Genomic DNA, 220,365 nt, shown 5'->3' on the forward strand with positions numbered 1-220,365 from the left:
GACTTCGAGGGGGTCAAGAAGGCCTTCCACCAGTTCGTCGAGAACGTGCCCTTCTACGGCTTTGCCGTGATGTGCCTGGATCACCCCGAAGTGCAGGCACTGGTGGGCGAGATCAAGGATCGCCGCGTCATCACCTATGGGCAGAACCCGCAGGCCGATGTGCGCCTGGTGGACCTCGAAACCATTGACGGCGTCAGTCACTTTGCCGTCGAGATCCGCGACCGCATCCGCATGACCCAGCTGCGCATCGACGGGCTGCAATTGCCTATGCCCGGCGTGCACAATGCGCTCAATGCCACGGCGGCGATTGCCGTGGCCGACCAGTTGCATGTGCCGGCCGAGGCGATCCGCAAGGGGCTCAAGGGCTTTACCGGCGTCAAGCGTCGCTTCACCCGCACCGGTGTCGTCGGCGGCATCACCATCATCGACGACTATGGCCACCATCCGGTGGAAATCACGGCAGCCCTCAAGGCCGCGCGCGAGTCCACCAAGCGCGACGTGATCGCCGTGGTGCAACCGCATCGCTATACGCGCCTGCGCGACCTGTTCGACGATTTCTCGGCCTGCTTCAACGATGCCGATACGGTCATCGTGGCGCCAGTCTATGCGGCGGGCGAGCAGCCAATCGCAGGCATTACCCATGAGGAACTGGTCAGCGCCATCCTGGCGCGCGGCCATCGCGACGCGCGGGTGATCGACCGCCCCGAGGCGCTGGCGCCGCTGCTGGCCAGCCGGGCCGCCGATGGCGACTATGTCGTCTGCCTGGGCGCGGGCAATATTACCCAATGGGCCGCCGCCCTGCCGGCTGAGCTGGGCGCCTTGCTGGGTGAGGACGTCGCGTGAGCTATCCCGATCTTCTGCCGCAGTTCCAGGACTGGATTGGCGACATTCGCGGCCGGCTGGTCCCCAACCAGCTGCTGAGCGAGGTCACCTGGTTCCGCGTCGGCGGCCCGGCGCAGCTGTTCTTCATGCCGGCCGACGAAGCCGACCTGGCGCTGTTCCTGAAAAACCTGCCGGCCGAGATCCGCGTCACCGTGATCGGGCTGGGCAGCAACCTGCTCATTCGCGATGGTGGGCTCGATGGCGTGGTCATCCGGCTCTCGGGCAAGGCCTTCGGCCAGGTCGAGATCCTCGACGATCACAAGATCCGGGTCGGTACCAGCCTGCCCGACGTCAAGGTGGCGACGGCGGCGGCCGAGGCGGGCATTGACGGGCTGACCTTTTATCGCGGCATTCCCGGCGGCATTGGCGGCGCGCTGTACATGAATGCTGGCTGCTACGGGACCGAGACGCGCGACCGCATGGTGGAATTGCGCGCGGTGACGCGTCAGGGCGAGATCATTACCCTGACCAATGCCGACATGGACTACCACTACCGCAAGTCCAACGGACCGCGCGGGGCGGTGTTCGTCTCGGCGGTCTATCAGGGCTTTGGCGGCGAGCGCGAGGAGATCCTCAGCCGCATGCGCGAGATCACCGAAAAGCGCGAGGCCAGCCAGCCCACCAAGGCCAGGACCGGCGGCTCGACCTTCAAGAACCCGGACGGGCATTCAAGCTGGAAGCTGATCGACGCGGCCGGGGGCAGGGGGCTCATGGTTGGCGGCGCGCAGATGAGCGAATTGCACGCTAATTTCCTGCTCAATGTCGACAATGCCACGGCTCACGATATCGAGACGCTGGGCGAAACGGTGCGCGCCAAGGTGCGCGCGCATGCCGGCATCGACCTCAAGTGGGAAATCCGCCGCATGGGCCATTTCCTGCCGGGCCAGGAAGTGCGCGAATTCCTCGACGGCGCCGTGTTTACGGGGGCGGTGTGATGGTTTCGGACATCGCGACCCCCACCCTCACTCCCTCCCCACGAGGGGGAGGGAAGCCTGCTCGGGGATTGCCACAAGCGCCTGAGTCTGCGGCTCCATCGTCTCCCTCCCCCCTGTGGGGAGGGATCAAGGGTGGGGGTTCTTTCTTGGCCAATACAGATCGGACGACCCCATGAGCAAGCACGTTGCCGTCCTGATGGGCGGCTGGTCCAATGAGCGTCCGGTCTCGCTGAGCTCTGGAGCGGAATGCGCGGCGGCGCTGCGCCGGGCCGGCTACACGGTCACCGAGGTCGATGTCGGCCGCGACATCGCCCAGGTGCTGACCGCGCTCAAGCCCGACGTGGCGTTCAATGCGCTGCATGGTCCGTTTGGCGAAAGCGGCATGATGCAGGGCGTGCTCGAGCTGCTGGCCATTCCCTATACGCATTCGGGCGTGCTGGCCTCGGCCTTGGCCATGGACAAGCACCAGGCCAAGATCGTGATGAGGGCGGCCGGCGTCCCGGTCACCGATCACGTCATCGTGTCCCGCGGCGAAGCGGGCCGTTCCCATGTCATGCCGCCGCCCTATGTGATCAAGCCGATTGCCGACGGCTCGAGCTTTGGCGTCTTCATCGTCAAGTCAGATACCAGCCATCCACCGCAGGAAATCCTGCGCGAAGACTGGAATTCGGGCGAGGAACTGATGGTAGAGCGCTATATTCCGGGGCGCGAGCTGACCTGCTCGGTGATGGGCGACGTAGCGCTGGGGGTGACCGAGATCATCATCGCGCAGGGCTTCTACAATTATGAAGCCAAATACGCCAAAGGCGGATCAACGCACATTATTCCGGCGCAGCTGAAACCGAAAGTTTACGACAAGGTGCAAAAGTTGAGCCTTGCCGCCCATGCCGCGATCGGTTGCCGCGGCGTGACGCGCTGCGACTTCCGCTACAACGAGGCGGCAGGCGAGGACGGCGAACTGGTGTGCCTGGAGATCAATACCCAGCCGGGTATGACGCAGACATCCCTGGTGCCCGAGCAGGCCCTGCATGCCGGACACTCGTTTGAAGAACTGGTCGCCTGGATGGTGGAGGATGCGAGTTGCAACAGGTAAAAAGCGAGGCCTTTCTCGCTGGTGCGCGGATTGTCAGTCCCCGCGCCTTGCCCGTTCCTGTCCGCTCTCCCCACCGCAAGCTTGCCAACAATGTCGGCCGTGCCTGGGTGCTGCACCGCACCCTGATCAAGCGCGGCCTGCTGATCGCCGGGCTGCTGGCCGGCGTCACCACGCTCTATCAGCTGCGCGAACCGATTGCCGGCGGCGCGCTTGCTCTGGTCGAGGCCGCCCAGGGCCATTTTGCCGATGCGGGCCTGGCCATTGGTGAGATCGCCATTACCGGTCAGGCCCTGACCAGCGAACAGGCGATCTTTGACGCGCTGGGCGTCGAACCGCATACCTCCACGGTGAGCTTTGACGTCGAGGCGGCGCGCCAGCGCATCGCCGCGCTGCCCTCGGTCGCCGGCGTCAGCGTGCGCAAGAGTTTCCCCGGCGACGTCACCGTCACCATTGTCGAAAAGACGCCGGTGGCGCGCTGGCGGATCGACGGCATCACCTTCGTGGTCGATGCCAGCGGCGAGCAGATCGGCGAGGACAAGGGCGCCTATGGTGACCTGCCGCTGGTGATCGGCGATGGCGCCAATGACGATGCGCTGGTGATGATCCGGGCGCTCGACCAGTTTCCTTCGCTCAAGGACGGGTTGGTGGCTTTGTCGCGCATCGCCGACCGCCGCTGGGACATGATCTATGACACCGGCCTGCGCGTGCAGATGCCGGAGCTGGGCGTGGCCGGCGCGCTGCGGCACCTGGAAACCTATCAGGCAGACTATCAGCTGCTCGACCGCGACCTTACCGTCATCGACCTGCGCGTGGCCGGCCTGGTGGCGGTGCGCCCGACCAAGTCCGAAGCGGACCTCGCCAAGGACGAAGAAGAGCGGCAGGCCGCCATTGCCCTGCGGGCGCTGTCGCCCGACCCCTATCCGCTGCCCCCGCGCAACCTGCCCTCCGAAACCCTCAGCCAACCGATTCCCGCCCAATGATGACCGATGCCATGACCTCCCGGCTGCGCCCCGTGCAACCCGGCAAGACTTCGCTTGTGGCGGTGCTCGACATCGGCTCGACCAAGATCTGCTGCGTCATCGCCCGGCTGATGCCGCGCCCCGAGGGCAAGGCCCTCAAGGGCCGTACGCACCAGGCGCAGGTGATCGGCTTCGGCTATGGCCCCTCGGCCGGGGTCAAGAGCGGCGTGGTCACCGATATCGAAAAGGCCGAGCAGACCATCCGCGCGGTGGTGGGCATGGCCGAACGCTCGGCGGGCCTCACCCTTGAATCGGTCATCGTCAATGTCACGGCGGGCCGGCTGGGCTCGGAAACCTTTTCCGCCGCGGTATCGCTGGACGGGCAGGAGGTCGAGGAGGCCGATATCCGCCGCGTGCTGCGGGCGGTCAACGAACGCTCGGTGCGGCCGGAACGCTCGATCATCCATGCGTTGCCGATCGGTTACGCGATTGACGGCCAGAAGGGCATCCGCGACCCCAAGGGCATGGTGGGCGACAAGCTGGGCGTCGACGTCGCCGTGGTCAGTTCGGAAACCCTGGCCATGCGCAATCTCGAACTGGTGCTGCATCGCTGCCATTTGCAGATCGAGGCGCTGATCGCCACGCCCTATGCTTCGGGTCTGGCTACCCTGGTCGACGATGAATCCAAGCTGGGCGTCGCCTGCATCGATTTTGGCGGCGCCACCACCACCGTCTCGGTGTTCAACGAAGGGCACCTGGTCTATGCCGATGCCATTGCCATCGGCGGCCATCACCTGACGCTCGACATTGCCCGCCAGCTTTCGGTCAGCGTCGTGGATGCCGAACGGCTCAAGACCTTCTATGGCTCGGTGCTGCCCGGCCAGGCCGACGAGCGCGATATGATCCCGATCCAGCCGGTGGGCGCCAGCCATGATGAGGCGCCCGGACAGGTGGCCCGTTCGGTGCTGACCCGCATCATGCGGCCGCGCATCGAGGAAATCCTCAGCGCCATCCGCGACCGCATGCAGGCCACCGGCATGATGGATGTCTGCGGCCGGCGCTTCGTGCTGACCGGCGGCGCCAGCGAAATGACCGGCCTGACCGAAGTGGCCCGCCGCACCCTGGCGCGCAATGTGCGCATGGGAAGGCCGATGGGCATTGCCGGCCTGCCCGAAATGGCCAAGGGCGCCGCCTTTGCCACGGTGGCGGGCATGCTGATCTATCCGCAGGTCTGCGCCAAGGAATATGCCGCGCCGCGCGGCAGCCACAAGCTGATCGGCAGCGACGGCTATCTCGCCCGCGTCGGCAACTGGCTGCGGTCGAGCTTCTAGCTGCGCAGGTCGCGCAGGCCCCAGAGCAGCAGGGTGGCGCCGAGGGCGCCGAAGGCCAGGCCGAAGGCGGCCTCGATGACGCGCCAGAACCGGTCATAGGTGCGCAGGGCGATGGCCGTCGAGAACAGCAGGCCGTAGGCGCCATAGATGGCCGTGGCCGAAAAGGCCACCAGCGGGCCGAAGGCCAATACCTGCCACTTTTCCAGCCCGGCCCCGAACAGGAAGGTGGCCACGGCTGACCACATCAGGGCGGCCTTGGGATTGGTCATCACCACCACGAAACCGCGCCGCCAGGCCTGGGCGTCGGTTAGTGGCGCCTTGCTGGTGGCCACGTTCAGCGCATTGCCCGCGGCAATGGCCCGCAGCGCCCGCCAGGCGACCAGCAGCAGGTAGAGCCCGCCGGCAAATTTGAGCACGGTGAGCAGTTGCGGATAGGCCGCGAACAGCGTGCCCAGCCCGAAAGAGACGGCCGCAGCCCAGACCAGGGTGCCGCAGCCAATGCCCAGCACCGCCAGCAGGGCCGCCCGCCGCCCCTGGCCCAGGGCGACGCTGGCCACGGCCATCATATTGGGCCCCGGCGAGGCCTGGGCGAGGGCAACGCCGATCCAGACGGCGAGAAAGGCGTGCAGCATGGCAGACTCGAGGGCAGGAAACCTGCCCCAGTTTTAGCCGTCGCCCGCGCTAATTGCCAGCATAGGCCCGTTGCAGGTCGGCGACGATCAGCTTTTTCATCTTGAACATGGCCTCGGTGGCGCGCCTGGCGCCTTCCGGGTCGCTTCCGGCGACGGTGTCATAGAGCGCGCGCGGCACGACTTGCCAGCTCAGGCCGAAGCGGTCCTTGCACCAGCCGCACTGGCTCTCGGCGCCGCCGCCGTTAACGAAGGCATCCCAGAAATAGTCGACTTCGGCCTGGTCGGCGCAGTCGATGACGAAGCTGACGGCCTCAGTAAAGGTGAAGCGCGGACCGCCATTGAGCAGCATGAAGCGGTGGCCGGCCAGTTCGATCTGGGCGAGGGCGGAGGGGGTCTGCGCGTCCTGGCGTACGCGCGAGAGGATGCGCGCCTCCTTGAAGGTCGCGGTATAGAAATCAATGGCATCGTCGATGCGGTTGTCAAACCACAGGCACGGCATGATCTTGGTCATGGTCACTCTCCGGGCTGGTGCCAGGCGATGTGCCGGCACAAGGCTGCTGACTCGACGGTCAACCCGGCGGCGTTTCGACGCGCCGGGGGCGACGGCGGGGCGGTATGGTTAATGCGGGCTCAATTGGTAACCAATCGGAGTCGCATTTTGCGATCACGTTAACACTGGTGAGACAATTGTTAGGGGCCGGTTAACGTTTGGGAGGGTAAATCTTTACCAACACCGCCACTATGAGGCCCTTCATGACCATCAACCTCACCATCCCGGATATCCAGGAGTTGAAGCCCCGCATCACCGTCTTCGGATGTGGTGGTGCCGGCGGCAACGCCGTCAACAACATGATCGAATCCGGTCTTGATGGCGTGGATTTCGTCGTCGCCAATACCGATGCGCAGGCCCTGTCGCTGTCCAAGGCGCCCCGCATCATCCAGCTGGGCGTCGGCATTACCGAAGGTCTGGGCGCCGGTTCGCACCCCGAAGTGGGCCGTGCGGCGGCCGAAGAGAGCTGGGACGAGATCAATGATCACCTCAGCGGTTCGCACATGGTTTTCATCACCGCCGGCATGGGTGGCGGTACCGGTACCGGTGCAGCCCCCGTCGTGGCCCGTGCGGCGCGCGAGCAGGGCATCCTGACCGTTGGCGTCGTCACCAAGCCGTTCAACTTCGAAGGCAATCGCCGGGCCCGTCTGGCTGAAGACGGCATTGACGAGTTGCATCGCCATGTCGATACGCTGATTGTCATTCCCAACCAGAACCTGTTCCGGGTTGCCAACGAGAAGACCACCTTTGCCGACGCTTTCGCGATGGCCGACCAGGTCCTGTTCTCCGGCGTCGCCTGCATTACCGATCTGATGGTCAAGGAAGGCCTCATCAACCTCGACTTCGCCGACGTGCGCGCCGTGATGCGCGGCATGGGCAAGGCGATGATGGGCACCGGCGAAGCCTCGGGCGAAGATCGTGCCCGCCACGCTGCCGAAGCCGCCATTGCCAATCCGCTGCTCGACGATGTGTCGATGCACGGCGCCCGCGGCCTGCTGATCTCGATCACCGGCGGCCCCGACCTGACCCTCTATGAAGTCGATGAAGCGGCCAGCCGCATCCGCGAAGAAGTCGACGTGGATTGCAATATCATCCTGGGCGCCACCTATGATCCGAGCCTGACGGGTACGCTGCGCGTGTCGGTGGTGGCCACCGGTACCGATGCCACCATGGTGCAGGCCCTCGAGCCAGCCAAGCCGCATGCCTCGCGCACGCCGCTTGAAGTGCGCCGCCATGTGCCGGTTGAACCCAGCCGCGCCTCGATCGAGCGCGCTGCCGTGAGCTCGCCCGCTCCGGTTGCCGCACCGGCCGAAAGCCATGCGCATATTGAACACCAGGTCGAGGCCGCCGTGGCCGAGGCCTTCGCCCTTGGCGCCGCCCGCCCCCATGCTGCGTCGTCGCTTGCCGACGATGATGGCGTGATGGTCGAGCCCTATATCCCCGCCGCCGCGCCTGCACCGCAGGACGATGACGAGCCGATGATGGGTGACGACTCACCCGTGCCGAGCGCCTATGTGCCGTCCCATGCCGTTCGCCCCGAGGGCCAGCGCCGCATGCCGCGTACCGAAGAGCTGCCAGTTGTTGCACGGCGGACACAGGAACCGGCGGATCGTGTCGATGCCGAGCCGCGCAATGCGCGTGCTTTGTTCAAGCGTCTGGCCTCCAATGTGGGGCTCAATCTGGGCCAGCCACAGCCGGCCGAGAAGGAAGCTCCCAGTTTCTCCGCTGCCGATGATGCCGCTGCCCGCAGCGCCATTGAGGCAGGCGGCGCAAGGACTTCGCGGGTTGCCGCGCCGACCGAGGGTGCCCATGGCACGCTTGATGGGCACGGCCGCCAGAACGGCGCCGCACCGCAGAAGGAAAGCCTCGAAATTCCCGCCTTCCTGCGCAAGCACGGTTAGTCAAGCAGGTTGGTCTGCGCAAACATTGCTCGGTGCGGCTTCCGCACCGGGTTTTTTTTGGCTAGTACAGGCTTTGGGCGAACCGGGCATGGGGTCGGAGTATTTCGAGTATGCAAAAACTGAGCACGCGCCAGCGGACCCTCGCGGCTGCGATCGACTTTTCTGGCTATGGCGTGCATAGCGGTCTTCCCGTCAATCTGACCATCAGCCCCGCGCCGGTCGATAGCGGTTACCTGATCTGCCGGAAGCTTGAGAGCGGGATCACCACGGTGCCCGTGCATGTGCATTTTTCCCGCGTCAGCCGCACGACCCTGTGCACCACGCTCGATCTGGGCGACAGCATCAGCATCGCCACCATCGAACATGTGACCTCGGCCCTCAGCGGCATGGGCGTCGACAATGCGCTGATCACCATCGAGGGCAGCGAATGTCCGATCCTGGACGGCAGCGCGCGGCCTTTCGCCGATGCGATCCTGCGCGTCGGCATGGAAATCCAGCCCGGCCAGCGCAAGCTGCTCAAGATCATGCGCGCCGTGACGGTGCGCAACAATGACGCCTTTGCCGCGCTCGAGCCCTATAATGGCCGCTCGCTCGATCTCGAAATCGACTTCGACAGCAAGGTCATCGGCCGCCAGCGCATGATCTTCGACTGGACGCCGCGCCGCTATTACGACGACGTGTCGCGCGCCCGCACCTTCGGCTTTGCCCGCGATGCCAAGATCCTGCGCCAGGCCGGCTATGCACTGGGATCGAGTCTCGACAATTCCATCACCGTGCAGGACGACCGCATCCTCAATCCGGGCGGGCTGCGCTACGAGGACGAGTTCGTCCGCCACAAGCTGCTCGACGCCATTGGCGACCTATCCCTGGGTGGCCTGCCCATCTGGGGGCGCTTCCGTTCCTACAAGGGCGGGCACGCGCTCAACGCGCATGTGCTGGCGGGGCTGTTCTCCAGCGAAGCCAATTACGAGATCGTCAACGCCGAGGATCTGCCGCTCGAATACCAGGCTTTCGACGAGCAGCCGGCGGGTTTGTCGGTCAATCACTACCTGCGCTCGGTGCGCTAGCCGTTCCGGCCAGCATGGCGCGCGCCACAGTTTTGATCTATTTGCTGATTAGGCCGCAGCCTATGCGGTTTTCGTATGAAAGACGGGGCAGTTCGTGACAGTTGATGTTTTTGGTGCCTACACCAGCCGGGCCGCCCGGTTCCTGACGATCGCCCTGGTTGCCGCGGTACTGGCCGGTTGCTCGCTGTTCGGACCCAGCAAGGTCAAGGACGAGCCGATCATTCCGTCGGCAACGCTCTACCAGCAGGCGCTCGACGATATCGACCGGCAGTATTTCAAGTCGGCCATCGAGTCGCTGCAGAAGCTCGACCGCCAGCATCCGCGCGATCCGATCGTGGAAAAATCCAAGCTGATGCAGGTCTTCGCCAATTATCGCGCCAATGAGCTCGATGAGGCGATCCTTGCCGCCGACCGCTATCTGGCGATCTATCCCAATGGCAAGGACGCGCCCTATGTCATGTATCTCAAGGCAAATTCCTATTTTGCCCAGATCAAGGACATCACGCGCGACCAGCAGCTGTCGGTGGATGCCATCGAGACGTATCAGTTGCTGATCTCGAACTATCCCAAGTCCGAATATGCCGAGGACGCCAGGGAAAAGCTGCTTGTTGCCTTTGACCAGCTGGCCGGCAAGGAAATGTCGGTGGGCCGCTACTATCTGGGCAATGGCCAGACCACGGCCGCCATCAACCGCTTCCGCGTCGTGGTGGAAACCTGGCAGACCTCGACCCATGTCGAGGAGGCGCTGTACCGGCTGACCGAGGGCTATCTGACGCTGGGCCTGACCAATGAGGCCATGACCGCCGCCGCCGTGCTGGGCCATAACTATCCCAATAGCAGCTGGTACAAGCAGGCTTTCGCGCTGCTGGGCAAGCAGGGGCTGGCGCCCGTCGTCAACAATGGCAGCTGGCTGGCCGGCCTGCGCAACTAGGCGCTACAAGATTTTGTTGCTAGTTTGTTCCGGGGCGCTATGATGCGCCCCGGTTCGTTTGTGCAGGGCGGCGAACCACGGCAGAGTCGGGGCCGCTGGCACCGACCCGTTCCTGTGTGAAAGCGGCATTGAGGCTTTCGCAGGACCGCCGCCGGGATGATAACCTGCGCGATGAATGGGCTGGCTGCGTGCCCGCCCGCAATCTGGGATGACACCGCGCATGCTGAACGCGCTCTCGGTTCGCAACATCGTCCTGATCGACCAGCTCGACCTGGCGCTCGATGGCGGCATGACCGTTCTCACCGGCGAGACCGGTGCCGGCAAATCCATTCTGCTCGATGCGCTGACCCTGGCTTTGGGGGGCAGGGGCGACGCCTCGCTGGTGCGCAGCGGCCAGGAGAGCGGACAGGTGGTCGCCGTGCTGCAGCTGGCCGCCGACCATCCGGCCCGTGCCGCCTTGCGCGACAATGCCATTCCCGACGACGAAGACATCATCCTGCGCCGCGTGCAGTTTGCCGATGGCCGCACCCGCGCCTTCATCAATGACCAGCCGGTATCGGCGGCGCTGCTGGCGCGCGTCGGCAGCCAGATCGTGGAAATCCACGGCCAGCATGACGACCGCGCTCTGGTCGATGGCGCCACCCATCGTGCGGCGCTGGACGCCTTTGGCGAGCTCGAGGGCCTGGTCGTGCGGCTGCGCGATGCCTGGGCGGCGCTGAGCGACGCGCAGGAGGCTGTGGCCGCACAGAAGGCGCAGGTGGCTGCCGCGCTGGCCGCCGAGGACTATGCCCGCCACACGGTCGAGGAACTGGGCAAGCTCAAGCCGCAGCCGGGCGAAGAGGACGAACTGGCGGCCCGGCGCACGCATCTGCAGCAGGTGGAGCGCTCGGCCTCCGATGTCGGCGAGATCGACGAAATGCTCAATGGCCCGGCGGCGCCGGCGCCAGCTCTGGCCAGCCTGATGCGGCGGCTGATGCGCAAGGTGGATGGCGGCTCGACATTGTTCCAGCCCATTGTCGACAGCATCGACGCCGCGCTGGTCAGCCTGGATCATACCAGCGACACGCTCGAAGCGCTCAAGCGCGACATGGCCTATGATCCGGCCGAACTGGAAAGCGTGGAGGAGCGGCTGTTCGCCCTGCGCGCCATGGCCCGCAAGCATCAGACCAGCTGCGATGAATTGAGCGCGGTGCTGGCCAAATATGCCGCCGACCTCGAGACGCTGCAGAGCGGCGAGACCCGTCTGGTTGCGCTCGAAGCGGCCGAGGCCCAGGCGCTGGGCGCCTATCGCAAGCTGGCCGAGGCGCTGAGCGCCGGCCGCGCCAAGGCGGCCAAGGCCTTGGGCAAGGCCGTGGGCGCCGAACTGCCCGAGCTCAAGCTCGGTTCGGCCAAATTCATCGTCGATCACCAGGTCGATACGGCGCGTCTTGCGGCGTCCGGCTATGACCAGATCGCCTTTCACGTGCAGACCAATCCGGGCACGGCGGCCGGCCCGCTGCTCAAGGTCGCCTCAGGCGGCGAGCTCAGCCGTTTCCTCTTGGCGCTCAAGGTGGTGCTGGCCGATCGCGGCTCGGCCCCCGTGCTGATCTTTGACGAAATCGATACCGGCGTGGGTGGCGCGGTGGCCGATGCCATTGGCCGGCGCCTGGCGCGGCTGGCCGGCAAGGTACAGGTGCTGGCCGTCACCCATGCGCCGCAGGTTGCCGCCCGCGCTCAGCGCCACCTGCTGATCGAAAAGCAGATGGTCAAGGAGGGCGCCTTCATGCGCACGCATGTCAAGCCGCTCGACAGCGCCGCCCGCCAGGAAGAAGTGGCCCGCATGCTGGCCGGCGCCCAGGTCACGGATGAAGCGCGCGCGGCAGCGAGCAAGCTGCTGAGCGAAGTGGGGTAGCGCCCCAATACCCCCACCCAACCTCCCCCTGAAGGGGGAGGAGCGGATCGGGGTTTAGGCGGGATGGTGCCAGACCCACCGCCCGAATTCCTCCCCCTTCAGGGGGAGGCGAGGTGGGGGTATGCTCCTCAAACTGATGTAACGACGTTCTGAGTAGCCCCATGACCGACCTGTCCAGCAAACCCGTCGATGACCTGACCGAGCCCGAGGCCGATGCCGAGCTGGCGCGGCTGGCTTTGGCCATTGCCGCGGCCGATATCGCCTACCACCAGAAGGACGCGCCCGAGATCACCGACGCGGCCTATGACGCGTTGCGGCGGCGCAATGACGCCATCGAGCAGGCCTTTCCGCATCTGGTGCGCGAGGACAGCCCGTCGCTGTCGGTGGGCGCGCCGCCGGCCGAGGGCTTTGCCAAGGTGCGCCATGCCGTGCCGATGCTGAGCCTCGCCAAGGCCTATACCGATGAAGACGTGGTCGATTTCATCAGCCGCGGCCAGCGCTTCTTCGAGCGCGACAAGGATCTCGATATCGCCTTTACCGCCGAGCCCAAGATCGATGGGCTCTCGGCCTCGCTGCTCTATGAACACGGCGTCTTCGTGCGCGGCGCGACGCGCGGCGATGGCGCCGTGGGCGAGGATATCACCGCCAATCTGCGCACCATTGCCGACATTCCTCACAGGCTGGCCGGCACTGGCTGGCCGGAGAGCATCGAGATCCGTGGCGAGGTCTATATGACCTATGCCGAGTTCCAGGCGCTCAAGGCGCGCTCGGCGGCGGCCGGTGGCCAGGACTATGTCAATCCGCGCAATACGGCGGCCGGCTCGCTACGGCAGAAGGATGCCTCGGTCACCGCCAGCCGCAACCTCAAATTCTTCGCCTATGCCTGGGGCGCGACGAGCGCAGACCCGGCGCCGACGCAATATGAGGCGGTGCAGAAGTTCAAGGACTGGGGCTTTCAGGTCACGCCGCTGATGGTGCGGGCGAAATCGGCCGAGGAACTGATCGCGCAGTATCACAGAATTGAAGAGCAGCGCTCGGCGCTGGGCTACGATATCGATGGCGTGGTCTACAAGGTCGACCAGCTCGAGCTGCAGCGGCGCTGGGGCTTTGTCACCGGCGAGCCGCGCTGGGCTGTGGCGCACAAATTCCCGGCTGAGCAGGCGATGACGGTGGTGCGCAAGATCGACATCCAGGTCGGCCGCACCGGCACGCTGGCGCCGGTGGCGCGGCTCGAGCCGGTGACGGTGGGCGGCGTGGTGGTCGAAAATGTCACGCTGCACAATGAGGACTATATCGCGGGCATTGACAGCAATGGCCTGCCGATCCGCGGCGAGACGGCGATCGATATCCGCATCGGCGACACCGTCGTGATCCAGCGGGCCGGCGACGTCATTCCGCAGATTGTCCGCGTGGTGCTGGAGAAGCGCCCGGCCGATGCCGTGCCCTACCAGTTCCCGCATGAATGCCCGGTCTGCGGTTCGCCGGCGACTCGCGAGGTCAATGAAAAGACCGGCAAGGAAGATTCGCGCCGCCGCTGCACCGGCGAGCTGATCTGCCCGGCCCAGGCTATCGAGCGGCTCCGGCATTTCGTGTCGCGCGGGGCGCTCGATATCGAAGGGCTTGGGGCGGAGAATATCGACCTGTTCTTCAACTCTGGCCTCGTCAAGACGGCGGCCGATATCTTCACCCTCAAGGACCGTCGCCCCGAGGTGCAGGCGGCGCTGGCCGAGCGGCGCGAAGCGCAGGCGAAAGTGCGCGAGGCGGCCTCGGGCAAGGCGCGGAAAAATGTGCGCAGCGTCGAGGACCGCAATTACGAGGGGCTCGACAAGCTGTTTGCCGCCATCGATGCGCGGCGCGCGCCCGAGCTCGACCGCTTCATCTTCGCCCTCGGTATCCGCCATATCGGCGAGACCACGGCGGCCTTGCTGGCGCGCACCTTCGGCACCATGGAAGAGCTGATGCGGGTCGGCAAGCTGACGGCGGCGGCCGAAGACCCGACGACGGTCTTCCCCTCGGTGGACGGCATTGGCGGCACGGTGATCGCGGCTTTGGTGGATTTCTTCGGCAATGCGGCCAATGACGACGTGCTCGACGATCTGCTGGCTCAGGTGCATCCCAAGCCCTATGTGGTCACGGTTTCGGCCGATAGCCTGGTGGCGGGCAAGACGGTGGTGTTTACCGGTTCGCTCGAGCGCATGAGCCGGTCGGAGGCCAAGGCCATGGCCGAACGGCTGGGCGCCAAGGTGGCGGGCTCAATTTCGGCGCAAACCGATATTCTGGTGGCGGGACCGGGCGCCGGCTCCAAGCTGAAAAAGGCCGAAGAGCTGGGCGTCGAGGTGATCAGCGAAGACGAATGGTTTACCCGCGTCGGGCAATAGGCGCATCAGCAGGAGAGCGACATGCGAATTTTGGGTCTTCTGACCGTGGCGATGTTCGCGCCCATGGTGGCGCAGGCGAGCGAGACGAGCGACCTGCTGACCAGCCATCTCTATGCCGGCACGCTGGCGGAGGGGCAGGCGGCTTTTGTCGCCGGCAAGGATGCGGGCGACCCCGAGGCCTGCTTCGGCTGGGGCCTGCTGAGCCTGACGGGTGCCGTTGAGGGCCTGGCGCAGGACTTTTACCGCTATGGCGCGACGACGCCGGGCACGGCGCTGGCGGCGCGGATTCTGGGCGGCGACATGATGGACATGCCGGTCCCGGCCAATCCGCAGCCGGAACAGCTCAGCTATGCGGACCTCCGCACGGTGCTGAGCGATTTCCGCGGCGAGGTGGCGGCGGCGCAGGCCGGGTTCGTGTGCGGCGGGGGCGCGGCCAGCGATTATGTGATGCCGGTCGACGTGCTGCAGGCGCGGCTGGACGTCAATGGCGACGGGCAGGCCGAGGAAGGGGAAACGCTGGGCGCGTTCCTCGCGCCACTGCTGGGCGAACTGGGCGGCGCCGACCTGACGCCGGATGAAAAGGCGCTGTCCAAGGGCGTCGTGGCCGCCCCCGACAGCATGGTGGGTTTTGACGCCGCCGATGCCATCTGGTTTGCCGGCTATAGCCAGATCGTCATGACCCATCTCGATCTGGTGCTGGCGCATGATTTCGAGGACTTCTTTGACGCCTATCTGCACCGGGTGTTCCCGCAGGCCGGCTTGCCGATGCAGGATTATGCCAGCGGCGGCACGCTGATGCTCGATCCGGACAGCGATGCCGGCATTGCCGATATCATCGCTGCGATCCATACGCTGAACTTTCCCGTCATCGACCGGCCGCTGCTGGCCTCCATCCCGGCCGCGCTCCGGCAGGTCACGGCTTTGTCGCGGCAGAACTGGGATTTGATCCTGGCCGAGACCGATGACACTGCCGAACTGATCCCCAATCCCGGCCAGACGGCGCGGTTCGAGGGCATGGCGGTGACCGACGCGACCGTGGCGGCCTGGCGCGAGACGCTGGACGTGCTCGACCAGATCATCGACGGCAAGCTGCTGATCCCGCACTGGCGCTTCAGCCAGGGCTTTGATCTCAAGGCCTATTTTGAAACGTCGGAGCGCACCGACCTGGTCATGCTGCTGACCGGGCAGGGGGCGCTGCCTTATCTGCGCGACGGACCGATTGCCGATGCCGACAGCTTTGCCGCTGGCAATGCGGTGTTCGGCGATGCGTTCTTCCTGTTTGCGCTATGGTTCAATTGAGCGGGCGCTATCGCCCGGACGAGCCGCCTGATAGGCCTGCCTGACTGCCCCCACGATCTGGAGACGACGATGCGCCTTGCCCTTGCTGCCGGCCTGCTGCTTGCCCTGACCGGCCTGGCCCATGCCCAGAGCTATGACACACCCGAGGCGCTGCTGGCGGCCTTCTACCAGCCCTATCTGGATGACTCGTTCGGCGAAGATGACGGCCGCTTCCGTTCGCAGGACCTGCAGGCGCTCTATGACCAGGATGCCGAGATCACGCCGGAGGGAGAGATCGGCACGCTCGACTTCGACCCGTTCATCAATGGGCAGGACTATGCCATCAGCAATCTGGAGATCGGCGATGCCGAGATCGACGGCGACTGGGCGACCGTTGTCGTCAGCTTCGACAATTTCGAGCGGCCGGTGACGCTCGATTATGACCTGGTGCTGGAAGACGATGGCTGGAAGATCGACGATGTCTCCTCCAGCGACGCCACCTCACCCTATCGGCTAAGCGAGATCTTCGAAGCTGCCGCCGGCAACTAGACCCATCGGATTGCCAATATGTAATGGGCCCGCCGCAGTTTGGCCATGGCGCGATCACAGTCGCGCCGTGTCCGGACGCTAGCGCTTGTCCATCACACGGGGAGTATGGGCATGCGACTGGAACTGGTGGTATTGGCCCTGGCGGGGCTGCTGGGCAGCAACCCGGCCATCGCGGCGGAGCGGTTTGACGATCCCAAGGCGCTGGTGACGGCAATTTATGCCGAATACCAGCCGGGGGCCCATCCCAGCGCGCCCAACAGCTTCTATTCGCAGCGCCTGCAGGCATTGTATGAGCAGGCCGTCGAGAACAACGTCTTTGCCGACGAGGCGGCGGTGAGCGGGGAGGCCTTCGTCGCCACCCAGATATTCAACCCCTTCATGCCCGATGTCAGCGTGCTGCTGTTCGACCTCAACATCGGCGAGCCCACCATCAGCGGCGACCGCGCCATGGTCAATGTCAGCTACCACAATTTCGACCAGCCGCGCCTGCTCAGCATCGCGGCGGTGCGCGAGGCCGATGGCTGGAAGGTCGACGACGTCGCCGCCATGGGCAGCGACGAGCACTGGCTGCTCAGCTGGGCGCTGACCTATGATCCGCTGGGGTTCTAGATCGCCGCCGTCGCCCCCTTGAGCCAGGTGCGCACCTCGCCCTCTACCCTGGGCCCGATCACCTCGAACACCCGCTGATGGTAGGCGTTGAGCCAGGTGCGTTCGGCCGGGTTCAGCAGGGCAAGATCGATCAGCCGCGTGTCGATGGGTGCCAGGGTCAGCGTCTCGAAATCGAGATAGCCCGCAAAGCCGGCGCTGTCCCGGACCACGATCAGGTTCTCGATGCGGATGCCATATTCGCCGGCCTTGTAATAGCCCGGCTCGTTGGAGAGCACATTGCCGGCCTCGAGTGGCAGCGTATAGCGCGAGGAAATGCCGACCGGGCCCTCATGCACGCCCAGATAGGCGCCGACGCCGTGGCCGGTGCCGTGATTATAGGTCACGCCATCCTGCCAGAGAAACTGCCGTGCCAGGATATCGAGCTGAGCGCCGCTGGTGCCCTGGGGAAAGCGCGCCAGCGAGATGGCGATCATGCCCTTGAGCACGCGGGTGAAGCGGTCGCGCTGCTCTTGCGTGGATGACCCGGTCGAGAGCGTGCGGGTGATGTCGGTGGTGCCGCACAGATATTGCGCGCCGCTATCGACCAGCATCAGTTCGCCCGGCGCCAAGGTGCGGTTGGTCTTGGTCGTCACCCGGTAATGCACCACGGCACCATTGGGGCCGGCGCCGGAAATGGTGTCGAAGCTGGCGTCGACGCAGCTCTCCTCCTGCCGGCGGAAGGCCTCGAGTGCAGTGACGATGGCGATTTCGGTCAGCCCGCCCTCGTGCGCATGCTGGTCGAACCAGCAGAGGAACTTGGCCAGTGCCACGCCATCGAGCTCATGGGCCTCGCGCATGCCGGCGAGCTCGGCCTCGTTCTTTTTCGCCTTGGGCAGCAGCACCGGATCGGGCTTTTCGATCAGGGTGGCGCCGGCATCGCTCAGCGTGGTGGCAATGGCGACCGGGGCCGTGGCCGGATCGAGCAGCACGGCCTTGCCGGCAGCGCCCAGGGCGGCGAGATCGTGCAGCAGGGCGGTGCCGTGGGCGACATGGGCAATGCCCTTGAGCGCGGCCACCAGGTCATCGGTGATCTTGGCCGCGTCGAGATAAAGCGTCGGCTGCCCCGTCTGGGGTACCACGGCAAAGCCGAGCACGAAGGGCGTGTTGGGCACGTCGCGGCCGCGCATGTTGAGCAGCCAGCAGATCGATTCCGGCAGGGTCAGCACGGTCGCATCGGCCTTGTTGGTGGCAAGGCTGGACTGGATGGCGGTGATCTTGTCGCTGGCGCTCTGGCCGGCGCGGTTATGGCCCAGGAACTCCACGCTGCTGACCGGGGCGCCGGGGCGACCGGTCCAGATGGCGTCCACCAGATTGGCATGCGCAAGCAAGGTGCAATGGCCCTCGACCAGCTTGCTCAAATGGCGCAGCTCGCCCGGCGTATGCAACCAGGGGTCATAGGCGAGCACGCCGCCCTTGGGCACGAAGCTCAGCAGGTCGGGGGAATAGCCCGGCTGCAGCCATTCGTGAATGGTGATGAGATCGGTATCGGTCTGGGCGGGCGCCTGTAGCGTATAGCGGCTGTCGACGAAGAGGCCAGCGCGCTCGCGGCCGACCACGGCCAGGCCCGCCGAGCCGGTAAAGCCGGTGATATAGGCCAGGCGCGCTTCGCCGGGCGGCACCGACTCGCCGCGATGGGCATCGGCGCGCGGGATCAGAAAGGCGTCGACCTTGGCCGCCGCCATCGCGGCCCGCAGATCGGCCAGGCGGGGGCCGACATTGCCCGGATCGGCCTGTTCGACAAAGCTCTGGAACACGGTCGGCGGGAAACTGGTGGCGGTCATGAAGGTCCTTGGGGCGTTCTTTGGTCGTTTCTTTGGTCGTCTTTTGGGGCGGCGTGCGCCCCGGTCATGGCTGGCTTGAGGGATGAGGGCGGTGCAATCGGCCCAGAAAGCCTTATCTATGGGGTCAATACAGGAGACAATCATGGCCAATGACAAGAATTTTTTCGTCCGGGCATTTGACGCGATGATCGCCAGCCGCGAACTGACGGCCAAGCGCTATGTCGCGCAGTTCGAACGCGACTATGGCAAGCACAATCGCGCGTTAACGAAGCGGTAACGGGCTCTGCGAGTCCCGCAGGGCTGGTGTTCGGTTTAGGCCCTAACGCATCGTTGCGAATAAGCCTAAACAGAGGATGACGGTGGCAGAAGGCCAAAGTCGAAGTGCATGGAGATGATGATGACTGAGAGCAAGAACGATTTTCGCAGAGCACTGGGTTCGGTTATCGATGCCCGCGGTCGCGAGTCCGGTCGCCAGGTCAGCTACCGCATGCAGCACCAGCTGATCGGCGCCTTCACCAAGCGCCCATAACGCCAGCGCCTTATATCACTGACGATCCTTTTGAGATCCCCGGAGCCTGCTTCGGGGATTTTGCTTTTTCGATGTTCCGATAGTGCAACTCGACGCGGGTCGACCACGTCAAAACGGCGGTGCTCAAGGTTAGCATTCTGCTAACCAATTGGCCCGCTCGGTGGCGCCAAATCGACGGTGCTGCTACTTCATTTCCAGCATCAACGTGGTCCAGTCCTTGCGCTGCAGCTTCTGCGTCAGCGTCATGCCCTGGCGGGCATAGGCATTGATCACGCCGCGCGCCTGGTGCTGCAAAATGCCCGAGAGGATGATGGTGGCGCCCTTTTGCGCCGCCTTGCCCACGGCCGGAGCCAGGGCCATAAGCGGGCCGGCCAGGATATTGGCAACGATCAGGTCATAGGGACCATTTTGCGTGATGGTGGGGTGGGTTAGCCCGGTGGCCTCGACGGCGACGATGAGCTTGCCGACGCCATTCTGCTCGGCATTGGCAATGGTGGTGGTCACCGAAATAGGGTCGATATCGCTGGCGATCACCGGGGTGCGGGTGCGCTTGGCCAAAGCAATGGCCAGCACGCCGGTGCCGGTGCCGACATCGATCATGTGGCGGGGTTTTCTGCGCTTGAGCAGCAGGTTGATGGCTTCGAGGCACCCGGTAGTGGTTTCGTGATGGCCGGTGCCAAAGGCCTGCGCCGCGTCGATCTGCATGGCAGTGAGGCCGCCCGGAATCGGGCCGGTTTCGTGGCTGCCATAGACATAAAAGCCGCCGGCAATCACCGGGGCCAGGCCCTCGAGCGACTTGGCGACCCAGTTGAAATCGGGGTCGATCGGCGACACGGAAAATTCCACGGTGCCACCAAGGGTTTGGCGCGCCAGTTCAACAAACCCTGCAAGATCGGGCGGGCTGTCGCAGGTGGCCTCGAAGAACCATTCGCCGGTCTCTTCATTCTCATGCGCCGAGGCGGTCAGCGCCAGGTCGTCGCGCTCCATCACCGCATCGACCAGGGCATAGGCCTGGTCCTTGGAGAGCGGTACGGATGAGAGCTGATCGACGGACATGGGTAAGCCTTCAGGATGGATTTTGATCTTGTTGCGCCATCGGCTTACGGGCGTCAATGCCAACTTGTCCCCGCGGCGCTGGCGCATGCTAGCCTTGTCACGATCGGTGACGAGCGACTGTCCCAGTTTGATGGCGGCGCGGGAAGGCGGAGCGCGGGGGTATTGCGACGGGTGGGGACAGACGCGGGCAGGGCCGGAATTGATCTTCCGACCTGGGCAGGGAGAGGCTACTGACGGGCAGTCTTGAGTGAGAGAATCAAATGTCCCGACTGCCGCGTCTTGTCGTGGTGGTGGCCGTGGTGGCCATCATCTTTCTCGGTTTAAGCTGGCTTCGCTATGTCACCAATACCGTCAGCCCCTATGACGAGGTCGGCATCGCGCTCAATAGCTTGATGCCCGGGCCGATCCGCCAATGGGGCTGCGACCAGTTGCAGGCCAATTTCCCCGGCGCCCTGCCGCCTTATGGCTGCGCCACGGGCGACGGGACGATCTGGCTCTAGTTAAAGCTTAACTGCCGTGCCCGAGATCGACACCATCAGCATCGAGCCACCCTGGCCGACGACCTCATAGTCGAGATCGACGCCGACCACGGCGTCGGCGCCCATGCGCTCGGCCTCGTAGCGCAATTCCTCATGGGCCTGGCGGCGCGCATCGCGCAGCGCACCCTCATAGGCCCCGGCGCGGCCACCGACAATGTCGCGAATGCCGGCAAACAGGTCCTTGAAGATATTGGCGCCGACGATGACCTCGCCGGTGACGATGCCCAGATATTCCCGGACCGGCCGGCCTTCGAGCGTGGGGGTGGTGGAGATGATCATGGATGCGGTCCTCGGATGCGTTGCCATTCAAATAGGGGCAGCAAGGACATTATGAAAGAGCGGCAGCGGCAGGCGCGACACGCTCTCACCCCTTGCTGACAAAGCTCTCCAGCACCTTCTTGCGGCCTGCCTTTTCGAAATCGATGCTCAGCTTGTTGCCCTCGATATCGGCAATGGTGCCGTAGCCGAACTTGAGGTGAAAGACGCGTTCGCCCATGCCGAAGGCGGATTTGTCATTGCCGATATCGACCGAGCGGGCGACGAGGTCGCCGTCGATGGTCATGGGGCCGGCGCTGCGGCGGCTGGCCTGGTTGGCGCGGGCACGGGCCCAGCCGGGGGTTTCGTAGACGCTCTCGAAGGGATCGGCCTTGTTGAAGCGGCTTGAGGCGCCGCCGCCATAGCCATAGCCGCCATAGGAGGAGCCGGTATCGGTCACTTCCACGGCGTCGGCGGGCAGTTCATCGAGGAAGCGGGACGGAATGGCCGATTGCCAGAGGCCGTGGATGCGGCGGTTCTGCGCGGCGGAAATGCGCACGCGCTTGCGGCCGCGGGTAATGCCGACATAGGCGAGGCGCCGCTCCTCCTCGAGGCCGGCGCGGCCGCTCTCATCCATCGAGCGCTGGCTGGGGAAGGTGCCTTCTTCCCAACCGGGCAGGAAAACCGTGTTGAATTCCAGGCCCTTGGCACCATGCAGCGTCATGATGGTGACGGCATCGGCGGCGTCGGTATTGTCGCGATCCATGACCAGAGCAATATGTTCGAGGAAGCTGCCCAGGGTGTCGAACTCCTCCATGGCGCGGCTGAGTTCCTTGAGGTTTTCCTTGCGGCCCTGGGACTCGACGGATTTGTCGGCCGTGAGCATGTCGGTATAGCCGCTTTCCTCCAGGATCTGCTCGACCAGCTCGAAGGGGCGCAGGGTCTGGGCCTGCATGGCCCAGAAATCGAACTGGCCCACCAGCGCCCGCAAAGTAGTGCGCTGCTTGGGCTTGAGCTCCTCGGTATCGACCAGCATGCGGATGGCCGAGAGGAGGGGGACATTGGCGGCGCGGGCAGCGCTGTGCAGCAGCTGGACGGTGGAATCGCCGAGGCCGCGCTTGGGCACATTGATGATGCGGTCGAGCGCCAGATCGTCCGAAGGCTGGGCAACGAGGCGCAGATAGGCCAGGGCGTCGCGGATTTCCTTGCGCTCGTAAAAGCGCGGGCCGCCGATGACGCGGTAATTGAGGCCCAGGGTGATGAAGCGTTCTTCGAATTCGCGCATCTGGAAGCTGGCGCGGACCAGGATGGCCATGGAATTGAGCGGGTCGCCATCGCGCTGATATTGCTCGATCTGCTCGCCAATGGTGCGCGCTTCTTCCTCACTGTCCCAGACCTGGGTGACCGCGACCAACTCGCCTTGTTCGGCGACATCGGTCTGCAGCGTCTTGCCCAGGCGGCTTTCGTTGAAGGCGATGATATTGCTGGCGGCCTTGAGGATATTGGCGGTCGAGCGGTAATTGCGCTCAAGCTTGATCACCTTGGCGCCGGGAAAATCCTTTTCGAAGCGCAGGATATTGTCGACCTCGGCGCCGCGCCAGCCATAGATGGACTGGTCGTCATCGCCAACGACGCAGATATTGGCCTCGCTCGCCGGCTTCCCCTGCGCCAAGAGCCGCAGCCAGAGATATTGGGCGACATTGCTGTCCTGGTATTCGTCCACCAGCATATATTTGAACTTGCGGTGATAATCGGCCAGCACGTCGGGATTTTCGCGGAACAGGCGGATGCATTCGAGCAGCAGGTCGCCGAAATCGGCGGCGTTGAGGGATTTCAGCCGCGCCTGATAGGCGTAATAGAGCTTGCCGCCCAAACCATTGGCATAGGAGCCGCTATCGGCCACGGAAACGTCCTTGGGCAGCAGGCCCTTGTTCTTCCAGCCATCCATCATCGAGGCGAAGAGCTTGGCGGGCCAGCGCTTTTCGTCGATGTTTTCGGCGTCGAGCAATTGCTTGATCAGCCGGATCTGGTCGTCGGTATCGAGGATGGTGAAGTCTGAAGTCAGGCCGACAAGACCTGCGTGGCTCCGCAGCATGCGAGCGCCAATAGAGTGGAATGTGCCAACCCAATACATTCCTTTCGTCTCAGGCTCAAAATCTTGGATGCGCTTCTTCATTTCGCTGGCGGCCTTGTTGGTGAAGGTCACCGCCAGAATTTCCTTCGCGGACGCGAGGCGTCGATTGAGTATGTAGGCGATGCGGGTTGTGAGCACGCGCGTCTTCCCCGTGCCGGCGCCGGCCAGCACTAGAAGCGGTCCTTCTATGGTCTCGACGGCCTCGCGCTGCTCCGCGTTCAGGCCCTGCAGATAGTCGGGCGCAGGCGGGCGTTTGAACTGGCCGGTAATGGCCCCGGCTGTCGGGCGGGCGGGGGGGTGATAGTCACCGGACATAGAAAGCCTTTCCATCGCTGCGCGCCGGTCAAGGCGCATCAGCGCGGCGATTGACGAATCTTGATTTGTTCTCCTGCGAATATAGGGACGGGCAGGGGGATTGTATAGAACGGGGGACCGTCACCGATCTGTCATAGTGGCGTCATGGAAGTGTAGCCCGGCCGGCCTATGGCACCCTTGGAATTCAAACGGGGGATCATCCATGTCGCAGACCAAACTTCTCGTCGCGCTGACCGCAACGCTGCTGGCCACGACTGCCAGTGCCGGCGCCGCCGAACATTTCAACCGCATTGCCAGCTTTCCGGTGGCGCTGAACAGTCCTGACGCCGCGGTCACCTCCTCGGAGATCATCACCGCGACCGATGACGGCATGACGCTGATCTATTCGGACAGCCCGGCCGGCGGCATCGGCTTTATCGACATCACCGATCCCAAGGCCCCCAAGCAGGGTGGGTTTCTGGCCATGGAGGGCGAGCCTACTTCGGTGACCGTGATCGGCGCCAAGGCCTATGTGGCGGTCAATACGTCGAAAAGCTTTGTCGAGCCATCGGGCAAGCTGGTGGTGGTCGATATTGCCAGCAAGGCCATCGACGGCGAGTTTGACCTCGGCGGCCAGCCTGACTCGATCGCGCACAACAAGGACAATACGATCCTGGCCATTGCCATCGAGAACGAGCGTGACGAAGACGTCAATGACGGCGCCATTCCGCAGGCGCCCGCTGGTTTCCTCACCATCGTCACCCTGACCGATGGCGCCGTGACCGAGGCCGGCATCAAGAAGGTCGAGCTGACGGGCAGCACCATCGCGCCCGACGACGCCGAAGCCGAGTTCGTCGCCTTCAACGACAATGACGAGATCGCCGTCACGCTGCAGGAAAACAACTGGATCGCCATCGTCGATGCCAAGACCGGCACCGTGACCGGGGGCTTTGAGGCCGGCGAGACCGGCGTCTTCGGCGCCGATACCAAGAATGACGGCAAGATCGACTTCAGCGCCGACAAGGATGCCGTGCCGCGCGAACCCGATGCCATCAAGTGGCTCGACACCGAGCGTCTCGTGGTCGCCAATGAGGGCGACTGGAATGGCGGCTCGCGTGGCTTCACCATCTTCAACCGCGATGGGTCGGTGAACTTTGACTCCGGCAATGCGCTGGACGTCAGTGCGGCCCAGCTTGGCCACTATCCCGACAAGCGCAACAAGAAGGGCGTCGAGCCGGAGGGCCTGGAAGTCGCCACCTTCGGCGAAGAGCAGTATATCTTCGTCGCCCTGGAGCGGGCTTCGCTGATTGCCGTCTACAAGGATACCGGCGCAGAGCCCGAATATGTCCAGTCGCTGCCATCGGGCATTTCGCCGGAAGGCCTGATCGCTATCCCCGGTCGCAACCTGCTGGCCACGGCCAATGAAGTCGACCTGCGCGAAGAGGGCGGCGTCGGCTCCCATGTCATGCTCTATGAACTGGCTGAAGGCGAAGCCGCGTTCCCCACCATCATCTCTGACCTCGACACCGATGCTCATCCGATCGGCTGGGCCGCCCTGTCCGGTGTCGTCGCCGATGCCGACAAGGCCGCCACGCTTTATGCCGTGTCGGACAGCGTGCTGTATGCCGAGCCGGCCATCTACACGATCGACGCCAGCACGGTGCCGGCTGTCATCACGGCCAAGACCCCGATTACCCGCAATGGCGACAGGGCGCAGAAACTCGACCTGGAAGGTATTACGCTGGACGGCGAGGGCGGCTTCTGGCTGGCCAATGAGGGCGATGCCGCCAAGCTTGTGCCGCATGCCCTGATCCATGTGGATGGCGAAGGCGCCATCGTGGCCGAAGTCGGCATGCCGGTGGAACTGCTGACCGGCCAGACGCGCTTTGGCGCCGAGGGCGTGGCTATGGTCGGCGACACGCTCTGGGTGGCCATGCAGCGCGAATGGGGTGATGACGACAAGGGCTCGGTCAAGCTGCTGGCCTACAATACCGAGACCAAGGAATGGGGCGCGGTGCGCTACCCGCTCGAGGCACCTGCCGAGGGCGCCTGGGTCGGCCTCAGTGAGATCACCGTGCATGGCGACTACGCCTATATCGTCGAGCGCGACAACCAGATCGGCGACAAGGCCGCGCTCAAGGCGATCTACCGCGTGCCGGTGAGCGAACTGGTGGCCGCGCCGCTCGACGGCGAGCTGCCGCTGGTGAGCAAGGAACTGGTGCGTGACCTGGTCCCCGACCTCAAGGCGTTCAATGGCTATGTGCTCGACAAGGTGGAAAGCCTGGCCATCGACGTGACCGGCACCGGCTATGTCATCACCGACAATGACGGCGTGGATGACAGCTCGGGCGAGACCCACCTCTGGTCGATCGGCGCGCTGTAGCAAATCCGTACCGAGACGAAGAGGCGGCCAGCCCCATGGGGCTGGCCGTCTGTCATTCGGGTGGGCACGCGGCGGGCGGGGCGGCATGCGCCATCGCCACATGCAGGCGTGTATTGGGGACATTGGCGGGGTTGCGCCAGCGCCGCTCTTGCCTACACTCTGCCACACCAATCCGGATGATCCCTGCGCTGTGCTGAACCGCATCTACATCGTTGTTGGCCTGCTGGCGATCATCGTGCTCGGTGGGGCATTCGTCGCCCCATACCTGATCCAGTGGGGCGACTACCGCAGCCGCATGGAGGCGCTGGCCAGCCAGGCGCTGGGCACGCCGGTGACCATTCGCGGCGATATCGCCTTTGCCCTGCTGCCGCAGCCGCGGCTCAATTTTTCCAACGTTCTGGTCGGCTCGCCGGAAGAGCCGGCGGCCACGGTTGACAGCGTCGACGCCGAGTTCTCGCTGATGGATTTCCTGCGCGACAATTATGACGTGACCAAGCTGGTGCTGCGCGGGCCGGTCATCGATTTCAGCATCGACGAAAGCGGTCTGTTTGGTAGCGGCGTCAGCCTGGCCGGCGCCGGGGGCGGGGTGGCGCTGGGCCAGGCCAGCATTGTCGATGGCACGATCCGGCTGCTGGACCGGCGGGTCGGCCAGACCATGCTGGCGACCAAGGTCGAGGGCGAATTGAAGCTGTCGAGCTTCAGCGGGCCGTTCCAGCTGCAGGGGTCGGCGGAATTCCAGGGTGAACGCTACGGGTTGCGCGTCAACGCCGGGGCGCTCGATGCGGCCGGCTCCATGCAGCTCTCCAGTTTCGTGCAAGCCCAAGGCGGGGCGTTTTCTCTTGCCGCCGAGGGGCTGTTCACGCCGGGCATGGCGCCGAAATTCGATGGCACGATGACCTACCGGCAGACGCCGCCGGTGGCCGAGCGGGCGGACGATATCCGCGGCGATCTGGTGCTGGAAAGCAAGCTGGTGGCCTCGACCGACCGCATCGTGCTGTCGGGCTATACGCTGCAGCCGGACCAGAACCGCGCCGGCACGCGGCTGACCGGGGCTGCGAGCATCCAGCTGGGCGCCCGGCGCAGTTTTGATGCGGTGGTATCGGGCGGGGTATTCTCTCTGCCGCCGCGCGACGCCAAGGAAGATGCCAGCGCCTTGCCCTATGAGGCGGTGCGGCTGCTGAGCGAATTGCCGGCGCCGCTGATCCCGCCGCTGCCGGGCCGCATCGGCATCGACCTGGCCGAGGTGGGGCTGCGCGGCTTTGCCCTGCGCGACGTGCGGCTGGATGCCAGCAGCGACGGGCAGAACTGGACCGTGGAGCAGTTCCTCGCGCAATTGCCGGGCGATACCAACGTGCAGGCCAGCGGGCAGCTGAGCCGGGAAGGCGATCAACCGGCATTTCGCGGGACCTTCGCCATCAACAGCCTGCGGCTCGACGGCCTGGCCCAGCTCTGGCGCAAGCCGGAGGATGACACGGCGCTGTTCAATCAAGGCGGGACGCTGGCGGGCAATGTGATGCTGACCGGCGATGCGCTGCGGGTCAGCGAAGCGCAGCTGACGCTGGCCGAGGCGCCGCATGCGGTCGAGCTGCGGGTTGGCTTTGGCGCGGAACAGCGGCTCGACGTGGTCGGGCATTTTGCCGATCTCGGTCGGCAGGGCAGTGCCGTGCTGGGTGCGCTGCTGCCCGACTGGCTCGCCGAGCCGCGCTTTGGCATCAGCTTTCCGGAGGGCAGTTTTTCGCTGACCGGGCAGGCGGCCCGGGTGCTGGGCCAGGACGGCGCGGCGCTGGTTGCCGAGGGACAGTGGACACAGAACGCCGTCAGCTTCACCCGGCTCTCGGCCGGCGACTGGGGCGGGGTGGGCTTTGACGCAGCGTTCAACGCCTCGGGAAATCTTGCGGCGCCGCGGCTGGCAGGATCGGGCCGGATCGCGGTGGCGGCGGCTACAGCGCCGGCACTGGCCGGGCTCTATGAATTGCTGGGGACGCCGCAAGCCTGGCGGGACTTCATGGCGAGATCGGCTCCGGCCGAGGTGCTGGTTGATCTCGAGCCCGGCGACGGCGACGGTCAGATCTTGACGCTGGGTGGCAAGCTGGGCGTCGCCCGGCTCGACCTGCGCGCGGAACTGGGTGGCGGTATCGCTGCCATGCGGACGGCGCCGCTGCGGCTGACGGCCACGCTGGAGGCCGACGATTCGGTGGCGCTGGGCGAGCAGATCGGCCTGGGTTCGGCGGCGCTGTTCGAGAGCGACGACATGCTGGTCAGCCTGCGGCTCGATGGCACCCCCAGCAACAGCCTCGACAGTCGCATCAATATCAGCGCCGGCGAAGAATATCTGGGCTTTGCCGGGTTCCTGGTGAGCACCGATGCCGGCGAGGTGCAGGGCACCGGTTCGCTGGACATGGCCCTGGCCGATGCGGGCGGGCTGGCGCGCATCGTCGGGGCGTCGGGGATCAGCCTGCCCGAGGCCAGCGGCAGCGCGCTGCTGCATTTCGAAGGCGACCGGCTGGCGCGGCTGAGCGAGATTGAAGGCAGGTCCGGCGAAGCCGGCTTTTCGGGCACGCTGGGCCTGACGCGGACGCGCGATGGCGGCGTTGTGGCCGGCGACATTGCCGTCGACAGCGCATCGGTGGAGGGTCTGGCGGCGACGCTGTTCGGCCGGGCGGCGATGATTGGCGACAATGATGGCTGGCCCGAGGGACCCATCAGCATTGGCGAGCAGGCGCGGACGGTGCGGGGTAGTGTCGCGGTGACGGCCGGCGGTGTCACCGCTGGCGGCAGTGAGCGACTGGGGGCAACGAGCTTTGACCTCGTTTGGGATGAAACGCGGCTGCGGCTGGCCAGGTTCGAGGCGGTGCTGGGGGACGGTACGGCCAGTCTTGATCTGGCGGTGTGTTGCGCCGGGCCGCTGGCCGACAAGACGGTCAGCGGGCGGCTGAGCCTGAGCGATGCCGCCCTAGCCGCTATCGCGCCGCCGGCTTTGGCTGAGGCGTTGACGGGCGTGCTGGAGGGCGGTGTGCAGATCGAGGGTACGGGCGCCAGCATAGCCGATGCGCTGGGCGCGCTGGCCGGGGAGGGCAATTTCACCGTCAGTGATTTTGCCGTGGCGCAACTGTCGCCACAGGTATTTCCGGCGCTGGCCGGGCTGAGTGACGTGCTCAACATGGATGGCGATGCGCTGCGTACCATCATTGCCCAGAGCCTTGAACAGGGGCCGTTCGCGGCGCCGTCGGCTTCCGGCGCCTTCACCATTGCCGGGGGCGTGCTGCGGCTGACCAATTTCCTCGTCGATGGCGCCGGGGCCCGGCTGGCGGGCGACCTGACCCTGGGGCTGGAAAGCCTGGGTCTTGGCGGCGAATTTGCTTTGACGCCGCGTGGGTTTGAGGATGCCAATGGGCTGATCGGCGCCGATACCGCCCGCATTTTCAGCCGGGTCGGCGGCACACTGCTGGCGCCGGTGCCGCAGCTGGATCTCGATGAAATGGTGGCCGCCATCCAGGTGCGGGCCAATGAGCTGGAAGTGGATCGCCTTGAGGCGCTACAGGCGGCCGATGCTGAACGGCAGCGCGCGGCAGCCGAAGAACGCAACCGGCTGATCGCCGAGCAGCGACGGCGTGCGGCAGAAGAGGCAGCGGCGCGGGCGGCGGCCGAAGAGGCGGCGCGGTTGGCGGCCGAAGAAGCGGCACAGCGGGCGCTTGAGGCGCAACCGCCAGCTACCGCTCCGGCACAAGCCGATCCTGCGCCGTCAGGGCCGCTCTATCTGGGCCTGCCGCCGCCGCAGCTGGCGCCATCGACAGGCCTGCCCGGCAATTAGGGTGTCGTGCCGTCAGCTGGCGGCGTTTCCGCCTTGCGGCGATACCAGCCGAGCACCGCCACGCGCGCCGCCGATGAAAGATTGGTGGTCTGCCGGTCGGCGTCGATGCTGGCAATCAGGGCGGTCATGGTCTGCCCGGCCTCATGGGCCATCAGTTCCAGCGCCGCCCAGAATTCAGGCTCAAGCGCAATGGAGGTGCGGTGGCCGGCGATGGACAGGGAACGCTTGTCCATCGGCGGGGTTCAGGGCTTCTTGCGGAAGGCGTCGAGGCTGACGACCTTTTCGCCGGGCTTTTCGCTCTCGGTGCCCGCCGCGCCGGCTTCGGCCTCAACGGCGTCATCCTCGGCATTTTCGACCATTTCGGCGCCCGGCGCGGTCTGCGGATCAAACTGCAGGCCGAACTGGACCGACGGATCGAAGAAGCCTTTGACCGCCGAAAAGGGAATGACGAGGGTTTCGGGAATGCCGTCGAAGGACAGGCCGACCTCAAAACCGGTCTCGGACACCTTGAGGTCCCAATACTGGTTCTGGATGACGATGGTCATTTCCTTGTCGTACTGGCCGAGCAGCTTCTCGCTCAGGCGCACGCCGGGGGCGCGGGTCAGGAAGGAAATGAAGAAGTGGTGCTCGCCGGGCAGGCCGGTCCGGGCGACTTCCGCCAATACCTTGCGCACGACGCCGCGCAGGGCTTCCTGGGCGAGAATATCGTAGCGCATGTGGTCTTCGGCCATGGTCACCCTTCCGGTGCTGAGAGATAGAATCCCGAACGGCCCATATCAGCCCTACGTTCCGTGCGATTTCAAGAACTAAAGCTTGTCGGCTGCCCGGTACCTGAAAATGAAAGTGCAGGCTTCTGTTGCCAGGTGCCTGCGAACCCCGCCTGTCACCCGGCTAGGGGTGGAGGACTTAATTTCCCAATGCTAGCACTGCTTACGCAGCGAGAGCGACTGGAGCCTTATTGTTGTCATTTGCAACTATAAGTTTCGGACCGATAACGGTGGTACCTCACCGAGCAAAAGCACACCCTTTACACCCTCGTCGATCCTGTTTCGCCCCCATTGGCTGCCCCGAAAAGGGGTAGATGGTGGAGGCGCCGGGTACTGCCCCCGGGTCCGAATGGCTTATTACGATGACAATTTATCGCCATAGCTCTTGCGAGCAATCCCTATATAGGCGCGCTGCCGGTGCGATGCAAATGCTGCGACAAATTTCTGCTTGATGCGGGCGGGTGCTCCGGCCCCTGCATGGCGCTTGTCCCGGCACGGCGTCATGCGCTAACGTGATCGTGATGGTTTTCGCCCCCGCATGCGCGGGGCGGATGAAAAGGGAACACGGTGCGGCGTATCCATCAGGAGCCAAAACCGTGGCTGCCCCCGCAACTGTAAACGGTTTTCGGCCGCAATATGCCACTGACGCCAAGTCGGGAAGGCGCGTGCCGATGCAATCCGTGAGCCAGGAGACCTGCCATCAAGTGCGAGCACAGCCGTGCTCATTGACGACAGCAGGCCGCACGGTGGGTGCGGAGAGGAGACAGACATGCATATCGAACCGGGCATCGTTGACGGTGCCAAGATTACCCTGAGCTACGCCACGGCCGCCGGATCGTTCGGGCTGGCCGGCAAAATGGCGCTCGACACGATTCGCACCGAAGGCGCCGGCGCCCTGGCGCTGCGGAGCCTTTGCACCACGGCGCTGGTATTCAGCTTCTTCGAGGTGTTTCCGCACCATGCCGTCGGCGTGTCGGAAGTCCACCTGATCCTGGGCTCGACCCTGTTCCTGATCTTTGGCGCCGGCGCGACCGGGCTGGGCCTGGCCCTGGGCCTGCTGCTGCAGGGCCTGTTCTTTGCGCCGTTCGACCTACCGCAATATGGCATGAACGTCACCACGCTGATCGTGCCGCTTTTTGCCATGACCTTCCTGGCCAAGCGCATCATCCCGCAGGCCACGGCCTACAAGGACGTCGGCTACGGCCAGGCGCTGATGCTGTCGACTGCCTATCAGGGCGGCACCGTCGCTTGGGTCGCCTTCTGGTCGCTCTATGGCGGCGGTCTTGGAGCGCAGAACCTGGCCGCCACGGCCAGCTTCGGCGCCGCCTATATGCTGGTGATCGTGCTGGAGCCGCTGATTGACCTGGGCGTACTGGCTTTGGCCAAGCTCTCCGGCGGCTTCAAGGGCCTGCCCCTGTTGCATAACCGGCTCTACCACGCCGGCGCCTGACGTTTACGGCAGCCTCGCCCAGCGGGGCTGCCACCCGTCCGGACCGCTGTTTTAACGACCCGCCTCGACCGCGATCGGTATAGACTGGCCGTCACACTAGTGGTGAGGCTGGCATGGCGACGACGACATCTGACAAGCTCGGTCACGCGGCCGAGCGGTTTCTGGACAAGGGCGAGACCGCGCTCGATGCGCGCGAGCGGCATGTGCTGGAAAAGGCGCTGAGCCGGCAGACGCTGGCGCTGGACACCAGCAAGACCTTTGACGAGGATGCTACCTTCGGCCAGCGGCTCGCCGATGGCGTGGCCGCGTTCGGCGGCTCCTGGACGTTCCTGATCTTCTTTGGCCTGGCCCTGCTGGCCTGGGTGGCGAGCAACCTGCTGATGGCGGGCCGGGCGCCCGACCCCTATCCCTTCATCTTCCTCAACCTGATCCTGTCGATGCTGGCGGCCGTGCAGGCGCCGGTCATCATGATGAGCCAGAACCGGCAATCGGCCAAGGATCGCCTGGTCACCAGCCATGACTACGAGTGCAACCTCAAGGCCGAGATCGAGATCATGGCGCTGCATGACAAGATCGACCAGATGCGCAATGACGATCTCAAGCGGCTGATCGGCCAGCAGCAGGAGCAGATCGCCCTGCTGACGCGTCTGGTGCAGGGCCATCTTGATGAAGGGGCGAACCCGGACGGCACCCGGCCGACGTGAGCGCTAGCGCTTCCAGGCCATGCCCATATAGACGTCGCCGGCCCGCAGTTCGGCGAGCATCTGCTTGAGATGCTTGTGCCTGGTGTCGTCGCGCTTCACCTTGTTGATCCACAGCAGGTAGTCGTTGCGCTGGTAGGGCGGGCGCGCCTCATAGGCGGGGCGCAATCCGCTGGCGTCGAGCGCCTCGCGGACGAAGTCGGGCATGGGCTCCCGTTTTCGCAAAGGACGCAGGACCGGGCTCATCTTGTTTCCTCATCGACCTGGTGACGACAGTGTTCAGCGCTCATATATCGCCTCCTGAATCTTGATCGCAGGAAGGCTATCAAAGCACTGCGGACAGGCTTTGTCAGGACGCGATGCGGTATTCCCCTACCGAGGGCCAGCTTCAACATGGATCGAAGGCGCAGCCGAATCGCGGTATTGAAGGCCCATGCAGCCCTATCTCAAGCTTCTCGCCACCATCCTCGAAAACGGCACCGACAAGGCCGACCGTACCGGCACCGGGACGCGGAGCCTGTTTGGCTACCAGATGCGCTTCGACCTGGCGCAGGGCTTTCCGCTGCTGACCACCAAGAAGCTGCATGTCAAGTCGATCGTCTATGAGCTGCTGTGGTTCATCCGCGGCGAGACCAATGTGCGCTGGCTGCAGGAGCGCGGGGTCAGGATCTGGGACGAGTGGGCCGACGAAAACGGCGATCTGGGCCCGGTCTATGGGTCGCAGTGGCGCAGCTGGCCGGCGCCGGACGGGCGCAAGATCGACCAGCTCGCGCAGGTGATTGAATCGATCAAGACCAAGCCGGACTCGCGCCGGCATATCGTGTCGGCGTGGAACCCGGCCGAGGTCGACGACATGGCACTGCCGCCATGCCACTGCCTGTTCCAGTTCTATGTCGCCAATGGCAAACTGAGCTGCCAGCTCTACCAGCGCTCGGCGGACAGCTTCCTGGGCGTGCCGTTCAACATCGCCTCCTATGCCCTGCTGACCCATATGGTGGCGCAGGTGACCGGCCTCGAGGTGGGCGACTTCGTGCACAGCTTTGGCGATGTGCACCTTTATTCCAACCATTTCGCCCAGGCGCAGGAACAGCTGACGCGCGAACCGCGGCCGCTGCCGACCCTGGTTATGAATCCGGCGGTGACGCGGCTGGAAGACTTCGTCTTCGAGGATTTCGCCTTCGAGGGTTATGATCCGCACCCCACCATCAAGGCGCCCATCGCCGTATGAGCCGGGACCTGGCCGCACTCGGCGATCTGGTCGCGCGGGTTTCCGACATCTATGCGCAGCGTCACGAGATCAACCGCGACGCCGACTGGTATCTGCTGAAACTGCAGGAAGAGCTGGGCGAGCTGAGCGCGGAATATCTCAAGCTGTCGGGCCGCGGCCGCCTGAAAGATGCCGGACCCGAGGCGATCCGCGCAGCGCTGGAGGATGAGACGGCCGACGTGCTGGCCATGGTGCTGCTGTTTGCCCGCAACAACGGCATCGACCTCGATGCGGCGCTGCAGCGAAAATGGTTCAAGCACCTTCCGCAGGACTAGCAGGCCGGGCTAGATAGGCTTGGCGCGCTCCATTGCGGTGCAATGCCGTTTTACTGAAGTGACTGTGATGCTGGCGTCGGGGGACCTGCCATGAAATTGCTCTGGGCTGTGACGATGCTGGTTGGGACGGGCCTGCCCGCGCTGGCCAATGACACCTCGGCGGTGCTGACGACGGGTGGCCTGGAATTCGTGACCAATGCGGATATCGTCATGCAGAGCGAGGACCTCTTCATCTCGGCCGAGCAGATCCGCGTGACCTATGAGTTCCGCAATGACGGGGCGACGGACCAGACCGTGCTGGTGGCCTTCCCGATGCCCGATATCGCGCCGGATTTCTATTCGCCGGTCGGCTATCCGACCGGGCCAGACGACAATCTGTTCGAATTCGAGACCCGCTTCGAGGGCGAGCCTGTCGCGGCGACGCTGCACGAATACGCCTTTGCCCACGGGGTGGATCGCAGCGACATGGTGCGGAAACTGGGCCTGCCCATGGTGCCGATCAGCGAACGGGCGCAGCTGGCCACCGAAGCCCTGCCGCCCGAATCGCTCGCCGAGCTGCTGCATCTGGGCATGGTGGCGCCGGATGAATATGACGTGGGCCAGGGCATGGAGAAACACTATTTTCCGACCTGGACCTATCGGGCGACCTATACTTGGGAGGCGGTGTTTCCGGCCGGCCAGACCGTCACCGTTGAGCATAGCTACAAGCCCAGTCAGGGCGGCACGGCGGGGGTGAGTTTCCTCTACCCGGCCGATGCCTATGGGGATCCGGCAGCGGACTATGCCAAGAAATACTGCACCGATGCCGGGTTCATCAAGGCGGTGCGCGCCACGCTGACCAATCCGGACGAGCTGTGGACCACGCCCTATACCGAGACCTGGCTATCCTACATCCTGACTACCGGCAGCAACTGGGCCGGCAATGGCATCGAGCGGTTCCGCCTCGTGGTCGACAAGGGCGATCCGGCCAATCTGGTGTCGTTCTGTGGCCAGAACGTCAAGAAGATCGGTCCGACCACCTTCGAGATGGTCGAGGAGAACTTCTGGCCCGACAAGGAACTCGACATCCTCATTCTACAGCGCCGGACGGACCCGTAATGAGCTTGACCATACGCCCCGCGCAAGCGGGTGACGCGGCCCAGATCATCGCCTTTATCGCGGCGCTGGCAGATTATGAAAAGCTCAGCCACGAGGCGGTGGCCACGGAGGCCGACATTATGCGCGACCTGTTCGGGCCGGATCCCAAGGTATTCTGCGAGATCGCCGAATGGGACGGGAGGCCGGTAGGTTTTGCGCTGTGGTTCTATACCTATTCGACCTTTCAGGGCCGGCACGGCCTGTGGCTGGAAGATCTCTATGTCGATCCAGCCCTGCGCGGCAACGGTATCGGCAAGGCGCTGCTGGCCCATCTGGCGCAGCGCTGCGTGCGTGAGGGGCTAGGACGGTTCGAGTGGTGGGTGCTCGACTGGAACGCGCCGTCCATCGCCTTCTACAAGGCGCAGGGCGGGGTGATGCAGGACGAATGGACCAAGGTGCGCGTCGATGGCGCGGACCTGCTGGCACTGGGGGCAGCATGACAGTCAGGATCGCCATGATCGTGGGCGTGGCCGAGAACGGCGTCATTGGGAGCGACCAGACCATTCCCTGGCGCATTCCCTCGGACATGGCGTTCTTCAAGCGCACCACGATGGGCAAGCCCATCATCATGGGCCGCAAGCAGTATGAGACCGTGGGCAGGCCCCTGCCTGGGCGCAGCAATATCGTGGTGACCCGGCAGCAGGGCTACCAGCCCGAGGGCGTAGTGGTGGTCCCCAGCCTCGAGGCAGCCCTCGCCATGGCGCGCGTTATCGCTGAAAGGGACAGTATAGACGAGATCGTGATCATCGGTGGCGGGGAGGTCTACGCCCAGATGATGGACCGTGCCGACCGGCTCTATGTGTCCCACATTGCCCTTGCTCCTGCCGGGGACGTGCGGTTTCCGGAGATCGACCCGGCGGTCTGGAGGGTGATCGATGCACCCGAAACCAACCCCGATCCGCGAGATGAAGCGGCCTACCGCGTCAATGTGTATGAGCGTCGGATTGCCGCGGCGCATTGATCGTGCGGGTCGCTTGCCTATATAAGGCCATAATGAAGTGACGATAATCCGAAAGGGATGCGATGCCGTGGGAGAATAATGGAGGCGGGGGTGGCCGCAACAATGGCGGTCCCTGGGGACAGGCACCCGGTGGTGGCGGCGGTGGTCCAAGGCGGCCCGGCGGCGGCAACACGCCCAATCTCGAAGACATTCTCAATCGCGGCCGCGACCAGTTTCGCGGTGGTTTGCCCGGCGGGCGCTGGGCGCTGATCGGCGGGGCGCTGGCTCTTGTGGCGTTCTGGGGCCTGAACTCGGTCTATACCGTGGATCCGCAGGAAGTCGGCGTCGAGCTGCGCTTCGGCGCGCCCAAGCCCGAACTGTCCATGCCAGGCCTGCATTTCCTGTTCTGGCCGGTTGAAACGGTCGAGCGGGTTGTCACCACCGTCAACCAGACCCAGATCGGCGCCTCCACGGCGCCTGGCACTGCACGCACGACGACGGCCGGTTCCAGTGAGGGCCTGATGCTCTCGGGCGACCAGAACATCGTCAGCGTCCAGTTCTCGGTGTTCTGGGCCATCGATAATCCGGTCGACTACCTGTTCAATGTGCGCGACCAGGAATCCATGGTGCGCTTCGCTGCCGAAAGCGCGATGCGTGAAGTGGTCGGTCGCCGGCCAGCACAGGACATCTACAGCGATGACCGTAGTGGTGTTTCGGCCGAAGTGCTGTCGATCACCCAAACCATCCTGCAGAGCTATGGCCTGGGTGTGAACGTCACTCAGGTGCTGATCGAAAATGCCGGACCACCGGCCGAAGTGATCGACGCGTTCAACGAAGTCCAGCGTGCGCGCCAAGACGAGACGCGCCTGCAGGAAGAAGCCCGCTCCTACGCCAATACGCTGCTGGGTGATGCCCGCGGTCGTGCGGCGGCACTGCGTGAAGATGCAGCAGCCTACACCAACCGCGTGGTGCAGGAAGCAACCGGTGAATCCGAGCGCTTCAACGCCGTCTATGCCGAATATGTCAATGCGCCCGAAGTGACGCGCAAGCGGCTCTATCTCGAAACCATGGAGCAGGTGCTCGGCGGTTCGGAAAAGGTGCTGATCGAGAATGGCGTCGACGGCAGTGGGGTCGTGCCCTATCTGCCGCTGCCCGAATTGCGCTCGCGCGCTACCTCCACTCCGACGACGACGACGGGGAACTAGACCATGCAAAACCGTCTCATCATCCTCGGCGTTGCCATTCTGGCCGTGCTTTATGTCGTGTTTTCCTCGCTCTATGTCGTGGACGAACGCGATCAGGCCATCGTCATGCGCTTCGGCCAGATCACCGATGTGCGCACCGAACCGGGCATCTATTTCAAGATCCCAACCGATATCGTGGACAGCGTGCAGATCATCGAAGATCGGCTGCTGCGCTATGACATCGCCAATATGCGCGTGCAGGTATCGGGCAATGCCTTTTACCAGGTCGATGCTTTCCTGACCTACCGTATTTCCGATCCGCGGCTGTTCCGCGAACGGGCTACCGGCCAGCTGTCGGTGGCGGAAGACCGCATCGGGGCCAGCCTCGACTCGGCCCTGCGTGAAGTCTACGGCCTGCGCGAATTCAATGCCGCCCTGTCCGAGCAGCGCGCGCAGATGATGCAGGAAGTGCGTGACCTGATCCGTCCGGATCTGGCCAATCTGGGTATCGACGTCGTCGATGTGCGGATCCTGCGCACCGATCTGGATGCCGACGTGTCGGCAACCACCTTCGAGCGGATGCGGGCGGAACGTCTGGCCGAAGCCGCCCTGCTGCGCGCTCGTGGTCAGGAACAGGCCCAGTCGCTGCGCGCTATCGCCGATCGTCAGTCGGTCGAGATCGTCGCTGCGGCGACCCGTGACGCGGAAATCATCCGTGGTACGGGCGATGCCGAGCGAAACCGCCTGTTTGCTGCCGCCTATGGGCAGAACCCGGAATTCTTCGAGTTCTACCGGTCGATGCAGGCTTACATCACGGCGCTGCCGGGTACCGGCACGACGATGGTGCTGTCGCCTGACAGCGCCTTCTTCAACTATTTCGGCTCCAATGGGGAACTGCCGGCGGCGACGGCCAATCCGGCCGCACCGATCCGGCCGACTGCTGCGCCGATGACGGCACCGGTCAGCAATGAACCGGCCCTGGACGGGCTGGGCATTGAAGAGACCACCTCGCCCAGCATGACGCTGGAAGATGGCTCGGAACTGACACCGACCGTCGGTACGGAAGTGCCGACGCCGACCGAAGCGCCAGCCGAAACCCCGGCGCAGTAGGCAGGTCGCCGCTGCAGACATTGAAAAGCCGGCGCAGTCACCTGCGCCGGCTTTTTGCTGGCTGATGCCTGGCCGCGCTCCGCTGAGGCTAGCGGACGATATCCTCGTCGGCATAGCCTTGCAGGTAGAGCAGGGCGGTGAGGTCGGCGTGATCGATGCGGATGCCGGCCTGGGCCGCCACGGTCGGCTTGGCGTGCAGCGCCACGCCGAAGCCGGCAATGGCGATCATGTCCAGGTCATTGGCGCCGTCGCCCACCGCCATGGTGCGCTGGAGCGGTACATTGCGCTCGGCGGCCAGGGCGATCAGGCGCTCGCGCTTGGTGGTCTTGTCGACGATGGGCTTGGTCACCGTGCCGGTCAGCCGGTCGCCGTCGAATTCGAGCACATTGGCAACGGCCTCGTCAAAGCCGATGCGCTTGGCGAAGAAGTCGGCGAAATAGGTGAAGCCGCCCGAAACCAGCGCGGTATAGGCGCCATAGGCCTTCATGGTCTGGATCAGGGCGCGCCCGCCGGGCGCCAGGGTAATTCGCTCGCGGCGGACTTCCTCGATGACCCGGCGCTCCAGCCCCTTGAGCAGGGCGACACGGGTATCGAGGGCGGCGGCGAAATCGAGTTCGCCGCGCATCGCCCGGTCGGTGATGTCGGCGACCTGGTCCTTTATGCCGAGGGCGTCAGCGAGTTCGTCGATGCACTCCTCGTTGATCATGGTGGAATCCATGTCGGCGATCAGGATCGGCTTGCGACGGCCCTCGCTGGGCACCACAGCGGCGTCGACCTTGCGGGTGCCAATGACGGCGCGGGCCAGGCTCAGCGCGTCGGGCGCGACCGGATCGATGATCTCGCAGGCAATTGAGTGGTCGAGCCAGTTGAGTTCGCCGCCGGTTTGCTGCACCACTGCGGCGGCCAGGTCGGGGTCGAGCTCGGAATCGATGGGATTGGCGATGAGGCAGAGGACTGGCATGGGCAATACTCAGGGAGGATACGGGTGACAGGCCGCCGGCGTGCCGTCCTGATAGCGGGTCCGACTGCCAGCGGCAAGTCGGCGCTGGCGCTCGCCATGGCCCAGGGGCAGGGCGGTGTGATCGTCAATGCCGATTCCATGCAGGTCTATGACACCTTGCGGGTAGTGACGGCGCGGCCTGGCCCCGATGAGGTGGCGCAGGCCGACCATCGCCTCTACGGCACGGTCTCGGCGGCAAGCCGGTTTTCCACCGGGCAATGGCTGGCTGCAGTGGATGACGTCATCGCCGAGACCGGCGATGCGCCGCTGATTTTTGTTGGCGGCACAGGGCTTTACTTCGATGCCTTGCTGCACGGATTCGCCGATATCCCCGAGGTGCCGGGCGAGATTGCCGCTCAAGTTCAACTGGAGATTCAAGCGCTCGACGCCGCCCAGCGGCTGGCCTTGCTGCAGCGGGAAGACCCGCTGGCGGCGGAACGGCTCAAGGTAGCCGATCCACAGCGGCTGGTGCGGGCCCTGGCGGTCAAGCGGGCTACGGGACGGCTGCTGTCGAGCTTTCAGGACGACAAGCAGGCCGGGGCACTGGAGGGGTTTGACATCGAAAGGATGGTGCTTGACCCTGAGCGCGATGTGCTGCGCCAGCGTATCGCGCTGCGCTTTGCCGCGATGTTTGCCGGCGGCGCGATCGAGGAGGTGCAGGCCCTGCGGGCGCTGGCGCTCGACCCCTCCCTGCCGGTGACCAAGGCGATCGGGGTGCGCGAGATCGGCGACTGGCTCGACGGTGTCATCGGGCAGGACGAGGCCATCACGCTGGCCACCATCGCCACGCATCAATATGCCAAGCGGCAGCGCACGTGGTTCCGCAACCGTTTTGGCAACTGGCCGCGGCGCGGGCTGGCCTAGACGCGGGCGCGCATCAGCCCGAGCCGTTCGCGCATGGCGAAGCGGGCCACCAGAACCACCGCTACAATGCCCAGCCCGGCGGCGAGGCCGAGCCAGATGCCGACACCGCGCCACTGCAGCACGAAGCCGAGCACATAGGCGATGGGCAGGCCGATGCACCAATAGCCGACCAGCGCCACCAGCATGGGGATCTTGGTGTCGCTGAGGCCGCGCAGGGAATGGGCGGCCACGACTTGGGCGCCGTCGACGATCTGGAACAGGCCGGCCACCGCCAGGAAGGTGACGGCCAGACCCAGCGCATTGGTATTGTCCGGCGAGCGCGGATCGAGGAACCAGGAGACGATGACCGGTCCCATGGTCAGGAACAGGATGCAGCTGACGGTCATGAAGCCGGTGCCCAGGACAAAGGCGGTCCAGCCTGCCTTGCGGACGCCTTCGGGATCGCTGCGACCATAGGCGGTGCCGACCCGTACTGTGGCGGCAATGCCCAGGCCCAGCGGCACCATGAAGGCCATGGAGGCGCATTGCAGGGCCACGGCATGGGCGGCGACTTCGTCGGTGCCCAGCAGGCCCATCAGCAATGCGGCCGCAGTGAACAGGCCGACTTCAGCCAGCACGGTCAGGCCGATCGGCGTGCCGATGCGGAAGATTTCGCGGAAGCGCGGCCAGTCCGGCTTCCAGAACCGGATCATGATGTGGAAGCGCTTGAAGCGGCGGTGGCGCAGCACATAGGCCAGCATCAGCGCGAACATGACGATATTGGTCAGCACGGTGGCCAGGGCCGAACCGCGCAGTTCAAGCCGCGGAAAGCCGAAGTGACCAAAGATCAGCACATAGTTGAGAGCCGCGTTGAACACCACGCCGCCCAGGGTGATCCACAGGATCATGCGGGTGGCATCAAAGGCCGATAGCAGCGAGCGCAGGGCGATCATGGCCAGCGCGGGAAACAGCATCCAGACCGCGATCTGGGTATATTGCTCGGCCATGATGGTGGCATCGGGGTCCTGGCCCAAGGCGATGAAAATCGGCCGGATCTGCAGCAGCAACGGCACCAGGATAGCGGCGATGGCAATGCCGGCCCACATGCCCTGACGCACCACGCGACGGACGGCCTTGATGTCGCGCGCGCCGCGCGCCTGGGCCACCAGCGGCGCCACGGCGCCGACAATGCCGAAGCCCAGCAACAGGAACGGCATCAGGAAAGCCGTGGCCAGCGCGCCGGCAGCCAGAAAGTTCGGCCCGAGCCAGCCCGTCATGATGACATCGGTCGCCGTCAGGGCGTTCTGCGCCAGCTGGGCGATGACCAGGGGCCATGCCAGGGTGAAGGTGGCCCGCAATTCGGCGGCCCAGCTCGATGACGGCGAAACGTCAGGGGCGGTCGCGCCGGACGCAACCGTGACTTGCTCACTCATGAAAAAATGTCCTACTCGCAGATCATGCTCTAGCTGAATCCCGCGTTTGGCGGAAGGGCGCAGGTGGCGGGCGCGGGGGAGAAGCCGATGACATCGAGAACGGACGTAAGCGCGCGCCTGATGCTGATTGCCGCCGGACTGGCGGGCGGCTGCGGAGTGGCGGCGGCGGCGACGGCATCGCATGGTGGGGAGTCCCGTAATCTGGCGGCGATCGCGGCGATCTGCCTGGCGCATGGGCCGGCGCTGCTGGCCCTGTCGCTTGCCGGGCGGGGCAGGCTGCTGCGGCTGGCGGGAATGCTGCTGGCCGGGGGCACGGCGATCTTTGTCGCCGATCTGGGCGTACGCGAGTGGCTTGGCCACGGCCTGTTTCCCGGCGCAGCGCCGCTGGGGGGCGGGGGGATGATCCTGGCGTGGGTCGCCATCTGTCTGGCGGGCACTATCGGCGCACTGCAAAATGATTGAAGGATGGTGGAACCAATCAATGACAGGGTCGTTATTGGGTTGAGATTTCCTCGGAGGCTTCCATGCACAAAATTCTGATTATTGCCGCTACCTGCCTGTCGCTCGCTGCCTGCACCACCACCCAGCAGGGCGCTACCGTTGGCGCCGTTGGCGGCGGTCTGGCCGGCGCGGCCCTTTCTGGCGGTAGCGCAGTTGGTACCGTTATTGGTGCCGGTGCCGGTGCCGTTGTCGGCGCTGCTGCCGGCAGCATGGTCGGCAAGCGCGAGGGCTACAGCAACCAGTGCGTCTACCAGCGTCGTGATGGCAGCCAGTACTACGACATCTGCCCACAGGGCTAAGTCCAGAATTGCAGCATCGCCCCATGCTGCAGGCGCCTTCCAGGCGCTGAATGCCCGGCTCGGATTCAATCCCGGGCCGGGCGTTATTGTTGTCAGGTGAAACGCCTTGAAATTGTCAGCAATAGCCGCCATATTTTGCTTCTACGACACTGTCTCGCGCTATCTGATCGACCGGCCAAGGCCGGGAACTTGGCTATCTCCTGATCTGTGAATCGTTAGGCCGGACCCGGATTTTCGGTCCGTTTTCAACCCTTAGCCGCCCCAGCGGCGACCACTTGTGAGGACTAAGTTCCATGGCTACCACCGGTACCGTCAAATTCTTCAATACCACCAAAGGCTTCGGCTTCATCTCGCCAGAAGATGGCGGCAAGGACGCTTTCGTCCACATTTCGGCTGTCCAGCGTTCCGGCCTGCAGGGCCTGTATGAAGGCGACAAGGTGACCTATGAGCTCGAAACCGGCCGCGACGGCAAGGAATCGGCAACCAACCTGACCCTGCTCAGCTAAGCTGGCCGCGTGAATGTTGCGAAGGGCCCCCACGGGGCCCTTTTTTGTTGCCCGGGCCGATTTTGTTGGCGGTGATACCGCGAATCCCGCAGCATTGCCGGACGCTGCCAGCCCTTCGGGAGCCGCAGCCCAAGCGTTACAAGGGTCTCATGGTCAAGAATTTTCTGCGCAACTGGAGTCCGCGGGTCGATATCCCGGCGGAATGCCGGCAGGTGGGTGCCTTGCCCTATGCACTGGTGGACGGGCGGTTGAGCGTGCTGCTGATCACCTCGCGCCGCAGTGGCCGCTGGATCTTTCCCAAGGGCGCCATCGAGCCGGATATGTCGGCCAGCGAGAGCGCGGCGCTGGAGGCGCTGGAGGAGGCTGGCGTGGTCGGCGCGGTCGAGGATGTGCCGATCGGCAGCTATCGCACCGGATCGGACAGCGACGGATCGGCACTGGTGGATGTCGACATTTATCCCCTGCTGGTGGAGACGCAGCTTACGGAATGGAAGGAACAGGGCCAGCGCCTGCGCCACTGGGCCGTGGTATCTGAGGCGCAGCGCCTGCTGGTCGACCCGGCGCTGGGCAGGATTGCCGTGGCCCTGGCCCGGCGGTTTGGCTGAGGTCAGCCAACCAGCTGGTTGAGCACCAGGAAGACCAGGGCGGCCAGCAAGGCCGAGGCCGGCACCGTGATGACCCAGGCGGCGGCGATGCCCAGCACATGGCGGCGGCGAACCAGGCGCCGGCGGGCCTGTTGCCGGTCCTTGGACAGGGCCTGTTCGGGCGTGGCATTGAGCATGGCCGGATCGACGAAGCGGGCATCGACCGGTACCGAATTGCCCTTCATGTCGCGCTGGGCAATATATTCGCGCAGGAAGCCGACCCCGAAAATGGCACCCACTGCAATATGGGTGGAAGAGACCGGCAGGCCCAGCGCCGAGGCAGCCAGCACAGTTGCGGCGGCTGACAGCGCCACGCAATAGGCGCGGATCTCGTTGAGCTTGGTGATCTGCTCGCCGACGGTGCGGATCAGGCGCGGGCCGAACAGGGCCAGGCCTAGGGCGATACCCACACCACCGATGCACAGGACCCAGAGCGGCAGGGCCAGATTGGCTGATTGCACGCCGCCGGTCTGGACGGCGTTGACGATGGCGGCAAAGGGACCGATCGCATTGGCAACGTCATTGGCGCCATGGGCAAACGAGAGCAGGGCGGCCGCCACGATCAGCGGCAGGCGGAACAGCTTGGCGATGTGCTTCTTGCGGTTCTCGATGCGCAGCGACTGGCGCCGGACCATCGGCATGGCAACAATCCAGCCCAGCGCGGCAAAGCCGACCCCAAGGGCCAGAACGGTGCCGAGACCGGGTGTCCAGACACGCTTGAGACCCTTGGTGGCCAGGTACATGGCAAAAATGCCGGTCATCAGCGCTACCATGACCGGCACCCAGACGCGGGCTGCCGAGATCTTGTCGATCCGGGTGGTGATGGTGGAGCGGACCACCGAGAGCAGAAGGGCAGCGAAGACACCGCCCAGCACTGGTGAGATCACCCAACTGACGGTGATGGTGCCGATGACCGGCCAGGCGACCGAGCCAAAGCCGGCCGCGGCGATGCCGGCACCGACCACGCCGCCGACCACGGCATGGGTCGTCGAGACGGGGGCGCCGATAATGGTGGCCAGGTTGACCCATAGGGCGGAGGCCAGCAGGGCGGCCATCATCACCAGCACGAAGGTATCCGTGTCCAACTGCTGGCCCACCAGCAGGTCGCGGGCCACGGTATTGACCACATCGCCGCCAGCCAGCAGGGCGCCGGCGGCTTCAAAGATGGCGGCAATCAGCAGGGCGCCGGCCATGGTCAGCGCCTTGGAGCCCACGGCCGGGCCCATATTGTTGGCCACGTCATTGGCGCCGACATTGAGCGCCATGTACCCGGCGATCGCGGCGGCAATGACGACCAGATAGCTGTGCGGGCCGCCGGTGACGAGAAAACTTGCCCAGACCGCGGCGGCGAGCAGGAAGACCAGCGCAATGCCGGGAGCGGCAAGCGAACGGGCCAGGTCATGGGTGGCGGTCTGCAGGCCGGTGACCCGTTTGAGGTCCTTGTCCAGCGCGGGCTTGGCCATTGTCATCTATCCGTCACATGAAGCGTGCCGCGGCAATAGCATTGCCAGCGCAAATGGCCACCCCTTTATGGCTGGCGACCCCAGTTGTTTGCCGGTGGCGAGGCGGGAGAGCTGGCGGCGGGCAAATGCCGCTCCTGCCACCCCGCCGTGCGGCCTTGACTTCATTGCGCACTTGCTCTTATCAATGCGGCCAGAATTTTTTGCAGGAGAGGTCCCGTGCGGGCACTCATTCTCGTAGTAGGCAGGCGCATCGGCACCGTGGGATAACATCCCGCGCGATAGCTGGTGCGCCGAAAACAGGTCCCGAACGGGGCCTTTTTTATTGCCCGGTTTTCGCCGCTACGAGATTGGGCTCCCAATTTGGATTTAGGGAAGGACAGAACAATGACCGAAAGAATGACCGGCGCTGAAATGGTTATCCAGGCGCTGACCGATCAGGGGGTCGAGCATATTTTCGGTTATCCGGGCGGCGCTGCCCTGCCGATCTATGACGCCATGTTCCAGCAGGAGGCGCTGCAGCACATCCTGGTGCGGCACGAGCAGGGCGCCACGCATATGGCCGAGGGCTATGCCCGCTCGACCGGCAAGCCGGGCGTCGTGCTGGTGACGTCGGGGCCGGGGGCCACCAATGCGGTGACCGGGCTGACCGATGCGCTGATGGATTCCATCCCCATGGTCTGCATCACCGCCCAGGTGCCCACCACGCTGATCGGCACCGATGCCTTCCAGGAATGTGACACGGTCGGCATTACCCGCAGCTGCACCAAGTATAATTACCTGGTCAAGCGCATCGAAGACCTGCCGCGCATCATGCACGAGGCGTTTCTGATCGCCACCACCGGCCGGCCCGGTCCGGTGGTGATCGACATCCCCAAGGATGTGCAGTTCGCGGTTGGCGACTATTACAAGCCTGATCTCGAAACGCTGCGCCATCAGAGCTATCGCCCGCAGGTGGATGGCGACGCTGCCGCCATCGAAGCAGCAGTCGAGCTGATGCTCAAGGCCGAGCGGCCGATCTTTTATACCGGCGGCGGCGTGATCAATGCCGGTCCCGAAGCATCCAAGCATCTGCGCGAACTGGCCGAGCTGACCGGCTTTCCCGTGACCTCGACGCTGATGGGCCTGGGGGCTTTCCCGGCCTCCAATCCGCAATGGATGGGCATGCTGGGCATGCACGGCACCTACGAGGCAAACCTGGCCATGCATGACTGCGACGTCATGATCAATATCGGCGCGCGCTTTGACGACCGCATTACCGGCCGCATCGACGCCTTCTCGCCGGGCAGCCGCAAGATCCATGTCGATATCGATCCCTCTTCCATCAACAAGGTGGTGCGGGTCGACGTGCCGATCATCGGCGACTGCGAGCGGGTGCTGGCCGAAATGGTGCGCGTCTGGCGCAGCAAGACCAACCAGAGCCGCACCGAGGCGCTGGCGCCCTGGTGGAAGCAGATCGAGACCTGGCGGGCCGTGGATTCGCTCGGCTACAAGAATTCCGACACGGTGATCAAGCCGCAATATGCCATCGAGCGGCTCTACGCGGCCAGCCAGAAGCAGGGCAAGGAAGTCTATATTACCACCGAGGTGGGCCAGCACCAGATGTGGGCGGCCCAGCATTTCCACTTCGACCAGCCCAATCGCTGGATGACCTCGGGGGGCCTGGGGACCATGGGCTATGGCCTGCCGGCTGCGGTCGGCGTGCAGGTGGCCCACCCCGATGCGCTGGTGATCGACATTGCCGGCGAAGCCAGCGTGCAGATGACCATGCAGGAGATGTCGACCGCCGTGCAGTATCGTCTGCCGATCAAGATCTTCATCCTCAACAATGAGCGCATGGGCATGGTGCGGCAGTGGCAGGACCTGCTGCATGGCAGCCGCTACGCCCATTCCTATTCGGAATCGCTACCCGATTTCGTCAAGCTGGCCGAGGCCTATGGCGGCAAGGGCATTCGCTGCTCCAACCCGGCCGAGCTCGACGCGGCGATCGAAGAGATGTTCGACTATGACGGCCCGGTGCTGTTCGACGTGATCGTGGAAAAGGACGAGAACTGCCTGCCCATGATCCCCTCGGGCAAGCCGCATAACGAGATCATCCTGCCCGATACGGCCAATATCGGCTCCATCATCGACGAGAAGGGACGGCAGCTCGTCTAGAGCGCTGTGGAGGACAACACCATGAACGCACATCTGCAGCCGACCGGATCGGCCTATTTTCTCACCAATGAGACCCAGGAGCAGGAGCGCCACACGCTTTCGGTCCTGGTCGACAACGAGCCGGGCATCCTGGCCCGGGTCGTCGGCCTGTTCTCGGCCCGTGGCTACAATATCGAAAGCCTGACTGTCAGCGAGACCGAACACGGCCGCCGACTTAGTCGCATCACCGTTGTTGTCATCGCCACGCCCAAGGTTCTGGTGCAGATCAAGCTGCAGCTCGAACGCCTCGTGCCAGTGCACAAGGTGCATGACCTGACTGCCGAAGGCGCCTCGCTGGAGCGCGAACTGGCGCTCATCAAGGTGGCCGGTTCGGGCGATCATCGCGCCGAGACTCTGCGGCTGGCCGATGCCTTCCGGGCGCAGATTGTCGATGCCTCGGTCGAAAGCTTTGTCTTTGAAGTCACCGGCAAGCCGGCCAAGATCGACAGCTTCATCGCCCTGATGCAGCCACTCGGCCTGGTGGAAGTCGTCCGCACCGGTCTGGCCGCCATTTCGCGCGGCCCGCAGGGCATGTAGGCCCAAATCCGACCAATGCGGCGTCGGCGGCTAATCCCGCTGGCGCAGCATTGGCTTGGCTGATGGATCCCATCACAAAAGCCGGTTGGGCGCAGCGCTGCCAATGGTATAGGGTTGGGGCGAGTTCAGACCGAGTGCGCCCATGACCCTGTTGTCCGTCAATCTCAATGCCGTCGCGCAACTGCGCAATCGCCGCGACCTGCCCTGGCCGAGCGTGGTGGGCATGGCCCGCGTCGTGCTCGATGCCGGGGCCAGCGGCATTACCGTGCATCCGCGGCCGGATGAACGTCACATCAGGCGGTCGGATGTATTCGACCTGGCCGCCATGCTGCGCGCGGACTATCCCGCGGCCGAATTCAACATCGAGGGCTATCCGACCCCCGAATTCATCGATCTGATTGTCCAGGTCAATCCGCAGCAGGTGACGCTGGTGCCCGACAGCCCCGAGCAGGCGACCTCGGACCATGGCTGGGATTTCCACGCCATGGGCACGCATCTGACCTCGATGGTGCAGGCGCTCAAGGCGCCCGGGCGACGGATATCGCTGTTTTGCGATTCGGATGCGGGCGTTATCGGGACGACGGCGGCCAAGGCGACCGGGGCGGACCGGATCGAGTTGTTCACCGGCCCCTACGGCGCCTGTTATGCTGACCCGGACAAGGCTGAATACGAGCTGGCAGCGCTGGCCGAGACGGCGCGGGCCGCCCATGCCGTGGGCCTGGGGGTCAATGCGGGCCATGATCTGACACTGGCCAATCTGGCGGCATTCCAGGCGGCAGTGCCGGGCGTCGAGGAAGTCTCAATCGGCCACGGGCTCATTGCCGATGCGCTGCTGATGGGCTTTCCGGCGGCGGTACGGGCCTATCGGGCGCTGCTGGGCAGCTAGCACCGGGTCCATCGGCGCATCCCCAGGGGCCGGCGCGATTGTAGCGCAAGCATCGAACAGTGCGTCGCCGCAAAGGCGATGCTGGCGCATGCAAGGCGCGCCAAGGACGTCTCGGCGGCAAAAATGCCAGTGTTTCTGTATACTTACACCAGTGTGCCCTAGGCAGGCTGCTGTTCTCGGGGGACAGCAACGTGCCTCCTTGTGAGTCGTCGTTATAGGCACATATATCGCCTCAGTTACGATTTGTTACCAAGGAGGCTTCCATGTCTGCTCTCAAGATCGCCGTTATCATCTCCTCGACCCGCCCGACCCGCTTTGGCGATCTGCCAGCGCAGTGGATCCTGGCCAAGGCCAATGAACGTCCCGAAATCGACGCCGAAATCCTCGACCTGCGCGACTTCGACCTGCCGTTCTTTGACGAAATGGCCTCCAATGCCTGGATGCCTTCGGCCAATGCAAACGCGGTCAAGTGGCAGAACAAGATCAGCGAATTCGATGGCTATATCTTTGTGACCGCCGAGTATAACCGCTCGATCACCGGCGCCCTCAAGAACGCGCTCGACCAGGCCTATGTGAACTGGAACAAGAAGGCGTTCGGCGCCGTCGGTTACGGCACTGTCGGTGGCGCCCGCGCCGTCGAACACCTGCGCAACATCGGCGTCGAGCTGCAGATGGCCTCGACCCGTTCGGCCGTGCATATCGGCGGCGCCGATTTTGCTGCCGTGCACCCCGCCTTTGGCGGCACCAAGACAATTGCCGAGATCGAAGGCTCGATCGGCAATTCGGCCAAGGACATGCTGGACCAGCTGATCTGGTGGGGCGCTGCCCTCAAGACCGCCCGCCAGGAAGAGGCTGCAGCCGCGGTTGCCGCCGAATAGACTTACGAAGACCTCCAAAGTCTCGTTTACCAGCAAGGGTCGCTCCGCAAGGGGTGGCCCTTGTTGGTTTGAACCATTGTTGACGCAAGGTGTTGTGTGAGACTGTGGTCGGGTGTATAGCCGCGCGGCCTTTGACCAAGAGAGCACAGGGTTCATGACGCAGACGAATGCGACCGGCGGCAGCGCCGGCATCGATGCGAGCGACCACAGCCATTCCCGTTCCGCCAAAGATTTCCCCTTGCTGGTCATGGGCGCGATCGGCGTGGTCTATGGCGATATCGGTACCAGTCCGATCTATGCCTTCCGCCAGGCCATGTCGGTTCGGCCCGGCGCCGCGGCAAGCAGCATCGAGATTCTCGGCCTGCTGTCGCTGATCGTCTGGGCCCTGACCCTGACCGTGGCGGTCAAATATGTGTTCTTCGTCACGCGTGCCGACAATAATGGCGAAGGCGGCACGCTGTCGCTGATGGCCCTGGCGCGCAAGACCTTCACCAATCCACCGGCCTGGATCACCATTCTGGGCGTGGTGGGCGCGGCCATGTTCTTTGGCGATGCGATCATCACCCCCGCCATCTCCGTGCTCTCGGCCGTCGAAGGCGTGCAACTGGTGCAGCCGGGCATGGCGCGCTGGGTGGTGCCGATCACCCTGGTGATCATTGTCGGGGTGTTCTTCGTGCAGCGCTTCGGCACGGCCAAGGTGTCCATCGTCTTCGGGCCGATCACGGCCATCTGGTTCCTGGTGCTGGGCTTTTCCGGCCTCGTGCACATCATCGACTATCCGGCCGTGCTGTGGGCGATCAACCCCCTGCTGGGGCTGCAGTTTCTCGCTACCCATTTCGGCATTGCCTTTGTGGTGATCGGCGCCATCTTCCTGGCGGTCACCGGCGCCGAGGCGCTCTATGTCGATCTGGGCCATTTCGGGCGCAAGCCAATCGTGCTGGCCTGGTTCGGGCTGGTGTTCCCCTGCCTGCTGCTCAACTATTTCGGGCAGGGCGCGTTCGTGCTCGAGGTGGGCGTGCACAATGTGGAAAGCCCGTTCTTTGAAATGCAGCCCGATTGGGCGCTGCTGCCCTTTGTCGGGCTCGCCACCATGGCCACCATCATTGCAAGCCAGGCGGTGATTTCGGGCACCTATAGCCTCACCCAGCAGGCCATCGCGCTCAACATGCTGCCCCGCATGCAGGTGCTGCACACGTCCGAGACACAGAGCGGCCAGGTCTATATGCCGCAAATCAACACCATGCTGATGATCGGCGTGTTGATCCTGGTGGTGGGTTTCGGCAGTTCCGAGGCCCTTTCCAACGCCTATGGCATTGCCGTTTCGGGGGTGATGGTGGTGACGCTTTCACTGCTGGTGGTGGTGATGTGGCGGAACTGGAAATGGCATCCGGCCGCCGTCATTGCCTTCGGCGTGGTATTTGCCATGATCGACGGGGCGTTCTTCGCCGCGAATGCGGCCAAGCTGTTCCAGGGCGGCTGGGTGCCGGCCGTTGTCGCCGCGGGTGTCGCCCTCATCATGTGGAGCTGGATGTCGGGCCGGCGTCGTCTCGCGGAAAAGACGAGACGAGACGAAGTGCCGCTGGAATTCCTGGTGGAGAACCTGGCCAAGAAACGGCCGACCCTGGTGCCGGGCACCGCAGTATTTCTGACCAGCGATATCGAAGGCGCACCGACGGCGCTGCTGCATAGCCTCAAGCACTACAAGGTGCTGCATGAGCAGAACGTAATCCTGACGGTCCGTACTTCGGCCTCGCCGCGCGTGGCGGACGACGAAAAGGTGACGATCGACGCCTATAACGAGCTGTTCAGTCGCGTGGTCGTGACCTTTGGCTATATGGAAACGCCCAATATCCCCAAGGCGCTAGCGCTCGGCCGCAAGCTGGGCTGGAAGTTCGACATCATGAGCACCTCGTTCTTCCTGTCGCGGCGCTCATTGAAGCCTGGCAGCAAGCCGGGCAGTCCGCTGCGCTTCTGGCAGGACCGGCTCTTTACCCGCCTGGCGCGCAATGCCAGCGACGCGACGGAATATTTCCACATTCCCACCGGTCGCGTGGTGGAAATCGGCACGCAGGTGGTGCTGTAGGCGAGCTGCCTACTTCTCCATGTCCGGGCAGACATAGGGCACGGACGCCGTGACATAGCGCTGTTCGAGCACGTCGCTGCCCAGCTTGAGGCTCAGCACCAGTTCGGTTTCGGTGAGGGTCGCGATATCGGCATTTATGGTCATGCCGTCCTCGTCCCAGCTGATGGCACTGTCCGAAACCTGCTGCCATTTGGACAGGCGGTAGGTTTCCCAGCAGCTGTCGCTGACCAGCGTGCCATCGGCGAGAAAGATCTGCATCGGGCCGGGCAGGGCCGCATCGGCGTCCGAGCGGACCCAGACCTTGTTGAGCAGGGGATTGCCGCGCTCGGTCGTCTCGTCGGCGCTGTCTTCTTCGGCGTTCCGGGTATCCTGCCCCATGGCGGGCAGGGCGGCGCAGGTGCCGACACCCCAGACGCTGAGCAGCGCGATGATTGCGGCCTTGGTATCCATCAGCAAGTTCCCCGTGTGCCGCCGATACGTGGTGACTGCATCGGCGTGCGGCAAGGTTGGGCGCGCAAGAAGGCAAGATTGCGTTGCGGTTCTGGCGTATTCAAGATTTTCGCATCACACCGAAATGGCCGGTTCGATCGGGGTACTGACACGCCATTTCGTCGGTTTCGGCATGGCCGCGCGCAGTGCCCAATAGATGGCTGTAACGCAGATGACCGAGACATAGCCGTCAATGGCATAGTGCCAGCCCAGATAGACCGAACTGCATATGATGAAGCCGACATAGGCCCACATGAGCGAGGCGGCGCGCCTCGATATCTCGCCGATGAAGAGGGCGTTGATAACGGTCACTGCGACGTGGATAGAGGGAAAAGCCGAGATCCCCGAACCGATGCCGGCATTACCCGTTTCATGCAGACGCCAGAGATAGGCTTGCATGTTGTGAGCAGAATTTGGCTGTCCCGCCGAGGTCGCGAGCAGGGCGAGTTGGTCGGCAAAGCGCGCCGTGTCCCCGGTTACCAGGCCGTAGTAGGCCGGCCCTGCGGATAACCAGGTACCAGCCATCGCATTGCCGATGATGATCCAGCTGATCATCCAGGTGAGCACGTATCGCACGCGGATACGCTCGGTGCGCGGGGATGTTACTACCCAGTAGAGCGTGAAGTAGCAGATGACGAACCACAGCACATTGTAGTTGAATTCCACGATGCGCAGCACTAGAGGATCGCCGGCAACGATATAGAGCAGTCGGTATGGATCGACGCCAAAATGGACAAACCGGTCGATATCGGCATGGATGATGTCGAAGGCGAAGCCATTGCCGATCGGCAAGCTGGTCTTGACCGCCGAGAACATAGCGGTGAACAGCAGCACGGCCGTCAACAGCATGAGCGTGCCGGCGACAAAGCGGCCCAAACGACGTGGTGCGAACATCGCCCGAAAGGCGAGATGCCGTCGGCTGTTGAGCCGAAGGATGATGTGGATTACGCCTATGGCGGTAACAAAGAACGGGCCCAGCAAGCCAAAATTGATGCTCCACGCTGCAACATAGGCATTGAGCGCCCCCAGCACGAGATAGCCGGCGCTGGACAGGTGGAGATAACCCAGGATGAGGTAACCTGCTGCGAACAGGTAAATGGCCGCGTCGTTGTATACGGCCGTGCGCAAAGCCTGCACATACTTGGCGATCAAGGCCCGGGGCTGCTCCATCAGGGGTCTCCTGTTGGAAGACTGGTATCCCTGATCGCCTAAAAAGTCGTTATGACGCGCTGAAGGACCGCAGGCCCAGCGAGCGGTCGCGGCTGGCGACGCGGTCAGCCTGGACGGGCCAGAGCTTGTAATCGGCGCCGCCCAATTCGTGATAGGCGTGCACGGCCCAGTTGGGATCGTCCAGCGCACCGCGTGCCAGGGCGATGAAATCGGCCTCGCCGTTAGCCAGGATGGCCTCGGCACCCTGCGTGTCGCCAAGCAGGCCGACCGCCATGGTTGCGATGTCGGCGCCATCGCGCACCGCCTTGGCAAAAGGCACCTGGTAATTGGAGACGGCATTGATCTTTGCGCCGTCAAAGCCGCCACTCGAGCAGTCGATGGCGTCGACGCCCAGGGTCTTGAGTTCGCGCGACAGCAGGACGCTATCCTCGACCTGCCAGCCATCGGGGTGCCAGTCGCTGACCGAGAGGCGCACCAGCAGCGGCTTTTCCGCCGGCCAGACGGCCCGCACCGCTGCGGTGATCTCGAGGACGAGGCGCATGCGGTTCTCGCGGCTGCCGCCATACTGGTCGGTGCGCTTGTTGGCCAAAGGCGAGAGAAACTGGTTGAGCAGATAGCCATGCGCGGCATGGATCTCCACGGTATCGAATCCGGCCTGGTCGGCACGCCTGGCGGCGGCGACGAAATCGGCGGTCAGCTGGGCGATGCCGGCGGCGTCCAGGGCTGTAGGGGTCTGGAAGTTGGCATCGCTGGGCGAGTGGGCCAGGGCGCTGGGGGCGACTGGCGTCCAGTGCTGATAGCCGACGGCGGCCCTTTCGGCCTCGCTCATCCTGGCGGTGTCATTCCAGCTCACAGGGGTCGAGGCCTTGCGGCCGGCATGGGCCAGCTGGATGCCGGCAGCGGCACCCTGGGCATGCAGGAAATCGACGATGCGGGCGAGGGGGGCGATCTGCTCGTCCTTCCACAGGCCCAGATCGGCATAGGAAATGCGGCCCTCGGCGGTGACGCCGGTGGCTTCCAGGATCACCAGGCCAAAGCCGCCAATGGCAAAGCGCCCGAGATGGACCAGATGCCAGTCATTGGCGAAGCCGTCCTGCGCCGAATACTGGCACATCGGGGCAACCACGGTACGGTTGCGCAGAGTAAGGCCGCGCAGGGTCGCGGGCGAGAAGAGTGCGGACATGGAATGCTCTGTGGGTTGGGCCGGATTACAGGTGACCCAAAGTGCGCATTCGGGCCTTTATCGGCAAGTACCGATGATAGGATGGTTCGTCAATGGCGGCCGAACGGCCGGACCAGATTTGCGCGGGGTGCCTGGCCTACGCTGGCAGCGGCGGCCGTCGCAAAGCCCTTAAGGTGAGTTGACAAGTCATGTTTAGGTTCGCTAGGTCAGACCTTGCTGCGGCCAGTCGCAGCACCGATTGGGGTATATCATGTTCAGCAAACCGCTTTTCGCCGCCTTGTTCGGCGCGATGCTGCTCGCCGCCGCGCCGGCGCAGGCCATCGACATCACCCACGACCTGGGCACCACGGCAGTGCCGGATGCGCCGCAGCGCATCGTCGTGCTCGAATACAGCTTCGTCGACAGCCTGGCCGCCATCGGCGTGGCGCCGGTCGGCATTGCCGATGACGACAAGCGCGATTCCATCATCCCGGCCTATACCGCCATCATTGGCGACGACTGGACTTCGGTGGGCACGCGCAAGTCGCCCAGCCTTGAGGTCATCGCCTCGCTGCAGCCCGACCTCATCATTGCCGATACCAGCCGGCACGAAGCGATCTATGAGGCGCTCAGCGAGATCGCCCCGACCATCTCCTTTGACAGCCTCACCGGCACCTATGAGACCGCCATGGCGGCGGCCCAGATCATTGCCGACGCGATCGGCAAGGGCCCCGAAATGGCCGAGCGCCTGACGTCTCACGCTGCCGCCATGGAAGCATTCAAGACCGAGGTCGGCGATGTGTCGGCCTGGTCGGCGCAGTTCCTGATCGACAATGGCGAGGGCCTCTTCCTGCACTCGCCGGTAAGCTATAACGGCTCGCTGCTGGCCTGGTTCGGCTTCAAGAACAACATGCCGACGCCCGATGGCCATACCTATGAGGAAGCCATCGTCGCGACCTCGCTGGAGCAGCTGTCCGAGATCAATCCGCAGATCATCATTCGCGGCAAATATGTCGAGCCCGGCCTCAGCGACAGCTGGGTCGGCCAGCCGGTCTATGACAGCATCGATGCCGTCAAGTCGGGGCACGTGTTCGACATCACCGCCCATGAATGGTCGCGGCTGCGCGGTGTGCTGGCCTCAGAAAAGAGTGCCGCCGACCTGGTCAACATCGTCAAGCAGCTGAAGCAGTAGCTTGCCACTCGTTCTGCGCTTTACGCTCCTGGCGATAGCGGTGCTGCTTTGCGCACTGCTGTCGCTGGCCATCGGGCCGCGCAGCGACGTGGGCCTCGGCAATATCGTGCAGCTGCTGCTGGCCGACCATGGCAGCCTGGCCCGCTCGACGGTGGTCGACCTGCGGCTGCCGCGGACATTGATTGCCGGGCTGATCGGCATCAATCTGGGCCTGGCCGGGCTGGCTTTGCAGGCGGTGACGCGCAATCCGCTGGCCTCGGAATCAGTCCTCGGCATCAACCAGGGCGCGGCGCTCGGCGTCGCTGTCGGGCTGGCGCTGCCGGGGCTGGTGCTGGTCAATCTGGACGTCATGGCGATCATGGGCGCCATCCTGGCCGGCATGGTCACCTTTGGCATTGCCGGCGGCCTGGGCGGGCGGCTGGACTCGATGCGGCTGGTGCTGGCCGGAGTCACCGTCGGCGCGTTCAGTTTTGCCCTGGTGCGCTTTACCTTCACGCTGGAAGACAATCTGGCGCGCGCCATGATGACCTGGACTGCCGCCGATATCTCGGCCGCACGGCTTGATCAGGCGCTGCCGCTGCTTGGCTGGGCGGCAGCGGGGATCATTGCCTGCATGGCGATGGCGCACAGCTTCAATATCCTGGCGCTGGGTGACGGCGCCTCGCAGGGCCTGGGGGTCGATCCGCGCCGCCGCCGCTTTGCCGGCGCCATGCTGGCGGCGATCCTGACCGGGGCCAGCGTGGCGGCCGCCGGGCCTGTGATGTTTGTCGGCCTGGTCATGCCGCATTTGTGCCGGCTGTGGTTTGGCCCGGATCATCGCGTATTGGTGCCGGCGGTGGCGCTGGGTGGGGCCGGACTGGTGCTGGCCGCCGATGTGGTGTCCAAGCTGGTACGATTTCCCTATGAAACGCCTCTAGGCATCATCTGCGCGCTGATCGGGGCGCCCTATTTCCTCTATGCCACGCTGCGCACGCGGAGCATGGCATGAGCACTCTGGCAGTCCATCCCCGTCGCCTGCGGCAACGCGGCCTGCTGCTGATCCTGCTCCTGGCCGGGCTGGTGATCACGGCGGGGTTGTGGGGGCTCAGCGTCGGCGCGGTGGCGATTCCCGTCGATGTCATCATCAACACGCTGTTCAACCTCGATGGCGAGCAGCAGGCCTATATCATCATGCGCTCGCGGCTGCCGCGCCTGCTGCTCGCCCTGCTGGCCGGTGGGGCCCTGGCCTTGTCGGGCGCCGTGATCCAGGCGGTGATCCGCAACCCGCTGGCCAGTCCCAACATCATCGGCATCAATGCCGGAGCGGCGCTGTGCGCCCTGGCCCTGGTGCTGTTCTTTCCAGCCGTGCCGCAGGCCTTCATGCCGCTGGCGGCCTGTATCGGCGGGCTCGCCGCCGCAGTCATTGTCATCCTGGTCGGCCACTACCGACGGCTCTCGGCCATTCACCTGGCGCTGGTGGGGGTGGCCGTCGGCTTCGTCTTTGAGGCGGGGGTGGATTATCTGCTGATCACCTCGAGCGACAGCGAAAGCTCGGCTTCGCTGATCTGGCTGACTGGCTCGCTCTGGGGGCGCACCTGGGGCCATGTCGGCATCAGTTGGGCACCGCTGCTCGGGCTGAGCGCGCTCGCGCTGCTACTGTCCTATCGGCTCGACCTCATCGCCCTGGGCGAGGGAACGGCGACGGGCCTGGGCCTGAATGTACCGCGTCAACGCATCCTTCTGCTGGTAGTGGCGACGCTGCTGGCCAGCGTCAGTGTGGCGGTGGTCGGGGTCATGGGCTTTATCGGGCTGATGGCGCCCCATATTGCCCGGCGCCTCGTGGGCGGCTCGCACCGGCTGATGCTGCCGGTGGCAGCGCTGGTGGGCATGCTGCTGGTGGTGCTGGCCGACGGCATCGGCCGTGCCATCGCGCCGCCCATCGAGGTGTCCGCCGGCATTCTGGCGGCGCTGATCGGGGCGCCGTTCTTTGTCTATATCATGCTGACCAGCGAGACGGAGTCCGGCTCATGAGCATTGTTCTGGCAGGGGTCACCGCCGGCTATGGCCGCCAGCGCGCCATCGTCGAGAATATCGACCTGACCATCCGGACCGGCGAGGTGACGGTGTTGATCGGGCCCAATGGCTGCGGCAAGTCCACCCTGCTGAAGACCATTGGCCGCCTGCTCAAGCCACGCAGCGGCTCGATCCATGTCGATGATCTCAACGTGCTGGACAGCAATGCCAAGCTGGTGGCGCGCACCATCGCCTATCTACCGCAGAGCCCGATCGTGCCGACCTCGATCACGGTGGAGCAGCTGGTCGGCTATGGTCGGGCGCCGCACCAGTCGCTGCTGGGGCTGCGCTCGGCCAGGGATATCGAGCTCGTCGACCAGGCCATCGCCACCACGGGCCTTGACGACTTCCGGCAGCAGGCCGTGGCCGAACTGTCTGGCGGGCAGCGACAGCGCGCCTTCATCGCCATGGCCCTGGCGCAAGACACGCCCTATGTCATGCTCGACGAGCCGACGACCTTTCTCGATATCCGCCACCAGAACGAAACCATGGAACTGGTGCGCCAGCTGCACGATGCCGGGCGCACCAGCATTGTGGTGCTGCACGATATCGCCCAGGCGGCGCGCTATGGCGATCGGCTCGTGGTGATGCAGGACGGGCGGATCGTTGCCGAAGGCAGACCGGAGGCGGTGGTGACGCCCGAACTGCTGCTCAGCGTCTATGGCCTGAAATGCATGGTCTATCCCGATCCCGTCTCGGGCACGCCGGTGGTCACCCCGCTGCTCTAGTGCAGGCCGGCAACATTTCGCTTGCCTGCAACCGTACCGTACGGTACGCCTCGACGAAATAGGCCGAACCCGTTCGGCTGTCGCATGAGGATGAACCCGGTGCCCGTGACCATCAAGGTCAGCGAAGAGAGCTTTACCCCCCGCCAGCAGGCTGTGCTGACGGCGGCGCTCGATCTGCTCGTGGAAAATGGCGACGGGCTGACCATGACGGCGGTGGCCCGCCGCGCCTCGTGCTCCAAGGAAACGCTCTACAAGTGGTTCGGCGACCGCGACGGCCTGCTCACCGCCACCGTGCAGTGGCAGGCGGCCAAGGTGCGCATGCCGCAGGTCGATCGCACCGGGCTCAATGCCAAGGTGTTGCGCCAGAGCATCGAGCAGTTCGCCCGCGACCTCCTGACGGTAATCACCGGGGAAGTGTCGATCACGCTGAACCGCACCGCCGTAACCCATGCGGCGCAGGAAAAGGACCGGCTGGGCAATATAGTGCTGGAGAATGGTCCACTGGCCATTCGCCGCCGGCTCAAGCCCATTCTCGAGGCCGGGCGCGATGCGCGCCTGCTGCGCTTTACCAGCAGCGAGGATGCCTATCGCACGTTTTTCGGCCTTGTCGTGCGCGACGTGCAGATCCGTCTGCTGCTCGGGGACACTTCCCTGACGCAGGAAAATGTCGAAGCCAATATCGAAGCGGATGTCAAAGCCGCGACCGACCAGTTCTTCGCCCTCTATGGGGCGAAAGCCAACAATACCTAACATCGCTTATCAAGGGAGCACCCCCATGCGCGTCTATTACGATCGTGATGCCGATCTGAACATCATCAAATCCCGCAAGGTCGCTATTGTCGGCTATGGCAGCCAGGGCCATGCCCATGTGCTGAACCTGCGCGACTCCGGCATTACCGATGTCGTCGTGGCGCTACGCCCGGGCTCCCCGTCGGCCAAGAAGGCCGAGGGCGAAGGCCTTAAGGTGATGAGCGTTGCCGAGGCCTCCAAATGGGCCGACGTGATCATGATGCTGGTGCCCGACGAGCTGCAGGCGGACATCTACAAGGAACATATCGAGCCCAATATCCGCGACGGCGCCGCCCTGGCCTTCGCGCATGGCCTCAATGTCCACTTCAACCTGATCGAGCCCAAGGCCAGCGTCGACGTCATCATGATCGCGCCCAAGGGCCCGGGCCACACTGTGCGCGGCGAATACCAGAAGGGTGGCGGCGTGCCGTGCCTGATCGCCGTGCATCAGGATCCGTCGGGCAATGCCCATGACATCGCGCTCGCCTATGCCTCGGGTGTCGGCGGCGGCCGTTCGGGCATTATCGAGACCAATTTCCGCGAAGAGTGCGAGACCGACCTGTTCGGCGAGCAGGCCGTGCTGTGCGGCGGCGTGGTCGAGCTGATCCGCGCCGGCTTCGAGACGCTGGTGGAAGCCGGCTATGCACCGGAAATGGCCTATTTCGAGTGCCTGCACGAAGTGAAGCTGATCGTCGACCTGATCTACCAGGGCGGCATTGCCAACATGAACTACTCGATCTCCAACACGGCCGAGTGGGGCGAATATGTCTCGGGTCCGCGCATCATCACCTCGGAAACCAAGGCCGAGATGAAGCGCGTGCTGACCGACATCCAGACCGGCAAGTTCACCAGCGAGTGGATGCAGGAAATCAAGTCGGGCGGCGCCCGCTTCAAGGCGACCCGCCGCCTCGCCGACGAGCACCAGATCGAGGAAGTCGGCGCCAAGCTGCGCGACATGATGCCCTGGATCAAGGCCGGCGCCCTGGTCGACAAAGCCAAGAACTAAGTTTTCGTCACAAGAATACCGGAAGCGGGGGCCATGCCCCCGCTTTTTGTTTGTGGCTGCAGAATGTGGGCAGCCCCTAAAGGGGAGCGAGCTGGCTGGCAGCGGAGACCGCGTCATAGCGGTCGCCCAGTTCGATGCGCCGGGCCTGGGCGCGCTGCAGGGTGCGGTTGTCGCTGGCCGATGGTCCCAGGCTGTCGGCGAACTCTTCCAGGCGGTCGTCAAGCAGGCCGAGTAGCTTGAGGGCAGCATTCAGGCGATCGCCGGCATCGGCAGGCGGTGCGTCGAGCGGCCAAGTGATGGCGTCATGCGCGCAGATCGCCGCATTCTCGAGATTGCGCATCTCGATGGGCAACAGCGCCGTGGCGTCGTCGCTTTGCCGCGCCTGCTCGATGCGCCTGGCCAGGTCGATGATGCGGGCACACCGATTGGCAGCCTCGCTGGCTGTCGCGGCGGTCGCGTCTGCCGCGTCGACCAGTTTTTTCAGCTGCACGGCGCGGTACTGATTGAACAGAATGATGGCGGCCGTGGCGTCGGCGCGGTCCTGGGCGCGGGGAAAGATGCGGGCGGCCGCTTCCGGATCCGCCAGCGTGGATTCGACGAAGGCCATGGCCTCCTCCATGCTGGGGTCGGGCAGCACGAAGTGCTCGGTCGTCAGGGCGGCGGCGCTGCGGGCGAAGAGCAGCGCAACCTTGCCGTCCTCGGCATTGGCAGGGCGTGGAATATCGCGGATGAAGCGCAAGGCGGTCATGAGACCACGTCCGGAGCGTGCATTGACGCGGATCAGGTTGGAGAGCCGGTTGGTGAAAACCAGATGCTGCATGGCCCAGAGCGGACCGAGCCTGCCCCGAGTCAGAGAGGTCAGCAGCACGGGCGCCGCCAGCTCGATGCTTTCGCTCGCAACGAAAAACGGCACATCCATCTGCAGATCGAAATCGCTGAAACCGGGGGGTGCCCCATCCGTGGTCAGCGACAGACGATCGACAATGCGGTCGGGCTGCGGCTCGAAGGCAAACCGGTGCTGTCCGGTCTGGGCAAGCGGGGTGTCGTTCACCGAAACGTCGACCGTGACGTCGGCCAGCGAAGCGGCATTGTCGGCGTCCAGGGCGACATCGATATTGCCTGCCAGAGCCGCTGTCGGCACGGCCAGCGCCAGCAGGATCGTCAGTGTCCTCAGCATTACCTGTCCACTCCCAGAATGACCGCCAGATAATTGCCGTGAAAGGCCACTACGCCGGCCACCGTCGCCTTGGCCAGCTGCATTCTGACCTGGTCGCCGGCCAGTTCTTCCAGCAGCGGCGGATTGAGCTGAAAGATGGCAAACAGGCTGAGCCAACCCACGCCACCGACCAGCAGCAGGACAAAGGCGGCGCGCCCCACCCGGTTGAGCTGCGTCCCTGCCTTTGGGGTGGCACCCGACAGGTCCGGGACGAAACAGACGGCGGCAAACACCACCGGGATCGCCGCGATGACCACGGTAAAGGTCTGGCCGAAGACGTCGACGAGCGGAAAGATGAGCAGGGCGATGGCGGCGATGGCCGCATCGGTCACCAGATCCTGGGTGATGCCGAGCCGGCGGGCGAGCAGGATCAGGCATAGCAGCATTGCCATCGTTCCCATGCCCAGCAGCACCAGCAGCAGCGCGGATTGCGCAGCACGGCGGACAAACAGGTCGGTGATGAGTCTGGACACGGCGGGCGCTCCGTTGCGGTCATCGGCAGGAGGAGCCTATTGCCGCAGGGAGGCAGCGCAAATTGCCTACAACACGTACGGTGGACTACGGCCCGGCAGGTCGGCGCCAATCCGAGCGGATCGAGAACGGCGAGGTCCGGAGGACGATGGACAGGCCCGGCGCGCGGTTCTCTCGGAACGCGCGCGGAGAGACTTCTGGCGCGGTGGAAACTGCGCTAAACCCATGCGCAGGATAGGGCGGAGTCGCGGAGGGATGCCATGAGCTTGCCGGAATTTCCCGTTGAAGGGGGCTGCCAATGCGGGGCGGCGCGCTATCGCCTGCTGGCCAGCCCGCTCTCGGTCTATAATTGCCACTGCAAGGACTGCCAGCGCTTTTCCGGTGCGGCCTGGTCGATGTCGATGATCGTGCGGGACGCCGATTTCGAACTGCTATCGGACCAAATCGCGCAATATCGCCGGGTGGCCGATAGCGGCAATGCGATCGTCATGAACTTCTGTGCGCATTGCCATGGCTGGCTATGGAACGATCCGCCGGTGCCGGGCATCAAGGTGGCGCGGGCCGGCACGCTGGACGATATGGACTGGGCCGCGCCGGTGGGCAATATCTGGACCGACAGCAAGCCGGTCTGGGTGCATATCGACCCGGCGCAGATCAATTTCGCCAAGGGCCCGACGGACCGCACGCCGCTGTTCGACGCCTGGACGCGCTTTACCCAACAGGACAACTGACCATGGCTGCAGCCGAAGATATCGCCCGCGTCAAGCAGCAGGAGCAGGAACTGGTGCTGCCCCGGTTCGACGATGACGTCGCCTTTGCCCTGGGCAGCGCCATCCGCGCGCGGGCGCTGGCCGAGGGCCTGTCGCTGGTCGTCGATATCCGCGCCTGGGACCGGCAGATGTTCTTTGCCGCCACCGCTGGCACCAGCGCCGACAATGCCGAATGGGTGCGTCGCAAGATCAATACCGTGCGCCGCTTTGCCCGCGCCAGCTACCGCATGGTGCTGGAACGCGGCGAGGCGCCGTTTTCGCCGCAGTCGGGCGCCGACCCGGCCGATTATGTGATTGCCGGCGGGGGCTTCCCGCTGCGCGTCGCCCATGCCGGGATTGTCGGGTGTCTGACCATTTCGGGCCTGCCCGGGCGGGATGACCATGGCGTGGCCGTCGATGCGCTTTGCGATCATCTCGGACTGGACCGAGCGGTCTATGCCTTGCCGGCACAATAGGGGCTTCAGATGAAACTGCCTTATCAGCTGCTCGACGTGTTTACCCGCACCCCGCTGCAGGGCAATCCGCTGGCGGTGGTGAGCAAGGCCGATGGCCTGCTCGACGGCGAAATGCAGGCCATTGCCCGCGAGTTCAACCTGAGTGAAACCGTGTTCCTGCTCAAGCCGCAGGGCGAGCGCAACACGGCGGCGCTGCGCATCTTTACGCCCTATCAGGAACTGCCCTTTGCCGGTCACCCCACCATTGGCGCGGCCGTGGTGCTGGGGCTGACCAAGAAGGTCACGGCGGTGCGGATGGAGGAGCAGATCGGGCTGGTGACGGCCCTGTTCGAGAAACTGGACCGGCGCAGCGGCGAGGCCCGCTTTACCCTGCCAAAGCTGCCGGCCCGGCTGGCGCCGCTGACCGATGTAGCGGGGATGGCCAAGGCGTTGGGTATCGACGCCGCGGACATTGGCTGTGGCGACTACCAGCCGGCCGTGTTCAGTGCCGGGGTGCCGTTCCACCTGGTGCCGGTGCGTGATGCCGGCGTGCTCAAGCGCATCGCCGTCAATGGCTTGGTGTGGAAGGACGTGTTCAGCCACGAGCGCCACTCGGCCTATGTCTTCACCCAGACGCCCGAGGAACGCGACGTCGATCTGGCCGCGCGCATGTTCGGCATGGGTCTGGGCGAGGATCCGGGTACGGGGTCGGCAGCGGCGGCGCTGATCGGGCTGCTGGCCGAACACACGGCGCCGAGCGGGCAGAGTGACCTGGTGCTGCGCCAGGGCCATGAAATGGGCCGGCCCTGCCGCATCCTCATCCAGTTCCGCAAGGATGACGGACACCTGACCCATGGCGGTATTGGCGGCCATGCCATTGTGGTGGGCGAGGGCGAACTCGACCTCGGCGAATAAGCGCCCCGCCGTCCGTCATCAGACCGTCGGTCAGCGGTGCTAACTCCCGCGCAGCGGGAGCTCTGACCGAATGCGCTACAAGGATTTTCTGGCCGATACGACGCGGCCCTGTTCCGTCGTCGCCCATCGCGGCGACTGGCGCGACGCGCCCGAGAACAGCCTGCTCGCCATCGAGCGGGCCATTGCACTGGGCTGCACTGTCGTCGAGATCGACGTCCGCCGTACGGCTGATGGCGACTTTGTGCTGCTGCATGATGATGACCTGATGCGGACTGCCAGTGTCGCTGCCGTGCCCGAAGACATCAACAGCGCCGACCTCACCCGGTTGCCGCTGCGCAATCGGGATGGCGGCATCGACAATGACTTTACCGGGCAGCTGCTGCCTCGGCTGGCGGACGTCTTCGCGCTGACCCGGGACCGCATCTTCGTCCATCTCGATATCAAGCACCGCGCCGTGATCGGCGAGGTCATCGCGCTGGCACAGGCCATGGGCGTCGACCAGCAGGTCGATGTCTGGGCGGATGTGGCGACCGAGGCGGATGCCGATTGGGTTGAGCAGACGGTGCTGTCGCCCGGTATTGCCTTTGTCGCCCGCACGCGGCTCGAGCAGGCCAGCGGGCCCCGGCAGCTCGAGCTGATGTTTGGTCTGCGGCCGGATATCTGTGAGCTGTCGTTCAGCAGGCTGGACCAGATCATGGGGCTGCAGCAGCGCTTTGCGGCGGCGCAAATTCCGCTCTGGGTGAACACGCTGAACGGCGTGGCGTCGCCCGGCTTTACCGACTCGGCGGCCCTGCAGGATCCGCCAGCCATCTGGGGCAGCCTGCTGGCGGCCGGGTTTTCCAGCATCCAGACCGATGAAATGGCGGCGCTGCAGCGCTTCCTGCAGACGCTCCGGTAGGCATTTGCTCATAATAGTGCGGCAGCGGGCTTGCATGGAAGTGCGGTTTCGCGCATTCTGGGTGGACATCAGGAATTGATCCATGCCGCGCTCCCGCGCCCAAGCCATTGCCATCAGCCAGCGCGACGCCCAACGGGCCCGCCTGATGATCGCTGCCAGCTTGCTGCTGCCGCTCGCCGCCCTGCTCCTCCTTCTTATCAGCCCCTGATCACCGGCAGCTCGGATTTTCGAGCGGGTCGTCAGGGGATTATGCCACACGCCGAACAGCACATGTCCGGCCTCTGAGAGCTTGGCTCCGGGCCGCCTGATAGGAACGACACCATGACCACCGCCACCGACACCAATAAAGACCGCGTCTTCATCTTCGACACCACCTTGCGCGACGGCGAGCAATCGCCCGGCGCCACCATGACGCTGGAAGAAAAACTGCAGGTTGCCGAAGCGCTCGACGAGATGGGTGTCGACATTATCGAAGCGGGCTTCCCGATTGCCTCCAATGGCGATTTCGAGGCCGTGGTTGCCGTGGCCAAGCAGGTCAAGCGCGCCACCGTGGCGGGTCTCGCCCGCGCCATCACCGCCGATATCGACCGGGCGGGCGAAGCAGTGCGCCATGCGCAAAAGGGCCGCATCCATACTTTCGTGTCGACCTCGCCGATCCATCTGGCGCACCAGATGAAAAAGACCGAGGACGAGGTGATCGAGATCATCTCGCGTACCGTGGCGCATGCCCGCAACCTGATCGACGATGTCGAATGGTCGGCCATGGATGCCACCCGTACGCCGATGGAATTCCTCAAGCGCTGCGTCGATGCGGCCATTCGCGCCGGTGCCACCACCATCAACCTGCCCGATACGGTGGGCTATGCGGTGCCGGACGAGCATTTTGCCATGTTCAGGACCATCATCGAAAGCGTGCCAAACTCAGACAAGGCGATCTTTTCGGTGCATTGCCACAATGACCTGGGCCTGGCCGTCGCCAATTCGCTGGCCGGTGTGGCCGGTGGCGCGCGGCAGATCGAATGCACGGTCAACGGGCTGGGCGAGCGGGCGGGCAATGCCGCGCTCGAAGAGGTGGTGATGGCGCTGCGCACGCGCGGCGACGTCCTGCCCTATCACAGCGAGATCGAGACCACCCATCTGGCGCGGGCCAGCAAGATCGTCTCGGCTGCGGCCAATTTCCCGGTGCAGTATAACAAGGCGATCGTCGGCAAGAATGCCTTTGCCCATGAGAGCGGCATCCATCAGGACGGCATGCTCAAGAATGCCGAGACCTATGAAATCATGACGCCGGCGAGCGTCGGCATCAAGGCAACCACATTGGTCATGGGCAAGCATTCCGGCCGCGCCGCCTTCAAGGACAAGCTGCGCGAGCTGGGCTATGACCTGGGCGACAATGCCTTCCAGGAAGCCTTTGTGCGCTTCAAGGATCTGGCCGACCGCAAGAAGCATGTCTATGACGCCGATATCGTGGCGCTGGTCGATGACGAGGTCGGCTCGGTGGGCGATCGCATCCGGCTGGTCGACATGGAAGTGGTCTCCAAGACCGGCGGCGTGCACAAATGCGATATGACGCTGAGCATTGACGGCGAAGAGACCAGCGTCAGCTTTGAGGGCACTGGCTCGGTCGACGCGATCTTCAACGCCATCAAGTCGGCTGTCGGCCAGGAGCCGCATCTGGTGCTCTATGCGGTCGACGGCGTCACCGGTGGCACCGATGCGCAGGCATCGGCGCATGTGCGGCTGGAAATGAATGGCCGCATCGTCTCGGGCAATGCAGCCGAACCAGATACGCTGGTGGCCTCGGCCCGCGCCTATCTCAATGCCTATAATCGCCTGCTGATCGAGCGCGGCGCCGCGGCGCAGGGCGCGCTGGCAGGATAGTCTGGAAGGCCTTCGCCCCGACCCGTCGCGGGCCGGGGCAGGGAGCGAGCAGATGACCCATAGGCTGGACAAGGTGGCTGAGCCGCAGGACTGGCGCGACTATCATGCTATCCGCCGGCAGGAACTGTTCGAGGCCCGCGGGCGGCATGGCCTCTACCAGGAGAACTATCCGGACGAATACACGCCGGGAAAGCACCATTATCTGCTCAAGCTGGACGGCAGGGCGCTGGGCACGACACGCCTCGATATCCGCAGTGACGGCACCTGCGTGTTCCGGATGGTCGCGGTCACGGCGGCAGCACAAGGGGCAGGGCATGGCCGGGTGCTCGGAGAGATGGTGGCAGAACGGGCCCGCGCCTTTGGCGCCCATACAGCGCTGGTCAATGCGGCGCCCACGGCCGTGGGCTATTATGAAAAAACCGGCTGGCAGCGCTACAGTTGGGACCCGACGGAACTGGTCGGGATTGGCAGCGACAGCATCCAGATGCGCAAGTTCCTCTGACCGGGCAGCGGCATGACTGATCTGCGGGCAGCTCGCTTGCGCGGTCTGGCCAATTGCGGCACCAGTGAAGCCGATTTAAGCTGGAGTCGGGCATGATGTTGAGGGCGGAACTGCGCGGCATGGCGACCGCGGGCGTGCTGGCCCTCGGTCTGGCGCTGCTGCTGGTCAGCGTGCCGACTGGCTTGCCCGGGGTCGAATTGCTGCAAAGCCTGCGCTTTCATCTGGTCGCGCTGGGTGTGCCGCTGATCGCTCTGCTGCTGCTCACCGGCGCGCGCTGGTGCGGGCTGTTGGCCATTGCCGTTGTGCTGGCAAGCGTGGGGCAGGGTGTTGTGCCCCTCATCGAGGGCTATCGCAGCCGGGCCGGGACCGATGGCGAGATTCTGGCCAGCGTCAACGTACTCAGCTTCAACGTGCTCAACAGCAATGCGCAGGCGCGCGATGCCGCAGACTTCATCATCGCCCAGCAACCCGATATCGCCGTGATCATGGAAACGCCGGGCGTGCGCGCCTATCTCAACGAGATTGCCAAAGTGCTGCCCTATCGTCTGGGCTGCGACAACCCGCCTAGCTGCGACATTGCCGTCTTCTCGCGCACGCCGCTGCTGGAGGCGCAGATGTACCATATGCAGCCGTTCCTGCGGGAGCGACTGGCGGTGGTCAAGACAGTGATCGATGGTGTGCCGGTGACGGTGGCGGGAATCCATCTGACCAAGCCCTATTTCGACGAGATCGCCATGGCCGAGCTGGAAAGTGCGGAGCGGGTACTGCAGGCCGTCGAGGGACCGCTGATCGTGGCGGGGGACTTCAATGCCGCCGCCTGGTCCAGTTGGGTCGCCCGCTTCCGCGCGCGCCTGGACCTGGCGCCGCCACCGATCTATCCGGCGACCTGGCCGGTGGAGGCGGGCGACTTTGGCGTGCCGATCGACAATATGTTCACCCGGGGCGGCCTGCTGATCGACACGATCGAGGCGCCGGCCAACAGCCATGGCTCCAACCATCGCGCCCTGCTGGCCCGGGTGGGCCTGCACGCGCCCTAGGCAATGGCCGCCAGGGCCCGGGGCAGGGCGTCGGCGAGCAGGTCAAGCGCAGCGGGCGAACCGGCGCTGATGCGGATGCAGTGGTCGAGGCCGGGGCCCATGGGCTTGCGGATGAAGATGCGCTCGTCCGACAGCGCGGCCAGCAGGGCTGCGGCATAGGTGGCGTCGCGGCCGGTATCGATCGTGACGAAATTGGTGGCCGAGGGCAGGGGCGCCAGGCCATTGGCGCTGGCGATGGCGGCAATGCGGGCCCGGGCGGCGGCGGTGCGCTCGATGACGTTCGCCAGATGCGCTGGCGCGGCGAGCGCAGCGATGGCGCCGGCCTGGGCTACGGCGTTGACGCCGAAATGGTTGCGCACCCGCTCAAAAGCACGAATCGTCTGCGGCTCGCCCACAGCATAGCCGCAGCGCAGTCCCGCCATGCCATGGGCCTTGGAAAAGGTGCGCAGGCGCAGCAGGTTGGGCCGCGCCGTGTCGAGTGGTGGCAGCGTGCCTGGCGGGGCAAACTCGCCATAGGCCTCGTCGAGCAGAATCAGCGTCTGTTCCGGCACCGCGTTGATGAATTCGGCGACAGCCGCGGCGCCGTGCCAGCTGCCCATCGGGTTGTCGGGATTGGCCAGGTAGACAATGGCGGCCGCTTCCTGCCGCGCCATGGCGGCCAGGCCTGCCAGATCCTCGGCATGATGGCGATAGGCCACGCTGACGATGCGGGCGCCATAGCCGGCCGCATGATAGTTCAGCGTCGGGTAGCCGCCCAGCGAGGTGACCACCGCGCTGCCCGGCGCCGCATAGAGGCGGACGGCCAGGCCGAGCAGGCCATCGATGCCCTCGCCAATGACAATGGCGTCGCTGGCAATGCCGAGCTGGTGCGCCAGGGCGCGCCGCATGTCGTGACTTTCCGGGTCGCCATATTTCCAGCCCTCGGCCACGGCGCCGGCCATGGCGGCCAGAGCCGATGGCGCCGCGCCGAAGGGATTCTCGTTGGCCCCCAGGCGCGCCAAAAAGGGGCGGCCGAGACGCCTTTCCAGCGTTTCGGGGCCGGTAAAGGGGACCGAATCGGGCAGGGCGGCGGCGATGGGAGCAAGACTGGGGCGGAGCAAGTGAGTCGCCTTTCTAGGGGTCGCTGGGCCCAGCCTAACGGCCGCAAATGCGCCTGCCCAGAGCTCGGAAAAATGTGGCAGAATGGTGGAATTACTGCCAGCGAGGGTCATATCGACTGTATTTGGGGCTTTGGCTTTGTACCATATGGTATAATTCCTGTGCGGAAGTAATCGACGAATAGATTATTTATTTGGCCACCCCATATAGTTATGCACAGGTGCCATTTTTTACATAGTCGGGAGGCCGCGGTGCGCCGGGGCTTTGGCTGAAGTCTTAGATTGGATGGCATTTTATTTAAATTGTCGGATCCGCGGCAGGTTACGTGAAACTATGCAAAGGCAGTCTAGGGGGGCGTCATCTGGTTGACGCAAACACCCGAAAAATTCTCAAGGAGCTCGTGCAATGCCGACCACCTACCTCCTCGCGCGGGATCATCTGCAACAGGCAGCTGCCATCCTGCGGGGATCCGACAGCCGATCACGCCAGTTGCTCAACATCGTCGAGCGCACCATCAGCCTGATCGACGATATCCCCCTGCCTGCATCCGATCACCAGGACAACGTGCTGGACTTTGCGGCTTTCAAGGCCCGGTCCGGGCATCAACACTAGTCCGAAGCCGGCGCCAAACGGGCGTTTATCGCCAGGCGCCGGCGGATGGCGCAACCAGACCGCCACCGCTCTCTTGCGCCGCATTCAACCCCCTAGTTCTCCCGCGAATTCGGTCTACCCATCCGGCTTTCCACGCTGTTGATGAGGAAAGTTTTCACAGGCGCTAGACAGCGCGGAATCCCTTTGCTAGAGAGCGCCTACTTTGGAATACCCCAAACGGGGGCGAGTAGCTCAGCTGGTAGAGCAGATGACTCTTAATCATCGGGTCCACGGTTCGAATCCGTGCTCGCCCACCAAAGTCCTCCTGATTGCCATGTTCGGTATGCGGGTCCTGGTCTTCCAGGATGCCGCGTCGGCATGGCTATGGCGTTTGGGCACGCGGTGGACAGCCATGCCTGTCACCAAGCTGTCGGCACGGCGGTAAACCGGCGGAATTCCTCATACTTTCGTGGATCGGCAGCGTGAGCCCCTTTCAACTGGGTTGCCGCGGCGCTATAGCCCTTGCCAGCATTCAGCCCTGCAGTGAGACCCCCCTATGTTCGGCATCGACCCGAGTTTTCTCAGCTCGCTTGTTCAAGTCATCCTGATCGATCTGGTTCTGGCCGGTGACAATGCGGTGGTTATTGGCCTGGCGGCGGCTGGCCTGGCCAGCGATGTACGCCGCAAGGCCATTCTGATCGGCATTCTTGCCGCCACCGTACTGCGCATTTTCTTTGCCCTGATCACCACGCAGTTGCTGGCACTGGGCGGCGGGCTGCTGATCGCCGGCGGCGTGCTGCTGCTCTATGTGTGCTGGAAGATGTATCGCGAACTCACCACCTCGCATGAGCAGGAAGAAGAGGCGCAGGAAGCGCTCGAGAATGCCGATACCAATGCCGATGGCAGCATTGCCGGCAAGGCCCCCCGCAAGACGCTGCGTCAGGCCGTCATCCAGATCATCATTGCCGACGTCTCGATGTCGCTCGACAACGTGCTGGCCGTGGCCGGCGCCGCCGCGCATCACTTCGAAGCCCTGATCATCGGCCTGGCCTTGTCGGTCGTGATGATGGGCGTTGCCGCCACCTTCATTGCCGGCCTGCTGCACAAGCATCGCTGGATCGCCTGGGTCGGCCTGCTGATCATCCTGTTCGTGGCCATCCGCATGGCGCTCGAAGGACTGGGCATGTTTGTCGCCCTGCCGGAAATTCCGCTGCTGTATACGCCCCATGCCGCGGCGGTCGCCGCGCATTAGGCTTTGGTAACCACGGCCGGCTTTTTGTCGCCAATCCCTTGTCCGTATAGGGATTTGCTCATCTGCCGGCGCTAGTTTTCCGCACGGATACAAGTGCGGGAAGACCAGGCATGTCGGTAATCGCTGATCGTTCAACCGCGTCGCAGACGGATGCGCCCCCCCGGGGGCGCGTCGAGACCGCGGCGATGCCGGTACTGCAGACCCGGCTGGTCAGCGGCGCGGAGTGGGACCGGACAATCGCCGATTTCGACGAGGTCTGCCAGGAACAGTTGCATGCCTTTGCCGCGGCGCGCTGGCCCTCGGTGCAGCACGAACCCATGCTGTTTCTGCTCGATGGCGAGGTAGTGGGCGGCTCGCTGATGATGGTGCAGCCCTTGCCGCTGCGGCTGGGTCATATCACGGTCTCCAAATGGGGGCCGATGCGCAAGGACATTTCCCGCCCCGACGCCGCGGCGATTCATGCCGGCATGATCGAGGCACTGATTGCCGACTATGCCGACAGGCGCGGCCACATGATCTCGGTGCTGGCCTGGGCGGCGGTCACGCCCGTCAATGCGGCCCATGCCTATCTGCAGGCGCGCGGCTTCACCCGCGGCTCCGAGCTGATGTTTCCCAACCGCTATATCGTCAATCTGCGGCTCGATGATTCAGCCCAGCGCAAGAGTCTCAACCAGAAATGGCGCTATCACCTCAACAAGTCCGAGAAGGCCGGGTTGAGCTTTGAACATGCCGGTCCCGAGCGCCTGCCCGAATTCGACCTGCTCTATGCCGCCATGAGCGACCGCAAGCAATTTGCCGATCACTCGGCCTATGACAGCGTCGCCTCGCTCATGACGCTGGCGGACGGGTTGCGCCCCGAGCTGTTCTTCGTGCGGCATGCGGGCGTCGTCGTTGCTGGTGCATTAATCTTCACGGCCGGCGACCGGGCCGTCTATCTCTATGGCGCCACCAATGACCAGGCGCTGCCGCTGCGGGCGGGCTATTTCATGCACTGGCACATCATCCGCTGGCTGCGCGACCATACCCGTGCCCGCTGGTACGACCTGGGCGGCACCGATGGCTTCCAGGGCCTGCATCAGTTCAAGAAGGGCATGGTGGGGGATGCCGGGGTGATCGAGCCGGTGCCGCCGGTGGCCAATTATGCCAGCAACCGGCTGGCCTTCCTGCTGGGCACGGCCGCCTTTGCGGCGCGCGACGCCCTGCATCAGGTCAAGCGGGTGATGGGCGGCTGGCGCAACCCGAAGTCGCTGCCGAACCAGGCACGGTCGGCCGCCGACGAGGGCGGCCAATGAGCCTGCAGCGGCGCCTGGCCTCGCAATCGAGCGTCATCTTTGCCGCCCGCCTGGGGGGCGCCGGCCTGATCTTTGTGGCGCAGGCGCTCATTGCCCGCATCTGGGGTGCGCAATTACTGGGCGAATATCTCGTTGTCATGGCCACGGTCAATCTGGTGGCCATGGTGATGCCACTCGGTTTCAGCACGGTGGGCACCTATTTCACCTCCGAATACCGGGCACGGGGGGAGCGGCGGCAGCTGCACGTATTCGTGGCATGGGCCTATGGGCACGTGCTGGGCGTGGCGGTGCTGCTGCTGCTGGGCGGACCGCTGGTGCTGGACCTGCTCGGCCTGGGCAAGAGCGCGGTGGCGCAGCATTTCATGCCGATGGCGCTGATGGCCTTTGCCGCGGCCAATGTCTTTGTCAGCGGCGCCATACTGGTGGGTCTCAAGCGCCCCTTTGCCGGCTTTTTTGCCGATGCCATCTTCCGCCCCATGCTGGTGATCGGCGCCTTTGTGGGCACCATGGGCTTTGCCGTGCCGGGCGAGGGGCTTGCGACCATGCTGTGGGCCATTGCCATCGGCTTTGTCGCCGTTTCGCTGGTGCAGGTCGGGGTCACCCTGGTTTCGCTGCGGGGGGTGGCGGACACCGCCGCGACCCGTGCGGGAGAGGCACGCCGCTGGTGGCGGTTTGCCCTGCCATGGGTGTTGATTTCGCTGGCGTCGGACTTCTTCTTCGACATCGACTTGCTGCTGCTGAGCCAGGCGCTCAGCCATGAGGAACTGGCGGTGTTCGGCGTCTGCACCCGCATCTTTGCCCTGATCTCGTTCGGGGTGGCCGCCGTCTATGCGGTGACCTTGCCCGACATGTTCGAGAGCGAAGCCAATGACGACCGGCTCTCATTCAACCGCAAGGTGGGCGAGGCCAATTTCGTGGCCAGCGGCCTGTCGGTCGTTCTGTTTGTTCTGGTGCTGATCGGTGGACCTTTTGCGCTGATGCTGTTCGGGCCCAGCTTTGCGGTCGGCGCCGCGCCGCTGGCCGTGCTGACGCTGTCCCTGGTAGTGCGCTCGGTCATGGGCCCGGCCTCGCTGGTGCTGTCCATTCACGACCGGCCCTATGCCAGCCTGCCTTCGGTGGGACTGGCCGTGGTCACGCTGGTGATCGGCAATGGCCTGCTGGTGCCGCCGCTGGGATTGATGGGCGCCGCCCTCAGCGCGCTGATCGCCATCACCGTGTGGTCGGTGGGGCTGTGGTGGATCGCGCTGCGCACGGCCAAGCTCGACGTCTCGATCCTGCAGTGGTTCCGGACGCGACGGGCCGACGCGATAAAGGCGGCCAATGCGACCTGACCGGGCGCCCCTCAGGCGCCGACCAGGCCGGCCAGGCGCTTCTTCAACAGCCCCAGTCGGCCGATATTGACGCCACTGTCGTAGTCGACGCTGACCTTGGTATAGGGCTTGGCGATCAGCAGGTAATCCTGGCCGAAAATGTGCTGCTCGAGCAGGCAGATCTCGGCATAGCCATAGCGGCGCAGCAGCATGCGGGCGACTTCATTGTCCGGGCGCACGAACGTATAGGCCTTGTGGAAGCGGCCATTGTCCCAGTGCTCATCAAAGGCGCGCATGCCGAACATGCCCAGCTTGGTCTGGCGATGCGAGGGGAAGACCCAGCTCCAGTAGCGAAACAGGGAACCGGTCTCCGGACCCGACACCATGGCGCCGCCGGGCACGCCGTCGGCGCACATGATCATGATGTGCCACGGATCGATCGCCATCAGGTTGCGCAGGAAGGTCTTGTTGAGGCGCGCCGACTCATGGGCCTTGAAGCGGTCGCTATAGTGGGGCGAGGTGGCGATCACATCGACCAGCTCTTTGTGGATCAGATCAATGTCGGCCGGCGTGGCGGCCCGGATTGTCGTTTCGGCCATGATGCAGTCCCCGACTGTGAGAGACAAATCCTAGCAAAGCCGGACACAAAGCCGAAGGCGTCTTGCCGCATGCAGTTAACACCGGGCCACCACCAATGACTGGACATACCTAATTAGTCGCATGGCCAAGCCCTTGCGGGCTGTGGGGTGGGTCAGTAGAACGGGTACGGGAGAGATAAGGGAGGATAGTATGAGCGAGCAGCTCGTATTCCAGCCAAGTGCGGCTGCGATCGCACGCACCCATACAACGGCGGCGCAGTACAATGACATGTATCAGCGCTCAATCAGCGATCCGGACGGGTTCTGGGGTGAACAGGCCAAGCGCCTGGACTGGGTGAGCTTTCCCACCAAGATCAAGAACACCACGTTCCAGTATCCGGATGTCTCGATCAAGTGGTTCGAGGACGGCGTGCTCAACGTCGCCGCCAACTGCATTGACCGTCATCTGGCCGAGCATGGCGACGACATCGCGATCATCTGGGAACCCGATGATCCCAACGCGCCATCCGAACATATCAGCTACCGCACGCTGCACGAAAAAGTCTGCCGCTGCGCCAATGTGCTGAAGTCGCTGGGCGTCCGCAAGGGCGACCGCGTCACCATCTATCTGCCGATGATTCCCCAGGCCGCCTATGCCATGCTGGCCTGCGCCCGCATCGGCGCGGTGCATTCGGTGGTGTTTGGCGGCTTTTCGCCCGACGCGCTGGCCGGCCGCATCAATGACTGCGACTCGGCCGTGGTGATCACCGCCGATGAAGGTCGTCGTGGCGGCAAGACGGTGCCGCTCAAGGCCAATGTCGACAAGGCGCTCGAGGATTGCCCCGGTGTGTCCAAGGTGCTGGTGGTGCACAATACCGGTGCTGCGGTGGCCATGAAGGGCAGCCGCGACGTGTGGTGGCATGAGGCGGCCGCCGGCGTCGAGCCGTTCAACGATCCCGAGCCGATGAATGCGGAAGACCCGCTGTTCATCCTTTATACCTCGGGTTCGACCGGCAAGCCCAAGGGCGTGCTGCACACCACCGGCGGCTACCTGCTCTATACGGCGCTGACGCATGAGTTGAGCTTTGACTACCAGCGCGGCGAGATTTTCTGGTGCACGGCCGATGTCGGCTGGGTCACCGGACACAGCTATATCGTCTATGGCCCGCTGGCCAATGGCGCCACCACGGTGATGTTCGAGGGCATCCCCACCTATCCCGATGCCAGCCGGCTCTGGCAGGTGGTGGAAAAGCACAAGGTCAACATCTTCCATACCGCGCCGACCGCCATTCGCGCGCTGATGGGGGCAGGGGTGCAGTATGTCGACAAGCACGATATGCCCAGCCTGCGCCTGCTCGGCACGGTGGGCGAGCCGATCAACCCTGAAGCCTGGATGTGGTATTACAACCAGGTCGGCAAGGGCCGCTGCGAGGTGATTGATGCCTGGTGGCAGACCGAAACCGGCGGCCACATGATCGCGCCGTTTCCCGGCGCGACCGACAAGAAGCCCGGCTCGGCCACGGTGCCGTTCTTTGGCATCCAGCCGATCGTACTGTCGCCCGAGGGCAAGCTGCAGACCCAGACCAAGGCCGAGGGCGTGCTCGCCATCGCCGACAGCTGGCCGGCGCAGGCCCGTACCATCTGGGGTGACCACGGCCGGTTCGTGTCGACTTATTTCGAGACCTACAAGGGCTATTACTTCTCCGGCGACGGCTGCCGGCGCGACGAGGATGGCTATTTCTGGATCACCGGGCGCGTCGACGACGTGCTCAACGTCTCCGGGCATCGCCTGGGTACGGCCGAGGTCGAGAGCGCGCTGGTGGCCCATCCCAAGGTGTCCGAGGCCGCTGTGGTGGGCTATCCGCACGACATCAAGGGGCAGGGCATCTACTGCTATGTGACCCTGATGGCGGGCGAAGCCAGCTCGGACGAATTGCGTGCCGAACTCAAGAACTGGGTGCGCAAGGAAATCGGGCCGATCGCGACACCGGACCTGATCCAGTGGGCGCCGGGCCTGCCCAAGACCCGCAGCGGCAAGATCATGCGGCGCATTCTGCGCAAGGTGGCGGAGAACGACTTTGCCGCCCTGGGCGACACCTCGACCCTGGCCGACCCCAGCGTGGTCGACGATCTGGTGGCCAACCGGCAGAATCGGTAGCCCATAAAGTCACGGGCGGAGACCCCAAGATCTCCGCCCGATCAAAGGCAACGGCATCGCGAGCCGGAAGGTTGAAGAACGGCCCGCACTCCAAGTCGCCCAAGAATAGAATTGCATCTTTTTCGTGTCATATCAGCCCCCTAAGTGCCCCCGTGGCAATAATTTGATGGCGGGCATTGTTTTGACTGATTTCAAGAACACCGTGCCGCGGTACTGCTGATCTGGATTGGCCTGTGAAACTCCCTCTTTTGCGCGTTCTATACGCAGTATTCCTGACGCTTGGCCTGTCCGGCGCAGCCGGTGCGGCGAGTCTGGAGCAGATGGCCGGCCAGATGATCGTGGTGGGCTTCCAGGGGGACGATGCCGATGATTCGGCCGTGGTCGCCCTGCGGGAGGAACTGGCGGCAGGCCGGCTGGGTGGCGTCATGCTGCTCAAGACCAATATCAAGAGCCTCGATGCCGTCGGCAAGATGAATGCGGCGTTCCGGGCGGCCTCGCCCGAATTGCTGCCGTTCATCACGCTGGACCAGGAGGGCGGGGCGGTGGAGCGGCTGACCAAGGATGTCGGCTTTGCCGAGATTCCGAGTGCCGCCGCCATTGCCGCCAGCAATAGTCCGGCCAAGGCGGAGGCGATCTACGCCCGCATGGCGCGGGCCGTGGCCGCCTTGGGCTTTACCGTCAATTTCGGCCCGGTGGCCGACGTCAACCTCAACCCGAAAAACCAGGTCATCGCCCGCTTCGGCCGCGCCTATAGCGCCGACCCGCAAAAGGTCGCCGACTATGATGCGGCCTTCATCGCCGGCCATCACGCCGCCGGGTTGCTGACGGCGCTCAAGCATTTCCCCGGCCATGGCTCGTCCACCGCGGATAGCCATGAGGGTTTTGTCGACATCACCACGACCTGGCAGAAATCCGAGCTCGACCCCTATCGCACCCTGCTGGCCGCGGGCGCGGTGGACATGGTCATGGTGGGGCACCTCTACCATGCCGATTACACGGATGCCGGCACACAGACGCCCTCGTCGCTGTCGGTGCAGTGGATCGACGGGGTACTGCGCGGTGAGCTGGGCTTTGATGGCGTGGTGATCAGCGATGATCTCGAAATGGGCGCCATCCGCGACCATTTCACGCTCGAACAGACCGTGACGCAGGCCGTGCGGGCCGGCATGGATGTCCTGCTGTTTTCCAATACGGCCGCGTATCATCCCGAGCTGGGCCAGGAAATCCTCGACATCCTGCTCGCGGAGGCCGAGGCCGACCCGGCCTTTGCTGCGCGGATAGAACAAAGCTATGCTCGCATCGTCGCGCTCAAGGCCAGCCAGGCCGCCAGCGACTGATCTGCCGTCGCGGCTGGTTTCCCCACCTTCTCTGTGCCAAAGGTTCCCTCGCGGGCAAAGCGCAGATAAAGTCCGCTCCCAAGAAGCAGGAGTCGTTGCTTGATGGCGGATGACCGCGAGGTCCGGCAGGTCCGGGCCATGTTCATATCGGACGTACACCTGGGCATGAAGCCGATCCGGGTGGGGCAACTCATTGAGTTCCTGCGCGCCCATGACGCCGAGACCATTTACCTGGTCGGCGACATTCTGGATGGCTGGCGCCTGGCCAAGGCCTGGCACTGGCCCAATGAATACAATGTGCTGGTGCAGCTGCTGCTCGACAAGGCCAATGCCGGCGCCAGGGTGATCTATCTGCCCGGCAATCATGACGAATTCCTGCGCGAATATCTGGGCACGTTCTTTGGCGAGATCGAGTTCGTCGACCGCACCGTGCACACCACGGCCACCGGCAAGACCTATCTGGTCATCCATGGCGACCAGTTCGACGTGGTGGTGATGAATGCCAAGTGGCTCGCCCATGTCGGCGACTGGGCCTATAATGCGGCGCTCCGCGTCAATATCGCCATCAACTGGGTGCGCCGTCGCCTCGGCCTGCAATACTGGTCGCTCAGCGCCTGGGCCAAGCAGAAGGTCAAGAACGCCGTCTCGATCATCGGCCGATTCGAGGAGGCCCTGGTGCACGAGGCCAAGGAATCGGGCGTCGACGGGGTGATCTGCGGCCATATCCATTTTGCCGCCATGCATGAGCGGCTGGGTATCCACTATATCAATACCGGCGACTGGGTGGAAAGCTGCACGGCGATCGTGGAAACGCCCGAAGGGGCGTTCGAGCTGATCAAGTGGACCGAAATGGTGGTGGCCGGCGAACCCCGCAAATTCCGACTGCGCCGCGCGGCCAGCTAGCGTCAAACAACCGTCACGGGCCGTTCACGCAGCCGACTTGGACTCAGGGGAGATTGTCCGCACAATCGAACCAGTGGCGGTGCTGCTATGTCCAATTCGGTCCATGCTTCGTCTTCTCCGCGGCTGCTGATCGTCACCGATGCGTGGCGACCGCAGATCAACGGCGTGGTACGCACGCTTGAAAGCGTCGGCAAGGCGCTCACCCGCACGGGCCATGACGTGCATTACCTCACCCCCGAGCGGTTCTGGACGCTGCCGGTGCCCAGCTACCCCGAGGTGCGGATTTCCCTGGCCAGCCTGGGTTCGGTGTCGCGCCAGATCGAGGCGGTCGCCCCCGACCACATCCATATCGCCACTGAGGGGCCGCTGGGCCTGCTGGCGCGGCAATATTGCATCGACCGGCGTCTGGGCTTTACCAGCAGCTTCCATACCCGCTTTCCCGAATATCTGGCCATGCGCGTGCCGGTGCCGGCCGAATGGAGCTATGGCTACCTGCGGTGGTTTCATGCCGCCGCGGCGCGCACCCTGGTGCCGACGCCATCGCTGCGCGATGACCTGGTCGCCCGCGGCTTTGTCCGGCTCGGGCTGTGGACGCGCGGCGTCGATGGTGAGCGCTTCTGCCCCGGTCCCAAGACGCAGTTCACCGCTCTGCCGGGGCCGCACCTGCTCTATGTCGGCCGCGTCGCGGCGGAAAAGAATGTCGAAGCGTTTCTCAGGCTCAAGGTGCCCGGCACCAAGATCGTCGTCGGTGACGGGCCCGATTGCGCCCGGCTGATGCGCGCGTTTCCAGACGCGGTCTTCATGGGTTATCGCCATGGCGCGGAGCTCGGTGAACTCTATCGCAGCGCCGATGTGCTGGTCTTTCCCAGCCGCACCGACACTTTCGGCAATGTCATCACCGAGGCGCTGGCCTCGGGCACGCCGGTGGCGGCGCTGCCGGTGACCGGGCCGCTGGACGTGCTCAGCGATCCGCGCGCCGGGGCACTGCATGAGGACCTCAATATTGCCGTCGCCCGCGCCCTGACCCTGCGCCGCGACGATGCGCGCCGGCATGGCGAACTGTTCACCTGGGCGGCCAGTGCCATTCAGTTGCGCGACGCGCTCGAACCGCTGCAACGTCGTCTGGCGGCCACGGGCTGAACGCAACGTTGCAACAGAGGGCTTGCGTTGTCGGACGCGCCGAGTCACCAAGGTTCCGGGCACTGATTTGCCCGGAGTCTACCTTTCATGTCTCTGCTTCCTGCGCGTCTGGCGAGCCCCGAGGCGCGCGCATCTATCTATCAGTTCACCGTCTATCTGCCCGGCGCTGTCAGCTCGGTGTTTCTGGGCATCTGGCTGAGCGAGCATGGGCTGCCGGCCGACCAGATCGGCATCATCAATTCCATCCCCATGCTGTGCCTGCTGGCGATCAATACGCTGGTCGGACGGCTGGCGGACCGCGCCAAGGACTGGCGCAGCGTCATCGTCATCCTCTCCATGCTGGGGGCGGCAGTGCCGTTCGGGCTGTTCTTCGTCAACGAGTTCTGGGGCGTCATGCTGGTGTGGTCGCTGGTGACCATGTGCACCGGCTCGATTCCGCCCATCATCGACGCGGCCTCGGTGCGCATGACGCGGCGCAATGGTACCGATTTCGGCGCCGTACGTGCCTGGGCGACGGTGGGCTATGTGGTGGGGGCGGGCGGCATCGGCATGCTGATCACCGTGTTCGGTGCCTATGCCTTCGTGCCGCTCTTCGTGGCCATGTCGCTGCTGCGGGCCGGGCTCAGCCTGCTGCTGCCGCAGTTCCGGGCGCCCGAACAGGCCAAGACCCTGGCTGCAACCATCCCCACCAAGCTGCGCGACTCACTCAAGCCCTGGTTCGTGCTGCCGCTGGTGGCCTTTGCGCTGATCAATGCCAGCCATGCCCTGATCGGCGGCTTTGGTGGCCTGTTATGGCACCAGAACGGCATTCCGGACTACTACATCGGCCCGCTGCTGGCCATTGCCGCCACCGGCGAGGCCGTCATGATGTTTGCCTGGCGCCGCTTCGGCGGCCGCATCACGGCGCGCAACATGATCCTGGTGGCCTGCATTGCCTCGCTGGTGCGCTTTACCGCCATGGCCTTTAATCCGCCGGTGGAAGTGCTGTTCGTCGTGCAGATGCTGCATGCCATCAGTTTTGGCGTCGGTTATTTCGGCGTGGTGCACTTCATCGCCAACTGGACTGATGAATCCAATGCGGCCGAAGCACAGGGCTTTGCCAATATGCTCAACCAGGGCATGGCGGTGCTGGGGCTGGCGGGCTTTGGCTGGCTGGTGGTGCGGTTCGGCAGCTATGCCTTCTTCGCCTCCTCGGTGGTGGCCGTGCTGGCCATTATCTGCGTCCTGGCGTCGTTGCGCATTCGCCCGCCCAAGGATGCCTGAGCGCGCCCTCTGTCGACAGGTTGGGGCATGGTGTCCCGACTTGACCGCCCATCGGGTTTTCCCGATCGGGTCGAACCTTGAGTTACCCCCATGTCGCTCACCCCGCCCCCGGCGCGCCTGACCCCCGAACAGCGCACCACGGCGTTTTATTTCACCTATTTCATGGGGCCGGGCGCCGCCGTGGTGTTCCTGCCGATCTGGCTGAGCGAAAAGGGCATCAGCACCGAGCAGATCGGCCTGATCAATGCCGTGCCGGTGCTCATCATCCTGCTGCTCAACCTGGTCGTGGGGAGGCTGGCCGACAAGGCCAGCGACTGGCGCCAGGTGATCGTGATCGGCGCGCTGATCGGCGGCATCGTCCCGGTCGGCCTGCTCTTCGTCAATGAATTCTGGGGTATCCTGCTGTTCTGGACCCTGTGCAGCTTGCCGGGTGGCGCCATCGGTCCGGTGCTCGATGCCGCGGCCATGCGCATGACGCGCCGCAATGGCAGCGATTTCGGCACCATCCGCGCCTGGGGCACCGTGGGCTACATGCTGTTCAATGTGCTGACGGGGTTTCTCGTGGTCTGGTTCGGCTCGGCGATCTTCGTGCCGCTGTTTGTCGGGTTGGCGATGCTGCGCGCCGGCGTGGCGCTGCAGCTGCCGGCCTTCCGGGCGCCGCCCGGCCAGGTTACCATCGCGGCCACGCTGCCGGCCGCCAGCAAGCTGGCCGAGATCATCGTGCAGCCCTGGTTCTTCCTGCCGCTGGTCGGCTTTTCCATGGTGTTCGGCACGCATATTTTTCTCAACGGCTTCGGCGCGCTGCTGTGGAAGCAGCAGGGGATTTCGGAAGACGTCATCGGACCGCTGATTGCACTGGGCTCCGCCTCGGAGGCGGGCATGATGTTCCTCTGGCGCCGCTTCGGCGGTCGCCTGTCGGCGCGCCACATGATCCTGATCTCGGCAGGCGTGTCGGTGCTGCGCTGGATCGCCATGGCCTTTGCGCCACCGGTGCCGGTGCTGGTGGCGCTGCAGCTGACCCATGGCATCACCTTTGCCATCGGCTACCTAGGCTGCGTGCACTTCATCGCCAACTGGACCAGCGAGGACATCGCCGCCGAGACGCAGAGCCTGTTCACCGTGGCGCAGCAGGTGATGTCGGTCATCGCGCTGATCGGCTTTGGCTGGGTAATCGGCCTGCTGGGCGACCAGGCCTATCTGATCGCCGCGCTGGTCGCCTTTGTCGGCGCTGTCTGTATCTGGGGCTCGCTGCAGTTGCAGCCGACCAAGGACGGCTGAACCGGGCAGGGCGCCCGGGCGGTCTGGCTAAGCCGGCATCGATCGACGGCCGACCAATGGTCACCCGCCACCCTGTCCCCGCCCGCAAAAAGGGTCGCCGCCATGATCCAATGGTGCTGCCGTCCTGGCCGTTGCCCCTGGCGCGTGCGCAGGCGCGGCGGCGCCAAATTCCTCCATGAGGCTCTCCTGCCGTCCATGAAAAAGGGCCCCGGTTTCCCGGAGCCCTTCGATTTGTCTTGGCTGCCTGACTGTCTCAGGCGAGGCGGCCGCTGGCATGGGCCAGGGTGGTATAGACCTTGCCGCGATCGGAGAGCAGGTGCTCGCGGGTCTCGGCGGCGGGGCGGGCGCCCGAAGCGGCGCGCTTCAGCAGCTGTTCGAACTCGCTCATATAGGCCGTTGCCGTACGGGCGAATTCGGGGTCGCGTTGCAGCTTCTTGCGCACGTCGTCATAGGTGCCCTGGCCGGCCAGGGTATAGATCCGGCGCGAGAACACATTGGATTCACCGGCCTGGTAGCGGGCCCAGGCATCGGCCAGAGCCGCATCGTCGATCGCCTGGGCGATCTCTTCGCTCAGCCCGGACAGGCCTGGCTGGGCCTGCTGGGTGCTCTGCTGCTTGGCCGTGGCATTGCGCAGCACGTCGCGCAGCCAGCCGCCTTCATCAGGCGCGGCTTCCGGGGCTGCGGCGACCGGTGCGGCCTGACGCACAGGCTGCGGCTGACGCAGCGGTGGCTCGGGGAGGTCCATGGGCTCGGGCGCCCGCTCGAGGCTGCGGATCGGGTCAGCCAGGGTCTGCCGGGCCGGTTCTGCGCGGTAGCTGTCGCGGGCCGGCTCGGGCTGGCGCTGCGGCTGATAGACCGGCGTCTCGCGGCGGGGTTCCTGGCGCGGTTCGGGACGTGTCTCCTGGCGGGGCTCGGGCCGGGCGGTCAGGCGCGGCGGGGTGCCGCGGCGGTCGTTGACGTCGTGGGTAGCCGGCTGGCTGCGCACGATGGCGTTGAGTTCGCTCAGCGCCTCGATCTGCTCGGCCACGACGCGGCGCATGGCAGCGGCGCTGGCGCGGGTTTCCTCGGGCAGCTCGTTGACGCCGCGGGCCAGTTCGGCACGGGTGGCTTCGAGCTCGCTGCCGACTTCACGAGCGGTTTCACGCATGGCCTGGGCGGTATCGTTGAAGCGCTGGGTGGCTTCTTCGATGGCGCGCTGCATTTCCACGATCATCTGCTGCTGGGCTGCCTGCAGGGCGGCGCTGGCGCGGCGGCCTTCGGCATCGGCAGTGCCGCGGAACTGGCCGAGGCGTTCGGTGACCTGGCCGGCGGTTTCGTCCAGCGCCTGGCGGAACTGGCTGGTATTGAGGCTGATGGCCTGGCTGACCGAGGAGGAGCTATCGTTGAGCGTCTCGGCCAGCGTGCCGCTGGTGGCGTTGAGCACGTCGGTGACATTGCCGGCAGTCGAGGCCAGCACGTCGCTGATGCGGTGGGCGTTTTCTTCGAGGGCAGCCGCGGCGGCATCGGCGGCGCGGCGCACCACATTGTCCATCTGCGCGGCATTGCTCGAGAGCGAGGAGTTGAAGCGCTCATTGGAGGTGTAGAGCGCGTCGCTGACGCTGCTGGTCGAGCTGCGGATGGCCTCGGTGATGGTGCCGGTGGTCTGTTCGAGCGTCTCGGCCACGGTATTGCTGGTGGCCGACAGGGCCTCGTCCATGGCGCGGCGGGCGCCGATCAGGCGGCGTTCGGTATCGTTGACGGTGTCGGCGATCGACTGGGCGAACAGGCGCATGCGGCCGTCGATATCGTCGGCGCGGGCAGCAAAGCTCTGGGCCAGCGAATCCATGGCGCCGCGGCGTTCTTCCAGATTGCCGATGGCCTGGTCGCTGGTGATGGCCAGAGCATTGGTGGCCTGGGACATGTTGGTGGTCTCGGCGTCGAGCTTGCCCAGGATCGAGGAGAACTCGTCGACCATGCCGCGAATGGTGTTCTGCAGGGCACCGACATGCTGGCTGACCATGGAGCCGGCCTGTTCGGTCTGGCCGATGGCCTCGCGCACGGTGGCCGAATAGGTCGAGGTCTGCTGGGCGACACTGGTTTCGAGGTTGGCCAGATTGGCCGTCGAAGCGTCGAGCACCCGCTGCAGCAGCAGGTTGGAGTCGTTGAGCTTGCCCAGTGCGGCGGTAACATCGGTGAGGATGCGCGAGGTTGAGACCGCCATGATGGACTCGGCTTCCCTGGCGTTCTCGCCCAGGGCGTTGCGCAGCAGGTTGCCATGGCTGTTGAGCGCGGTCTGCAGCTCTTCGGACTTGACGGTGACCAGGTCGGCGAAGGTGCTGGTGTGCTCTTCGACCGAGCGGTTGATGTTGCTCAGGCGGCTTTCGATCTGGTCGACGGCGCCCACGGCCTTGATGCTGAGCAACTGGTCGACCTCGGTGGCCGCCACGCGGATCTGGTCGAGCGCGGCACGCACGGCGCCATCCATGTGGTTGGCTGTGTTGCTGATATCGGTTGCAATATTCTGGGTGGCCGCGGTGATGCGGGTGGCAATGGTTTCCTCGATGCGGTCGGCGCCGGCTTCGAGGTCGGCCATGGACTGCGTGATCGAGGTGTTGATCGAGGCATTGAGGGCCGAGAGGCGATCGGCGGTGATGTCGGCACGGGCGGTGATCGCCTCGGGCAGGGTGCCCAGGCGGGAATCGACCATGTCGGTAATGGCCTGGCGGGCGGAGTTGACGCCGCTCTCGATCAGGTCGGCCGCCTTGCGGGCGCTTTCGCCCACGGTCAGCGAGGCTGATTCAATGCGGGCGCTGACACCGTGCTCGGCATCGGTCATGCGGGCGATGGCGCTGTCGAGGCCCTCGCCGAGATGCACGTTCACTTCCGACACCTTGGTGACGATCATCTCGGACATCGAGTTGACGTGCTCGCTCATGGTATTGGTCGCATCGCGCAGCGTCAGGTCGATCTTGGCGCGCGCCTCGTGACCCTGCTGGGTGATGGTATCGGCCAGCTCGCTGGTCCGCATGCCGATGGTTTCGCTGATCGAGGCGGTGTGTGTGGCCAGGGTGTCGCCCAGGGCCTCGGTGCGGGCGTTGAGGGCTTCGGACAACTGCTGGGTGCGGGTATTGACCGCCTGGGCCAGTTGCTGCGTGCCGCCGTCGAGGGTGGCGCGCAGTTCGACGCTGCGGGTATCGAGTTCGCCCGACAGGGTCGCCGTGCTGGTGCCGAGCTGCTCGACGAGGCTGGTGGTGCGCTCTTCGAGCTGGTTGGCGACATGGCCGAAGCGCGAGTCGATCTCGAGCGTCATGGCGATGGTCTTTTCCGACAGGGTGTCTGCCAGGCGCTGCGTGCGGCCGGCGATCACCTGGTCGAAGGCGCTGGTGCTGCCGCTGAGCGCGTCGCCCAGTTCCTGGCTGCGCACACGGATGGTCTCACCGAAATCGCGGGCCCGGGCGTCGAGCGTCTGGTCGAGCTGCTCGGCATGGGTCTGCATGGTGCTGCCCAGCTCGCCGGTGCGGGTGGCCAGGATGGTATCGAGCGCCTTGGTGCGGTCGTCGAGCGCCTCGGCAATGACGCCGGCATGGCCTTCGAGCGATTCTGTGATCTCGCGGCTGCGGTTGCTCAGGGTCTCGGTCAGCGCCTTGGTGCGGGCGCCGAGCACTTCGTTCATTTCGCGGGTGCGTTCGCTGACGACGTCATTGAAGCGGCCGGATTCCTCGTTCAGCGCCATTTCGAGCACATTGGCGCGGGCGGCAAAGCTGGTGCCCTGCTGCTCGAGGCGGGCGATCAGGTTGTCGCCCTTGTCGCCGACCACGCCATCGAGGGCGCTGAGCCTTGCGTCGAGAATGCTGGTGATCTCGCTGAGCTTGGTATCGAACTGGCTGAGCGTATCCTGGCCGGCCGAAGCCAGCGTGATGCGGGCGCGTTCGGAGGTGTCGTCCAGCGCGCCGTTGATCTCGATGACGGCCGACTGCATGCGGCTGTCCATGGCATTGAGCTGGATGGACACCGATTCATCGAGCTGGCGGGTGAGGGCGCTGAGCAGCACCTCGGCCTCGCGCGAGCGGGAGGAGATATCCTCGGCAATGCGCTGGCCGATCATGTCGAGCCCGCCGGTCACCTCGTGGCCGCGGTCCTGCAACTGGTTGAGCAGCGCCGTGCCGCCCTCGGTGAGCAGGTTGGAGAGCGTGGTGGTGCGCTCGTCAAAGGCAGTGGACAGGCGGTCGGTGCCGGATTCGATCAGACCGGCAATGGTCATGCTGCGGTCTTCAAAGGCGGTGCTGAAGGTGGCGGTGCGTTCCTCGATCAGGCGGGTGCGCTGGTCGATGGTATCGCCGATCTGGCCGGCGCGGCCATCGAGGGCCTCGGTCAGGGCATTGATGCGGCTGTCGACGCCGGCGGTCAGGTGGTCGGCGCGCTCGTCGAGCGTGCGGGCCATATTGGCCGTCTGGTCCTCAAAGGTCAGCGACAGGCGGCCGGTGCTCTGGTCGAGCGCGGAGATGAAGTCGGTGGTGCGGTTGTCCACCAGCGACACCAGGTTCTCGGTGCGCTCGCCAAAGGCACTGGTCAGCGTATTGCCGGCGGTTTCGAGCGCGCGGGTCAGGTTGCCACCGCTTTCCACTATGGTGCCGGAAATGCGCTGGCTGATCATGTCGAGGTCAAAGACCAGGCCGGTGTGGCTCTCGGTGATGGCCTCGCGCACTCGGTCGGTATTGGTGAGCACGCTTTCGCGCTGGCTGGCCAGTTCGGCGATCAGCGCCCGCATGCGCGATTCATTGTCCGAATAGGTGCGCTCGAGCGCGGTGACCTCGTTGTGGATCATCACTTCGAGCTCGCCGGCACGCGACAGTGCGCGTTCCAGGCCGTCGCCCAGGGCATTGACCTCGCGGCGCACGGCCTGGCCGACCGAGGCGACCTTGTCGGCGGCGGTCACTTCGGGCTCGGCCAGCCGCATGGCGGCCTGGGTGATCGAGGAGGCGGCGTTGCGCAGGTCCTGGGCGCGGCGGAACAGCGTGGCAATCCCGAAAAAGGCCAGTACCGGCACGACCATGATGGCGGCCAGGCCGATGAAATCGATGGTGCCGACAAAGCCGGGCAGGTTGTTCAGCTGGCTGCCATAGCGCAGCCAGCCGCCGGCGCCGGAAATGGCCAGCCAGAGGATGGAGACCAGCACGGCGATCCAGATCGGCGCGGAGGAGGAGCGATTGTGCAGGCTGTAGAGAATTTTTGAGGTCGGGAAGCGATCGTCATTGGCGACGGCACCGGCCTGCTGGGCGATCTTGTCGGCCGCGCGGAGCCGCTCGCTGCGACCGGCATCGGTCACCTTGCGTTCACTGGCCTGCTGGGCGGCGTTGTCCATATTGAACACCGATTCCTTGAGGGCATCTTCGACGGCCGAGAATGCCAGCGCGGCGGGATCGTTCGTGGGGGTCGGGTTCTTCGCCATACTCTTTACAACTCTCGCGTCGGCTTGGCAGCTACAAGGCGGACTTAAGGAGAAGTATGTCCCCGACCCGTTGAAGGGGCCGTGGTCAAACCGGAACAATTCGATGCAAAAGCCACCGATTGCCCGCAACCCTCGCCGCCGCGCGCTGGTTTAAAGCCCATTAATACATTCAATTTGAACCAAACCGAACGGAATCTTACCCATAGGTTAATTTTCTGGGGAAGCGCCGGGCCATCAGGAATGGCAAAGCAAGGCGAAGATGTGGCTTAATCAGGTGTTCACCTGGCCATATTAGGCTGGCGCCTGCGGCATTGTCCCTGTCGGACGCGTAGCCGTGTGTAACGGAGCGACCAGCATGGCGCAGACCTCAGCCGCCGTAGACCAGACCGAGAGCCTTGCGCCGACCCGGCCGGAGCGCCCGATCGACCTGGTGCACCTGGCCAAGCAGTGCATGGGCGACGCCCATCTCGAACACGAAATCCTGCGGCTCTACGACACCACGCTCAAGACCTATTTCAGCCGGCTGCAGCTGGCCGCCAGCTATGACGACCTGACGATCAACATCCATTCGATCAAAGGTGCCTCCGACGGGGTAGGGGCCTTCGCCATCGCCAACCTGGCCCGGGCCGCCGAAACCGAACTGCAGGCCGGCCGCCCGCTGGCACCCGAACGCATCGACGATCTGGGCCTGGCCGTCGAAGAAGCCCGCGCCTTCATCGCCCGCCTGCTGGACAACGGACCGGCTTAGGCGGCCATGACCTCGATCTGGCCAAGCTCGTCGGCCAGCGCCGCGCCCTGCTGGCCCAAATCGTAGGCCACCTGCATATTTAGCCAGTAATGCGGCGTGGTGTCGAAGAACTTCGCCAGTCGCAATGCCGTGTCCGCCGTCACAGGCTGGGTCTGCTTGACCAGACGTTCGATGCGCGTGCGCGGCACATGCAGTTTCCGGGCCAGCGCGCCGGCCGACATGCCCAATGGCACGAGATATTCCTCACGCAGGATTTCGCCGGGGTGGAACACCGCAATATTCGTGATGGCCATGGGTCTCTCCTTGGGCAGATCCGGAGGTCCGGGATTCAATGATAGTCAACGATCTCAACGTCATGGGCGCCGTCTTCTCTCCAGGTGAAACAGACGCGCCATTGGCTGTTTATGCGGATGGCATGCTGTCCGGCGCGGTCTCCCTTTAGGGCCTCCAGCCGGTTTCCCGGCGGCGACATCAGGTCTCGCAATTGGTTGGCACTGTGCATCATGAACAGTTTGCGCTGTGCAGCACGCATCAACTCTGCGGGAAAGTTCCTGGGCGGTTTCCCCGCGCTGATGGCCTCGGTCGTCTTGTCTTTGAAAGAGACTATCACGGCCAGGGCTCCACTGCATGATGTGTATCACACCATGATACAAAAACGCAATAACGGTGTATCATGGCAAGATACACCGCCCCATGCCGGTAGCCCCGCCCATCGCCCAGTTTGACCCTCTCCGCACCATCGCCTATATAGCGGCCAACTTGCCGCGCCGATGCAGCGGCCCAACAGTCCAGCAGATCCATGTCCCTATCCAGTGCCGCCGAGGCTGCGCCCCGGTCCCTTGCCGAACCTTTCCGTACCCGCCGTACCTTTGCGATCATCTCGCATCCGGACGCCGGCAAGACCACGCTGACCGAGCGGTTGCTGGCGGCAGCCGGAGCGATCCAGACGGCCGGCGCGGTGCGCGGCAAGGCCGGCGTGCGCTCGACGCGGTCGGACTGGATGGAAATGGAGCAGAAGCGCGGCATTTCCATCACCTCCTCGGTGATGACCTTCGACTATGACGGACTGACGCTGAACCTGCTCGATACGCCAGGCCACTCGGATTTTTCCGAGGACACCTATCGCACGCTGACGGCGGTGGACGCCGCCATCATGGTGATCGATGCCGCCAAGGGCATCGAGGCGCAAACCCTCAAGCTGTTCGAAGTGTGCCGCCTGCGCGACATTCCCATCATTACCTTCATCAACAAGGTGGACCGCGAGGGCCTGTCGCCGCTCGAGCTGATCGACGAGATCCAGGGCAAGCTGGCGCTCGACCTCACCCCCGTGCTGTGGCCGATCGGGCAGGGCGTGGACTTCCGCGGCTATCTTGACCTCCTGGAAAAGCGCGTACTCAACCCGCAGGGCAAGCCCATCGCTGAATATGAAGCGATCGAGGACCTGCTCGACAACGAGGCGCTGGTCGACGATCCGGTGTTCATGACGGCGCTGGAGAGTCTGGAAATGGCGACGGCCATGCTGCCGGCTTTCGATCTCGAAACGTTCCATGCCGGCCATCTCAGCCCGGTGCTGTTCGGTTCTGCGCTCAAGGGCATCGGCGTCGCCGAACTGCTGCGCACGCTAGGGGAATGGGGCCCCGAGCCACGGCCGCAGCCGGCCATTCCGGCGCCGATCGATCCGAGCGAGAAAAAGGTCGTCGGCTTCGTCTTCAAGGTGCAGGCGAATATGGACGCCAATCACCGCGACCGCATTGCCTTCGTGCGCCTGTGCTCGGGCACCTTCACCCGCGGCATGCGGCTCAAGAATGTTCGCTCGGGCAAGGATATGGCAGTCTCCAATCCGATGTTCTTTTTCGGCAATGACCGCGAACTGGCCGAACAGGCTGTGGCCGGCGACATTGTCGGCATTCCCAATCACGGCACGCTGTCGGTCGGCGATACGCTGACCGAAGGCGCCAATATCAATGTGACCGGTATCCCGAACTTTGCGCCGGAAATCATCCGCCGCGTGCGGCTGACCGATCACATGAAGACAAAGCAGATGGCCAAGGCGCTGTCGGACCTTTCCGAAGAGGGCGTGACCCAGGTGTTCCGCCGCATGGTGGGCGCCGACTGGATCGTCGGCGTGGTCGGCCAGCTGCAGCTCGAAGTGCTGAGCTCTCGCGTTGCCGGCGAATATGGCGTGCCGATCACCTTTGAAAGCCTCAATTACGAAGTGGCGCGCTGGGTGGAGAGCGATGAGCCGGCCGAACTCGCCAAGTTCATCACCGCCCAGAAGATCAACATGGCCGAGGACCGCACCGGGGCACCGGTGTTTCTGGCGCAGAATGCCTGGTGGGCCGACCGGGCCAAGCAGGACTTTCCCAAGATCCGCTTTTTGACCACCAAGGAACGCCATTGACCGTCCCCGCTCCCGATCGCATCGAAGAACTGCTCAACGCCACCAAGACGGCGTTCATCGCCGGTTCGCTGGTGCGGCTGAAGCTGGGCGGCTATCACGGGGCGGAGCCGGACCTCAAGGGCATCGAGATCAAGAAGATCACCGTCAAGGGCGGCGACCGGTTCTCCTTCACCTATCGCTACAAGACGCGCGACATCATCAAGAACTTCATCCAGCCCGAGGCGCTGGCTTTGCTGCGCACCGGGCTCAAGGATGAGTTCAGCATGGCGCAGCTGGCGACGACCGGCTTTGACATGGTGCTGGAGCGCAATGGTCTCAAGATTCGCCTCAAGCGTACCGAGGTGGAAGGCCGCGAAGCGCCCTCGACCGAACACAACCGCGCCAAGCACCGGCCGCTCAATGGCAGCGACAAGCCCTGGCTCAAGGCGCTCGGCATTGCCGGCAAGGATGGCGTGGTGCGCAGTGATGCGCAGGACAAGTTCCGCCAGATCAACAAGATGGTCGAAATCTTTGCGCCGCTGATTCAAGCGCTTAAGGCGGAACAGCCGCTGATCGTGGACATGGGCGCGGGCAAGGGCTATCTCGATTTTGCCCTCTATGACTACCTTTCCACGGTCGCCAAGCGGCCGGTGGGTGTTGTCGGCGTAGAGATGCGCGAGCAACTGGTGGCCGACGGCAATGCTACGGCACAGGCCTCTGGTTTTGACGGGCTGAGCTTCCAGACCGGCAGCATTCTCGATTTCGACGCTACCGGCGCTGATGCGGTGATTGCGCTGCATGCCTGTGACACTGCCACCGATGACGCGATCTTCAAGGGCATCAGTGCCGGCGCGGCGCTGATCGCGGTGGCGCCCTGCTGCCACAAGCAGATCCGCCGGCAGATGGAAGCCGGACATCCCGATGGTCAGCTCGATTTCCTGCTGCGCCACGGCACGTTCCTCGAAAAGCAGGCCGAAATGGTCACCGACGGGCTGCGTGCTTTGCTGCTCGAGCTCAACGGCTATCGCACCAAGGTGTTCGAGTTCGTCTCCGACGCGCATACGCCCAAGAACAACCTGATCGTCGCCGAAAAGGATGACCGGGTCGGGCGCGATCGCGCGGCGATCCTCAAGCAGATCGCGGCGATCAAGACCCTGTTCGGTATCGAACAGCATTATCTCGAGGGCCTGTTGGGCGCGCGGGATGCAGGACCGCTGTGAGCCGGCTGCGGGTTTCTAAACCCGCTCCGATCCCCTATATCGGCTGACAAAGCCAATCCCCGTGAGACCCATGACCAAGATCAACTTTGTGCAGTCCGATGGCGAGCGTATCGAGACCGAAGCCCAGGCCGGCTCCACCGTGATGGAAACCGCCATCATGAACGCTGTTCCCGGCATCGTGGCCGAATGCGGCGGCGCCTGCACCTGCGCCACCTGCCATGTCTATGTCGACGACGCCTGGACGGAAGCCGTGGGCGGCCCCTCGATGATGGAAGAGGACATGCTGGACTTTGCCTTTGACGTGAAGGCGACGAGCCGGTTGAGCTGCCAGATCAAGGTCAAGGATGCGCTCGATGGCCTGGTGGTACACGTTCCGTCCCGCCAGGGCTGATCTGACCATTTTAGCCAGCGGCGGGGCGCGAGCAAAAATTGCTCGCTCGACCCCGTGCGCAGATTCTTTTGGCGGCGGTGCGCCTTTGGCAAAGGCCGCATTCCACGCTGTGCCCGCTGAGGGAAATATAGAAGCGATTGACTATCAACGCCTTGCTGGAGAGGCCGCGTATCGCCTATTTTGGTGGACGGTCACAACAGGGTTCCAATGGGTCATCTCAACACATTTCCGTTGAGCTTCAAGGTTCGAGGTCTGCGTATCGCCATTGTCGGCGGTGGCGAGGAAGCCCTGAACAAGGTCCGATTGGTAACTAAGACGACTGCGCAGGTCGTGATTATTGCCCGTCATATCGAGGCCGATTTTTCCACCTTTGACGTGCAAGTCCACGAACGGCCCTTCGCGGCGTCCGACCTAGACGGCGTGGCGCTGGTCTTTGTCGCCGAAGAGGGGGAGGACGCCGAGCGGGCCAAGGCCGCGGCCCGCGCCCGCAATATCCCGCTCAATGTGGTCGATGTCCCGGCGGAATGCGATTTCTATACCCCATCGATCGTTGATCGTGCGCCGCTGACGGTGGCGATTTCCAGCGAAGGCGATGCCCCCGTGCTGGCGCGGCTGGTGCGGGCGCGCATCGAGGCCATGCTGCCGCCCGGCTTTGGCAAGATTGCCCGGCTGGCCGGCGGATTGCGCCAGCGCGTCGAAAGCCTCATTCATACCGGCCCCGCCCGCCGCCGCTTCTACGAGGCGCTGGTGACCTCGCCGCAGGTGGAAGCGGCCGTTGCCGCCAGCCCGATCGCCGGCCGCTACGAGGCCGAAGTGCTGCTCGAGCAGCACCTGTCGGCGACCGACACTGCCGGCGTGGTCTGGCTGATTGGTGCCGGGCCGGGCTCGGAAGACCTGTTGACCCTGCGGGCCCAGCGCCTGCTGCAGCAGGCCGATGTGATCGTGCATGATCAGCTGGTGCCCGATGTCGTGGTGCAGATGGGCCGCCGCGATGCCGAACAGATTTCGGTCGGCAAGGCCAAGGGCCACCACTCCTTCAGTCAGGCACAGATCAATACGCTGATCGTGCGACTGGCGCGCGAGGGCAAGAAGGTGGCGCGGCTCAAATCGGGTGACCCAATGATCTTCGGCCGGGCCGGCGAAGAGATATCCGCTTTGCGCAAGGCCGGCATACAGTACCAGATCGTGCCCGGCGTCAGCGCGGCCATGGCAGCGGCGGCCGATACGGCGACACCGGTCACCCTGCGCAAGGTGTCGAGCGGCTTCATCATGGCCACGGCGCATGGCGCCGAGGACAGCGAGCTGGCCCATTGGGCGGCTTTGGCGCAATCCGGGCTGACCCTGGCGCTCTATATGGGTAAATCCATCGCCTCCGAAGTGGCTGCGCGGCTGGTGGCGCATGGCGCGCGGCCGTCCACGCCGGTGGGCATTGTGGTCAATGCCGGGCGCCCCCAGATGACAACATATTCGGGCAATCTGTCATCCCTGATCGAATGGGATGTGACGCTTGCCGACGGTCCGGCAATCATCTTTGTGGGCGAAGCGGTCGCCGCCGGCGATTGGGCCAATGCGGCGCAGATCGCCGCCCAGAACTTCAAGGTAGCGTAACGGCATGGACATTCTGACCGGTAATGAACTGACCTCGGGAGGAACGGTTTATCTCGATAAATCAGGCGCCTGGGTCGAAAACCTGCAGGCTGCGCGAGTCTTCACCAAGGAGGAGGTTGCCGAGCGCGACGCCGCCCTGGCGGCGACCAAGGGCACCGGCCGGGTGATCAGTCTCGAAATTGAGGAAGTCACGGTCGATCAAGGGCTTATCGTCCCCAAGCGGCTGCGCGAACGCATTCGGGCAGCCGGTCCGACCGCGCCTTTGACATTGAACGGCGCGATCTATGACCGCCAGCATCTGGGTGAGGACGGTCATGTATCGATATGACGAATTTGACGCGGCCTTCGTCGCGGGCCGCACGGCGCAGTTTGCCGACCAGGTCAACCGGCGGCTGTCGGGCGAGCTGAGCGAAGAGCAGTTTCGCCCGCTGCGGCTGATGAACGGGCTCTACCTGCAGCTGCACGCCTATATGCTGCGGATTGCCGTCCCTTACGGGACATTGTCCAGCCGGCAGATGCGCAAGCTGGCCCATATCGCTCGCGTCTATGACCGGGGCTATGGCCACTTTACCACGCGGCAGAACATCCAGTTCAACTGGCCCAAACTGAAGGATATTCCCGCAATTCTCGACGAATTGGCCAGCGTCGAGATGCATGCCATCCAGACCTCGGGCAATTGCATCCGCAATACCACGACGGACCAGTTCGCCGGCGCTGCCGCCGACGAGATCATCGATCCACGCCCGGTGGCCGAGGTCATCCGGCAGTGGTCGAGCCTGCACCCCGAATTCACCTATCTGCCGCGCAAGTTCAAGATCGCCATGACCGGCTCGCCCAATGACCGGGCTGCCATCCGTTTCCACGACATCGGCCTGCAGGCTGCCGTCAACGGGGCCGGGGAAACCGGCTGGGAAGTCTGGGTCGGTGGTGGCCTCGGCCGCACGCCGATGATCGGCAAGCTGATCAACAGCTTCGTGCCGAACGCGCACCTGCTCGCCTATCTCGAGAGCATCATGCGGGTCTACAACCGCTATGGTCGGCGCGACAACAAGTACAAGGCGCGCATCAAGATCCTGGTGCATGAAGAGGGTCTTGAGACCATCAAGGGCCAGGTCGAGGCCGAGTTCGCCGAAGTGCGGGGCGGGGCGCTGACGCTGCCGCAGCAGGAGCTCGATCGCATCACCGCCTATTTCGCGCCGCCGGCCTTTGCCGATCGCGGCGGCAGCAAGGTCGATGTCGCCTATGAGTCGATCATCGACCCGGCCTATGGCCGCTGGCTCGACAACAATATCAATGCCCATCGCGAGGCCGGTTATGCCTCGGTGACCATTTCGCTCAAGCCCATTGGCGGCGCCCCCGGCGACGCTACCGATGTGCAGATGGATGTGGCGGCCGACCTGGCAGAGCGCTATTCGTTTGACGAGTTGCGCGTGACCCATGAGCAGAACCTGGTGCTGCCGCATGTGGCGGTGGCTGATCTGCGGGCAGTCTATGATGCCCTGGTGGCGGCCAAGCTGGCTGACGGTAATGCCGGGTTGATCACCGACATGATCTGCTGCCCGGGCCTCGACTTCTGCGCTTTGGCCAATGCCCGCTCGATCCCGATCGCGCAGGAAATCACGCACCGTTTTGCCGCGCCGGAACGGCAGAAGGAAATCGGCGATCTCAAGATCAAGATTTCCGGCTGCATCAATGCCTGCGGCCACCACCATGTCGGCCATATCGGCATTCTGGGCGTCGAGAAGAAGGGCGGCGAACTCTACCAGATCACGCTGGGGGGCGATGCCACCGAGCACGCGTCGGTGGGCAAGATCATCGGACCCGGCTTTGAGGCCGACGCCGTGCCTGGTGCCATCGAAACGCTGGTCGACACCTATATTGCCCGGCGTCAAAGCGCCGACGAGACCTTCATCCAAGCCTATCGCCGGCTCGGTGAAGCCCCGTTCAAGGAGGCCCTTTATGGCGCAGCCTAAACTGGCCCACGTGCCCGCGGTGCACGACAAGCTCAAGGCGCTGGGCATCCTGGCGCTCAATGGCATGTTCGACGAAATGGATGCGGTGGGCGTGCTGCGGCAGGCCGCTACCGACGTATTGCCGGGCGATCTGGCCATCGTGTCATCCTTTGGCGCGGATTCGGCGGTGCTGCTGCACCTGGTGGCGCAAGTGGATCCCAGCCTGCCGGTCTATTTTCTCGAGACCGGTAAGCACTTTGCCGAAACGCTCGATTATGTCGAGACGTTGAGGAGCCATTTGGGCCTGCTCAATGTGCACGCCATCCACCCCAATGCAGCCGACATCAAGCGTTTTGATCCGGCCGGCACGCTGTGGGAGACCGATCCGGACAGCTGCTGCCACATCCGCAAGACCGAGCCGCTGGAGCCCGTTACCGAGCAATATGCCGGCTGGGTTACCGGACGGAAACGCTTCCAGACCAAGGAACGCGGTGTGTTGCCGCATTTCGAGCTGACCAGCGACGACCGCATCAAGGTCAACCCTTTGGCCTACTTTACCGATGCCGACGTCAACCAGTACAAGATTGAGCACGGCTTGCCCGAACATCCCCTGTTCGCTAAGGGCTACAAGTCGATCGGTTGCGCGCCCTGCACCTCGGTGGTTGCCGACGGCGAGGATCCGCGCGCCGGACGCTGGCGCGGCCTCAACAAGAAAGAGTGCGGCATCCATTTCGATTTCAACGGAGCGATTGCCTCGCCCATGACAGCCGCCAATCGACACACCCTCTGGAAAGACGGCGCCTTCATTGCCGATCCGTTCCACGCCTGGACCGAAGAGAGCACGCCGGCAACGGCCAGCTATGTGCATGTGCCCGTGCCGGTCTTTCTGTCCAATCGGGACGCCATCCTGGCCAATCCGCATCCACTGGGCCTGCTGGTATCACCGGGCGACCGGATCGAGGACCTTGCCGCCGACCTGGGCCGCTTTGCCTCCATTGCGATCGCCTTTCCCGCCTTCACCGATGGTCGCGGCTATTCCTCAGCCCGGATGCTGACTGAACGTTACCAGTATGCCAATGAAATCCGCGCCGTTGGTGACGTGTTGCAGGACCAGATTCCGCTGATGCGGCGCTGCGGCATCAATGCGCTGGTCGTCACGCATGAGCCGACGCGCGCGGCCCTGCTGGAAAACCGGCTGCCCGAAGTGGCGATCTTCTACCAGCCAACCGGCACCACTGAAGTGCCCGTCGGCACCCGCCCCTTCCTTCGCCGCGCCTCCTGATATAGGTGAAGCGCAGCGTCAGGTTATGTCGCCTGTCGCACTTTCCGCAATGATCGAGGGCGGTGGCCCTCCAACTGGACTTGAGATCAATGAGCACTGAAATCACCACCGATGTCGTCGTCATCGGCGCCGGCCCCTGCGGGCTGTTTGCCGCGTTCGAGCTCGGCCTGCTCGATCTCAAATGCCACTTCATCGACATCCTGGACCGTCCCGGCGGGCAGTGCGCCGAACTCTATCCAGAAAAGCCGATCTACGACATTCCGGGTTTCCCGGTAGTGACCGGGCAGCACCTGACCGATAATCTGATGGCGCAGATCGCGCCGTTTGCGCCTGAGTTCCACTTCAACCGCATGGTCAATTCCATCGATAGGCAGGCGGACGGCTCGTTCAAGCTGGCCACCGATGCCGACGAGATCTTCCATGCCAAGGTGGTGGTGATCGCCGCCGGTGGCGGCTCGTTCCAGCCCAAGCGTCCGCCCGTCGAGGGCATCGAGGCGTTCGAGAACCAGTCGGTTTTTTACTCGGTCCGCAAGATGGACGATTTCCGCGGCCAGGACGTGGTGATCGTGGGCGGCGGCGACTCGGCACTCGACTGGACGCTGAACCTGCAGCCCATCGCGCGCTCGCTGACGCTGGTGCATCGCCGCGCCGTGTTCAAGGCTGCGCCGGCTTCGGTCAACAAGATGCAGGCGCTGGTGGGCGAGGGCAAGATCAACTTCCTGACCGGCCAGATTGCCAAGCTCGACGGCGCGGACGGACAGATCAACCATGTGCACCTGACCACCGATGCCGGCGACCTGTCAGTGCCGGCAACGCGGCTGCTGCCGTTCTTCGGGTTGACGATGAAGCTGGGTCCCGTGGCCGACTGGGGCCTTGAGCTCAACGACAATACCATCGTGGTGGACACCGAGAAGTTCCAGACCTCGATCCCGGGCATCTTCGCCATTGGCGATATCAACTCCTATCCGGGCAAGCTCAAGCTGATCCTCAGCGGCTTCCACGAGGCGGCGCTGATGGCCCAGGCGGCCAAGGCGATCGTCTCGCCGGGCGAACGCGTGGTGTTCCAGTACACGACCAGCTCGACCAAGCTGCAGAAGAAGCTGGGCGTGGCCTGATGAAAATCGTGGTGACCGATCAGGCCGGCGAGGCGCATGAACTGGAGGGCCTCGATGGCTGGCGCACCATGGAGGTGATCCGCGACTGGGGCCTCAACGTCAAGGCGGAGTGCGGCGGTGCATGCTCCTGCGCCACCTGCCATGTCTATGTCGAGGACGGCTGGTTCGACAAGCTGCCCCCGCCCAGCGAGGACGAGGAAGACCTGCTCTATTCCACACTCGACAAGAAGCCGAACTCGCGCCTGAGCTGCCAGATCCTGCTGTCGGAGGCCTTGGACGGCATGAAGGTGACGCTGGCCCCCAGTTCCTCCAAGGACTGAGCACGCTGATTTTGCTTGATGACAAATTGTCGCAGGTGTAAAAGCCGCGCCCAACTTCGCCTGGTCCAATGATGACCGGGCGTTTGCTTGGGGGATGGCATGGACATCTATCTGATCATCAAATTTCTGCATGTGCTGACGGCGACCGTCTGGGTTGGCGGCGGCTTTGTATTCATGGTTGCCTCGGAAGTGGCGCAACGGGCGCCGGGCCCGGTCTATGGCGGATTCTCTGCCGTTGTGGCGCGGCTGGGCAATCTGGTGTTTGTGCCCGCAGCCCTGCTGACGCTGCTGCTTGGCATCGTGCTGACCATCATGTCATGGAGCTTTGGCGACCTCTGGATCCTGCTGGCGCTGGCCGGCATTGCCGTCAGCATCGGTCTTGGCATGGTGGTGATCAAACCCGGCAGCGACCGGATAGCCGAACTGGCCGAGATCGAAGGGCCTGACAGCCCGCGTGTCCGCGCCATGAGCGCGGCCCTGCTGCACAGGGGACGCTTTGATCTGGTGCTGATGGGGGTGATCATCGCGGACATGGTGTTAAAGCCCGGTTATGGCGACGGGGTGACGCTGTCGATCATGGGCGCTGTGCTGACGTTGGCAGCGCTGCGGTTTCTGGTGTGGCAGCCACCGGCAGAGACCGTCGCGGCATAACGGTCAAACCTGCCGGCCGGTCAGCGGGCAGGTAATGGCACGATTTAGTACAGATTTGGTAGACGGTTTGTTAGAAATCGTTCGGCAAGATGGCAGCAGCGTCAGAACCATCATCATTGCTACCAGGATTTGGAATGACGACACCGACGAGTTGCGAGGGCTGCCGCAATACCGATGCGAGCGCCTTTGCGATACCCTTCACCATGGCCTTTCAGCCCATTGTCGACGTGACGGCCGGCGCGATCTGGGGCTATGAAGCTCTGGTGCGCGGCACCGGAGGCGAGGGAGCCTTGCAGGTGCTGAGCCAGGTCACCGACCAGAACCGCTATGCTTTCGATCAGGCGTGTCGGGTCAAGGCCATCGAATTGGCCGGCAGAGCCATCGGCGATCAGCACACCAAGCTCAGCATCAACTTCATGCCCAATGCGGTCTATGAGCCGTCTGCCTGCATCCGCGCGACGCTGGCGGCGGCGGCGCGTACGCAGTTCGATACCAGTCGCCTAATGTTTGAGTTCACCGAAAACGAGCACATTGCCGATGCGGCGCATGTCAATCACATCGTCGCGGAATACCGTCGGATGGGTTTTACCACCGCCATTGACGACTTCGGCGCGGGCTATGCCGGGCTATCGCTGCTGGCGCGCTTTCAGACCGATCTGATCAAGATCGATATGGAACTGGTGCGAGACATCGACAGCTCCAAGGTCAAGCAGGCCATCGTGCGGGCCCTGGCGGGGCTGGCCAGTGAACTGGGCATTACCCTGCTCGCCGAGGGCGTCGAGACGGAAGCCGAGCTGAGCGTGCTGCGCGGCCTCGGCATTGCGCTGATCCAGGGCTACTACTTTGCCAAGCCAAGGCTTGAAGGCTTTACCACGAGCCACGAGCTGAGCCACAAGGCGGCGTGAACCGACGTCGATCGGTCTGGTGCTACTTCACCGCGTCGCCGGCCAGCTTGGTCAGCTCCGGGATAAAGTCGCGGACCACGGGCTGGGACTGAGTGTGGAAAGGCAGCGGGCGAACGACCCGGATGGCGGCAATGCCGACCCTGACGGTCATCAGACCGTTGACCACGCCTTCGCCCAGCCGCGCCGACAGCTTGGCGGCGAGGCCCTGGCCGACGAGTTGTTCCACCAGGCCATCGGTGAGCACCAGACCACCGGTGACGGCCAGATGGGCCAGTACGGCTCCAGTGAGCCGCCAGAAGCCGAAGAAGCCCGGGCGGGCGCCGTAGAGCGCGGCAATTGCCCCCGCCAGCCGGACGCTCTCATAGATGACGAAGGCGATGTCGACCAGCGCCCGGGGCGATACCGCGGTGACCAGGGCCACACGCCGGGCAGAGGCCGCCGTGAGCGCCTTGGCCCGGGCATCGAGTGGCGTCATCAATGTCCGCTCGGCCATGGCGATGATTTCCGTGCCATCAAACAGATGCGGCAGGTGGTCGGCCACGGTCTGGCGGGCGCGGGCCTGTTCGGGATGCTCGGCATAGATGGCGCAGAGCCTGTCGATGACCTGGGTGGCCTTGCGCTGGTCATTATCGGCCGTCGCCTGGGCCGCATCCGCGCGCAGGGCGTCGAGGACGCGGAGGCGACGCAGCGCGAAGGCCTCGCGGGCTGCCAGCACGAGCACCGCCAGCAGAAATATGGCCAGCACGCCCAGGCCGAGCCAACCCAGCCAGGGATTGGCGGCGAACAGGTCGCGGATCAGGCGGTCAGCGGCCAGGCCGAGTCCGGCCGACACCAGAATGCCGCCGCTGGTCCAGGCGAGGCGCCCGAGCCAGCCCATGCGCCTGGGCGGCGGCGCAATCAGTGTTTCGTCCTCTGCCGCATCGAACGGGCTATCGCTGACCTCGACTGTGCCCGGGGCGAAGGCGCGTGGCGCCCGGACGAGGGCGCTATCGTCGGGAACGGGTGCGGTGGGGCGGGCAATGGGACGTTTCATGCGAGCCAGTCTCCCACCAGATAATCCAGCGCCCGGTCAAAGCGGATATGGGGCAGCACGACGTCGCCGCTGGCATTGCGATCAAGCTTTTGCGGCGGGGCAAAGCGCAGGAAGTTCAGCGCCACCGGGTTGCCGTCCTCAAACAGTGAATCGGGGCGATCGGGCAAGTCCCCGGGAAACAAGGCGATTTCGGTCTTGCCGTCATAGCTGGTGCCATCCAGGCTTTCGCCCAGCAACGGCGTGCCGATGATGGTGTTGAGGGTCTGTCCGCCTTCGGAAATCGTCCCTTCACGGGTGGCGCGAATGCCCGCCAGGGCGATCGAGCGCGTCTGCGTCCCGGCAAAGCGCGCGCGCTTGCTGGCATTGGCCACCAGGCGGTTGAGTATGGTCTCGAGGCGATCATGACTGGTGTGGTGGACGTGATCGGCCTTGGTCGCGGCAAACAGGATGCGGTCAATGCGGCGGGCGAAGGGGCGCAGCAGCGGGTTGGTCTCGCCCTGGCGGAAGCAGGCCAGCACCGAAGTCAGGGCGGTTTCGAGATCGGCCACGGCCGCCGGACCGGCATTGAGCGCCCGCAGCGTATCCACCAGGACGATCTGGCGATCAAGCCGGGCGAAGTGATCGCGGAAGAAGGGCCGCACCACCTGGGCCTTGTAGGCCTCGAAGCGGTGTTCGAGCATGGCGTAGAGGCTGCCGCTTCGTACCGGCTGCGCTGGCATGGGGAGCGGCGCGAAGGTCAGCGCGGGCGAGCCCTCGAGATCGCCGGGCAGGAGGAAGCGGCCGGGGGGCAGGGTGGAGAGGGCGCCGTGTTCGCGGCTGCGCCGCAGATAGTCCGTGAAGGCGATGGCGAGGCGCTCGGCGTCGGGGTCGCTGGCCTCCTTGCGCAGATCGATGGTGTCGATCAGTTCGAGGAAGGGCAACGCCTCCTTGCCCGATCCGGGCCGGCGGGCGCGCTCGAGGGCTTCGGCGCTCCAGTCGGCAAAGCTGAGCCCCAGCAAGGGCAGGTCGAGCAGCCACTCGCCGGGGTAATCCACAATGTCCAGGTTGAGGGTCGAGGGACCGCGCAATCCGGCATACCAGTGCCTCGACTGATACTTGAGGACAATGCGCAGCTGCGAGATGCGGCGGGTGCCTTCGGGCCAGACGGGAGGTTTGCCGGTCAGCGATTGCAGGTGCTGTTCATAGGCAAAGCGCGGAATGGTCGCGTCCGGATAGTCGGCCAGCCGGGCGCCGATGAAGCGGCCTTCGGCCATGGGCGCGAAGCCGGGCATGCGGCCACCCGTCAGCAGATTATGCACCAAAGCGGTAATGAAGATGGTCTTGCCGGCGCGGCTCAGCCCGGTGACGCCGAGGCGCAAGGTGGGCGTGAAGGCCCCCGTCGCTGCATCGGCCAGATTGGACAGGGCAATGCCCAATTCGTCGGCGATGGTGGTTGGCGGTTGGGGCACGCAGGGCTCTCCCGAAGAACCCGCAAGATAGGGATTTGTGCAGAAGGTTCAATGGGCCCCGCGCGCTGACGGGGCCCCGAGCGGATTATTTTGCCGGGCTCCCGATCTCGGCCATGTCATAGGGCGTGGTCTGGTAGATCTGGTTGATCCAGTTCTGGAACAGCAGATGGGCGTGGCTGCGCCAGCGGTTTTCCGGTGTTGCGGTCGTATCGCCATTGGGAAACAGATTGGCGGGCGGCGCGGTATCGAGGCCCGCCTTGAGGTCGCGCTCATACTCGTCGACCAGCGAGCGGTTGTCATATTCGAGATGATTGAGCATGTGCACGGCACGGTGCCTGGGATCGTCCACCATGCAGATGCCGAAGTCCGGATTGTCGATCAGGATTTCCAGATCCGGGCCGAGCGAGGCGCGATCGATATCATTGATGCGCGACACCGGGATCATCGGGCTGTCGGAGAAACCCCGCAGATAGGGAGAGCGGTCGCCGGTCAGCTGATGCCGGAAAACGCCGAAGGCCTTTTTGGGCATGCGGTAGCGCCGGGCACCATGGAAATGATGCAAGGCCGCCTGCGCGCCCCAGCAGATGAACATGGTATGGTGCACATGGGTCTGCGTCCAGTTCATGATCTCAACCATTTCGGGCCAGTATTTGATCTCTTCGAACGGGATATGGGCAATGGGCGCGCCGGTGACGATGAAGCCGTCAAACTTGCGGCTGCGCACCTCTTCCCAGGTGCTGTAGAAGGAGTTGAGATAGTCTTCCGAGGTGTTCTTGGACTGGTGATCGGTCACCCGCACCAAAGTGAGGTCGACCTGCAGCGGGGTCGAGCCGATCAGCCGGGCGAACTGGGTTTCGGTCCGCTCCTTGTTGGGCATCAGGTTGAGCAGGCCAATTTCGAGCGGGCGGATGTCCTGGCGCGCGGCACGCGTTGAGTCCATGACATTGACGCCCTCGTCCTCGAGGGTCTTGCGGGCAGGCAGGTTGTCGGGAATTCTGATAGGCATGGCAGCCTCTTAGCTGGCGATTATGACGAAGCGATTCAAGCGGTGCGCGCCTCCATCAGGAGAACGCGCTAGCGCATTCGCTGCTCGATCGCCGCCGCCATCAGGTCGATGAATTCGTCGCCATCGCGGACCAGGGCCAGGTCCGATGCTTCCACGACATAGCCGAAATTGTCGGCCAGCGCCTGGTAGCGCGGCAGCCGATCATGCAGCAGTGCCTCAAAGCCCCAGGCGCCAAAGCCGGCCGGATCGACATCATTGTCTGCATGAATGCCGTGGATCAACTTGTACTCGGCCCATTTCTCGATGAGAAAGCCGGGGGGATAGTACATCGGCTTGGGGCTTTTCTTGTAGCGCCGGATCAGTTCGGCCGCATCCTTGCCGGTGCCGCGGATATAGAGCATGGCTGTCGAGGCGCTCAGTGTAGCAATCACCGGATCATGCGGATCGGCAGGGTCGACCACTTCGATTAGCGAGCCGCCTGTATCGGCGATGAAATTGTCATAACCATAGAGCTGTTTGGCACGTTCGATGAAGTGCGGCACATCCTGCAGGGCGGCAATCTCGGCGACGCGATGCTGCTCCTGGCGGCGCTGGTACTCGGCCAGCGGCAGGCCATGTTTGTCTGGATCGCCGGGCGTGCCGAGATAGCTCGACAGCGGATCGAGGTTCTCGAAGGTCAGGTTCGAGGAAATGTAGATCGAGTCTGAGCGCAGCAGTTCGGCCAGGAAGGGGACCTTCATGGCTTCGCGCTTGAAATTGTCGACGATGGCCTCGCCCATATAGCGGGTACCGATGCGGTAGTCGGCCGAGTAATGAAACCAGTTCGACGCCCGCAGCATGGCCGACAGGCGCGTCTTGCCGACGCCCGCCATGCCGAACACCGTCACGGCGCGGCGGGGTGACTTGATGAACTCGTCGGCGGAATGAAACAGCATAAAAAGCCCCTGGCGTCAGGCCTTTCCCAATAAGGCAATGGCCCCGTGTTCACAAGCGGGCGGCAATTTCTGCCGCCATGTCGGACTCTTTTGCCTGTTGCAATGGGCGCGCAGTCAGTTCGGCGTCAGATTATCCAACACAATCAAGGGGCAACGCAGTTGGCACTGTACTTGCAGTTAAACGGTGGACCAAGCGCAACCAGGCGCAAAAAGTTTTCGGGAGTGATTGATGGGTATCTATGGCGCGCTTTCCAGTGCGGTGACGGGTCTGCGGGCCCAGGCGCATGCGCTGGAAAACATTTCGGGCAACATCGCGAACTCGCAGACCACGGGTTACAAGCGTATCGAGACCGACTTCATCGATCTGATCCCCGATGCGCCGATCAAGCGCCAGGTGCCTGGCGCCGTGCTGGCCCAGTCGCGCGGCACCAACGATATCCAGGGCGATATCAAGACGGTGTCGAACGAAACCTTCATCGCTTTGAATTCAAGCGGCTTCTTTGTGGTTGAGCCCAAGGTCGGCCAGTCCGACGGCAATTCGGTGTTTGCCGGCACCAATTTCTATACTCGTCGCGGCGATTTCGAAATCGACAAGGACGGCATGCTCGTCAACGGCGCCGGCTATTACCTCAAGGGTCTGCCGATCGATACGACGACGGGCAATATTTCGGGCTCGGTGCCGGAAGTGATCCGTCTGTCCAACGCGTTCCTGCCGGCGCAGAATACGCAGCGCATCGCCTATCAGGCCAACCTGCCGCAGCTGCCCAAGACCACCAATTACAACGCCACCGTCTATAACAGCGAATTGCTCGAGCCAAACAGCTATGCGGGTTATGCTGGCGGTTCGGTCACCTCGGTGATGAATGGTACGGTCAACACGCTGACCGATGCCACCACCGCGACGCCTCTTCTGGCGGATGGTCAGTTCATGACCCTTGAGGTCAATGGCACCGCGGTCACCTTCGAGTTCACCACCGATGGCACCGTCGCGACGGGGCGCCAGGCCATCGATATTTCGGGTGCGGCTACCGTCGGCACGGTACGGGCCGAGATGCAGGCCGCGCTGCGCTCATCTGGTGGTCCCGCAGCAGCCAGCGCCAATGTGGTGCTGACTGGTTCGCCGGGTGCTCTCAGCATCAATCTAGGCAATGACTTCCATGCCCAATTCAGGGTAACCGGCGGATCGGCTGCGGCCCTGACTGCCTTGGGCTTCACCAATCCGAGCACGTCTATCGCGCCGACCCGTCCGGACATCACCACGATTGCGGCGAGCAATGACGCGCTGTTCAAATCCAACTCGGTTGCCGGTGGCGCCATCACCGTCTACGCCGCAAACGGCGCCCCCGCCAACGTACAAATGCGCTGGGCCAAGGTCGACAGCGCCGCGGCGGGCGGCAAGGATACATGGAACCTGTTCTACATGTCCGACAGCAAGGCTACCGGCGCGTCGCCGATGTGGACCAGCACCGGCGAAGTCTACACCTTCGGCTCCGACGGCTCCCTTGAGGCGCCTGGAGTGACGAGCAGCACGCTGACAAATTTGACCATCAATGGCGTGGTCATTGGCGATGTCGAGCTCAAGCACGAGACCAATGGCGTTTCCCAGTTCGCTGACGTCAACGGCACGGTGAACGTCTCCACGCTCAACCAGAATGGCTATGGCGCGGGCGAGTTCGTCTCGGTGGCCATCAATGACAGCGGTCGTGTGGTTGCCACCTATTCGAACGGCGAGCGTATCGATATGGCGCAGGTGGTGACGGCGCAGTTCAGCGCCATCAACCAGCTCAAGCGGCTCGATGGCGGCGTATTCTCTTCGACCTCGGAATCCGGCGAAGCCATTCTCGATCTGTCCGGCGAGGGCATTCTGGGCGGCGCGCTGGAAGCCTCAAACACCGACATTTCGGACGAATTTACCAAGCTGATCGTGACGCAGCAGGCCTATGCGGCTGGTACCCGCATCGTCACCGCGGCCGACAAGATGCTGCAAGAAGCGCTGAACATGATCCGCTGAAACTAACCTGCCAGTAAGGTCCGGGGCCTCGTGCTCCGGGCCCCGTCCCTCTGCGAGGAGCCCGTGATATGGGTCTGACGACATCCCTTACCAATGCTGTGTCTGGTCTGAAGGTCAATCAGGACTCGCTGGCGTTGGTCAGCCGCAACATCTCGAATTCCGGCACGCCGGGCTATCACAAGCAGTCCCTCAACGTCGTCGACTACAATGCCCAGACGAGCACCTATGCACGCAGCGTGGGGGCAAATCGGGCGTTCAATACGAGCCTGCAGACCTATTACAACCGGCAGGTGTCCGACACCGCCAACTCGTCCGTACAGGCCAACTACCTCAACCGCGTCCAGGGTTTCCTGGGTAAACCCGGCTCGACCGGATCGCTGGATACCATTTTCGGCGACCTGCAGAATTCGCTGCAGGCCATTGCCACAAGCCCAGACGACTACACCTCGCGCGCCAACGCGGTAGCGTCGGCGCAGACCATGGCCGAAACGCTGAACCGGCTCTCCAGCACTATCCAGGGCATGCGACAGGAAACCGAGGGGCAGATCGCCTCCGATGTCCACAACATGAACGGCATGCTGAACTCGCTGGCCGAGGTTAACAGCCGCATGCTCGATCTGGGCATGACCGACAGTGCCCGCAGCGCCCTGCTGGATCAGCGCGATCGCCTGGTGGGATCGGTGGCCGAACTGATCGACGTGCGGGCCGATTATCGTGGCGATGGCACTGTCGCGCTGATGACCCGCTCCGGCGTCGGCCTGCTCGACAATGGCGTCTCCACGTTCAGCTTCGAAAGCGCCGGCAGCCTCTCGGCCAATTCGGTCTTTGATCCGAATTCGGCAGCGACCAAGGTCGGCAAGCTGACGCTGACGACGCCTTCGGGTCTGACGATCGATCTGGTTACGCAGGGGGTGCTACAGGGCGGCGAATTGGGTGGACTGGTCACCCTGCGGGACAAGACCCTGGTCGAGGCACAGGAACAACTTGACGAAATCGCGTCGGGTCTGGCGCTGGCCTTCTCGACAGTCAAGAATCCCGGCGTTGCGGCGTCCGATGGCGCCGTGCCGCCCGCAACCGGCTTCGACATTGACCTCTCCGCGCTCAAGCCCGGCAATGACGTGCTGTTCAGCTATACCGAAGGGGGCGTCAGCAAGCAGGTCCGCGTGGTCAATTCCACTGACCCGGTGGACTACAAGGATGCCTCGGGCCAGCGCGTGATCGGCATCGACCTGTCGGGCAATTCCACGGCGGCAGCGGCGGCTCTGAGCGCCAAGCTGCCGGGACTGGCGATAACCAGTACCGGGGCGGGCAATCTGCGCATCCTTGATGATGGCGCGACGGGCAATACCGACGTCAAGAGTGCAGTGGCGCGATCGACCTCGACGGGTCTGCAGGGCGCGGGTCTCGCCTTCAACCTGTTCGTTGACCAGGGTAACGCCGTCTACACCAACAACCTGGACGGCGATCCACCGCAGAAGCAGGGTTTTGCCGCCCGCATCTCGGTCAACACCGCCATTCTGGCCGACAACAAACTGATGGTGCAGCACGAGGTGGGCGGCACGCTGGGCGACGCTGACCGGGCCAATTACATCATCGATCAACTGGCCAGCATGAGCTTCACCTCTGGTGGCAATCCGGCGGCCAATGCGGGCAAGTTCCAGCTGACCGGCAAACTCAGTGAAGTGATCGGCCAGGTCATCGGTTTTCAGGGCGCGAGCATTAACGCGGCGCTGACCAAGGCCGACGACCGGCAACTGACGCTCGATACCATCTCGGACCAGATGCAGACTGAGTATGGTGTCAACCTCGATGAGGAAATGGCGCGGCTGATGGAATTGCAGAATGCCTATTCCGCCAATGCCCGGGTGATCTCGGTGGTCAAGGAATTGCTCGATGCCCTGCTGGCCTCGGTTTGATGGAGTAGCGTGAGATGATCGTCAACAAATCGATGTTCCCGCTGCAGACCGGGTTTGGCGTCATCACCAAGATGCAGGATCGCTTTGCCAATCTGCAGATGCAGCTTGGTACGGGCATGAAGGCGTCGACGCTGGCCGATATGGGGCGGGATCTGCCGCTGTCGCTGTCGGTGCGCTCGCGGCTGGCGAAGATCGAGGGCTTCACGGCCAATATCGCCACGGTCGATCTGCGTATGAGCTTTCTCGACAAGACCTTGTCCCGCTTTGACACAATGGAGAGCGAGGCGCGCAACTCAGCGGTGCAGGGACAGTACGGGACCAACAATATCAACATGGCCACCCTGCCGAGCCTGTCGAAGGCGCGGCTGGACGAATTGGTGACGCTGCTGAATTCGGACGTCAACGGGCGCTACCTATTCGGCGGCTCCAATACCGACAGCGCACCGGTGCCTGACACCACGACGCTGCTCGAAGGGCAGGGCGGGAAGGCGGGGTTCAAGGCCGTACTCAGCGAGCGCCGGGCGGCCGATGCCGGCACGCTGGGCAATGGGCGTCTGACGACGGGGCATACAGTCGGCACATCGACGGTATCGCTGGCTGAAGATGGGTTGCATCCGTTCGGGATGAAGCTTTCCAACATCTCGACGACGGCGCCCAACACTGCCCTGACCTACACCGCGCCGGTGGCAACCGTCCCTGCCACGGCCAAGAGCCTGGACGTAACCTTTGCCGAGGTGCCTGACCTGATCGTGGCGGGCAACACCATCACGATGGGCTTCGCTCTGCCGGATGGGACCGAGACGCAGATTACCCTGCGGGCCGTCGAGACTGCAGCGGTGCCGCCATCGGTGGATGAATTCGTCATTGGCGCCGATGCCGAAACCACGGCGATAAACTTCCAGGCGACGCTCGACGCCAAGCTCAGTGACGTCGCATCCAAAGAGCTGTCTGCTGCCTCGAACTTCGTGGCGTCGGAGAGTTTCTTCAACGGTCCCGGTGAACCCGTGCTGCGTGTTGCAGGCGGCAATCCTGCAACGGCAACAGCGTTACGGGTCGCCGATGAGAGCGATACCATCATGTGGTACCAGGGCCAGTCTCCGGCGGTTGCGGCCGAAGGCCTGGGGCGGATGCAGATCGGCACGACAGGCGATACGGTGACGCTGTCCGGCGATTTTCCGCTGTCGGACAATTACGGTTTCAAGATTACCGGGGTGTCGGCGGATACGGCCAATATCGATACGACCTATACCGCTGCCACCGCGACCGAGGGCAGCACGGTAAGCTTCCAGTTCGACGCCGCCCTGGCTCCCAATGAAGCCGTCAACGTGACACTGGCCGAACCCGGGGGCGGCACGCGCACCTTGACCCTCACGGCTGTCAGCGGCAAGGCGGGGGCGGGGCAGTTTTCCATCGGCAGCGATGCCAACGAGACGGCCGCGAACTTTGCCAAGGCGCTCAAGCTTGTGGCGACAGAGGCAGCCATGGCAGCAGAAGGCAATCCACGCGCGACGGTTACCTCCCAGATCGATGACACGACACGCGTGGCCTATGGCATCGAAGCCAATGAGTCCGGCATGCTGCGCCTGGTGCGCAGCCTGGCCTCGATGTCGGTGGAAAACTTTCTGGATACCGATGCTGGCACCGAGGCCGATTCAAAGGCGCGCTATGACGCGATGGCGCGGCGGCAGCAACTGCAGTTGTCGGAGTCGCACAATTCCGAGCGCGGCTCGATAGAGATCCTGACCATGGAACTGGCGATTGCCCGAAACTCGCTGAAAAGCGCCACGACCCGCCATACCGACTACAAGGCGCAACTGGACAATCTGCTCAGCGATGTCGAAACGGTGAGCAAGGAAGACGTGGCCATGGAAATCCTGGCGCTGCAGACGCGTCTGCAGGCCAGCTACCAGGTCACCTCCATGGTCAGCCAGCTCAGCCTGTCCAAATATATGTAGCAATGCCTGGCATGGCAGCCTGGCAAACAAGAACCCCCGCAGCGATGCGGGGGTTTTGCATTTTGACGTAGTCTGGATCAGGCGCCGCGCAGGCCGGTGGCGATCTGCCGGTTCAGACGCACCAGAATGTCGAGACGCTGCGGAGCGGGATCAGCCTCGAGCAGAATTTCACGGGTTTCGTTGAGGATGAACAGGCCCAGATTGGCAATGTTCTGGCGGATTTCCTGGGGCAGGAGGCTGTCTTCCTTGGTCACCGCCGCCATAAAGATGGTCCACAGCTTGCGATTGAAGGTCAGGGCGGTCTTGAGCTCGTCACGCGTGCCCGTCGCCCATTCATCCTTGACGCGCTGGATGCCGGCTGCGGCTTTCATCAACAGGGCGGATTCACGCTCGCGCGGGTTCTCAACTGCCTTGGTCGTCTGCTGGTAAGCGTGGGCGCCCTGCTGGTGCATGTTTCAAGAGATCCTGTTCATACTCAATCAGCCGATGCGCGGCCTTCAGAGCTTTGTAGAGAGCCCCGGTTAATATCTCGTTATTGATTTCATTGACTATTTCAGTGGCCGACGGGACAGCTGTCACGAACTCCTTGATGAGTCCGAAATAGGTCTCCTGCGTGGCACCGATATCGTCGTCGATATACATCAGTTGCACCGCCAGATAGATGCGCTTGGCGGGGGAGTTGGCCTTGGCCGGGGTCAGAATATCCTTTTCGCGCAGGATAGGCGACTTGCCGTCAATGAACAGCCGCGTGCGCTGGTCGGAATTGGTGATGATGCAATTGCCCACCAGCAGTCTCTCGCCGGGCTTGAGTTCAACCTTGAGCGCCATGGTACCGGTCTCCCAGATTCGGGTTCTATTCTTGACCTCTAGCGCGCCACACCGTTGAAAACAATCAAGTGAGGACGACGGCCGCTTTGGCCGCGTTTCACGCTTGCAGCGTGCTTAACGAAGCACCTGCAGTACCGACTGGTCGGCCTGGCTGGCGAGGGACAGCGAGTTGGACGACAGCTGCTGGCGGGTCTGCAGGGCCAACAGGGTTGCGGCCTCCGCATTCATGTCGGCGAGCGTCAGGTTGCCGGCACCCGTTTTGAGGGTATCAATCATCGCCCTGGTGAAATCCTGGCGGTTCTGCACGATAGACAGATTGGAGCCGAAGGTGGAGGCCTGGGTGCGAACCATATTGAGCGCCGCGGTCATGGCGCCCAGCAGTCCATCGATTGCCGTGTCATTGTCGAGCTGGCTGGGTTGCAGCGACGTCGGAACGCCCAGGCTGGATGCATTGATGGCCTGGCCATCCTCGGTCCGGATATCGATGAGGGAGGTGCCGGTCTCGTTGAAGGTTATGGTCAGGTTGTCGCCGCGCATCAGGTTGACGCCATTGAAGGACGCATCATCGGCCAGCTTGTCGAGCTGATCGCGCAGTTCATTGAATTGCTCGGCCAGGCTGGTGCGGACGGCATTACCCTTTACGGTGGATGTGCCCGCAGTGCCGTCCAGCTTGCCTGACGTCGCGTTCTTGCCTTCAATCATCAGGTCGGTGGTGGACTGGTTTTCAAGGCGCAGCTTGCCGCTATCGTTGGAGGCGCGAACCTTGCCCTGGAGCTCGGTGCTGGCATTGACGGCATTTACCATCTCATCGACGCTGCGCGCGAAAACGAGGTCGCCATTGGTTCCCGCCACAATCCGATTGGTGGGGTTGCCGAACAATCCGGCATCGGCACCACCGACCTGCAGCGCGCCGGCATCGTCGGCGATGGCGCGCAAAGCCAGCTTGCCACCGAGCTCCCGATAGGCCTCGAAGGTCCTGTCGTCACCCAACTGAGCATTGACGCTGGCGATTGCGGTGTCGAGATCGGCCCCGGTCGTGGTGTCCAGCCTGATCTTGTGGCCGTTGACGGTGAAGTCATGGGTGCCATTTGAGCCGGTGACGGCCAAGGGTACCTGGGTAGGAATAACAGAGTCGCCGAACATGCGATCATGCGTCGTGCCGCCGATCACGAATGCACCGTCAATCGTGCCCGTCGTTTCAAACTTGTAGTGGCCGGCGGGCGATTCCTTGAAGTCGATCTTGCCCGCATAGGCGGGCGATGCATCGACCAGGGCCTGAACCGCATCCCGCAGCTCGGTTGTGGTGCGGGCGGCGGGCGCAATGCTGATTGGCAGAACCGGGCCATCAGCGAACCGTAGTGACAGGTTAATCGCGCCAGAAGCTTCGGCGGGGCTCAATGCGCCAATGCCGCTGTCTGCCTGGTAGCTTGCCTTGGCAGCAGGCGCTGGCGCGGCGTAGCCAGCGTCCATCGCCTTGCTGTCGCCCTTGGCGGTTTTAACAAGGGCGATATCAACCGCGTTGGTTACTGCACCTCCCGAGAGCGTGAGTTTGCCCAAAGCAGGGTCATTGGCATTGATCTTGGCCAGAGACATCGATTCAGTACTGAACGACTTGTCCTGACGGGCCTGACGCAGGGTCGACTGCATTGACTCCAGGGTCTTGGCCGACAGGCCATTATCGGCGGCCTTGAGCGTCTGGATGCCGTTGGCCATGGAGTCCATCAGCGCATTGAGGTCGCTGGAGCGGTTGCTCAGGCCCGCCGCTGTGAACCAGTTACTCGGGTTATCAAGAGCCGAATTGACCTCGTTACCGGTAGACAGCCGGTTCTGGGCGACGGCCATCATGTCTGCCGTCCCCTTGAGAGCAAGGAGGTTGGAGCGGACTGCCTTGGACAGTGAAATATCTGCCATCTATTTCCCGAACCCAGCAGGCTGACAGGCCCAAATATTGTCGACGCCACCGTGGCGTCCTTCTGACGCTGTTCGTCAGTGTAGAGATCGCGGTACGAGCGAGACTGCTCGGTGTTAGTCGTTGGTGTCGCTCTGAATTTTCCCAGATGAGTAGTCTTAACGGGCGATTTGCGATTCGCAATGGCGGAGCCGGGTCCACCGCATTTGGCGGTGGGAAAGCAAAAAGGCGGGCCTGGGCCCGCCGTAATGCACTGTCGGACTGGTTGGCGGCTTAACGCAGCAGCTGCAGCACCGACTGATCGGCCTGGCTGGCCAGCGACAGCGAGTTGGACGACAGCTGCTGGCGGGTCTGCAGGGCCAGCAGGTTGGCGGCTTCCTCGTTCATGTCGGCAAGGGTGAGGTTGCCCGCACCGGTTTCGAGGGTGTCGATCATCGCGCGGGTGAAGTCCTGGCGGTTTTGCACGATAGACAGGTTGGAACCGAAGGTCGATGCCTGGGAACGCACCTCGTTGAGAGCGGCCTTCATGTCGTCCAGCAGACCATCGATGGTGGTATCGCTGTCGAGCTGCTTGGCCTGCAGCGAGGTTGGCACTCCAAGGTTGGCCGAGTTGATGGTCTTGGAGTCCTTGGTGTGGATGTCGATTGAGGACGTGCCGGTCTCGTTGAAGGTGATGGTGAGATTGTCGCCACGCATCAAGTTGATGCCGTTGAACGAGGCGTCATCGGCCAGCTTGTCGAGCTGGTCGCGCAGCTCGTTGAACTGTGAGGCCAGTCCGGTGCGGACAGAGTTACCCCTGACGGTCGAGGTGCCCGCCGTGCCATCGAGCTTACCAGAAGTGGTGTTCTTGCCGCCGATCACCATATCGGTGGTGGACTGGTTTTCGAGGCGCAGCTTGCCGTTGTCGTTGGAGGCGCGAACCTTGCCGACGAGGCTGGTATTGGCGTTGATCACGCTGACCAGATCGTCGACGGTGCGGGCGAAGTTCAGGCCAGCCTTGTCAGTGCCTGCGGCGGCGCCATTTGTCAGGGTGCCGAAGAGCTTGGCATCCGAACCGCCGACCGTCAGCGTGCCCGCCTCGTCTGCTACGGCACGCAGGCCGAGCTTGCCGGCATCGCTGTAGGCTTGGAACTTGGAGTCCGTACCCAGCTGGGTGTTGACACTGGCGATAGCGGTGGCCAAGTCGGCACCGGTCACCGATGTCAGGCTGACGGCCTTGCCATTGACGGTGAAGCTGGTGATGCCGTCGGTCCCGGCCACGAGTGTCGGAGTGGCGCCGAAAGTGGTTGTCGCATCGGTGCCAGACACTGTCACGTCGCCGTCGCCGGTGGCAACCGCTTCAATCTTGAGAAGCCCCGCGGCCTCCGTAACAATAACCTTGCCGGCGAGGTCGCTGGCGGCGATCTGGCCGTTGATCGCGGCAACGAGTTCGGTGTTGGTGTCACGCGTCGCATCGGACGCTAGGTTGATGGCGGACGTCTTGCCACCAAAGCTGATGTCGAAGACGCGTGCGTTTTCTGAGGTGCCGACGCCCGCGGTCGCGTCATAGGTGATTGCCGTGCCGGTGCTTAGCACGCTTGACTTAACAGGGGTACCCGTCGGTGCGACATAGGGAAGAGTGGTCGAGAGAGCCTTGCCGGTGCCGGTCTTGATCAGATCGATATCGATCTGGCTGCCAACGGCGCCGCCGGAGACGCTCAGCTTGCCGAGGGTGGGGCTGTTGGGGTTGATTGCGTCGAGCGTAAGAGACTCGGTGTTGAATGACTTGTCCTGACGCGCCTGGCGCAGCGTCGACTGCATCGATTCGAGGGTCTTGGTCATGGCCGAAAGGCCATTATCCGCGGCCTTGAGGGTCTGGATGCCATTGGCCATGGAATCCATGAGGGCATTCAGATCACTCGACCGGTTGGTCAGGCCCTTGGCGGTGAACCAGTTGCTCGGATTATCAAGGGCCGAATTGACCTTGTTGCCGGTGGAGAGCCGGTTCTGGGCGGTCGCCATCATGTCGGCCGTGCCCTGCAGCGCAAGAAGATTCGACCGGACGGCCTTTGAGAGTGAAATATCTGACATCTATGCGATCCTTGCCCTGGGCCCGTCGCGGCCCCGTTGCAATATGGTTAACAGCAACTTTATTAATGGGGTGTTAACCGAGGCCGCCAATGTCAGGGAAAGCAAATTAAGTTCGCATCAATCTCCCTTAACAGATGATGCCGAATTGGTGTGATGCCGGGTCGGGCGCAATAGGAAGGGGCGGACCTTGCGGTCCGCCCCTTCTCAATAAAGCTCAGTTATTTCTGAAGCTTAACGGATCAGCTGGAGAACCGACTGGTCCTGCTGGCTGGCCAGCGAGAGCGAGTTGGAAGCCAGCGACTGACGGGTCTGAAGCGCCAGCAGATTGGCGGCTTCCGAGTTCATGTCAGCCAGGGTCAGGTTGCCAGCGCCATCCTGGAGGGTGCTGATCATCGAGTTGGTGAAGTCCTGACGGCCCTGCACGATCGAAAGATTCGAACCAAAGCTCGAAGCCTGCGAACGCACGTCGTTGAGGGCGGTCTTCAGCTTGCTCAGCTCGGCATCGATGTTGGTGTCGCTGTCGAGGTCCTTGGCTTCGATGGTGGTGGCCACGCCGAGGTTTGCGGAGTTGACTGTCTTGCCTTCCTTGGCCTGGATGTCGATCGAGGACGTCCCGGTTTCGTTGAAGGTGATGGCCAGCTTGTCGCCACGGAGCAGGTTGATACCGTTGAAGGAGGCATCGTCAGCCAGCTTGTCCAGCTGATCGCGCAGTTCGTTGAACTGATCGGCCAGGCCGGTGCGGACGGAGTTGCCCTTGATGGTCGACGTACCAGTCGAACCATCGAGTTCGCCCGAAGTGGCGTTCTTACCCGTGATCTTCAAGTCCTGGGTGGACTGGTTTTCAAGGCGCAGCTTGCCGTTGTCGTTGGAGGCACGCACCTTGCCATCAAGGTTGGCATTGGCGTTGATCACGCTGACCAGATCATCGACGCTACGGGCGAAGTTCAGGCCAGTCTTGTCGGCGCCAGTAGCGACGCCGGCGGTGAGGGTGCCAAACAGCTTGGCATCTGAGCCACCGACGCTCAGTGTACCAGCCTCGTCGGATACTGCACGCAGGCCGAGCTTGCCTGCATCGCTGTAGGCCTGGAACTTGGAGTCGGCACCGAGCTGCGTGTTGACTGACTCAATGGCGTGAGCCAGCGTGTCACCCGAGGTAGTGCCGGTGGCAGCACTGGTGAGTTCGACGGCCTTGCCATTGACGGTGAAGGTCGTCTTGCCGTCGGTGCCGGCAACGGAAGTCGGAGTTGCACCGAAAGTGGTAGTCGCGTCCGTGCCGGATACCGTCACGTCGCCGTCACCGGTGTCAACCGCCTCAATCTTGAGAAGGCCGGTTGCTTCGGTGACGATTACCTTGCCGGCCAGGTCGCTTGCAGCGATCTGTGCGTTCAGCTCGGTAACCAGTTTAGTGTTGGTGTCACGGGTCGCATCGGAGGCCAGGTTGATGCTGGCTGTCTTGCCGCCAAAGGCGATGTCGAAGACGCGGGCGTTTTCGGAGGTGCCGACGCCGGCAGTCGCGTCATAGGTGATTGCGGTGCCGGTGCTGAGCACGCTGGACTTCACAGCGGTGCCGGTTGGTGCGACGTAAGCCGCAGCGGTCGAGATGGCCTTGCCGGTGCCGGTCTTGGTCAGATCGATATCGATCTGGCTGCCGACGGCGCCGCCGGAGACGCTCAGCTTGCCGAGGGTCGGGCTGTTGGGATTGATCGTGTCAAGCGTCAGCGATTCAGTGTTGAACGACTTGTCCTGGCGAGCCTGACGCAGGGTCGACTGCATCGATTCAAGGGTCTTGGTCATGGCCGAGAGGCCATTGTCCGCAGCCTTGAGGGTCTGGATGCCGTTAGCCATGCCGTCGAGGAGCTGGTTGAGATCGCCAGCGCGGTTGTTGAGGCCCTTGGCGGTGAACCAGTTGCTCGGATTGTCGAGAGCCGAGTTGACCTTGTTGCCGGTGGAGAGGCGGTTCTGCGTCTCAGCCATCATCGAGGCAGTCGATGTCAGCGAATTAAGGTTGGCGCGAACGGCTTTCGAGAGAGAAATATCAGCCATAGTACTGGTCCTTTTCTAGGAGTACTCAAAACAACGCCTCTTTCTGAGGCATCCCCACAATCATCCGGCAGCCTCTAAAGAAGCGTTAAATGGACGCTGAAATTTTGGGCAAATTCCAACAAGGTTATCTTCTCGCTGAAATGCAAAAAGCCCCGGAGGCCGGGGCTTTGCGAGGGAGCGCCGCGTGGCGCCAGTCATGGTTTGTTAAGGAAGCCGGCAAGGGCAGTGCGCGTGGCGCATGCCGACAGCCGGCTCAGGCGATCAGGTCCTTGAGCCGGGCCTGGGACTCCTCGGGAATGGTACTGGCGCCGATGCGGATGATCAGTTGTTCCATGGTCTGGGGCGTGGGCGACAGGGCGCCCGCAATGACCGCAGCGGCAAAGGTAGAGGTGCGATCGCGATCCGGCGGGCTCGGCCTGACGTCTTCGCTGGGCTGTCGATCGGACTTGGGAAACTGGCCGCCATTACTGGCTGTCGAGGACTTTTCGATGCTCGGCGTGCTGTCGGCCAGAATCGGCCGCTCGCCGGCGGCTGGCCGCTGGCGAACTTCCGGTAGCGCGAGTGACCCCGACAAGCCGGCGTGGGGCATTACTGGACTGATCATGACGCTATCCTCGCATCAACAAAATGCCATCGGATAGCGTTGCGACAAATGTTCTTAGAATCGATTACTTGGTTTGCTTAAAGTTGAGTCAAAATAGTCCGAGTCAAAGGGCGCGGTTGACTGCGATCCCGCGCGCGGAATTGGCGGGGTCTGCTGTTATCGTGCCGGCACGACCATAGGCCTTGGCCTTGTCCTGCTGGCCGACAATGCGGGCGACGTCGGTCAGGATGTCCTCGGTGACGGTGCGGGCGGTGGCCAGGACGCGCAAGTTCTCGGCCATCTGTGTCGCCAGCGCCTCGTGCCCGTGCCGCAGACGGTCGATGGCCTGGGGCGCCTCGCGCTTGAGCCGCTCGGTCTGGCGCTGCACGGCGCGGGCGAAGCCGACATAGTCCTGCGCCAACCGCGCCTTGTCTGGCGTCAGCACGCTGGCCTGGCGCAGATGGCCGGCGCGCAGCAGGGTGGTTTCTTGGTTCATGACGTTGACCAGGGCGGCCAAAGCGGTTTCCGCCATCTGGCACAGCTCACTGGCAGGCAGATTGTCGAGGGCGGCGAGGCGGGCTGCAGCGGTCATTTATAGGCTCCGGGCGTCGGCATGATCTTGTTCTGGTTATTGGCCGCTTCCTGCATGGCGAGCAGGTCGGGCAGCAATTGTTCGGCAATACCCAGACCGCCATTCTGGGCCATGGTGTCGGCGATCTGTTCGGCCTGCATCGAGCGCCAGGTGTCCTCGCCAAAGCCGCCGCCCATGGCCGACTGGTCGGTCTTGATGGAGGAGAACAGCTGCTTGGTCAGGGTATTGAGGAAGACACCCTCAAATTCCTCGGCCTGCTGGCGGACCTTGGCAATCTGGCCGGGGGTGAGGCTGGAGACGGTGCGGCCGATGGTGAGCGGATCCATCAGATCACCTCGATTTCGGCCTGCAGGGCGCCAGTGGCCTTGATGGCCTGCAGGATGGCGATCAGGTCGCGGGGTGAAATGCCCAAGGCGTTGAGGCCGTCCACCAGTTGCTGCAGCGTGACGGAATCATCGACGACGGCGAGCGCCGTTTCCGAGAGGTTGGCATTGATCTGGGTATTGGGCTCGACGGCGGTCTGGGCCGTGGTCAGGGGGTTGGGCTGCACCACGGTGGGGTTTTCCGCGATGGTGACGGTGAGGTTGGACTGCGCAACGGCAACGCTGGAGACGCGCACATCCTTGCCCATGACAATGATGCCGGAATTCTCGTCGATGACGATCTTGGCGGTCTGGTCGGTCTCGACCATCAGCTGCTCGATATCGGTCAGCAGGTCGACAATATTGCCGTTGAAGCCCGGCGGAATGGTCACGCGCACGGTCGCGGGGTCTTCGGGTGTGGCGGTGGGGGCGCCGATGAAGTCGTTGACGGCCATGGCGATGCGGCGGGCCGTGGTCAGGTCCGGGTTGCGCAAAGCCAGTCGCAGCGAGGTCTGGGCGCCGAGGTGGAAGTCGATCTCGCGCTCGATCAGGGCGCCAGAGGCAATGCGGCCGGTGGTGGGGACGCCAGAGACAATGCTGGCGGCATCGCCGCCGGCGCTGAAGCCGTTGATCAGCACCGGCCCCTGGGCAATGGCGTAAACCTCGCCGTCGGCCGCCAGCAGGGGCGTGACCAGCAGGGTGCCGCCCTGCAGGCTGTCGCTGTCGCCCAAAGCGGCCACCGACACGTCAAGGCGCGTACCCTGCGTGCCGAAGGCGGGCAGGTTGGCGGTGACCATGACGGCGGCGACATTGGCGGTGCGGACATTCTCGCCGGCAGTATTGACCCCCAGGCGCTCCAGCATGGATTGCAGCGACTGCTTGGTGAAGGGTGCATTGTTCAGGCTGTCGCCGGTGCCGTTGAGGCCGACGACGAGACCGTATCCGACCAGCTGGTTGTCGCGCACGCCTTCGAAGCTGACGATATCCTTGATCCGGGCAGCCGCGGCATGGGCCGGGACGGTCGGGAGCAGCGCCACGGCGGCGTAGAGCGCCGCCCCGATCAATCTTGGTATCAGTGTTCTGGTCATGCTGGTCCCCGGATCTTGGCCGCACCATCCCCATGGCGTGGCATTCGGGTACTGCATTGCGAAAACTGTGCCAGTTCGCTATCGTCAATCTATCTATTTGATATTAAACGTTGATATTGAGAATATGGGGTTGCGGGTGGCGCGGGGTGACGGTCAGTGAGCAATTCTTGCCGGGTTCGTTAAGGCCTTGTTAAGGGGTTGCGGCAGATTTTGCCGATACGTCATCGACATGATTTGAGTCCAGCCGTTGCGCATAGACACTAGTAATCGCACTTCGGGCGTCGGCAAGAGCGGTTCTTCGGGCCGTTCCGGCGCCCGTGCGGACTTTGTGCCAGCGGGGACGGACGGCCCGTCTCGGATGGCCGGTTCGGCGCCGGTGGCCGGCACGACCGGCATCGAGGCGATCCTGGCACTGCAGGCGGTGGACGGACCGCTCGAGGGCAAAAAGAAGGCCCTGCGACGGGGGCGGACGTTGCTCGACGCGCTTGATGACATCAAGGCCGATCTGCTGGTCGGACAGGTGAGTGCGGAGCGCCTCGACGCCTTGAGCGCCATGCTGGGCCAGGTGCGCGAACGTGGCGATCCGGCGCTCGACGCCGTGCTTGACGACATCGATCTGCGGGTCCGGGTGGAACTCGCCAAGCTCGGCCGCTATCCGGCGGTTTGAGCGCAGTCATCAAAATGTTGTCGATGATCGGCTATGCGCCTGACGCGCAGGCAATTTTGCATATTAAGCACAGCGAATTTGGACGCTTGCGAGGGTCGCCAAGCACGCATATAACGCGCGCTCAGGGGCACATTGGAGTTGAGTCTGCCGATGACTTCGATTGCAGAAGTAGTGGAATACCGGCCCAGTGACGACGAGCCGTTCATGAACCCGCGCCAGCGCGAATATTTTCGCGGCAAGCTGAATGCGTGGAAGGAAGATATCCTGCGCGAAAGCCGGGAGACGCTGGACAGCCTGCAGGAAGAGAACCAGAACCATCCGGACATGGCCGACCGCGCCAGTTCGGAAAGCGACCGGTCGCTCGAACTGCGGACGCGCGACCGCCAGCGCAAGCTGATTTCCAAGATCGATGCTGCGCTCAAGCGCATCGAGGATGGCAGCTACGGCTATTGCGAGGAGACCGGCGACCCGATCGGCCTGGCGCGGCTGGATGCTCGACCGATTGCCACACTGAGCCTGGAAGCCCAGGAAATGCATGAGCGTCGCGAAAAGGTCTATCGCGACGAATAGAGAGCAACGAGATTTTCAGGGGCCCGCAGCGATGCGGGCCTTTTTGGGTGGGCCAGTCTCCCCGCGGTTCAGACCTGATCAGGGCTATGCCTTGGCGGCATCGACGACCGACTGTTGCTTTTCGGCTGCCTGCTTGCGCTCGCTGTAGCGCGAGGTCAGGTAATCGGCGATGCCGCGATTGACGAGGGTGAACTTGACCAGTTCCTCCATCACATCGACCACGCGATCATAATAGGACGAGGGCTTCATGCGCCCGGCTTCGTCAAATTCCTGAAATGCCTTGGCCACCGAGGACTGGTTGGGAATGGTGACCATGCGCATCCAGCGCCCCAGAATGCGCATCTGATTGACGGCGTTGAACGATTGCGAGCCGCCGGAAACCTGCATGACGGCCAGGGTGCGGCCCTGCGTGGGCCTGATCGAGCCGCCGGGCAGGGGGATCCAGTCGATCTGCGCCTTGAGCACGGCACTCATGGCACCGTGTCGCTCCGGGCTGGTCCAGACCTGACCTTCCGACCACAGCATCAGTTCACGCAGCTCGACCACCTTGGGATGGGTGTCGGGCGCGTCATTGGGCAGCGGCAGGCCATTGGCGTGGAAGATTTTTACTTCCGCGCCAAAGGCTTCGAGCAGGTGCTGCGCTTCGAATGTCAAAAAGCGGCTATAGGAGCGCTCGCGCAGCGAGCCATAGAGCATCAGGATGCGCGGCTTGTGACCGATGGGGCGGTCGGCGAGCTGGGACAGGTCGGGGATGGCGAAGGCGGCGTCGTGGATATTGGGCAGATCAGACAAGACGCCGGCCTTCGGAGTCGATGATGACTTCCCCGTCTTCCTTGGTGAAGGGGCCGATTTCGGGGTTTTCCAGGATATCGAGGACCAGCTCGGACGGACGGCACAGGCGCACGCCGCGCGGCGTCTCGACAAAGGGCCGGTTGATCAGGATGGGATGGGTCAGCATGGCGTCGCGCAGGGTGTCATCGGACAGTGCGGGATTGTCGAGGCCAAGGTCGGCGTAGGGCGTGTCCTTCTGGCGGATCGCCTGACGCACGGTGAGGCCGGCATCGGCGATCAGCTGCTGCAGGCGCGGACGGCTGGGCGGGCTGGTGCGGTAGTCGATGACAACTGGCTCGACGCCGGACTGGCGGATTATCGCCAGGGTGTTGCGCGAGGTGCCGCATTCGGGATTGTGGTAGATGGTGACGGTCATTGGGCCGGCTTTTCCTTGGGGTTCTGGGCGGCATTGGCGTCAAAGGCCGTGCGCGTCCGGTTGGCCAGCGCGACCAGCGAGAGCATGACGGGCACTTCCACCAGCACGCCGACCACGGTGGCCAGGGCCGCTGCGGATGACAGGCCATAGAGGCTGATGGCGACGGCCACCGCCAGCTCGAAGAAGTTGGATGTGCCGATCATGGCGCAGGGGGCGGCAATGCGATGCGGGATGCGCAGGGCCCAGGCGGCGCCGTAGGCAATGGCGAAGATGCCATAAGACTGGATCAGCAGGGGCACGGCGATCAGGGCGATGATCAGCGGCTGGGCGAGGATGACATTGCCCTGGAAGCCGAACAGCAGCACCACCGTGGCGATCAGGCCGCTCATGGAAGCGGGCTTGAGCCGGGCGATGAAGGCGTCGAGGCGCGTCGAGGCGCCGTCGGCACCCAGCAGCAGGCGACGGGTCAGGATGCCGGCGGCGAGCGGCACCACGATATAGAGCAGGACCGAGAGGATGAGGGTTTCCCACGGCACGGCAATGTCGGTGACGCCCAGCAGCAGGGCGACGATCGGCGCATAGGCAAAGACCATGACGACGTCGTTGAGGCTGACCTGGACCAGGGTATAATTGGCGTCGCCGCGGATCATCTGCGACCAGACAAAGACCATGGCAGTACAGGGCGCGGCGCCGAGCAGGATCAGCCCGGCAATATAGCCATCGGCATCGGCCGGCGGGATCCAGGCGGCGAAGACGCCCTTGAAGAAGATCACGCCCAGCAGCGCCATGGTGAAGGGCTTGATCAGCCAGTTGACGACCAGCGTGACCACGAGGCCCCTGGGTTCCTCGGCAATGCGATGCAGGCTGCCGAAATCCACCGCGATCATCATGGGGTAGACCATGGCCCAGATCAGGATGGCGACGGGCAGGTTGACCTGGGCGATTTCGAGGGCGGCGAGGCCAGCGAAAACGCCCGGCACGACCTGGCCCAAGCCGATGCCGGCAATAATGGCCAGGAGCACCCAGACCGAGAGATAGCGTTCAAAGATGGACATGGATCAGGCCACGCTGGCGGGTTTGCTGGTGGAGCCTTCCATGGCGCCGATATCCTTGAGCCTGGCCTTGAGCGCCAGCCGGTCGATCGAGGCATGGGGCAGACTGGCAAAGGCCATGATGCGGTTGCGCATGAAGCGCATAGCGTCCTCAAAGGCGGCGCGCTGCTTGAATTCGGGGCCGGAAACCGCTGCCGGGTCACTGATGCCCCAATGGGCGGTCATGGGGTGGCCGGGCCAGATCGGGCAGGTTTCGCCGGCGGCGTCGTCGCAGACGGTGAAGATGAAATCCATGACCGGGGCATCGGGCCCGGCGAATTCGTCCCAGGGCTTGGAGCGCAGGCCATCGGTGGCGATGCCGGCCTTGGCGAGGGTTTCAAGGGTCATCGGGTTTACGTCGGGCTTGGGGTGCGAGCCGGCCGAAAAGGCGTGGAAGCGCTTGTCGGCGAGATGGTTCATGATGGCCTCGCCCAGGATGGAGCGGGCCGAATTGCCGGTGCACAGGAACAGGACGTTATAGACACGCTCAGACATGGTGCGCCTCCTTGGGGGTGCAGCAGGGGGTGATATCGGCGATGAGGGGATTGCAGAGTTCCGGGCGGCCGCCACAGCAGTCCTGCACGAGGAAATTGGCGATTTCGCGCACCCGCTCCAGCACGGCGCGGTAGACGATGGTGCGGCCCTGGCGCTCGGCCTCGATCAGGCCGGCGCGGGTCAGGATGGCCAGATGGGTCGACATGGTATTCTGCGGCACATCGAGCTGGCGGGCGATCTCGCCAGCGGGGAGGCCGTCAGGCTCCTGGGCCATGATGAGCCGAAACGCGTCGAGGCGAGTAGCCTGCGAGAGCGCGGTGAAGACATCAAGGGCACGAATTGATTCCATATATCGAGATTTATCGATATGAATGGCTGTTGTAAAGGCCAGAGCAGGACGAGGCCGGCTGACCTCGTCCTGTGGCGCGCCTGCTGGTGATCAGAAGCCGAACACGGTGGTGATGCCCGACTGGTTATCGCCAAACTGGCCGCACTGGCCCTGGCTGTTATTGCCGAACTGGAAGAGAGCGCAATTGTTGTTGTCGCCGCGCTGGTCGATGGCGCCCTGGTGGCCATTGCCATCCTGCACGATCAGGCCGGTATTGTTGCGGCCCTGCTGGTTGAAGCCGGCGCTGTTGAAGTTGCCGTTCTGCCGCACGGTGGCGCCGGGTTCGGATACGCCGTTGACCAAAGCGAGCGCCAAGAGCCCGAGGCCGAGAACCTGCTGCTCCTGAGCGCCCTGCGGCGCAAAGTTGAAGCTGAACTGGCCGCCCGCCATGGCGGGTGTCGACAGGCTGGCGACGCTGATGACCAGGGCTGTGGCAGCGGTGGCAAGGGTCTTGATGAAGGTGGCGGGCATGGCAGGTCCTCCTGGTGGCGTTGCTGTGCGGCTGATGATGGCAGGTTAGGCCCGGGTGGCTGAACCGGCTCGGAGCGCGACGTTCATTTGCCGTTCAGCCACCGGGCGGTGCCCTCAATCAGGTGAAGCGGGCGCCGGGCTGGGTGCAGTCGATGGTCTTTCCATCCAGGGTGATCGAGAAATCAACGCTGTAGCGCGCATCCTCCGCGATCATCATCTGGCCGATGGCAATAGTCTGGTTGGCCGGGACGGTGAACCTGCCGCCCTGGCTGATGCTCGAGGAATTGCCGCCGCCCCGGCTTTCCATGGCCAGGCGGTAGTCGCCGCTGGCCGGTTTGGGGCTGGTGACCATGGCCTCGATGGTGCGCATGCCGTTCTGGCTATGCTCGACAATTTCGCACTGCACGGCGCTGCCATCGGGGCCGGCCAGGCCGGCCGTTGCGGCAAGAGCAGCCAGGCCCAGGCCGACAAGCAGGGGCAGGGCGCGGGTAAGCTTGGTCATTGGCGTTACTCCTTGAAGTGGCGGTGGTTGCAGATGACGGAAGGCTAGTACCGCTTCCGCAGGCGGGGATTAGTCGCAGACCTGCACGAAGGCGGTGACATTGCCCGAGCCGCCCTGCACGACATTGGCGTTGCAGCCATTGCCGACCTGTACGCCAGCAGTGATGTTGCCATTGCCGTCCTGGCTGACGACGGCATTATGGTTGTTGCCGAACTGGCCGATGCCGGCGGCGTTGCGGTTGCCGCGCTGGATGGTTTCGGCGCGGTTGTAATTGCCCTGCTGGCCGATGGCGCCGATATTGCGATCGCCGGTCTGGCGACCGGTGGCGGTGTTCCAGTTGCCGCGCTGCTGCACGCCGATGCGGTTTAACCAGCCGGTCTGGCTGCCGCCGGCGCTCTGGCTGAAGCCATACTGGTTGATGAAGACATCATTGGCCATGGTGGGCACGGCGCTGACGGCGATGAGGGCGGCGATCGCGGTGGTGATGATGGTGCGCTTCATGGTGGCTCTCCTGGATGGCTGCGCTCCCGGCGAAGCGCTTCTTGCCGATAACCCAGAGATAGATCCGTGCCGCCGAACCGGGCCTGAACCCGCAATTCAGCCTGGGTTCAGCATTGGGGTAGCGCCCAAGGTGATGCTGCGGGTGATGCCGATGGCGTCGAGAAAGGCCGCGTCATGGCTGACCACCAGCAGGGCGCCGTCATAGCCGCGCAGCCCGGCTTCGACCTGGGCAATGGCGTCGATGTCGAGGTGATTGGTCGGTTCGTCCAGGATCAGCAGTTGCGGCGGGGCATTGCCGCCAATGGTGCAGGCGAGGCCCGCGCGCAGGGTTTCGCCCCCGCTGAGCGTGCCAACCGATTGCAGCGCCGCATCGGCGCGGAACATGAAGCGGGCCAGAGCCGAGCGGCAGGTATTCTCGTCAGCCGCGGGATTGAGGACGCGAAAATTGTCGCGAATGCTGAGGGTCGGATCGAGCAGGCTGACGGTCTGGTCGAGCAGGGCAAAGGGGACGTGGATGCGGGCGGCGCCGGACAGGGGCATCAGGTCGCCGGTGAGCAGGCGCAACAGGCTGGTCTTGCCCGAGCCATTGGGGCCGGTGAGGGCGACGCGTTCGGGGCCGGCCAGATGCAGGGAGAAGTCGCGAATGACCGGATTGGCGCGGTCGGGGCCGCCGCTGAGCGTGTCGGCCTGCAGCACGGTGCGGCCCTTGGGTAGGCCAGTAGATGTCAAGGTCACGGTCAAGGGCGTCAGCACTTCCACCTTGGCCCGGGCGGCGTTGGCGGCCGCGTCGGCATCACCGCGCAGCCGGCTGGCCAGGCGCGCGCCCTCGCCACTGGTATTTTCGGCATTCTCCTTCATGCCGCCCAGCATGATCTTGGGTATGTCGCCGCGTGCCGCCTTGCGCTTGCCGGCGCCGTCCTTGCGCGCCTTCTTCTCGGCCACGGCCTGCAGCTTGCGGTCGATCTCGGCAACCTTGCGTTCGCTGGTGGCCAGATCGTGCTCGGCCGCGGCCAGCTCCAATGCCTTGCGTTCAGCATAGAGATCCCAGTTACCGCCATAGCTGCGGGCGCCCAGGCTGGTCAGTTCGACGATGGCGTCCATTTCGCGCAGCAGGGCGCGGTCATGGCTGACGACGATGGCGGCGCCGCGCCAGGACCGGAGCAGGTCGGCCACCGCCTGGCGGCCATCGGCGTCGAGATTGTTGGTGGGTTCATCGAGCAGGATGATGTCGGGCTGGGCCAGGATCAGTCGGGCCAGCGCCAGGCGGGTGCGCTGGCCGCCGCTCAGCGTTTCGAGGCGCCGCTCGGGGGCGAGTTGGGGCAGGCCGACCTGATGCAGGGCCGCCTCCATGCGGCCGGGCAGCGACCAGTCCGCGGCGCCGGCGTCGTCGATGGTGCCCAGACCTTGTTCGAGCCGGTCGAGCAAAGCCAGGCCGGCGGCGACGCCGAGCTGTTCGCCAATGGATAGGTCCTCCGCCACCTGCACGGACTGCTCCAGCATGCCGATTGATCCGGCAAGGGTAACCGATCCGGCGGCAGGGGGGACAAGTCCGGCAATGAGACGGAGCAAGGTGGATTTGCCTGTGCCGTTACGGCCGATCAGGCCGGTGCGGCCGGGGCCGAAGGAGAGCTCGAGATCGGTGAAAAGCGGCTGGTTATCGGGCGTGGACCAGGAGAACTGGTGCAGGGAAACGGATGCGGGCATGGACGGATTCCAGATGAGCGATGCGGGTGAGGCAGTCGGTCATCGTGCAATCCATTGGGTACCGTCCGGTCAGTGCTGCGTGTGGTGGGGAAAATAGGGAAGGCGGCTGAGATGTCAAGTTTGGGGCGACCAGCCCATGGGCCCCACCTGCAATCCATCTCCCTGATGGGGACTGCAGGTGGGTGACGGGCTTGCAGCTAGGCCAGATAGCGCCGCTTGAGGTGCGCCTTGAAGATGTCGGCGTTGAGCGGCTGACCGGTCGCTTTGGTGATCAGCTCGGGGGTCGACCAGCGCGAGCCCTGGCTCCAGATGTTGTCGGCGCGCCACTGGTTGACGCCGGTGAAATCGCCCTTGGCGATGTCGCTGCGCAGGCTGGGCTGGGCCTGTTCGAGGGTGGCCCATTGCTGGGCGGCGATCATGGCGCCCAGCGTATAGGAGGGGAAATAGCCAAAGGCGCCGCCCGGCCAATGCACGTCCTGCATCGGGCCGTCCTTGGGATCGTTGATGGTGGAAATGCCGAGATAGTCGGTCATCTTGGCGTCCCAGGCCTGCGGGATCTGGCTGGCCTCAAGCGTGCCATTGACCAGGTCCTGCTCCAGTTCGTAGCGCAGGATGACGTGCAGTGGGTAGGTGACCTCGTCGGCATCGACGCGGATATAGCCACGCTCGACGAAATTGACCTCGTTGAGCACGTCGGCGACTTCCCAGCCGGGAATGGCATCGGGCCCCAGATGCTGATGCACCAAGGGCAGAGCGAAGTGCCAGAATTCGGGGCTGCGGGCGAGCTGCATCTCGACGAACAGGCTCTGGCTTTCATGGATGCCCATGCCGCGGGCCTTGCCGAGCGGCCAGTGCGACCATTCCTTGGGCAGGCCCTGCTCGTAGAGGGCGTGGCCGGTTTCGTGCAGTACGCCCATCAGGGAGCTCAGAAACTCGTCGGTGCGGTAGCGGGTCGTCATGCGCACGTCGGTCGGCACGCCGCCGCAGAAGGGGTGGTGCGAGACGGCGAGCGAGCCATGGGTGAAGTCGAAGCCGACGGCGCGCATGGCGGCCAGGCCCAGTTCGCGCTGCTTTTCGATCGGATAGGGGGCGTTCAGGGTCTTGCGCGGGCGTTTGGCGAGGCGGGCCTCCTGGGCGGCCAGGGCTTCGGGCACGAAGCCCTTGAGGAAGTTCTTGAGGTCGGCAAAGAGCGGGTCGAGCTCGGCGGTGCGGTTGCCAGGATCATACTGGTCCATCAGCGCGTCATAGGGGGCGAGGCCCGTCGCGTCGGCGCGCAGCTGGGCCTCCTCGCGCACCAGCGTGATGACGCCTTCAAGGGCGGGCAGGAAGCTGTCCCAATCGCCCCTGGCGCGCAGCTCGCGCCAGAGCTGTTCTGAGCGCATGGTGGCAGCCGTCTTGCGCTCGACGAATTCGGTGGGCAGGCAGGTGGCGCTGACATATTGGCGTTTGAACTCGGCGATTGCCAGACGCTGGTCCTCGCTTTCGGGCCGGGCGGCCTCGATCCAGTCGGCGATCTCGGGCGCGGTGGCCTGGGCGTGATACATGCCGGCCAGATTGGCCATGGCCTCGGCGCGCTTCTCGCCGCCGCCAACGGCCATATGGGTGGCCTCGTCGGCTCCCAGAATGGACAGAGCGTGCTCGAGGGATTCAAGCTTGCGGCCAAGGTCGTCGAGTTTTTGGAAAGACACGGGGCAGACTCCGGAAAGATCAGGCCAAGGTGTTCCATAGCCCGCGCCGGGGAGCAAGCATGCCAAGGCCCCGCCTGAATGCGGTTGTCACAGTGCGGACGGACCCCGAGGCGGCTTTCGCCTCTGGTAAATTTAAAAATGAGACGGAAACCGCCTCGGGGTGCCGGTTTTTGGAACTGTTCGGTCCTAGGGGTCGCTCGCCCTGTCGCAACCGAAGCGTGGAACCTGTGGAAGAGGCAAAACCTCCACCCGGCTCACCCCACCACTGTTCGCCTGCAGGCCGCCCATGCGGGGTGATGCGGGCAGTATGGCACGGGGTGAAGGGGCGGGGATAAGCGGGAGTGGATTTTCCGATGCCAGAAAGGGAAGAGGCGCAGCCGGGGACTGCGCCGGGTTCTCATCTAAAAGGATGAGGCGCAGACCGGGGGGACTGCGCCTCGGGGAGGCCGGTTCGGTTCTGGAAGCGGCCGGGGCAGGGTCTTCTGACCACTGCCGGGGAGCCTGGCTGCACCATTGGGGGAATGCGCAGCCAGGAATGGGAAGGGGAAACCGGCTAGAAGGGCAGGATGGCGTCCATCACCTGCTGGCCGTAGCGGGGCTGCTGGACATCGGTGATCTGGCCGCGGCCGCCGTAAGCGATGCGGGCTTCGGCGATCTTGGAGGAGGGAATGGTATTGTTGGCCTGGATATCGGAGGGACGGACAATGCCGGCCACGACCAGGTCGCGCACTTCGAAGTTCACGCGCACTTCCTGATGGCCCTCGATGACCAGGTTGCCGTTGGGCAGGACCTGGGTGACGATGGCGGCAACCGAGGTCTGCAGGCTTTCCGAGCGGTTGACCGAACCCTTGCCGGTATTGGCCATGCCGGAGTTGAAGTCGACGGCATCGGTCGTGTCGATGGTGCCGGCCGAGGCGGTGTCGACGATGCCGCCCAGAATGCCGCCCATGCCGGCCGAATTGGTGGAGTTGCGGCTCGACTGGGTGGTGTTGGCGATCTTGGCGCTGTCATTGACCGTGACGATGACGGTGACAATGTCGCCGATGCGGTGGGCGCGCTCGTCCTTGAAGAAGCCCTTGGCCGAGGTGCGATAGAGCGAATTGGCCTGGTAGGTATCGGCAATGGCCTGCGGCATGGGCATGTTGACCGGCTGGTAGCCGGCGGTGGTGGTGGGGTCGACGATGGGGCTGAGGGCCGGGGCGTTGCCGACATTGGCCAGGCGATCGACAGTGCTGCAACCGGCCAAGGCCAGGGTCAGCGTCAGGAGGGTTGCGAGCTTGCGAATGGTCATTTTGGTTTCTCCCGAGAGCTTTTAGAGGCCGGCCAGAGCGAGCGGTTCGGCGCTCACTTCAACGGCACCGGCGGCGATGGCAGTGGCGCTGATGACGCGCCGGGACATGAGGTTGAGCACCTGGAGCGGGGCTCCGAGGGTGGCGCCGGTGACTGCCTGGCCCTTGACGGTCAGCGTCATGGGGCCGCGGCGGAAATAGATGGTGACGGCGTCGTTCTTGGCGATGGTCAGGGGGGTGCTGAGATCGGCAGGCTTGAGCATCATGCCTTCGCGACTCTGACGGCTGAGCGCCTTGCCGACAATGTCTTGCAGCCGGGCGACGCCGCTGGCCTCGGCAAAGCGCAGCGGCACCGGCCGCATGACGATGTTGTCGGGGGTCAGGATGGTGCCGGCGGCGGTGTTGGCGACCAGGTGCGGCGCGTCGATCATCAGCTCGATCGAGCCGGAGAGATCGAGCGGCTGGTCGAAGCCGGCAATGGCAAAGCGGGCGGTGAACGTTCCGTTGCCCGGCGCATAGCGCAGACTGGTGAGGCTTGCGGGGGTGTCGACAGCTGCAGCGTTGAGCGCGGTGAAGGCCGTGGCGAACTGGGTATTGGCGCTCATGCCAGCGGTGAGAATACCGCGATCGGCGAGGTCGGCGCGGATCAGTTCGGCCAGCTCGGCCTGGCTGATGATGGTGGCGGCGCGGCTGACGCGGATACTGTCGAGGCCGCGCGTCTCGAAGGCATCAATGCCGATACGGGCGGCCGCAGCCTGGATGTCGCGCAGGGTGACATTGCCGGTGGTGCCAGGCTTGGGCGCCCGGAACAGGGCGTCTTCGGCGGCCAGACCGGGCTCATCGAACATGTCGCCGACGGTGATGACGCCGGCGGTGACGGTGATGTCGCCCTTGAGCGCGGGGGCGGCCAAGGCGGTGGCGCCGAGCAGCAGCAGGGTGAGCGTGGCGAAAGCGGCGCGGATGATCATCTGGACTGCTCCCTTAACGCAGCTGGCTGGTGGCTTGCATCATCTCGTCAGCGCCGGAGATGACGCGGGCGTTCATCTCGTAGGCACGCTGGGCAGCGATGAGGTCGGCGATTTCGGTGACCGAGTTGACGTTGGACATTTCGAGATAGCCCTGCATCAGATTGCCGGTGCCGTCGGCATTGGGCACGCCGATCTGGGCGGGGCCGCTGGCCGGGGTGTCCATGAACAAGTTGTCGCCCAGCGATTCCAGGCCCGACTTGTTGACGAAGCGGGCGAGCTGGAGCTGGCCGAGCTGGACCGGTGTGCTGTCGGTGCCGACATAGGCCGAGATGATGCCATCCTGGGAAATGGCGACCGAGGTAGCGTCACCCGGAATGGTGATGCCCGGATCGATGGGGTAGCCGTTGGAGGTGACCAGTTCGCCATCGGGTGAGCGCTCGAAGGAGCCGTCGCGGGTATAGGCGGTGCGCCCGTCGGGCATCTGCACGCCGAAGAAGCCTTCGCCGCGAATGGCGACGTCGAGCTCGCCCTCGGTCATGTTGACGCTGCCCTGGCTCATGATGCGCGGGGTGGAGACGGTACGCACGCCCGAGCCGATCTCGACGCCGGCCGGAATGACCGAGCCGGTGGCCGAACTCTGCGAGCCGGCGCGGTTGATCTGCTGGTATAGCAGATCCTCGAATTCGGCACGGGCGCGCTTGTAGCCAGTGGTGCGCATATTGGCGATATTGTTGGAGATGACTTCAACGTTGCGTTCCTGGGCGCTCATGCCGGTCGACGCGATATAGAGAGCTTTCATGGCCGGTCCTCAGGTTCAGGCGTTGGCGTCGCCAAGACGCTGGATGGCAGAACGGCGCAGTTCGTCCTGCTTGGTGGCCAGCGAAGCGGCCGATTCATAGGCGCGCTGCACGCGGATCATGTCGGCCATCTGGGTGACGCCGGAGACGTTGGATTTTTCGATGAAGCCCTGCATGACGCCGGTGCTGGTGGCGGCCACCGGGGTGCCGCCGGCCCATAGATTGCTGCCGTCGCGCGTCAGGGCCTGGGGATTGTCGAACTCGACGAGGCGCAGGCTGCCCTTGGCGCCCGCACTGGAGCTGACCGTGCCGTCCTTGCCGATCAGGATGCCGGTTTCTTCCGGACCGAACTTGATCGGGCCGCCTTCGCCGAGCACGGGATTGCCATTGGCGTCGACCAGGGTGCCGCCGGCGTCAAGCTGGAAGGCGCCGGACTTGGTCCAGCGCTCGCCGGCCGGGGTCTGCACGGCAAAGAAGCCGTCGCCATTGAGCGCCACGTCCAGCTCGCTGCCGGTCTGCACCATGGCGCCGCCCGAGAGATCATGAATGGTGGCCCAATCCTGCACATAGCTCAGCGGCTGATCGCCGGACTGGAAATCCCGGTCGCGAGCCACCGGCATGACAAATTCTTCGAACAGCAGGTCTTCGGCCTTGAAGCCGGTCGTGTTGATGTTGGCCATATTGTTGGCCACGACATCCATCTGCCGCTGCAGCGCGATTTGCCGGCTCAGGCCTATCAGTTGCGCATTTTCGATCATTGCTGATCCCCGGTGTTAACATCCCCGAGACCGCCTGCTTCCCCAAGCCGATGGTCTCGCCTTTTACCTTGCAGAAACCATGCCAACCCGGAAATTTTAATAAAATCATATAGATAGACGTATCGATGGATGCGTCTTGCTGCGTCATGCTGGACAAGGTCGGCAAAACTTACCCGGCAATATCTGCCGCACAGGGGTAATTTGTAACCATTCGTTAACCATGGGGCGCTTAGCTGGTCGAACAACCGGAATCGCCCGGAAAACCTTGAGTTTGGCAGGTGCCCAATGGCCGCTGAAGCGGAAATCGACGACGGCGCAGAGCCCAAAAAGGGGATCCCCAAGCTCTTCATCATCATTGGTGCCGTTGCCGTTGTGGTCCTGCTGGGCGGTGCGGCGGCGTTCTTCTTCCTGTCTTCGGGCACGGCAGAGGCCGAGCATGGCGCCGAAACCACCGACGCGCATGGCGGCGTCATCGAGGCGGCGCATACCTTCATCTTCAACCTGCCGCCAATGATCATCAACCTCAACAACGAGGCCGATGGCGAGGCGTTCATGAAGCTGACCGTGGCGCTCGAAGTGGCCAATGAAGCCATGATGCTGGAAATCCAGCCGCGCATGGCCAAGGTCATCGACGCGTTCCAGGTCTATCTGCGCGAGCTGCGCAAATCCGACCTCGATGGCTCGGCCGGGGTGTACCGGCTCAAGGAAGAGCTGCTGCGCCGGGTCAACGTTGCCATCTATCCGTCGCGGGTCGAGTCCGTGCTGTTCAAGGAAATCCTGGTGCAGTAATGGCGGAACCCACAGAACAGGACAAACTCAGCGACGATTGGGGGCTGGATGACACGATCATCCCGCTCGACGTCAGCGCCGAGCAGTCGGACGAGGAAAAGGCGGCCGAAGCCACCGCTGAATGGGCAGCCATGCTCGAGGGCGACAATGGGGACGGCGAGGGCGGTCCCGACCGCGTGCTCAACCAGGACGAAATCGACAGCCTGCTCGGCTTTGACTCCAGCATTGGCAGCAATATCGAGCTGACGGGCGTACAGGCGCTGATCAATTCGGCGCTGGTGAGCTATGAACGCCTGCCGATGCTCGAAATCGTCTTTGACCGGCTGGTGCGGCTGGCGACGACGAGCCTGCGCAACTTCACCTCCGACAATGTGGAAGTGACGCTCGACTCCATTTCGTCGGTGCGGTTCGGCGATTATCTCAACTCGATCCCGCTGCCGGCTATCCTGTCGGTCATCCGGGCCGAGGAATGGGAGAATTACGGTCTGCTCACCGTCGATTCCAGCCTGATCTATTCGATGATCGACGTGTTGCTGGGCGGCCGCCGCATTGGCGGCAATATCCGCATCGAGGGCCGGCCTTATACGACCATCGAGCTGGCGCTGGCGCGGCGGATGATCGAGGTGATCCTGGACGACACGCATCGCGCCTTCGAGCCGGTGACCAATGTCAATTTCAAGCTCGAGCGCATGGAAACCAATCCGCGCTTTGCCGCGATCTCGCGGCCGGGCAATGCGGCCATCCTGATCGAGCTGCGCATCGAGATGGACGACCGTGGCGGCAAGATCGAAATCCTGCTGCCCTATGCCACCATCGAACCCATCCGCGAACAGCTGCTGCAGATGTTCATGGGTGAAAAATTCGGCCGCGATGCGACCTGGGAAGGCCATCTGGCCACCGAGATCTATTCGGCGGACGTGACGGTCGACGCCATCCTGCACGAGCAGGATGTGCCGCTGTCCAAGATGATGGCGATCCAGCCCGGCGACACCTTGATGTTCGAGCGTTCGCCCAATGATCCGGTCCGGCTGCGCTGCGGCGGGGTCGAGCTGACCGAGGCCATTATGGGCCATATCGGCAATCTGGTCTCGGTGCGGGTTACCCGCCCGCTCAATCCGCCCAAGGTGACCATGGAAGCCTTTGAAGCAATAGACGAAAAATCGGAAGGACGATGATGTTCGGCTTGCCCCTTGGACTGTTCGTGGAAAGTGCAGTGGCCGTTCTGCTGGCGCTGACAATCGGTTACTGCATGGTGCTCAATCACCGGCTGAAAATGCTGCATGCCGACAAGGACGTGCTGCGACAGATGGTGGCCGACCTGGTGGGGGCCACCAACCTGGCCAACCAAGCAATCAAGGAACTCAAGCAGACGGCGGTCGAGGCCGATCTGTCGCTGAACTCACGGCTGGAAGAGGCAGAACGGTTCGGCATCGAGCTGGCCAATCATGTCAATGCCGGCACCGTGCTGATGGAACGCATCGCCCGGATCACCAGCGTGGCACGACACAGCCAGGCCATCGAGCCGGTTGAGCAGCCGGTGCCCAACAAGGTGCAGTCGGCGCTCGAACAGCTGCAGTCCCGGGTTCGTACGCGGGGAGCGGCGGCGTGACGACCATCCGCCTGCTGCCGGTTGTCGTGCTCGCCATTGGCGCCCTGCTGGTCTTCAAGACCGTGGGGCTGGTGACCAATGGCGGCTATGTGCTGACCGGCGTGGGGCAGGTACAGGCCGCCGGCGCGGCGGCGCCCTCCGGTGGCGGCGACGGCGAAGCGACGCTGTCGCTGCCGCAAGAGCCCACCATGGAAGACAGCAGCCCGACGCTGGCCGACCCGGCGCCAACCATGAAGCCGCAGAGTGCGGCTGCCGACCATGGCGCCGCGGCGCCTGCTGCCGGTGATCACGCCGCGCCGGAAGCGGCGGCGGGCGAGCAGGCTGCTGCAGGCGACCACGCGGTGCCGGCCGAGGGCGCCGTCGATCCTGCCGCCCCGGCAGAGGGCGCGGCCGTTCCGGTGGCCAGCGGCACCTATTGCCTGGACTCGGACGCCGCCATCGATGCCGATGGCAATGTCCAGCTCAACCCGGCCAAGGCCGTCGAGGGCGAAGCGCATGGCGCGACAGAAGCGGAAGTTGCGCCGCGCAGCGGCGACCCGATGCCGGCCTTTGCCGCCTCCATGGCCGATTGCCTGCCGACCGGCGACGCCGTGCCACTGCTGATCGACGGCCAGGGCGGATCGATGCCGCTGCTGTCCACCGATGCGGCGACCGATACCGAGCAATTGCTGCTGCAGCGCCTTTCGGCGCGGCGCGACGAGCTGAAGAAGTACGAGGACGATCTGACCCTGCGGTCATCCATCGTCGACGCAGCCGAGAAGCGCATCGAAGAACGTGCCGCCACGCTGACAGCGCTCGAAGCGCAGATCTCCAGTCTGGTGGATCAGCGCGAGGCGATGGAGAGCGGCCAGTTTGCCGGCATCGTGGCCATGTACGAGACGATGAAGCCCAAGGATGCCGCTGCCATCTTCAACAATCTGGATATGGAGGTCCTGCTGCGGGTGGCCAAGACCATGAGTCCGCGCAAGATGGCGCCCATCCTGGCCGTGATGGACACGGCCCGGGCGCAGGAACTGACGGTCAAGATGGCGGCCCTGGCTGATCGCCCGGTATCGGAGATGGCGCCCGAGGATCTGGCTGCCCTGCCGCAGATCGTGGGTCAGTAAGGCTTTGCCCTCAGGAGTAAGGCGCCGTTAAGCCCGGCCGGCTAGGGTGCGCAGCACGATTATCGTGTCATCCTGCGCGTCTTGCCGGCCCAGAACAGGGTTCGGGACACGCGCCTTGCGTCGGGGCGGGCAGAAGCCGGTGAAGAGCGCTATCCATGCAGGTCTGGTGCGGGTCCGAAAGGTCCTGGCGCTTCTGGCCGCGCTGACGGTGCTGGGGCTTGCCGGGCCGGTCTCAGGCGCCGAGCAGGGGCAACTGCTGGGAACCGAGGAAGACGGCTATGGCAGGCTGATTCTGAGCTTTCCGGGACGGGATGCCCTGCCCACCTATACGATGCGCATCGAGAACGGTGTGCTGTCGCTGGAGTTCGGCGAGCCGATCGCGGTCATCCTGCCCGATCTGGGCACCGTCATGCCGGACTACCTGTCAGTGGCCCGGGTCGATCCGGATGGCCGCGGCCTGCGCATCGGCCTGCGATCGGCGTTCAGCTTCAACCGCATCGAGGCCGGCGAGAAACTCTATATCGACCTGCTGCCGCTGGACTGGCAGGGACAGCCGCCCGCGCTGCCACAGGAGGTGATTGCCGAGCTGGCAGAGCGTGCCCGGCTGGCGGCGATCAAGGCCGAGCAGCAACGCAAGGCCGCGGGGGTGATCGAGCTCAACCCGCAGGCGAGCGTGCGCATCGGGCGCAATCCCACGTTCCTGCGCGTCCAGTTCGACTGGAACGTGCCCACCACCGGCGCCTTCGTCCAGGATGGCGACATGGGCATGATCGGCTTCGAATGGCCGGTCGGCATTGATCTGCGCGACCTGGCCATTGACCTGCCGCCCGAGCTGCTGGTGGTGGAAAGTGCGGTGAACCCGGATGGCGCCACCGTGACGCTGCAGCTGGCCGAGGGGGTCAAGCCGCGGTTCTACGAGAACTCGCCCCGGCAATATGTCCTGGATATCGATATTGCCGGCGATGGTCCGCCCAGCTTCGATGCGGCCACGCTGGCCGACGGGGTTGCCAAGAAAAGCGCCCAAGCCGAGGGAGAGGCTGCCTCCACCGATCCGCTGGTAGGCATGCTGTTTCCCGAATCGGCCGGCAAGACCGTCACGCCCTTTGTCAGCGTGCTGGGATCCACCGTGCGGGTGGTGTTCCCGTTCGAGCAGGACACGCCAGCGGCGGTGTTCCGGCGCGGCAATACCGTATGGATGCTGTTCGACACCGTGTCGGGCATTGCCCCGCCAACGCAATCGGATGAACTCGATGCCCTGGCCAGCGAATTTGCCGTGGTGGCCTCGGGTGACACGCAGGTGGTGCGGGTCGAGCTGTCGGAGGAACGGCTGGCGACCCTGGGATCTGAAGGCATGGCCTGGGTGCTGTCGCTGGGCGACATCATGCTGACGCCGACCGAACCGATCGAACTCAGCCGCCGGCGCGATGTCGAAGGCAATTTCGAAATGGTGGCGCAGATGGACCGGCCGGCCCGGGTGCATGATTTCCGCGACCCCAATGTGGGAGACGTGCTCAAGGTCGTCACCTCCTATCCACCGGCGCGCGGCCTGTCGCGGTCGCTCGACTATGTGGATTTTTCGGCCCTGCGCAGCGTGCATGGGTTGGTGGTGAAACCCGAGAGCGAGGATCTGGCCGTCAGCATCGAGAACGATCTGGCCGTGCTCAGCGTGCAGGGCGGGCTGACGGTATCGACCATTGACGGGCCGCGCTCGGTGGGCAATGGCATTACCGAGGCGATGCGCGGCGGCTTTGTCGATCTGGCGCGGCTGGAGCAAGCCGATTTCGGCCTCTATGCCGAGCAGCAGCGCGAGATTCAGTCCAAGGCGGCCAATGCCGAGGGGGAGGCGCGTGATCCTGCCCGGCTGGAGCTGGCGCAATATTACATTGCCAACCAGTTCCCCCAGGAGGCCATCGGCGTGCTCGACGTGCTCGAGCAGGACCTCAAATCGACGGACCTGACGAGCAAGATGCGGCTGTCGCGGGCCATTGCCGATACCATGGCCAGCCGCCCGCTGGACGCGCTCAAGATTCTCAATACCGCCTCGATGGGCAAGGAAGTGGATGCGCTGGTGTGGCGGACCATCGCGCGCACCGAGAGCTATGATTACAAGGGTGCCAAGAGCGATGCCCTTGAGGGGCTGTCCGTCGTGGATAACTATCCCATCTGGGCGCGCAACAGGTTCTATTTCTCCGCCATCCGCTCGGCCATCGAGGCCGACGATCCCAATATGGCCGAACGCGTCCTGGGGCTGATCGACTTCCCGAGCCTGGATGCCGAGGACACCAGCCTGTTCCACCTGCTGTCCGGGCGGATCGACGAGGCCAATGGGCGGGTGGCCGAGGCGATCGACACCTATGGCCAGGTCATTGCTGCCGATATCAGGCCCACGCGCGCCGAGGCCATCTACCGGACGCTGCATCTGCTCGATGAGGCCGGCAAGCTCAATCTGGCCAAGGCGACCGAGACGCTGTCGGCGGAATCGCTGCTGTGGCGCGGCAACCCGCTCGAGGCCGACATGCAGAAGCTGCTGGCGGAGCTGTATTTCCGCAATGGCGACTATCGACTGGGCTTTGAAACCGTCAAGCAGGCGGTGGCCAACTACCCCGAGAGCCCGCCGATCAATGCCCTGCGCGACGAGGCCCAGAGCATGTTCGGGGAGCTGTTCCTCAACGGCGTGGCCGATTCATTGGGCCCGGTGGATGCCCTGGGGCTGTATTACGATTTCCGCCAGCTGACGCCGCCGGGGGCGCGCGGCGACGAGATGATCCGCAACCTGGCGCGTCGCCTGGTGCGGGTGGATCTGCTGTCGCAGGCCGCCGAACTGCTGGAATACCAGCTGGACAACCGCCTGCGAGGCATCGCCAAGACGCAGATCGCGGCCGACCTGGCGGTGATCTACCTGGCGGACCGCAAGCCGCAGGATGCGATCCGGGTGCTCAATGCGACCCGCATGGAAGGCATGCCGGAATCGCTGGCGCGGCAGCGCCGCGTCCTGGAGGCACGGGCGATGATCGATGGCGGACGCGACCAGCTCGGCCTCGACCTGATCCGCGACCTGGATGGACTGGACGTCACGCTGATGCGCATCGATGCGCACTGGAAGGCGAAGCGCTACAGCCAGGCGGCCGAGATGATCGAGGCGCTCTATGCGGGACCGAAGACCGATGCCGCGCTGAGCCAGCCGGCGCGGATGGGGGTGATCCGGGCGGCAGTGGGCTATGTGCTGGCCAATGACCGGATGGGCCTGGCGCGCCTGCGCTCCAAATTCGGCGAAGCCATGGTGACATCGCCGGAATGGTCGATGTTCGACCTGGTAACCGGCAATGTCGAGGTGACGAGCCTGGAGTTCAAGACGGTTGCGGCCCAGGTATCGGGCGTGGAGGGGATCAATGCCTTCCTGGCGTCCTACCGCGATACCTACGGGCCCGATGGCGCACTGGCGCCCATGGTGGCGTCGGACGCCAAGACGGATCCCGGGCGCGTCTGAGCGCTCGCTCAGGTGCTGACGAAACTGCGCACCAGCGAGCCGGCCACCAGGTACCAGCCGTCGACCAGCACGAAGAAGATCAGCTTGAACGGCAGCGAGATCACCACTGGCGGCAGCATCATCATGCCCATGCTCATCAGCACCGAGGCCACCACCATGTCGATGACCACGAAGGGCAGGAACAGCAGGAAGCCGATTTCAAAGGCGCGGCGGAGCTCGGAGATCATGAAGGCCGGGATCAGCAGCTGCAGCGGGATGGCTTCGGGCTCGTCGGGTGGCTCGGCCTCCGACAGGGCGAAGAACAGCGACAGATCCTGCTCGCGCACATTGGCCCGCATGAATTCATGCAGCGGCGCGCTGCCCTGCTCGAAGGCCTGGGTGATCTCGATATCGCCGGCCAGCAGCGGGGCAATACCCTGGTCATAGGTGGCCTGCAGGGTGGGCTGCATGACGAACAGCGTCAGGAACAGGGCGAGCGACACCATGACCGAATTGGGCGGCGCCGTCTGCAGGCCGATGGCGGTGCGCAGCAACGACAGCACGACGACGATACGGGTGAAGCTGGTCACCATCACCAGGATGGAGGGCGCCAGCGACAGCAGGGTGATCAGCCCGATGATCTGGACGGCACGTTCAGTGATGGTGGTGTCGTCGCCAAAATCGATCGACAGATCTTGGCCGAAGGCCAGGCTCGGGGTCAGGGCCAGGACCAGCAGCGCGGCCAGGCCGACATAGCGGGCGAGCGGGCGCGGTCGCGGCGGGGCGATGTCAGTTCCGCTGGGTCTCGCTGCTGCCGTCGCCAAGGTCCGTGCCCTCGATCTCTGCCTGTCCAACGTCCTCTTTAGCTGAGTCGAAGCCCGGCTGAGCGCCGGGGGCGGCGAATTCAGGGGAAACCGGCAAATCCGTGTCATTGACCGGGCGCAGCAGCCCCGTATGGCGCAGCGAGAGATGGGCCCGCTTCCCGATGGGGCGGCCCTGTTTCTGCAGTTCCGCCAGCACGGTGCCGGGGGCGCCGGCCGGTTCGAGGGCAACGGGGACGGGCGTCGGAACCACGGGCGCCGGTGTCGGGCCAGGCGCAACGGCCGCAGTTGCCGGTGCGGCGGGCGCCGGCTTGCGCGGTGGCACCATGGGGACGGGGCGGCGCGTGGTCGGCGTGGTGGTCTTGGGATCCACGGCGATGCCGGTTTCGATCACCAGGTCCTGCGCGCCGCCGGTGAGAATGAGATGGTCGACATTGTCGCGGCGGATGATCAGCAATTGCCGCTTGGGATCAAGGGCGAGGCTTTCCACCACGGCCAGGCGCCGGTTGCGGCCCCTGGTGGCCCGGCCGGTGGCGCCCTGCAGCAGTTTGAGCAGCCAGAGCACCAGAACTATGCCGACGATGACCACGGCAAGGGCAAAGATAGCGTTGAAGATGCCACCAAAGGGGGTGGTGATGATGTCCATGTCTTCTCCAAATATCTCTCGCCGCGATTCCGGGCGGCATATCTTGCCTAGTTAGGCGGGGAAATGTGCAGATTGCGAGGCTTGTGCCACGCAAAACCGCTTCGGTTAACACTTGATTAACCATAGGGCGGCAAGAATTGCCCATCGGACGAGCAGACTCGCGGGGAACGGCCAATGGGCCTGATGAACATGCCGGTCTTTACGGCGCTGACGGACAAGATGCGCTGGCACCAGACCCGTCAAGGCTTACTGGCAGAAAATGTCGCCAATGCGGAGACGCCCGGATTTCGCGGGCGCGATCTCAAGCAGTTCAACTTTGCCGAGACCGCCGGGGCGTTTTCGTCGGCCTCGGTGACGACGACGGCTACCCAGCCGATGCATTTTGCGGTGGGCGGGCAGGGCGACAGCGCCTTTGGCGCGCAGCAGATGGCCAATTTCGAGATCACGCCGGAAGGCAATGGTGTCTCCCTCGAGGACGAGATGATGAAGGTCACCACCAATATGATGGATTACCAGGCGGCCACCGGCCTCTACCAGAAATCGATCAAGATCCTGCGCACCGCCATGGGCAGGTCGTAGGCTCCCAGGAAAGTCAGCGAATATGGACTTCAACTCGTCACTTCGGATTGCTGCCACGGGCCTGCATGCGCAGACCGCACGCATGCGCGTCATCGCCGAAAACCTGGCCAATGCGGACTCCGCCGGCAAGGCACCGGGTGACGACCCCTATCGCCGCCGCATCCCGACCTTCGAAACCAGCTTCGATGCCGAGGTCGGTGGCAAGATCGTGGAAGTGGGCAAGCTGGCCTATGATATGAGCGCTTTCTCCAGCCGCTACGAGCCGGGCCACCCGGCCGCCGATGCCGCCGGCTATGTGCAATATCCCAATGTCAACACGCTGATCGAGACGATGGACATGCGCGAGGCCCAGCGCACCTACGAGGCCAATCTCAACGTCGTCACCGTGACGCGGCAGATGCTCGGGCGCACGCTCGACATCCTGCGCGGCTAATCGCCCAGGAAACCAGCATGGCCATCACCACCCCGTTCAACGCCGCCGCCGCCGCCTATGGCAATGCCAGCCGGCTGATCCAGCAGGCGGCCAAGCCGGCTACCGACCTGACCGCCCTGGCACCCACAGCGGGCGGACAGAACTTTGCCGACATGCTGGCCAGCCAGGTGCAGGGCGTGGTCGATACCGGCCGCACCAGCGACGCCATGGCCATGGACATGGTCAATGGCAAGGCCAATGTGGTCGACATGGTGACAGCGCTGAGCGAAAGCGAAATGGCCATCGAGAGCATGGTCACCGTCCGGGACCGGGTGATCTCGGCCTATGAAGAAATCATGCGGATGCCGATCTAGCCATCCTCCGGGGCGGGCTCTCGGCAATTCCGAGCCGCACTGAGCCGCGCGCTGCACGCCGCGTTCCACCATCGCCGAAGCGCCGCGTTAGGACTATCTTAACCCTGCGCGATTCGTGCGCAGCGAGACCATCATGACCGGCGCCGAAGTCCTCGACATTTCCAGTGACGGTATCTGGGTGCTGATCATCGTGTCGGCGCCGATGATGATCGTCGGGCTGGTGGTCGGCGTGATCATCGCCCTGTTCCAGGCGCTGACGCAGATCCAGGAACAGACGCTGGTCTTTGTGCCCAAGATCATCGCCATCTTCCTGACCATGCTGCTGACGCTGCCCTTTCTGGGGGCCACCATGAGCGGCTACATGAATCGCGTGATCGACATGATCATCGTGGGCGGCTGAGCGTGACGATCGGGCTCGACTGGCTGCCCAATACCGCCTTTGTCTACATGCTGCTGTTCATGCGCATCGGGGCGATCCTGATGCTGATGCCGGCGCTGGGCGAGGACATGATCCCGATGCGCATGCGGCTGAGCTTTGCGCTGGCCTTCACGCTGGTGGTCTATCCGCTGCTGGCGCCCGACATGCCGGCCATGCCCGACGCCCTGATGGGGATCACGGCGCTGATCTTTCATGAACTGGCCATCGGCATCATGCTGGGGGCGATCGCGCGGATTACCGTCATGGCGACCAGCCTGGCCGGCGCCGTCATCGCCTTCCAGACCGGGCTGTCGAGCGCCATGGCCGCCGACCCCACCCAGACCGGGGTGCAGGGGGCGGTGTTCGGCAGTTTTCTGAGCTTTCTGGGCATGGTGCTGATCTTTGCCACCGACCTGCACCACATGGCGCTGGCCGCGACCTTTGACAGTTATATGGCGTTTCCGCTCGATGCGCCGATCATGTTCGAGGATGCGGCGCAACTGGCGCTGCGCACGGTGGCCAGTGCCTTTACCATCGGTATCCAGATGTCGGCGCCGTTCATCGTCTTCGGGCTGGTGTTCAACCTGGGCGCGGGCATCCTGGCGCGGCTGATGCCGGCCATGCAGGTGTTCTTCGTGCTGATGCCGGCCAATATCATGGTCGGGCTGGTGCTGTTCGCGCTGCTGCTGACCATGATGATGGGCTGGTACCTGACCGGGTTCGAGAACCATCTCGCAATGTGGCGGGGCTAGATCATGTCAGACGAAGCCCCCGAACAGTCCTCCAAAACCGAAGACCCCTCGCAGAAAAAGCTTGAGGATGCCCATGCCAAGGGCGACGTTGCCAAGAGCCAGGAGGTGGTCACCTGGTTCATGCTGCTCGGATCGGCCGCGATCTTTTCCATGATGGCGCCCGGGGCGGCCAGGGAACTGATGGGCTCGCTCGAGCTGGTGATGATGAATGCCGACCGCATTTCCCTCGAGGGGGCAGGCTTTGGCGCCTTCCTCAACAACCTGGCGCTGGCGCTGCTGTTCCCGGTGATGATCCCGCTGGTGGTGCTGTCATGCTGCGCCATCGCCGCCAATCTGATGCAGCACCGGTTCCTGTTCTCGGGGGAATCGCTGAAGCCGAAACTCTCCAAGATTTCGCCGCTGGCTGGCGCCAAGCGGCTGTTTTCCAGCGAGTCGCTGGTCAATTTCGTCAAGGGGCTGCTCAAGATCGGCGTGGTGGGCACGGTTGTGGTGGCCACCGTGTGGCCCGAGCGCGACCGGCTCGAGACCATGGTGACCTCCGATCCGCTGATCATCCTGGCCGACTTTGCCGAGATCGGCACCAAGATCTTCCTGTCGACGCTGATGATCGTCACGCTGATCGCCTTTGCCGACTACCTCTATGTCCGCCAGAAATGGTGGAAGAAGCAGATGATGACGCTGCAGGAGACCAAGGACGAGTACAAGCAGATGGAGGGCGACCCGCATGTGAAGGGTCGGCTACGCCAGCTGCGGCAGGAAAAATCACGCCAGCGCATGATGCAGGCCGTGCCCGACGCCACCGTGGTCATCACCAACCCGACCCACTTTGCCGTGGCGCTGAAATACGACAAGAAGATGGGCGCGCCGCAATGCGTGGCCAAGGGCGCCGATGCTGTGGCGTTCCGCATTCGCGAAATGGCCAAGCAGCACGACGTGCCGATCGTGGAAAACCCGCCGCTGGCGCGGGCGCTCTATGCCAGCATGGAGATCGACGACACCATTCCCAACGAGCACTTCAAGGCAGTGGCCGAGGTGATCGGCTTCGTCATGCGCCTCAAGCAGGGGGCGGGCTGGAAGTCGCGCTAAGGCGATCTCCAGCCGGCGATCCGGTCAGGTCGCGGTCGGGGCGGGGATGGGAAAGACCCGGTCATAGGCCAGGTTGAAGACGAAGGCGTAGACCATGTAGAACAGGGCGAAGGCGATATCCATCAGCAGCGCCTGCCACAGGCTGATGCCCAGATACCAGGCGATCAGCGGCATCAGCGCGACGAGCAGGCCCAGCTCGAAGACCACGGCGTGCAGCACACGCAGCAGCAGCGTCTTTTCCGTGCTGCCGCGCCAGCGCTGCATCAGGTGGTCGAAGCCGTAGTTGTAGATGTAGTTCCATGCCATGGCCACGGTGGCGCTGAGAGCGCCTATGATGCCGATATCGTGCAGCGGCATGGCAAAGGCCAGGGCGCCCAGGGGCGTGACCAAAGCAAGGCCAAGGATTTCAAACCAGATGGCGTGGCGAACGCGGTCGCGAGTGGTGCGCATGAGAAGTGTCCCGAAACGATCGGGACGTCCCGAATGCAATTGCCAGAAGGGGGGCGAGGTCGTCCTCGCGGCTCCAGATATCGTAGCTGGGGCGGAAAAGGCAAGGTCTGCGCCCGCGGCGACCGGCGGCCAGCGGGCAGAAACGCTGCCCAGTATCGCCCGGAACGCTGGCGCGGCAGCCGTTTGCCCCATAAACTGGGAGCGCGAGCGCACAGTGTTGAAAACGCCGTGCGCCCTCCCGCAGGGGGAGGGCATTTGCTAGACCTTGTACAGCGCCTGATTCGGCCCGACTGACTGGCTACGGAGCAGATTGAACCATGGCATTGACGCCCCTCGGCGAGGACTCCTATCCCGATCCGCTCATTGCCGATGGCCGCAATGGCGCCGGCCTGTGGCGGGTGGTGCTGCTGGGCGTGGTGCTGGTGGGCATTGCCGTGGGCTTTGCGCTGTTCGGCGACCAGGTATCGCCCGACCTGATCATGACCTTTGTCGGCGTGCTGGCCGTGGTGGGCGTGTTCTGCCTGTTCGCGCTGGCCGCCGGGCTGTTCCGCTTTGCCAATGGCGAAGAGCGGCGCACGATTTCCAATGCGGTGGTCGACAGCCTGCCGTTCGGCGCCGTGGTGGCGGATCGCGATGGCAAGATAACCTATGTGAATGCCCATTATGGCAACTTTGCCGGCGCGCTGACCAACGGCCTGCCGGTGGGCGTGCCGCGGCTGTTTGCCGGCCAGTCTGACGCCAGCGAGGCTATCTACCGGCTGTCGCGGGCGGCCAAGGACGGGCGCGCGGCCGTCGAGGACATCCGCATCATCGGCGGGCTGGGCGGATCGCAGGCCCAGGCCAACAAGGCCTTCTGGTATCGCGTGATGGTGCGGCCGCTGCCGGAATCTGACGAGGCAACCAAGCCGCTGGTGATCTGGTCGGTGGAGGACATCACCCGCGACCGCGATAGCAACGAGAGCGCGTTCCGCGACCTGCAGCGGGCGATCGATTACCTTGACCATTCGCCGGCGGGCTTCTTCTCGGCCGATGCGCATGGCCGCATCCAGTACCTGAACTCAACGCTGACCGACTGGCTGGGCTATGACCTGGCCGAGTTCAATTCAGGCCAGCTGGGCATGTCGGACATCGTGCGCGGCGATGGCGCGACGCTGCTGATGCGCGGGCGCGGCGATGGCGAGATCCGCACCGAGATCATCGATATCGACCTGGTGCGCCGCAATGGCACCAGCCTGCCGGTGCGGCTGCTGCATCGGGCGGCGCGGCTGGCTGATGGCGAACTGGGCGAGACGCGCACCCTGGTGCTCGACAAATCCAATGCGCCGGACAATGAGGAAGAGCTGCGCGCGGCCGAGGTGCGGTTCTCGCGCTTTTTCAACGACACGCCCTTTGCCATTGCCACGCTGGACGCCGAGGGGCGGATCATTCGCACCAATGCGCCGTTCGGGCGGATCTTCCACTGGGCGGGCGAGGAAAAGAGCATCGAGATGGAGCCGCTCAGTGCGCTGATCGGCGAAGGCAGTCGCGAGCGCTTTGCCAAGGCCGTCGGCGAGGCGCTGGCGCATCGCAGCGAGATCGAACCAGTGGATGCCCTGCTCAGCGTCGAGGGCGATCATGCGGTGCGGCTTTATCTCTCGGCCTCGGAAATGAGCGCCGGCTCGCCCGAGCAGATCAATGTCTATGCGCTGGACATGACCGACCAGCGCAAGCTGGAAGCCCAATTTGCCCAGAGTCAGAAAATGCAGGCCGTGGGCCAGCTGGCCGGCGGGGTGGCGCATGACTTCAACAACCTGCTCACCGCCATTATCGGCTTTTCCGACCTGCTGCTGCTCAAGCACAAGCCGGGCGATCCCTCATTCAGCGAGCTGATGCAGATCAAGCAGAATGCCAATCGCGCCGCCGGCTTGACCCGGCAGCTGCTGGCGTTTTCGCGCCGGCAGACGCTGCGGCCACAGGTGCTCGAACTGCCGCTGATCGTGGACGACCTGACGGTGCTGCTCAAGCGCATGATCGGCGAGAAGAACACGCTGACCGTGCAGCATGGCCGCAATATCTGGCCGGTGCGGGCAGATGTGGTGCAGCTCGAGCAGGTCATCATCAACCTGGTGGTCAATGCGCGCGATGCCATGGCCAAGGGCGGCTCGATCACCCTGCGCACCGCCAATGTCGATCGCTCCGAAGCGGCGACGCTCAATTTCGAGGGCATGGTGCCGGCCGATTATGTGCTGATCGAAGTGCAGGATACCGGCACCGGCATGACCCCCGAAGTGATCGCCAAGATCTTCGAGCCGTTCTTCACCACCAAGGAACTGGGCAAGGGCACGGGCCTGGGCCTGTCGACGGTCTATGGCATCGTCAAGCAGACCGAGGGCTTCATCTATCCTGTCTCGGTGGTGGGTGTGGGCACGACGTTCAAGATCTTCCTGCCGCGCCATGTCCCCGACGAGAACGAAGTGGCGGCCAAGGTGGCCGCCGCGGCGGCGCCGGTGCGCGACCTGACCGGGCATGAACGGATCCTTCTGGTCGAGGACGAGGAAAGTGTGCGCGCCTTCTCGGCCCAGGCGCTGCGCGCCACCGGCTACGAGGTGTTCGAGGCCGATGGCGGCGAAGAGGCCATGGAAGTGCTGGCCGATATCGACTTCAAGATCGACCTGATGATCTCGGACGTGGTGATGCCGGAAATGGACGGGCCAAGCCTGCTCAAGGAAGTGCGCAAGACCATGCCGCATCTCAAGGTGATCTTCGTGTCCGGCTATGCCGAGGAAAGCGTGCGCCGCGATATCGAGGACGACCAGAGCGTGGAATTCCTGCCCAAGCCCTATTCGCTCGACCAGATCAATTCCAAGGTCAAGCAGGTGCTGCAAAAGCTGGGCAAGGACGAGGTGCATTGACCGAGCAGGGGCGGTTTGCCGGGCCGGCTGAACTCAATGTGCTGGGCGAGGCGCTGCAGCCGTGTTCGCACGATCCGCTGACCGGGTTCTACCGCACCGGCTATTGCGCGGCGGGGCCCGACCATGCGGCGGTGCACCTGGTCTGCATCGAGGCCAGTGACGCCTTTCTGGCCTATTCCAAGGCGGTGGGGAACGATCTGAGCACGCCGATGCCGCAGTTCGGTTTTGCGGGGCTGGTGGCGGGCAACCGCTGGTGCCTGGTGGCCGGGCGCTGGATGCAGGCGCATGTGGCCGGCACGGCGCCGCGCGTCTATCTGCGCGCCACCAACAAGGAAGTGCTGGGCCTGGTGCCACTACAAATCCTCAAGGCCTATGCGCTCGATCTGAACTGAGCGGCAGCACTCAGGCCACGCCGCCGGGAATGGGCGTGCCGGAGGCCAAGAGGCCCTGGGCGGCCAGGCTGGTCCAGAGGTCGTGCGGTATGGTGATGTCCCACCAGTCGAGAATGCCGTCGAGCTCAGCCGGCGAACGCGGCCCGGGCAGGACATTGCACACCACCGGATGGGTGAGCGGGAACTGCAGCGCGGCAGCCGGCAGCGGCACGTTGAAGCTCTGGCACACCGCCTCGATGGCCCTGACGCGGGCCACGACTGCGTCGGGCGCCCTAGCGTAGTTGAATTTGTCGCCGCCCACCAGAATACCCGAATTGAATGGCCCGCCGACCACCACGGACGCGCCGCGCTGGGCGCAGGTGGTCATGAAAGGGGCGAGCGCGGTCTGCTCGAGCAGGGTATAGCGCCCGGCCAGGAGGAAGACATCCCAGTCGCCCAGCGCCAGGGCGTCCATCAACACTTCCCATTCATTGACGCCCAGGCCAATGGCGCCGATCACGCCGGCGTCGCGCAGTTCGCGCAGGGCGCGGTAGCCGCCGCCGGCCAGCTGCGCCCAATAGGCCGCGTTGGCCGTGCCATGGGTGGCGGTGCCGATGTCGTGGACATAGAGGATGTCGACGCGGTTGAGGCCCAGCCGCTGCAGGCTGTCCTCGAACGAGCGCATCACGCCGTCATAGGTATAATCATAGAGCTGGTCGAAGGGCAGGGGGTCGACCCAGTTGCCCTTGTCCTGCATGGCGGGATCGACCGGCTTGAGCAGGCGGCCCACCTTGGTGGAGAGCACGGCCTGGCTGCGGCGGGAACGGAGCACGTCGCCCACCAGGTGCTCGGAGCGCCCGAGGCCATATTGGGGGGCGGTGTCGAGATAGGTCAGGCCGTGATCGAGCGCGTGGCTGACGGTGGCACGGGCCTGATCGGCGGGCACGGCAGAGAAGATGCCGGCTAGACTGGCGCCGCCCAGGCCCAGCGTGGTGATCTCCAGATCGGTCCGGCCGATCCGGCGTCTTTCGAATGTGCGTGCCATTTATTCCCCCCGCTGCAAAGCGAGAGGAAGCTGACATGTTAGTGACGAGGGAGCAAGCGCCTCACGGCCTAATAGACATTGCCGATGATCAGCGGATGCTCGTCCTGCTGGCGCAGCGGGTTGCGCAAAGCGGCGCCGAAGGGGGCGGCCTCGAGCTCGAAAATGTCATTCGGCTGCGTGGCAATGCCATCGGCAAAGCTCAGCGTCGCGGTGCCGAAGCAATGGACATGCACATCGCCGGGATTGCGGAACAGCTCATACTTGAAGTGGTGATATTCGAGATTGGCGATGGTGTGGCTCATATTGTCCTCGCCGGAGACGAAGGGCTTTTCCCACAGCACCTTGCCGTCGCGCCAGATGCGCGAGGTGCCCTCGACATGGCTCGGCAGGTCGCCCAGGCGCAGTTCGGGGCCGAAGGAACAGGCGCGCAGCTTGGAATGAGCTAGGTAGAGATAGTTCATCCGCTCGGTGACGTGATCGGAGAATTCATTGGCCAGGACAAAGCCGAGGCGGCGCGGCTGGCCGTTCTGGTCGATGACATAGATGCCGGCAATCTCGGGCTCTTCGCCGGCGTCCAGGGCAAAGCCGGGGGAGACAATGGGGTGGCCGGGGCGGGCCACGGTATAGCCATTGCCTTTGTAGAACCATTCCGGCTGCACGCCATGGCCGCCATCGGTGGGCTTGCCGTGTTCGAGACCCATCTGGAACATCTTCATCGAATCGGTGAGCTCGCCCGCCGGCTTGCTGCCGCTGGCCTTGTGCATGGCGTCGCGGGTGGCCGCCGAGCCGAGATGGGTGAGGCCGGTGCCGGTGACATAGAGATGAGCCGGATCAGGGTGGTCGATGGGCGAGAGCATGCGGCCCTCCGCCAGGATGGCGGCGCGATCGACGGTGTCGCCCAGGCCGCGGGTGGCGATCAGGGCGCCAAGGCCGCCATGGCTGGAGAGCGCGGCAATGGTCAGCTCATAGACACTGGCGGTGTCATTGACGGTCCGGGCCACCCCGTCCTGCACGGCAGCCACGGCGCGATGGCCATTGAGATCGAAGAACTGGATGAGATTCACGGCGCGGCTCCTGCGCAACAAGGCCCCGAGGGCACGATTGCGGGCATAAAACGCAACATGGCCCCCTGACGCAAGTGCAAAAATCATACTTATGCGGCACGTCCGTGCCGGCTGGCCGATTCTATGGCGGCCCAGGTGAAGAAGTGGCCGATGTTCTCATTTTGTCCATTGACGAGACGGGAACAATATGAGAACAAATAAAGCACATTGTATGCACCCCCAGCTCAGGCATCCGCGCGTTGCGCCGCCCTCCGGAGCGTGGAATAAGGAGAGAATTGATGGCTAACGCGTCGCTTCGTGTTGTTGAAGGTGGATCGATGGATAAGGACAAGGCACTTGCCGCGGCGCTCAGCCAGATCGAGCGCAATTTCGGCAAGGGTTCGATCATGCGCCTGGGCGAGGCAGCGGCGATTGAAGTCGAATCGATCTCGACCGGTTCGCTCGGCCTCGACATTGCGCTGGGCATTGGCGGCCTACCCAAGGGCCGTATCGTCGAGATTTTCGGGCCGGAAAGCTCGGGCAAGACCACTCTGGCCCTGCATGTGATTGCCGAGGCCCAGAAGGCCGGCGGCATCTGCGCCTTTGTCGATGCCGAGCATGCGCTCGACCCGATCTATGCCCGCAAGCTGGGCGTCAATGTCGATGACCTGCTGATCTCGCAGCCCGATGCCGGCGAGCAGGCGCTCGAAATCACCGATACGCTGGTGCGCAGCGGCGCCATCGACGTGCTGGTCATCGATTCGGTGGCGGCGCTGACGCCGCGGGCCGAGCTCGAAGGCGAAATGGGCGATTCACTGCCGGGCCTGCAGGCCCGCCTGATGAGCCAGGCCATGCGCAAGCTGACCGGCTCGATCTCCAAGTCCAAGTGCCTGGTCATTTTCATCAACCAGATCCGCATGAAGATCGGCGTGATGTATGGCTCGCCCGAGACGACGACGGGCGGCAATGCGCTGAAATTCTATGCCTCGGTGCGCCTCGATATCCGCCGCATTGGCGCGCTCAAGGATCGCGAAGAGATCGTCGGCAACCAGACGCGCGTCAAGGTGGTCAAGAACAAGCTGGCCCCTCCCTTCCGTCAGGTCGAGTTCGACATCATGTATGGCGAAGGCATTTCCAAGACCGGCGAACTGCTCGATCTGGGCGTCAAGGCCGGCGTCGTGGAAAAGGCCGGGGCCTGGTTCTCCTGGGACAGCCAGCGGCTGGGCCAGGGCCGCGAAAATGCGCGGCAATATCTCAAGGACAATCCGGCGGCGGCCAATGCCATCGAGCAGAGCGTGCGCGAAAGCTCGGGTCTGCTCGGCGAAGTGCTGCTGGTCGCCGGTGGTGACGACGCGGCGGGCGCCGACGAATAGGTCTGGGTCCAACATCATTCTTCCCATGCAGGGTATTTTGAGGGGCATCGCGCGAGCGATGCCTCTTTTTTGTCTGGGTGGTGTCGGGGTGATCCGGCGTGGCCGGCTGCCGGCACCCCGGGGCGCGAGGGATGGGGTTTACCGCAATGCCGCCGCAATGCTGGACATTCCGGCAGGCCACGCGATAGAAAGCCAGCCGACCTCCGCGGCGCGCCCGTGCCATTCTCCCGAATGAAAGTCCGTCCATGACCAGCGTTAATGACCTGCGTTCGAGTTTTTCCCAGTATTTTGTGCGCAATGGCCATGAGGCCGTGGCGTCAAGCCCGCTGGTGCCGCGCAATGATCCGACGCTGATGTTCACCAATGCGGGCATGGTGCAGTTCAAGAACACCTTTACCGGGGTGGAAAAGCGCCCCTATTCACGCGCTGTCTCGGCGCAGAAATGCGTGCGCGCCGGCGGCAAGCATAATGACCTCGACAATGTGGGCTTCACCGCCCGCCACCACACCTTCTTCGAGATGCTGGGCAATTTCTCGTTCGGCGACTATTTCAAGGAAGAGGCGATCGAACTGGCCTGGAACCTGCTCACCAAGGAGTGGGATCTGCCGGCAGAGAAGCTGATGGTCACCATCTATCAGGATGATGACGAGGCCATGGCGCTGTGGAAGAAGATTGCCGGACTTTCCGAGGATCGCATCGTGCGGCTCGGCGCCAAGTCCAACTTCTGGCAGATGGGCGATACCGGGCCGTGCGGTCCGTGCTCGGAAATCTTCTATGACCATGGCGACAAGGTCTGGGGCGGCCCGCCGGGCTCGGCCGAGGAAGATGGCGATCGCTGGATCGAGATCTGGAACCTGGTGTTCATGCAGTATGAGCAGCAGGCCAATGGTGACCGCTCCAGCCTGCCGCGTCCCTCGATCGATACCGGCATGGGCATCGAGCGTGTCGCGGCGGTGATGCAGGGCGTGCATGACAATTACGATATCGACCTGTTCAAGGCGCTGATCGGCGCCGCCGCTGCGGCCACCGGGGTCGACGTGCAGGGCGAGGGCAATCGCAGCCTGCGCGTCATCGCCGATCACCTGCGCTCGATGAGCTTCCTGATTGCCGAGGGCGTGCTGCCCTCCAATGAAGGCCGTGGCTATGTGCTGCGGCGGATCATGCGCCGCGCCATGCGGCATGCCACGCTGCTCGGTTCGGAAGAGCCGGTGATCTACAAGCTGGTGCCCACCCTGGTGCGCGAGATGGGCCAGGCCTATCCCGAGTTGCGCAGCGGCGAAGCCATGATTGCCGAAACGGTCAAGCTTGAGGAAGGGCGCTTCCTCAAGACGCTGGGCCGGGGCCTGCAGATCCTGGCTGACGAAACCAGGGATATGGGCGAGGGCGCCGTGCTCGACGGCACCGCGGCCTTCAAGCTTTACGACACCTATGGCTTCCCGCTCGATCTGACGCAGGACGCGCTGCGGCTGCGCGGCATCAGCGTCGATCAGCCCGGCTTTGACGCCGCCATGGCGGCGCAGAAGGCCGAGGCGCGCAAGAGCTGGTCGGGCGCCGGCGGCGCGGCCACCGACACGGTCTGGTTCAGCCTGGCCGACAAGCATGGACCGACCGAGTTCCTCGGCTATGAAACCGAAAGTGCCGAAGCCGAGATCAAGGCGCTGATCCGCGACGGCGCGGAAGTCGAGAGCCTTGGTGCCGGCGAGACTGGCTTTGTCGTGGTCAACCAAACGCCGTTTTATGGCGAGAGCGGCGGCCAGGTCGGCGACAGCGGCGTGCTCAAGGGCGAGGGTCTTGCCGCCACCGTCAACGACACGCAGAAATTCCACGGAGTCTTCGCCCACCAGGTTACGGTGAGCGAGGGGACGCTCAAGCTGGGCCAGCCGATCACCCTGGTGGTCGATCACGCGCGCCGCTCGGCGATCCGCTCGAACCATTCGGCGACGCATCTGCTGCATGAGGCGCTGCGCCTGGTGCTGGGCGATCACGTCGCGCAGAAGGGCTCGATGGTCTCGCCCGACCGGCTGCGCTTCGATTTCGTGCATACCAAGCCGGTGACGCCGCAGGAAATGGCGCAGGTCGAAGACATTGCCAATGCCATCGTGCTCCAGAATACCCCGGTCGAAACACGGCTGATGGGCGTCGACGAAGCCAAGGAATCGGGCGCCCGCGCCCTGTTCGGCGAAAAATATGGCGATGAGGTCCGCGTCGTGGCCATGGGCGCGCCAACCGGCAATGGCCTGGGCTGGTCGGTCGAGCTCTGCGGCGGCACGCATGTGCGCCGCACCGGCGATATCGGCTTGGTCTCGATCGTCGCGGAAAGTGCCGTCGGCGCCGGGGTGCGTCGCATCGAGGCGCTGACCGGCACGGCGGCGCGGCATCGCGGCAATACCAATGTGGCCATTGTCGACGCGGCAGCCGGTCTGTTGCGGGCCGGCAGCCATGAAGTGCTCGATCGCATTGCGGCGCTGCAGGAGCAGCTCAAGCGCAGCGAGAAGGCGCTGAGCGACGCCAAGCAGAAGCTGGCCATGGGCGGCGGCAGCGAGCAGGTGGCCGGGCCCGAGATCGTCAATGGCGTCGCCTTTGTCGGCCGCGTCGTCGAGGGCCTGCAGCCCAAGGACCTGCGCGGCCTGGTCGATCAGACCAAGAAGCAGGTCGGCTCGGCGGTGATCGCCATTGTCGGGGTGACCGAGGATGGCAAGGCGGGCCTGGCCGTCGGCGTGACCGAAGACCTGCTGGACAAGGCTTCGGCCGTCGAGCTGGTGCGGGCCGGTTCGGCCGTGCTGGGCGGGCAGGGCGGTGGCGGACGGCCGGACATGGCCCAGGCCGGCGGTCCCGATGGCAGCAAGGCCGACGAAGCCCTGGCCGCGATCCGTGCGCTGCTCTAGCAGATATCGATAAAATCCATGCAAAGGCTCCCGCAAAGCGGGGGCCTTTTGCTTTTGGGCAGGCGCCGAGGGCGATGGGTGGCAGAAGGCAATACCCTCTTGCTGGTCCCGTCAAATCTGCTTAGATGGCCAATGTGAGGTACGTACCTCAAAGTAAGGCCTGAGCGGGAGATCAGGTCAGGACCAAGCCGGGGGAGGCGGGGATGGGAGATTTTGCGGCCAGGCCGGAACAAGTCATCGGCGACGAAGCAGCGCTGCGGGCGCTGTTTCCGGATACTCACACGCTGGCGGCGCTGAAGAGCCAGCCGTTTCTCGATGCGCATGCCCAGGCCTTTATCCGGCGCTCGCCCTTCCTGTGTCTGGGGACACAAAGTGCGTCTGGCCGGGCCGATGTCAGCCCGCGCGGCGACCCGGTGGGATTTGTCCGCATCCTTGACGCGCAGACCCTGGCGATACCGGACCGGCCGGGCAATAACCGGCTCGACAGCCTGGTCAACATCATCGCCAATCCCAGTGTCGGCCTGCTCTTCCTCATTCCGGGCTTTGACGACACGCTGCGGGTGAACGGCAAAGCCAGCGTGGTGACCGAGCCGGACCTGCTCGAGAGCATGCGGGTGAATGACCGGCTGCCCCGGGTCGCCATCGTGGTCAAGGTGGAGGAGGCCTTCCTGCATTGCGCCAAGGCCTTCCGGCGCGCCCACCTGTGGGACCCGCGCCACTTCCAGGATCGCGTCGAGATGGCGTCACTGATGCAGATCCTGCTGGACCAGACCACGGGCGCGCCCGGTGACGCAGCAGCAATGCGCAAGCTGGATGACGATCTGGAGGCCGATTACCGGACCTCGATGTACTAGCGCGACCCTGCCGATGCCTACATGCCGGTGCGGAAGAAGAAGAGTCGTGGCTTCCAGCGCATCGGCCGGCGGTCGCTCAGCACGTTGAGCAGGCCGCTGGTGACGACGATGAGCATGCCGATAATGGCGATCCAGTCGGGATATTCGCCAAACAAAGCAGCGCCGAACAGGATGGCCCAGATCAGCTGGCTATATTGCACGGGGGCGATCAGGTTGGCCGGCGTGGTCTTGGTGGCCGCGATCAGCAGCAGGCCGCCCAGGCCGCCCAGCAGGCCGATGCCGAGGAAGATGGCCAGCTGCAGCAGGTTGGGCATGACGAAGCCGGGCAGCATCAGCAGGCCGTTGACCAAGGCCGAATAGAGCACCTGCAGGCCGACCAGGCTGACGCGCCGCTCGGTGGGCGCGACATGGCGCAGGATGATTGTGGTAATGGCGCCCAGGCAGGCGCCGAACATGATGACGAAATGGCCGGTTTCCAGCGCCCGCAGGCCGGGACGGATGACCACGACGACGCCGACAAAGCACAGGAACAGCAGCAGCCAGCGCTGCGGGCTCACATGCTCCTTGAGGAGCAATACCGACAGCAGCGTCACAAAGATCGGGGTGGCAAAGCCGATGGCATAGACGTCGGCAAAGGGAATGTGGGTGAAGGCATACATGACGCAGGCGGTGCCGGCGATGGCCGTGGCGCAGCGCAGGTGCACCAGAAAGGGGTGGCGCAGGCGATAGAGGTCGCGCCAGCGCTCGTTGCGGTTGCTCAGCAGCAGCGGCAGGATGGAAAAGCTGGTGGTGAAGAAGGCGATCTCGAAGACCGACATGCCCGGCCCGATATGCTTGATCAGTGCATCAGCCGTGGAAAAGCTGGCATAGCCGAGAAAGGCCAGGAGGACGCCGGTCGGCATTGATCAGTCCGGGAAAGAAGGGGATTCGGGCAATGAAAGTACCATACAAGCAGACGCGGCAAGCGTCGAGGGGCGCTGCCTAAATTTCAGGCCCCTGCACCTCGGTGATGTTGGAGGGCGGCCCCGGACGGCTGGCGCGATATTCGGCAAAGCGGCCGGCAATGCGGGTGCGGGCGCCGTCGAGGAAGACATTGACCAGGCCCGACAGCACCACCACGCCCAGGCCGATATAGGCCAGGAAGTCCGGGTATTCGGCAAAGAAGAAGGCGCCGAGGCCGATGGCCCAGACGATCTGCACATATTGAATCGGCGCCACCTGGCTGGCCGGGGCATTGCGGGTGGCGGCGATGAGCAGGATATGGCCCATGCCGACCAGGCTGCCACTGGCGGCCAGCAGGCCAAACTGCAGGGGCGTGGGCCAGACAAAACCGGGCAGCATCAGCACGGCATTGGCCACGATGAGATAGAGCGCGGGCAGGGCGATCAGGCTGACGCGCTTTTCGGTGGGGGCGATGATGCGCAGCACCGTGGTGGTGGTGGCGCCGAAAAAGGCGCAGCACACGGCGGCCAGGTGACCCAGCTCCAGCGCGCGGAAGCCGGGTTGCACCACCATCATGACGCCGAGAAAGCCCAGGGTGAGCATGGCCCAGCGCAGCCTGTCGACGCGTTCCTTGAGGATCAGCACCGACATGACGGTGATGAAGAGCGGCATCAGAAAGACCAGCGAATAGGTCTCGGCGAAGGGAATGGTGACGAAAGCATAGGTGACCAGGGTCGAGGAGGCGAGGCCGCTGAACGAGCGCAGATGCACCAGGCGCGCATCCCGGAGCTTGAAGCTGTCGCGCCAGCGCTCGCTGCGCGGCTTGGCGAAAGCGGCCGGGATCAGGCTGAACACGGCGATGAAAAAGCCGATCTCGAAGACCGACAGGTTTTGCCCGAAGCCCTTGATGATCGCGTCGCCGCAGGAATAGACCGAATAGGCGACGACCGCATAAATCACGCCGACCGGCATGGCACACCCAAACACAGTGATTGCAGGAGATGGCGCCACGCTAGCGGGCGGCGGCGATGCCAGCAAGGCCGAAACGCGGCGATCGGTACACCCGGCAGGCTGCGGCAGGAAAGGCCAGAGCCGCCCGGGCGATGCCGGGCGGCCCCTTTGTTCAGGCAGGCTTGGCCGGGTTCTAGAACGAGGCCTTGATCCCGCCGCTGACGGCATAGACATAGCCGGTGTCCCAGCGTTCGCCGCGGGCATTGGAGCCGGCGCCGAGCAGGCTGGCCGATACGCCGCCGGTGAGCTGGACATTGGGGGAGAGGTTGTAGCTGCCGCCCAGGGCGACGCCATAGCGATCGGTCTGGGTGCCGGCGGTCAGCACGTCGTTGGCGCCGGGCGTCGAGGTGCCGCGATCCCAGCTCAATGTGCCGACGACGCTGAGCTGCTCGTTGACGGCGTGGCCCACGCCCGCAGTGACGGTCCAGCCGTCGCGGTAGTCGAAGGTGGACACCAGCGGCGCGCCGATGGTGGTGACGGTGAGGCGCTGCAGGGTGGACCAGTCCATCCATTTCACCGAACCCAGAGCCAGCCAGCCGGGGGCAATGCCGGTCTGGCCGCGCAGTTCAAAGGATTGCGGCGTGGTGACGTCGGCCGAGGCTGCGCCGCCATAGGCGGTGCCGTTGAGGGTATAGTGCACCGGTGCATTATAGATGGCGCTGACCCGCAGGGCGTATTCGGGAATTTCATAGGCCAGGCCGGCGCGCCAGCCGGTGGACCAGCCATTGATGGAAATGGGCGTGCTCGTGGTCAGGCTCAGCGGCACTGCGGCCTGGTAGTCGAGATTCTGCGCCGAAACGCCGGCGATGACGCTGATGACGCCGGGACCGACCTGGGCGCCGACGGCGCAGGTGAGGCCGGTATCGGTGGAGCGGATGGATTCGCTGACGGCCTGGCTGGTCGCAGCAGCATAGGCATTGGTGCGCGATGTATCCGAGCCGAAGGGGTTCTGCACGGTCACGAGGCACGAGGCCATGTCGAAGATGTCGGCCTTGACGCCGGTATTGTAATGGACGCGGCCGGGCGTTGTGGACACCGTGCCGGCGACGCCCGGACGCGTCACGTTCTTGTCGATATGGACATAGGTGGCGCTGGCCTTGGCCGAATAGGGCGCCGGATCAAACAGCTGATCCCAATCATAGCCATTGGCCTCAAGCCCGCCGGCATGGGCCAGGCCAACCAGGGGCAGGGTCGCAGCCAATCCGGCCACGGCGGCGATCAGACGTCGTTTGATATTCATGTGGTTCCTCCTCAGTCACCGATGCGGTCAGTGCGGTGCAGACGCGACGCGCCAGCCGGTCTTGCCCGCAGGACGATTGACCTTTGCGGCAATCACTCCTCCTTCCCGTAGGCAAGTTGACCATTACGTCAATTAGGGAGGTTCAGGCCGGCGCCGTCAACACACGATGCCCGTTCCGAGGGTCGCCAGGCGGTAGTTTGTCACAACAATGTCACAATGCGGCCGCCTGGCGGCCCGATCAGGACCGCCAGTTCCGCTGGCGCGGGGCTGTGAAGGTGGAAGGGTTCAGTCGTCGAGGTCGATGCTGCCGCCGCTCGATTCGTCGAGATCGCGCCTGCCCGGATTGCCCGAGACGTCGATATCGCCGCCACTGGAGGCTTTGGCCCGAATGCTGGCGGTGGCATGGACCGAGATGCCGGCGCCGCTCGAGCCGGCAGCGGTGACTGTCTTGGCCCTGAGGTCATCGGCATCGATATCGGCGCCGCTGGAGGCGTCCGCCACCAGCGTGTCGGCGCTGCCGGCAATCTCGACATCGGCACCGCTGGAAGCCTTGATCGTCACGCTGCCCAGGGCGGCGTTCTCGGCCCGGATATCGGCGCCGCTGGAAGCGTCCAGCGCCAGCTGGTCGGCGCGGATGGCCAAGAGGTCGACATCGGCACCCGAACTGGCCGAGACGCCGGCCAAAGCGGGCAGGGTGATGTCCACGGTGACGGCATTGCCACTGCTGAGCAGCATGCCGACCAGGCCGCCACCGATGATGAAATCGAGAAAGCTCTGCTCGATGCGGGCCTGCAGCGCGCCGTCGACGACGCGCAGCTCGAGATTGTCGAGCGCATCCTGGCTGCGCGATTGTGCGCTGACGCTGAAGGCTTCGCCCAGCGTCACCCTTGCGTCGAGGCCGGTGGCGATGTCGATCCGATCGAAACCAGTGAGGTCAAAGTCGCGGCTTTGCGCAAAGGCCGTCGTGCTCAGCAGCAAGGCCGCCGAGGCTGCAAGAAGGGTCGAGGCTATGCGTTTTGGCATGTGTGTCCCCGCAGTCAGATTTGCCGATGCCCAGGATATGGGCGGTCAGCCAGGCGCCTTAAAGGCCGAACAGCGCATAATTTTCGACGATCGGGCTTGATCGGTGCGGGTCGGTGATTCAGGCGACATGAAAAAGCCGGGCTCAAGGGCCCGGCTCTTCAGATTGTCGATGGCGCGTAGGCTTACGCCATGGCCTTCTGCAGGTTCTGGTCGATGGCGTCGAGGAAGCCGATGGTGGAGAGCCAGGGCTGGTCGGGACCGACCAGGAGGCTGAGATCCTTGGTCATCTTGCCTTCCTCGATGGTATCGACGGTGACCTTTTCCAGCGTCAGGGCGAACTTGGCCAGGGCCTCGTTGTCGTCGAGCTTGGCGCGGTGGGCGAGGCCACGCGTCCAGGCAAAGATCGAGGCGGTGGAATTGGTCGAGGTCTCCTTGCCGGCCTGGTGCTGGCGGTAGTGACGGGTCACGGTGCCATGGGCGGCTTCGGCTTCCACCGTGCGGCCGTCGGGGGTGGCCAGGACCGAGGTCATCAGGCCGAGCGAACCAAAGCCCTGGGCCACGATGTCGGACTGCACGTCGCCGTCATAGTTCTTGCAGGCCCAGACATAACCGCCGCTCCACTTGAGGGCGGAGGCGACCATGTCGTCGATCAGGCGGTGCTCGTACCAGATCTTCTTGGCTTCGTACTTTTCCTTGAACTCGGCCTCGTAGATCTCCTGGAAGATGTCCTTGAAGCGGCCGTCATAGGCTTTGAGGATGGTGTTCTTGGTGGACAGATAGCAGGGCACGCCGCGGTCGAGCGCGTAGTTCAGCGAGGCATAGGCAAAGTCGCGAATCGAATCGTCGAGGTTGTACATGGCCATGGCCACGCCGGCGCCGGGGGCCTGGTAGACCTCGTGCTCGATGACCGTGCCGTCCTCGCCGGTGAACTTGATGGTCAGCGTGCCCTTGCCGGGGAACAGGAAGTCGGTGGCCTTGTACTGGTCACCAAAGGCATGACGACCCACGATGATGGGCTGGGTCCAGCCGGGCACCAGGCGCGGTACGTTCTTGCAGATGATGGGCTCGCGGAAGATCACGCCGCCCAGGATGTTGCGGATGGTGCCATTGGGCGACTTCCACATCTTCTTGAGCTTGAACTCCTCGACGCGCTGCTCGTCGGGGGTGATGGTGGCGCATTTGATGCCGACGCCATGCTTCTGGATGGCATGGGCAGCGTCGATGGTGATCTGGTCGTTGGTAGCGTCGCGGCTTTCGACGCTGAGGTCGTAATATTCAATGGGCAGATCGAGATAGGGATGGATGAGCTTGTCCTTGATCGCCTGCCAGATGATCCGGGTCATCTCGTCGCCGTCGAGATCGACGACCGGGTTGGCGACTTTGATTTTGCTCATCGGAAATATCTCCCTGAAATCCGTATCTTGACCCGCGGGCCGTGTTCCCCGCCCCTATAGCATTGGGTTCGGCACGGCGCAAAGGTGGCATCGGGCAAGGGGTCATGCCAGTTGACACCGTGCATATGCACGCCTACCTGTCGGGCATGAATAGCGAGTTTGACTGGTGTGTTGTGCTCAATGCCCGCATGGCGGCACGCGCCGTGACGCGGCTGGCGGATCGCAATCTGCGGCGCTATGGGATCACCGCAGCGCAGTTCAGCATCCTGACCTCGCTGCGGGAATATCCGGGGCGATCCGTCACCCAGCTGGCCAGCGCCATCGCCATGGACCGCAGCACGCTGTCGCGCAATCTGACGCTGCTGGAACGGCACGGTCTGGTGGCGACGGCGGTGGCCGAGCGGGGCAATGGGCGGGTCAGTGCGCTGAGCGAGGCGGGGAACCGGGTGCTGGCCGAGGCCATTCCGCAATGGCGGGAACAGCAATCGGCCTTGCGTGCCGCCCTCGACGACCCGGAATTTACGACCGTGATTGCGGCCCTGCGCCAGCTGTCACGGCTTTAACGCGATCCCGGCAGGCCGGGACACAGATGAGAATTGAACAGGAGCAAGTGCATGCTGAAGCCAGATCCGAGCGATCCTATCGTTGTCACCGGCATGGGCGTTGTCAGTCCGCTGGGCGTGAGCGTGCCGGTCATGTGGGGCCGCCTGATCGCGGGCCGCAGCGGCGTGGTGCAGAACGACCGCTTCGACACCGAGGGCTTTGGCGCCAGCATTGCCGGGCTCGTGCCGGCCAAGGCCAATGACCCCGAGGGTTTTGACCCGGTCGACTTCATCGATGGCAAGGACATCAAGAAGATGGACCTGTTCATCCAGTACGGCATTGCCGCGGCGGCCGAGGCGCTGAACCAGGCCAACTGGCACCCGACCGAGCTGGCCGACCAGCAGGCCACCGCCACCATTATCGGCTCGGGCGTCGGCGGTTCGCCAGTGATGGGCCGGGCGGTGGAAACCATCCAGACCAAGGGCGCGCGCCGCCTGTCGCCCTTCACCATCCCGTCTTTCCTGGCCAATCTGGCGGCGGGATGGCTCTCCATCCTGCACGGTTTCCGGGGACCCATCGGCACGCCCGTCACGGCCTGCGCCGCCTCGGCCCAGGCCATTGGCGACGGCATGCGCCTGATCATGACCGGCGAAGCGGAAGTGGCCGTGGTCGGCGGCGCCGAAGGCTCGGTCGATCCGATTTCGGTGGGTGGCTTTGCCGCCTCGCGGGCTCTCGCCACCTCGTTCAACGACCGGCCGCAGGAGGCCTCGCGCCCGTTCGACAAGGGCCATGATGGCTTCGTGCTGGCCGAAGGCGCGGCCGTGCTGGTGATCGAAAAGCTCAGCCATGCCAAGGCACGCGGTGCGACGCCGCTGGCGATCCTGGCCGGATACGGTACTTCGGCCGATGCCTATCACCTGACCTCGGGTTCGCCCGATGGCGCCGGCGCCCAGGTGGCGATGCGCAATGCGCTGACCATGGCCGGCATCGACCAGTCGCAGATCGGCTATGTCAACGCCCACGCCACCTCGACCGCCGTGGGTGACGCGGCCGAAATCGCCGGCCTGTCGGCGGTGTTTACCGGCCGCGGCAAGGATCTGGCGGTGTCCTCGACCAAGTCGGCGACCGGGCACATGCTGGGTGCCGCCGGGGCCTTCGAGGCCGTGGTTTCGGTCATGGCGCTGCGCGAAGGCGTGCTGCCGCCTACCATCAACCTGAATGATCCCGAAGAACTGGCCGACAAGTTCGACCTGGTGCCCAATGTGGCCAAGGAAAAACGCGTCGACTATGCGCTGTCAAACTCGTTCGGCTTCGGCGGCGTCAATGCGGCGCTGGTGTTCGGCCGGATCTGACCCGGCACGCCCTATTTGGGCGGCAGGGTTCTGACAAAGGCGCGGGCGATCTCGACCCATTGAGCCAGACGATCATCGTCCTCAATGGCGTCGCCCGCGACCAGCACGAAGCCGGACATGGCGCGGCCCGTGAAATCCATCGGCGCCGCGCCGGGAAGAGCCAGTGTCCGTTCGTAGGCGGCTTTGCCGCAGCGGACCAGCAGGCCGCCATCCTTCATCGGCCCCACCAGCATATTGCCCTGCGCCATGAAGGCGATGCCGCCGAACATGCGGCGCTCGCTGATATGGGGATCATGGGCGAGGTAGAGGCGGATGCGGTCGGCCAGGTCGTCCGATGCCATGCTCATGGCCGGCCCTCGCGATAGGTGGCGTGGCGGGGCAGGTGGTCGGCGACCAGGTCCCAAGTCTGCTGGCTGCGGGCAAAGATCAGCTGATTGGGCGCGAACCAGGCATTCTGGCCGGCAAAGAAGCCGACCGGGAGCATGCGGATATCGGGCGCGCGCGATGACTGGCCAAAAAGCGGCGTGCCGCAATCGGGGCAGAAGTGCCGCGTGAAGATGGCGCCGGAATCGGCGGGGCGGGCAAAGGATTTTGGCTTGCCGGTCAGCGCCAGGGCGGCCAGCGGCACCAGGGCGACGCTGGCATGGCCCGAGCCTGTGGCGCGCTGGCAGTCGAGGCAGGCGCACAGCAGCATCGACACTACCGGGCCACGCACGGCCATGCCGATGGCGCCACAGGCGCAGGCGGCGGTTACATCGATGCTGGGGCGGGAGGTGCTCATGCACGAAAGCTGCCACGGGGCGCGACGCCGGGCAAGCGTGAGGTTCTTGCCTTTGGCGGCCACAGTGGCAAGAGTGCAGGCGCCTAGAAGAGGACGGCATGGCGCTATTTCCCAGTTATCCCATTGTCACCGATCGACTGCGGCTGCGTCCCTTCACCCGAGGCGATGTGGACGGGGTGTTCGCCTATCGGCGGCGCGAGGATGTGGCGCGCTATCTGTTCGACGTGCCGCTCAGCCGGGACGACTGCGCCGAGGCCATCCAGCAGCGCATCGGCCAGGTGGCGCTGCAGGCCGAGGGCGACAAGATCGTGCTGGGCGTGGAACTGACCGAGACCAGTGCGCTGATCGGCGAGGTGTCGCTGATCTGGCGCAGCGTCGATGCAAGGCAGGGGGAAATGGGCTGGATCTTCGATCCGGTTCATCACGGCCATGGCTATGCCACCGAGGCGGCCAATGCGCTGCTCGACCTCGGCTTCGGGCCAGGCGACATGCACCGGGTATCGGCGCGCTGCGACGTGCGCAATACCGCGTCATGGCGGCTGATGGTCCGGCTGGGTATGCGGCGCGAGGCGCATTTTCGCGAGCACGCCTTGTTCAAGAGCGAATGGGACGAGGAGTTCATCTACGCCATGCTGCGGCGGGAGTGGCACGCCCTGCGGCTGGGCGATGGCGTGGCCTAGCTGGTGCGGCAGCGGTGGTCGCGCGTGGCGCAAGTTATTCGGGCCGCACAAGGAACCGGGCGATCAGCGCCGACGTTATTGGCCTCATAAGGCGGGTATTGCGCCCGTCGTGCGGGGAGCGCAGCGCCATGTCAAAATCGTCTCGTTCATTGCCCATCGAAACCGACCGCCTGGTCCTGCGCTGCTTTGAGCGGCGCGACCTTGAGGCGCTCAGCGACTATCATGTGCTGCCTGCCGTGCAGCGCTATGCCTTTACCCGCACGCGCGATCGCGACCAGGTGGCCGAAGCGCTCAAGGTCATGGCCGGCCATGTCAGCCTGCAGCGGGCCGGCGATACGCTGACCCTGGCGATGATCCGCAAGAGCGACCAGCAGCTGCTCGGCCATGTATCGCTGCACTGGACCGATTCCACCGCCAGCCAGGGCGAGGTGCGCTTCATCATCAACCCGGTCCATGCCGGCTTCGGCTTTGCCCGCGAAGCACTGTCGGCGCTGTTCGACCTGGCCTTCGGGCACTTCCACATTCATCGTCTCATGGTGCGGTCGGACGGCCGCAACCATCACTCCATCAAGCTGATGCAGGGACTGGGTATGCGCCTGGAAGCCCATTATCGCGAACATGCCCTGTTCCAGGGCGAGTGGGATGAAGAGCTGCATTTTGCCATTCTCGACCGGGAATGGCAGCAGTCGAGCAAGGTGCGGGAACTGCCGCCGCGCCATCGCGTCGCCTGATTTGCCTCTGGACGGCAAAACACGCTATGTGCGCCCCATCTGAGGGTGGGGCACCATGGCCGGAACGGATTCTTCCATCGCAATCGAGCTGCTGCCGACGCCGGCGGTGATCCTGTGTGAACCCCAATTGGGGGAGAACATCGGCACGGCGGCGCGGGCCATGGCCAATTTCGGGCTGTGGGACCTGCGGCTGGTGCGGCCGCGCGATGGCTGGCCCAACGAAAAGGCCATCGCCACCGCGTCGCGCGCCGACCATGTCATAGCGCAGGTGCGGGTGTTCGAGACGCTCGAGGAAGCCATTGCCGACCTGACGCTGGTCTATGCCACCACGGCGCGGCTGCGCGGCATGCAGAAGGACGTGATCGGCCCCGACGAAGCCGCCACGCGGCTGGTTGCCCATATCGGGGGCGGGCAAAAGGCCGGCCTGCTGTTCGGGCGGGAAAAGTGGGGCCTGCTCAACGAGGAGGTGGCGCTGGCCGACATGATCGTCACCCTGCCGGTGGAGCCCGCCTTTGCCTCGCTCAACATCGCCCAGGCCGTGCTGATCCTGGCCTATGAGTGGCGGCGCCAGTCCGGCCAGGCGGCCAGCCTGCCGTTTGGCAGCCTCTTGCACGAGGTGGCGCCGCGCAGCGAGCTGGTGGGCATGTTCGAGCAGCTGGAAGCCACCCTGGACGAAAGCGGCTTCTTCACCTCGCCGGAAAAGCGCCCCGGCATGATCGACAATCTGCGCACGGCGCTGACGCGCGGCCAGTTCTCCAGCCAGGAAATCCGCACCCTGCGCGGGGTGATTTCCTCGATCGACCGCCGCCACCAACGCCCCAATCCCAACCGGCAAAAACCGGCACCCAAGACGGAAGAATAGGGCGGTCCGCATCACTTTCCGCCCGGCGGGGGAGAAAGTGGCAGCGCTGAACGCTTTACCGGCATTCCGCCTTTGACGGCGCCCGGCGGGCATGGCAATGCCAAGCCATGAGCACGCCCCCCGCCACCGATCCCTCCCGCATTGCCTTCAGCTATGTCGGTTTCCGTTTCTTCTGGCTGACCACGCTGCTGGTCAGCTTTGCGGTGCAGATCATGTCGGTGTCGATCGCCTGGCAGATCTATGACGTCACCGGCAATGTCTTCCTGCTCGGCCTGGTGGGCCTCAGCCTGTTCCTGCCGGCGCTGCTGCTGATGCTGGTGACCGGGCTGGCCGCCGACCGGTTCAACCGGCGCGGCATCATGGCGATATGCCTCGGAGTCGAGTTGGTCTGCGCGCTGGGCTTCCTCAGCCTGGTCAATGCGCAGGCGCATGAAGTCTGGCCGATCTTTGCCCTGCTGGTAGTGCTGGGCACGGCGCGCGCCTTCTGGAACCCGGCGGCGCAGTCGCTGGCGCCCAATCTGGTGCCGCCCGTGGCGCTATCCAATGCCATTACCGTCAATGCCTCGGCCTGGCAGTTTGCCTCGATCATGGGGCCGGCCGCCGGCGGCCTGCTCTATGGCATTGCGCCGAGCGTGGCCTTCGGCACCGGCGCGGTGCTGCTGGGGCTGGCAGCGGTCTGCGTGCTGCTGATTCCGCGGCCGGCGCGGCGCGAATCGCAGCAGGCGACCAGCCTGCACACCATGCTGGCGGGATTTCGCTACATCTTTGCCAACAAGGTGGTGCTGGGGGCCATCTCGCTCGACATGGTGGCCGTGCTGATGGGCGGCGCCGTGGCGCTGCTGCCGGTCTATGTGAAGGACATCCTGCATGCCGGGCCGCAGGAACTGGGCCTGCTGCGCGCCGCGCCGGGAATCGGCGCCATCCTGGTGGCGCTGGTGCTGACGCGGTTCCCGATCCGCGACCATGCCGGGCGGCTGCTGTTCGTCTTTGTCGGCCTGTTCGGCGCCTTTACGGCGCTGTTCGGCCTCTCCACCACGGTATGGATCTCGATCCCGGCGCTGGCGCTGATCGGGGCGGCCGACATGGTGAGCGTCACGATTCGCGAGACCATCATGCAGCTATGGACTCCCGAAGAGGTGCGCGGCAGGGTCAATGCCGTAAACTCTGTCTTCATCGGGGCTTCCAATGAGCTGGGCGAGTTCCGCGCCGGCACGGTGGCCCATTTCATCGGGCCGGTGGCAGCCGTGGTGGTGGGTGGCGTTGGCGCCGTGGTCGTAGCCCTGGTGTGGAGCCAGGCCTTTCCCGAACTGCGCAACCAGCGCACGCTCGACAAGAAGATGGCCTGACGGCCGCGCCGGCTTGACTCCTCGGCCGCTCGCGGCTATCACGCGCCCACCTATTACGACCCTAGGGTCCATAGGCGCACCCGGGATCTCCTGAATATTTGGGGTCTGTCGGTCATCCGCAAGGATGGCAGAGGAGGGCGCGATCCATTCAACGCAAAGAAGGATACGCGATGTCGAAGCGTCATTCAGCCAAGTACAAAATCGATCGCCGTCTCGGCGAAAATATCTGGGGCCGTCCGAAGTCCCCGCTCAATGCCCGTGCCTATGGTCCCGGCCAGCATGGTCAGCGCCGCAAGGGCAAGCTGAGCGACTATGGTCTGCAGCTCCGCGCCAAGCAGAAGCTCAAGGGCTATTACGGTTCGGTCACGGAAAAGGCGTTCAAGCGCCTCTATACCGAGGCTGCCCGCGTCAAGGGCGACACCGGCGAGAACCTGATCGGCCTGCTCGAGAGCCGTCTCGACGCGATCGTCTATCGTGCGAAGTTCGTGGCCACCGTGTTTGCGGCCCGCCAGTTCGTCAGCCACGGCCACATCATGGTCAATGGCAAGCGCGTCAACATCCCATCCTACCAGGTGCAGATCGGCGACAAGATCGAAGTGCGTGACCGCTCCAAGCAGCTCACCGTGCTGCTCGAAGCCGTCCAGTTGGCCGAGCGCGATGTGCCCGATTATGTCGAAGTCGACCACAACAAGATGACGGCCACCTATGTGCGCGTTCCCGCGCTTTCGGACGTGCCCTATCCGGTCCAGATGGAACCGAACCTGGTCGTCGAATTCTACTCGCGTTAAGCGCAGCAGAGTAACAGAATTGAAAGGGGCCGCTCTTCGGAGCGGCCCTTTTTGTTTGTCGGGCCGGACTGATTTGCTATGCTGAGCCGGTCAAAAAAGGAGAGGCCGGTGCGGTTAGCCCGGTCCTGCGCGGTGACCCGCCGAGAGCGGCGCCCGGGCCGTCCTGGCCTTCGCTGCGGCGTCGAGTCCCATGACCTGAAACGCCTGTGCATGTCGCCGGGCGAGTGAAAGGTTCTGGAAAATGCAACAATCGATGTCTGTCATCACCCTGGGCGTCGCCGATCTGGCCCGCGCGCGCCGCTTCTATGCCGAGGGCTTCGGCTGGACACCCGTGTTTGAAAATCCCGAGATCATCTTTTACCAGATGAACGGATTTGTGCTGGGGACCTTCCTCCGCCCGGCGCTGGATGCGGATATGAACCGTGTGGCGTCAGCCGGCCCTGGCGCCTATGCGCTGGCGCACAATGTGGCGGGCAAGGATGCGGTGGCGCCGGCCATGCAGGCGCTGCTGGGGGCGGGCGGCACAATGCTGCGCGCCGCCGATGCGCCCACGCATGGCGGCTATCGTGGCTATGTCGCCGATCCGGACGGTCACGCCTGGGAGATCGCCTGGAACCCGTCCTGGCCGATCGATGCGGCAGGGCATGTCACCTTCGCGGTGTGACCAGGTAGAGCAGGGCCGCTCCGGGAGCGGCCCTTATCATTGGGCTTCAGAACTGCGCCGGCTGCTGCGGCACCGCATCGCTGGTGGCGGGCGTGGCCAGTTCGCGCAGGAAGATGGGGTCGTCATAGTCGTTGGCGGCGATGGCGGTGGCCGGGATATTGGCCTCAAAGGCGCGCAGGCGCTTGAACACCGAAATCAGCGAGATGATCGTGGTCCAGGAACTGGCGAGGAACTTGAAGGAGTCCTCCACCTGGCCGAAGGCATTGCTGATCTGCTGGAACAGCCCCAGCGTCATTGTGCCGGCGACAATGGAGGGGCCCATGGCGATCAAGGGCACGAAATTGGACCCCTGCAGATAGGCGTAGCGGGCGATGTTGAAGTAGAGATAGTGGCGGTAGAGCCGGAAGTAATTGTGCTGCATGTTGATGAACAGCTGACGCACGGTCACCGGCTCGGCGCGGTCGCCATGATCCTCGCCATAGACCAGTTCCTTGCGGAAAGCCGCCTCGACGCGCTGGTTCTCGAATTCCAGCCCCGGCAGTTTCCAGCCCACGGCGGCCAGCAGCACCGTGCCGAAGGCCGACGACACCAGCGCAACCCAGACCAGACTGCCATTGACTGCGCCGAAGAAGGGCAGTTCGGTGATGTTGTTGGACAGGTCCCAGAGCAACGGCAGGAACACCACCAGCGTCATCACCGATGCCACCAGCGAGACGGCAAGGCCCTCGACGATGCTGGCAAAGCGCTGGGTATCTTCCTGGATGCGCTGGGAGGCGCCTTCGATATGGCGCAGGTGCTGCCAGTGGCTCTGGTAGAAGAAGGTCATGGCCCGGCGCCAGCGGAACAGGAAGTGGGCGATGAAGAAGGCGTTGATGACCAGCACGGTGATGTTGGGGATCAGCACATAGGCGACGGTCCAGATCTCGCCGAGGAACTGGTCGAGCGTCACTGAGCCCGGTGTGGTCAGCGCGGACTGGATCAGGTTGAAGAACGCGCCATACCAGTCGTTCAGCCAGGCGCTGATCTGGACGTTGAAATAGACAATCTCGATGATGGTGACGCTGCCCACCACACTCCACCAGTACCAGCGGCGATTGCCGCCGATCCAGTACCAGGGAATGCAGAACAGATAGCCGGCCAGCACCACATATTGGTAGAGCCAAACCTTGTCGGATGAGAAAAACGGCGCCGGATCGGCCTCGGTGGGGGCGATACCCAGCCAGGGCCCCAGGCTGAACACCGATTGCAGCTGCCCTCCCACCGTGTACCAGGCCACCATGGCCACCGCGACCCAGCAGAGCGCGGCGGAAAAAAACAGACGGGGATTGGGGAAAAAAGAACGAAACACCGCGCGACTCCTGGGTGTCATGACGACGGGTCATCTAGACGTCACATTTCGACTTAAGCAAGCCGGAGAAGTTAAGCTTTGGTAAGGTGGGCGATTGCCGGTTTTGCTTTCCCTCGGGGGCGGGGGGCGTTATCAGCTACGCAACCCACAGAAAGAGAGTTTCGGCATGAGCGAGGTCATGGAGCCAGCAGTGGCTGATATCGACGACGCCGAAAGCGGCTTCCATCCGATTTATGCCCAGGCGCCGGGCAGCGGCGAGTTCAACAAGCTGCGCAAGCGGCTGATCCGGCATACGCGCGAGGCGCTGGACAAGTTCGAGATGGTGCGGCCGGGCGAAAAGTGGCTGGTGGCGCTGAGCGGGGGCAAGGACAGCTATTCCATGCTTGCGCTGCTGCTCGACCTCAAATGGCGCGGCCTGCTGCCGGTGGAACTGCTGGTCTGCAATCTCGACCAGGGCCAGCCCAATTTCCCCAAGCATATCCTGCCTGAGTTCCTCACCGGCATCGGCGTGCCGCACCGCATCGAGTACAAGGACACCTATTCGATCGTCACCAGCAAGCTGCCGGCGGGGGCGACCTATTGCTCGCTGTGCAGCCGGCTGCGGCGCGGCAATCTCTACCGCATTGCGCGGGAAGAGGGCTGCACGGCGCTGGTGCTGGGCCATCACCGCGACGATAGCCTCGAAACCTTCTTCATGAACCTGTTCCATGGCGGCAAGCTGGCCGCCATGCCGCCGCGCCTGCTCAATGACGAGGGCGATATCGAGGTGCTGCGGCCGCTGATCTATTGCGGCGAGGAAGACCTGCAGCGCTTCTCGGACGCCATGGGCTTTCCCATCATCCCCTGCGACCTGTGCGGATCGCAGGACGGGCTCGAGCGCAATGCGATGAAGGCAATGCTCAGCGATATCGAAAAGCGCATGCCCGGTCGCAAGGATGTCATGATCCGTGCGCTAGGCAACATCAATGCCAGCCATATGCTGGATACCAAGCTGTTCGATTTTTCCGCCCTGTTCGACAAGAGGACGCAACCGTGAATTTTGACGTGATGGACCTGGCCGCGATCCTGCGCGATGCGGCGCGGGCCGAGGCCCTGCCACGCTTTCGCCGGCTCGATGCCAGCATGGTCAGCACCAAGACCGAGGCCATTGACCTGGTCACCGAAGCGGACGTGGCCACCGAAGAGGTGATCAAGGCCGCCATTGCCGCCTGGATGCCGCAGGCGCTGTTCGTCGGCGAGGAATCCGTTGCCGCCGATCCGGCTTTGCTGACGGCGCTGGCCGATGCCGACCTGGCCGTCGTGGTCGATCCGATCGATGGCACCGCCAATTACGCCGCGGGCCTGCCGCTCTTTGCCACCATGGCGTCGGTGGTATCCAAGGGCGAGACCATTGCCGGCATCATCTATGACCCGATGGGCGATGACTGGGTGATGGCCGAAAAGGGCGGCGGCGCCTGGCTGCGCCGGCCCAATGGCGAGGCCGTGCGCCTGAATGTGGCCGCACCGCTGCCGCTGGCTGAAATGGTCGGCACGTCGTCGGTCGCCTTCATGCCGGCCGCGTCGCGGGCGCAGGTGCTGGCCAATTTCGACAAGCTGCGGATGGTCGCCAACTTTCGCTGCGCCGGGCACGAATACCGCACCTTCGTGTCCGGCCACGGCCAGTTCGCCTGCTACAACAAGCTGATGCCCTGGGATCATCTGGCCGGGACGCTGATCAGCCAGGAAGCCGGCGCCTTTGCCGCGCGGCTCGATGGCCAGCCCTATCTGCCGCACCATGTCGATGGCGGACTGCTATTGGCGGTGGACATGGAGAGCTGGGATGCGTTGCGGCGGAACGTGTTTACGTTCTAGCCGCAATCGCCGCCGCGGCCGCTTCGATCGCGCCCGGCCCATGGGCGATGCCGAGGGCCTGCAGGCCGGCTTCCATGCTGGCCAGCACGCCCAGCGTCATGTGGGCATTGACGTGGCCCATATGGCCGACGCGCAGGAAGTCCTGATAGGCGGGTTCGCTGGGGGCAGCCATGCCGAGCCCAATGCCCAGGGTCACGCCGGCTTCGGCCTCGAGCCAGCGCCGCAGGGCGCCGGCGCCACCATGGGGAATGGTCGCGGCAGTGACGGAGTGGCCGCGGTCAGCCGGGTTGGCCATGTTTAACGCAATGGTCGAGCCGGCGCCCCAGGCGTCAAAGGCGGCCCAGACAGCGCTGGCGAGTTTGCCATGGCGCGCCCAGACGGCTTCTAGCCCTTCTTCGTCGAGGATCATGGTCAGCGCCTCGCGCAGGCCATAGAGGTGATGGGTCGGGGCGGTGCCGCCGAAATATTGCCAGAACTCGGTGCCGGTGCCGCGCGGCTTCCAGTCCCAATAGGGGGTGACGAGGTCGGCGCGCTTGGAAATCTCGAGCGCCTTGTCGGAAAACCAGACAAAGCCCAGGCCGGGCGGCAGCATCAGGCCCTTCTGGCTGGCGCCCACCACGACATCGATGCCCCAGTCGTCCATGCGCAACTCGTCGCAGGCCAGCGAGGCGATGGCATCGACGGCAAGCAGCGCCGGATGGCCGGCGCGGTCGATGGCGGCGCGGATGGCGGGCAGGTCATTGCGGGCGCTGGAGGCGGTATCGACATGGGTGACCAGCACAGCCTTGATCTGGTGCGTCGGATCGGCGCGCAGGGCATCGGCGATACGCTGCGGATCGCCGGGGCTGGCCTTGCCGAAATCGATGATCTCGACGTTGACGCCCTGGCGCTGCAGGCCCTCGGCCCAGCCATGGCCGAAGCGACCGGTGGCAACCAGCAGGGCTTTGTCGCCGCGCGAAAAGATGTTGCAGTTGGCCGCCTCCCAGGCGCCGTGGCCATTGGCGATATAGATGGCGACGTGCTGGCTGGTCTGGGCGACGCGTTTGAGATCGGGGATCAGCGCCCGCGTCATGTCGACGATCTCGCCCTCATAGATATTGGGGGCACTGCGATGCATGGCGTTGAGCACGCGCTCGGGCGAAACTGAGGGGCCGGGAATGGCGAGATAGGTGCGGCCGGTGGTCATGGATGTGGGAGCTCGAATGGGAAGGCAGGTCAAGCCATCAGACGGGACTCGCCGATCCAGAGCAATAGGCTTGCATGAATGGCAGTCATCAGCGGGATTGATAGGGAGGTGCCAAATCGCCGCCCGGCTTGCGCTGTCACGATGATGGAGCCTTTGACTCAATCCGGGATGAACGGATCAACATCATCCGTTCATACTGGTGACCAAATGGCGGCGAGAGAAGCCGCTTGCGGACTCAGATAAGTCTGTGCTTATGTGTTGGCATGAGCGAAACCGATATCTTCAAAGTGCTGGCCGACCCGACCCGCCGCGCCGTGCTGGAGCGGCTGGCGACGGCCGAGCTGACGGCCACCGACCTGCGCGCAGGCTTTGCCATCAGCCAGCCGGCCATGAGCCAGCACCTGGCGGTATTGCGCGAGGCGGGTCTGATCGAGGAGCGGCGCGAAGGCCGCTTTGCCCATTATCGCGTGGCGCCGCAAGGGCTTGCGCCGCTGCACAGCTGGCTGGCGCGCTACGAGGCCTTCTGGCCCAGCCGCATCGACAGCCTCAAGGAACTGCTCAAGGAGATGGATCAATGACCCAGGACGACAGCGCACTGGTGTTCGAATGCAGCTTCGATGCGCCTCCGGAAAAGGTGTGGCGGGCGCTGAGCATCCCGGCTTTTCTCGAGCGCTGGCTCAAGCCGGGCGACGACGTCGAACTGGCCGTCATGGCCGCGCAGGAGAACAGGCGCCTGACCTACCACTGGCGCGATGCCGGGCAGGGCCTGGCGGGCGACATAGAAGACAGCGTGGTCACCTTTGAGCTCACCCCTACCGCGGAAGGGGGCACCTGGTTCAAGCTGACCCACGCCCCGATGGCGGTGCCGGTGGCGGCCAATAGCAATATGGCCAACGCGAGTTTGATGGCCGCCTAAAACCTGAATCACTTCAATGCTGAACGGAGGTTCGCCGATGCGCGACATGATGCAACTCGTCCCTATGGTGGTGGAACAATCAAGCCGGGGCGAGCGGAGCTTCGATATCTATTCGCGGCTGCTGCGCGAGCGGATCATCTTCGTCAATGGCGAGATCGAGGACACTATGGCGGCGCTGGTCTGTGCGCAGCTGCTGTTCCTGGAGTCGGAGAATCCGGGGAAAGAAATCTCGCTCTATATCAATTCGCCGGGCGGCGTGGTGACGGCGGCGCTGGCCATGTACGACACCATGCAGTTCATCAAGGCGCCGGTGGGCACGCTATGCATGGGCATGGCCATGTCGGCGGGATCATTCCTGCTCATGGCCGGGGCGCCGGGCAGCCGCATATGCCTGCCCAATGCCTCGATCATGCTGCACCAGCCCAGCGGCGGCTATCAGGGCAAGGTCACCGACATCATGCTGCATGCCGCCGAAAGCGAGAGGCTCAAGCGCCGGATGCACGCGCTTTATGCCAAGCATTGCGGGCGCAGCTATGAGGAGGTGGAGGCAGCGCTGGAGCGGGACAATTTCATGACCCCCGAACAGGCGCGCGACTGGGGTCTGATCGATCACGTCTATCATGATCGGGAAGATATCGGGGCGCCGGCGCGCCCCGATGGAGATTAGTGGGCCGCTGCCGCAGCGGCTGCAGCGTCATCGGTGCGGGGACGATAGTCGCCGACGCCGAACAGCTTGCCCTTTTCGGCGATGAGGATGCAGAGCAGCGACAGGATACCCATCGAGAGGTAGCCGGCAGCGACCGGAATAGTGGTGCCGTTGAAGAGCTGGCCGATATAGCCGCCGATCAGCGCGCCACCAACGGTCTGGATGAAGCCGAACACGGCTGCGGCCGTGCCGGCGACAGCGCCCAGAGGCTCCATGGACAGCGAGTTCATGTTGGATGCCGACCAGCCAAAGCTGAACATGATGATGGCCAGCAGCGAGAAGAAGAGCCAGAGCGGCAGGAAGCCGACCAAGGCAAAGGCCAGCCAGACGGCGCTGAAACCGGTAAAGGTCAGCATGGCGCCATGCGACAGACGACGCATGCCGAAGCGGCGGACGATCTTGGAATTGGTGAAGGACGACACGCCCATCAGGCCCGCCATGGCCGCGAAGGCGACCGGGAAGTAGACGCCAAGACCATAGATATCGACATAGATCTGCTGACTGGAGCTGATGAAGCCAAACAGTGCGCCGAACAGGAAGGTGCCGGCCAGGCCATAGGAAAAGGCCACCCGGTTGGTGCAGACGATGACGAAGCCATCGTAGACCGACTTGAAGCTGAGCGGACGGCGCTCAGCCACCGGCAGCGTCTCGGGCAGGCGGATGAAGGTCCACAGCCAGAAGGCGGCGGCCAGCAGGCCCATGAAGATGAAGATATTGTGCCAGTCGCCGATCAGCAGGATCACCTGGCCGATGCCGGGAGCGATGATGGGGATGGCCATGAAGACCATGAAGACCAGCGACATGACCTCGGCCATGGCGCGGCCCTCATACCGGTCGCGGATGACGGCGGTCGAAATGACCCGAACACTGGCCGCACCCATGCCCTGGATGACGCGAAGGGCGATCAGGGCGCCGAAACTGGGGGCGAAAATGGCGGCAAGCGCGGCGATGATATAGATGCCCATGCCGGCCAGCAGCGGGCCGCGCCGGCCGAAACGGTCGGTCAGCGGGCCGAAGGCCAGCTGGGCGACGCCCATGCCGATCATGTAGGCGGAAATGACGAACTGGCGCTCGTTCTCGCTGGAGACACCCAGGGCTTCGCCCATATAGGGCAAAGCGGGGAGCATGACGTCGATGGCCAAAGCATTGAGGGCCATCAATGCCGCCATCAGGGCAATGAATTCGGGGCGCGAGAGAACCCGCGTATAATGGTCAGACATGGAAGATTCTCAGGAAAAAAGCCGCCGCAGAAACGCAGGCGCTGGAATGAGGGAAAACAATGAACCCCTCGACCTGCTTTGGCAAGACTATATCGGCATTGAACGATGGATGGTGATCAGGCCGGTTTGAGGGCGAAACGCGGCGCGGCGCGCTCGTTGATGGGCAGGTGCAGCGCCGCCGAGGCCAGTCCCAGCATGATGCCCAGATACCAGACCAGGCTATAGGAGCCGGTGAGGTCGAAGATATAGCCACCCAGCCAGACGCCGACAAAGGAGCCGAGCTGGTGGCTGAAAAAGGCGATGCCATAGAGCATGCCGAGATAGCGAGCACCGAAGAACAGCCCGACCAGGCCGGCGGTCAGCGGCACGGTGGAGAGCCAGAGCACGCCCATGGCGGCGGCAAAGGTATAGGCGGTGAGTTCGCTGACCGGGAAGATCAGGAAGAGCCCGATGGCCACGGCGCGCGAGAAATAGATGGCGGCCAGCAGCATCTGCTTGGGCAGGCGCCCACCCAGATAGCCGGCCAGCAGCGAGCCGACGATATTGAACAGGCCAATGACCGCGATGGCCCAGCTGCCGACAGCGGGCGACAGGCCGCACTGCACCAGATAGGCGGGCATGTGCACATTGATGAAGGCGAGGTGGAAGCCGCAGACGAAGAAGCCGATGACCAGAAGACGATAGGAGCCATGGCCCCAGGCCTGGGCCAGGGTCTGCATGAAGGGCAGGTCGGCCTGGCCGACGGGATTTTCGGTGCGGCCGCGCAGGGCATAGCTGAGCGGGATGATCAGCAGCAGCGCCATGGCCAGATAGAGCAGGGCCGATTGCCAGCCAAAGGCATTGATGAAGCCCTGGCTGATCGGGGCAAAGGCGAACTGGCCAAAGGAGGAGGCCGCGGTGGCGACGCCGAAAATCATCGAGCGCTTTTCCACCGGTACCGCGCGACCGAAAGCGGCCATGACCACGCTGAACGAGCAGATGGCGATGCCGGTTCCGGTGACGATGCCGGCGGTGAGGGTCATGATGCCGGCATCGGGCGAAAAGGCCATGCCGAGTACGCCCAGCGCATAAATGGCGGCGCCCAGGGCAATGGTGCGGCCGGTGCCGACGCGGTCGGCATAGGCGCCGGCAAAGGGCTGGGCGACGCCCCAGGCCAGGTTCTGGATGGCCATGGCCATGCCCCAGCCTTCGCGGGAAAGGCCGAGATCGGCCGTCATGGGCAGGGTGAACAGGCCGAAACTGGTGCGCACGCCATTGCCGATGGCGGCAATGATGCAGCCGGCAATGATCAGCACCAGGAGCGGCACGGCGGGGCGCAAAGCAGAGGCGGTCATGACGCTTGTCTCGGAGGAAGCCGCTTCCTGTTTACGCCGCTGTCGCCGGCCGGCAAAGCGACAAAGTAGAATGCGAGCCATCAATGCCGGTGATGCTGTTGCCCGGACAAACAAAAGCGCCGGACCCAAGGTCCGGCGCCAAAGCATTGAAAACGTTCGACAATCAGGCGGTCTGCTTGACCGCGATGCCGGCAGCTTCCATCTGGGCCTGCAGTTCGCCGGCCTGGAACATTTCGCGCACGATGTCGGCGCCGCCGACAAATTCGCCCTTCACATAGAGCTGGGGAATGGTCGGCCAGTTGCTGTAGGTCTTGATGCCGTCGCGCAGTTCGGCGCTTTCGAGCACATTGGCGCTGCCATAGTCGACGCCGAGATAGCCCAGGATCTGCACGACCTGGCCGGAAAAGCCGCATTGCGGAAAGTCCGGCGAGCCCTTCATGAACAGGAAGACGTCGTTGTTCTTCACCTTGTCGTCGATGAAAGCGTTGATGTCGGTCATGGGTGAAACCTTTCGATGGCCCGGGGCGCCCGGAGAACTGTTGGCACATAAATAGGAGCTTGGTGTGGCGCTGTCGAGGGGTGCATCGGCAATCGCCGATAAGGCGCCTGCCGCCATTTGGTCACCAGTCTGAACGGATGATGACCATTCAGAGCCGCCGGGCGATCCAGGGGTGGCTGGCGCAGTCCTCGATGGTGTTGAACAGCACTGCCTCCCAGCCGGCGCGGCGGGCGCCGTCGATGACTTTTGGCGTGTCATCGAAGAATAAGGGCGGCTCGGCCTGCGGGCCGATGCGGTGTTCGACGAAATCGAAGAAGCCCTTCTCCGGTTTTCTAATGCCCGCACGGGCCGAATAGAAAATGTCTTCGAACAGTTCGCCAAGGCCAAGGTTATGCCAGAGCCACTGCGCTCGGCTATGGTCCTGGTTGGTCGCGATATAGAGCTTGAGGTCTGGCCGTGCCTTCAACTGGCGCACCACTGCGAGCAGGTCAGTGTTGAGCACGGAGTCATGCGACAGCCAGTAGTGCAGGAAGGTCATGGACGAGCCATGGTAGCCCAGGCCGGGCAGGCGCCGGTCGAGAGCGTCGATGATGGCCATTTCGCCCACCACGACCTTCTTGATGAAGATGTCGAAGATGAACTCGTTGGTGAACCGCTCCGGATCCACGCCCAGATCGGCCAGCAGGTTTTCGTTCCAGCGCCGCGTCAGGTCAGGCCGCGCGTGATAGCCATGCACCAGTACGCCATCGACGTCGAAGATGATGGCGCGGGTCATGACGCGGTTGGCCAGTCTGGGGTGCGCATGATTCGTCGGACGCCAGCACCCTCGTTTGGTGCGCCCGTGAAGCGGGGAATGATGTGTAGATGGGTATGAAAGACGTGCTGGCCCGCTACCGCGCCAACATTCCAGCCCAGGGTAAAGCCGTCCGGCCGGTGTCTGGCGAAGTGTGCCTTGGCCAATACCAGCATCTCCCCGAAGGCGACCCATTCGGCAGCGGTGAACTCGAAGGGCGTCTCACTGTGCCGGCGGGGCACGATCATGCCGGCCAGCCGCACCATCGGGTCAATGCTGCCGAGCATATAGAAATGGGTCTGTTCAAGCAGCGGCGTATCAACGAGCAGGTGATTGTCGAGGCAGAATCGGCAGCCTGCGACGCCCATCAGCGCTTCTCGATTGCGCCAAGTCCGGCAAGGACCTGAGGCGGGATGTTCAGCGCCTGAATCACATCATTGTGCTTGCGAAAGCCGATCAGTTCGCGCTGTACGAAATAGGCCCAGACGGCGTTGCGGGCTTGCTGGAGAGCGGACGGGTCATCGGCGGCGGCAGCCAAGGCCGCGATGGCGGCGATGACCTTGTGCTCGGCGGCGCCCAGCGAGGAGGCGCGCTCGGCCATGATCTCGTGGTCGAGGGCGGTGGTGCCGGCCTCGGGCTTGACCATGCGGATCAGGTCGAGCGACTCGCGCAGCGACATGGATCAGTCCGGGACGACAGTCTGCAGCGCCAAAGCGTGCAGGGCGCCGCCCATGTCCGGCTGCAGGGCGGCATAGACCAGTTGGTGCTGCTGCACGCGGGACTTGCCGCGGAACTGCTCGGAACTGACCGTGGCGGCCCAGTGGTCGCCATCGCCGGCCAGGTCGCGGATCTCGATTTCGGCGTCGGGAATAGCGGCCTTGATGCGACGCTCGATTTCGGTGGCTTCCATCGGCATGGCTCAACTCCTTGTCGCAATCGGCATATGCCAGTTGCGTCCTGATATGGCACGGGGGTGCCGCCCCTTCAATAACCGATGGACTATTGGGCGGGCGGGAGCGGCTCGGCCTCGGCACTGGTGGAGAAGTTGGCAATGATGAAATCGACGATTGGCCGGGCCTGTTCGGCCTGGGTGGTATCGAAGAAGCAATCGAGCGTGTAGCCGAGGTCGTTGGCGACGGTTTCGGTATGCACGATGGTCAGCGGCATGCCCATGGGCGAGTCGGTGCTGGTGCCCTCGTAGATCAGCGCCGGGTCGCTCTGATAGGCGGTGGCGCCCTTGGTGCCCAGGGCGAAGCCGGGAAAGGTTTCGCGCCAGCCGGCCTCGACGTCAGCGTCGACCAGCGAGGCCAGGGCACTTTCGGGGCTCCAGTCGGTTTCCTCGACCGGCACATAGGTCATGGTGCATTGCAGGGGTGCGCTGGCGTGGTTGATGACAAGCGGCCGGTCGACACCGCCCGAGGCCTGCATGGTATCGGGATAGATCAGGGTAAAGGGCTGATCGGGCAGGGTGGAGCGCGTCACGGTGATCGACTGCGCCAGGACCGCGCCCGGTGCCAGGACCAGCGAGAGGAGGAGCAGGGAGCCTAGAACCGGCCGAGTAATCATTGTCGTCTCCAGAAAATGCGATCGCCGCCCCTGAGGCTCCAAAGCACCCCAAAGAGCGGCGATCATAAGGCGAAAGTCAGGTCAGGCGGCGGCGCCATCCATGTAGCTGGGGAACCAGCCGTCATGGGCGGCCTTGAGCGCGGCAACCGGAACGGGCCGGGCGGCGCCCAGCACGAGGTCGGCGCCGCCAGTAGTGCCGATCCAGGGGCAGAAGACGCCAAGGCGCTTGGCATCTTCCCACAGCGCCAGCATGGCGTCGCCCTGCGGGTCGAGGTTGAGGGTGACGAGATAGCGGCCCTGGTCCTCGCCGAAATATTGCAGGACGGGGTCCTGGCCTTCGAGATCAACTATCCGTGCGCCAATGCCGCCGGAGATGGCCATTTCGGCAAGGGCCACGCCCAAACCACCATCGGAGAGATCGTGGCAGGCGGTGACGACGCCGGAGCGGATCAGGCCGCGTACGAAATCGCCGGTGCGGCGCTCGTGGGGAAGGTCGACATGTGGGGCCGAGCCGTCGCGGCGGTTGAACAGGTCGCGCAGATAGATGGACTGGCCGAGATGGGTGCCGCGTCGATCGGGGGCGCCGACCAGCAGGATGGGCTGGTTTTCCGCGGCAAAGGCAATCGAGGCCATGCCGGTCCAGTCGGGCAGCAGGCCGACGCCGCCAATGGTGGGGGTCGGCAGGATGCCCTGGCCATTCGTTTCATTGTAGAGGCTGACATTGCCCGAGACGATGGGGAAATCGAGCGCCAGGCAGGCCTCGCCGATGCCCTTGATGGCATGGACCAGCTGGCTCATGATTTCGGGGCGTTCGGGATTGCCGAAATTGAGGTTGTCGGTGGCGGCCAGCGGCTCGGCACCGGTGGCCGTCAAGTTGCGCCAGGCTTCGGCCACCGCCTGCTTGCCGCCCTCATAGGGGTCGGCCTGGCAGTAGCGCGGGTTGACATCGGAGGTGAAGGCCAGGCCCTTGGTGGGGTGGCCATCGACGCGGATGACGCCGGCATCGCCGCCGGGACGCTGCACGGAATTGCCCTGGATCAGGGTGTCATATTGCTCATAGACCCAGCGCCGCGAGGCAATCTGGTGGCCGCCCATCAGCTTGAGCAGGGCATCGGCAACCTCCATCTGCGGCACGTCGCCTTCGGCCAGCGGCGCGGCCGGCACGGACGGGGTCCAGGGGCGATCGTATTCGGGGGCCTGGTCGCCCAGGTCCTTGATCGGCAGGTTGGCGACTTCGTCGCCCTGGAACAGCACGCGGAAGCGCAGGTCGTCGGTGGTCTTGCCGACGGTGGCGAAATCGAGCTCCCACTTGACGAAGACCGCGCGGGCGACCGCTTCCTTTTCGGGATGCAGCACCATGAGCATGCGCTCCTGGGATTCGGACAGCATCATCTCATAGGGCGTCATGTTGGTTTCGCGGACCGGCACCATGTCGAGGTTGAGCTCGACGCCGAGATCGCCCTTGGCGCCCATTTCGACGGCCGAACAGGTCAGGCCCGCCGCGCCCATGTCCTGGATGGCGATGACGGCGCCGGTGGCCATCAGTTCCAAGCAGGCTTCGAGCAGGCGCTTTTCGGTGAAGGGGTCGCCGACCTGGACGGTGGGGCGCTTCTCGTCAATATCGTCGCCGAATTCGGCAGAGGCCATGGTGGCGCCACCGACGCCGTCGCGGCCGGTCTTGGCGCCGAGATAGACGACGGGCAGGCCGACGCCCTTGGCTTCGGAGAGAAAGATCTTGTCGGTATCGGCGAGGCCTGCGGCAAAGGCATTGACCAGGATATTGCCGTTGTAGCTGGCATCGAACTCGACTTCGCCGCCCACGGTGGGCACGCCAAAGGCATTGGCATAGCCGCCAATGCCGGCGACGACGCCGGAGACCAGGTGACGGGTCTTTTCATGGTCGGGCGCGCCAAAGCGCAGCGCGTTCATAGCCGCCACCGGGCGGGCGCCCATGGTGAAGACGTCGCGCAGGATGCCGCCCATGCCGGTACCGGCGCCCTGATAGGGTTCGATGAAGCTGGGATGGTTGTGCGATTCCATCTTGAAGACCACGGCCTGGCCGTCACCTATATCGACCACGCCGGCATTCTCGCCGGGGCCCTGGATGACGCGGGGGCCGGTGGTGGGCAGGGTCTTGAGCCATTTCTTGGACGACTTGTAGGAGCAGTGCTCATTCCACATGGCCGAGAAGATGCCCAGCTCGGTGTAGGTCGGCACCCGTCCGATCAGATCGAGAATCTTCTGATACTCGTCGGGCTTGAGACCATGCTCGGCCACGAGTTCAGGGGTAATCACGATGTCGTTGGGGATGGTCATCAAGCAGGCTTTCCGTAGGGGGGCTCTGGAAAATATTCCATGTGTTCCTGGGTCGAGCGGCCGAGGTCTTCGCCGAACAAATGGCCGACCAGCCAGAGCGCCATGTCGATACCAGCCGAGATGCCGGCGCTGGTCACGACATTGCCGTCATGGACGAAGCGCTGGTCCAGAATATAGGTGTGTGGCGCATGAACGCGCAGGAAGTCGAGCGCATTCCGGTTGGTGGTGGCGCGCCGACCCTCGAGAAAGCCGGCCCGGGCCAGGAGGGCCGAACCGGTACAGACCGAGGTCTGCCAGGTGGCAGAGGCGAGGTATTCGCGGATCGCGGCATTGAATTCATCGTCCTGCGCGAGGACGCGGGTGCCGCGTCCGCCGGGGATCAGGACCAGATCGGCGGGCGGCCTGTCGGCAAAGGCATAGTCGGCGGTAACCCTGAGGCCGCGGGCACAGGTGATGGCGGTTTCGCGCCAGCCGACGGTGACGACCTCAAGCGGTGCGCCCAGCACCTTGGCGACCGAGAACACTTCCCAGGGACCGACGAAGTCGAGTTCCTCGACCTGGGGGAACAGCAAGATGCTGATTCTGGCGGGGTTTTCGGCGCTATGCATGGGTCAAACCTCCAGAGCAGACGAGCAGGTCAGCGGCAGACCGGGCGCGGCGGGCCGGCGGCGCGCCACCCTAGGCCGCCACGCCCAGAAGCCCGGAAAACAGGGCGCGCCCATCGGTGCCGCCATGGGCGGCCTCGATGAGATTTTCCGGATGCGGCATCAGGCCGAGCACGTTCTTGCGGCTGTTGAGAATGCCGGCGATGTCGCGCAGCGAGCCGTTGGGATTGGTGCCTTCGGCATAGCGGAAGGCGATCTGGCCTTCACCGGTCATTCGATCAAGCGTCTCGGAATCGGCGAAATAGTTACCATCATGATGCGCCACAGGGCAGCGGATGACCTGGCCCTGCGTGTAGCCACGGGTGAAGTCGGTATCAGCGTTGGTGACCTCGAGCTTGACCTCGCGGCAGACGAATTTGAGCGAAGTATTGCGCATCAGCGCGCCGGGCAGCATGCCGGCCTCGATCAGGATCTGGAAGCCGTTGCAGACGCCGAGCACCTTGACGCCGGCATCGGCCCGTTCGCGGACGCGGTCCATGATGGGCGAGCGCGCGGCGATGGCGCCGCAGCGCAGATAGTCACCATAGGAAAAGCCGCCGGGGATGACGATGAGATCGACATCGGGCAGCTCGGTATCCTGATGCCAGACCACGGCCGGGGCGGTGCCCGATACCTTGGTCAGGGCCGCGATCATGTCGCGGTCGCGATTGAGTCCTGGGAAGACGATGACGGCGGATTTCATCGGCTATTCCTCGCTATGTCAGGCGTTGCGAGGCTCTTTTGGTGAGTCTTGGCGCAAAAGGCAAGAGCCCAGACGCGCCTATCCCGGCCCGGTTATCGCCACGGGGGAGCGATGCCTACTCGGCCGGGCTGGTCGACAGGCGCTCGCTGGCGCGACGGGTGCCGGGCAGGTGGGCCCAGCCGGGTCGTTCAAAGAGGAATTTGCCCTGCCCGGTGCGCAGCACCAGCCAGTACAGCAGCAGCGGCGAGAGGATGGCGACGGCCATGGTGAGCAGCGTCAGCAGGGTCGGCTCGAGCAGGCCGAGCCTGATCAGCAGGGTGCGGGCCACGCCCATGGGCAGGACGAAGGCGACATAGATGATGAGCGATTTGCTGCCCAGCCAGCGCAGCCAATCCATGGCGGGCAGGCCGGTCAGCAGCGCGGCGATGGTGCAGAGGGCGGCGGTGCCGACCAGGGCCAGCACCAGGTGGATGAAGGGCAGGCCGGCCGGGCCCATGACGGGATGGACCGGGTGCATGGCGAAGTCGGGCGAGAAAACCAGAGTGGCGTTGATGATGGCCCAGATCAGCAGCCCGAACAGGGCCAGGGGCACGCTGTTGGCCGCCCAGGCCGCCAGGCGGAAGAGCAAGGGGGCGAGGACATAGCCGGCATAGAAGAAGACGAAATAGGCGGCGAACTGGTCGATGGCGTAGAGGCCGGTGTCAATGGCGGCCAGCTGCAGCAGCGCGGCGCCGGTGAACACCGCCCAGACCGGCAGGCGCAGGCTGTGCAGCGCCTTGGTTGCCGCGCCGACGAGGGCCAGCAGGTAGATGAACCAGAGCACGCCATAGGGCTGGACCAGGGCCCAAGCCAGCTGTTCGGCCGCGCCCAGCGGATTGGCCCCGAGCAGGCCAACCTTGAAGACGATGTGGATCAGCGCCCAGAGGGCGTAGAAATAGAGATAGTGCACGACCCGACGGTCGGCAAAGCTGCGCCAGGACCGGTCGATGACCTGAGACAGGAACAGGCCGGAAAGCAGGAAGAATTCGGGCATGCGGAAGGGCGTGGCAAAGGCGATGGCCCAGTGGAAGGCACCGACTCCGCCGGTATCCTCGCCGACGCTGGCGGCGGCATACATCATGACCACCAGAAAGATCGACAGGCCCTTGGCCATGTCGACCCAGTCGAGACGCGTCTGTACCGCTGCCGACATCGCTCACTCTCCTCGCCGCTGCGCCAGAGACTAGCGCATCGGCCGGCGCAAAGAGGTTAAGCGCCCGCCGCTGTCGACTGGATAGCTGCCCGATTGGTAAGCATTTGGCTAAGCCGGCGGGATGGAAGCCTGCCGGATCGTGGCAGGCTGCACATCTGGCGCGGCCGGATGGTCTGGCTAGACCGGGACCGAGGCGTAGGCTGCAAAGAGCAGTCCAAGGGTAGCGACGAACATGACCGAAAGGGAGATAGTTTTGAGCATAGCAAAGGGTCCGGCGCCGTGGCGTGGCGCGCCATTAGTTATCGCCGTCAGGCGTTAATTTGAGATTTCGATCGCGTAGTTTTCGATCACGGTGTTGGCGAGCAGCCTGTCACACATGCTGGTGATCTGTGAACGCGCCGACTCCACATCGGTTCCCTCCAGCACAAGGTCAAAGACCTTGCCCTGGCGGACCGAGGCGACGCCGGGAAATCCCAGGCCCTTGAGCGAGCCTTCGATGGCCTGGCCCTGAGGGTCAAGCACGCCAGCCTTGAGAGTCACCGTTACACGGGCCTTCATCATCCAGTCTCCCGGTTATTGAACGAGGCGCGGACCGGTGGTCAGCGCGTTTTCGGTTTCAACCAGGATGCCCAGGCGCTGGGCGACGTCGCGATAGCTTTCGATCAGGCCGCCGAGGTTTTCGCGGAAGCGATCCTTGTCCATCTTGGCGCGGGTCTTGACGTCCCACAGACGGCAGCTGTCGGGGCTGATCTCGTCGGCCAGCACGATGCGCATCAGGTCACCCTCATAGAGGCGGCCGCATTCGATCTTGAAATCGACCAGCTGGATGCCGACGCCCATGAACAGGCCGGTGAGGAAGTCATTGACGCGGATGGCCAGGCTCATGATGTCGTCGAGTTCGGCCGGGGTGGCCCAGCCAAAGGCGGTGATATGCTCTTCACTGACCATGGGGTCGTGCAGGGCATCGTCCTTGTAGCAGAACTCGATGATCGAGCGCGGCAACTGGGTGCCGGGCTCAAGGCCGAGGCGCTTGACCAGCGAGCCGGCGGCAAAATTGCGCACGATGATCTCGAGCGGAATGATTTCCACTTCCTTGATCAGCTGCTCGCGCATGTTGAGGCGGCGGATGAAATGGGTGGGAATGCCCAGACCGTTGAGCTTGGTGAAAATGAACTCCGAGATTCGGTTGTTCAGCACACCCTTGCCGTCGATGATTTCGAGTCGGGCGCCATCACCAGCGGTGGTGTCATCCTTGAAATACTGTACCAGAGTGCCGGGCTCAGGACCTTCGAACAAGATCTTGGCCTTGCCCTCGTAGATTTTGCGACGACGGTTCATTGGGAATCCGGACCGTTGGGAGGAGGGGAATTTGGCCGCTTCATGCGCCAGACTCATGCGGAAAAGCAAGCTCTTTTGCATTTTGGGCAGGGATGGCAGGCCTGCGCGCCGGCGGGATTGAGCATAAGGTCGCAGCGTCGGGGAGACGTTGATTTGGCCGGCTGAACCGCTTATGTCCAAGGCAAGCGCCCGTGAGGCGGCAATGTCAAAGGCAAGCGGGAGAGCGGCATGAGCCAGTTTGATGATCGGGCAAAGGGGCAGGAAGCCAAATTTGCCTTCGATGCTGAAACCAAATTCAAGGCCGAGGCGCGGCGCAACAAGCTGCTGGGCATCTGGGCGGCCGAGTTGCTGGGCCATACCGGCGAGGCCGCCACGGCCTATGCCGCCGAAGTGGTGGCCGCCGATTTCGAGGAAGCCGGCGACGAGGACGTGTTCCGCAAGGTTTCGGGCGACATCAAGGCCAAGGGCCTGAGCATCACCGATGACGTGATTCGCCAGAAGATGGCGCAGCTCAAGCAGACCGCCAATGAGCAGGTGGCCTCAGAAGGCTGAGCGGGTAAAATATTGCGAAGAATTTGAGGGCGCCGGTCGAGAGGCCGGCTCCCTTTTTTTGTTGAGTATCCGTGATTTGACGCAGGTCAATGCGGATCGGGCAGCCATTCTCCAGGATGCGGGCACATCAAGGAGGTCCATCATGGCCAATGTCACTGAACTGTCTGGCGCGGATGCACCATCCTCGCGCACGCAACTCGTTCTGCCCGCTCTCGGCGACTTCTACAGGCGTTTCGCCCAACCCTTCGCCTGGGTCGCCCTGCGGGTCGCGGTGGGCGCCGTGCTGGCCTATGAGGGCTGGGTCAAGCTCGGCAATCCCATGGCCATGGCCGGCTTTGTCGAGAGCCTGCACTTCTATCCGGGCTGGTTCTGGTCGCCCCTGCTGGGCGTGGTCAACCTGGTGGGCGGCATCTGCATCATGCTGGGACTGCTGACGCGCCCCATGGCCTTGGCCAATACCATCATGCTGGCGATCACCCTGTGGTTCCACTACGCCAATCCCTATGGCCCGACCTTCCTGACGGCTGCCGGAATCGAGCTGCTGCAGTCACCCGAGGCCGCCCAGTATTTCACCCCGGACGCGCTGCGGCGGCTGGCCGATGGCGGGGAGGCATTCCTGGCGCAGGTGCAGGGCAAGGCGATCTTTGCGTCGCTGTTCTGGACGGGTGCTGCCGGGCTGTTTGCCGCCTATGGCGGTGGCGCCTGGTCCGTGGACAGGCGGTTGGGCAAGGAACTCTAGGCAAAGGGCCCGTCGCGAGACGGGCCCTTTTTTGTTGTCTATTCGGCGGCCTTGAGGCCCTGGCCGGCGGCGGTCAGGGCCTGGTCGAGGTCGGCGAGGATATCGTCGATATGCTCGATGCCGATCGACAGGCGCACATAGCCGGGGGTCACGCCGGCCGACAGCTGTTCGGCGGGCGACAGCTGGGAGTGAGTTGTGGTGGCCGGATGGATGGCCAGCGAGCGGGCGTCGCCGATATTGGCGGCGTGGTAGAGGAGCTTCAGCGCATCGATGAAGCGGGCGCCGGCCTCGCGGCCATTGGCCAGCTCGAAGCCGATCAGGGCGCCCTTGCCGCGCGTCAGGTACTTATCGGCATTGATGCGCTGCTGCCCGGTCTGCAGCGTCGGATGGGTCACCGAGGTGACTTCCGGCCGATTGTTGAGCCAGGCGGCGACCTTGGCGGCGTTTTCGAAATGGCGGTCAACGCGCAGCGCCAGGGTTTCGAGGCCCTGGATGGTGAGAAAGGCGTTGAAGGGCGAGAGCGCAGCGCCATGGGTGCGCAGCAGGGTGGTGCGGGCCTTCAGGATATAGGCGATGGGGCCGAGCGGCTTGGCCGCCTCTACCCAGACGGCGCCGTGATAGGCCTGATCGGGCGTATTGAGCAGCGGCTGGCGCTGCGGATGGGCTGCCCAGTCGAAATTGCCGCCATCGACGATGATGCCGCCGATCGAAGTGCCGTGGCCGCCCAGATATTTGGTCGATGAATAGACCACGACCGCCGCGCCATGCTCGAAGGGGCGGGCGGTGAGGGGGCAGCGGTGTTGTCAACGATCAGCGGAATGCCGAACTCACGGCCAATGGCGGCGATTTCGCCGATCGGCAGGACGGAGAGCTTGGGATTGGGCAGGGTCTCGGCATAATAGGCGCGGGTCTTGTCGTCGGTGGCGCGGCGGAAATTTTCCGGGTCCGATGGATCGACGAAGCGCACTTCGATGCCGGCTTCGCGGAAGGTGTTCTTGAAGAGGTTATAGGTGCCGCCATAGAGGTCGGTCGAGGCAACGATATTGTCGCCGACGATGGCCAGGTTCTGCACGGCATAGGCAGAGGCGGTCTGGCCCGAGGCCACGGCTAGGGCTGCCGCGCCGCCCTCGAGGGCGGCAACGCGCTTTTCGAGCACATCGGTGGTCGGGTTGCCGAGGCGAGTATAGATATTGCCCAACTGGCGCAGAGCGAAAAGGTCGGCGGCGTGTTCGCTGCTTTCGAACTGGAACGAGGTGGTCTGGTAGATCGGCACGGCCACCGAGCCAGTGGCGGGGTCGGCACGCCAGCCGGCATGCAGCCCGATGGTTTCGGGATTCTTTGAATTTACGGTCATTGTGGCCTCCAGCCCTATTGGCAACTCGCCCGCAGACCCTAGTGCGGGGCGCTGGTTCTATCGAGGCTTAATCTACCAATTTGGTGGGCCGGCGAGGGAAAGAGCTTCTGTTTCAACCCGTTTTTGCGCCATGTCGTGGCGTTCCCGGCTAGAGCCAGAGCGCCATGCCGATCGAGGCGGGCATGACCGGCTCGAAGCCATACTGGGCGTAGAGGTGGCGGGCGTCGCCATCGGCGATCAGGCTGACATAGGCGCCTGCGGGGGCGTGGGCGTTGAGGTGGTCCATCAGGGCGGCCATTATGGCCTTGCCCAGCCCCTTGCCCTGGTGGGCGGGCTCGAGGGCGATGTCGACGATCTGGAAGGCAGTGCCGCCATCGCCGATGATGCGGCCCATGCCCACGGCCTGGCCGGCATGCATCACCGTGACGCCATACCATGAGCTGGGCAGGCCGATGCTGGCCTGTTCCACGGTCTTGGCGCTGAGACCGGCGGCGACACGCAGGCGCAGGTAATCGTCCTGTGCCGGGACGGCCGGCACGATGTCATAGCCGTCGATCATAGGCGCTGCATCAGCCGGGTGAACATCAGCAGCCCCTCGGGCCAGGGGCCGTGGCCGGAGGCGAGGTTGATGTGACCGGCTTCGCCGGCCTGATGAAAGTCCGAGCCCCAGCAATTGGCAAATTCCACCGCCCGCTCCAGCGACACATAGGGGTCACTGCTGGAGGCGACCAGCATGGAGGGGAAGGGGAAGGGGTCACGCGGGATGGGGCGGAAGCCGAAGGTTTCCTCGGGTGCGGCCGGGCTCAGTTCAATATCGGTGGGGGCCACGAGAAAGGCGCCGCGCACATTGGCGGGCAGGCGCGGCGCGGCATGGGCCACGGCCATGACGGACAGCGAATGGGCAACCAGCACGACGGGACGCGTGGTCAGGCGACAGGCCTGGTCGATGGTGGCGACCCAGTCATCGAGATCGGGCTCGTCCCAATCGGCCTGTTCGACAATGGCGGCGGTGCGCATGCGCTCGGCCCAGCGCATCTGCCAGTGGCCGGGGCCGGAATTGCCCAGGCCGGGCAGGATCAGGATATCGGTATCGGCCAGCTTCATGAGCGATGGGTCCTGTCGCGATAGAAACCGGCCTGGGTCTGGGTGAGGCCGATCTTCTGATAGAAGCCCTCGGCGCCGGGCAGAGCCAGCAGGATGATGCTGACGCCGGGGCCGAGAATTTCGGTGGCCTTGTCCATCAGCGTCTTGCCCACGCCCTGGCCCTGGCTGGCCTCGACCACAGCCATGTCGGCGCAGTAGCAGACCCAGCTCCAGTCCGTCATGGCGCGGAACAGGCCGACCAGCCGGCCGCCCTCATCACGCGCGGTGACGACCAGGTTGGAATTGTCGAGCATGGCCTGGACGCGCTCGGTATTGCCGAGCGGACGGGTCGGACCCAGCGCCGACTGACCGACACAGGCGATATATTCCTCAGCCGTCAGGCCGCTTTCCTGGGCGCAGATCAGGCTCATCCGAAGACCCGGGCGAAGATCGTGTCGACATGCTTGAGGTGATAGGCGTCGTCGAACATGGCGTCGATTTGCGCATCACTCAGAGTCACTTCCGGGTCGGCCTTGAGGTTGGCCGCGAACTGGCCGGCGCGGTCGCCGCTCATTTCCCAGACCTTCATGGCGTTGCGCTGCACGGCGGCGTAGCTGTCCTCGCGGGAATATCCGGCCTGGGTCAGCGCCAGCAGCACGCGCTGGGAATTGTGCAGGCCACCGAGCAGGTCAAGATTGCGGCGCATGTTGGCGGGGTAGACCACCAGCTTGTCGATGACGCCGGTCAGGCGGGACAAAGCGAAGTCGAGCGTGACGGTGGCGTCGGGGCCGATCATGCGTTCGACCGAGGAGTGGGAGATGTCGCGCTCGTGCCAGAGGGCGACGTTTTCCAGCGCGGGCACGACCATGCCGCGCACCAGGCGGGCAAGGCCGGTGAGGTTTTCGGTCAGCACCGGGTTACGCTTGTGCGGCATGGCCGAGCTGCCCTTCTGGCCGGGGGAGAAGAACTCCTCGGCTTCGAGCACTTCGGTGCGCTGCAGGTGGCGGATCTCGATGGCGACGCGCTCGATGGAGCTGGCGACAACGCCGAGCGTGGCAAAGAACATGGCGTGGCGGTCACGCGGGATGACCTGGGTCGAAACGGGCTCGATGGACAGGCCAAGCTTTTGCGCGACATATTCCTCGACCTGCGGGTCGATATTGGCAAAGGAGCCGATGGCGCCGGAAATGGCGCAGGTGGCGATTTCGGCCCGGGCGGCGACGAGGCGGGCGCGGTTGCGGGTGAATTCGGCATAGGCCTCGGCCAGCTTGACGCCAAAGGTGGTCGGCTCGGCATGGATGCCGTGGCTGCGGCCGATGGTTATGGTGTCCTTGTGCTCATAGGCGCGACGCTTGAGCGCATCGAGCAGGGCATCGCAATCGGCGATCAGCAGGTCGGCGGCGCGGGCCATCTGCACCGACAGCGTGGTGTCCAGGATATCCGAAGAGGTCATGCCCTGGTGCACGAAGCGGGCGTCGGGGCCGACGATTTCGCTGAGATGGGTCAGGAAGGCGATGACGTCATGCTTGGTGGTGCGCTCGATCTCGTCGATGCGGGCAACGTCGAAGGCGTAGTCGCCGTGTTCGGCCTTGCGGGCATTCATCACGTCCCAGATGTTCTGGGCACTCTCCTTGGGCACCACGCCGAGCTCGGCCAGCCTGGTGGTGGCGTGGGCCTCGATCTCGAACCAGATGGCAAAGCGCGTCTCGGCGGACCAGATGGAGACCATTTCGGGGCGGGAGTAGCGCGGGATCATATTGTTGGGCTTTCGCTTTGCAGGCTGGCAGCAGGATTTTCGGGATCAGGCGAGACGGGTCGATGCCGCGTTGCGGATGGCGGCGATGCGGGGGGCGTAGGTGGCGGGATCATTGCCGCCATAGACCGAGGAGCCGGCGACGAAGACATTGGCGCCGGCCTGGGCCACGACGCGGGCATTGTCGGCGGTGATGCCGCCATCGACCTCGAGATCGATAGGGCGGTTGCCGATGAGCGCCCTGGCCTGTGCCAGCTTGTTGAGGGTTTCGGGAATGAAGCTCTGACCGCCAAAGCCGGGATTGACCGACATGACCAGCAGCAGGTCGATATCGTCGAGCACATGGGCCAGGGCCGAGACGGGCGTGGCCGGATTGATGGCGACACCGGCCTTCTTGCCCTCGGCGCGGATGGCCTGGAGGGTGCGGTGCAGGTGCGGGCCGGCCTCGGCATGGACGGTGATGATGTCGGCGCCGGCCTTGGCAAAGGCGGGGATATAGAGGTCGACCGGGGCGATCATCAGGTGGACGTCAAAGGGCAGGGTGGTGACCCTGCGGATCGAGGCCATGACGAGCGGGCCGAAGCTGATATTGGGCACGAAATGGCCGTCCATGACATCGACATGGATGTAATCGGCGCCTGCTGCGGCGATGGCCGCGACCTCTTCACCCAGGCGACTGAAATCGGCCGACAGGATGGAGGGGGCAATGCGGATGGGTCGCGTGGTCATGGGTGTTCACCTCAGCCGGGCAGGGACGAGGCTGGAATATAGCGGGCAGGGGACGAGGGCAAGGGGAGGCGCGCGGCGGCAGGCGGCCTGGCAGAGTTTGGTGGTCGGTTGCGATGCGTTTTTGTGCGGTTGTGGCAGCGGGCAGCGAAGGCTAGTTATTCAGCCTCATCCCCGGAGATCCCCATGAGAGAGCGCACGACCGTCCCCATCATTGTCATTGCAGAAGGCAAGGTCGCCGAGGCCGCCCTGTCGCCGGCCCATCTGGCCTGGGCCGCAGCCAATGGCTTTACCGGCCAGCGCGGACAGTTGCTGGCCCTGCCGGGCGACGATGGTGCGGTTGCCGGCCAGCTGTTCGGCAGCGGGCCGGAGGCGGGGCGTTCGGCGCTGGTACTGGGTCTGGCCGGGGCAGCCCTGGCCGAGGGCGATTATCACCTCGAAGGCGCGTATGGCGATCCGGTGCTGGCTGTCATCGGCTTCCGGCTTGGCGCCTATCGCTTCGACCGCTATCGCAAGGCCAAGCCCGCCCCGCGCCTGGTGCCGCCGGCCGATGCCGACGGGGCCGAAATCGACCGGCTGGTCGAGGCGGCCGTGCTGGCGCGCGACCTAGTCAATACGCCGACCAATGACCTGGGGCCGGATGCCTTTGCGGCCATCATCGCCGAGTTCGCCGCGGTGCGGGGCATGGACTGCACTGCCATCGTCGGCAATGACCTGATCGCCGAGAATTTCCCGATGATCCATGCCGTGGGTCGCGCCGGCAACCAGCCGCCGCGGCTACTTGACCTGCGCTGGGGCAAGGAGGGCGACCCCAAGGTGACGCTGGTGGGCAAGGGCGTGACCTTCGATACCGGCGGGCTCGACATCAAGGGGTCGGCCGGCATGCTGCTGATGAAGAAAGACATGGGTGGCGCGGCCAATGTGCTCGGCCTGACCCATGCCGTGGTCTCGGCGGGCCTGGCCGTGCGGCTGCGGGTGCTGATTCCGATCGTGGAAAATGCCATCAGCAGCGACAGCTTCCGGCCCGGCGACGTGCTGACGTCGCGCAAGGGGCTGACGGTCGAGATCGGCAATACCGATGCGGAGGGCAGGCTGATCCTGGCCGATGCGCTGGCGCTGGCCGACGAGGAGGCGCCCGAGCTGCTGCTGGACATGGCGACCTTGACCGGCGCGGCGCGGGTGGCGCTGGGGCCGGAACTGCCGGCGCTCTATGCCACCGATGACGGGCTGGCGCGCGAGCTGATGGCGGCCGGGCTCACGGCGGACGATCCGCTGTGGCAGATGCCGCTATGGTCGCCCTATGACGCAATGATGGCTTCCAAGATCGCCGATGTGAACAATGCCGGCAGCGGCGGCTTTGCCGGCTCGATCACGGCGGCGCTGTTCATGCGGCGGTTTGTCGAGCAGGCCAAGGCCTGGGTGCATCTGGACATCATGGCCTGGGCGCCCGAAGCGCGAGCCGGCCGCCCGTTCGGCGGCACCGATCATGGCATCCGCGCGGTCTATGGCGTGCTCAAGCAGCGTTATCCCCGACGCTGAGGGCGGACGCGACGCCGGGCCCCTGCGACCCGGCGAAGGACTGCGCCAACAGTCTCCAGCAAAAGCGCGGCGTCAAAATGCTGCGTTTCCGCCCCTCGAATAGAGGCGCACCGGGATGTCCCGGCGTCCGGTGCTCTGGATGAAGACCTTGGCCTGCAGGGTGTCGGGATGACCCGTACGAACCAGGTCAAGGCCGAGGGCGCGGGTGGCGGCATCCTCGGGCGAATGGGCGTCAACGACATGGCTTGGCGCGTTGCCCGAAGCATGGGGACGCAAATCCAGCACGGTATAACTCGACAGCATGACTGACCTCCCGATCCGGACGACAGGGCAGCCAAGTAATGAGTGTTCACGCTGCCGTTACCAGCCACTCTAAACCAGAAAACTCAATGTAATCAGGTCTGTACGATATAGTGCAGATGCGAAACATGGGGTGACCGATTAAGCCGGCCGCGTATAGATGCTTGCTGGAAACCGGGAAGGCGCGCACCCATGCGGGACGGTACGAAGGAGCGCGCGGCCGCGTGGGTGCTGATTGTCGAAGACGACGTGCTCATTGCCATGACGGTGGAAGACATCGTTCGCGAACTGGGCTTCCAGCACGTCACCGTCGCCTATCACCATGCCCATGCCCTGGAGGCGATCGCCCTGTTCACACCCAGCCTGGCGGTGCTCGACATCACCCTGGCGGACGGCACAGACGATTTCTCGATTGCCGATGCGCTCTCCGCACGCGCCGCCCCGTTCGTTTTCTACAGCGGGCGCGGCATGGCCGACGTGCCAGAGCGACACCGCCACCGCCCGTTGGTCGGCAAGCCGGCGCCAGGTGACGTGCTGGAGAACGCGATCAGGCGAGTTCTGTCGAACTAGGTTCGCGCGGCTGCAGCAGGCGGAGCTGCTCGCGCTCGGCCAGGCCATAGGCGCCGTTGGAGGCCTCGATCAGGCCAGGCCGGTCGAGGATGATGACACTGCCCCGGCTGGAGCGGATGAGACCGCGGCCCTCGAGCACCTGCAGGGCCAGCGTCACGCCGGCCCGGCGCACGGCCAGCATGGTGGCCAGGAACGCATGGGTGATGTGGAAGGATTCCCCGACCCGGTCGGCCACCATCAGCAGCCAGCGCGCGAGGCGCTGCTCCAGCTTGGCATAGCCATTGGAGACGGACGTGGCGGCCACCTGGATGTGGAAGGCGCGGGCATAGCGCATCAGCCGCATGGTTGAGGGTATCGCTCTGCTCAAGGGCCCGCAACAGGTGCTGGGCGGGCATGCTGTAGCCATTGCCTTCGACCTGCATGAAAGTTTCAAAGGGCGAGCGGTCGTCTGCGCCCAGCAGCGAAATGGCCGACATGCCCTCCGGCCCGATCAGGCCGACTTCGATCTCGCGGCGGCCAGCGGTGTGGGAAACCACGGAGGCCACGCCGCGCTCAATGAAATAGACCGTGTCGATGGGGGTATTGGGCGCTTCGAGCGTGTGCCGCAGCGGCAGGTCTACGGGTACCAAATTGCCGAGCAAAGCCAGATCGGAAAGGGAGAGGGCGGATAAAAGACTGTTTCGGAATAACTGATCGGTTTGGGTCAACATGCTCTCCCGCAGAGGGAAGAGCTGCATAACTCCTCGCCGTCCTTGTCCGATAATCCGTACAGACGGTAAGGCAGCCTAACACGGCTAAGTTCAAGTTGCGAACGATTGGTACCAAAACGCACCCAAGGGGGTCAGTCGGTGAGTTCCGCCCGGAAGGCGAGGGATACGCGGGCTCTTGTGGCCCCGAATTCGTCGCGCACCATGATGGCCAGAAGGCGCTCGGCAGTACCGAGCAGCGTGTCCGCCGCCAGTTCGGTCAGGGTCTGGGTGGCTTCGACGACAGCGGCAGCGACATCGGCGAGATCAGCGCCAATCTCGTCCCGCGCCGCGCCGAGCCCTTCGCCATTATCGTAGTCGAAGTAAAAGACTGGCATGATTGACCCAACTGGCACGGGATCCAGCTGCGCTGAATGTACCCTTTCGTACCATAGCGGTATGGGGTGGCGTCCGCAACCAAGGGCAAGCGTTTTCGGCGCCATTACGGGGGGCGCGGATCATCACAATTTTGATGGGGAGGCTGGTGCCGCGCGGGGCGATATCCTGAGCGGGCGGGCAGGCGGCCGGGCATGGATGCCAATGCGCCCAAGTGCCTGGCACGGCGCCGCAGCGGCCGTGCCAGGGGAGGCGAGAGCGGTTGCTAGAACTCGTTCCAGTCCTTGGCGATGGCGGCATTGCCGGAGGAGAGATAGCTCCCCATGGCCGACTTGACGCGTGCCTGCATGCCGCGAACGCCAGCCTTCTGGGGCTGGGCCGCAGCGGCCGGGCGGGAAGCAGCCTGGCTGGTCTTGCCGACGGTGAAGATCTCGACGATGCCGTCGACCTTGGAGGCCTGGCTCTCGGTCTGCTCGATGGCAGCGTTCATCTCCTCGACCAAAGCGGCATTGTGCTGGGTCATTTCGTCCATCTGGCGCACGGCGATGGTCACTTCCTGGATGCCACTGGCCTGTTCCTTGCTGTCGCGGGCAATGCCGTCCATCAGGCTGGTATTGGAGCGGACGCTGCCCAGCATGCTGTCGAGCTTGGCGGCGGCGCTGGCGACCAGGGTAGTGCCGCCATGCACTTCGACAGCGCTCTGGTCGATCAGGACCTTGACCTCGGAGGAGGCGCTGGCAGCCGACTGGGCGAGGCGACGGACTTCCACGGCCACCACCGCGAAACCCTTGCCGGCGTCGCCGGCACGGGCGGCTTCCACCGAGGCATTGAGCGCCAGCAGGTTGGTCTGGAAGGCGATGTCGTCGATCAGGCCGATGATGTTGGAGATCTTGGAGGAGGAAGAGGTGATCCGCTCCATGGCCCCGGTTGCCTCGACCATGACGGCACCGCCTTCTTCGGCCACCTTGGCGATCTGGTTGGCATTGTCGCTGGCTTCGCTGGCGCGCTGGGCGTTCTTGGTCACGGTATTGGCCAGTTGCTCCATGGCCGCCGAGGTTTCCTCGATGGTGGCGGCCTGCTTGGTGGTGCGTTCGGAGAGGTCATTGGCGCCGGCCAGGATCTCGCCGGTGGCCAGCTTGAGGGCGTTGGAGGTTTCGCGCAGCTCGGAGACGATGTCGCCCAGCTTGTCGGCCACGGCATTGGTATCGTTCTGCAGCTCGGCAAAGGCGCCGTGATAGGTGCCTTCCATGCGCTCGGTGAGGTCGGCATTGGCCAGGGCACCCAGCACCCGACCGGCTTCGGCCAGGGCGCCATTGGTGGTTTCCAGCATGGCGTTGAAATTGGCCGAGATGCGGTCGATATCGGCATCGTTGAACTTGGCGTCGATGCGGCGGGTGAAGTCGCCGGCTGAAGTGGCGTCGATGACGCTGTCAAAGGCTGCCTGGAACGATTCCATCATCCTGGCACGGGCGACGGACAGGGCAGAACGGGAGTCCTTTTCAGCCTCGGCGACGCGGACGGCCTGGGCATTGGTCTGGAAGACCTGCAGGGCGCGTGCCATCTGGCCGAGTTCATGCTCGGGCTCGGTGCCGGTGATCGCCATGTCGATATCGCCGCCGGCCAGGGCCTGCATGGACTGGGTCATGCGGGTGATGACGCCCGACAACCAGCGCCCGGTGAAGTAGGCGGCCAGCAGTCCGGCGAGAACGCCGACGCCGCTGATGGCCAGCACGAATAGTTCCTGGAACTGTGCGGTCGACGTTGCCAAGGGACCGAGAGCGTTCTGCCTTGCTTCAGCGCGGTCAGCCATGCCTGAGTAGATTTCGGACATCTGCGGACCGAAAGCGCTCATTTCAGCGACAAGCGCTGCAGCAGTGGCTGTGTCGCCGGCTGCCTGCGCGGCCACGAGCTTATCGAAGTCCTCAAGATAGAGTCTGGCCTCTTCGGTTACGGTTTCAATGGCCACCAGCTCTTCTGGAAAATCGGTAAAGAAAGCCAGTCCGTCCGCATCTGTGGTGCCCACATCATCCACCCAGGCAATCACTTCGGCGGCTTTTGCCTGAGAGGGATCGACCACGTATTCGACCAAGGCGAGGCGCATGCCCGCCACATCCGACACATAGTCATGGATTTCCATGGTCTGTCGCGCCGCAGAACGGTAGCTGTCGAATAGATAGGAAAGGGTGTGAACCCCGTTATAGCCAACGATACCCACCAAGCCGAGCAAGGCCACCAGAGTGCCAAATGCACCGTAGATCCGGGCAGCAAGGCTGAGATTTGTCAGATTCATCGTCGGTCTCCAAAGCGTGTGTTAGATGCCAAGTTACATTCCAAGGGTAAATTTAATGTTCTGATTCGCGAGTAATTGCCGCTTTTGTGGGCATTTCCTCGCGGTCATGCGGCTGGGCCTATGCTGTTGGTAGCGCCGCAAATCCTTGCCGTTCCGCGCCGGCGGCGGCGTGATGGACTTCACGAAAGGGCGATGCGACACCGTGTGGATTGCATTGGTGGGGAGAGCGGGTAGAACAGCAGCGCAATCTGGAGCGTCGATCGCGTGGAATTTTCTCTGCCATTGGTGTTCGGCGCGGGCGTGCTGAGCTTCCTGTCGCCCTGCGTGCTGCCGCTGGTGCCGCCCTATCTCACCTATATGAGCGGGGCCAGCTTCGACCAGCTGCGCGATGAAGGCACCACTGCCGGGGCCCTGCAGCGCCGGGTGGCCTTTACCTCGCTGTTCTTCATTCTCGGCTTTACCGTGGTCTTCGTCACGCTGGGCGCGACTGCGACCGCGTTCGGCCAGGTGTTCCGGCAGGCACTGCCTATCCTGACGCCACTGGCGGGCGTGCTGATCATCGCCATGGGGCTGCACTTTATCGGGGTGTACCGGATCGGGCTGCTGGACCGGCAGATGCGGCATCAGGGGCCGGGCGTCGCCAGCGGGCCGCTGGGCGGCTTCCTGCTCGGCCTGGCCTTTGCCATCGGCTGGACGCCGTGCATCGGGCCGGTGCTGGCGGCGGTGCTGTCGGTGGCGGCCAGCAAGGGCACCGCCTGGGAAGGCGCCGGGCTGCTGGGCCTCTATTCCCTGGGACTGGGCGTGCCGTTCTTCCTCGCCGGCATTGCCGTGGGACCGTTCCTGGCGTTTTTCCAGGGGTTCAAACGGCACCTGCACACGGTCGAGCGCGTGATGGGCGTGCTGCTGGTGATCACCGGCGTGCTGTTCCTGACGGGCAATTTCAGCCGGCTATCGTACTGGTTCCTCGAGACATTTCCGGCTCTGGCGAATTTCGGCTAGCGGTAAGCGCCGCTTAACCGTGTTCACAGAAGCGTGACATTGCGCCGCCTGGTTCAGCACTGGTTTACCCGGCAGGGGCACAGTGGCGGGCATGACTGAAGCCGCTATACCAGCGCTGATCCCGTCGGCATCCTCGCCCGCCCTTGCGGCGGGGGCGACGATGGCTGGCGCGGGGGCCTATCCCGGGCTCAGCGTGACGGTGAGCAATGTGCTCGATGAGGTCGAGGATGTCTGGCGGGCGCTGACGGTCAAGACGATCGAATCGCCGGGTCAGGATTTTGATTTCATTCGCGCCTGGGTAAGCCAGCGCGGTATTGCCGTGGCGGACCAGCACTATGTCGTCGGCCGGATCGACGGGGTCGCGGTGGCGCTGCTGCCGCTGCATCGCAAGCGCGTCTGCGGCCTGCCGATCCTGACCTGGTTTCCCGGCGCCCATGCCGGCTGCTATGCACCGGTGGCCGACCATGATCGTCTTGCCACCCTGGGGAGCGATGGCCGCCGTGCGCTGTGGCGCGCCATGACGGGCGCGCTGAACGGGGCTGCGGTGGTCTATCTGCGCTCGATCCCGGTCACCGTGGGCGGGCATGCCGGCCTGTTCGACGAGCTGGGCAGTTCGCTGGCCGTCGAGACCCTTTACCGCTCCGAATATGCCAGCTGGGCAGAGTGCGACAGGCTGCAGCGCAGCAAGTCACGACGCAAGCACGACCGGCAGCAGGGCGACCGGCTCAACGCCATGGGCAGTGTCAGCTTTGAAGAGATCGGCAATGGTGGCGATACGCGCCAGGCCATTGACGCCATGTTCCGCCAGCGCTCGGCGCGGTTCAAGGCGATGGGGATCCGCGACACCTTCGTGCAGGATTGCCTGACCGGGTTCTACCAGCACTTGGCGGCGCCCGGTTCGGGCGTCGATGTCCGGCTGCATATCCTGCGGCTCGACGGCGCCATTGTCGCGGTGCGCTACAATGTCGTGCACGGGCAGCGGATGTTCTGCCTGATTTCCTCGATGAGCGACGATCCGACGATCCAGCACGGCTCGCCGGGCAAACAGTGCCTGTTGCGGGTGATGCAGAGCGTGTTCGACAATGGCATTGCCGTGTTCGACATGGGCAGCGGCTTTACCGACGAGAAGCGGCACTGGTGCAATGTGCAGCTGCCCCTGCGCCAGCACTATATCGGTCTGACCTGGCAGGGGACGGTGATCGTCGCGCTGCACCAGACATTCCAGAAGACCCGGGCGCGGATCAAGGCCAACAAGCCGCTCAAATCGGCTCTGCGGGCCGGCCGGCAGCTGTTCGAGCGCCTTGGTGGGGCGGCAAGACCCGCCGCGCCCGGGGACCGCTCAGAGTAGCTTGAGGCCGCGCAGCGAGGCGTGGCCGGTTTTGCCGATGATGATGTGATCGTGCAGGGTGATGCCGAGCGGCCTGGCAATGTCGTGGATTTCCCGCGTCATGCGGACGTCGGCCGAGGAGGGAGCAGGATCGCCCGACGGGTGATTGTGCACCAGGATGATGGCGGTGGCCGACAGCTCGAGCGAGCGGCGGATCACCTCGCGCGGATAGACCGGGGTGTGATCGACCGTGCCGGTCTGCTGCACCTCGTCGGCAATCAGGCGGTTCTTCTTGTCGAGGAAGAGAATGCGGAACTGCTCGATGCTCTGATAGGCCATCTGGCTGTTGCAGTAGTCGATCAGCTGCGACCATGACGAGAGAATGGGCTGGCTGGCGTCGATGCGGTCGCGACCGAAGCGGGCGGCGACCGCCTGGATGACCTTGAGATGGGCAATGGTGGTCGGCCCGAGGCCCTTGATGGTTTCGAGGCGCGCCTGGCTGGCATTGAAAACGCCTGAAAAGGAGCCGAATTCGCGCAGCAGCGTCTTGGCCAGCGCCTTGGTATCGCGGCGCGGAACGGCCAGCTGCAGGGCCAGTTCGAGCAGTTCGTAATCTTCCAGAGCGTCGCCGCCAACCCTGAGGAAGCGCTCACGCACGCGCTGGCGGTGGCCGGCATGGTCCCCTGAATCTCCCTGTTCCGCTGGAAATCCGGTCTCGGCGAATTCGTCGGGCCGCGCGCTCATCATGCCGCCCGGACGGAAAGGGGGTTGAACAGGCCGCCGGGGGAGAGGGTAAAGACCTCATTGCCGGTTTCGGTAATGCCGATGGAGTGCTCGCATTGGGCCGACAGGGTGCGATCGCGGGTGACGGCGGTCCAGCCATCGGAAAGGATCTTCACGTCGGGCCGGCCCAGATTGATCATGGGCTCGATGGTGAAGATCATGCCGGGCTTGAGCGGCACGCCGGTGCCCGGCCGGCCGAAATGGAGGATATTGGGCTCGTCGTGGAACAGCTTGCCCAGGCCGTGGCCGACAAAGTCACGCACCACGCTCATGCGCTCGGCCTCGGCCAGCGACTGGATGGCGTGGCCGATATCGCCGGTGGTGGCGCCGGGCTGGGCCGCGGCAATGCCGGCCTCGAGGCTGGCATAGGTGATCTCGATCAGGCGCTCGGCCTTGCGGGAAATCTCGCCCACCGGATACATGCGGCTGGAATCGCCGTGCCAGCCATCGACGACAAGGGTCAGATCGATATTGACGATATCGCCCTCGCGCAAAGCCCGCTCGTCGGGAATGCCGTGGCAGACCACGTGATTGATCGAGGTGCAGAGCGCGTGGCGATAGCCCTTGTAGAAGATGGTCGCCGGGACGGCGCCATTATCGCGGGCAAATTCATAGGCCACCTTGTCGATGGTCGAGGTGGGGACGCCGGGCTCGACATATTCGGTCAGGATATCGAGTGCCTGGGCGGTCAGTGCGCCGGCCTTGCGCATGCCGGCAAAGCCTTCCACGCCATGCAGCGGGATGACGCCGGGCGTGCGGCGGGCTTTGGCAGGTGCGTCGACAAAGGTAATCATCAAGAACTCCGGTTGCTGCAGCGAAAATAGTCCCACCGCAGCGTGATGGGAAGGCCAACACGCTCGCTTGACGGCGCAATCGTGCAGAGGCATTGCTGGGGCCCTTCAGAGTCAGGACATACCATGCCCAGCGCAGACAGCGTAACCGCCGGCCTTCTGGTCATTGGCGACGAAATTCTCTCGGGGCGGACCAAGGACGTCAATATCGGCGCCACGGCAGATTTCTGCACCGACCTGGGCATCGAGCTCAAGGAAGTGCGCGTGGTCAGCGACGAGACCGACGAGATTGTCGAGGCGATCAACGCGCTGCGGGCCCGCTATACCTATGTGTTCACCACCGGCGGCATCGGCCCGACGCATGACGACATCACCGCCGACGCCGTGGCCAAGGCCTTCGGCGTGGCGCTGCCGATCAATGCCCAGGCGCGCGAAATGCTCGAATCGCGCTGGCGCCAGACCGGTACCGAGGTCAACGAGGCGCGGCTGCGCATGGCGCGGATTCCCGAAGGGGCCGACCTGATCGTGAACTCCGTCAGCGCCGCGCCCGGTTTCCGCATCGGCAATGTGCATGTGATGGCCGGCGTGCCGGTGATCATGCGGGCCATGCTCGAAGCCTTGGTGCCCACGCTCAAGGGCGGCAAGAAGGTTCTGTCGGTGACGGTCAAGGCAGCGGTGGGCGAGGGCACGGTGGGCGGCCCGCTGGGTGCGCTGCAGGAAGAATATCCGGACGTCAAGATGGGCAGCTATCCGCAGATGGGGCATGACCGCATCATGACCGAACTGGTGCTGCGCTCGACCGATGCGGCGCGGCTGGAAGAAGCGGCCGGCAAGGTGCGGGCCATGGTGGCGGCAGCCCATGCCAAGGCCGGCGTTGCCGCACCGGAAGAAGACTGATTGGCGCGACGCCTGCGCTTTGCTACACAACGGCCTTCCAGATTCAACCGGGCGCCCGGCGTCGGGGCAGGAGAGATGATTTGACCGATCCGAACCAGAAGTCGTTCCCGGTAACGTGGGACCAGTTCCACCGCGACAGCCGCGCTTTGGCCTGGCGCCTGGCGGCGCTGGGCCCGTTCGATGCGGTGGTGGCGATTGCCCGTGGCGGCCTGGTGCCGGCGGCCATCGTGGCGCGCGAGCTCAATATCCGCACGGTCGAGACCGTGGCGGTCAAGAGCTATGACCACCAGAACCAGGGTGGTATCAGGGTGCTCAAGGAAATCAGTCCATCGGTGCTCGACCTCGCCAAGACCGGCGCCAAGGTGCTGATCGTCGACGACCTGGTCGATACCGGCTCGACGGCGCGCGTGGTGCGCGACATGCTGCCGGGCGCGCATTTCGCCACCGTCTATGCCAAGCCCAAGGGCCGCGAAATGGTGGATACCTTCATCACGGAAGTCAGCCAGGACACCTGGATCTTCTTTCCGTGGGACCTGGACGTGGCCTATGCCGCGCCGATCAGCGGCGGCACGGACTGATCTGCCGGCTCCAGGCCGAGGATGGGCGCAAGCGCCCCTCCCGGCGGGGTGGGCCAAGCAATGCGGGCGTGGTGAAACTGGTAGACACAAGGGCCTTAAAAGCCCTCGCCGCTAGGCGTACGGGTTCGATTCCCGTCGCCCGCACCAAGCAATGGCCGACCGGCTTTGCCGCTCAGGCGGCGCCAGGCAGGGTCCGGTCGGTCAGCGGCCGACCAGGCTGTCCTGCTGGTAGTCGGGCAGCGGCATGGGGGCCAGCTTGAGGCCGGCGGTCGGAGCCAGGCCGGAAATGGCGGCGCGCAGGATGGCTTCGTCAGACGGCGCCAGGTTGCCGAAATCGAGCAGATAGAGCAGGGCAGCGGCCGTGTCCCGCGTGGTGCGGGCGGGCGGGGGGCTCTGCAGGGCCTCAAGGGCGGGACCGTAGGAGTTGCGGACCGATTCCACGCCGTCAGAGCCGTCGCGCATCAGGATTTCGTAATTGGCCACCTGATTGCGGAATTCAGTGATGAGCGCGGCGAGGCTGGGGGTCTTGGTATTCATGTGCGTTCCACGAGTTTGCGCGTCCACGGTTTGCGCGATAATGCTCACACACATGGTCGTGCCGACGGGGTCCGGAAACAAGTCAGGAAAAACCCCCGAACGTGGTGATGGCGCAGGCGTGGCGGCGCCGGAAAAATTTCGGCCGATAGCAGAAGGATAGGATCAGGATGATCGAGCGGATCGAGACGGGCATTGCGCCATCAGCGTCGCCGGTGAGCGATGCCATCAAGGCCGGACACCAGGTATGGCTGGTGGCCATTGCCGAGGATCCGCAGAGCGGCGCGATCGTGGCAGGCGGCATCGAAGAGCAGACCAGGCGGACCCTGCAGAACCTCGATATCGCGGTGCGGGCCGCCGGCGGCAAGCTGGCCAATATCGTGCAGATACAGGTGTTCCTGATCGACAGCGCCGATGCCAAGGGGATGAACGCGGTCTATGCCGAGTTCTTCCAGAAGCCCTATCCGGTGCGGGCGACGGTGGTGGTGAAAGAACTGCTGGCCGCGGCGCTGAAGGTGGAGATGCTGGCCACGGCGGTGGTGGGCTGATGCTGCTCAAGGCCGAACTGCTCGAACAGATCAAGGCGGGGAAGGTGGACCTTATCTTCCGCCGCTGGAGCCGACCGACGGTCAAGGCCGGCGGCACGCTCAAGACCAAGGTCGGGCTGCTCGCCATCAAGGCGATCACCGACATGGCGCCCGAAGATGTCACCGCGGCCGAGGCACAGCGCGCCGGCTTTGCTGACGTGGCCGCCTTCCGCAAGTGGCTCGACAAGATGAAGCCGGGGCATTTGTTCCATCGCATCGAGGTGGGCTATCTCGGCGAAGGCTAGAACGGCGTCGGCGCCACGAAGGTCATGAAGATGCCGGTGGTGGGATGGGTGAAGCCCAGTTCGGCGGCATGCAGCTGCAGGCGGCCGGCAGCGGCGAGAGCGTCGCCATCGGCATAAAACACATCGCCCAGAATCACATGGCCGATGGCCTTCATGTGGACCCTGAGCTGATGGGTGCGGCCCGTAAGCGGATGCAGGCGCACGCGGGTGGCATTGGCTTCGCGCTCGAGGACCGTCCATTGGGTCTGCGAGGCCCGGCCATTGTCGAAGTCGACGCGCTGGCGCGGCTTGTTGAGCCAGTCGGTAGCCAGCGGCAGATCGACCAGGCCGGAATCGGCCTCGATCACCCCGGCGACGCGGGCAATATAGGATTTGGTGGTCTGGCGGTGCTCGAACTGGCTGCCGATGCGGCCATGGGCGCGCTTGTTGAGCGCCATGACCAGTACGCCGGAGGTATCCTTGTCGAGCCGGTGACACATGCCGGCGGTGGGCCAGGTCTGGCGGGCCCGATACTCCAGGCAATCCCAGAGCGAGGGGTCCTTGCCCGGCACGCTGAGCAGGCCGCTCTGCTTGTCGAAGACGACGATGTCTTCGTCCTGATGCAGAACATTCAGGTACGGCTCAAGCGGCGGGAAATAATTGGTCAGCGTAGGCATGGGTCCGAGCATGGCGCCCTGTAGCAGAAGCGTCGGGGTTTGGGCAAATGCCGGCGCCAGCCGCCTCGGGCAAGCCAGGACAGCGACAGGCGGGCGCGGGGATCACAGACATGGTTGGGGAACGATCGGCGCGCCAGCTCGTTGTGACTACAGAAGATTCACAGGAGACCATCATGCACAAAGATGAAGTTGAAGGCGCCGGCAAGCAGGCCAAGGGCGCGATCAAGGATGCTGTTGGCGGTCTGACCGGCAATGAAAAGCTGCAGGCTGAAGGCAAGCTCGACAAGGTCGAGGGCAAGGTTCAGTCCAAGGTCGGCGAAGTCAAAGACGACGCCCGCGACGCGCTCAAGAAGTAAATTGCTGTCCAGCAAGCAGGAAGCCGCCCCTTGGGGCGGCTTTTTTGCGTGCCGGTGTCGGACATGCGGGTGTCATAAAAGCCGATTTGTGCAGCAATGCCAGTAGAATGTGACAAACGAGCCCCCTAAGGTCGGACCATGAAGACCATGATCTTTGACACGGCGCTGGGATTGTTCGGGATCGGCTGGACCGATGCCGGCGTGGCGCGTGTGCAATTGCCGGGGCTGGACCGCGATGCTCTTGCCGCGCGTATCAATCGTGACGGCGCGGTGCCCGGGGCGCCGAGCCGGCGCATTGAGGCGGTGATCGCGCGGATCGAGGACTATGCCGCGGGCGAGCGCGTCGCCTTCAGTGCTGCCGATGTCGACCTGGCGGGCGTGCCGGAATTTCACCGTCGGGCCTATCAGGCTTTGCTGGCTTTTGGCTGGGGGCAGACCACCAGCTATGGCGCCCTGGCGCAGGCCCTGGGCGACAGGACGCTGGCGCGGGCCGTGGGGCAGGCGATGGGGGCCAATCCGGTGCCGCTGCTCGTGCCGTGCCATCGGGTCCTGGCCAGCACCGGCAGACCGGGCGGGTTTTCGGCGCCGGGCGGCGCGGAGTCCAAATTGCGGATGCTGGCGCTGGAGGGCGTGTCGGTGGGCGCGCCGGCCGGCCAGATGGCGTTCGGGTTTTGAGCATGGGATTTGGGTTCACCCACCAGTCCGGTGTGCAGGCACAGGTGAGAGCGATCGCCGTCGAGCAGATCGCGGAGGCGCTGGCCGCATGCCGCGGCGACGACGACCTGGACAAGCTGGTGCATGGGCTGCGGCGCCGCTGCAAGCGGCTGCGGGGGCTGTTGCGGCTGATCGAGCCGCATTTCAAACCAGCAAAACGCGAGGACAAATGCTTCCGCGATGCCGCGCGTGGCCTCTCGGGCACCCGGGATGCGGCGGTGATGGTAGATACGTTTGCGGGCCTGCTGGCTGCCGAGGGCCAGCGCGATGGCGGCGGGGGGATCGATCCGGAGCGGGGCGCGGCACTGGCGCAGTGGCTGGCCGGCCGGGTTGACCAGAAGCCGGCGGACGGGGACAGGGCCGCCTTGCTCGCGCCGTTCGTCGCGCTGTTCGAGGCGGCGCAGAAGCGGGCCAGGCGCTGGTCCCTGTCGGGGAGGGGTTTCGCGCGGATCGGTGACGGTCTCGAGGATACCTATCGGTCCATGCGCGACGACCTGCAGCGGGCCGAAGCCAAGCCGAGCGCGCTGGTGCTGCATGACTGGCGCAAGCACACCAAGTACCACTGGCACCATGTGAACCTGTTGCAGGCAGCGGCATCCGACCTGCTGCGGCCGCGCAAGGAGTCACTCGACCGGTTGGCCGAAATGCTTGGCGACCACCACAACCTGGCGGTGCTTGACGCTCTGCTGGCAGGGCAGGACGATATCACAGCGGTTCGCCAGGCGATTGCGGCGCGACAGGACGTGCTGACGGCCGATGCGTTGGCTCTGGGGCGGCAATTGGCGGCCGAAAAACCACGGGCACTGCGCGAGCGCTTCGAGGACTATTGGCACTTGCTGCCAGGGAAGGCCTGAACGTGGCGGAAGAGATCGAGCGCAAGTTCCTCGTGGTGTCGGATGGATGGAAGCCGCTGGTCACGTCCAGTTCGCTGTTGCGACAAGGCTATCTGTCATCCAATGCCAAGGCGACGGTGCGGGTGCGCACCTGGGATGAGCAAAAGGCGCGGCTGACCCTCAAGGGTGCCGCGCGGGGCATGGTCCGGGCCGAGTATGAATATGACATCCCGATGGATGATGCGCTGGAGCTGCTCGCCATGGCCGAGCCACATGTGCTGGAAAAGCGCCGACACCTGGTGCCGTTCGGCGGCCTGCTCTGGGAGATCGACGTGTTCGAGGGGCGGCATGCAGGGCTGACGATTGCCGAGGTGGAACTCGACAGGGTCGACCGGGTCGTGGTCCTGCCCGACTGGGTCGGGACTGAAGTGACCGAGGATGACCGCTACAACAATGCCAGCCTGTCGCGCAGCGATGGGATCCCCGCGCCAGGACCGGCCTGAGGGCGTTGCGGGCAGGCAGCCGTGACATCGTTCGCAGCGCGACGAACAGTGTGTTCAACGTCCGAATATCCGTCTATCCCATTGAAATTCTTTGCTTTCGTTCCCACGTAAGGGGCAGAAAAGGAGAATAGCATGTCCCAGGATTTTACCGGCAAAGTGGCTTTCGTGACCGGCGGTGCGTCCGGCATCGGTGCCGCTGTCGCCCGCCAGCTGGCCGCCCGCGGCGCCAAGGTGGTGGTAGCCGATCTCAAGCTGGAGCCAGCGCAGAAGCTGGTGGACGAGATTGTCAGCGCCGGCGGCCTTGCCGCGGCCGTGGCGGTTGACGTCGGCCAGCCCGAGCAGGTGGAGAAGGCAATCCAGTTTGCCGTGGACACCTATGGCGGGCTGCATCTGGCGGTGAACAATGCCGGCATCGGCGGCGTGGCAAAGCCCACGGCCGACTATACGCTGGAGGAATGGCGCAAGGTGGTCGAGATCGACCTCAACAGCGTCTTCTATTCGACGAAATATGAAATTCCGGCGCTGCTGACCAGCGGCGGTGGCGCCATTGTCAACATGGCGTCGATCCTGGGCACCAATGGCTTTGCCAGCGCGCCGGCCTATGTGTCGTCCAAGCATGGTGTCGTGGGCCTGACCAAGGCGACGGCCATCGACTATGCCAAGCAGGGCATCCGGGTGAACGCGGTTGGACCCGGCTTCATCGAGACGCCACTACTGGGGGACAATATGGACAGCGAGGCCATCAAGGGTCTGCGCGCCCTGCACCCGATGGGCCGGCTGGGCACGGCCGACGAGGTCGCGGCGCTGACGTTGTTCCTGTTGTCGGACGACGCCTCGTTCATTACCGGCAGCTATCACCTGGTCGATGGCGGCTACGCCGCGCAGTAAGCGGTCCACCAAAGCAGCAAGGCGGGTCTTCGGGCCCGCCTTTTTTGTTGCCTGGCGGGCGGATGGCGTCGATAGAGGGGCACATTCCCAGCGAAACCGAGTCATGACCAAAGCCAATTCCACCGCTGCCCTGTGGCTCGCGACATTCTCCCTGATCGTCATGGCTGGCATGTCCGCCGCCATCCACGAGGCGGCCAAGGTGGCGCTGGTGGGGCAGTTGGTGTTCTGGCGCAGCTTTGTGGCGCTGCTGCCGATCGTGATCTATGTGGCCCTGCGCGGCCAACTGGGTCTGTCACTGCGCAGCAAATATCCGCAAAAGCACCTGATCCGCGGGTTGCTGGGCTGTGCGGTGATGTTTTTCTCGTTCATTTCGCTGGCCTACCTGTCGGTCGGCATGGCGACGGCGCTGAGCTATCTGGCGCCGATGCTGTCGATCGTGGCGGCCATGGCGCTGCTGCGTGAACGACCGGGCGTGGTGATCTTTGTCGGTGTGGTGCTTGGCTTCCTGGGCATCGTGCTGATGGTCTATCCCTCGCTGGTGGGGGACAGCGTGCGCGACGGCACGCTGATCGGCGTGGCGGCCGGCCTGGCCATGGCGGCGACCAATGCGCTGTCGCGGGTGCAGGTGAAAGACCTGACACGCACCGATCCGCCAGCCAGTATCGCCCTGTCCTTTGCGGTGATCTGCAGCCTGGTCGGCCTCGCCACCATGGCCTTTGGCTGGGCCGAGCTGGATGGCAGGGCCTTTGCGCTGCTGATCGGGGCGGGCCTGCTGGGTGGCGTGGGCCATGTGCTGATGATGGAGGCAGTGGCCCGGGCGCCAGTATCGCTGCTGGCCGCTTATGAGTATAGCGGTATTGTCTGGGCGTTTCTGTTCGACGTGATGCTGCTGGGCGTGGCGCTGGATGCCTGGTCGGTCGCCGGCGCGCTGGTCGTGGTCGGCGCTGCGGCGCTGGTAGCGTATGGCCAGGGCAGGTTCAGCGCCAATCCGGCTACCGTCCCCTAGCGGCTTGCCGGTCTGCCGGGCGCCGACCCCGTCGGTTGGATCAATAGCGGCGCCGACGCGTTGCCCTGCAAAGGGGGGAACCAATGCCATGGATATCGTATCGCCAGACCTGCTACATCTGATCACCCGGGCCATCGAGTGGTGCGGCATCGCCATCATCGTGGGCGGGCTGGTATTCGGGACGCTGCGGTTTGCGGTGCGGGTCGTGGTGGGGCAGGCTGACGAGCCGGGCTTTCGACGCTATCGGGCCGATGTCGGACGGGGGATATTGCTCGGCCTCGAATTTCTCGTGGCGGCCGACATTATCGCGACCGTGGCCATCGAACCAAGCCTTGAGAGCCTGGCGGTGCTGGCGGGAATTGTCATCATCCGGACGTTCTTGAGCCTGTCACTTGAGGTCGAGGTCTCCGGGCGCTGGCCCTGGCAACAGAGCCCGACCGAAGTCAGGGAGCGGCAGAGCACCAAGTGATGGCTGAGCCGCCGCCTGACGCTGCTGCGGCGTGGCAGGTGTGGACGCGGTATCGAAGCTGGCCGCATATGAAGATAGCTGGATCATCCATGGCCTTGTTCTACATGGCTTGGCGCCTGGGTGGTGGCGGGGGCGATGGTGTCGTATGGACAGGCAAGATTTATCGAAGAGCCGGTGCGCGTGGCGCCAGCAGGAGAATGACTATGCTGATCAATGCAGCTGACTTCGAAGCCATCAAGGCGGGACGGGTGGACACGGCGTTTCGCCGCTGGGTGCGGCCCAGCGTCAAGGCGGGCGGTACGCTCACCACCGCGGCGGGCGTGCTGGCCATCGAAGCTGTGGAGGCTGTGGCCCTGAATGGGGTGAGCGAGCAGGACCTCAAGCGGGCGGGATTTGCCGACCGGGCGGCACTCGACGCCATGCTGGGCAACCGGACGGGGACGCTGCATCGGATTCGCCTGCGCTATGTGGGGGCCGATCCGCGGGCCGCTTTGCGCGAAGCCAGTGCGCTGTCCGAGGCGGATGCCGCTGAACTGACCCAGACGATCGAACGGATGGATGGGGCAACGCCCTGGGTGCGCGCCACGCTGGAACTGATCGGGGAGCGGCCGGGTGCGCCGGCCCAGGAGCTGGCCGAAGTGCTGGGACGAGACAAGCCCAAATTCAAGGGCAATGTCCGCCGGCTCAAGTCGCTCGGCCTGACGGAAAGTCTCGCTGTGGGCTACAAGCTGTCGCCGCGCGGCGAGGCCTGGTTGGCCAAGGCTACTGCCAGCGCTTGAAGCTCTTGAGATGGCCGAGGCTGCCGACGGCGGTGCGCACAATCTTGTCCACGCTGTCGGTCACCGGGACCACGAGCACGTTTTCGCTGGCCGGGTCGGGGACTTCGAGGGTGGCGAACTGGCTGTCGAGCAGGCTGGTGGGCATATATTCGTGGCTGCGCCTGGCCATGCGCTCGGCGATGACGTCGCGGCTGCCGTCGAGATAGACGAAGAGGACCGGCTCGCCAGCCTGTTCGGTGATGAAATCGCGATAGGCGCGTTTGAGGGCTGAGCAGGCGCCGACGGCGACGCCCTTTTTCTCGGCGGCTTCCCGAAGGGCGGCGGAGAGGGCTTCCAGCCAGGGCCAGCGATCTGCGTCGGTGAGCGGGGTGCCGGCGCGCATTTTTTCGACATTGGCGGGGGGGTGATACTGGTCGCCATCAAGGAAGGGCGCGTGCAAAGCCCGGCCGAGCGCCGCGCCGACGGTGGATTTTCCCGATGAGCTGACGCCCATGACGATGATGATGCGGGATGGGGTGGTGCTCATGGCTCACACCGTCGCCGTGAAGGCGCCATCGACATAGAGGATGTGGCCGTTCACGAAGGCGGATGCGGCCGAGGCCAGGAAGACCACGGCGCCGCCGAGTTCTTCCGGCTTGCCCCAGCGCCCCATGGGGGTGCGGGTTTCAACCCAGTCGTTGAACTTGGGGTCCTTGACGAGGGCCTCGTTGAGTTCGGTGGCAAAATAGCCCGGCGCAATGCCATTGACGTTGATGCCGTGGCGCGCCCAGTCGACGGCCATGCCGCGCGTCAGATTAGCCACGGCGGCCTTGGAGGCGGCATAGGGGGCGATGGCGGCGCGCGAAATGGCCGACATCACCGAGCAGGTATTGATGATGCGGCCATGGCCGCGGGCGATCATGTAGCGCGAGACGGGCTGGCTGACATTGAAGACCGAGGTCAGGTTGGTGGTGATCAGCTGGTCGAACTTGTCGGGCGGAAAGGCTTCAAGGCTGGAGCGGAACTGCATGCCCGCATTGTTGACCAGGATATCGATGGGGCCGATTTCATCCTCGATATGGGAGATGGCCTGGTTAGTGCTTTCCCGATTGGTGACATCGAAGGCCACAGCGTTGACGCTGGCGCCGGTGGCGGCCAGGTCATGGGCGGCGGTGCCCAAAGCCACGGCATCGCGGGCATTGAGCACGATGGCGGCACCGGCCGCTGCCAAAGCGGTGGCCATGGCGAGGCCGAGACCCCGGCTGGAGCCGGTGATCAGGGCACGCTTGCCCGTCAGATCGAAGGGAGAGGACATCAGAGGGTCTCCGGATAGGGGGCGAGGCGGGAAGGCTTGCCTGCCTTAGCAAGAAAAACTACCATACAAGACAGTGATTTTGGCCCATTTTTGCGTGAAGACGGCTTTCTTCAGGCGGCGTATTGTGGTCAGGTTCGCCGCCGCGCGGCAGGCGTTGCGCGCATCTTATGCGAAATTCTCGGAAGGACTGCTAGTATGTCGACAGCGGATATCGGCCTGATCGGCCTTGCTGTGATGGGCTCCAATCTGGCCCTCAACATCGCCGAAAAAGGCTACACCATTGCTGTCCACAACCGCTCGCCCGGGCGTATCGACGAATTCGTGGCCGAGGCCAAGGCGCAGGGGCTCGATGGCAAGACCGTACCCCAGTATGAATTGGCCGACTTCGTCCAGGCCGTGAAGCGCCCGCGCTCCATCATCATCATGGTCAAGGCCGGCAAGCCGGTCGACGAGATGATCGACCAGCTGCTGCCGCTGCTGGAAGAGGGCGACGCCATCATCGAATGCGGCAATTCCCTGTTTACGGACACACAACGCCGCTTTGACACTCTCAAGCCCAAGGGCATCGGCTATCTCGGCGTCGGCGTCTCCGGCGGCGAGGAGGGCGCGCGCCACGGTCCCTCGATCATGGTGGGCGGCTCCAAGGAGCAGTGGCACAATGCCGAGCCCGTGCTGACGGCGATTGCCGCCAAGTTCAATGGCGAGAGCTGCTGCGCCTATCTGGGCGAGGGCGGCGCCGGCCACTTCGTCAAGACCATCCACAATGGCATCGAATATGGCGACATGCAGATGATCGCCGAAGTCTATGGCGTGATGCGCGATGGCCTGGGCATGACTTCGGGCGAATGCGCCGACGTGTTCAAGGAATGGAACAAGGGTCCGCTCAATTCCTACCTGATCGAGATCACCGGCCACGTGCTGGCGGCCGTGGATGGCGAGACCGGCAAGCCGCTGGTCGAGCTGGTCCTGGACAAGGCAGGCCAGAAGGGCACCGGCGTCTGGTCGGCCATCGCGGCCCAGCAGATGGGCGTGCCGGCGACGGCCATCGAGGGCGCCGTGGCGGCCCGCTCGATCTCGTCGCGCAAGGATGAGCGCGTGGCAGCCGAAGCGCTTTATGGCAAGCCGACCCGCGCCAAGACCGCTGTGACGCTGGAAGACCTGGAAAAGGCGCTGCTGGCCGGCAAGATCGTTTCCTACGCCCAGGGCTTTGCGGTGATCGCCAAGGCCAGCGAAGAAAATGGCTGGGCCCTGCCGCTGGCCACGATCGCCAAGATCTGGCGCGCCGGCTGCATTATCCGCTCGCGCTTCCTCGACCAGATGTCGGAAGCCTATGCCAAGGGCGGCAATGTCAATCTGCTGGTGGTGCCGGACTTCGTGGCGCTGATGCAGGACGCGCATCCGTCGCTGCGCAAGGTGGTTGCGGCCGCCGCAGTCGGCGAATTCCCGATGATCTGCCTGTCGGCGGCGCTGAGCTATTTCGACAGCTACCGCCAGGCCCGCGGCACGGCCAACCTGATCCAGGGGCAGCGCGACTTCTTCGGCGCGCATGGCTTCGAGATCCCCGGCCGTGGCACCGACCTGCACGGCACCTGGCCGTCGACGCTGGGCAAGTAAGCGCCCCAGCCAGAAATGCGAAAGGCCCCGCTGCACGGGGCCTTTTTTTCGTCAGTCCTGCACTGGCTCGTCGGGCTCGGGCGGCGCCAGACATTCATCGGCGGTGACTGCATAGGGCACGCGTGCGACCAGGACCCTGCCGCCATCCTCGATCTCGAACACGCCGGCGGTGGGGGTGTCGGCCAGGGCCATGGCGCCCTGCGCGGCAAAGCTCGCTTCTTCCAGCGCACTGTTGAGTGATGGGAGCTTGAGCCCATCAATATCAACGTCGTGCTGACCGTCCTTACTGCGATGATTGAAGAAAAAGCGTGGCATGATGGTCTCCGTGTCAAGCACAGAACCAGTTGCCGGCGGATTCGTTCCAGAAGGCGACCCAGAAGGACTGGCTCACGCAAGCAGGCACCTGCCGTGAAGCCTTGGCGATGGCCGGCGTTGTCGTGGCGGGATCTGCGCTAGAGGGCGCGGAACATCACGTAAGCGTCGACATAGCCGAGGCTGGGGTGGTTGAACGCCGCGGGAAGGGTGCCGACGATGGAAAAGCCGAGTGACTGCCACAGATGTACGGCCGGTTCGTTGTTGGAGACCACGAAATTGAACTGGATGCCGCGAAAGCCCTGGGTGCGGCAGTAGTCGATGGAATGCTGGCAGAGGGCGCGGGCAATGCCGCGGCCGCGGGCGGCCGGGGCGGTCATGTAACCGCAATTGGCGATATGGCAGCCGCCGCCGAGCTGATTGGCGCGAACATAGCTGGCGCCCAGGATGACACCATCTTCCTCGGCGACGAAGTTGCGCTTTTCCGGGGAGGCGAAATAGGCGCGGGCCACGTCCTCGGTGCCATCGCGGGGCAGGGAGAAGGTTTCGCCCGCCCGCATGATGGGTTCCATGATCGCCCAGAGATGGGGCCAGTCGGCTTCAGTAGCGGGGCGGATCTGCATCAAGACCTTCATCTTCGTCTTCAATGGGGGCTACCCTGACCTGGCCGGGGGCCGGCATCTCGGGCACATGAGGGTGGTCGGCCAGGCTGGGGCGATAACTCAGCTCAAATCGCCAGGCGGCCAGGCCGAAGACGACCAGTGAAATCAGCACGGCAATGGCGCAGGCGATGAAAGGGGCGCCGGGGAAGTAGTGCCCGGTTTCCGGGGCACTGGTATAGTAGGAGAAAATCTGCGTGGCGCCCAGCGGGCCGATGATGGTCGCCAGCGAGCTGGCGGCATTGACCGCGCCCTGCAGTTCGCCCTGGCTGTTGTCCGGCACCTGCCGCGACAGCACGCCGTTGATGGCGGGCGGGGCTAATCCGCTCACCGTGCCGACGGCGATAAAGAGGTAGAGCTGGTAGACATCGGCCGAAAAGGCGATGCCGGCAAAGGCGGTCGCGGCAAAGAGCAGGCCGACAATGCCGACCGCGGGTTCGCCGATGCCCTTGGACAAAGGCGCAGCCAAGACGGCCTGGCTGAAGGCGAAGCCAATGCCGAAGGCGCCCAGCGTGCGGCCAATCGAGGAAGAGGTGAAGCTGAACACTTCCACCGTGAAATAGCTGAAGATGGTGGGCAGCGCCTGCGTCGCCAATTGCAGGAAGAACAGCACGACCAGCAGCCAGACGACGGCCGGATATTTGCGCAGGGCGACAACGGCGCCAAAGGGATTGGCGCGACGAATGTCGAATTTGCGTCGTGAGGCCTTGGGCAGACTTTCGGGAAGGACCAGGAGGCCGAAGAGGAAATTGGCGAAGGCCAGGCCGGCGGCGGCATAGAAGGGCACGCGCGGACCGAATTCGCCCAGTTCGCCGCCAATCACCGGGCCGATAATGAAGCCCAGACCGAAGGCGGCGCCGATCAGGCCGAAGCGATGGGTGCGTTTATGGGGCGGGGTGATATCGGCCATATAGGCGGTTGCGGTGGCAAGGGCCGCGCCGGCGATGCCGGCAATGATGCGACCGATGAAGAGGTACCAGACGAAGGGGGCGATCGCCATCATCAGGTAGTCAAAGGTCAGCCCGAGCAAGGATGCCAGCAGGACAGGGCGGCGGCCGAAGCGGTCGGACAGGTTGCCCAGTACCGGCGAGAAGACGAACTGCATGAAGGCATAGGTGAAAACGAGATAACCGCCGATCACCGCCGCATTGGCCACGCTGCCGCCGGTCAGATCCTCGAGCAGTTCAGGCAGCACCGGGATGATGATACCGACACCGATCATATCAAGCAGGATCGTCACCAGGATGCAGGTCAGAGTCAGTCGTGAGCGGGTCGCTGCTTGCATGCTCGGGGCTTAACCGTGGATTCTGAAGGGGGACGGGCGTGTCGCGCAGTTGACACAGGCGGTGCGCTCAAAGCAAGGCCGAAGGGCAGGCCAAGCTTCCTGCCATGGCGCCGAAATCGGCAATCAGTGAGTCCGGCCAGGGGCTTGCGGTGAGATCCTGTCGGGCAGAGTCTGCGCCAATTGGGTATGCGCAGCATAGCCATAAAGCCAATCGAGCCGGCGCATATGGCCTTCGCCGCCCTGGGCGGTGATCGCCAGATCGCGGGCCAGGGTGAGCGGCCAGGGCAGGTGGAAAATCGTGCCATTGGTGGCGCTGGTCCGGGCGACGCGGGTAACGCGGGAGTGACGCGCCTGCTGATAGTGGGCCAAGGCGTCCTCGGCGCGGGGGGTGTTGACCAGCAGCGGCGCCAGCACGGCCGCGTCTTCGATGCCCATGGCGGCGCCCTGGGCCTGGAACGGCACCATGGCGTGGGCGGCGTCGCCGATCAGGCCGATATTGCCCCTGTGCCATTCTGCTGCCTGCACGGTGAACAGGGGCCAGGGGGTCCAGCCGTCGCCGGCTGCCGCCCCCAGAATGGCAGCGATGCGGGGGCTGTCGACAGGTCCCTGCCGCAGCGGCTGGGCGCTGCTCGCCGCGCCGGGAACCGGTCTGGCGAAAAGGGCAATATTGACCTGTCCGCGGTGCGGCAAGGGGTAGCACACGATGTGATAGGTGGGGGCAAATAGGACCGAGACGCGATCAAGGGCGATCTGGCCGGCAAGCGAATCGGCCGGCAGCAGGGTGCGCCAGGCGATACGGTTGCCGTCCTGCGCCGACGGACCCTCAAGCAGGGCGCGGCGTGTCTGGGAATGGACGCCATCGGCGCCGATGAAGGCGCGGCCGCGGCTGGTACGGGTCTGGCCGCCGGCCTCGTCGATGGAGACTGTCACGCCATTGGCATGGGAGACCACGTCCCAGTTGCGCACGCCGAACAGGATATCGATATTGGCGAAGCGCCTTGTGGCCTTGTAGAGCGTATCGACCAGGTCGGCGCGATGCATGACCACATAGGGCGCGCCGAAACGCTGCCGCATCGGCTCGCCCAAAGCCAGGGTTACCAAGGGCGTGGGGCGGCCATAGGGGTAGATGTCGATGCCCGTGGGCTCCAGGCTGACCGCGGCAAGGGCGGCGTCGAGGCCGAGCTGGTCAAGCACGTGGCGCGCATTGGGGCTGATCTGCAGGCCGGCGCCGAATTCGGAGATCATGGCATGGCGCTCCAGCACCACGACGGTGGCGCCGAACTTGGCGAGCGCCAGGGCCAGAGTGAGGCCGGCAATGCCCGCGCCAGCGACAAAATAGACCTGGTCGGTGCCCGGCATGTCAGTCAGCTCAATTTCAGGCTGCTTCGGCCCGGTAGATGGCCGAAAGGGGGCTGGAGGTGCCAGCTTCCAGGCGGGAGTTGAACACGTAATGGGTCGAGCAATAGGGGCAGACGATTTCGCTGTCCTTGCCCATGTCGAGATAGATGTGCGGGTGATCGAAGGGCGGCAGGGCACCGATGCACTGGAATTCCTTGGACCCGATCTCGATCTGGCGGAGACCTTCGGTATTGTGGAAATGAGGCGTAGTGCCGTGTGCCATCGCAAAGAACCCGGAGCGGTGATTGATTTGGCCGGACCTTAGTGCAAGGCCGAAGGCAAGGGAAGGCTTGCGCAAACCAATCGGCACTTGATTTCGCACGCCAAAGCCGCGAACTGGGCGTTTCGGCGCGCCTATGCCGCACCTGGTGAGAGACATGCCCACTTTTGTAAATGACGGCCTGACCCTGAGCTACGAGATCGCCGGCGCGGGGCCGCCGGTATTGTGCATTCACGGCTTTGCCTCGAGCGGCAAGGTCAACTGGATCGATGTCGGCTGGGTGGAGACGCTAGTTGGGGCCGGCTATCAGGCGATCACGCTGGACAATCGCGGGCATGGCGCCTCGGACAAGCCGCATGACCCGGAGCGCTATCACCCGCAGGACATGTCGGGGGACGCCGTGGCGCTGCTCGATCACCTGGGGATCGAAAAGGCGGCCGTGCTGGGCTATTCGATGGGCGCGCGGATCGCCGCCTTCATGGCGTTCGGCCATAAAGAGCGCGTTGCCTGCCTGATTCTGGGCGGCATGGGGATGAACCTGATCAACGGGCTCAGCGACGGCAATGATATCATAGCCGGGTTGCGGGCGCCTGCGCTGGAGGGGCTGACGCATCCGACGGCGCGGCAGTTCCGTATCTTTGCCGACCATACCAAATCCGACCGGGAAGCGCTGGCGGCCTGCATGGAAACCTCGCGCGAGCCGATGGCACGGGCCGACGTGCGGCGCATCAATGTGCCCGCGCTGGTGGCGGTGGGCGAGGCCGACAGCATGGCGGGCGCACCCGAGCCGCTGGCTGAACTGCTGCCGCAGGGCGAGGCCTATGTGATCCCCAAGCGGGACCATATGCGCGCGACCGGCGACAGGGCGTTCAAGGCGGCCGGACTGGCGTTTCTGGGCAGGACTTTTCCCGCGAACAGCCATTCGTGAACCAAACTGCACGCCGAAGCTTTGTCTTGGAGTACAAAATAGCCTATATCGCTAGACCACGATGAAGCGGAGCCGCGCCATGCCCACCAACG

The 220,365-nt window shown here is 64.3% G+C and carries 226 protein-coding genes, 2 tRNA genes, 1 other RNA gene, 1 pseudogene and 1 riboswitch (2 of these 231 cut by a window edge); of the genes and pseudogenes, 131 read left to right on the top strand and 99 right to left on the bottom strand.

Annotation, left to right across the window (positions count from 1 at the left end; translation table 11 throughout):
• From murC to ftsA, 5 genes are all read left to right on the top strand, one after another.
• Positions 1-843 carry the 3' portion of a UDP-N-acetylmuramate--L-alanine ligase gene (gene murC, locus AC4NN3_RS08580; RefSeq protein ID WP_491926683.1) on the top strand. 576 nt of this gene lie to the left of the window's left edge, so the window shows 843 of its 1,419 coding nt (coding positions 577-1,419); its start codon lies beyond the left edge, outside the window; it ends in the stop codon at positions 841-843.
• A complete protein-coding gene (gene murB, locus AC4NN3_RS08585) occupies positions 840-1,817 on the top strand; it encodes a UDP-N-acetylmuramate dehydrogenase (RefSeq protein ID WP_491926684.1) in 978 nt (325 codons plus the stop codon). The genes murC and murB overlap by 4 nt, the downstream gene beginning before the upstream one ends.
• 172 nt (positions 1,818-1,989) lie before the next feature.
• Positions 1,990-2,910 carry a D-alanine--D-alanine ligase gene (locus tag AC4NN3_RS08590; protein WP_491926685.1) on the top strand — a complete coding sequence of 307 codons (921 nt, stop codon included), beginning with the start codon at positions 1,990-1,992 and terminating at the stop codon, positions 2,908-2,910.
• The gene (locus AC4NN3_RS08595) at positions 2,898-3,890 is read left to right on the top strand and encodes a cell division protein FtsQ/DivIB (protein WP_491926686.1); all 993 of its coding nucleotides are present in this window, start codon (positions 2,898-2,900) and stop codon (positions 3,888-3,890) included. The genes AC4NN3_RS08590 and AC4NN3_RS08595 overlap by 13 nt, the downstream gene beginning before the upstream one ends.
• Positions 3,887-5,200 (top strand): cell division protein FtsA, encoded by a 1,314-nt coding sequence (ftsA, locus tag AC4NN3_RS08600; protein ID WP_491926687.1) that lies wholly within the window; start codon positions 3,887-3,889, stop codon positions 5,198-5,200. The genes AC4NN3_RS08595 and ftsA overlap by 4 nt, the downstream gene beginning before the upstream one ends.
• Here ftsA and AC4NN3_RS08605 read toward each other — a convergent pair.
• Both AC4NN3_RS08605 and AC4NN3_RS08610 read right to left on the bottom strand, forming a co-directional pair.
• A complete protein-coding gene (locus tag AC4NN3_RS08605) occupies positions 5,197-5,832 on the bottom strand; it encodes a LysE family translocator (protein WP_491926688.1) in 636 nt (211 codons plus the stop codon). The genes ftsA and AC4NN3_RS08605 overlap by 4 nt on opposite strands.
• Before the next feature lie 49 nt (positions 5,833-5,881).
• The gene (locus tag AC4NN3_RS08610) at positions 5,882-6,343 is read right to left on the bottom strand and encodes a VOC family protein (RefSeq protein ID WP_491926689.1); all 462 of its coding nucleotides are present in this window, start codon (positions 6,341-6,343) and stop codon (positions 5,882-5,884) included.
• A 242-nt stretch (positions 6,344-6,585) separates the two neighbouring features.
• Here AC4NN3_RS08610 and ftsZ point away from each other — a divergent pair, with 242 nt between their 5' ends.
• The 8 genes from ftsZ to AC4NN3_RS08650 all read left to right on the top strand — a co-directional run bounded on the left by ftsZ (position 6,586) and on the right by AC4NN3_RS08650 (position 16,986).
• Entirely contained in the window at positions 6,586-8,283 is a 1,698-nt protein-coding gene (gene ftsZ / locus AC4NN3_RS08615; RefSeq protein ID WP_491926690.1) for a cell division protein FtsZ, read from the top strand.
• A gap of 110 nt (positions 8,284-8,393) precedes the next feature.
• Positions 8,394-9,350: a UDP-3-O-acyl-N-acetylglucosamine deacetylase gene (gene lpxC / locus AC4NN3_RS08620; protein WP_491926691.1), complete on the top strand. Its 957-nt coding sequence runs from the start codon at positions 8,394-8,396 to the stop codon at positions 9,348-9,350.
• 94 nt (positions 9,351-9,444) lie between these two features.
• On the top strand, positions 9,445-10,281 hold the full coding sequence (locus AC4NN3_RS08625) for an outer membrane protein assembly factor BamD (RefSeq protein ID WP_491926692.1): 837 nt from the start codon (positions 9,445-9,447) through the stop codon (positions 10,279-10,281).
• A gap of 220 nt (positions 10,282-10,501) precedes the next feature.
• Entirely contained in the window at positions 10,502-12,172 is a 1,671-nt protein-coding gene (gene recN / locus AC4NN3_RS08630) for a DNA repair protein RecN (protein ID WP_491926693.1), read from the top strand.
• A gap of 170 nt (positions 12,173-12,342) precedes the next feature.
• Positions 12,343-14,550: an NAD-dependent DNA ligase LigA gene (gene ligA / locus AC4NN3_RS08635; RefSeq protein WP_491926918.1), complete on the top strand. Its 2,208-nt coding sequence runs from the start codon at positions 12,343-12,345 to the stop codon at positions 14,548-14,550.
• A gap of 21 nt (positions 14,551-14,571) precedes the next feature.
• A complete protein-coding gene (locus tag AC4NN3_RS08640; RefSeq protein WP_491926694.1) occupies positions 14,572-15,849 on the top strand; it encodes a hypothetical protein in 1,278 nt (425 codons plus the stop codon).
• A 69-nt stretch (positions 15,850-15,918) separates the two neighbouring features.
• Positions 15,919-16,377 carry a DUF3828 domain-containing protein gene (locus AC4NN3_RS08645; RefSeq protein WP_491926695.1) on the top strand — a complete coding sequence of 153 codons (459 nt, stop codon included), beginning with the start codon at positions 15,919-15,921 and terminating at the stop codon, positions 16,375-16,377.
• A 111-nt stretch (positions 16,378-16,488) separates the two neighbouring features.
• The gene (locus tag AC4NN3_RS08650) at positions 16,489-16,986 is read left to right on the top strand and encodes a hypothetical protein (RefSeq protein WP_491926696.1); all 498 of its coding nucleotides are present in this window, start codon (positions 16,489-16,491) and stop codon (positions 16,984-16,986) included.
• Here the strand turns inward: AC4NN3_RS08650 and AC4NN3_RS08655 are convergent.
• Positions 16,983-18,806: an aminopeptidase P family protein gene (locus AC4NN3_RS08655; protein ID WP_491926697.1), complete on the bottom strand. Its 1,824-nt coding sequence runs from the start codon at positions 18,804-18,806 to the stop codon at positions 16,983-16,985. The two genes, AC4NN3_RS08650 and AC4NN3_RS08655, sit on opposite strands and share 4 nt — an antisense overlap.
• A 142-nt stretch (positions 18,807-18,948) precedes the next feature.
• On the opposite strand from AC4NN3_RS08655, the gene AC4NN3_RS08660 reads away from it, so the two are divergent.
• A complete protein-coding gene (locus tag AC4NN3_RS08660) occupies positions 18,949-19,083 on the top strand; it encodes a hypothetical protein (protein WP_491926698.1) in 135 nt (44 codons plus the stop codon).
• Between the two features lie 120 nt (positions 19,084-19,203).
• On the top strand, positions 19,204-19,335 hold the full coding sequence (locus tag AC4NN3_RS08665) for a hypothetical protein (RefSeq protein WP_491926699.1): 132 nt from the start codon (positions 19,204-19,206) through the stop codon (positions 19,333-19,335).
• Positions 19,336-19,518: 183 nt separating this feature from the next.
• Here the strand turns inward: AC4NN3_RS08665 and AC4NN3_RS08670 are convergent, their stop codons facing one another.
• On the bottom strand, positions 19,519-20,391 hold the full coding sequence (locus AC4NN3_RS08670) for a 50S ribosomal protein L11 methyltransferase (protein WP_491926700.1): 873 nt from the start codon (positions 20,389-20,391) through the stop codon (positions 19,519-19,521).
• 260 nt (positions 20,392-20,651) lie between these two features.
• Between AC4NN3_RS08670 and AC4NN3_RS08675 the strand changes: the two genes are divergently transcribed.
• Positions 20,652-20,891, top strand: a complete 240-nt coding sequence (locus AC4NN3_RS08675; protein WP_491926701.1) for a hypothetical protein — start codon at positions 20,652-20,654, stop codon at positions 20,889-20,891.
• On the opposite strand, the gene AC4NN3_RS08680 is transcribed toward AC4NN3_RS08675, so the two are convergent.
• On the bottom strand, positions 20,892-21,209 hold the full coding sequence (locus AC4NN3_RS08680) for a heavy metal-binding domain-containing protein (protein WP_193335241.1): 318 nt from the start codon (positions 21,207-21,209) through the stop codon (positions 20,892-20,894).
• Positions 21,210-21,294: 85 nt separating this feature from the next.
• Positions 21,295-23,634: an ATP-dependent helicase gene (locus tag AC4NN3_RS08685; RefSeq protein ID WP_491926702.1), complete on the bottom strand. Its 2,340-nt coding sequence runs from the start codon at positions 23,632-23,634 to the stop codon at positions 21,295-21,297.
• A 202-nt stretch (positions 23,635-23,836) separates the two neighbouring features.
• On the opposite strand from AC4NN3_RS08685, the gene AC4NN3_RS08690 reads away from it, so the two are divergent.
• Together AC4NN3_RS08690 and AC4NN3_RS08695 are read left to right on the top strand one after the other, a co-directional pair.
• Positions 23,837-25,996, top strand: a complete 2,160-nt coding sequence (locus tag AC4NN3_RS08690) for an esterase-like activity of phytase family protein (protein WP_491926703.1) — start codon at positions 23,837-23,839, stop codon at positions 25,994-25,996.
• 190 nt (positions 25,997-26,186) lie between these two features.
• Positions 26,187-29,807 carry an AsmA family protein gene (locus AC4NN3_RS08695; RefSeq protein ID WP_491926704.1) on the top strand — a complete coding sequence of 1,207 codons (3,621 nt, stop codon included), beginning with the start codon at positions 26,187-26,189 and terminating at the stop codon, positions 29,805-29,807.
• Here AC4NN3_RS08695 and AC4NN3_RS08700 read toward each other — a convergent pair.
• The 3 genes from AC4NN3_RS08700 to ssrA form a co-directional block, all read right to left on the bottom strand.
• Positions 29,804-30,040, bottom strand: coding sequence for a ribbon-helix-helix domain-containing protein (locus tag AC4NN3_RS08700; RefSeq protein WP_491926705.1), 237 nt, complete (start codon positions 30,038-30,040; stop codon positions 29,804-29,806). The genes AC4NN3_RS08695 and AC4NN3_RS08700 overlap by 4 nt on opposite strands.
• A 9-nt stretch (positions 30,041-30,049) precedes the next feature.
• Positions 30,050-30,538: an SspB family protein gene (locus tag AC4NN3_RS08705; RefSeq protein WP_491926706.1), complete on the bottom strand. Its 489-nt coding sequence runs from the start codon at positions 30,536-30,538 to the stop codon at positions 30,050-30,052.
• A 111-nt stretch (positions 30,539-30,649) separates the two neighbouring features.
• Positions 30,650-31,006, bottom strand: a transfer-messenger RNA (tmRNA) gene (gene ssrA, locus AC4NN3_RS08710).
• 73 nt (positions 31,007-31,079) lie between these two features.
• Positions 31,080-31,290, top strand: a riboswitch (cobalamin riboswitch).
• A gap of 53 nt (positions 31,291-31,343) precedes the next feature.
• Between ssrA and AC4NN3_RS08715 the strand changes: the two genes are divergently transcribed.
• Complete coding sequence (locus AC4NN3_RS08715) at positions 31,344-32,024, top strand: energy-coupling factor ABC transporter permease (protein ID WP_491926707.1); 681 nt, start codon at positions 31,344-31,346, stop codon at positions 32,022-32,024.
• Positions 32,025-32,137: 113 nt separating this feature from the next.
• Complete coding sequence (locus AC4NN3_RS08720) at positions 32,138-32,728, top strand: DUF1003 domain-containing protein (RefSeq protein ID WP_491926708.1); 591 nt, start codon at positions 32,138-32,140, stop codon at positions 32,726-32,728.
• 3 nt (positions 32,729-32,731) lie between these two features.
• Here AC4NN3_RS08720 and AC4NN3_RS08725 read toward each other — a convergent pair whose 3' ends face one another.
• Positions 32,732-32,932, bottom strand: coding sequence for a YdeI/OmpD-associated family protein (locus AC4NN3_RS08725; RefSeq protein ID WP_491926709.1), 201 nt, complete (start codon positions 32,930-32,932; stop codon positions 32,732-32,734).
• Positions 32,933-33,158: 226 nt separating this feature from the next.
• On the opposite strand from AC4NN3_RS08725, the gene AC4NN3_RS08730 reads away from it, so the two are divergent.
• The 7 genes from AC4NN3_RS08730 to hflC all read left to right on the top strand — a co-directional run bounded on the left by AC4NN3_RS08730 (position 33,159) and on the right by hflC (position 38,638).
• Positions 33,159-33,953: a thymidylate synthase gene (locus AC4NN3_RS08730; RefSeq protein WP_491926710.1), complete on the top strand. Its 795-nt coding sequence runs from the start codon at positions 33,159-33,161 to the stop codon at positions 33,951-33,953.
• A complete protein-coding gene (locus AC4NN3_RS08735) occupies positions 33,950-34,267 on the top strand; it encodes a phosphoribosyl-ATP pyrophosphohydrolase (RefSeq protein WP_491926711.1) in 318 nt (105 codons plus the stop codon). Before AC4NN3_RS08730 ends, AC4NN3_RS08735 begins: the two co-directional genes overlap by 4 nt.
• A 90-nt stretch (positions 34,268-34,357) precedes the next feature.
• Positions 34,358-35,365 carry a DUF4424 domain-containing protein gene (locus AC4NN3_RS08740; protein WP_491926712.1) on the top strand — a complete coding sequence of 336 codons (1,008 nt, stop codon included), beginning with the start codon at positions 34,358-34,360 and terminating at the stop codon, positions 35,363-35,365.
• A complete protein-coding gene (locus AC4NN3_RS08745) occupies positions 35,365-35,844 on the top strand; it encodes a GNAT family N-acetyltransferase (RefSeq protein WP_491926713.1) in 480 nt (159 codons plus the stop codon). The genes AC4NN3_RS08740 and AC4NN3_RS08745 overlap by 1 nt, the downstream gene beginning before the upstream one ends.
• On the top strand, positions 35,841-36,365 hold the full coding sequence (locus tag AC4NN3_RS08750; RefSeq protein ID WP_491926714.1) for a dihydrofolate reductase: 525 nt from the start codon (positions 35,841-35,843) through the stop codon (positions 36,363-36,365). The genes AC4NN3_RS08745 and AC4NN3_RS08750 overlap by 4 nt, the downstream gene beginning before the upstream one ends.
• Before the next feature lie 62 nt (positions 36,366-36,427).
• Positions 36,428-37,549, top strand: a complete 1,122-nt coding sequence (gene hflK / locus AC4NN3_RS08755) for an FtsH protease activity modulator HflK (RefSeq protein ID WP_491926715.1) — start codon at positions 36,428-36,430, stop codon at positions 37,547-37,549.
• A gap of 3 nt (positions 37,550-37,552) precedes the next feature.
• A complete protein-coding gene (gene hflC / locus AC4NN3_RS08760) occupies positions 37,553-38,638 on the top strand; it encodes a protease modulator HflC (protein ID WP_491926716.1) in 1,086 nt (361 codons plus the stop codon).
• 88 nt (positions 38,639-38,726) lie between these two features.
• Here hflC and serB read toward each other — a convergent pair whose 3' ends face one another.
• On the bottom strand, positions 38,727-39,599 hold the full coding sequence (serB, locus tag AC4NN3_RS08765) for a phosphoserine phosphatase SerB (protein ID WP_491926717.1): 873 nt from the start codon (positions 39,597-39,599) through the stop codon (positions 38,727-38,729).
• A 96-nt stretch (positions 39,600-39,695) separates the two neighbouring features.
• Here serB and miaA point away from each other — a divergent pair, with 96 nt between their 5' ends.
• Positions 39,696-40,502, top strand: a complete 807-nt coding sequence (gene miaA / locus AC4NN3_RS08770; protein WP_491926919.1) for a tRNA (adenosine(37)-N6)-dimethylallyltransferase MiaA — start codon at positions 39,696-39,698, stop codon at positions 40,500-40,502.
• On the opposite strand, the gene AC4NN3_RS08775 is transcribed toward miaA, so the two are convergent.
• Entirely contained in the window at positions 40,499-41,914 is a 1,416-nt protein-coding gene (locus AC4NN3_RS08775; RefSeq protein ID WP_491926718.1) for an MATE family efflux transporter, read from the bottom strand. The genes miaA and AC4NN3_RS08775 overlap by 4 nt on opposite strands.
• Before the next feature lie 87 nt (positions 41,915-42,001).
• On the opposite strand from AC4NN3_RS08775, the gene AC4NN3_RS08780 reads away from it, so the two are divergent.
• The 4 genes from AC4NN3_RS08780 (at position 42,002) to AC4NN3_RS08795 (ending at position 43,825) form a co-directional block, all read left to right on the top strand.
• Positions 42,002-42,376, top strand: coding sequence for a DUF423 domain-containing protein (locus AC4NN3_RS08780; protein ID WP_491926719.1), 375 nt, complete (start codon positions 42,002-42,004; stop codon positions 42,374-42,376).
• 62 nt (positions 42,377-42,438) lie between these two features.
• Entirely contained in the window at positions 42,439-42,714 is a 276-nt protein-coding gene (locus AC4NN3_RS08785) for a YMGG-like glycine zipper-containing protein (RefSeq protein ID WP_491926720.1), read from the top strand.
• A 293-nt stretch (positions 42,715-43,007) separates the two neighbouring features.
• Positions 43,008-43,220, top strand: a complete 213-nt coding sequence (locus AC4NN3_RS08790; RefSeq protein WP_193335262.1) for a cold-shock protein — start codon at positions 43,008-43,010, stop codon at positions 43,218-43,220.
• A gap of 149 nt (positions 43,221-43,369) precedes the next feature.
• On the top strand, positions 43,370-43,825 hold the full coding sequence (locus AC4NN3_RS08795; protein WP_491926721.1) for an NUDIX hydrolase: 456 nt from the start codon (positions 43,370-43,372) through the stop codon (positions 43,823-43,825).
• A gap of 2 nt (positions 43,826-43,827) precedes the next feature.
• Here the strand turns inward: AC4NN3_RS08795 and AC4NN3_RS08800 are convergent, their stop codons facing one another.
• Positions 43,828-45,327 carry an inorganic phosphate transporter gene (locus tag AC4NN3_RS08800; protein ID WP_491926722.1) on the bottom strand — a complete coding sequence of 500 codons (1,500 nt, stop codon included), beginning with the start codon at positions 45,325-45,327 and terminating at the stop codon, positions 43,828-43,830.
• A gap of 384 nt (positions 45,328-45,711) precedes the next feature.
• On the opposite strand from AC4NN3_RS08800, the gene AC4NN3_RS08805 reads away from it, so the two are divergent.
• The 5 genes from AC4NN3_RS08805 to AC4NN3_RS08825 all read left to right on the top strand — a co-directional run bounded on the left by AC4NN3_RS08805 (position 45,712) and on the right by AC4NN3_RS08825 (position 51,904).
• Positions 45,712-47,481 (top strand): acetolactate synthase 3 large subunit, encoded by a 1,770-nt coding sequence (locus tag AC4NN3_RS08805; RefSeq protein ID WP_491926723.1) that lies wholly within the window; start codon positions 45,712-45,714, stop codon positions 47,479-47,481.
• Between the two features lie 21 nt (positions 47,482-47,502).
• Positions 47,503-48,057, top strand: coding sequence for an acetolactate synthase small subunit (gene ilvN, locus AC4NN3_RS08810; RefSeq protein ID WP_491926724.1), 555 nt, complete (start codon positions 47,503-47,505; stop codon positions 48,055-48,057).
• A 142-nt stretch (positions 48,058-48,199) separates the two neighbouring features.
• Positions 48,200-48,943, top strand: a complete 744-nt coding sequence (locus AC4NN3_RS08815) for a pyridoxine 5'-phosphate synthase (RefSeq protein WP_491926725.1) — start codon at positions 48,200-48,202, stop codon at positions 48,941-48,943.
• 263 nt (positions 48,944-49,206) lie between these two features.
• Positions 49,207-49,821 (top strand): NADPH-dependent FMN reductase, encoded by a 615-nt coding sequence (locus AC4NN3_RS08820; protein ID WP_491926726.1) that lies wholly within the window; start codon positions 49,207-49,209, stop codon positions 49,819-49,821.
• Positions 49,822-49,975: 154 nt separating this feature from the next.
• Positions 49,976-51,904 (top strand): potassium transporter Kup, encoded by a 1,929-nt coding sequence (locus AC4NN3_RS08825; protein WP_408639767.1) that lies wholly within the window; start codon positions 49,976-49,978, stop codon positions 51,902-51,904.
• A gap of 9 nt (positions 51,905-51,913) precedes the next feature.
• On the opposite strand, the gene AC4NN3_RS08830 is transcribed toward AC4NN3_RS08825, so the two are convergent.
• From AC4NN3_RS08830 to AC4NN3_RS08840, 3 genes are all read right to left on the bottom strand, one after another.
• Positions 51,914-52,354 (bottom strand): hypothetical protein, encoded by a 441-nt coding sequence (locus tag AC4NN3_RS08830; protein WP_491926727.1) that lies wholly within the window; start codon positions 52,352-52,354, stop codon positions 51,914-51,916.
• A gap of 114 nt (positions 52,355-52,468) precedes the next feature.
• Positions 52,469-53,563 (bottom strand): phosphatase PAP2 family protein, encoded by a 1,095-nt coding sequence (locus AC4NN3_RS08835; protein ID WP_491926728.1) that lies wholly within the window; start codon positions 53,561-53,563, stop codon positions 52,469-52,471.
• A 49-nt stretch (positions 53,564-53,612) separates the two neighbouring features.
• A complete protein-coding gene (locus tag AC4NN3_RS08840) occupies positions 53,613-54,746 on the bottom strand; it encodes an NADH:flavin oxidoreductase/NADH oxidase (RefSeq protein WP_491926729.1) in 1,134 nt (377 codons plus the stop codon).
• A gap of 250 nt (positions 54,747-54,996) precedes the next feature.
• On the opposite strand from AC4NN3_RS08840, the gene AC4NN3_RS08845 reads away from it, so the two are divergent.
• The 6 genes from AC4NN3_RS08845 to ilvC all read left to right on the top strand — a co-directional run bounded on the left by AC4NN3_RS08845 (position 54,997) and on the right by ilvC (position 60,492).
• Positions 54,997-55,917 carry an ABC transporter substrate-binding protein gene (locus AC4NN3_RS08845; protein WP_491926730.1) on the top strand — a complete coding sequence of 307 codons (921 nt, stop codon included), beginning with the start codon at positions 54,997-54,999 and terminating at the stop codon, positions 55,915-55,917.
• A 1-nt stretch (position 55,918) separates the two neighbouring features.
• A complete protein-coding gene (locus AC4NN3_RS08850; RefSeq protein WP_491926731.1) occupies positions 55,919-56,905 on the top strand; it encodes a FecCD family ABC transporter permease in 987 nt (328 codons plus the stop codon).
• Positions 56,902-57,927 (top strand): FecCD family ABC transporter permease, encoded by a 1,026-nt coding sequence (locus AC4NN3_RS08855; protein ID WP_491926732.1) that lies wholly within the window; start codon positions 56,902-56,904, stop codon positions 57,925-57,927. Before AC4NN3_RS08850 ends, AC4NN3_RS08855 begins: the two co-directional genes overlap by 4 nt.
• The gene (locus tag AC4NN3_RS08860; RefSeq protein ID WP_491926733.1) at positions 57,924-58,697 is read left to right on the top strand and encodes an ABC transporter ATP-binding protein; all 774 of its coding nucleotides are present in this window, start codon (positions 57,924-57,926) and stop codon (positions 58,695-58,697) included. Before AC4NN3_RS08855 ends, AC4NN3_RS08860 begins: the two co-directional genes overlap by 4 nt.
• Before the next feature lie 90 nt (positions 58,698-58,787).
• Entirely contained in the window at positions 58,788-59,447 is a 660-nt protein-coding gene (locus tag AC4NN3_RS08865) for a TetR/AcrR family transcriptional regulator (protein WP_491926920.1), read from the top strand.
• Between the two features lie 25 nt (positions 59,448-59,472).
• Positions 59,473-60,492 carry a ketol-acid reductoisomerase gene (gene ilvC / locus AC4NN3_RS08870; RefSeq protein ID WP_193335273.1) on the top strand — a complete coding sequence of 340 codons (1,020 nt, stop codon included), beginning with the start codon at positions 59,473-59,475 and terminating at the stop codon, positions 60,490-60,492.
• 76 nt (positions 60,493-60,568) lie between these two features.
• Here the strand turns inward: ilvC and AC4NN3_RS08875 are convergent, their stop codons facing one another.
• Entirely contained in the window at positions 60,569-61,669 is a 1,101-nt protein-coding gene (locus AC4NN3_RS08875) for a hypothetical protein (protein WP_491926734.1), read from the bottom strand.
• Complete coding sequence (locus AC4NN3_RS08880) at positions 61,669-62,181, bottom strand: hypothetical protein (RefSeq protein WP_491926735.1); 513 nt, start codon at positions 62,179-62,181, stop codon at positions 61,669-61,671. Before AC4NN3_RS08880 ends, AC4NN3_RS08875 begins: the two co-directional genes overlap by 1 nt.
• Before the next feature lie 258 nt (positions 62,182-62,439).
• Between AC4NN3_RS08880 and AC4NN3_RS08885 the strand changes: the two genes are divergently transcribed.
• The 8 genes from AC4NN3_RS08885 (at position 62,440) to AC4NN3_RS08920 (ending at position 68,616) form a co-directional block, all read left to right on the top strand.
• Positions 62,440-62,910 carry a GFA family protein gene (locus AC4NN3_RS08885; RefSeq protein WP_491926736.1) on the top strand — a complete coding sequence of 157 codons (471 nt, stop codon included), beginning with the start codon at positions 62,440-62,442 and terminating at the stop codon, positions 62,908-62,910.
• 2 nt (positions 62,911-62,912) lie between these two features.
• Entirely contained in the window at positions 62,913-63,404 is a 492-nt protein-coding gene (locus tag AC4NN3_RS08890; protein ID WP_491926737.1) for a heme-degrading domain-containing protein, read from the top strand.
• 9 nt (positions 63,405-63,413) lie between these two features.
• Complete coding sequence (locus AC4NN3_RS08895) at positions 63,414-64,298, top strand: PhzF family phenazine biosynthesis protein (RefSeq protein WP_491926738.1); 885 nt, start codon at positions 63,414-63,416, stop codon at positions 64,296-64,298.
• Between the two features lie 70 nt (positions 64,299-64,368).
• Positions 64,369-65,196, top strand: coding sequence for a glycerophosphodiester phosphodiesterase family protein (locus AC4NN3_RS08900; protein WP_491926739.1), 828 nt, complete (start codon positions 64,369-64,371; stop codon positions 65,194-65,196).
• Positions 65,197-65,278: 82 nt separating this feature from the next.
• Positions 65,279-65,404 (top strand): hypothetical protein, encoded by a 126-nt coding sequence (locus AC4NN3_RS08905; RefSeq protein WP_491926740.1) that lies wholly within the window; start codon positions 65,279-65,281, stop codon positions 65,402-65,404.
• A 113-nt stretch (positions 65,405-65,517) separates the two neighbouring features.
• A complete protein-coding gene (locus tag AC4NN3_RS08910) occupies positions 65,518-67,077 on the top strand; it encodes a 2-isopropylmalate synthase (RefSeq protein ID WP_491926741.1) in 1,560 nt (519 codons plus the stop codon).
• Between the two features lie 52 nt (positions 67,078-67,129).
• Positions 67,130-67,579, top strand: coding sequence for a GNAT family N-acetyltransferase (locus tag AC4NN3_RS08915; RefSeq protein WP_491926742.1), 450 nt, complete (start codon positions 67,130-67,132; stop codon positions 67,577-67,579).
• Positions 67,580-67,671: 92 nt separating this feature from the next.
• Complete coding sequence (locus AC4NN3_RS08920) at positions 67,672-68,616, top strand: endonuclease/exonuclease/phosphatase family protein (protein WP_491926743.1); 945 nt, start codon at positions 67,672-67,674, stop codon at positions 68,614-68,616.
• On the opposite strand, the gene AC4NN3_RS08925 is transcribed toward AC4NN3_RS08920, so the two are convergent.
• Complete coding sequence (locus AC4NN3_RS08925; protein ID WP_491926744.1) at positions 68,613-69,716, bottom strand: pyridoxal phosphate-dependent aminotransferase; 1,104 nt, start codon at positions 69,714-69,716, stop codon at positions 68,613-68,615. The two genes, AC4NN3_RS08920 and AC4NN3_RS08925, sit on opposite strands and share 4 nt — an antisense overlap.
• Positions 69,717-70,119: 403 nt before the next feature.
• On the opposite strand from AC4NN3_RS08925, the gene AC4NN3_RS08930 reads away from it, so the two are divergent.
• From AC4NN3_RS08930 to AC4NN3_RS08950, 5 genes are all read left to right on the top strand, one after another.
• Positions 70,120-70,326 (top strand): hypothetical protein, encoded by a 207-nt coding sequence (locus tag AC4NN3_RS08930; protein ID WP_491926745.1) that lies wholly within the window; start codon positions 70,120-70,122, stop codon positions 70,324-70,326.
• A gap of 220 nt (positions 70,327-70,546) precedes the next feature.
• Positions 70,547-70,622: transfer RNA gene (locus AC4NN3_RS08935), tRNA-Lys, on the top strand.
• Positions 70,623-70,861: 239 nt separating this feature from the next.
• Positions 70,862-71,557: a YjbE family putative metal transport protein gene (locus AC4NN3_RS08940; protein WP_491926746.1), complete on the top strand. Its 696-nt coding sequence runs from the start codon at positions 70,862-70,864 to the stop codon at positions 71,555-71,557.
• A 110-nt stretch (positions 71,558-71,667) separates the two neighbouring features.
• Complete coding sequence (locus AC4NN3_RS08945; RefSeq protein ID WP_491926747.1) at positions 71,668-72,849, top strand: lipid II:glycine glycyltransferase FemX; 1,182 nt, start codon at positions 71,668-71,670, stop codon at positions 72,847-72,849.
• On the top strand, positions 72,846-74,180 hold the full coding sequence (locus AC4NN3_RS08950; RefSeq protein WP_491926748.1) for a lipopolysaccharide biosynthesis protein: 1,335 nt from the start codon (positions 72,846-72,848) through the stop codon (positions 74,178-74,180). Before AC4NN3_RS08945 ends, AC4NN3_RS08950 begins: the two co-directional genes overlap by 4 nt.
• Positions 74,181-74,191: 11 nt before the next feature.
• Here AC4NN3_RS08950 and AC4NN3_RS08955 read toward each other — a convergent pair whose 3' ends face one another.
• Positions 74,192-74,758: a hypothetical protein gene (locus AC4NN3_RS08955; RefSeq protein WP_491926749.1), complete on the bottom strand. Its 567-nt coding sequence runs from the start codon at positions 74,756-74,758 to the stop codon at positions 74,192-74,194.
• A gap of 190 nt (positions 74,759-74,948) precedes the next feature.
• Between AC4NN3_RS08955 and acs the strand changes: the two genes are divergently transcribed.
• The 6 genes from acs (at position 74,949) to AC4NN3_RS08985 (ending at position 82,816) form a co-directional block, all read left to right on the top strand.
• The gene (acs, locus tag AC4NN3_RS08960; RefSeq protein ID WP_491926750.1) at positions 74,949-76,895 is read left to right on the top strand and encodes an acetate--CoA ligase; all 1,947 of its coding nucleotides are present in this window, start codon (positions 74,949-74,951) and stop codon (positions 76,893-76,895) included.
• 233 nt (positions 76,896-77,128) lie between these two features.
• Positions 77,129-78,232, top strand: a complete 1,104-nt coding sequence (locus AC4NN3_RS08965) for a glycoside hydrolase family 3 N-terminal domain-containing protein (RefSeq protein ID WP_491926751.1) — start codon at positions 77,129-77,131, stop codon at positions 78,230-78,232.
• Between the two features lie 102 nt (positions 78,233-78,334).
• On the top strand, positions 78,335-79,135 hold the full coding sequence (locus tag AC4NN3_RS08970) for a UDP-2,3-diacylglucosamine diphosphatase (RefSeq protein WP_193335291.1): 801 nt from the start codon (positions 78,335-78,337) through the stop codon (positions 79,133-79,135).
• 87 nt (positions 79,136-79,222) lie between these two features.
• A complete protein-coding gene (locus tag AC4NN3_RS08975; protein WP_491926752.1) occupies positions 79,223-80,275 on the top strand; it encodes a glycosyltransferase family 4 protein in 1,053 nt (350 codons plus the stop codon).
• An 87-nt stretch (positions 80,276-80,362) separates the two neighbouring features.
• A complete protein-coding gene (locus AC4NN3_RS08980; protein ID WP_491926753.1) occupies positions 80,363-81,538 on the top strand; it encodes an MFS transporter in 1,176 nt (391 codons plus the stop codon).
• 90 nt (positions 81,539-81,628) lie between these two features.
• Positions 81,629-82,816, top strand: coding sequence for an MFS transporter (locus AC4NN3_RS08985; RefSeq protein ID WP_491926754.1), 1,188 nt, complete (start codon positions 81,629-81,631; stop codon positions 82,814-82,816).
• A gap of 253 nt (positions 82,817-83,069) precedes the next feature.
• On the opposite strand, the gene AC4NN3_RS08990 is transcribed toward AC4NN3_RS08985, so the two are convergent.
• Complete coding sequence (locus tag AC4NN3_RS08990) at positions 83,070-88,244, bottom strand: apolipoprotein A-IV repeat region-like domain-containing protein (RefSeq protein WP_491926755.1); 5,175 nt, start codon at positions 88,242-88,244, stop codon at positions 83,070-83,072.
• 355 nt (positions 88,245-88,599) lie between these two features.
• Between AC4NN3_RS08990 and AC4NN3_RS08995 the strand changes: the two genes are divergently transcribed.
• Positions 88,600-88,992 (top strand): Hpt domain-containing protein, encoded by a 393-nt coding sequence (locus tag AC4NN3_RS08995; protein ID WP_491926756.1) that lies wholly within the window; start codon positions 88,600-88,602, stop codon positions 88,990-88,992.
• On the opposite strand, the gene AC4NN3_RS09000 is transcribed toward AC4NN3_RS08995, so the two are convergent.
• A complete protein-coding gene (locus tag AC4NN3_RS09000; RefSeq protein WP_491926757.1) occupies positions 88,989-89,285 on the bottom strand; it encodes a HigA family addiction module antitoxin in 297 nt (98 codons plus the stop codon). The two genes, AC4NN3_RS08995 and AC4NN3_RS09000, sit on opposite strands and share 4 nt — an antisense overlap.
• A 35-nt stretch (positions 89,286-89,320) precedes the next feature.
• The gene (locus AC4NN3_RS09005; protein ID WP_491926758.1) at positions 89,321-89,602 is read right to left on the bottom strand and encodes a type II toxin-antitoxin system RelE/ParE family toxin; all 282 of its coding nucleotides are present in this window, start codon (positions 89,600-89,602) and stop codon (positions 89,321-89,323) included.
• Between the two features lie 189 nt (positions 89,603-89,791).
• Here AC4NN3_RS09005 and AC4NN3_RS09010 point away from each other — a divergent pair, with 189 nt between their 5' ends.
• From AC4NN3_RS09010 to AC4NN3_RS09060, 11 genes are all read left to right on the top strand, one after another.
• A complete protein-coding gene (locus AC4NN3_RS09010) occupies positions 89,792-91,393 on the top strand; it encodes a peptide chain release factor 3 (RefSeq protein WP_491926759.1) in 1,602 nt (533 codons plus the stop codon).
• Positions 91,390-92,592: a class I SAM-dependent methyltransferase gene (locus AC4NN3_RS09015; protein WP_491926760.1), complete on the top strand. Its 1,203-nt coding sequence runs from the start codon at positions 91,390-91,392 to the stop codon at positions 92,590-92,592. The genes AC4NN3_RS09010 and AC4NN3_RS09015 overlap by 4 nt, the downstream gene beginning before the upstream one ends.
• Positions 92,593-92,662: 70 nt before the next feature.
• Positions 92,663-92,983 (top strand): 2Fe-2S iron-sulfur cluster-binding protein, encoded by a 321-nt coding sequence (locus AC4NN3_RS09020; protein ID WP_491926761.1) that lies wholly within the window; start codon positions 92,663-92,665, stop codon positions 92,981-92,983.
• A 207-nt stretch (positions 92,984-93,190) separates the two neighbouring features.
• Positions 93,191-94,591, top strand: coding sequence for a siroheme synthase CysG (gene cysG / locus AC4NN3_RS09025; RefSeq protein ID WP_491926762.1), 1,401 nt, complete (start codon positions 93,191-93,193; stop codon positions 94,589-94,591).
• Between the two features lie 4 nt (positions 94,592-94,595).
• Positions 94,596-94,919: a DUF2849 domain-containing protein gene (locus AC4NN3_RS09030; protein ID WP_491926763.1), complete on the top strand. Its 324-nt coding sequence runs from the start codon at positions 94,596-94,598 to the stop codon at positions 94,917-94,919.
• Positions 94,906-96,564 carry a nitrite/sulfite reductase gene (locus AC4NN3_RS09035; protein ID WP_491926764.1) on the top strand — a complete coding sequence of 553 codons (1,659 nt, stop codon included), beginning with the start codon at positions 94,906-94,908 and terminating at the stop codon, positions 96,562-96,564. Before AC4NN3_RS09030 ends, AC4NN3_RS09035 begins: the two co-directional genes overlap by 14 nt.
• Positions 96,551-97,825, top strand: coding sequence for a phosphoadenylyl-sulfate reductase (locus tag AC4NN3_RS09040; RefSeq protein WP_491926765.1), 1,275 nt, complete (start codon positions 96,551-96,553; stop codon positions 97,823-97,825). The genes AC4NN3_RS09035 and AC4NN3_RS09040 overlap by 14 nt, the downstream gene beginning before the upstream one ends.
• Before the next feature lie 89 nt (positions 97,826-97,914).
• Positions 97,915-98,940 (top strand): NAD(P)/FAD-dependent oxidoreductase, encoded by a 1,026-nt coding sequence (locus AC4NN3_RS09045; RefSeq protein ID WP_491926766.1) that lies wholly within the window; start codon positions 97,915-97,917, stop codon positions 98,938-98,940.
• The gene (locus AC4NN3_RS09050; RefSeq protein WP_491926767.1) at positions 98,940-99,260 is read left to right on the top strand and encodes a 2Fe-2S iron-sulfur cluster-binding protein; all 321 of its coding nucleotides are present in this window, start codon (positions 98,940-98,942) and stop codon (positions 99,258-99,260) included. The genes AC4NN3_RS09045 and AC4NN3_RS09050 overlap by 1 nt, the downstream gene beginning before the upstream one ends.
• 99 nt (positions 99,261-99,359) lie before the next feature.
• On the top strand, positions 99,360-99,911 hold the full coding sequence (locus tag AC4NN3_RS09055) for a DUF2269 family protein (RefSeq protein ID WP_491926768.1): 552 nt from the start codon (positions 99,360-99,362) through the stop codon (positions 99,909-99,911).
• Positions 99,912-100,045: 134 nt separating this feature from the next.
• Positions 100,046-100,816, top strand: a complete 771-nt coding sequence (locus AC4NN3_RS09060) for an EAL domain-containing protein (protein ID WP_491926769.1) — start codon at positions 100,046-100,048, stop codon at positions 100,814-100,816.
• 22 nt (positions 100,817-100,838) lie between these two features.
• Here the strand turns inward: AC4NN3_RS09060 and AC4NN3_RS09065 are convergent, their stop codons facing one another.
• From AC4NN3_RS09065 to AC4NN3_RS09080, 4 genes are all read right to left on the bottom strand, one after another.
• The gene (locus tag AC4NN3_RS09065) at positions 100,839-101,849 is read right to left on the bottom strand and encodes a YcjF family protein (protein WP_491926770.1); all 1,011 of its coding nucleotides are present in this window, start codon (positions 101,847-101,849) and stop codon (positions 100,839-100,841) included.
• Positions 101,846-103,297: a YcjX family GTP-binding protein gene (locus AC4NN3_RS09070; RefSeq protein ID WP_491926771.1), complete on the bottom strand. Its 1,452-nt coding sequence runs from the start codon at positions 103,295-103,297 to the stop codon at positions 101,846-101,848. Before AC4NN3_RS09070 ends, AC4NN3_RS09065 begins: the two co-directional genes overlap by 4 nt.
• Before the next feature lie 85 nt (positions 103,298-103,382).
• Positions 103,383-104,303: a homoserine O-succinyltransferase gene (locus tag AC4NN3_RS09075; RefSeq protein WP_491926772.1), complete on the bottom strand. Its 921-nt coding sequence runs from the start codon at positions 104,301-104,303 to the stop codon at positions 103,383-103,385.
• Positions 104,304-104,371: 68 nt separating this feature from the next.
• Positions 104,372-105,238, bottom strand: a complete 867-nt coding sequence (locus tag AC4NN3_RS09080; RefSeq protein ID WP_491926773.1) for an ATPase — start codon at positions 105,236-105,238, stop codon at positions 104,372-104,374.
• A gap of 229 nt (positions 105,239-105,467) precedes the next feature.
• Here AC4NN3_RS09080 and AC4NN3_RS09085 point away from each other — a divergent pair, with 229 nt between their 5' ends.
• The 3 genes from AC4NN3_RS09085 (at position 105,468) to AC4NN3_RS09095 (ending at position 111,120) form a co-directional block, all read left to right on the top strand.
• Complete coding sequence (locus AC4NN3_RS09085) at positions 105,468-107,249, top strand: flagellar hook protein FlgE (RefSeq protein WP_491926774.1); 1,782 nt, start codon at positions 105,468-105,470, stop codon at positions 107,247-107,249.
• Between the two features lie 68 nt (positions 107,250-107,317).
• On the top strand, positions 107,318-109,165 hold the full coding sequence (flgK, locus tag AC4NN3_RS09090) for a flagellar hook-associated protein FlgK (protein WP_491926775.1): 1,848 nt from the start codon (positions 107,318-107,320) through the stop codon (positions 109,163-109,165).
• 14 nt (positions 109,166-109,179) lie between these two features.
• Entirely contained in the window at positions 109,180-111,120 is a 1,941-nt protein-coding gene (locus tag AC4NN3_RS09095; RefSeq protein WP_491926776.1) for a hypothetical protein, read from the top strand.
• Positions 111,121-111,197: 77 nt separating this feature from the next.
• On the opposite strand, the gene flaF is transcribed toward AC4NN3_RS09095, so the two are convergent.
• From flaF to AC4NN3_RS09140, 9 genes are all read right to left on the bottom strand, one after another.
• The gene (gene flaF, locus AC4NN3_RS09100) at positions 111,198-111,572 is read right to left on the bottom strand and encodes a flagellar biosynthesis regulator FlaF (RefSeq protein WP_491926777.1); all 375 of its coding nucleotides are present in this window, start codon (positions 111,570-111,572) and stop codon (positions 111,198-111,200) included.
• Positions 111,523-111,948, bottom strand: a complete 426-nt coding sequence (gene flbT, locus AC4NN3_RS09105; protein ID WP_491926778.1) for a flagellar biosynthesis repressor FlbT — start codon at positions 111,946-111,948, stop codon at positions 111,523-111,525. Before flbT ends, flaF begins: the two co-directional genes overlap by 50 nt.
• A gap of 114 nt (positions 111,949-112,062) precedes the next feature.
• Positions 112,063-113,859 carry a flagellin N-terminal helical domain-containing protein gene (locus tag AC4NN3_RS09110; RefSeq protein WP_491926779.1) on the bottom strand — a complete coding sequence of 599 codons (1,797 nt, stop codon included), beginning with the start codon at positions 113,857-113,859 and terminating at the stop codon, positions 112,063-112,065.
• A 271-nt stretch (positions 113,860-114,130) separates the two neighbouring features.
• A complete protein-coding gene (locus tag AC4NN3_RS09115) occupies positions 114,131-115,927 on the bottom strand; it encodes a flagellin N-terminal helical domain-containing protein (RefSeq protein ID WP_491926780.1) in 1,797 nt (598 codons plus the stop codon).
• A 231-nt stretch (positions 115,928-116,158) separates the two neighbouring features.
• On the bottom strand, positions 116,159-117,970 hold the full coding sequence (locus AC4NN3_RS09120; RefSeq protein ID WP_491926781.1) for a flagellin N-terminal helical domain-containing protein: 1,812 nt from the start codon (positions 117,968-117,970) through the stop codon (positions 116,159-116,161).
• Between the two features lie 253 nt (positions 117,971-118,223).
• Positions 118,224-118,574, bottom strand: a complete 351-nt coding sequence (locus AC4NN3_RS09125) for a hypothetical protein (protein WP_491926782.1) — start codon at positions 118,572-118,574, stop codon at positions 118,224-118,226.
• 103 nt (positions 118,575-118,677) lie between these two features.
• On the bottom strand, positions 118,678-119,145 hold the full coding sequence (locus AC4NN3_RS09130; RefSeq protein ID WP_491926783.1) for a flagellar protein FlgN: 468 nt from the start codon (positions 119,143-119,145) through the stop codon (positions 118,678-118,680).
• Positions 119,142-119,471, bottom strand: coding sequence for a rod-binding protein (locus tag AC4NN3_RS09135; RefSeq protein WP_491926784.1), 330 nt, complete (start codon positions 119,469-119,471; stop codon positions 119,142-119,144). Before AC4NN3_RS09135 ends, AC4NN3_RS09130 begins: the two co-directional genes overlap by 4 nt.
• The gene (locus tag AC4NN3_RS09140) at positions 119,471-120,595 is read right to left on the bottom strand and encodes a flagellar basal body P-ring protein FlgI (RefSeq protein ID WP_491926785.1); all 1,125 of its coding nucleotides are present in this window, start codon (positions 120,593-120,595) and stop codon (positions 119,471-119,473) included. The genes AC4NN3_RS09135 and AC4NN3_RS09140 overlap by 1 nt, the downstream gene beginning before the upstream one ends.
• Before the next feature lie 247 nt (positions 120,596-120,842).
• Here AC4NN3_RS09140 and AC4NN3_RS09145 point away from each other — a divergent pair, with 247 nt between their 5' ends.
• Together AC4NN3_RS09145 and dksA are read left to right on the top strand one after the other, a co-directional pair.
• On the top strand, positions 120,843-121,262 hold the full coding sequence (locus AC4NN3_RS09145) for a flagellar assembly protein FliX (RefSeq protein ID WP_491926786.1): 420 nt from the start codon (positions 120,843-120,845) through the stop codon (positions 121,260-121,262).
• A gap of 150 nt (positions 121,263-121,412) precedes the next feature.
• Positions 121,413-121,832 carry an RNA polymerase-binding protein DksA gene (dksA, locus tag AC4NN3_RS09150; RefSeq protein WP_193335323.1) on the top strand — a complete coding sequence of 140 codons (420 nt, stop codon included), beginning with the start codon at positions 121,413-121,415 and terminating at the stop codon, positions 121,830-121,832.
• A gap of 84 nt (positions 121,833-121,916) precedes the next feature.
• Here dksA and arsH read toward each other — a convergent pair whose 3' ends face one another.
• The 14 genes from arsH to flgF form a co-directional block, all read right to left on the bottom strand.
• Complete coding sequence (gene arsH / locus AC4NN3_RS09155; protein WP_491926787.1) at positions 121,917-122,624, bottom strand: arsenical resistance protein ArsH; 708 nt, start codon at positions 122,622-122,624, stop codon at positions 121,917-121,919.
• Entirely contained in the window at positions 122,617-123,039 is a 423-nt protein-coding gene (gene arsC / locus AC4NN3_RS09160; RefSeq protein WP_491926788.1) for an arsenate reductase (glutaredoxin), read from the bottom strand. The genes arsH and arsC overlap by 8 nt, the downstream gene beginning before the upstream one ends.
• Positions 123,036-124,094, bottom strand: a complete 1,059-nt coding sequence (gene arsB, locus AC4NN3_RS09165; protein WP_491926789.1) for an ACR3 family arsenite efflux transporter — start codon at positions 124,092-124,094, stop codon at positions 123,036-123,038. Before arsB ends, arsC begins: the two co-directional genes overlap by 4 nt.
• Positions 124,095-124,097: 3 nt before the next feature.
• Positions 124,098-124,625 (bottom strand): arsenate reductase ArsC, encoded by a 528-nt coding sequence (locus AC4NN3_RS09170; protein ID WP_491926790.1) that lies wholly within the window; start codon positions 124,623-124,625, stop codon positions 124,098-124,100.
• The gene (locus tag AC4NN3_RS09175; protein ID WP_491926791.1) at positions 124,618-124,974 is read right to left on the bottom strand and encodes an ArsR/SmtB family transcription factor; all 357 of its coding nucleotides are present in this window, start codon (positions 124,972-124,974) and stop codon (positions 124,618-124,620) included. Before AC4NN3_RS09175 ends, AC4NN3_RS09170 begins: the two co-directional genes overlap by 8 nt.
• Positions 124,975-125,064: 90 nt before the next feature.
• Positions 125,065-125,484 (bottom strand): curlin, encoded by a 420-nt coding sequence (locus AC4NN3_RS09180; RefSeq protein WP_491926792.1) that lies wholly within the window; start codon positions 125,482-125,484, stop codon positions 125,065-125,067.
• 118 nt (positions 125,485-125,602) lie between these two features.
• Positions 125,603-125,986 carry a curli-like amyloid fiber formation chaperone CsgH gene (gene csgH, locus AC4NN3_RS09185; RefSeq protein ID WP_491926793.1) on the bottom strand — a complete coding sequence of 128 codons (384 nt, stop codon included), beginning with the start codon at positions 125,984-125,986 and terminating at the stop codon, positions 125,603-125,605.
• Between the two features lie 69 nt (positions 125,987-126,055).
• Positions 126,056-126,487, bottom strand: a complete 432-nt coding sequence (locus tag AC4NN3_RS09190; protein ID WP_491926794.1) for a curlin — start codon at positions 126,485-126,487, stop codon at positions 126,056-126,058.
• A gap of 96 nt (positions 126,488-126,583) precedes the next feature.
• Positions 126,584-128,191, bottom strand: a complete 1,608-nt coding sequence (locus tag AC4NN3_RS09195) for an ABC-F family ATP-binding cassette domain-containing protein (protein WP_491926795.1) — start codon at positions 128,189-128,191, stop codon at positions 126,584-126,586.
• 197 nt (positions 128,192-128,388) lie between these two features.
• Positions 128,389-129,879 (bottom strand): carboxypeptidase M32, encoded by a 1,491-nt coding sequence (locus AC4NN3_RS09200; RefSeq protein WP_491926796.1) that lies wholly within the window; start codon positions 129,877-129,879, stop codon positions 128,389-128,391.
• A 553-nt stretch (positions 129,880-130,432) separates the two neighbouring features.
• Entirely contained in the window at positions 130,433-131,170 is a 738-nt protein-coding gene (gene flgH, locus AC4NN3_RS09205) for a flagellar basal body L-ring protein FlgH (RefSeq protein WP_491926797.1), read from the bottom strand.
• Between the two features lie 21 nt (positions 131,171-131,191).
• The gene (flgA, locus tag AC4NN3_RS09210; protein ID WP_491926798.1) at positions 131,192-132,136 is read right to left on the bottom strand and encodes a flagellar basal body P-ring formation chaperone FlgA; all 945 of its coding nucleotides are present in this window, start codon (positions 132,134-132,136) and stop codon (positions 131,192-131,194) included.
• A 13-nt stretch (positions 132,137-132,149) separates the two neighbouring features.
• Positions 132,150-132,935: a flagellar basal-body rod protein FlgG gene (gene flgG, locus AC4NN3_RS09215; RefSeq protein WP_193335335.1), complete on the bottom strand. Its 786-nt coding sequence runs from the start codon at positions 132,933-132,935 to the stop codon at positions 132,150-132,152.
• Between the two features lie 15 nt (positions 132,936-132,950).
• Positions 132,951-133,691, bottom strand: a complete 741-nt coding sequence (gene flgF, locus AC4NN3_RS09220) for a flagellar basal-body rod protein FlgF (RefSeq protein ID WP_491926799.1) — start codon at positions 133,689-133,691, stop codon at positions 132,951-132,953.
• A gap of 285 nt (positions 133,692-133,976) precedes the next feature.
• Here flgF and AC4NN3_RS09225 point away from each other — a divergent pair, with 285 nt between their 5' ends.
• From AC4NN3_RS09225 to AC4NN3_RS09245, 5 genes are all read left to right on the top strand, one after another.
• Positions 133,977-134,480, top strand: coding sequence for a flagellar basal body-associated FliL family protein (locus AC4NN3_RS09225; RefSeq protein WP_491926800.1), 504 nt, complete (start codon positions 133,977-133,979; stop codon positions 134,478-134,480).
• Positions 134,480-135,655, top strand: coding sequence for a flagellar motor switch protein FliM (gene fliM, locus AC4NN3_RS09230; protein ID WP_491926801.1), 1,176 nt, complete (start codon positions 134,480-134,482; stop codon positions 135,653-135,655). Before AC4NN3_RS09225 ends, fliM begins: the two co-directional genes overlap by 1 nt.
• The gene (locus tag AC4NN3_RS09235; RefSeq protein WP_491926802.1) at positions 135,655-136,089 is read left to right on the top strand and encodes a DUF6468 domain-containing protein; all 435 of its coding nucleotides are present in this window, start codon (positions 135,655-135,657) and stop codon (positions 136,087-136,089) included. Before fliM ends, AC4NN3_RS09235 begins: the two co-directional genes overlap by 1 nt.
• The gene (locus tag AC4NN3_RS09240; RefSeq protein WP_491926803.1) at positions 136,086-137,195 is read left to right on the top strand and encodes a MotE family protein; all 1,110 of its coding nucleotides are present in this window, start codon (positions 136,086-136,088) and stop codon (positions 137,193-137,195) included. Before AC4NN3_RS09235 ends, AC4NN3_RS09240 begins: the two co-directional genes overlap by 4 nt.
• Before the next feature lie 166 nt (positions 137,196-137,361).
• Positions 137,362-140,682, top strand: coding sequence for a tetratricopeptide repeat protein (locus tag AC4NN3_RS09245; RefSeq protein WP_491926804.1), 3,321 nt, complete (start codon positions 137,362-137,364; stop codon positions 140,680-140,682).
• Positions 140,683-140,690: 8 nt separating this feature from the next.
• Here AC4NN3_RS09245 and fliP read toward each other — a convergent pair whose 3' ends face one another.
• Both fliP and AC4NN3_RS09255 read right to left on the bottom strand, forming a co-directional pair.
• Complete coding sequence (gene fliP, locus AC4NN3_RS09250; protein WP_491926921.1) at positions 140,691-141,407, bottom strand: flagellar type III secretion system pore protein FliP; 717 nt, start codon at positions 141,405-141,407, stop codon at positions 140,691-140,693.
• 43 nt (positions 141,408-141,450) lie between these two features.
• Positions 141,451-142,128 (bottom strand): hypothetical protein, encoded by a 678-nt coding sequence (locus AC4NN3_RS09255; protein ID WP_491926805.1) that lies wholly within the window; start codon positions 142,126-142,128, stop codon positions 141,451-141,453.
• Between the two features lie 174 nt (positions 142,129-142,302).
• Between AC4NN3_RS09255 and flgB the strand changes: the two genes are divergently transcribed.
• From flgB to flhB, 6 genes are all read left to right on the top strand, one after another.
• On the top strand, positions 142,303-142,707 hold the full coding sequence (gene flgB, locus AC4NN3_RS09260; protein ID WP_491926806.1) for a flagellar basal body rod protein FlgB: 405 nt from the start codon (positions 142,303-142,305) through the stop codon (positions 142,705-142,707).
• Positions 142,708-142,729: 22 nt separating this feature from the next.
• Positions 142,730-143,140: a flagellar basal body rod protein FlgC gene (gene flgC, locus AC4NN3_RS09265; RefSeq protein WP_491926807.1), complete on the top strand. Its 411-nt coding sequence runs from the start codon at positions 142,730-142,732 to the stop codon at positions 143,138-143,140.
• A 17-nt stretch (positions 143,141-143,157) separates the two neighbouring features.
• Positions 143,158-143,493 (top strand): flagellar hook-basal body complex protein FliE, encoded by a 336-nt coding sequence (fliE, locus tag AC4NN3_RS09270; RefSeq protein WP_491926808.1) that lies wholly within the window; start codon positions 143,158-143,160, stop codon positions 143,491-143,493.
• Between the two features lie 133 nt (positions 143,494-143,626).
• Positions 143,627-143,893 (top strand): flagellar biosynthesis protein FliQ, encoded by a 267-nt coding sequence (fliQ, locus tag AC4NN3_RS09275; RefSeq protein ID WP_193335344.1) that lies wholly within the window; start codon positions 143,627-143,629, stop codon positions 143,891-143,893.
• Between the two features lie 2 nt (positions 143,894-143,895).
• Positions 143,896-144,663 carry a flagellar biosynthetic protein FliR gene (gene fliR, locus AC4NN3_RS09280; RefSeq protein WP_491926809.1) on the top strand — a complete coding sequence of 256 codons (768 nt, stop codon included), beginning with the start codon at positions 143,896-143,898 and terminating at the stop codon, positions 144,661-144,663.
• 3 nt (positions 144,664-144,666) lie between these two features.
• Positions 144,667-145,749: a flagellar biosynthesis protein FlhB gene (gene flhB, locus AC4NN3_RS09285; RefSeq protein WP_491926810.1), complete on the top strand. Its 1,083-nt coding sequence runs from the start codon at positions 144,667-144,669 to the stop codon at positions 145,747-145,749.
• Positions 145,750-145,773: 24 nt separating this feature from the next.
• On the opposite strand, the gene AC4NN3_RS09290 is transcribed toward flhB, so the two are convergent.
• A complete protein-coding gene (locus AC4NN3_RS09290) occupies positions 145,774-146,199 on the bottom strand; it encodes a PACE efflux transporter (protein ID WP_491926811.1) in 426 nt (141 codons plus the stop codon).
• Positions 146,200-146,516: 317 nt separating this feature from the next.
• On the opposite strand from AC4NN3_RS09290, the gene cckA reads away from it, so the two are divergent.
• On the top strand, positions 146,517-149,090 hold the full coding sequence (gene cckA / locus AC4NN3_RS09295; protein WP_491926812.1) for a cell cycle histidine kinase CckA: 2,574 nt from the start codon (positions 146,517-146,519) through the stop codon (positions 149,088-149,090).
• Positions 149,087-149,482, top strand: a complete 396-nt coding sequence (locus AC4NN3_RS09300) for a DUF2237 family protein (protein WP_491926813.1) — start codon at positions 149,087-149,089, stop codon at positions 149,480-149,482. Before cckA ends, AC4NN3_RS09300 begins: the two co-directional genes overlap by 4 nt.
• Before the next feature lie 10 nt (positions 149,483-149,492).
• On the opposite strand, the gene AC4NN3_RS09305 is transcribed toward AC4NN3_RS09300, so the two are convergent.
• Entirely contained in the window at positions 149,493-150,506 is a 1,014-nt protein-coding gene (locus AC4NN3_RS09305; RefSeq protein WP_491926814.1) for an aldo/keto reductase, read from the bottom strand.
• A 68-nt stretch (positions 150,507-150,574) separates the two neighbouring features.
• Positions 150,575-151,570: an AraD1 family protein gene (araD1, locus tag AC4NN3_RS09310; protein WP_491926815.1), complete on the bottom strand. Its 996-nt coding sequence runs from the start codon at positions 151,568-151,570 to the stop codon at positions 150,575-150,577.
• A gap of 278 nt (positions 151,571-151,848) precedes the next feature.
• Between araD1 and recA the strand changes: the two genes are divergently transcribed.
• The 3 genes from recA to AC4NN3_RS09325 all read left to right on the top strand — a co-directional run bounded on the left by recA (position 151,849) and on the right by AC4NN3_RS09325 (position 156,661).
• Positions 151,849-152,922, top strand: a complete 1,074-nt coding sequence (recA, locus tag AC4NN3_RS09315) for a recombinase RecA (protein WP_491926816.1) — start codon at positions 151,849-151,851, stop codon at positions 152,920-152,922.
• A gap of 245 nt (positions 152,923-153,167) precedes the next feature.
• Complete coding sequence (alaS, locus tag AC4NN3_RS09320) at positions 153,168-155,807, top strand: alanine--tRNA ligase (protein ID WP_491926817.1); 2,640 nt, start codon at positions 153,168-153,170, stop codon at positions 155,805-155,807.
• Between the two features lie 203 nt (positions 155,808-156,010).
• A complete protein-coding gene (locus AC4NN3_RS09325; RefSeq protein ID WP_491926818.1) occupies positions 156,011-156,661 on the top strand; it encodes a pyridoxamine 5'-phosphate oxidase family protein in 651 nt (216 codons plus the stop codon).
• A gap of 17 nt (positions 156,662-156,678) precedes the next feature.
• Here AC4NN3_RS09325 and AC4NN3_RS09330 read toward each other — a convergent pair whose 3' ends face one another.
• The 5 genes from AC4NN3_RS09330 to AC4NN3_RS09350 all read right to left on the bottom strand — a co-directional run bounded on the left by AC4NN3_RS09330 (position 156,679) and on the right by AC4NN3_RS09350 (position 162,271).
• Positions 156,679-157,563: a DMT family transporter gene (locus tag AC4NN3_RS09330; RefSeq protein WP_491926819.1), complete on the bottom strand. Its 885-nt coding sequence runs from the start codon at positions 157,561-157,563 to the stop codon at positions 156,679-156,681.
• 79 nt (positions 157,564-157,642) lie between these two features.
• Positions 157,643-158,575: a DMT family transporter gene (locus AC4NN3_RS09335; RefSeq protein ID WP_491926820.1), complete on the bottom strand. Its 933-nt coding sequence runs from the start codon at positions 158,573-158,575 to the stop codon at positions 157,643-157,645.
• A 172-nt stretch (positions 158,576-158,747) separates the two neighbouring features.
• The gene (locus tag AC4NN3_RS09340) at positions 158,748-159,854 is read right to left on the bottom strand and encodes an OmpP1/FadL family transporter (RefSeq protein WP_491926821.1); all 1,107 of its coding nucleotides are present in this window, start codon (positions 159,852-159,854) and stop codon (positions 158,748-158,750) included.
• A 285-nt stretch (positions 159,855-160,139) separates the two neighbouring features.
• Entirely contained in the window at positions 160,140-160,877 is a 738-nt protein-coding gene (locus AC4NN3_RS09345; protein ID WP_491926822.1) for a head GIN domain-containing protein, read from the bottom strand.
• Between the two features lie 182 nt (positions 160,878-161,059).
• Positions 161,060-162,271, bottom strand: a complete 1,212-nt coding sequence (locus tag AC4NN3_RS09350) for an NADP-dependent isocitrate dehydrogenase (RefSeq protein WP_491926823.1) — start codon at positions 162,269-162,271, stop codon at positions 161,060-161,062.
• 104 nt (positions 162,272-162,375) lie between these two features.
• Between AC4NN3_RS09350 and AC4NN3_RS09355 the strand changes: the two genes are divergently transcribed.
• Entirely contained in the window at positions 162,376-162,834 is a 459-nt protein-coding gene (locus AC4NN3_RS09355; RefSeq protein ID WP_491926824.1) for a MarR family winged helix-turn-helix transcriptional regulator, read from the top strand.
• Positions 162,835-162,885: 51 nt separating this feature from the next.
• Positions 162,886-164,166 carry a beta-ketoacyl-ACP synthase II gene (gene fabF, locus AC4NN3_RS09360; protein ID WP_491926825.1) on the top strand — a complete coding sequence of 427 codons (1,281 nt, stop codon included), beginning with the start codon at positions 162,886-162,888 and terminating at the stop codon, positions 164,164-164,166.
• An 11-nt stretch (positions 164,167-164,177) separates the two neighbouring features.
• Here fabF and AC4NN3_RS09365 read toward each other — a convergent pair whose 3' ends face one another.
• Both AC4NN3_RS09365 and AC4NN3_RS09370 read right to left on the bottom strand, forming a co-directional pair.
• Positions 164,178-164,513 (bottom strand): TfoX/Sxy family protein, encoded by a 336-nt coding sequence (locus AC4NN3_RS09365; RefSeq protein WP_491926826.1) that lies wholly within the window; start codon positions 164,511-164,513, stop codon positions 164,178-164,180.
• Positions 164,510-164,947 (bottom strand): GFA family protein, encoded by a 438-nt coding sequence (locus tag AC4NN3_RS09370; protein WP_491926827.1) that lies wholly within the window; start codon positions 164,945-164,947, stop codon positions 164,510-164,512. The genes AC4NN3_RS09365 and AC4NN3_RS09370 overlap by 4 nt, the downstream gene beginning before the upstream one ends.
• Positions 164,948-165,045: 98 nt before the next feature.
• On the opposite strand from AC4NN3_RS09370, the gene AC4NN3_RS09375 reads away from it, so the two are divergent.
• From AC4NN3_RS09375 to AC4NN3_RS09400, 6 genes are all read left to right on the top strand, one after another.
• Complete coding sequence (locus AC4NN3_RS09375) at positions 165,046-165,627, top strand: GNAT family N-acetyltransferase (protein WP_491926828.1); 582 nt, start codon at positions 165,046-165,048, stop codon at positions 165,625-165,627.
• Positions 165,628-165,755: 128 nt separating this feature from the next.
• Positions 165,756-166,358 carry a GNAT family N-acetyltransferase gene (locus AC4NN3_RS09380; protein ID WP_193335364.1) on the top strand — a complete coding sequence of 201 codons (603 nt, stop codon included), beginning with the start codon at positions 165,756-165,758 and terminating at the stop codon, positions 166,356-166,358.
• Between the two features lie 55 nt (positions 166,359-166,413).
• The gene (locus AC4NN3_RS09385) at positions 166,414-167,220 is read left to right on the top strand and encodes an RNA methyltransferase (RefSeq protein WP_491926829.1); all 807 of its coding nucleotides are present in this window, start codon (positions 166,414-166,416) and stop codon (positions 167,218-167,220) included.
• 107 nt (positions 167,221-167,327) lie between these two features.
• Positions 167,328-168,566, top strand: a complete 1,239-nt coding sequence (locus tag AC4NN3_RS09390) for an MFS transporter (protein WP_491926830.1) — start codon at positions 167,328-167,330, stop codon at positions 168,564-168,566.
• A 170-nt stretch (positions 168,567-168,736) separates the two neighbouring features.
• The gene (gene rpsD, locus AC4NN3_RS09395) at positions 168,737-169,354 is read left to right on the top strand and encodes a 30S ribosomal protein S4 (RefSeq protein ID WP_491926831.1); all 618 of its coding nucleotides are present in this window, start codon (positions 168,737-168,739) and stop codon (positions 169,352-169,354) included.
• 241 nt (positions 169,355-169,595) lie between these two features.
• Positions 169,596-170,018 (top strand): VOC family protein, encoded by a 423-nt coding sequence (locus AC4NN3_RS09400; RefSeq protein WP_491926832.1) that lies wholly within the window; start codon positions 169,596-169,598, stop codon positions 170,016-170,018.
• A 46-nt stretch (positions 170,019-170,064) separates the two neighbouring features.
• Here the strand turns inward: AC4NN3_RS09400 and sbmA are convergent, their stop codons facing one another.
• Positions 170,065-171,366, bottom strand: coding sequence for a peptide antibiotic transporter SbmA (gene sbmA / locus AC4NN3_RS09405; protein WP_491926833.1), 1,302 nt, complete (start codon positions 171,364-171,366; stop codon positions 170,065-170,067).
• A gap of 166 nt (positions 171,367-171,532) precedes the next feature.
• On the opposite strand from sbmA, the gene ttcA reads away from it, so the two are divergent.
• A complete protein-coding gene (gene ttcA, locus AC4NN3_RS09410) occupies positions 171,533-172,402 on the top strand; it encodes a tRNA 2-thiocytidine(32) synthetase TtcA (protein WP_491926834.1) in 870 nt (289 codons plus the stop codon).
• Between the two features lie 11 nt (positions 172,403-172,413).
• The gene (locus AC4NN3_RS09415; RefSeq protein ID WP_491926922.1) at positions 172,414-173,217 is read left to right on the top strand and encodes an inositol monophosphatase family protein; all 804 of its coding nucleotides are present in this window, start codon (positions 172,414-172,416) and stop codon (positions 173,215-173,217) included.
• Here the strand turns inward: AC4NN3_RS09415 and AC4NN3_RS09420 are convergent.
• Positions 173,207-174,403, bottom strand: a complete 1,197-nt coding sequence (locus AC4NN3_RS09420) for a pyridoxal-phosphate-dependent aminotransferase family protein (protein WP_491926835.1) — start codon at positions 174,401-174,403, stop codon at positions 173,207-173,209. The two genes, AC4NN3_RS09415 and AC4NN3_RS09420, sit on opposite strands and share 11 nt — an antisense overlap.
• Positions 174,404-174,666: 263 nt before the next feature.
• Between AC4NN3_RS09420 and AC4NN3_RS09425 the strand changes: the two genes are divergently transcribed.
• Genes AC4NN3_RS09425 through AC4NN3_RS09435 form a run of 3 tightly spaced genes read left to right on the top strand, consistent with a single transcriptional unit; the run spans position 174,667 to position 175,986 of the window.
• Entirely contained in the window at positions 174,667-174,981 is a 315-nt protein-coding gene (locus tag AC4NN3_RS09425) for an ArsR/SmtB family transcription factor (RefSeq protein ID WP_491926836.1), read from the top strand.
• A complete protein-coding gene (locus AC4NN3_RS09430; RefSeq protein WP_491926837.1) occupies positions 174,978-175,319 on the top strand; it encodes an SRPBCC family protein in 342 nt (113 codons plus the stop codon). Before AC4NN3_RS09425 ends, AC4NN3_RS09430 begins: the two co-directional genes overlap by 4 nt.
• Positions 175,320-175,356: 37 nt before the next feature.
• Positions 175,357-175,986, top strand: a complete 630-nt coding sequence (locus AC4NN3_RS09435) for an ATP-dependent Clp protease proteolytic subunit (protein WP_491926838.1) — start codon at positions 175,357-175,359, stop codon at positions 175,984-175,986.
• Here AC4NN3_RS09435 and AC4NN3_RS09440 read toward each other — a convergent pair.
• From AC4NN3_RS09440 to purC, 14 genes are all read right to left on the bottom strand, one after another.
• Entirely contained in the window at positions 175,983-177,245 is a 1,263-nt protein-coding gene (locus AC4NN3_RS09440; RefSeq protein WP_491926839.1) for a multidrug effflux MFS transporter, read from the bottom strand. The genes AC4NN3_RS09435 and AC4NN3_RS09440 overlap by 4 nt on opposite strands.
• Positions 177,246-177,361: 116 nt before the next feature.
• Positions 177,362-178,579 carry an MFS transporter gene (locus tag AC4NN3_RS09445; RefSeq protein WP_491926840.1) on the bottom strand — a complete coding sequence of 406 codons (1,218 nt, stop codon included), beginning with the start codon at positions 178,577-178,579 and terminating at the stop codon, positions 177,362-177,364.
• Positions 178,580-178,742: 163 nt separating this feature from the next.
• Positions 178,743-179,078 carry a Grx4 family monothiol glutaredoxin gene (gene grxD, locus AC4NN3_RS09450; RefSeq protein ID WP_491926841.1) on the bottom strand — a complete coding sequence of 112 codons (336 nt, stop codon included), beginning with the start codon at positions 179,076-179,078 and terminating at the stop codon, positions 178,743-178,745.
• A 148-nt stretch (positions 179,079-179,226) separates the two neighbouring features.
• Complete coding sequence (locus AC4NN3_RS09455) at positions 179,227-179,853, bottom strand: HAD family hydrolase (RefSeq protein WP_491926842.1); 627 nt, start codon at positions 179,851-179,853, stop codon at positions 179,227-179,229.
• The gene (locus AC4NN3_RS09460; protein WP_491926843.1) at positions 179,850-180,239 is read right to left on the bottom strand and encodes an HIT family protein; all 390 of its coding nucleotides are present in this window, start codon (positions 180,237-180,239) and stop codon (positions 179,850-179,852) included. The genes AC4NN3_RS09455 and AC4NN3_RS09460 overlap by 4 nt, the downstream gene beginning before the upstream one ends.
• Positions 180,239-180,550, bottom strand: coding sequence for a DUF6665 family protein (locus tag AC4NN3_RS09465; RefSeq protein WP_491926844.1), 312 nt, complete (start codon positions 180,548-180,550; stop codon positions 180,239-180,241). The genes AC4NN3_RS09460 and AC4NN3_RS09465 overlap by 1 nt, the downstream gene beginning before the upstream one ends.
• 3 nt (positions 180,551-180,553) lie before the next feature.
• Positions 180,554-180,787 (bottom strand): BolA family protein, encoded by a 234-nt coding sequence (locus tag AC4NN3_RS09470; protein ID WP_491926845.1) that lies wholly within the window; start codon positions 180,785-180,787, stop codon positions 180,554-180,556.
• Between the two features lie 83 nt (positions 180,788-180,870).
• On the bottom strand, positions 180,871-181,437 hold the full coding sequence (locus AC4NN3_RS09475; protein ID WP_491926846.1) for a hypothetical protein: 567 nt from the start codon (positions 181,435-181,437) through the stop codon (positions 180,871-180,873).
• Positions 181,438-181,518: 81 nt separating this feature from the next.
• On the bottom strand, positions 181,519-183,753 hold the full coding sequence (gene purL, locus AC4NN3_RS09480) for a phosphoribosylformylglycinamidine synthase subunit PurL (protein WP_491926847.1): 2,235 nt from the start codon (positions 183,751-183,753) through the stop codon (positions 181,519-181,521).
• Entirely contained in the window at positions 183,753-184,361 is a 609-nt protein-coding gene (locus AC4NN3_RS09485) for a DJ-1/PfpI family protein (protein WP_491926848.1), read from the bottom strand. Before AC4NN3_RS09485 ends, purL begins: the two co-directional genes overlap by 1 nt.
• A gap of 70 nt (positions 184,362-184,431) precedes the next feature.
• On the bottom strand, positions 184,432-185,100 hold the full coding sequence (gene purQ, locus AC4NN3_RS09490) for a phosphoribosylformylglycinamidine synthase subunit PurQ (RefSeq protein WP_491926849.1): 669 nt from the start codon (positions 185,098-185,100) through the stop codon (positions 184,432-184,434).
• Positions 185,101-185,215: 115 nt separating this feature from the next.
• Positions 185,216-186,292: an acyltransferase family protein gene (locus AC4NN3_RS09495; RefSeq protein WP_491926850.1), complete on the bottom strand. Its 1,077-nt coding sequence runs from the start codon at positions 186,290-186,292 to the stop codon at positions 185,216-185,218.
• A gap of 315 nt (positions 186,293-186,607) precedes the next feature.
• Positions 186,608-186,853 (bottom strand): phosphoribosylformylglycinamidine synthase subunit PurS, encoded by a 246-nt coding sequence (purS, locus tag AC4NN3_RS09500; protein WP_491926851.1) that lies wholly within the window; start codon positions 186,851-186,853, stop codon positions 186,608-186,610.
• Between the two features lie 12 nt (positions 186,854-186,865).
• Positions 186,866-187,630 (bottom strand): phosphoribosylaminoimidazolesuccinocarboxamide synthase, encoded by a 765-nt coding sequence (gene purC, locus AC4NN3_RS09505; protein ID WP_449527029.1) that lies wholly within the window; start codon positions 187,628-187,630, stop codon positions 186,866-186,868.
• Positions 187,631-187,858: 228 nt separating this feature from the next.
• Here purC and AC4NN3_RS09510 point away from each other — a divergent pair, with 228 nt between their 5' ends.
• Both AC4NN3_RS09510 and AC4NN3_RS09515 read left to right on the top strand, forming a co-directional pair.
• Positions 187,859-188,182, top strand: coding sequence for a DUF1476 domain-containing protein (locus tag AC4NN3_RS09510; RefSeq protein ID WP_491926852.1), 324 nt, complete (start codon positions 187,859-187,861; stop codon positions 188,180-188,182).
• 142 nt (positions 188,183-188,324) lie between these two features.
• A complete protein-coding gene (locus tag AC4NN3_RS09515) occupies positions 188,325-188,921 on the top strand; it encodes a DoxX family protein (protein ID WP_491926853.1) in 597 nt (198 codons plus the stop codon).
• A gap of 38 nt (positions 188,922-188,959) precedes the next feature.
• On the opposite strand, the pseudogene AC4NN3_RS09520 reads toward AC4NN3_RS09515, so the two are convergent.
• The 6 genes and pseudogenes from AC4NN3_RS09520 to rpe form a co-directional block, all read right to left on the bottom strand.
• A pseudogene (locus AC4NN3_RS09520) lies at positions 188,960-190,275 on the bottom strand (O-acetylhomoserine aminocarboxypropyltransferase/cysteine synthase family protein).
• 148 nt (positions 190,276-190,423) lie between these two features.
• The gene (locus AC4NN3_RS09525; RefSeq protein ID WP_491926854.1) at positions 190,424-190,834 is read right to left on the bottom strand and encodes a GNAT family N-acetyltransferase; all 411 of its coding nucleotides are present in this window, start codon (positions 190,832-190,834) and stop codon (positions 190,424-190,426) included.
• Positions 190,831-191,379 (bottom strand): RBBP9/YdeN family alpha/beta hydrolase, encoded by a 549-nt coding sequence (locus tag AC4NN3_RS09530; protein WP_491926855.1) that lies wholly within the window; start codon positions 191,377-191,379, stop codon positions 190,831-190,833. Before AC4NN3_RS09530 ends, AC4NN3_RS09525 begins: the two co-directional genes overlap by 4 nt.
• Positions 191,376-191,789, bottom strand: a complete 414-nt coding sequence (locus AC4NN3_RS09535) for a GNAT family N-acetyltransferase (protein WP_491926856.1) — start codon at positions 191,787-191,789, stop codon at positions 191,376-191,378. The genes AC4NN3_RS09530 and AC4NN3_RS09535 overlap by 4 nt, the downstream gene beginning before the upstream one ends.
• Positions 191,786-193,114: an adenylosuccinate lyase gene (gene purB / locus AC4NN3_RS09540; protein WP_491926857.1), complete on the bottom strand. Its 1,329-nt coding sequence runs from the start codon at positions 193,112-193,114 to the stop codon at positions 191,786-191,788. Before purB ends, AC4NN3_RS09535 begins: the two co-directional genes overlap by 4 nt.
• Before the next feature lie 45 nt (positions 193,115-193,159).
• Entirely contained in the window at positions 193,160-193,840 is a 681-nt protein-coding gene (gene rpe, locus AC4NN3_RS09545; RefSeq protein ID WP_491926858.1) for a ribulose-phosphate 3-epimerase, read from the bottom strand.
• Positions 193,841-194,023: 183 nt separating this feature from the next.
• Here rpe and AC4NN3_RS09550 point away from each other — a divergent pair, with 183 nt between their 5' ends.
• Complete coding sequence (locus tag AC4NN3_RS09550; protein ID WP_491926859.1) at positions 194,024-195,376, top strand: leucyl aminopeptidase family protein; 1,353 nt, start codon at positions 194,024-194,026, stop codon at positions 195,374-195,376.
• 72 nt (positions 195,377-195,448) lie between these two features.
• Here AC4NN3_RS09550 and AC4NN3_RS09555 read toward each other — a convergent pair whose 3' ends face one another.
• The gene (locus tag AC4NN3_RS09555) at positions 195,449-195,679 is read right to left on the bottom strand and encodes a hypothetical protein (RefSeq protein WP_491926860.1); all 231 of its coding nucleotides are present in this window, start codon (positions 195,677-195,679) and stop codon (positions 195,449-195,451) included.
• Between the two features lie 189 nt (positions 195,680-195,868).
• On the opposite strand from AC4NN3_RS09555, the gene AC4NN3_RS09560 reads away from it, so the two are divergent.
• Positions 195,869-196,246, top strand: coding sequence for a response regulator (locus AC4NN3_RS09560; RefSeq protein ID WP_491926861.1), 378 nt, complete (start codon positions 195,869-195,871; stop codon positions 196,244-196,246).
• Here the strand turns inward: AC4NN3_RS09560 and AC4NN3_RS09565 are convergent.
• Positions 196,224-196,589, bottom strand: a complete 366-nt coding sequence (locus tag AC4NN3_RS09565) for a Crp/Fnr family transcriptional regulator (RefSeq protein ID WP_491926862.1) — start codon at positions 196,587-196,589, stop codon at positions 196,224-196,226. The genes AC4NN3_RS09560 and AC4NN3_RS09565 overlap by 23 nt on opposite strands.
• Here AC4NN3_RS09565 and AC4NN3_RS09570 point away from each other — a divergent pair.
• Complete coding sequence (locus tag AC4NN3_RS09570; protein WP_491926863.1) at positions 196,588-196,917, top strand: hypothetical protein; 330 nt, start codon at positions 196,588-196,590, stop codon at positions 196,915-196,917. The two genes, AC4NN3_RS09565 and AC4NN3_RS09570, sit on opposite strands and share 2 nt — an antisense overlap.
• 170 nt (positions 196,918-197,087) lie before the next feature.
• Here AC4NN3_RS09570 and AC4NN3_RS09575 read toward each other — a convergent pair whose 3' ends face one another.
• Positions 197,088-197,330: a DUF6894 family protein gene (locus AC4NN3_RS09575; RefSeq protein WP_491926864.1), complete on the bottom strand. Its 243-nt coding sequence runs from the start codon at positions 197,328-197,330 to the stop codon at positions 197,088-197,090.
• 263 nt (positions 197,331-197,593) lie between these two features.
• On the bottom strand, positions 197,594-199,618 hold the full coding sequence (locus AC4NN3_RS09580; RefSeq protein ID WP_491926865.1) for a methyl-accepting chemotaxis protein: 2,025 nt from the start codon (positions 199,616-199,618) through the stop codon (positions 197,594-197,596).
• A gap of 264 nt (positions 199,619-199,882) precedes the next feature.
• Here AC4NN3_RS09580 and AC4NN3_RS09585 point away from each other — a divergent pair, with 264 nt between their 5' ends.
• Both AC4NN3_RS09585 and AC4NN3_RS09590 read left to right on the top strand, forming a co-directional pair.
• Complete coding sequence (locus tag AC4NN3_RS09585) at positions 199,883-200,617, top strand: cytochrome c biogenesis CcdA family protein (protein WP_491926866.1); 735 nt, start codon at positions 199,883-199,885, stop codon at positions 200,615-200,617.
• A 91-nt stretch (positions 200,618-200,708) separates the two neighbouring features.
• Positions 200,709-201,965: a GNAT family N-acetyltransferase gene (locus AC4NN3_RS09590; RefSeq protein WP_491926867.1), complete on the top strand. Its 1,257-nt coding sequence runs from the start codon at positions 200,709-200,711 to the stop codon at positions 201,963-201,965.
• Here AC4NN3_RS09590 and radC read toward each other — a convergent pair.
• Together radC and map are read right to left on the bottom strand one after the other, a co-directional pair.
• Positions 201,957-202,688, bottom strand: a complete 732-nt coding sequence (radC, locus tag AC4NN3_RS09595) for a RadC family protein (RefSeq protein WP_491926868.1) — start codon at positions 202,686-202,688, stop codon at positions 201,957-201,959. The two genes, AC4NN3_RS09590 and radC, sit on opposite strands and share 9 nt — an antisense overlap.
• Positions 202,688-203,518 (bottom strand): type I methionyl aminopeptidase, encoded by an 831-nt coding sequence (gene map / locus AC4NN3_RS09600; RefSeq protein WP_491926923.1) that lies wholly within the window; start codon positions 203,516-203,518, stop codon positions 202,688-202,690. The genes radC and map overlap by 1 nt, the downstream gene beginning before the upstream one ends.
• 126 nt (positions 203,519-203,644) lie before the next feature.
• Here map and AC4NN3_RS09605 point away from each other — a divergent pair, with 126 nt between their 5' ends.
• The 3 genes from AC4NN3_RS09605 to AC4NN3_RS09615 all read left to right on the top strand — a co-directional run bounded on the left by AC4NN3_RS09605 (position 203,645) and on the right by AC4NN3_RS09615 (position 205,140).
• A complete protein-coding gene (locus tag AC4NN3_RS09605) occupies positions 203,645-204,415 on the top strand; it encodes a competence/damage-inducible protein A (protein WP_491926869.1) in 771 nt (256 codons plus the stop codon).
• An 80-nt stretch (positions 204,416-204,495) separates the two neighbouring features.
• The gene (gene gpt, locus AC4NN3_RS09610) at positions 204,496-204,993 is read left to right on the top strand and encodes a xanthine phosphoribosyltransferase (RefSeq protein ID WP_491926870.1); all 498 of its coding nucleotides are present in this window, start codon (positions 204,496-204,498) and stop codon (positions 204,991-204,993) included.
• A 62-nt stretch (positions 204,994-205,055) separates the two neighbouring features.
• Positions 205,056-205,140: transfer RNA gene (locus tag AC4NN3_RS09615), tRNA-Leu, on the top strand.
• Positions 205,141-205,194: 54 nt separating this feature from the next.
• Here AC4NN3_RS09615 and AC4NN3_RS09620 read toward each other — a convergent pair.
• Positions 205,195-205,530 (bottom strand): hypothetical protein, encoded by a 336-nt coding sequence (locus tag AC4NN3_RS09620; RefSeq protein ID WP_491926871.1) that lies wholly within the window; start codon positions 205,528-205,530, stop codon positions 205,195-205,197.
• Between the two features lie 167 nt (positions 205,531-205,697).
• On the opposite strand from AC4NN3_RS09620, the gene AC4NN3_RS09625 reads away from it, so the two are divergent.
• Together AC4NN3_RS09625 and AC4NN3_RS09630 are read left to right on the top strand one after the other, a co-directional pair.
• Positions 205,698-206,075: a RidA family protein gene (locus AC4NN3_RS09625; protein WP_491926872.1), complete on the top strand. Its 378-nt coding sequence runs from the start codon at positions 205,698-205,700 to the stop codon at positions 206,073-206,075.
• A complete protein-coding gene (locus tag AC4NN3_RS09630) occupies positions 206,075-206,359 on the top strand; it encodes an ASCH domain-containing protein (protein ID WP_491926873.1) in 285 nt (94 codons plus the stop codon). The genes AC4NN3_RS09625 and AC4NN3_RS09630 overlap by 1 nt, the downstream gene beginning before the upstream one ends.
• Here AC4NN3_RS09630 and AC4NN3_RS09635 read toward each other — a convergent pair.
• Positions 206,356-207,027 carry an RluA family pseudouridine synthase gene (locus AC4NN3_RS09635; RefSeq protein ID WP_491926874.1) on the bottom strand — a complete coding sequence of 224 codons (672 nt, stop codon included), beginning with the start codon at positions 207,025-207,027 and terminating at the stop codon, positions 206,356-206,358. The genes AC4NN3_RS09630 and AC4NN3_RS09635 overlap by 4 nt on opposite strands.
• Positions 207,028-207,188: 161 nt before the next feature.
• Between AC4NN3_RS09635 and AC4NN3_RS09640 the strand changes: the two genes are divergently transcribed.
• From AC4NN3_RS09640 to AC4NN3_RS09675, 8 genes are all read left to right on the top strand, one after another.
• Positions 207,189-207,371 carry a CsbD family protein gene (locus AC4NN3_RS09640; RefSeq protein WP_491926875.1) on the top strand — a complete coding sequence of 61 codons (183 nt, stop codon included), beginning with the start codon at positions 207,189-207,191 and terminating at the stop codon, positions 207,369-207,371.
• Positions 207,372-207,509: 138 nt separating this feature from the next.
• A complete protein-coding gene (locus AC4NN3_RS09645) occupies positions 207,510-208,046 on the top strand; it encodes a methylated-DNA--[protein]-cysteine S-methyltransferase (RefSeq protein WP_491926876.1) in 537 nt (178 codons plus the stop codon).
• Positions 208,047-208,048: 2 nt separating this feature from the next.
• Positions 208,049-208,939, top strand: a complete 891-nt coding sequence (locus AC4NN3_RS09650) for a CHAD domain-containing protein (RefSeq protein WP_491926877.1) — start codon at positions 208,049-208,051, stop codon at positions 208,937-208,939.
• A gap of 2 nt (positions 208,940-208,941) precedes the next feature.
• The gene (locus tag AC4NN3_RS09655; protein ID WP_491926878.1) at positions 208,942-209,421 is read left to right on the top strand and encodes a CYTH domain-containing protein; all 480 of its coding nucleotides are present in this window, start codon (positions 208,942-208,944) and stop codon (positions 209,419-209,421) included.
• A 132-nt stretch (positions 209,422-209,553) separates the two neighbouring features.
• Positions 209,554-210,309 (top strand): SDR family NAD(P)-dependent oxidoreductase, encoded by a 756-nt coding sequence (locus tag AC4NN3_RS09660; RefSeq protein WP_491926879.1) that lies wholly within the window; start codon positions 209,554-209,556, stop codon positions 210,307-210,309.
• Positions 210,310-210,412: 103 nt separating this feature from the next.
• Positions 210,413-211,315, top strand: a complete 903-nt coding sequence (locus tag AC4NN3_RS09665) for a DMT family transporter (RefSeq protein WP_491926880.1) — start codon at positions 210,413-210,415, stop codon at positions 211,313-211,315.
• An 88-nt stretch (positions 211,316-211,403) separates the two neighbouring features.
• Positions 211,404-211,784: a DUF1622 domain-containing protein gene (locus AC4NN3_RS09670; protein WP_491926881.1), complete on the top strand. Its 381-nt coding sequence runs from the start codon at positions 211,404-211,406 to the stop codon at positions 211,782-211,784.
• A gap of 203 nt (positions 211,785-211,987) precedes the next feature.
• Complete coding sequence (locus AC4NN3_RS09675; RefSeq protein ID WP_491926882.1) at positions 211,988-212,563, top strand: hypothetical protein; 576 nt, start codon at positions 211,988-211,990, stop codon at positions 212,561-212,563.
• On the opposite strand, the gene AC4NN3_RS09680 is transcribed toward AC4NN3_RS09675, so the two are convergent.
• Together AC4NN3_RS09680 and AC4NN3_RS09685 are read right to left on the bottom strand one after the other, a co-directional pair.
• Positions 212,547-213,089, bottom strand: coding sequence for a gluconokinase (locus AC4NN3_RS09680; protein ID WP_491926883.1), 543 nt, complete (start codon positions 213,087-213,089; stop codon positions 212,547-212,549). The genes AC4NN3_RS09675 and AC4NN3_RS09680 overlap by 17 nt on opposite strands.
• 3 nt (positions 213,090-213,092) lie before the next feature.
• On the bottom strand, positions 213,093-213,857 hold the full coding sequence (locus AC4NN3_RS09685; protein ID WP_491926884.1) for an SDR family NAD(P)-dependent oxidoreductase: 765 nt from the start codon (positions 213,855-213,857) through the stop codon (positions 213,093-213,095).
• 195 nt (positions 213,858-214,052) lie between these two features.
• Between AC4NN3_RS09685 and gnd the strand changes: the two genes are divergently transcribed.
• Entirely contained in the window at positions 214,053-215,471 is a 1,419-nt protein-coding gene (gnd, locus tag AC4NN3_RS09690; RefSeq protein WP_491926885.1) for an NADP-dependent phosphogluconate dehydrogenase, read from the top strand.
• A 51-nt stretch (positions 215,472-215,522) separates the two neighbouring features.
• Here the strand turns inward: gnd and AC4NN3_RS09695 are convergent, their stop codons facing one another.
• From AC4NN3_RS09695 to AC4NN3_RS09715, 5 genes are all read right to left on the bottom strand, one after another.
• Positions 215,523-215,786 carry a DUF6894 family protein gene (locus AC4NN3_RS09695; RefSeq protein WP_491926886.1) on the bottom strand — a complete coding sequence of 88 codons (264 nt, stop codon included), beginning with the start codon at positions 215,784-215,786 and terminating at the stop codon, positions 215,523-215,525.
• A 137-nt stretch (positions 215,787-215,923) separates the two neighbouring features.
• Positions 215,924-216,406 carry a GNAT family N-acetyltransferase gene (locus AC4NN3_RS09700; protein WP_491926924.1) on the bottom strand — a complete coding sequence of 161 codons (483 nt, stop codon included), beginning with the start codon at positions 216,404-216,406 and terminating at the stop codon, positions 215,924-215,926.
• The gene (locus tag AC4NN3_RS09705) at positions 216,384-217,727 is read right to left on the bottom strand and encodes a TCR/Tet family MFS transporter (RefSeq protein ID WP_491926887.1); all 1,344 of its coding nucleotides are present in this window, start codon (positions 217,725-217,727) and stop codon (positions 216,384-216,386) included. The genes AC4NN3_RS09700 and AC4NN3_RS09705 overlap by 23 nt, the downstream gene beginning before the upstream one ends.
• Positions 217,728-217,850: 123 nt before the next feature.
• Positions 217,851-219,086, bottom strand: coding sequence for an FAD-dependent monooxygenase (locus AC4NN3_RS09710; protein WP_491926888.1), 1,236 nt, complete (start codon positions 219,084-219,086; stop codon positions 217,851-217,853).
• A 16-nt stretch (positions 219,087-219,102) separates the two neighbouring features.
• Positions 219,103-219,348, bottom strand: coding sequence for a zinc-finger domain-containing protein (locus AC4NN3_RS09715; RefSeq protein ID WP_193335428.1), 246 nt, complete (start codon positions 219,346-219,348; stop codon positions 219,103-219,105).
• Between the two features lie 154 nt (positions 219,349-219,502).
• Here AC4NN3_RS09715 and AC4NN3_RS09720 point away from each other — a divergent pair, with 154 nt between their 5' ends.
• Complete coding sequence (locus tag AC4NN3_RS09720) at positions 219,503-220,273, top strand: alpha/beta fold hydrolase (RefSeq protein WP_491926889.1); 771 nt, start codon at positions 219,503-219,505, stop codon at positions 220,271-220,273.
• 79 nt (positions 220,274-220,352) lie between these two features.
• A protein-coding gene (cysE, locus tag AC4NN3_RS09725) for a serine O-acetyltransferase (RefSeq protein WP_491926890.1) crosses the window boundary here: on the top strand, positions 220,353-220,365 show its beginning. 827 nt of this gene lie beyond the right edge of the window; 13 of the gene's 840 nt are visible here — the first part of the coding sequence; the start codon lies at positions 220,353-220,355; the stop codon falls past the right edge of the window.

The organism is Devosia sp. MDV22-iso42, assembly GCF_058629155.1.

Excerpts from the sequence above, each read along its gene's own strand:
- ttcA (WP_491926834.1), top strand. The coding sequence starts at position 171,533 with ATGAGCGAGGTCATGGAGCCAGCAGTGGCTGATATCGACGACGCCGAA.
- AC4NN3_RS08860 (WP_491926733.1), top strand. The coding sequence starts at position 57,924 with ATGAGCATTGTTCTGGCAGGGGTCACCGCCGGCTATGGCCGCCAGCGC.
- AC4NN3_RS09470 (WP_491926845.1), bottom strand. The coding sequence starts at position 180,787 with ATGCCGATGGAAGCCACCGAAATCGAGCGTCGCATCAAGGCCGCTATT.
- AC4NN3_RS09365 (WP_491926826.1), bottom strand. The coding sequence starts at position 164,513 with ATGAGCATGGCATCGGACGACCTGGCCGACCGCATCCGCCTCTACCTC.
- AC4NN3_RS09720 (WP_491926889.1), top strand. The coding sequence starts at position 219,503 with ATGCCCACTTTTGTAAATGACGGCCTGACCCTGAGCTACGAGATCGCC.
- AC4NN3_RS09575 (WP_491926864.1), bottom strand. The coding sequence starts at position 197,330 with ATGCCAGTCTTTTACTTCGACTACGATAATGGCGAAGGGCTCGGCGCG.
- AC4NN3_RS09225 (WP_491926800.1), top strand. The coding sequence starts at position 133,977 with ATGGCCGCTGAAGCGGAAATCGACGACGGCGCAGAGCCCAAAAAGGGG.
- AC4NN3_RS09335 (WP_491926820.1), bottom strand. The coding sequence starts at position 158,575 with ATGCCGGTCGGCGTGATTTATGCGGTCGTCGCCTATTCGGTCTATTCC.
- AC4NN3_RS08610 (WP_491926689.1), bottom strand. The coding sequence starts at position 6,343 with ATGACCAAGATCATGCCGTGCCTGTGGTTTGACAACCGCATCGACGAT.
- flhB (WP_491926810.1), top strand. The coding sequence starts at position 144,667 with ATGTCAGACGAAGCCCCCGAACAGTCCTCCAAAACCGAAGACCCCTCG.
- AC4NN3_RS08840 (WP_491926729.1), bottom strand. The coding sequence starts at position 54,746 with ATGTCCGCACTCTTCTCGCCCGCGACCCTGCGCGGCCTTACTCTGCGC.
- AC4NN3_RS09135 (WP_491926784.1), bottom strand. The coding sequence starts at position 119,471 with ATGGATCCGCTCACCATCGGCCGCACCGTCTCCAGCCTCACCCCCGGC.
- AC4NN3_RS09695 (WP_491926886.1), bottom strand. The coding sequence starts at position 215,786 with ATGCCACGCTTTTTCTTCAATCATCGCAGTAAGGACGGTCAGCACGAC.
- AC4NN3_RS08830 (WP_491926727.1), bottom strand. The coding sequence starts at position 52,354 with ATGGATACCAAGGCCGCAATCATCGCGCTGCTCAGCGTCTGGGGTGTC.
- AC4NN3_RS09130 (WP_491926783.1), bottom strand. The coding sequence starts at position 119,145 with ATGACCGCTGCAGCCCGCCTCGCCGCCCTCGACAATCTGCCTGCCAGT.
- purB (WP_491926857.1), bottom strand. The coding sequence starts at position 193,114 with ATGATCCCGCGCTACTCCCGCCCCGAAATGGTCTCCATCTGGTCCGCC.
- AC4NN3_RS09125 (WP_491926782.1), bottom strand. The coding sequence starts at position 118,574 with ATGATCAGTCCAGTAATGCCCCACGCCGGCTTGTCGGGGTCACTCGCG.
- AC4NN3_RS08820 (WP_491926726.1), top strand. The coding sequence starts at position 49,207 with ATGTCTGCTCTCAAGATCGCCGTTATCATCTCCTCGACCCGCCCGACC.
- fliE (WP_491926808.1), top strand. The coding sequence starts at position 143,158 with ATGGCCATCACCACCCCGTTCAACGCCGCCGCCGCCGCCTATGGCAAT.
- AC4NN3_RS09330 (WP_491926819.1), bottom strand. The coding sequence starts at position 157,563 with ATGCCGACCGGCGTCCTCCTGGCCTTTCTCGGCTATGCCAGCTTTTCC.
- AC4NN3_RS08865 (WP_491926920.1), top strand. The coding sequence starts at position 58,788 with ATGAACCCGGTGCCCGTGACCATCAAGGTCAGCGAAGAGAGCTTTACC.
- AC4NN3_RS08670 (WP_491926700.1), bottom strand. The coding sequence starts at position 20,391 with ATGTCCGTCGATCAGCTCTCATCCGTACCGCTCTCCAAGGACCAGGCC.
- AC4NN3_RS09475 (WP_491926846.1), bottom strand. The coding sequence starts at position 181,437 with ATGATTACTCGGCCGGTTCTAGGCTCCCTGCTCCTCCTCTCGCTGGTC.
- AC4NN3_RS08990 (WP_491926755.1), bottom strand. The coding sequence starts at position 88,244 with ATGGCGAAGAACCCGACCCCCACGAACGATCCCGCCGCGCTGGCATTC.
- AC4NN3_RS08735 (WP_491926711.1), top strand. The coding sequence starts at position 33,950 with ATGAGCCGGGACCTGGCCGCACTCGGCGATCTGGTCGCGCGGGTTTCC.
- AC4NN3_RS09580 (WP_491926865.1), bottom strand. The coding sequence starts at position 199,618 with ATGAATCTGACAAATCTCAGCCTTGCTGCCCGGATCTACGGTGCATTT.
- gnd (WP_491926885.1), top strand. The coding sequence starts at position 214,053 with ATGTCGACAGCGGATATCGGCCTGATCGGCCTTGCTGTGATGGGCTCC.
- rpsD (WP_491926831.1), top strand. The coding sequence starts at position 168,737 with ATGTCGAAGCGTCATTCAGCCAAGTACAAAATCGATCGCCGTCTCGGC.
- AC4NN3_RS09515 (WP_491926853.1), top strand. The coding sequence starts at position 188,325 with ATGGCCAATGTCACTGAACTGTCTGGCGCGGATGCACCATCCTCGCGC.
- ftsA (WP_491926687.1), top strand. The coding sequence starts at position 3,887 with ATGATGACCGATGCCATGACCTCCCGGCTGCGCCCCGTGCAACCCGGC.
- AC4NN3_RS08645 (WP_491926695.1), top strand. The coding sequence starts at position 15,919 with ATGCGCCTTGCCCTTGCTGCCGGCCTGCTGCTTGCCCTGACCGGCCTG.
- AC4NN3_RS08640 (WP_491926694.1), top strand. The coding sequence starts at position 14,572 with ATGCGAATTTTGGGTCTTCTGACCGTGGCGATGTTCGCGCCCATGGTG.
- AC4NN3_RS09430 (WP_491926837.1), top strand. The coding sequence starts at position 174,978 with ATGACCCAGGACGACAGCGCACTGGTGTTCGAATGCAGCTTCGATGCG.
- AC4NN3_RS08730 (WP_491926710.1), top strand. The coding sequence starts at position 33,159 with ATGCAGCCCTATCTCAAGCTTCTCGCCACCATCCTCGAAAACGGCACC.
- flgC (WP_491926807.1), top strand. The coding sequence starts at position 142,730 with ATGGACTTCAACTCGTCACTTCGGATTGCTGCCACGGGCCTGCATGCG.
- AC4NN3_RS08785 (WP_491926720.1), top strand. The coding sequence starts at position 42,439 with ATGCACAAAATTCTGATTATTGCCGCTACCTGCCTGTCGCTCGCTGCC.
- flgG (WP_193335335.1), bottom strand. The coding sequence starts at position 132,935 with ATGAAAGCTCTCTATATCGCGTCGACCGGCATGAGCGCCCAGGAACGC.
- AC4NN3_RS09045 (WP_491926766.1), top strand. The coding sequence starts at position 97,915 with ATGAGCACTGAAATCACCACCGATGTCGTCGTCATCGGCGCCGGCCCC.
- AC4NN3_RS09115 (WP_491926780.1), bottom strand. The coding sequence starts at position 115,927 with ATGTCAGATATTTCACTCTCAAAGGCCGTCCGGTCGAATCTTCTTGCG.
- AC4NN3_RS08980 (WP_491926753.1), top strand. The coding sequence starts at position 80,363 with ATGTCTCTGCTTCCTGCGCGTCTGGCGAGCCCCGAGGCGCGCGCATCT.
- AC4NN3_RS08955 (WP_491926749.1), bottom strand. The coding sequence starts at position 74,758 with ATGGCCGAAACGACAATCCGGGCCGCCACGCCGGCCGACATTGATCTG.
- AC4NN3_RS08940 (WP_491926746.1), top strand. The coding sequence starts at position 70,862 with ATGTTCGGCATCGACCCGAGTTTTCTCAGCTCGCTTGTTCAAGTCATC.
- AC4NN3_RS09560 (WP_491926861.1), top strand. The coding sequence starts at position 195,869 with ATGCGGGACGGTACGAAGGAGCGCGCGGCCGCGTGGGTGCTGATTGTC.
- AC4NN3_RS09605 (WP_491926869.1), top strand. The coding sequence starts at position 203,645 with ATGCCCAGCGCAGACAGCGTAACCGCCGGCCTTCTGGTCATTGGCGAC.
- dksA (WP_193335323.1), top strand. The coding sequence starts at position 121,413 with ATGACTTCGATTGCAGAAGTAGTGGAATACCGGCCCAGTGACGACGAG.
- flbT (WP_491926778.1), bottom strand. The coding sequence starts at position 111,948 with ATGGCGCTCAAGGTTGAACTCAAGCCCGGCGAGAGACTGCTGGTGGGC.
- AC4NN3_RS09385 (WP_491926829.1), top strand. The coding sequence starts at position 166,414 with ATGGCCGGAACGGATTCTTCCATCGCAATCGAGCTGCTGCCGACGCCG.
- AC4NN3_RS08790 (WP_193335262.1), top strand. The coding sequence starts at position 43,008 with ATGGCTACCACCGGTACCGTCAAATTCTTCAATACCACCAAAGGCTTC.
- AC4NN3_RS09525 (WP_491926854.1), bottom strand. The coding sequence starts at position 190,834 with ATGATCGACGGCTATGACATCGTGCCGGCCGTCCCGGCACAGGACGAT.
- AC4NN3_RS09010 (WP_491926759.1), top strand. The coding sequence starts at position 89,792 with ATGTCCCTATCCAGTGCCGCCGAGGCTGCGCCCCGGTCCCTTGCCGAA.
- AC4NN3_RS09415 (WP_491926922.1), top strand. The coding sequence starts at position 172,414 with ATGGACCTGGCCGCGATCCTGCGCGATGCGGCGCGGGCCGAGGCCCTG.
- arsC (WP_491926788.1), bottom strand. The coding sequence starts at position 123,039 with ATGACCGTCACCATCTACCACAATCCCGAATGCGGCACCTCGCGCAAC.
- AC4NN3_RS08650 (WP_491926696.1), top strand. The coding sequence starts at position 16,489 with ATGCGACTGGAACTGGTGGTATTGGCCCTGGCGGGGCTGCTGGGCAGC.
- fabF (WP_491926825.1), top strand. The coding sequence starts at position 162,886 with ATGCTGAAGCCAGATCCGAGCGATCCTATCGTTGTCACCGGCATGGGC.
- AC4NN3_RS09040 (WP_491926765.1), top strand. The coding sequence starts at position 96,551 with ATGGCGCAGCCTAAACTGGCCCACGTGCCCGCGGTGCACGACAAGCTC.
- AC4NN3_RS09460 (WP_491926843.1), bottom strand. The coding sequence starts at position 180,239 with ATGGGCGTCGCAGGCTGCCGATTCTGCCTCGACAATCACCTGCTCGTT.
- fliQ (WP_193335344.1), top strand. The coding sequence starts at position 143,627 with ATGACCGGCGCCGAAGTCCTCGACATTTCCAGTGACGGTATCTGGGTG.
- AC4NN3_RS09445 (WP_491926840.1), bottom strand. The coding sequence starts at position 178,579 with ATGACCGCCTCTGCTTTGCGCCCCGCCGTGCCGCTCCTGGTGCTGATC.
- AC4NN3_RS09465 (WP_491926844.1), bottom strand. The coding sequence starts at position 180,550 with ATGTCGCTGCGCGAGTCGCTCGACCTGATCCGCATGGTCAAGCCCGAG.
- purQ (WP_491926849.1), bottom strand. The coding sequence starts at position 185,100 with ATGAAATCCGCCGTCATCGTCTTCCCAGGACTCAATCGCGACCGCGAC.
- AC4NN3_RS08665 (WP_491926699.1), top strand. The coding sequence starts at position 19,204 with ATGACTGAGAGCAAGAACGATTTTCGCAGAGCACTGGGTTCGGTTATC.
- AC4NN3_RS08835 (WP_491926728.1), bottom strand. The coding sequence starts at position 53,563 with ATGGAGCAGCCCCGGGCCTTGATCGCCAAGTATGTGCAGGCTTTGCGC.
- AC4NN3_RS08700 (WP_491926705.1), bottom strand. The coding sequence starts at position 30,040 with ATGGACAAGCGTTCCCTGTCCATCGCCGGCCACCGCACCTCCATTGCG.
- AC4NN3_RS09425 (WP_491926836.1), top strand. The coding sequence starts at position 174,667 with ATGAGCGAAACCGATATCTTCAAAGTGCTGGCCGACCCGACCCGCCGC.
- AC4NN3_RS09095 (WP_491926776.1), top strand. The coding sequence starts at position 109,180 with ATGATCGTCAACAAATCGATGTTCCCGCTGCAGACCGGGTTTGGCGTC.
- AC4NN3_RS09055 (WP_491926768.1), top strand. The coding sequence starts at position 99,360 with ATGGACATCTATCTGATCATCAAATTTCTGCATGTGCTGACGGCGACC.
- AC4NN3_RS09590 (WP_491926867.1), top strand. The coding sequence starts at position 200,709 with ATGACTGAAGCCGCTATACCAGCGCTGATCCCGTCGGCATCCTCGCCC.
- AC4NN3_RS08795 (WP_491926721.1), top strand. The coding sequence starts at position 43,370 with ATGGTCAAGAATTTTCTGCGCAACTGGAGTCCGCGGGTCGATATCCCG.
- AC4NN3_RS08780 (WP_491926719.1), top strand. The coding sequence starts at position 42,002 with ATGACATCGAGAACGGACGTAAGCGCGCGCCTGATGCTGATTGCCGCC.
- alaS (WP_491926817.1), top strand. The coding sequence starts at position 153,168 with ATGACCAGCGTTAATGACCTGCGTTCGAGTTTTTCCCAGTATTTTGTG.
- AC4NN3_RS08900 (WP_491926739.1), top strand. The coding sequence starts at position 64,369 with ATGCGCTACAAGGATTTTCTGGCCGATACGACGCGGCCCTGTTCCGTC.
- AC4NN3_RS08930 (WP_491926745.1), top strand. The coding sequence starts at position 70,120 with ATGCCGACCACCTACCTCCTCGCGCGGGATCATCTGCAACAGGCAGCT.
- AC4NN3_RS08720 (WP_491926708.1), top strand. The coding sequence starts at position 32,138 with ATGGCGACGACGACATCTGACAAGCTCGGTCACGCGGCCGAGCGGTTT.
- AC4NN3_RS09370 (WP_491926827.1), bottom strand. The coding sequence starts at position 164,947 with ATGAGCACCTCCCGCCCCAGCATCGATGTAACCGCCGCCTGCGCCTGT.
- AC4NN3_RS09715 (WP_193335428.1), bottom strand. The coding sequence starts at position 219,348 with ATGGCACACGGCACTACGCCTCATTTCCACAATACCGAAGGTCTCCGC.
- AC4NN3_RS09625 (WP_491926872.1), top strand. The coding sequence starts at position 205,698 with ATGATCGAGCGGATCGAGACGGGCATTGCGCCATCAGCGTCGCCGGTG.
- AC4NN3_RS09550 (WP_491926859.1), top strand. The coding sequence starts at position 194,024 with ATGAGAGAGCGCACGACCGTCCCCATCATTGTCATTGCAGAAGGCAAG.
- rpe (WP_491926858.1), bottom strand. The coding sequence starts at position 193,840 with ATGACCACGCGACCCATCCGCATTGCCCCCTCCATCCTGTCGGCCGAT.
- AC4NN3_RS08690 (WP_491926703.1), top strand. The coding sequence starts at position 23,837 with ATGTCGCAGACCAAACTTCTCGTCGCGCTGACCGCAACGCTGCTGGCC.
- AC4NN3_RS09060 (WP_491926769.1), top strand. The coding sequence starts at position 100,046 with ATGACGACACCGACGAGTTGCGAGGGCTGCCGCAATACCGATGCGAGC.
- AC4NN3_RS08895 (WP_491926738.1), top strand. The coding sequence starts at position 63,414 with ATGAAACTGCCTTATCAGCTGCTCGACGTGTTTACCCGCACCCCGCTG.
- AC4NN3_RS09640 (WP_491926875.1), top strand. The coding sequence starts at position 207,189 with ATGCACAAAGATGAAGTTGAAGGCGCCGGCAAGCAGGCCAAGGGCGCG.
- AC4NN3_RS08705 (WP_491926706.1), bottom strand. The coding sequence starts at position 30,538 with ATGGCCGAAGACCACATGCGCTACGATATTCTCGCCCAGGAAGCCCTG.
- ilvN (WP_491926724.1), top strand. The coding sequence starts at position 47,503 with ATGAACGCACATCTGCAGCCGACCGGATCGGCCTATTTTCTCACCAAT.
- AC4NN3_RS09565 (WP_491926862.1), bottom strand. The coding sequence starts at position 196,589 with ATGCGGCTGATGCGCTATGCCCGCGCCTTCCACATCCAGGTGGCCGCC.
- AC4NN3_RS08740 (WP_491926712.1), top strand. The coding sequence starts at position 34,358 with ATGAAATTGCTCTGGGCTGTGACGATGCTGGTTGGGACGGGCCTGCCC.
- AC4NN3_RS09555 (WP_491926860.1), bottom strand. The coding sequence starts at position 195,679 with ATGCTGTCGAGTTATACCGTGCTGGATTTGCGTCCCCATGCTTCGGGC.
- AC4NN3_RS09420 (WP_491926835.1), bottom strand. The coding sequence starts at position 174,403 with ATGACCACCGGCCGCACCTATCTCGCCATTCCCGGCCCCTCAGTTTCG.
- AC4NN3_RS09620 (WP_491926871.1), bottom strand. The coding sequence starts at position 205,530 with ATGAATACCAAGACCCCCAGCCTCGCCGCGCTCATCACTGAATTCCGC.
- AC4NN3_RS09495 (WP_491926850.1), bottom strand. The coding sequence starts at position 186,292 with ATGTCGGCAGCGGTACAGACGCGTCTCGACTGGGTCGACATGGCCAAG.
- flgB (WP_491926806.1), top strand. The coding sequence starts at position 142,303 with ATGGGCCTGATGAACATGCCGGTCTTTACGGCGCTGACGGACAAGATG.
- AC4NN3_RS09570 (WP_491926863.1), top strand. The coding sequence starts at position 196,588 with ATGGTTGAGGGTATCGCTCTGCTCAAGGGCCCGCAACAGGTGCTGGGC.
- AC4NN3_RS09075 (WP_491926772.1), bottom strand. The coding sequence starts at position 104,303 with ATGCCTATCAGAATTCCCGACAACCTGCCTGCCCGCAAGACCCTCGAG.
- AC4NN3_RS08805 (WP_491926723.1), top strand. The coding sequence starts at position 45,712 with ATGACCGAAAGAATGACCGGCGCTGAAATGGTTATCCAGGCGCTGACC.
- AC4NN3_RS09435 (WP_491926838.1), top strand. The coding sequence starts at position 175,357 with ATGCGCGACATGATGCAACTCGTCCCTATGGTGGTGGAACAATCAAGC.
- AC4NN3_RS09665 (WP_491926880.1), top strand. The coding sequence starts at position 210,413 with ATGACCAAAGCCAATTCCACCGCTGCCCTGTGGCTCGCGACATTCTCC.
- AC4NN3_RS09645 (WP_491926876.1), top strand. The coding sequence starts at position 207,510 with ATGAAGACCATGATCTTTGACACGGCGCTGGGATTGTTCGGGATCGGC.
- AC4NN3_RS09085 (WP_491926774.1), top strand. The coding sequence starts at position 105,468 with ATGGGTATCTATGGCGCGCTTTCCAGTGCGGTGACGGGTCTGCGGGCC.
- AC4NN3_RS08655 (WP_491926697.1), bottom strand. The coding sequence starts at position 18,806 with ATGACCGCCACCAGTTTCCCGCCGACCGTGTTCCAGAGCTTTGTCGAA.
- AC4NN3_RS09110 (WP_491926779.1), bottom strand. The coding sequence starts at position 113,859 with ATGGCAGATATTTCACTGTCCAAGGCAGTCCGCTCCAACCTCCTTGCT.
- AC4NN3_RS08950 (WP_491926748.1), top strand. The coding sequence starts at position 72,846 with ATGAGCCTGCAGCGGCGCCTGGCCTCGCAATCGAGCGTCATCTTTGCC.
- AC4NN3_RS08985 (WP_491926754.1), top strand. The coding sequence starts at position 81,629 with ATGTCGCTCACCCCGCCCCCGGCGCGCCTGACCCCCGAACAGCGCACC.
- AC4NN3_RS09000 (WP_491926757.1), bottom strand. The coding sequence starts at position 89,285 with ATGGCCATCACGAATATTGCGGTGTTCCACCCCGGCGAAATCCTGCGT.
- recN (WP_491926693.1), top strand. The coding sequence starts at position 10,502 with ATGCTGAACGCGCTCTCGGTTCGCAACATCGTCCTGATCGACCAGCTC.
- AC4NN3_RS08745 (WP_491926713.1), top strand. The coding sequence starts at position 35,365 with ATGAGCTTGACCATACGCCCCGCGCAAGCGGGTGACGCGGCCCAGATC.
- AC4NN3_RS09030 (WP_491926763.1), top strand. The coding sequence starts at position 94,596 with ATGGACATTCTGACCGGTAATGAACTGACCTCGGGAGGAACGGTTTAT.
- hflC (WP_491926716.1), top strand. The coding sequence starts at position 37,553 with ATGCAAAACCGTCTCATCATCCTCGGCGTTGCCATTCTGGCCGTGCTT.
- serB (WP_491926717.1), bottom strand. The coding sequence starts at position 39,599 with ATGCCAGTCCTCTGCCTCATCGCCAATCCCATCGATTCCGAGCTCGAC.
- flgF (WP_491926799.1), bottom strand. The coding sequence starts at position 133,691 with ATGATCGAAAATGCGCAACTGATAGGCCTGAGCCGGCAAATCGCGCTG.
- AC4NN3_RS08915 (WP_491926742.1), top strand. The coding sequence starts at position 67,130 with ATGACCCATAGGCTGGACAAGGTGGCTGAGCCGCAGGACTGGCGCGAC.
- AC4NN3_RS09170 (WP_491926790.1), bottom strand. The coding sequence starts at position 124,625 with ATGTCTGAGCGTGTCTATAACGTCCTGTTCCTGTGCACCGGCAATTCG.
- AC4NN3_RS08875 (WP_491926734.1), bottom strand. The coding sequence starts at position 61,669 with ATGCTGAGGACACTGACGATCCTGCTGGCGCTGGCCGTGCCGACAGCG.
- flgH (WP_491926797.1), bottom strand. The coding sequence starts at position 131,170 with ATGACCATTCGCAAGCTCGCAACCCTCCTGACGCTGACCCTGGCCTTG.
- lpxC (WP_491926691.1), top strand. The coding sequence starts at position 8,394 with ATGCAAAAACTGAGCACGCGCCAGCGGACCCTCGCGGCTGCGATCGAC.
- recA (WP_491926816.1), top strand. The coding sequence starts at position 151,849 with ATGGCTAACGCGTCGCTTCGTGTTGTTGAAGGTGGATCGATGGATAAG.
- AC4NN3_RS09120 (WP_491926781.1), bottom strand. The coding sequence starts at position 117,970 with ATGGCTGATATTTCTCTCTCGAAAGCCGTTCGCGCCAACCTTAATTCG.
- acs (WP_491926750.1), top strand. The coding sequence starts at position 74,949 with ATGAGCGAGCAGCTCGTATTCCAGCCAAGTGCGGCTGCGATCGCACGC.
- AC4NN3_RS09180 (WP_491926792.1), bottom strand. The coding sequence starts at position 125,484 with ATGCCCGCCACCTTCATCAAGACCCTTGCCACCGCTGCCACAGCCCTG.
- AC4NN3_RS09670 (WP_491926881.1), top strand. The coding sequence starts at position 211,404 with ATGGATATCGTATCGCCAGACCTGCTACATCTGATCACCCGGGCCATC.
- AC4NN3_RS08685 (WP_491926702.1), bottom strand. The coding sequence starts at position 23,634 with ATGTCCGGTGACTATCACCCCCCCGCCCGCCCGACAGCCGGGGCCATT.
- csgH (WP_491926793.1), bottom strand. The coding sequence starts at position 125,986 with ATGACCAAGCTTACCCGCGCCCTGCCCCTGCTTGTCGGCCTGGGCCTG.
- AC4NN3_RS09175 (WP_491926791.1), bottom strand. The coding sequence starts at position 124,974 with ATGGAATCAATTCGTGCCCTTGATGTCTTCACCGCGCTCTCGCAGGCT.
- ftsZ (WP_491926690.1), top strand. The coding sequence starts at position 6,586 with ATGACCATCAACCTCACCATCCCGGATATCCAGGAGTTGAAGCCCCGC.
- AC4NN3_RS09660 (WP_491926879.1), top strand. The coding sequence starts at position 209,554 with ATGTCCCAGGATTTTACCGGCAAAGTGGCTTTCGTGACCGGCGGTGCG.
- AC4NN3_RS09340 (WP_491926821.1), bottom strand. The coding sequence starts at position 159,854 with ATGAATATCAAACGACGTCTGATCGCCGCCGTGGCCGGATTGGCTGCG.
- AC4NN3_RS09195 (WP_491926795.1), bottom strand. The coding sequence starts at position 128,191 with ATGCCCGCATCCGTTTCCCTGCACCAGTTCTCCTGGTCCACGCCCGAT.
- AC4NN3_RS08905 (WP_491926740.1), top strand. The coding sequence starts at position 65,279 with ATGCCGCGCTCCCGCGCCCAAGCCATTGCCATCAGCCAGCGCGACGCC.
- AC4NN3_RS08945 (WP_491926747.1), top strand. The coding sequence starts at position 71,668 with ATGTCGGTAATCGCTGATCGTTCAACCGCGTCGCAGACGGATGCGCCC.
- AC4NN3_RS08885 (WP_491926736.1), top strand. The coding sequence starts at position 62,440 with ATGAGCTTGCCGGAATTTCCCGTTGAAGGGGGCTGCCAATGCGGGGCG.
- AC4NN3_RS09675 (WP_491926882.1), top strand. The coding sequence starts at position 211,988 with ATGCTGATCAATGCAGCTGACTTCGAAGCCATCAAGGCGGGACGGGTG.
- AC4NN3_RS08975 (WP_491926752.1), top strand. The coding sequence starts at position 79,223 with ATGTCCAATTCGGTCCATGCTTCGTCTTCTCCGCGGCTGCTGATCGTC.
- AC4NN3_RS09305 (WP_491926814.1), bottom strand. The coding sequence starts at position 150,506 with ATGGCACGCACATTCGAAAGACGCCGGATCGGCCGGACCGATCTGGAG.
- AC4NN3_RS09255 (WP_491926805.1), bottom strand. The coding sequence starts at position 142,128 with ATGGACATCATCACCACCCCCTTTGGTGGCATCTTCAACGCTATCTTT.
- purL (WP_491926847.1), bottom strand. The coding sequence starts at position 183,753 with ATGACCATCCCCAACGACATCGTGATTACCCCTGAACTCGTGGCCGAG.
- AC4NN3_RS08920 (WP_491926743.1), top strand. The coding sequence starts at position 67,672 with ATGATGTTGAGGGCGGAACTGCGCGGCATGGCGACCGCGGGCGTGCTG.
- AC4NN3_RS09345 (WP_491926822.1), bottom strand. The coding sequence starts at position 160,877 with ATGCCAAAACGCATAGCCTCGACCCTTCTTGCAGCCTCGGCGGCCTTG.
- grxD (WP_491926841.1), bottom strand. The coding sequence starts at position 179,078 with ATGACCGACATCAACGCTTTCATCGACGACAAGGTGAAGAACAACGAC.
- AC4NN3_RS08890 (WP_491926737.1), top strand. The coding sequence starts at position 62,913 with ATGGCTGCAGCCGAAGATATCGCCCGCGTCAAGCAGCAGGAGCAGGAA.
- AC4NN3_RS09190 (WP_491926794.1), bottom strand. The coding sequence starts at position 126,487 with ATGAAGCGCACCATCATCACCACCGCGATCGCCGCCCTCATCGCCGTC.
- AC4NN3_RS09635 (WP_491926874.1), bottom strand. The coding sequence starts at position 207,027 with ATGCTCGGACCCATGCCTACGCTGACCAATTATTTCCCGCCGCTTGAG.
- AC4NN3_RS09400 (WP_491926832.1), top strand. The coding sequence starts at position 169,596 with ATGCAACAATCGATGTCTGTCATCACCCTGGGCGTCGCCGATCTGGCC.
- AC4NN3_RS09685 (WP_491926884.1), bottom strand. The coding sequence starts at position 213,857 with ATGTCCTCTCCCTTCGATCTGACGGGCAAGCGTGCCCTGATCACCGGC.
- AC4NN3_RS09140 (WP_491926785.1), bottom strand. The coding sequence starts at position 120,595 with ATGACCAGAACACTGATACCAAGATTGATCGGGGCGGCGCTCTACGCC.
- flgK (WP_491926775.1), top strand. The coding sequence starts at position 107,318 with ATGGGTCTGACGACATCCCTTACCAATGCTGTGTCTGGTCTGAAGGTC.
- AC4NN3_RS09455 (WP_491926842.1), bottom strand. The coding sequence starts at position 179,853 with ATGACCCGCGCCATCATCTTCGACGTCGATGGCGTACTGGTGCATGGC.
- AC4NN3_RS09700 (WP_491926924.1), bottom strand. The coding sequence starts at position 216,406 with ATGCAGATCCGCCCCGCTACTGAAGCCGACTGGCCCCATCTCTGGGCG.
- AC4NN3_RS09050 (WP_491926767.1), top strand. The coding sequence starts at position 98,940 with ATGAAAATCGTGGTGACCGATCAGGCCGGCGAGGCGCATGAACTGGAG.
- AC4NN3_RS09535 (WP_491926856.1), bottom strand. The coding sequence starts at position 191,789 with ATGAGCCTGATCTGCGCCCAGGAAAGCGGCCTGACGGCTGAGGAATAT.
- AC4NN3_RS09350 (WP_491926823.1), bottom strand. The coding sequence starts at position 162,271 with ATGAGCAAAATCAAAGTCGCCAACCCGGTCGTCGATCTCGACGGCGAC.
- AC4NN3_RS08855 (WP_491926732.1), top strand. The coding sequence starts at position 56,902 with ATGAGCACTCTGGCAGTCCATCCCCGTCGCCTGCGGCAACGCGGCCTG.
- purC (WP_449527029.1), bottom strand. The coding sequence starts at position 187,630 with ATGAACCGTCGTCGCAAAATCTACGAGGGCAAGGCCAAGATCTTGTTC.
- hflK (WP_491926715.1), top strand. The coding sequence starts at position 36,428 with ATGCCGTGGGAGAATAATGGAGGCGGGGGTGGCCGCAACAATGGCGGT.
- AC4NN3_RS09630 (WP_491926873.1), top strand. The coding sequence starts at position 206,075 with ATGCTGCTCAAGGCCGAACTGCTCGAACAGATCAAGGCGGGGAAGGTG.
- AC4NN3_RS09020 (WP_491926761.1), top strand. The coding sequence starts at position 92,663 with ATGACCAAGATCAACTTTGTGCAGTCCGATGGCGAGCGTATCGAGACC.
- AC4NN3_RS09290 (WP_491926811.1), bottom strand. The coding sequence starts at position 146,199 with ATGCGCACCACTCGCGACCGCGTTCGCCACGCCATCTGGTTTGAAATC.
- AC4NN3_RS08775 (WP_491926718.1), bottom strand. The coding sequence starts at position 41,914 with ATGAGTGAGCAAGTCACGGTTGCGTCCGGCGCGACCGCCCCTGACGTT.
- AC4NN3_RS08825 (WP_408639767.1), top strand. The coding sequence starts at position 49,976 with ATGACGCAGACGAATGCGACCGGCGGCAGCGCCGGCATCGATGCGAGC.
- cckA (WP_491926812.1), top strand. The coding sequence starts at position 146,517 with ATGGCATTGACGCCCCTCGGCGAGGACTCCTATCCCGATCCGCTCATT.
- AC4NN3_RS08800 (WP_491926722.1), bottom strand. The coding sequence starts at position 45,327 with ATGGCCAAGCCCGCGCTGGACAAGGACCTCAAACGGGTCACCGGCCTG.
- AC4NN3_RS08750 (WP_491926714.1), top strand. The coding sequence starts at position 35,841 with ATGACAGTCAGGATCGCCATGATCGTGGGCGTGGCCGAGAACGGCGTC.
- fliM (WP_491926801.1), top strand. The coding sequence starts at position 134,480 with ATGGCGGAACCCACAGAACAGGACAAACTCAGCGACGATTGGGGGCTG.
- AC4NN3_RS09355 (WP_491926824.1), top strand. The coding sequence starts at position 162,376 with ATGCCAGTTGACACCGTGCATATGCACGCCTACCTGTCGGGCATGAAT.
- AC4NN3_RS09485 (WP_491926848.1), bottom strand. The coding sequence starts at position 184,361 with ATGCATAGCGCCGAAAACCCCGCCAGAATCAGCATCTTGCTGTTCCCC.
- purS (WP_491926851.1), bottom strand. The coding sequence starts at position 186,853 with ATGATGAAGGCCCGTGTAACGGTGACTCTCAAGGCTGGCGTGCTTGAC.
- AC4NN3_RS09530 (WP_491926855.1), bottom strand. The coding sequence starts at position 191,379 with ATGAAGCTGGCCGATACCGATATCCTGATCCTGCCCGGCCTGGGCAAT.
- AC4NN3_RS08995 (WP_491926756.1), top strand. The coding sequence starts at position 88,600 with ATGGCGCAGACCTCAGCCGCCGTAGACCAGACCGAGAGCCTTGCGCCG.
- flgA (WP_491926798.1), bottom strand. The coding sequence starts at position 132,136 with ATGATCATCCGCGCCGCTTTCGCCACGCTCACCCTGCTGCTGCTCGGC.
- AC4NN3_RS09035 (WP_491926764.1), top strand. The coding sequence starts at position 94,906 with ATGTATCGATATGACGAATTTGACGCGGCCTTCGTCGCGGGCCGCACG.
- ilvC (WP_193335273.1), top strand. The coding sequence starts at position 59,473 with ATGCGCGTCTATTACGATCGTGATGCCGATCTGAACATCATCAAATCC.
- AC4NN3_RS08845 (WP_491926730.1), top strand. The coding sequence starts at position 54,997 with ATGTTCAGCAAACCGCTTTTCGCCGCCTTGTTCGGCGCGATGCTGCTC.
- AC4NN3_RS08725 (WP_491926709.1), bottom strand. The coding sequence starts at position 32,932 with ATGCCCGACTTCGTCCGCGAGGCGCTCGACGCCAGCGGATTGCGCCCC.
- radC (WP_491926868.1), bottom strand. The coding sequence starts at position 202,688 with ATGAGCGCGCGGCCCGACGAATTCGCCGAGACCGGATTTCCAGCGGAA.
- AC4NN3_RS09065 (WP_491926770.1), bottom strand. The coding sequence starts at position 101,849 with ATGAAACGTCCCATTGCCCGCCCCACCGCACCCGTTCCCGACGATAGC.
- AC4NN3_RS09390 (WP_491926830.1), top strand. The coding sequence starts at position 167,328 with ATGAGCACGCCCCCCGCCACCGATCCCTCCCGCATTGCCTTCAGCTAT.
- AC4NN3_RS08970 (WP_193335291.1), top strand. The coding sequence starts at position 78,335 with ATGGCGGATGACCGCGAGGTCCGGCAGGTCCGGGCCATGTTCATATCG.
- flaF (WP_491926777.1), bottom strand. The coding sequence starts at position 111,572 with ATGCACCAGCAGGGCGCCCACGCTTACCAGCAGACGACCAAGGCAGTT.
- AC4NN3_RS08715 (WP_491926707.1), top strand. The coding sequence starts at position 31,344 with ATGCATATCGAACCGGGCATCGTTGACGGTGCCAAGATTACCCTGAGC.
- AC4NN3_RS08680 (WP_193335241.1), bottom strand. The coding sequence starts at position 21,209 with ATGATCATCTCCACCACCCCCACGCTCGAAGGCCGGCCGGTCCGGGAA.
- AC4NN3_RS08675 (WP_491926701.1), top strand. The coding sequence starts at position 20,652 with ATGTCCCGACTGCCGCGTCTTGTCGTGGTGGTGGCCGTGGTGGCCATC.
- AC4NN3_RS09680 (WP_491926883.1), bottom strand. The coding sequence starts at position 213,089 with ATGAGCACCACCCCATCCCGCATCATCATCGTCATGGGCGTCAGCTCA.
- miaA (WP_491926919.1), top strand. The coding sequence starts at position 39,696 with ATGGCCCAGGGGCAGGGCGGTGTGATCGTCAATGCCGATTCCATGCAG.
- AC4NN3_RS09080 (WP_491926773.1), bottom strand. The coding sequence starts at position 105,238 with ATGCTGTTTCATTCCGCCGACGAGTTCATCAAGTCACCCCGCCGCGCC.
- AC4NN3_RS08660 (WP_491926698.1), top strand. The coding sequence starts at position 18,949 with ATGGCCAATGACAAGAATTTTTTCGTCCGGGCATTTGACGCGATGATC.
- cysG (WP_491926762.1), top strand. The coding sequence starts at position 93,191 with ATGGGTCATCTCAACACATTTCCGTTGAGCTTCAAGGTTCGAGGTCTG.
- AC4NN3_RS08910 (WP_491926741.1), top strand. The coding sequence starts at position 65,518 with ATGACCACCGCCACCGACACCAATAAAGACCGCGTCTTCATCTTCGAC.
- AC4NN3_RS08590 (WP_491926685.1), top strand. The coding sequence starts at position 1,990 with ATGAGCAAGCACGTTGCCGTCCTGATGGGCGGCTGGTCCAATGAGCGT.
- AC4NN3_RS09705 (WP_491926887.1), bottom strand. The coding sequence starts at position 217,727 with ATGCAAGCAGCGACCCGCTCACGACTGACTCTGACCTGCATCCTGGTG.
- AC4NN3_RS09375 (WP_491926828.1), top strand. The coding sequence starts at position 165,046 with ATGGCGCTATTTCCCAGTTATCCCATTGTCACCGATCGACTGCGGCTG.
- AC4NN3_RS09510 (WP_491926852.1), top strand. The coding sequence starts at position 187,859 with ATGAGCCAGTTTGATGATCGGGCAAAGGGGCAGGAAGCCAAATTTGCC.
- AC4NN3_RS08605 (WP_491926688.1), bottom strand. The coding sequence starts at position 5,832 with ATGCTGCACGCCTTTCTCGCCGTCTGGATCGGCGTTGCCCTCGCCCAG.
- AC4NN3_RS08815 (WP_491926725.1), top strand. The coding sequence starts at position 48,200 with ATGACCCTGTTGTCCGTCAATCTCAATGCCGTCGCGCAACTGCGCAAT.
- arsB (WP_491926789.1), bottom strand. The coding sequence starts at position 124,094 with ATGTCCATCTTTGAACGCTATCTCTCGGTCTGGGTGCTCCTGGCCATT.
- AC4NN3_RS09325 (WP_491926818.1), top strand. The coding sequence starts at position 156,011 with ATGGGAGATTTTGCGGCCAGGCCGGAACAAGTCATCGGCGACGAAGCA.
- AC4NN3_RS09440 (WP_491926839.1), bottom strand. The coding sequence starts at position 177,245 with ATGTCTGACCATTATACGCGGGTTCTCTCGCGCCCCGAATTCATTGCC.
- AC4NN3_RS09650 (WP_491926877.1), top strand. The coding sequence starts at position 208,049 with ATGGGATTTGGGTTCACCCACCAGTCCGGTGTGCAGGCACAGGTGAGA.
- AC4NN3_RS09710 (WP_491926888.1), bottom strand. The coding sequence starts at position 219,086 with ATGCCGGGCACCGACCAGGTCTATTTTGTCGCTGGCGCGGGCATTGCC.
- AC4NN3_RS09235 (WP_491926802.1), top strand. The coding sequence starts at position 135,655 with ATGTTCGGCTTGCCCCTTGGACTGTTCGTGGAAAGTGCAGTGGCCGTT.
- AC4NN3_RS09380 (WP_193335364.1), top strand. The coding sequence starts at position 165,756 with ATGTCAAAATCGTCTCGTTCATTGCCCATCGAAACCGACCGCCTGGTC.